The 223,935-nt window shown below is 68.4% G+C and carries 224 protein-coding genes and 6 tRNA genes (2 of these 230 running past the window's edge); 128 read left to right on the top strand and 102 right to left on the bottom strand.

Translation table 11 applies throughout. The features are described 5' to 3' along the window. A protein-coding gene (locus E0H92_RS21125) for a hypothetical protein (protein WP_131497378.1) crosses the window boundary here: on the top strand, nucleotides 1-272 show its 3' portion. It extends 91 nt beyond the left edge of the window; the window shows 272 of its 363 coding nt (coding positions 92-363); the start codon falls outside the window, past its left edge; it ends in the stop codon at nucleotides 270-272. Between the two features lie 81 nt (nucleotides 273-353). Here the strand turns inward: E0H92_RS21125 and E0H92_RS21120 are convergent, their stop codons facing one another. The 6 genes from E0H92_RS21120 to tenA form a co-directional block, all read right to left on the bottom strand. Continuing rightward, nucleotides 354-2,012 carry a hypothetical protein gene (locus E0H92_RS21120; protein ID WP_131497377.1) on the bottom strand — a complete coding sequence of 553 codons (1,659 nt, stop codon included), beginning with the start codon at nucleotides 2,010-2,012 and terminating at the stop codon, nucleotides 354-356. 350 nt (nucleotides 2,013-2,362) lie between these two features. Then, nucleotides 2,363-3,547: a hypothetical protein gene (locus E0H92_RS21115; RefSeq protein ID WP_131497376.1), complete on the bottom strand. Its 1,185-nt coding sequence runs from the start codon at nucleotides 3,545-3,547 to the stop codon at nucleotides 2,363-2,365. A gap of 62 nt (nucleotides 3,548-3,609) precedes the next feature. Next, nucleotides 3,610-5,040 carry a helix-turn-helix domain-containing protein gene (locus tag E0H92_RS21110; protein WP_131497375.1) on the bottom strand — a complete coding sequence of 477 codons (1,431 nt, stop codon included), beginning with the start codon at nucleotides 5,038-5,040 and terminating at the stop codon, nucleotides 3,610-3,612. A 244-nt stretch (nucleotides 5,041-5,284) separates the two neighbouring features. After that, a tRNA-Lys gene (locus E0H92_RS21105) sits at nucleotides 5,285-5,357 on the bottom strand. A 60-nt stretch (nucleotides 5,358-5,417) separates the two neighbouring features. After that, entirely contained in the window at nucleotides 5,418-6,965 is a 1,548-nt protein-coding gene (locus tag E0H92_RS21100; protein WP_131497374.1) for a phytoene desaturase family protein, read from the bottom strand. Then, a complete protein-coding gene (gene tenA, locus E0H92_RS21095) occupies nucleotides 6,962-7,624 on the bottom strand; it encodes a thiaminase II (protein WP_131497373.1) in 663 nt (220 codons plus the stop codon). Before tenA ends, E0H92_RS21100 begins: the two co-directional genes overlap by 4 nt. 92 nt (nucleotides 7,625-7,716) lie before the next feature. Between tenA and E0H92_RS21090 the strand changes: the two genes are divergently transcribed. Then, nucleotides 7,717-9,438, top strand: coding sequence for an aminotransferase class V-fold PLP-dependent enzyme (locus E0H92_RS21090; RefSeq protein ID WP_131497372.1), 1,722 nt, complete (start codon nucleotides 7,717-7,719; stop codon nucleotides 9,436-9,438). Here the strand turns inward: E0H92_RS21090 and E0H92_RS21085 are convergent. Together E0H92_RS21085 and E0H92_RS21080 are read right to left on the bottom strand one after the other, a co-directional pair. Beyond that, complete coding sequence (locus E0H92_RS21085; protein WP_238173512.1) at nucleotides 9,435-10,538, bottom strand: ankyrin repeat domain-containing protein; 1,104 nt, start codon at nucleotides 10,536-10,538, stop codon at nucleotides 9,435-9,437. The genes E0H92_RS21090 and E0H92_RS21085 overlap by 4 nt on opposite strands. Before the next feature lie 110 nt (nucleotides 10,539-10,648). After that, nucleotides 10,649-11,602 (bottom strand): SMP-30/gluconolactonase/LRE family protein, encoded by a 954-nt coding sequence (locus E0H92_RS21080; protein ID WP_131497371.1) that lies wholly within the window; start codon nucleotides 11,600-11,602, stop codon nucleotides 10,649-10,651. Nucleotides 11,603-11,745: 143 nt separating this feature from the next. Between E0H92_RS21080 and E0H92_RS21075 the strand changes: the two genes are divergently transcribed. The 3 genes from E0H92_RS21075 to E0H92_RS21065 are packed head-to-tail and all read left to right on the top strand — an operon-like array spanning nucleotide 11,746 to nucleotide 14,559. Then, a complete protein-coding gene (locus E0H92_RS21075) occupies nucleotides 11,746-12,918 on the top strand; it encodes a sensor histidine kinase (RefSeq protein ID WP_238152445.1) in 1,173 nt (390 codons plus the stop codon). Further along, nucleotides 12,915-13,535, top strand: a complete 621-nt coding sequence (locus tag E0H92_RS21070; protein WP_131459453.1) for a response regulator — start codon at nucleotides 12,915-12,917, stop codon at nucleotides 13,533-13,535. The genes E0H92_RS21075 and E0H92_RS21070 overlap by 4 nt, the downstream gene beginning before the upstream one ends. Nucleotides 13,536-13,566: 31 nt before the next feature. Further along, entirely contained in the window at nucleotides 13,567-14,559 is a 993-nt protein-coding gene (locus E0H92_RS21065) for a cation diffusion facilitator family transporter (RefSeq protein ID WP_165549784.1), read from the top strand. Here E0H92_RS21065 and E0H92_RS21060 read toward each other — a convergent pair. Next, nucleotides 14,556-14,906 (bottom strand): thioesterase family protein, encoded by a 351-nt coding sequence (locus E0H92_RS21060; RefSeq protein WP_131343510.1) that lies wholly within the window; start codon nucleotides 14,904-14,906, stop codon nucleotides 14,556-14,558. The genes E0H92_RS21065 and E0H92_RS21060 overlap by 4 nt on opposite strands. 35 nt (nucleotides 14,907-14,941) lie before the next feature. Here E0H92_RS21060 and E0H92_RS21055 point away from each other — a divergent pair, with 35 nt between their 5' ends. Both E0H92_RS21055 and E0H92_RS21050 read left to right on the top strand, forming a co-directional pair. Beyond that, a complete protein-coding gene (locus E0H92_RS21055; RefSeq protein WP_238151057.1) occupies nucleotides 14,942-15,553 on the top strand; it encodes a MarC family protein in 612 nt (203 codons plus the stop codon). Nucleotides 15,554-15,634: 81 nt separating this feature from the next. Beyond that, nucleotides 15,635-16,333 carry a hypothetical protein gene (locus E0H92_RS21050; protein ID WP_131497369.1) on the top strand — a complete coding sequence of 233 codons (699 nt, stop codon included), beginning with the start codon at nucleotides 15,635-15,637 and terminating at the stop codon, nucleotides 16,331-16,333. Between the two features lie 55 nt (nucleotides 16,334-16,388). On the opposite strand, the gene E0H92_RS21045 is transcribed toward E0H92_RS21050, so the two are convergent. The 5 genes from E0H92_RS21045 to E0H92_RS21025 all read right to left on the bottom strand — a co-directional run bounded on the left by E0H92_RS21045 (nucleotide 16,389) and on the right by E0H92_RS21025 (nucleotide 19,738). Further along, the gene (locus E0H92_RS21045; RefSeq protein WP_131497368.1) at nucleotides 16,389-17,150 is read right to left on the bottom strand and encodes a hypothetical protein; all 762 of its coding nucleotides are present in this window, start codon (nucleotides 17,148-17,150) and stop codon (nucleotides 16,389-16,391) included. Between the two features lie 14 nt (nucleotides 17,151-17,164). After that, the gene (locus E0H92_RS21040) at nucleotides 17,165-17,653 is read right to left on the bottom strand and encodes a SigE family RNA polymerase sigma factor (RefSeq protein WP_131459449.1); all 489 of its coding nucleotides are present in this window, start codon (nucleotides 17,651-17,653) and stop codon (nucleotides 17,165-17,167) included. 379 nt (nucleotides 17,654-18,032) lie between these two features. Continuing rightward, a tRNA-His gene (locus tag E0H92_RS21035) sits at nucleotides 18,033-18,105 on the bottom strand. A 79-nt stretch (nucleotides 18,106-18,184) separates the two neighbouring features. After that, complete coding sequence (gene orn, locus E0H92_RS21030; protein ID WP_131290006.1) at nucleotides 18,185-18,805, bottom strand: oligoribonuclease; 621 nt, start codon at nucleotides 18,803-18,805, stop codon at nucleotides 18,185-18,187. A 51-nt stretch (nucleotides 18,806-18,856) separates the two neighbouring features. Further along, a complete protein-coding gene (locus tag E0H92_RS21025; RefSeq protein WP_131459448.1) occupies nucleotides 18,857-19,738 on the bottom strand; it encodes a class I SAM-dependent methyltransferase in 882 nt (293 codons plus the stop codon). A 77-nt stretch (nucleotides 19,739-19,815) separates the two neighbouring features. On the opposite strand from E0H92_RS21025, the gene E0H92_RS21020 reads away from it, so the two are divergent. Further along, nucleotides 19,816-20,295, top strand: coding sequence for a GNAT family N-acetyltransferase (locus E0H92_RS21020; protein WP_238152444.1), 480 nt, complete (start codon nucleotides 19,816-19,818; stop codon nucleotides 20,293-20,295). A 22-nt stretch (nucleotides 20,296-20,317) separates the two neighbouring features. Here E0H92_RS21020 and E0H92_RS21015 read toward each other — a convergent pair whose 3' ends face one another. From E0H92_RS21015 to E0H92_RS21005, 3 genes are all read right to left on the bottom strand, one after another. Further along, nucleotides 20,318-20,521 carry a cold-shock protein gene (locus E0H92_RS21015; protein ID WP_130381366.1) on the bottom strand — a complete coding sequence of 68 codons (204 nt, stop codon included), beginning with the start codon at nucleotides 20,519-20,521 and terminating at the stop codon, nucleotides 20,318-20,320. 95 nt (nucleotides 20,522-20,616) lie between these two features. Continuing rightward, the gene (locus E0H92_RS21010; RefSeq protein ID WP_238173511.1) at nucleotides 20,617-21,390 is read right to left on the bottom strand and encodes a hypothetical protein; all 774 of its coding nucleotides are present in this window, start codon (nucleotides 21,388-21,390) and stop codon (nucleotides 20,617-20,619) included. A 12-nt stretch (nucleotides 21,391-21,402) separates the two neighbouring features. After that, on the bottom strand, nucleotides 21,403-21,957 hold the full coding sequence (locus E0H92_RS21005) for a dihydrofolate reductase family protein (protein WP_131497367.1): 555 nt from the start codon (nucleotides 21,955-21,957) through the stop codon (nucleotides 21,403-21,405). A gap of 178 nt (nucleotides 21,958-22,135) precedes the next feature. Here E0H92_RS21005 and E0H92_RS21000 point away from each other — a divergent pair, with 178 nt between their 5' ends. After that, nucleotides 22,136-23,107, top strand: coding sequence for a 2-dehydropantoate 2-reductase (locus tag E0H92_RS21000; RefSeq protein ID WP_131497366.1), 972 nt, complete (start codon nucleotides 22,136-22,138; stop codon nucleotides 23,105-23,107). Between the two features lie 169 nt (nucleotides 23,108-23,276). Here E0H92_RS21000 and E0H92_RS20995 read toward each other — a convergent pair whose 3' ends face one another. From E0H92_RS20995 to E0H92_RS20985, 3 genes are read right to left on the bottom strand one after another with little or no spacing between them, the layout of a single operon-like run. Further along, entirely contained in the window at nucleotides 23,277-24,629 is a 1,353-nt protein-coding gene (locus E0H92_RS20995) for an ABC transporter substrate-binding protein (protein WP_131459445.1), read from the bottom strand. Nucleotides 24,630-24,640: 11 nt separating this feature from the next. Beyond that, nucleotides 24,641-25,504 (bottom strand): carbohydrate ABC transporter permease, encoded by an 864-nt coding sequence (locus E0H92_RS20990; RefSeq protein WP_131290024.1) that lies wholly within the window; start codon nucleotides 25,502-25,504, stop codon nucleotides 24,641-24,643. After that, nucleotides 25,501-26,433, bottom strand: coding sequence for a carbohydrate ABC transporter permease (locus E0H92_RS20985; protein WP_238152442.1), 933 nt, complete (start codon nucleotides 26,431-26,433; stop codon nucleotides 25,501-25,503). The genes E0H92_RS20990 and E0H92_RS20985 overlap by 4 nt, the downstream gene beginning before the upstream one ends. A gap of 132 nt (nucleotides 26,434-26,565) precedes the next feature. Between E0H92_RS20985 and E0H92_RS20980 the strand changes: the two genes are divergently transcribed. Further along, nucleotides 26,566-27,612 carry a LacI family DNA-binding transcriptional regulator gene (locus tag E0H92_RS20980; protein ID WP_131459444.1) on the top strand — a complete coding sequence of 349 codons (1,047 nt, stop codon included), beginning with the start codon at nucleotides 26,566-26,568 and terminating at the stop codon, nucleotides 27,610-27,612. A 59-nt stretch (nucleotides 27,613-27,671) separates the two neighbouring features. Here the strand turns inward: E0H92_RS20980 and sucD are convergent, their stop codons facing one another. Both sucD and sucC read right to left on the bottom strand, forming a co-directional pair. After that, nucleotides 27,672-28,571: a succinate--CoA ligase subunit alpha gene (gene sucD / locus E0H92_RS20975; RefSeq protein ID WP_131497365.1), complete on the bottom strand. Its 900-nt coding sequence runs from the start codon at nucleotides 28,569-28,571 to the stop codon at nucleotides 27,672-27,674. A 14-nt stretch (nucleotides 28,572-28,585) separates the two neighbouring features. After that, nucleotides 28,586-29,731 carry an ADP-forming succinate--CoA ligase subunit beta gene (gene sucC, locus E0H92_RS20970; protein ID WP_131497364.1) on the bottom strand — a complete coding sequence of 382 codons (1,146 nt, stop codon included), beginning with the start codon at nucleotides 29,729-29,731 and terminating at the stop codon, nucleotides 28,586-28,588. A gap of 134 nt (nucleotides 29,732-29,865) precedes the next feature. Here sucC and E0H92_RS20965 point away from each other — a divergent pair, with 134 nt between their 5' ends. Further along, nucleotides 29,866-31,206: an OFA family MFS transporter gene (locus E0H92_RS20965; RefSeq protein WP_131497363.1), complete on the top strand. Its 1,341-nt coding sequence runs from the start codon at nucleotides 29,866-29,868 to the stop codon at nucleotides 31,204-31,206. 508 nt (nucleotides 31,207-31,714) lie between these two features. Here E0H92_RS20965 and E0H92_RS20960 read toward each other — a convergent pair. Beyond that, nucleotides 31,715-31,972, bottom strand: a complete 258-nt coding sequence (locus E0H92_RS20960) for a hypothetical protein (RefSeq protein ID WP_131459439.1) — start codon at nucleotides 31,970-31,972, stop codon at nucleotides 31,715-31,717. 123 nt (nucleotides 31,973-32,095) lie between these two features. Between E0H92_RS20960 and E0H92_RS20955 the strand changes: the two genes are divergently transcribed. The 6 genes from E0H92_RS20955 to E0H92_RS20930 all read left to right on the top strand — a co-directional run bounded on the left by E0H92_RS20955 (nucleotide 32,096) and on the right by E0H92_RS20930 (nucleotide 40,514). Continuing rightward, complete coding sequence (locus tag E0H92_RS20955; protein ID WP_131497362.1) at nucleotides 32,096-33,805, top strand: thiamine pyrophosphate-binding protein; 1,710 nt, start codon at nucleotides 32,096-32,098, stop codon at nucleotides 33,803-33,805. Nucleotides 33,806-33,817: 12 nt separating this feature from the next. Further along, nucleotides 33,818-35,044 carry a formyl-CoA transferase gene (frc, locus tag E0H92_RS20950; protein WP_131497361.1) on the top strand — a complete coding sequence of 409 codons (1,227 nt, stop codon included), beginning with the start codon at nucleotides 33,818-33,820 and terminating at the stop codon, nucleotides 35,042-35,044. 60 nt (nucleotides 35,045-35,104) lie between these two features. Then, entirely contained in the window at nucleotides 35,105-37,252 is a 2,148-nt protein-coding gene (locus E0H92_RS20945) for an acetate--CoA ligase family protein (protein WP_131497360.1), read from the top strand. A gap of 74 nt (nucleotides 37,253-37,326) precedes the next feature. Further along, a complete protein-coding gene (locus tag E0H92_RS20940) occupies nucleotides 37,327-38,826 on the top strand; it encodes an Nramp family divalent metal transporter (RefSeq protein ID WP_131459435.1) in 1,500 nt (499 codons plus the stop codon). 1 nt (nucleotide 38,827) lies between these two features. Next, the gene (locus tag E0H92_RS20935) at nucleotides 38,828-39,346 is read left to right on the top strand and encodes a hypothetical protein (RefSeq protein ID WP_131497359.1); all 519 of its coding nucleotides are present in this window, start codon (nucleotides 38,828-38,830) and stop codon (nucleotides 39,344-39,346) included. Nucleotides 39,347-39,665: 319 nt separating this feature from the next. Next, nucleotides 39,666-40,514, top strand: a complete 849-nt coding sequence (locus E0H92_RS20930) for a GNAT family N-acetyltransferase (protein ID WP_165549859.1) — start codon at nucleotides 39,666-39,668, stop codon at nucleotides 40,512-40,514. On the opposite strand, the gene E0H92_RS20925 is transcribed toward E0H92_RS20930, so the two are convergent. The 4 genes from E0H92_RS20925 to E0H92_RS20910 all read right to left on the bottom strand — a co-directional run bounded on the left by E0H92_RS20925 (nucleotide 40,511) and on the right by E0H92_RS20910 (nucleotide 43,806). After that, a complete protein-coding gene (locus E0H92_RS20925) occupies nucleotides 40,511-41,260 on the bottom strand; it encodes a GntR family transcriptional regulator (protein WP_131459432.1) in 750 nt (249 codons plus the stop codon). The genes E0H92_RS20930 and E0H92_RS20925 overlap by 4 nt on opposite strands. 102 nt (nucleotides 41,261-41,362) lie before the next feature. Then, the gene (locus E0H92_RS20920; protein WP_131459431.1) at nucleotides 41,363-41,542 is read right to left on the bottom strand and encodes a hypothetical protein; all 180 of its coding nucleotides are present in this window, start codon (nucleotides 41,540-41,542) and stop codon (nucleotides 41,363-41,365) included. Between the two features lie 84 nt (nucleotides 41,543-41,626). Continuing rightward, on the bottom strand, nucleotides 41,627-42,790 hold the full coding sequence (locus E0H92_RS20915; protein WP_131459430.1) for an NAD-dependent formate dehydrogenase: 1,164 nt from the start codon (nucleotides 42,788-42,790) through the stop codon (nucleotides 41,627-41,629). Between the two features lie 44 nt (nucleotides 42,791-42,834). Beyond that, nucleotides 42,835-43,806 (bottom strand): LysR family transcriptional regulator, encoded by a 972-nt coding sequence (locus E0H92_RS20910; protein WP_131459429.1) that lies wholly within the window; start codon nucleotides 43,804-43,806, stop codon nucleotides 42,835-42,837. Between the two features lie 171 nt (nucleotides 43,807-43,977). Here E0H92_RS20910 and E0H92_RS20905 point away from each other — a divergent pair, with 171 nt between their 5' ends. Beyond that, nucleotides 43,978-44,745: an alpha/beta fold hydrolase gene (locus tag E0H92_RS20905; protein WP_131459428.1), complete on the top strand. Its 768-nt coding sequence runs from the start codon at nucleotides 43,978-43,980 to the stop codon at nucleotides 44,743-44,745. Here the strand turns inward: E0H92_RS20905 and E0H92_RS20900 are convergent. The 6 genes from E0H92_RS20900 to E0H92_RS20875 form a co-directional block, all read right to left on the bottom strand. Further along, nucleotides 44,727-45,785: an acyltransferase family protein gene (locus E0H92_RS20900; protein ID WP_165549857.1), complete on the bottom strand. Its 1,059-nt coding sequence runs from the start codon at nucleotides 45,783-45,785 to the stop codon at nucleotides 44,727-44,729. The two genes, E0H92_RS20905 and E0H92_RS20900, sit on opposite strands and share 19 nt — an antisense overlap. Nucleotides 45,786-45,872: 87 nt before the next feature. Continuing rightward, nucleotides 45,873-46,565, bottom strand: a complete 693-nt coding sequence (locus tag E0H92_RS20895) for a YdcF family protein (protein ID WP_238173510.1) — start codon at nucleotides 46,563-46,565, stop codon at nucleotides 45,873-45,875. Further along, nucleotides 46,558-47,331: a maleylpyruvate isomerase family mycothiol-dependent enzyme gene (locus E0H92_RS20890; RefSeq protein ID WP_131497356.1), complete on the bottom strand. Its 774-nt coding sequence runs from the start codon at nucleotides 47,329-47,331 to the stop codon at nucleotides 46,558-46,560. The genes E0H92_RS20895 and E0H92_RS20890 overlap by 8 nt, the downstream gene beginning before the upstream one ends. Before the next feature lie 58 nt (nucleotides 47,332-47,389). Beyond that, complete coding sequence (gene dnaN / locus E0H92_RS20885) at nucleotides 47,390-48,523, bottom strand: DNA polymerase III subunit beta (protein ID WP_131497355.1); 1,134 nt, start codon at nucleotides 48,521-48,523, stop codon at nucleotides 47,390-47,392. Nucleotides 48,524-48,629: 106 nt separating this feature from the next. Further along, nucleotides 48,630-49,466, bottom strand: coding sequence for a S1 family peptidase (locus tag E0H92_RS20880; protein ID WP_131459424.1), 837 nt, complete (start codon nucleotides 49,464-49,466; stop codon nucleotides 48,630-48,632). Between the two features lie 70 nt (nucleotides 49,467-49,536). Then, entirely contained in the window at nucleotides 49,537-50,145 is a 609-nt protein-coding gene (locus E0H92_RS20875; protein WP_131497354.1) for an AAA family ATPase, read from the bottom strand. Nucleotides 50,146-50,258: 113 nt separating this feature from the next. On the opposite strand from E0H92_RS20875, the gene E0H92_RS20870 reads away from it, so the two are divergent. Continuing rightward, entirely contained in the window at nucleotides 50,259-50,864 is a 606-nt protein-coding gene (locus E0H92_RS20870) for a rhomboid family intramembrane serine protease (protein WP_131497353.1), read from the top strand. A 25-nt stretch (nucleotides 50,865-50,889) separates the two neighbouring features. Here E0H92_RS20870 and E0H92_RS20865 read toward each other — a convergent pair whose 3' ends face one another. Beyond that, nucleotides 50,890-51,639 carry a uroporphyrinogen-III synthase gene (locus tag E0H92_RS20865; RefSeq protein WP_131497352.1) on the bottom strand — a complete coding sequence of 250 codons (750 nt, stop codon included), beginning with the start codon at nucleotides 51,637-51,639 and terminating at the stop codon, nucleotides 50,890-50,892. Nucleotides 51,640-51,772: 133 nt separating this feature from the next. After that, nucleotides 51,773-51,849: transfer RNA gene (locus E0H92_RS20860), tRNA-Arg, on the bottom strand. Between the two features lie 160 nt (nucleotides 51,850-52,009). On the opposite strand from E0H92_RS20860, the gene E0H92_RS20855 reads away from it, so the two are divergent. The 4 genes from E0H92_RS20855 (at nucleotide 52,010) to E0H92_RS20840 (ending at nucleotide 59,058) form a co-directional block, all read left to right on the top strand. Next, nucleotides 52,010-53,545 (top strand): PrsW family intramembrane metalloprotease, encoded by a 1,536-nt coding sequence (locus E0H92_RS20855; RefSeq protein ID WP_131497351.1) that lies wholly within the window; start codon nucleotides 52,010-52,012, stop codon nucleotides 53,543-53,545. An 874-nt stretch (nucleotides 53,546-54,419) separates the two neighbouring features. Beyond that, nucleotides 54,420-54,662, top strand: a complete 243-nt coding sequence (locus E0H92_RS45115) for a hypothetical protein (protein WP_131497350.1) — start codon at nucleotides 54,420-54,422, stop codon at nucleotides 54,660-54,662. A 974-nt stretch (nucleotides 54,663-55,636) separates the two neighbouring features. Continuing rightward, on the top strand, nucleotides 55,637-57,382 hold the full coding sequence (locus E0H92_RS45110; protein WP_238152440.1) for a GTPase family protein: 1,746 nt from the start codon (nucleotides 55,637-55,639) through the stop codon (nucleotides 57,380-57,382). Then, nucleotides 57,379-59,058 carry a GTPase gene (locus E0H92_RS20840; protein ID WP_131497349.1) on the top strand — a complete coding sequence of 560 codons (1,680 nt, stop codon included), beginning with the start codon at nucleotides 57,379-57,381 and terminating at the stop codon, nucleotides 59,056-59,058. The genes E0H92_RS45110 and E0H92_RS20840 overlap by 4 nt, the downstream gene beginning before the upstream one ends. A 59-nt stretch (nucleotides 59,059-59,117) precedes the next feature. Here E0H92_RS20840 and E0H92_RS20835 read toward each other — a convergent pair whose 3' ends face one another. Both E0H92_RS20835 and E0H92_RS20830 read right to left on the bottom strand, forming a co-directional pair. Next, nucleotides 59,118-59,735 carry an SRPBCC family protein gene (locus E0H92_RS20835; RefSeq protein WP_165549854.1) on the bottom strand — a complete coding sequence of 206 codons (618 nt, stop codon included), beginning with the start codon at nucleotides 59,733-59,735 and terminating at the stop codon, nucleotides 59,118-59,120. An 81-nt stretch (nucleotides 59,736-59,816) separates the two neighbouring features. After that, nucleotides 59,817-60,326: a single-stranded DNA-binding protein gene (locus tag E0H92_RS20830; protein ID WP_131497348.1), complete on the bottom strand. Its 510-nt coding sequence runs from the start codon at nucleotides 60,324-60,326 to the stop codon at nucleotides 59,817-59,819. A 146-nt stretch (nucleotides 60,327-60,472) separates the two neighbouring features. Here E0H92_RS20830 and ettA point away from each other — a divergent pair, with 146 nt between their 5' ends. The 4 genes from ettA to E0H92_RS20810 all read left to right on the top strand — a co-directional run bounded on the left by ettA (nucleotide 60,473) and on the right by E0H92_RS20810 (nucleotide 63,696). After that, entirely contained in the window at nucleotides 60,473-62,155 is a 1,683-nt protein-coding gene (gene ettA, locus E0H92_RS20825; RefSeq protein WP_131290108.1) for an energy-dependent translational throttle protein EttA, read from the top strand. Between the two features lie 109 nt (nucleotides 62,156-62,264). Beyond that, nucleotides 62,265-62,603, top strand: coding sequence for an ArsR/SmtB family transcription factor (locus E0H92_RS20820; RefSeq protein WP_131497347.1), 339 nt, complete (start codon nucleotides 62,265-62,267; stop codon nucleotides 62,601-62,603). Then, entirely contained in the window at nucleotides 62,600-63,079 is a 480-nt protein-coding gene (locus E0H92_RS20815) for an SRPBCC domain-containing protein (protein ID WP_238173509.1), read from the top strand. The genes E0H92_RS20820 and E0H92_RS20815 overlap by 4 nt, the downstream gene beginning before the upstream one ends. Beyond that, the gene (locus tag E0H92_RS20810) at nucleotides 63,076-63,696 is read left to right on the top strand and encodes a dihydrofolate reductase family protein (protein ID WP_131497346.1); all 621 of its coding nucleotides are present in this window, start codon (nucleotides 63,076-63,078) and stop codon (nucleotides 63,694-63,696) included. The genes E0H92_RS20815 and E0H92_RS20810 overlap by 4 nt, the downstream gene beginning before the upstream one ends. 1 nt (nucleotide 63,697) lies before the next feature. On the opposite strand, the gene E0H92_RS44215 is transcribed toward E0H92_RS20810, so the two are convergent. Genes E0H92_RS44215 through E0H92_RS20795 form a run of 3 tightly spaced genes read right to left on the bottom strand, consistent with a single transcriptional unit; the run spans nucleotide 63,698 to nucleotide 65,841 of the window. Continuing rightward, on the bottom strand, nucleotides 63,698-64,456 hold the full coding sequence (locus E0H92_RS44215) for a hypothetical protein (RefSeq protein WP_165549853.1): 759 nt from the start codon (nucleotides 64,454-64,456) through the stop codon (nucleotides 63,698-63,700). A gap of 30 nt (nucleotides 64,457-64,486) precedes the next feature. Then, entirely contained in the window at nucleotides 64,487-65,359 is an 873-nt protein-coding gene (locus E0H92_RS20800; protein WP_131459412.1) for an aminoglycoside phosphotransferase family protein, read from the bottom strand. Nucleotides 65,360-65,400: 41 nt separating this feature from the next. After that, the gene (locus E0H92_RS20795) at nucleotides 65,401-65,841 is read right to left on the bottom strand and encodes a MarR family winged helix-turn-helix transcriptional regulator (protein WP_131459411.1); all 441 of its coding nucleotides are present in this window, start codon (nucleotides 65,839-65,841) and stop codon (nucleotides 65,401-65,403) included. 83 nt (nucleotides 65,842-65,924) lie between these two features. Here E0H92_RS20795 and E0H92_RS20790 point away from each other — a divergent pair, with 83 nt between their 5' ends. Then, complete coding sequence (locus E0H92_RS20790) at nucleotides 65,925-67,289, top strand: FAD-dependent oxidoreductase (RefSeq protein ID WP_131459410.1); 1,365 nt, start codon at nucleotides 65,925-65,927, stop codon at nucleotides 67,287-67,289. On the opposite strand, the gene E0H92_RS20785 is transcribed toward E0H92_RS20790, so the two are convergent. Next, nucleotides 67,290-67,748, bottom strand: coding sequence for a MarR family winged helix-turn-helix transcriptional regulator (locus E0H92_RS20785; RefSeq protein WP_131460843.1), 459 nt, complete (start codon nucleotides 67,746-67,748; stop codon nucleotides 67,290-67,292). 150 nt (nucleotides 67,749-67,898) lie between these two features. Here E0H92_RS20785 and E0H92_RS20780 point away from each other — a divergent pair, with 150 nt between their 5' ends. Next, entirely contained in the window at nucleotides 67,899-68,468 is a 570-nt protein-coding gene (locus tag E0H92_RS20780) for a YceI family protein (RefSeq protein ID WP_131497345.1), read from the top strand. Between the two features lie 62 nt (nucleotides 68,469-68,530). Here the strand turns inward: E0H92_RS20780 and E0H92_RS20775 are convergent, their stop codons facing one another. Further along, nucleotides 68,531-69,130: a TetR/AcrR family transcriptional regulator gene (locus E0H92_RS20775; RefSeq protein ID WP_202873711.1), complete on the bottom strand. Its 600-nt coding sequence runs from the start codon at nucleotides 69,128-69,130 to the stop codon at nucleotides 68,531-68,533. 73 nt (nucleotides 69,131-69,203) lie between these two features. Here E0H92_RS20775 and E0H92_RS20770 point away from each other — a divergent pair, with 73 nt between their 5' ends. From E0H92_RS20770 to E0H92_RS20760, 3 genes are read left to right on the top strand one after another with little or no spacing between them, the layout of a single operon-like run. Beyond that, a complete protein-coding gene (locus tag E0H92_RS20770; protein ID WP_131497343.1) occupies nucleotides 69,204-70,349 on the top strand; it encodes an acyl-CoA dehydrogenase family protein in 1,146 nt (381 codons plus the stop codon). A 14-nt stretch (nucleotides 70,350-70,363) separates the two neighbouring features. Further along, on the top strand, nucleotides 70,364-71,584 hold the full coding sequence (locus E0H92_RS20765) for an acetyl-CoA C-acetyltransferase (protein ID WP_131497342.1): 1,221 nt from the start codon (nucleotides 70,364-70,366) through the stop codon (nucleotides 71,582-71,584). Continuing rightward, nucleotides 71,584-72,336 carry an SDR family oxidoreductase gene (locus tag E0H92_RS20760; RefSeq protein ID WP_131459402.1) on the top strand — a complete coding sequence of 251 codons (753 nt, stop codon included), beginning with the start codon at nucleotides 71,584-71,586 and terminating at the stop codon, nucleotides 72,334-72,336. Before E0H92_RS20765 ends, E0H92_RS20760 begins: the two co-directional genes overlap by 1 nt. On the opposite strand, the gene E0H92_RS20755 is transcribed toward E0H92_RS20760, so the two are convergent. Further along, nucleotides 72,333-72,899 (bottom strand): TIGR03086 family metal-binding protein, encoded by a 567-nt coding sequence (locus E0H92_RS20755; protein WP_238173508.1) that lies wholly within the window; start codon nucleotides 72,897-72,899, stop codon nucleotides 72,333-72,335. The two genes, E0H92_RS20760 and E0H92_RS20755, sit on opposite strands and share 4 nt — an antisense overlap. A gap of 54 nt (nucleotides 72,900-72,953) precedes the next feature. Between E0H92_RS20755 and E0H92_RS20750 the strand changes: the two genes are divergently transcribed. Beyond that, nucleotides 72,954-73,925, top strand: a complete 972-nt coding sequence (locus tag E0H92_RS20750) for a helix-turn-helix transcriptional regulator (RefSeq protein WP_131497341.1) — start codon at nucleotides 72,954-72,956, stop codon at nucleotides 73,923-73,925. Here the strand turns inward: E0H92_RS20750 and E0H92_RS20745 are convergent. Continuing rightward, the gene (locus tag E0H92_RS20745; protein ID WP_131497340.1) at nucleotides 73,916-74,446 is read right to left on the bottom strand and encodes a hypothetical protein; all 531 of its coding nucleotides are present in this window, start codon (nucleotides 74,444-74,446) and stop codon (nucleotides 73,916-73,918) included. The two genes, E0H92_RS20750 and E0H92_RS20745, sit on opposite strands and share 10 nt — an antisense overlap. Before the next feature lie 232 nt (nucleotides 74,447-74,678). On the opposite strand from E0H92_RS20745, the gene E0H92_RS20740 reads away from it, so the two are divergent. Further along, nucleotides 74,679-75,581, top strand: a complete 903-nt coding sequence (locus E0H92_RS20740) for a GNAT family N-acetyltransferase (RefSeq protein WP_131459399.1) — start codon at nucleotides 74,679-74,681, stop codon at nucleotides 75,579-75,581. A 91-nt stretch (nucleotides 75,582-75,672) separates the two neighbouring features. Further along, nucleotides 75,673-76,557 carry a GNAT family N-acetyltransferase gene (locus E0H92_RS20735; protein ID WP_131459398.1) on the top strand — a complete coding sequence of 295 codons (885 nt, stop codon included), beginning with the start codon at nucleotides 75,673-75,675 and terminating at the stop codon, nucleotides 76,555-76,557. Here the strand turns inward: E0H92_RS20735 and E0H92_RS20730 are convergent. Both E0H92_RS20730 and E0H92_RS20725 read right to left on the bottom strand, forming a co-directional pair. Then, nucleotides 76,554-77,009: a MaoC family dehydratase gene (locus tag E0H92_RS20730; RefSeq protein WP_131459397.1), complete on the bottom strand. Its 456-nt coding sequence runs from the start codon at nucleotides 77,007-77,009 to the stop codon at nucleotides 76,554-76,556. The genes E0H92_RS20735 and E0H92_RS20730 overlap by 4 nt on opposite strands. A gap of 10 nt (nucleotides 77,010-77,019) precedes the next feature. Further along, nucleotides 77,020-77,775 (bottom strand): SDR family oxidoreductase, encoded by a 756-nt coding sequence (locus E0H92_RS20725; protein ID WP_131459396.1) that lies wholly within the window; start codon nucleotides 77,773-77,775, stop codon nucleotides 77,020-77,022. Nucleotides 77,776-77,865: 90 nt separating this feature from the next. On the opposite strand from E0H92_RS20725, the gene E0H92_RS20720 reads away from it, so the two are divergent. From E0H92_RS20720 to E0H92_RS20700, 5 genes are all read left to right on the top strand, one after another. After that, on the top strand, nucleotides 77,866-78,291 hold the full coding sequence (locus tag E0H92_RS20720) for an acyl-CoA thioesterase (protein WP_238152437.1): 426 nt from the start codon (nucleotides 77,866-77,868) through the stop codon (nucleotides 78,289-78,291). After that, a complete protein-coding gene (locus E0H92_RS20715; RefSeq protein WP_238152436.1) occupies nucleotides 78,291-78,707 on the top strand; it encodes an acyl-CoA thioesterase in 417 nt (138 codons plus the stop codon). The genes E0H92_RS20720 and E0H92_RS20715 overlap by 1 nt, the downstream gene beginning before the upstream one ends. Nucleotides 78,708-78,722: 15 nt before the next feature. Continuing rightward, nucleotides 78,723-79,142, top strand: coding sequence for a globin (locus E0H92_RS20710; protein WP_131459395.1), 420 nt, complete (start codon nucleotides 78,723-78,725; stop codon nucleotides 79,140-79,142). A 27-nt stretch (nucleotides 79,143-79,169) separates the two neighbouring features. Next, the gene (locus E0H92_RS20705) at nucleotides 79,170-79,601 is read left to right on the top strand and encodes an OsmC family protein (protein WP_131497339.1); all 432 of its coding nucleotides are present in this window, start codon (nucleotides 79,170-79,172) and stop codon (nucleotides 79,599-79,601) included. A 131-nt stretch (nucleotides 79,602-79,732) separates the two neighbouring features. Then, entirely contained in the window at nucleotides 79,733-80,428 is a 696-nt protein-coding gene (locus E0H92_RS20700) for a GNAT family N-acetyltransferase (RefSeq protein ID WP_131497338.1), read from the top strand. Here E0H92_RS20700 and E0H92_RS20695 read toward each other — a convergent pair. Continuing rightward, nucleotides 80,376-81,104, bottom strand: coding sequence for a mechanosensitive ion channel family protein (locus E0H92_RS20695; protein WP_238173507.1), 729 nt, complete (start codon nucleotides 81,102-81,104; stop codon nucleotides 80,376-80,378). The two genes, E0H92_RS20700 and E0H92_RS20695, sit on opposite strands and share 53 nt — an antisense overlap. A gap of 101 nt (nucleotides 81,105-81,205) precedes the next feature. On the opposite strand from E0H92_RS20695, the gene E0H92_RS20690 reads away from it, so the two are divergent. The 7 genes from E0H92_RS20690 to E0H92_RS20660 all read left to right on the top strand — a co-directional run bounded on the left by E0H92_RS20690 (nucleotide 81,206) and on the right by E0H92_RS20660 (nucleotide 87,020). Beyond that, nucleotides 81,206-82,219: a DUF2157 domain-containing protein gene (locus tag E0H92_RS20690; RefSeq protein WP_131497336.1), complete on the top strand. Its 1,014-nt coding sequence runs from the start codon at nucleotides 81,206-81,208 to the stop codon at nucleotides 82,217-82,219. 53 nt (nucleotides 82,220-82,272) lie between these two features. Further along, on the top strand, nucleotides 82,273-84,390 hold the full coding sequence (malQ, locus tag E0H92_RS20685) for a 4-alpha-glucanotransferase (RefSeq protein ID WP_165549852.1): 2,118 nt from the start codon (nucleotides 82,273-82,275) through the stop codon (nucleotides 84,388-84,390). A gap of 117 nt (nucleotides 84,391-84,507) precedes the next feature. Further along, on the top strand, nucleotides 84,508-85,107 hold the full coding sequence (locus tag E0H92_RS20680; protein WP_202873710.1) for a lytic polysaccharide monooxygenase auxiliary activity family 9 protein: 600 nt from the start codon (nucleotides 84,508-84,510) through the stop codon (nucleotides 85,105-85,107). Nucleotides 85,108-85,188: 81 nt separating this feature from the next. Next, entirely contained in the window at nucleotides 85,189-85,692 is a 504-nt protein-coding gene (locus tag E0H92_RS20675) for a hypothetical protein (protein ID WP_131497335.1), read from the top strand. 69 nt (nucleotides 85,693-85,761) lie between these two features. Continuing rightward, a complete protein-coding gene (ctaJ, locus tag E0H92_RS20670) occupies nucleotides 85,762-86,049 on the top strand; it encodes an aa3-type cytochrome oxidase subunit CtaJ (RefSeq protein WP_131459371.1) in 288 nt (95 codons plus the stop codon). Then, on the top strand, nucleotides 86,036-86,437 hold the full coding sequence (locus E0H92_RS20665; protein ID WP_238152434.1) for a DUF5130 family protein: 402 nt from the start codon (nucleotides 86,036-86,038) through the stop codon (nucleotides 86,435-86,437). Before ctaJ ends, E0H92_RS20665 begins: the two co-directional genes overlap by 14 nt. Nucleotide 86,438: 1 nt before the next feature. Beyond that, nucleotides 86,439-87,020, top strand: a complete 582-nt coding sequence (locus tag E0H92_RS20660) for a GNAT family N-acetyltransferase (protein WP_131459369.1) — start codon at nucleotides 86,439-86,441, stop codon at nucleotides 87,018-87,020. On the opposite strand, the gene E0H92_RS20655 is transcribed toward E0H92_RS20660, so the two are convergent. The 3 genes from E0H92_RS20655 to pepN all read right to left on the bottom strand — a co-directional run bounded on the left by E0H92_RS20655 (nucleotide 87,002) and on the right by pepN (nucleotide 91,069). Continuing rightward, nucleotides 87,002-87,688 carry a hypothetical protein gene (locus E0H92_RS20655; protein WP_131497334.1) on the bottom strand — a complete coding sequence of 229 codons (687 nt, stop codon included), beginning with the start codon at nucleotides 87,686-87,688 and terminating at the stop codon, nucleotides 87,002-87,004. The two genes, E0H92_RS20660 and E0H92_RS20655, sit on opposite strands and share 19 nt — an antisense overlap. A 193-nt stretch (nucleotides 87,689-87,881) precedes the next feature. Further along, nucleotides 87,882-88,412, bottom strand: coding sequence for a hypothetical protein (locus E0H92_RS20650; RefSeq protein WP_131459367.1), 531 nt, complete (start codon nucleotides 88,410-88,412; stop codon nucleotides 87,882-87,884). 83 nt (nucleotides 88,413-88,495) lie between these two features. Beyond that, on the bottom strand, nucleotides 88,496-91,069 hold the full coding sequence (gene pepN / locus E0H92_RS20645; protein ID WP_131497333.1) for an aminopeptidase N: 2,574 nt from the start codon (nucleotides 91,067-91,069) through the stop codon (nucleotides 88,496-88,498). A gap of 111 nt (nucleotides 91,070-91,180) precedes the next feature. On the opposite strand from pepN, the gene E0H92_RS20640 reads away from it, so the two are divergent. The 14 genes from E0H92_RS20640 to E0H92_RS20575 all read left to right on the top strand — a co-directional run bounded on the left by E0H92_RS20640 (nucleotide 91,181) and on the right by E0H92_RS20575 (nucleotide 102,799). Then, nucleotides 91,181-91,777: a mycothiol-dependent nitroreductase Rv2466c family protein gene (locus E0H92_RS20640; protein WP_131459365.1), complete on the top strand. Its 597-nt coding sequence runs from the start codon at nucleotides 91,181-91,183 to the stop codon at nucleotides 91,775-91,777. An 81-nt stretch (nucleotides 91,778-91,858) separates the two neighbouring features. Further along, a complete protein-coding gene (locus tag E0H92_RS20635; RefSeq protein ID WP_202873709.1) occupies nucleotides 91,859-92,626 on the top strand; it encodes a serine hydrolase in 768 nt (255 codons plus the stop codon). Nucleotides 92,627-92,636: 10 nt separating this feature from the next. Continuing rightward, a complete protein-coding gene (locus E0H92_RS20630) occupies nucleotides 92,637-93,104 on the top strand; it encodes a ribose-5-phosphate isomerase (protein ID WP_131497332.1) in 468 nt (155 codons plus the stop codon). Nucleotides 93,105-93,308: 204 nt separating this feature from the next. Then, on the top strand, nucleotides 93,309-94,505 hold the full coding sequence (locus E0H92_RS20625) for an RNA-guided endonuclease InsQ/TnpB family protein (protein WP_131497331.1): 1,197 nt from the start codon (nucleotides 93,309-93,311) through the stop codon (nucleotides 94,503-94,505). 52 nt (nucleotides 94,506-94,557) lie between these two features. Beyond that, nucleotides 94,558-95,385 (top strand): Fpg/Nei family DNA glycosylase, encoded by an 828-nt coding sequence (locus E0H92_RS20620; protein ID WP_131497330.1) that lies wholly within the window; start codon nucleotides 94,558-94,560, stop codon nucleotides 95,383-95,385. 63 nt (nucleotides 95,386-95,448) lie between these two features. After that, nucleotides 95,449-96,543, top strand: a complete 1,095-nt coding sequence (locus E0H92_RS20615; RefSeq protein ID WP_131459362.1) for a PP2C family protein-serine/threonine phosphatase — start codon at nucleotides 95,449-95,451, stop codon at nucleotides 96,541-96,543. 117 nt (nucleotides 96,544-96,660) lie between these two features. After that, nucleotides 96,661-97,710 carry a hypothetical protein gene (locus E0H92_RS20610; RefSeq protein ID WP_131497329.1) on the top strand — a complete coding sequence of 350 codons (1,050 nt, stop codon included), beginning with the start codon at nucleotides 96,661-96,663 and terminating at the stop codon, nucleotides 97,708-97,710. Between the two features lie 191 nt (nucleotides 97,711-97,901). Beyond that, on the top strand, nucleotides 97,902-98,903 hold the full coding sequence (locus tag E0H92_RS20605) for a hypothetical protein (protein ID WP_131497328.1): 1,002 nt from the start codon (nucleotides 97,902-97,904) through the stop codon (nucleotides 98,901-98,903). Nucleotides 98,904-98,932: 29 nt separating this feature from the next. Then, on the top strand, nucleotides 98,933-99,649 hold the full coding sequence (locus E0H92_RS20600; RefSeq protein WP_131497327.1) for a class F sortase: 717 nt from the start codon (nucleotides 98,933-98,935) through the stop codon (nucleotides 99,647-99,649). A gap of 11 nt (nucleotides 99,650-99,660) precedes the next feature. Beyond that, entirely contained in the window at nucleotides 99,661-100,122 is a 462-nt protein-coding gene (locus tag E0H92_RS20595) for a hypothetical protein (protein ID WP_238173506.1), read from the top strand. A gap of 17 nt (nucleotides 100,123-100,139) precedes the next feature. Then, nucleotides 100,140-100,559 (top strand): SRPBCC domain-containing protein, encoded by a 420-nt coding sequence (locus E0H92_RS20590; RefSeq protein WP_131497326.1) that lies wholly within the window; start codon nucleotides 100,140-100,142, stop codon nucleotides 100,557-100,559. A gap of 59 nt (nucleotides 100,560-100,618) precedes the next feature. Next, a complete protein-coding gene (locus tag E0H92_RS20585) occupies nucleotides 100,619-101,062 on the top strand; it encodes a nitroreductase family deazaflavin-dependent oxidoreductase (RefSeq protein ID WP_131459357.1) in 444 nt (147 codons plus the stop codon). Between the two features lie 178 nt (nucleotides 101,063-101,240). After that, on the top strand, nucleotides 101,241-101,963 hold the full coding sequence (locus E0H92_RS20580; protein WP_131290244.1) for a CDP-alcohol phosphatidyltransferase family protein: 723 nt from the start codon (nucleotides 101,241-101,243) through the stop codon (nucleotides 101,961-101,963). Then, nucleotides 101,963-102,799 (top strand): DMT family protein, encoded by an 837-nt coding sequence (locus tag E0H92_RS20575; RefSeq protein ID WP_202873708.1) that lies wholly within the window; start codon nucleotides 101,963-101,965, stop codon nucleotides 102,797-102,799. The genes E0H92_RS20580 and E0H92_RS20575 overlap by 1 nt, the downstream gene beginning before the upstream one ends. On the opposite strand, the gene E0H92_RS20570 is transcribed toward E0H92_RS20575, so the two are convergent. From E0H92_RS20570 to E0H92_RS20545, 6 genes are all read right to left on the bottom strand, one after another. Then, complete coding sequence (locus E0H92_RS20570) at nucleotides 102,796-103,947, bottom strand: AAA family ATPase (protein WP_131497325.1); 1,152 nt, start codon at nucleotides 103,945-103,947, stop codon at nucleotides 102,796-102,798. The genes E0H92_RS20575 and E0H92_RS20570 overlap by 4 nt on opposite strands. A 76-nt stretch (nucleotides 103,948-104,023) precedes the next feature. Further along, entirely contained in the window at nucleotides 104,024-105,913 is a 1,890-nt protein-coding gene (locus E0H92_RS20565; protein WP_131459354.1) for an ABC transporter ATP-binding protein, read from the bottom strand. Further along, nucleotides 105,910-107,577: an ABC transporter ATP-binding protein gene (locus E0H92_RS20560; protein ID WP_238173505.1), complete on the bottom strand. Its 1,668-nt coding sequence runs from the start codon at nucleotides 107,575-107,577 to the stop codon at nucleotides 105,910-105,912. Before E0H92_RS20560 ends, E0H92_RS20565 begins: the two co-directional genes overlap by 4 nt. Before the next feature lie 316 nt (nucleotides 107,578-107,893). Beyond that, complete coding sequence (locus E0H92_RS20555) at nucleotides 107,894-109,117, bottom strand: MFS transporter (protein ID WP_131497323.1); 1,224 nt, start codon at nucleotides 109,115-109,117, stop codon at nucleotides 107,894-107,896. Nucleotides 109,118-109,180: 63 nt separating this feature from the next. Continuing rightward, a complete protein-coding gene (locus E0H92_RS20550) occupies nucleotides 109,181-110,965 on the bottom strand; it encodes a vWA domain-containing protein (RefSeq protein WP_238173504.1) in 1,785 nt (594 codons plus the stop codon). Further along, on the bottom strand, nucleotides 110,958-112,019 hold the full coding sequence (locus E0H92_RS20545) for an AAA family ATPase (protein ID WP_131497322.1): 1,062 nt from the start codon (nucleotides 112,017-112,019) through the stop codon (nucleotides 110,958-110,960). The genes E0H92_RS20550 and E0H92_RS20545 overlap by 8 nt, the downstream gene beginning before the upstream one ends. An 84-nt stretch (nucleotides 112,020-112,103) precedes the next feature. Between E0H92_RS20545 and E0H92_RS20540 the strand changes: the two genes are divergently transcribed. The 4 genes from E0H92_RS20540 to E0H92_RS20525 all read left to right on the top strand — a co-directional run bounded on the left by E0H92_RS20540 (nucleotide 112,104) and on the right by E0H92_RS20525 (nucleotide 117,574). Then, the gene (locus tag E0H92_RS20540) at nucleotides 112,104-113,969 is read left to right on the top strand and encodes a phage tail protein (RefSeq protein ID WP_131497321.1); all 1,866 of its coding nucleotides are present in this window, start codon (nucleotides 112,104-112,106) and stop codon (nucleotides 113,967-113,969) included. 234 nt (nucleotides 113,970-114,203) lie between these two features. Further along, nucleotides 114,204-115,379, top strand: a complete 1,176-nt coding sequence (locus E0H92_RS20535) for a globin domain-containing protein (protein ID WP_131497320.1) — start codon at nucleotides 114,204-114,206, stop codon at nucleotides 115,377-115,379. After that, nucleotides 115,376-116,041 (top strand): DivIVA domain-containing protein, encoded by a 666-nt coding sequence (locus E0H92_RS20530; RefSeq protein WP_131497319.1) that lies wholly within the window; start codon nucleotides 115,376-115,378, stop codon nucleotides 116,039-116,041. The genes E0H92_RS20535 and E0H92_RS20530 overlap by 4 nt, the downstream gene beginning before the upstream one ends. Before the next feature lie 123 nt (nucleotides 116,042-116,164). Then, a complete protein-coding gene (locus E0H92_RS20525; protein WP_238173503.1) occupies nucleotides 116,165-117,574 on the top strand; it encodes a nitric oxide synthase oxygenase in 1,410 nt (469 codons plus the stop codon). A 140-nt stretch (nucleotides 117,575-117,714) separates the two neighbouring features. On the opposite strand, the gene E0H92_RS20520 is transcribed toward E0H92_RS20525, so the two are convergent. Continuing rightward, nucleotides 117,715-117,785, bottom strand: a tRNA-Gly gene (locus E0H92_RS20520). A 106-nt stretch (nucleotides 117,786-117,891) separates the two neighbouring features. Between E0H92_RS20520 and E0H92_RS20515 the strand changes: the two genes are divergently transcribed. The 6 genes from E0H92_RS20515 to E0H92_RS20490 all read left to right on the top strand — a co-directional run bounded on the left by E0H92_RS20515 (nucleotide 117,892) and on the right by E0H92_RS20490 (nucleotide 124,207). After that, nucleotides 117,892-117,964 (top strand) — tRNA-Pro (locus tag E0H92_RS20515). Between the two features lie 78 nt (nucleotides 117,965-118,042). After that, nucleotides 118,043-119,437: a trigger factor gene (gene tig, locus E0H92_RS20510; protein WP_131459347.1), complete on the top strand. Its 1,395-nt coding sequence runs from the start codon at nucleotides 118,043-118,045 to the stop codon at nucleotides 119,435-119,437. Nucleotides 119,438-119,793: 356 nt separating this feature from the next. Beyond that, a complete protein-coding gene (locus E0H92_RS20505) occupies nucleotides 119,794-120,417 on the top strand; it encodes a ClpP family protease (protein WP_131290275.1) in 624 nt (207 codons plus the stop codon). A 29-nt stretch (nucleotides 120,418-120,446) separates the two neighbouring features. Further along, nucleotides 120,447-121,058 (top strand): ATP-dependent Clp protease proteolytic subunit, encoded by a 612-nt coding sequence (locus E0H92_RS20500; protein ID WP_131343331.1) that lies wholly within the window; start codon nucleotides 120,447-120,449, stop codon nucleotides 121,056-121,058. Between the two features lie 157 nt (nucleotides 121,059-121,215). Next, nucleotides 121,216-122,514: an ATP-dependent Clp protease ATP-binding subunit ClpX gene (gene clpX / locus E0H92_RS20495; protein WP_131459346.1), complete on the top strand. Its 1,299-nt coding sequence runs from the start codon at nucleotides 121,216-121,218 to the stop codon at nucleotides 122,512-122,514. Nucleotides 122,515-122,683: 169 nt separating this feature from the next. Next, a complete protein-coding gene (locus E0H92_RS20490) occupies nucleotides 122,684-124,207 on the top strand; it encodes an alpha/beta hydrolase (RefSeq protein ID WP_165549851.1) in 1,524 nt (507 codons plus the stop codon). On the opposite strand, the gene E0H92_RS20485 is transcribed toward E0H92_RS20490, so the two are convergent. From E0H92_RS20485 to E0H92_RS20455, 7 genes are read right to left on the bottom strand one after another with little or no spacing between them, the layout of a single operon-like run. After that, the gene (locus E0H92_RS20485) at nucleotides 124,170-125,462 is read right to left on the bottom strand and encodes an aspartate aminotransferase family protein (RefSeq protein ID WP_165549850.1); all 1,293 of its coding nucleotides are present in this window, start codon (nucleotides 125,460-125,462) and stop codon (nucleotides 124,170-124,172) included. The genes E0H92_RS20490 and E0H92_RS20485 overlap by 38 nt on opposite strands. Before the next feature lie 18 nt (nucleotides 125,463-125,480). After that, the gene (locus tag E0H92_RS20480; RefSeq protein WP_131497316.1) at nucleotides 125,481-126,839 is read right to left on the bottom strand and encodes a hypothetical protein; all 1,359 of its coding nucleotides are present in this window, start codon (nucleotides 126,837-126,839) and stop codon (nucleotides 125,481-125,483) included. Continuing rightward, the gene (locus E0H92_RS20475) at nucleotides 126,836-127,633 is read right to left on the bottom strand and encodes an amidohydrolase family protein (RefSeq protein WP_131497315.1); all 798 of its coding nucleotides are present in this window, start codon (nucleotides 127,631-127,633) and stop codon (nucleotides 126,836-126,838) included. The genes E0H92_RS20480 and E0H92_RS20475 overlap by 4 nt, the downstream gene beginning before the upstream one ends. Next, nucleotides 127,630-128,385 (bottom strand): amidohydrolase family protein, encoded by a 756-nt coding sequence (locus tag E0H92_RS20470; protein WP_131497314.1) that lies wholly within the window; start codon nucleotides 128,383-128,385, stop codon nucleotides 127,630-127,632. The genes E0H92_RS20475 and E0H92_RS20470 overlap by 4 nt, the downstream gene beginning before the upstream one ends. Continuing rightward, the gene (locus tag E0H92_RS20465) at nucleotides 128,378-130,492 is read right to left on the bottom strand and encodes a heparinase II/III family protein (RefSeq protein ID WP_131497313.1); all 2,115 of its coding nucleotides are present in this window, start codon (nucleotides 130,490-130,492) and stop codon (nucleotides 128,378-128,380) included. Before E0H92_RS20465 ends, E0H92_RS20470 begins: the two co-directional genes overlap by 8 nt. After that, nucleotides 130,489-131,526: a Gfo/Idh/MocA family protein gene (locus tag E0H92_RS20460; RefSeq protein ID WP_238173502.1), complete on the bottom strand. Its 1,038-nt coding sequence runs from the start codon at nucleotides 131,524-131,526 to the stop codon at nucleotides 130,489-130,491. The genes E0H92_RS20465 and E0H92_RS20460 overlap by 4 nt, the downstream gene beginning before the upstream one ends. Nucleotide 131,527: 1 nt before the next feature. Continuing rightward, on the bottom strand, nucleotides 131,528-132,823 hold the full coding sequence (locus E0H92_RS20455; protein ID WP_131459339.1) for an extracellular solute-binding protein: 1,296 nt from the start codon (nucleotides 132,821-132,823) through the stop codon (nucleotides 131,528-131,530). A 190-nt stretch (nucleotides 132,824-133,013) separates the two neighbouring features. Here E0H92_RS20455 and E0H92_RS20450 point away from each other — a divergent pair, with 190 nt between their 5' ends. Genes E0H92_RS20450 through E0H92_RS20435 form a run of 4 tightly spaced genes read left to right on the top strand, consistent with a single transcriptional unit; the run spans nucleotide 133,014 to nucleotide 137,045 of the window. Further along, complete coding sequence (locus E0H92_RS20450; RefSeq protein WP_131459338.1) at nucleotides 133,014-133,895, top strand: carbohydrate ABC transporter permease; 882 nt, start codon at nucleotides 133,014-133,016, stop codon at nucleotides 133,893-133,895. Beyond that, the gene (locus E0H92_RS20445; protein ID WP_131290307.1) at nucleotides 133,895-134,743 is read left to right on the top strand and encodes a carbohydrate ABC transporter permease; all 849 of its coding nucleotides are present in this window, start codon (nucleotides 133,895-133,897) and stop codon (nucleotides 134,741-134,743) included. Before E0H92_RS20450 ends, E0H92_RS20445 begins: the two co-directional genes overlap by 1 nt. A 23-nt stretch (nucleotides 134,744-134,766) precedes the next feature. Next, nucleotides 134,767-136,278 carry a hypothetical protein gene (locus E0H92_RS20440; RefSeq protein ID WP_131497312.1) on the top strand — a complete coding sequence of 504 codons (1,512 nt, stop codon included), beginning with the start codon at nucleotides 134,767-134,769 and terminating at the stop codon, nucleotides 136,276-136,278. Further along, on the top strand, nucleotides 136,275-137,045 hold the full coding sequence (locus E0H92_RS20435) for a fumarylacetoacetate hydrolase family protein (protein ID WP_131497311.1): 771 nt from the start codon (nucleotides 136,275-136,277) through the stop codon (nucleotides 137,043-137,045). Before E0H92_RS20440 ends, E0H92_RS20435 begins: the two co-directional genes overlap by 4 nt. Here the strand turns inward: E0H92_RS20435 and E0H92_RS20430 are convergent. After that, entirely contained in the window at nucleotides 137,035-137,886 is an 852-nt protein-coding gene (locus tag E0H92_RS20430; RefSeq protein ID WP_131497310.1) for an SDR family oxidoreductase, read from the bottom strand. The two genes, E0H92_RS20435 and E0H92_RS20430, sit on opposite strands and share 11 nt — an antisense overlap. 121 nt (nucleotides 137,887-138,007) lie before the next feature. Between E0H92_RS20430 and E0H92_RS20425 the strand changes: the two genes are divergently transcribed. After that, a complete protein-coding gene (locus E0H92_RS20425) occupies nucleotides 138,008-138,919 on the top strand; it encodes an AraC family transcriptional regulator (protein ID WP_131497309.1) in 912 nt (303 codons plus the stop codon). On the opposite strand, the gene E0H92_RS20420 is transcribed toward E0H92_RS20425, so the two are convergent. Next, nucleotides 138,906-139,931, bottom strand: a complete 1,026-nt coding sequence (locus E0H92_RS20420) for a helix-turn-helix transcriptional regulator (protein ID WP_131497308.1) — start codon at nucleotides 139,929-139,931, stop codon at nucleotides 138,906-138,908. The two genes, E0H92_RS20425 and E0H92_RS20420, sit on opposite strands and share 14 nt — an antisense overlap. A 122-nt stretch (nucleotides 139,932-140,053) precedes the next feature. Between E0H92_RS20420 and E0H92_RS20415 the strand changes: the two genes are divergently transcribed. The 4 genes from E0H92_RS20415 to E0H92_RS20400 all read left to right on the top strand — a co-directional run bounded on the left by E0H92_RS20415 (nucleotide 140,054) and on the right by E0H92_RS20400 (nucleotide 143,765). Further along, complete coding sequence (locus E0H92_RS20415) at nucleotides 140,054-140,479, top strand: cupin domain-containing protein (RefSeq protein WP_131497307.1); 426 nt, start codon at nucleotides 140,054-140,056, stop codon at nucleotides 140,477-140,479. Next, the gene (locus tag E0H92_RS20410; protein ID WP_131497306.1) at nucleotides 140,476-140,850 is read left to right on the top strand and encodes a DUF1304 family protein; all 375 of its coding nucleotides are present in this window, start codon (nucleotides 140,476-140,478) and stop codon (nucleotides 140,848-140,850) included. The genes E0H92_RS20415 and E0H92_RS20410 overlap by 4 nt, the downstream gene beginning before the upstream one ends. A gap of 126 nt (nucleotides 140,851-140,976) precedes the next feature. Then, nucleotides 140,977-142,518: an alkaline phosphatase D family protein gene (locus tag E0H92_RS20405; RefSeq protein WP_131497305.1), complete on the top strand. Its 1,542-nt coding sequence runs from the start codon at nucleotides 140,977-140,979 to the stop codon at nucleotides 142,516-142,518. A 5-nt stretch (nucleotides 142,519-142,523) separates the two neighbouring features. Then, a complete protein-coding gene (locus tag E0H92_RS20400; RefSeq protein WP_131497304.1) occupies nucleotides 142,524-143,765 on the top strand; it encodes a hypothetical protein in 1,242 nt (413 codons plus the stop codon). A gap of 1 nt (nucleotide 143,766) precedes the next feature. Here the strand turns inward: E0H92_RS20400 and E0H92_RS20395 are convergent, their stop codons facing one another. Both E0H92_RS20395 and E0H92_RS20390 read right to left on the bottom strand, forming a co-directional pair. Beyond that, on the bottom strand, nucleotides 143,767-144,369 hold the full coding sequence (locus E0H92_RS20395) for an anti-sigma factor family protein (RefSeq protein WP_131497303.1): 603 nt from the start codon (nucleotides 144,367-144,369) through the stop codon (nucleotides 143,767-143,769). Further along, nucleotides 144,366-144,866, bottom strand: coding sequence for a sigma-70 family RNA polymerase sigma factor (locus E0H92_RS20390; RefSeq protein ID WP_131459327.1), 501 nt, complete (start codon nucleotides 144,864-144,866; stop codon nucleotides 144,366-144,368). Before E0H92_RS20390 ends, E0H92_RS20395 begins: the two co-directional genes overlap by 4 nt. An 87-nt stretch (nucleotides 144,867-144,953) precedes the next feature. Between E0H92_RS20390 and E0H92_RS20385 the strand changes: the two genes are divergently transcribed. Beyond that, entirely contained in the window at nucleotides 144,954-145,448 is a 495-nt protein-coding gene (locus tag E0H92_RS20385; RefSeq protein ID WP_131497302.1) for a COG4315 family predicted lipoprotein, read from the top strand. Here the strand turns inward: E0H92_RS20385 and E0H92_RS20380 are convergent. The 8 genes from E0H92_RS20380 to E0H92_RS20345 form a co-directional block, all read right to left on the bottom strand. Next, nucleotides 145,442-147,481 carry a beta-galactosidase gene (locus tag E0H92_RS20380; RefSeq protein WP_202873707.1) on the bottom strand — a complete coding sequence of 680 codons (2,040 nt, stop codon included), beginning with the start codon at nucleotides 147,479-147,481 and terminating at the stop codon, nucleotides 145,442-145,444. The genes E0H92_RS20385 and E0H92_RS20380 overlap by 7 nt on opposite strands. A 25-nt stretch (nucleotides 147,482-147,506) precedes the next feature. Beyond that, nucleotides 147,507-148,358, bottom strand: coding sequence for a carbohydrate ABC transporter permease (locus tag E0H92_RS20375; protein ID WP_202873706.1), 852 nt, complete (start codon nucleotides 148,356-148,358; stop codon nucleotides 147,507-147,509). After that, nucleotides 148,355-149,296, bottom strand: a complete 942-nt coding sequence (locus E0H92_RS20370; RefSeq protein ID WP_131497301.1) for a carbohydrate ABC transporter permease — start codon at nucleotides 149,294-149,296, stop codon at nucleotides 148,355-148,357. The genes E0H92_RS20375 and E0H92_RS20370 overlap by 4 nt, the downstream gene beginning before the upstream one ends. After that, complete coding sequence (locus tag E0H92_RS20365; protein WP_131497300.1) at nucleotides 149,293-150,666, bottom strand: ABC transporter substrate-binding protein; 1,374 nt, start codon at nucleotides 150,664-150,666, stop codon at nucleotides 149,293-149,295. The genes E0H92_RS20370 and E0H92_RS20365 overlap by 4 nt, the downstream gene beginning before the upstream one ends. 114 nt (nucleotides 150,667-150,780) lie before the next feature. Then, nucleotides 150,781-151,797 carry a LacI family DNA-binding transcriptional regulator gene (locus tag E0H92_RS20360; protein ID WP_131497299.1) on the bottom strand — a complete coding sequence of 339 codons (1,017 nt, stop codon included), beginning with the start codon at nucleotides 151,795-151,797 and terminating at the stop codon, nucleotides 150,781-150,783. A gap of 112 nt (nucleotides 151,798-151,909) precedes the next feature. Beyond that, nucleotides 151,910-153,193 (bottom strand): phosphodiester glycosidase family protein, encoded by a 1,284-nt coding sequence (locus tag E0H92_RS20355; RefSeq protein WP_131459322.1) that lies wholly within the window; start codon nucleotides 153,191-153,193, stop codon nucleotides 151,910-151,912. A 75-nt stretch (nucleotides 153,194-153,268) separates the two neighbouring features. Further along, a complete protein-coding gene (locus E0H92_RS20350) occupies nucleotides 153,269-153,730 on the bottom strand; it encodes a nitroreductase/quinone reductase family protein (protein WP_131497298.1) in 462 nt (153 codons plus the stop codon). Continuing rightward, the gene (locus tag E0H92_RS20345) at nucleotides 153,727-154,155 is read right to left on the bottom strand and encodes a PPOX class F420-dependent oxidoreductase (RefSeq protein WP_131497297.1); all 429 of its coding nucleotides are present in this window, start codon (nucleotides 154,153-154,155) and stop codon (nucleotides 153,727-153,729) included. Before E0H92_RS20345 ends, E0H92_RS20350 begins: the two co-directional genes overlap by 4 nt. Nucleotides 154,156-154,232: 77 nt before the next feature. On the opposite strand from E0H92_RS20345, the gene E0H92_RS20340 reads away from it, so the two are divergent. Together E0H92_RS20340 and E0H92_RS20335 are read left to right on the top strand one after the other, a co-directional pair. Continuing rightward, entirely contained in the window at nucleotides 154,233-154,754 is a 522-nt protein-coding gene (locus tag E0H92_RS20340) for a MarR family winged helix-turn-helix transcriptional regulator (RefSeq protein WP_131459319.1), read from the top strand. A gap of 69 nt (nucleotides 154,755-154,823) precedes the next feature. Further along, nucleotides 154,824-155,750 carry an AEC family transporter gene (locus E0H92_RS20335; protein ID WP_131497296.1) on the top strand — a complete coding sequence of 309 codons (927 nt, stop codon included), beginning with the start codon at nucleotides 154,824-154,826 and terminating at the stop codon, nucleotides 155,748-155,750. Between the two features lie 440 nt (nucleotides 155,751-156,190). Here the strand turns inward: E0H92_RS20335 and E0H92_RS20330 are convergent, their stop codons facing one another. Together E0H92_RS20330 and valS are read right to left on the bottom strand one after the other, a co-directional pair. Next, on the bottom strand, nucleotides 156,191-156,901 hold the full coding sequence (locus E0H92_RS20330) for a hypothetical protein (RefSeq protein ID WP_238173501.1): 711 nt from the start codon (nucleotides 156,899-156,901) through the stop codon (nucleotides 156,191-156,193). Nucleotides 156,902-157,043: 142 nt separating this feature from the next. Continuing rightward, nucleotides 157,044-159,584: a valine--tRNA ligase gene (gene valS, locus E0H92_RS20325; RefSeq protein WP_131497295.1), complete on the bottom strand. Its 2,541-nt coding sequence runs from the start codon at nucleotides 159,582-159,584 to the stop codon at nucleotides 157,044-157,046. A gap of 74 nt (nucleotides 159,585-159,658) precedes the next feature. Between valS and E0H92_RS20320 the strand changes: the two genes are divergently transcribed. The 12 genes from E0H92_RS20320 (at nucleotide 159,659) to E0H92_RS20265 (ending at nucleotide 170,800) form a co-directional block, all read left to right on the top strand. Then, the gene (locus E0H92_RS20320) at nucleotides 159,659-161,017 is read left to right on the top strand and encodes a bifunctional folylpolyglutamate synthase/dihydrofolate synthase (RefSeq protein WP_131497294.1); all 1,359 of its coding nucleotides are present in this window, start codon (nucleotides 159,659-159,661) and stop codon (nucleotides 161,015-161,017) included. Then, nucleotides 161,014-161,349: a DUF4233 domain-containing protein gene (locus E0H92_RS20315; RefSeq protein ID WP_131497293.1), complete on the top strand. Its 336-nt coding sequence runs from the start codon at nucleotides 161,014-161,016 to the stop codon at nucleotides 161,347-161,349. The genes E0H92_RS20320 and E0H92_RS20315 overlap by 4 nt, the downstream gene beginning before the upstream one ends. 38 nt (nucleotides 161,350-161,387) lie before the next feature. Next, complete coding sequence (gene ndk, locus E0H92_RS20310; RefSeq protein WP_131497292.1) at nucleotides 161,388-161,798, top strand: nucleoside-diphosphate kinase; 411 nt, start codon at nucleotides 161,388-161,390, stop codon at nucleotides 161,796-161,798. A 310-nt stretch (nucleotides 161,799-162,108) separates the two neighbouring features. Further along, the gene (gene mreB / locus E0H92_RS20305) at nucleotides 162,109-163,137 is read left to right on the top strand and encodes a rod shape-determining protein (RefSeq protein WP_272948512.1); all 1,029 of its coding nucleotides are present in this window, start codon (nucleotides 162,109-162,111) and stop codon (nucleotides 163,135-163,137) included. Nucleotides 163,138-163,148: 11 nt separating this feature from the next. Then, nucleotides 163,149-164,120, top strand: a complete 972-nt coding sequence (gene mreC / locus E0H92_RS20300; protein ID WP_131459313.1) for a rod shape-determining protein MreC — start codon at nucleotides 163,149-163,151, stop codon at nucleotides 164,118-164,120. A gap of 1 nt (nucleotide 164,121) precedes the next feature. Continuing rightward, nucleotides 164,122-164,655, top strand: coding sequence for a rod shape-determining protein MreD (mreD, locus tag E0H92_RS20295; RefSeq protein ID WP_131459312.1), 534 nt, complete (start codon nucleotides 164,122-164,124; stop codon nucleotides 164,653-164,655). Nucleotides 164,656-164,677: 22 nt separating this feature from the next. Beyond that, entirely contained in the window at nucleotides 164,678-166,732 is a 2,055-nt protein-coding gene (gene mrdA, locus E0H92_RS20290; protein WP_131497291.1) for a penicillin-binding protein 2, read from the top strand. Next, on the top strand, nucleotides 166,732-167,898 hold the full coding sequence (gene rodA, locus E0H92_RS20285) for a rod shape-determining protein RodA (protein ID WP_131497290.1): 1,167 nt from the start codon (nucleotides 166,732-166,734) through the stop codon (nucleotides 167,896-167,898). Before mrdA ends, rodA begins: the two co-directional genes overlap by 1 nt. Before the next feature lie 66 nt (nucleotides 167,899-167,964). Then, the gene (locus tag E0H92_RS20280; RefSeq protein WP_131497289.1) at nucleotides 167,965-168,687 is read left to right on the top strand and encodes a hypothetical protein; all 723 of its coding nucleotides are present in this window, start codon (nucleotides 167,965-167,967) and stop codon (nucleotides 168,685-168,687) included. A 67-nt stretch (nucleotides 168,688-168,754) separates the two neighbouring features. Further along, nucleotides 168,755-169,186: a carboxymuconolactone decarboxylase family protein gene (locus E0H92_RS20275; protein WP_202873705.1), complete on the top strand. Its 432-nt coding sequence runs from the start codon at nucleotides 168,755-168,757 to the stop codon at nucleotides 169,184-169,186. Further along, nucleotides 169,183-170,025, top strand: coding sequence for a sigma-70 family RNA polymerase sigma factor (locus E0H92_RS20270; RefSeq protein WP_202873704.1), 843 nt, complete (start codon nucleotides 169,183-169,185; stop codon nucleotides 170,023-170,025). The genes E0H92_RS20275 and E0H92_RS20270 overlap by 4 nt, the downstream gene beginning before the upstream one ends. Continuing rightward, complete coding sequence (locus E0H92_RS20265; RefSeq protein WP_131497287.1) at nucleotides 170,015-170,800, top strand: inositol monophosphatase family protein; 786 nt, start codon at nucleotides 170,015-170,017, stop codon at nucleotides 170,798-170,800. The genes E0H92_RS20270 and E0H92_RS20265 overlap by 11 nt, the downstream gene beginning before the upstream one ends. Here the strand turns inward: E0H92_RS20265 and E0H92_RS20260 are convergent. Beyond that, nucleotides 170,797-171,207: a DUF2000 domain-containing protein gene (locus tag E0H92_RS20260; protein WP_165549849.1), complete on the bottom strand. Its 411-nt coding sequence runs from the start codon at nucleotides 171,205-171,207 to the stop codon at nucleotides 170,797-170,799. The two genes, E0H92_RS20265 and E0H92_RS20260, sit on opposite strands and share 4 nt — an antisense overlap. Nucleotides 171,208-171,286: 79 nt before the next feature. Here E0H92_RS20260 and E0H92_RS20255 point away from each other — a divergent pair, with 79 nt between their 5' ends. The 5 genes from E0H92_RS20255 to E0H92_RS20235 all read left to right on the top strand — a co-directional run bounded on the left by E0H92_RS20255 (nucleotide 171,287) and on the right by E0H92_RS20235 (nucleotide 175,775). Continuing rightward, complete coding sequence (locus tag E0H92_RS20255; RefSeq protein ID WP_131290401.1) at nucleotides 171,287-171,739, top strand: Lrp/AsnC family transcriptional regulator; 453 nt, start codon at nucleotides 171,287-171,289, stop codon at nucleotides 171,737-171,739. A 108-nt stretch (nucleotides 171,740-171,847) separates the two neighbouring features. Next, on the top strand, nucleotides 171,848-172,591 hold the full coding sequence (gene pcaD, locus E0H92_RS20250; protein ID WP_131459305.1) for a 3-oxoadipate enol-lactonase: 744 nt from the start codon (nucleotides 171,848-171,850) through the stop codon (nucleotides 172,589-172,591). A gap of 59 nt (nucleotides 172,592-172,650) precedes the next feature. After that, nucleotides 172,651-173,358, top strand: coding sequence for a hypothetical protein (locus E0H92_RS20245; RefSeq protein WP_131497285.1), 708 nt, complete (start codon nucleotides 172,651-172,653; stop codon nucleotides 173,356-173,358). Further along, the gene (locus tag E0H92_RS20240) at nucleotides 173,355-173,807 is read left to right on the top strand and encodes a hypothetical protein (protein WP_131497284.1); all 453 of its coding nucleotides are present in this window, start codon (nucleotides 173,355-173,357) and stop codon (nucleotides 173,805-173,807) included. Before E0H92_RS20245 ends, E0H92_RS20240 begins: the two co-directional genes overlap by 4 nt. 36 nt (nucleotides 173,808-173,843) lie before the next feature. Then, nucleotides 173,844-175,775, top strand: a complete 1,932-nt coding sequence (locus tag E0H92_RS20235; RefSeq protein ID WP_131497283.1) for a TIGR03960 family B12-binding radical SAM protein — start codon at nucleotides 173,844-173,846, stop codon at nucleotides 175,773-175,775. Nucleotides 175,776-175,807: 32 nt separating this feature from the next. On the opposite strand, the gene E0H92_RS20230 is transcribed toward E0H92_RS20235, so the two are convergent. The 5 genes from E0H92_RS20230 to E0H92_RS20210 form a co-directional block, all read right to left on the bottom strand. Further along, complete coding sequence (locus E0H92_RS20230) at nucleotides 175,808-176,188, bottom strand: hypothetical protein (protein WP_131497282.1); 381 nt, start codon at nucleotides 176,186-176,188, stop codon at nucleotides 175,808-175,810. Nucleotides 176,189-176,238: 50 nt separating this feature from the next. Next, entirely contained in the window at nucleotides 176,239-177,558 is a 1,320-nt protein-coding gene (locus tag E0H92_RS20225; protein ID WP_131497281.1) for an HAD-IA family hydrolase, read from the bottom strand. A gap of 5 nt (nucleotides 177,559-177,563) precedes the next feature. Then, entirely contained in the window at nucleotides 177,564-178,883 is a 1,320-nt protein-coding gene (locus E0H92_RS20220; protein ID WP_131497280.1) for a M28 family metallopeptidase, read from the bottom strand. Between the two features lie 76 nt (nucleotides 178,884-178,959). Continuing rightward, nucleotides 178,960-179,340, bottom strand: a complete 381-nt coding sequence (locus tag E0H92_RS20215; RefSeq protein ID WP_131459298.1) for a hypothetical protein — start codon at nucleotides 179,338-179,340, stop codon at nucleotides 178,960-178,962. After that, nucleotides 179,247-181,580 carry a DUF8189 domain-containing protein gene (locus E0H92_RS20210; protein ID WP_275670095.1) on the bottom strand — a complete coding sequence of 778 codons (2,334 nt, stop codon included), beginning with the start codon at nucleotides 181,578-181,580 and terminating at the stop codon, nucleotides 179,247-179,249. Before E0H92_RS20210 ends, E0H92_RS20215 begins: the two co-directional genes overlap by 94 nt. A 284-nt stretch (nucleotides 181,581-181,864) precedes the next feature. On the opposite strand from E0H92_RS20210, the gene E0H92_RS20205 reads away from it, so the two are divergent. Beyond that, nucleotides 181,865-182,080, top strand: coding sequence for a hypothetical protein (locus tag E0H92_RS20205; RefSeq protein WP_131497279.1), 216 nt, complete (start codon nucleotides 181,865-181,867; stop codon nucleotides 182,078-182,080). On the opposite strand, the gene E0H92_RS20200 is transcribed toward E0H92_RS20205, so the two are convergent. Next, nucleotides 182,075-183,058, bottom strand: a complete 984-nt coding sequence (locus tag E0H92_RS20200) for a GNAT family N-acetyltransferase (protein ID WP_131497278.1) — start codon at nucleotides 183,056-183,058, stop codon at nucleotides 182,075-182,077. The genes E0H92_RS20205 and E0H92_RS20200 overlap by 6 nt on opposite strands. A gap of 54 nt (nucleotides 183,059-183,112) precedes the next feature. Here E0H92_RS20200 and E0H92_RS20195 point away from each other — a divergent pair, with 54 nt between their 5' ends. Further along, nucleotides 183,113-183,517, top strand: coding sequence for an NUDIX domain-containing protein (locus E0H92_RS20195; protein WP_131497277.1), 405 nt, complete (start codon nucleotides 183,113-183,115; stop codon nucleotides 183,515-183,517). Here E0H92_RS20195 and E0H92_RS20190 read toward each other — a convergent pair. The 3 genes from E0H92_RS20190 to E0H92_RS20180 form a co-directional block, all read right to left on the bottom strand. Further along, a complete protein-coding gene (locus tag E0H92_RS20190; protein WP_202873703.1) occupies nucleotides 183,489-184,004 on the bottom strand; it encodes a hypothetical protein in 516 nt (171 codons plus the stop codon). The two genes, E0H92_RS20195 and E0H92_RS20190, sit on opposite strands and share 29 nt — an antisense overlap. Before the next feature lie 64 nt (nucleotides 184,005-184,068). Then, nucleotides 184,069-184,947, bottom strand: coding sequence for a prephenate dehydratase (locus E0H92_RS20185; protein ID WP_131459293.1), 879 nt, complete (start codon nucleotides 184,945-184,947; stop codon nucleotides 184,069-184,071). Nucleotides 184,948-184,986: 39 nt separating this feature from the next. Then, the gene (locus tag E0H92_RS20180) at nucleotides 184,987-185,784 is read right to left on the bottom strand and encodes a lysophospholipid acyltransferase family protein (protein WP_131459292.1); all 798 of its coding nucleotides are present in this window, start codon (nucleotides 185,782-185,784) and stop codon (nucleotides 184,987-184,989) included. 151 nt (nucleotides 185,785-185,935) lie between these two features. On the opposite strand from E0H92_RS20180, the gene E0H92_RS20175 reads away from it, so the two are divergent. From E0H92_RS20175 to E0H92_RS20130, 10 genes are all read left to right on the top strand, one after another. Then, nucleotides 185,936-188,173, top strand: coding sequence for a M64 family metallopeptidase (locus E0H92_RS20175; RefSeq protein WP_131497275.1), 2,238 nt, complete (start codon nucleotides 185,936-185,938; stop codon nucleotides 188,171-188,173). A gap of 157 nt (nucleotides 188,174-188,330) precedes the next feature. Continuing rightward, the gene (locus E0H92_RS20170; protein WP_131459290.1) at nucleotides 188,331-188,831 is read left to right on the top strand and encodes an anthrone oxygenase family protein; all 501 of its coding nucleotides are present in this window, start codon (nucleotides 188,331-188,333) and stop codon (nucleotides 188,829-188,831) included. A gap of 61 nt (nucleotides 188,832-188,892) precedes the next feature. Further along, nucleotides 188,893-189,768 carry a hypothetical protein gene (locus E0H92_RS20165; RefSeq protein ID WP_131497274.1) on the top strand — a complete coding sequence of 292 codons (876 nt, stop codon included), beginning with the start codon at nucleotides 188,893-188,895 and terminating at the stop codon, nucleotides 189,766-189,768. A 23-nt stretch (nucleotides 189,769-189,791) separates the two neighbouring features. Continuing rightward, on the top strand, nucleotides 189,792-190,619 hold the full coding sequence (locus E0H92_RS20160; protein WP_131497273.1) for a TIGR03936 family radical SAM-associated protein: 828 nt from the start codon (nucleotides 189,792-189,794) through the stop codon (nucleotides 190,617-190,619). 154 nt (nucleotides 190,620-190,773) lie between these two features. Beyond that, a complete protein-coding gene (locus tag E0H92_RS20155; protein WP_131497272.1) occupies nucleotides 190,774-194,109 on the top strand; it encodes an Rne/Rng family ribonuclease in 3,336 nt (1,111 codons plus the stop codon). Between the two features lie 159 nt (nucleotides 194,110-194,268). Continuing rightward, nucleotides 194,269-194,586 carry a 50S ribosomal protein L21 gene (rplU, locus tag E0H92_RS20150; protein WP_131290441.1) on the top strand — a complete coding sequence of 106 codons (318 nt, stop codon included), beginning with the start codon at nucleotides 194,269-194,271 and terminating at the stop codon, nucleotides 194,584-194,586. An 11-nt stretch (nucleotides 194,587-194,597) separates the two neighbouring features. Next, a complete protein-coding gene (gene rpmA / locus E0H92_RS20145; RefSeq protein WP_130381076.1) occupies nucleotides 194,598-194,858 on the top strand; it encodes a 50S ribosomal protein L27 in 261 nt (86 codons plus the stop codon). A 114-nt stretch (nucleotides 194,859-194,972) separates the two neighbouring features. Further along, nucleotides 194,973-196,556 carry a GTPase ObgE gene (gene obgE, locus E0H92_RS20140; RefSeq protein ID WP_131459286.1) on the top strand — a complete coding sequence of 528 codons (1,584 nt, stop codon included), beginning with the start codon at nucleotides 194,973-194,975 and terminating at the stop codon, nucleotides 196,554-196,556. 4 nt (nucleotides 196,557-196,560) lie between these two features. Then, the gene (gene proB / locus E0H92_RS20135) at nucleotides 196,561-197,673 is read left to right on the top strand and encodes a glutamate 5-kinase (protein ID WP_131497271.1); all 1,113 of its coding nucleotides are present in this window, start codon (nucleotides 196,561-196,563) and stop codon (nucleotides 197,671-197,673) included. A 253-nt stretch (nucleotides 197,674-197,926) separates the two neighbouring features. Beyond that, nucleotides 197,927-199,171 carry a glutamate-5-semialdehyde dehydrogenase gene (locus E0H92_RS20130; RefSeq protein ID WP_131497270.1) on the top strand — a complete coding sequence of 415 codons (1,245 nt, stop codon included), beginning with the start codon at nucleotides 197,927-197,929 and terminating at the stop codon, nucleotides 199,169-199,171. A 3-nt stretch (nucleotides 199,172-199,174) separates the two neighbouring features. Here the strand turns inward: E0H92_RS20130 and E0H92_RS20125 are convergent, their stop codons facing one another. Both E0H92_RS20125 and E0H92_RS20120 read right to left on the bottom strand, forming a co-directional pair. Further along, nucleotides 199,175-199,786, bottom strand: a complete 612-nt coding sequence (locus E0H92_RS20125; protein ID WP_165549848.1) for a 4'-phosphopantetheinyl transferase family protein — start codon at nucleotides 199,784-199,786, stop codon at nucleotides 199,175-199,177. Nucleotides 199,787-199,851: 65 nt separating this feature from the next. Further along, entirely contained in the window at nucleotides 199,852-200,430 is a 579-nt protein-coding gene (locus E0H92_RS20120; RefSeq protein WP_131497268.1) for a PadR family transcriptional regulator, read from the bottom strand. A gap of 66 nt (nucleotides 200,431-200,496) precedes the next feature. Here E0H92_RS20120 and E0H92_RS20115 point away from each other — a divergent pair, with 66 nt between their 5' ends. Continuing rightward, entirely contained in the window at nucleotides 200,497-201,384 is an 888-nt protein-coding gene (locus tag E0H92_RS20115) for an alpha/beta fold hydrolase (RefSeq protein ID WP_131497267.1), read from the top strand. Here the strand turns inward: E0H92_RS20115 and E0H92_RS20110 are convergent. Then, nucleotides 201,371-202,234, bottom strand: coding sequence for a winged helix-turn-helix transcriptional regulator (locus tag E0H92_RS20110; RefSeq protein ID WP_131497266.1), 864 nt, complete (start codon nucleotides 202,232-202,234; stop codon nucleotides 201,371-201,373). The two genes, E0H92_RS20115 and E0H92_RS20110, sit on opposite strands and share 14 nt — an antisense overlap. 88 nt (nucleotides 202,235-202,322) lie before the next feature. Here E0H92_RS20110 and E0H92_RS20105 point away from each other — a divergent pair, with 88 nt between their 5' ends. Next, on the top strand, nucleotides 202,323-203,522 hold the full coding sequence (locus E0H92_RS20105; protein WP_238173500.1) for an MFS transporter: 1,200 nt from the start codon (nucleotides 202,323-202,325) through the stop codon (nucleotides 203,520-203,522). Here the strand turns inward: E0H92_RS20105 and E0H92_RS20100 are convergent. Continuing rightward, nucleotides 203,455-203,904, bottom strand: coding sequence for an Lrp/AsnC family transcriptional regulator (locus E0H92_RS20100; RefSeq protein ID WP_131459275.1), 450 nt, complete (start codon nucleotides 203,902-203,904; stop codon nucleotides 203,455-203,457). The two genes, E0H92_RS20105 and E0H92_RS20100, sit on opposite strands and share 68 nt — an antisense overlap. Before the next feature lie 144 nt (nucleotides 203,905-204,048). On the opposite strand from E0H92_RS20100, the gene E0H92_RS45530 reads away from it, so the two are divergent. The 6 genes from E0H92_RS45530 (at nucleotide 204,049) to E0H92_RS20080 (ending at nucleotide 206,583) form a co-directional block, all read left to right on the top strand. Beyond that, the gene (locus E0H92_RS45530; RefSeq protein ID WP_275670094.1) at nucleotides 204,049-204,177 is read left to right on the top strand and encodes a hypothetical protein; all 129 of its coding nucleotides are present in this window, start codon (nucleotides 204,049-204,051) and stop codon (nucleotides 204,175-204,177) included. Nucleotides 204,178-204,264: 87 nt separating this feature from the next. After that, the gene (locus tag E0H92_RS44210) at nucleotides 204,265-204,423 is read left to right on the top strand and encodes a hypothetical protein (protein ID WP_165549847.1); all 159 of its coding nucleotides are present in this window, start codon (nucleotides 204,265-204,267) and stop codon (nucleotides 204,421-204,423) included. A gap of 8 nt (nucleotides 204,424-204,431) precedes the next feature. Further along, a complete protein-coding gene (gene nadD / locus E0H92_RS20095; protein ID WP_420323252.1) occupies nucleotides 204,432-205,049 on the top strand; it encodes a nicotinate-nucleotide adenylyltransferase in 618 nt (205 codons plus the stop codon). A 7-nt stretch (nucleotides 205,050-205,056) separates the two neighbouring features. Next, nucleotides 205,057-205,443, top strand: a complete 387-nt coding sequence (gene rsfS, locus E0H92_RS20090) for a ribosome silencing factor (protein WP_131290481.1) — start codon at nucleotides 205,057-205,059, stop codon at nucleotides 205,441-205,443. Beyond that, nucleotides 205,440-206,084 (top strand): histidine phosphatase family protein, encoded by a 645-nt coding sequence (locus E0H92_RS20085; protein WP_131497265.1) that lies wholly within the window; start codon nucleotides 205,440-205,442, stop codon nucleotides 206,082-206,084. The genes rsfS and E0H92_RS20085 overlap by 4 nt, the downstream gene beginning before the upstream one ends. Before the next feature lie 426 nt (nucleotides 206,085-206,510). Then, nucleotides 206,511-206,583, top strand: a tRNA-Ala gene (locus E0H92_RS20080). A 491-nt stretch (nucleotides 206,584-207,074) separates the two neighbouring features. On the opposite strand, the gene E0H92_RS20075 is transcribed toward E0H92_RS20080, so the two are convergent. From E0H92_RS20075 to E0H92_RS20065, 3 genes are all read right to left on the bottom strand, one after another. Next, entirely contained in the window at nucleotides 207,075-207,362 is a 288-nt protein-coding gene (locus tag E0H92_RS20075; protein ID WP_131497264.1) for a hypothetical protein, read from the bottom strand. A 209-nt stretch (nucleotides 207,363-207,571) separates the two neighbouring features. Then, on the bottom strand, nucleotides 207,572-208,477 hold the full coding sequence (locus tag E0H92_RS20070) for an aminoglycoside phosphotransferase family protein (RefSeq protein ID WP_131497263.1): 906 nt from the start codon (nucleotides 208,475-208,477) through the stop codon (nucleotides 207,572-207,574). 146 nt (nucleotides 208,478-208,623) lie between these two features. Continuing rightward, on the bottom strand, nucleotides 208,624-208,935 hold the full coding sequence (locus E0H92_RS20065; protein WP_131459267.1) for an EthD family reductase: 312 nt from the start codon (nucleotides 208,933-208,935) through the stop codon (nucleotides 208,624-208,626). Between the two features lie 163 nt (nucleotides 208,936-209,098). On the opposite strand from E0H92_RS20065, the gene E0H92_RS20060 reads away from it, so the two are divergent. Both E0H92_RS20060 and E0H92_RS20055 read left to right on the top strand, forming a co-directional pair. Further along, on the top strand, nucleotides 209,099-209,446 hold the full coding sequence (locus E0H92_RS20060) for a winged helix-turn-helix transcriptional regulator (RefSeq protein ID WP_238173499.1): 348 nt from the start codon (nucleotides 209,099-209,101) through the stop codon (nucleotides 209,444-209,446). A gap of 10 nt (nucleotides 209,447-209,456) precedes the next feature. Continuing rightward, the gene (locus E0H92_RS20055; protein ID WP_165549846.1) at nucleotides 209,457-210,401 is read left to right on the top strand and encodes a phosphotransferase family protein; all 945 of its coding nucleotides are present in this window, start codon (nucleotides 209,457-209,459) and stop codon (nucleotides 210,399-210,401) included. Here the strand turns inward: E0H92_RS20055 and E0H92_RS20050 are convergent. The 3 genes from E0H92_RS20050 to E0H92_RS20040 all read right to left on the bottom strand — a co-directional run bounded on the left by E0H92_RS20050 (nucleotide 210,378) and on the right by E0H92_RS20040 (nucleotide 212,815). Further along, complete coding sequence (locus tag E0H92_RS20050) at nucleotides 210,378-211,295, bottom strand: phosphotransferase (protein WP_131497261.1); 918 nt, start codon at nucleotides 211,293-211,295, stop codon at nucleotides 210,378-210,380. The genes E0H92_RS20055 and E0H92_RS20050 overlap by 24 nt on opposite strands. Before the next feature lie 17 nt (nucleotides 211,296-211,312). Beyond that, nucleotides 211,313-211,870: a dihydrofolate reductase family protein gene (locus E0H92_RS20045; RefSeq protein WP_131497260.1), complete on the bottom strand. Its 558-nt coding sequence runs from the start codon at nucleotides 211,868-211,870 to the stop codon at nucleotides 211,313-211,315. A gap of 141 nt (nucleotides 211,871-212,011) precedes the next feature. Beyond that, a complete protein-coding gene (locus tag E0H92_RS20040) occupies nucleotides 212,012-212,815 on the bottom strand; it encodes a dienelactone hydrolase family protein (RefSeq protein ID WP_131497259.1) in 804 nt (267 codons plus the stop codon). Between the two features lie 83 nt (nucleotides 212,816-212,898). Here E0H92_RS20040 and E0H92_RS20035 point away from each other — a divergent pair, with 83 nt between their 5' ends. The 3 genes from E0H92_RS20035 (at nucleotide 212,899) to E0H92_RS20025 (ending at nucleotide 216,425) form a co-directional block, all read left to right on the top strand. After that, on the top strand, nucleotides 212,899-213,870 hold the full coding sequence (locus tag E0H92_RS20035; protein ID WP_202873702.1) for a GlxA family transcriptional regulator: 972 nt from the start codon (nucleotides 212,899-212,901) through the stop codon (nucleotides 213,868-213,870). 159 nt (nucleotides 213,871-214,029) lie between these two features. Beyond that, a complete protein-coding gene (locus tag E0H92_RS20030) occupies nucleotides 214,030-214,881 on the top strand; it encodes a cyclase family protein (protein WP_238173498.1) in 852 nt (283 codons plus the stop codon). 65 nt (nucleotides 214,882-214,946) lie between these two features. Further along, nucleotides 214,947-216,425, top strand: a complete 1,479-nt coding sequence (locus tag E0H92_RS20025) for a serine hydrolase domain-containing protein (RefSeq protein ID WP_165549845.1) — start codon at nucleotides 214,947-214,949, stop codon at nucleotides 216,423-216,425. Here E0H92_RS20025 and E0H92_RS20020 read toward each other — a convergent pair. Next, nucleotides 216,396-217,184: an endonuclease/exonuclease/phosphatase family protein gene (locus tag E0H92_RS20020; protein WP_131497256.1), complete on the bottom strand. Its 789-nt coding sequence runs from the start codon at nucleotides 217,182-217,184 to the stop codon at nucleotides 216,396-216,398. The two genes, E0H92_RS20025 and E0H92_RS20020, sit on opposite strands and share 30 nt — an antisense overlap. A gap of 22 nt (nucleotides 217,185-217,206) precedes the next feature. Between E0H92_RS20020 and E0H92_RS20015 the strand changes: the two genes are divergently transcribed. Further along, nucleotides 217,207-217,974: a phosphotransferase gene (locus E0H92_RS20015; protein ID WP_131497255.1), complete on the top strand. Its 768-nt coding sequence runs from the start codon at nucleotides 217,207-217,209 to the stop codon at nucleotides 217,972-217,974. Here the strand turns inward: E0H92_RS20015 and E0H92_RS20010 are convergent. Continuing rightward, nucleotides 217,971-221,183, bottom strand: coding sequence for a BTAD domain-containing putative transcriptional regulator (locus tag E0H92_RS20010; RefSeq protein WP_131497254.1), 3,213 nt, complete (start codon nucleotides 221,181-221,183; stop codon nucleotides 217,971-217,973). The genes E0H92_RS20015 and E0H92_RS20010 overlap by 4 nt on opposite strands. Before the next feature lie 210 nt (nucleotides 221,184-221,393). Between E0H92_RS20010 and E0H92_RS20005 the strand changes: the two genes are divergently transcribed. Together E0H92_RS20005 and E0H92_RS20000 are read left to right on the top strand one after the other, a co-directional pair. Beyond that, complete coding sequence (locus E0H92_RS20005; protein ID WP_131497253.1) at nucleotides 221,394-222,068, top strand: peptidoglycan-binding protein; 675 nt, start codon at nucleotides 221,394-221,396, stop codon at nucleotides 222,066-222,068. Between the two features lie 49 nt (nucleotides 222,069-222,117). Next, entirely contained in the window at nucleotides 222,118-223,008 is an 891-nt protein-coding gene (locus E0H92_RS20000) for a C40 family peptidase (protein WP_131497252.1), read from the top strand. A 36-nt stretch (nucleotides 223,009-223,044) separates the two neighbouring features. Here the strand turns inward: E0H92_RS20000 and E0H92_RS19995 are convergent, their stop codons facing one another. Both E0H92_RS19995 and vanX read right to left on the bottom strand, forming a co-directional pair. Continuing rightward, nucleotides 223,045-223,476: a GNAT family N-acetyltransferase gene (locus E0H92_RS19995; protein ID WP_131497251.1), complete on the bottom strand. Its 432-nt coding sequence runs from the start codon at nucleotides 223,474-223,476 to the stop codon at nucleotides 223,045-223,047. Continuing rightward, nucleotides 223,476-223,935, bottom strand: partial view of a D-Ala-D-Ala dipeptidase VanX gene (gene vanX / locus E0H92_RS19990; protein ID WP_131497250.1) — the 3' portion only. The gene runs 149 nt beyond the window's last position; the window shows 460 of its 609 coding nt (coding positions 150-609); its start codon lies off the right edge, out of view — the gene reads right to left on this strand; its stop codon occupies nucleotides 223,476-223,478. Before vanX ends, E0H92_RS19995 begins: the two co-directional genes overlap by 1 nt.

The raw sequence follows: 223,935 nt of genomic DNA, 5'->3' as shown, positions 1-223,935 counted from the left end.
GGCGTCTGCGGTACCCGCAGCCGGCTTGGGTCAGGACCACCCGAGCCTCTTGCTTCGAGCAATTGACGGCGGCGCTGAGGAAGGCCACGGGGTACTTTGCGGATGCCGCAGACGTCGGTCGACGGCTCGCAGGCACCACCGAAGAGCGCCGGCCGTTCGGCGCAGAGTTCTTCACCGAACCGCGGATCCTCCCACCACCTCGCTGGAATGAAGGATTCTCGGACGAACCGAGTACGTCGATCGACGCAGTACCCCCTGGAATCGACCACTGAGCCGGGTGCAGTGATCGCTCTGTACCCGAGGCGTGCGCTGGCTCAGGAGGACTCACGCGGCCCATGATCGGCTCGGCTCTGTCAGTTCGGCTGTGGCGATTGGATGGGGAGTAGGTAGATGCCGGTGCCCTCGGCCGCGACGTAGCGGGCAACCGCCGGAGTACTTGGCGTGTGGTTTGCGAGTGCTTCGTGGTTTGCGAGTTGCATGTTGGGCGCGTAGTACATCAGCGGTCCGAGTTGATAGGTCTGGCCGTTGAGCTGGAACGTAGCGTTCTCGACGGACATGCGGAGTCCTGGCCCTGGCCGGCTCGCGTGGGCATGGAGGAACTCATTCACCTTGTCCGGCGCGATGTTCAGGGCCAATTCTTCCGTCGCGAGTTGGACAGACTCGCCACGGATCGCGCGTGCGATGGCGTCGAGGGCGCGGAGCTCATGTGTGGATACGTCACCGGGCACCGTGATGTCCCGGCCGGTGTGGTCTTGGAGAGTGATCAGATTTGCGACCAGGCCGGCGAGGTTTTGCAGGGTCGCCAGCTGCGGCAGGCCTGATGGTGCCTTCCCTCGAGCTTTGATTCCGCGTCCGAACCGGATCTGGATCTCATCTCCCTCGTACACGGCGAGCAGAACCTCGAGCGTGGACTGCACGAGATCGGCGAGGCAGCCTGCAAATGGCCCGACCTCCAGCCGCAGCGCGGGCTGAAGATGGGCAGGCGCGCTCGGATCGGGTACCGGGAGCTCGAGGTGCAGACCGCCAGACTCATCGCGGGCATAGAGCGTGGCCCCGAACTTCCCCCGTCGTAGTTCGTACGACGTGATCCTCGTGCTTGCCGTGACTCGAGACCCGGCGCCGACAGCCTCGAGGAAACCCGACCGTGTGGGTGCGTCCGTGTCGGGCGGCGTCCCGAGCTCGATTGACTCGATCGGTCCGCTCAGGAGATTCCCGAACATGTCTCCGGTCTCCTCGGAGGCGGTGATATCGATGGCCTCCAGGTACCTCTTCTCTACCGACATCTGCCCACCGAAAGCCAGGAGTTGGTCGTAGGTAGCTCGGGTTAGCTCGATCGCGGCCTGGTCGGACGCATCAGAGGAGCCGAAGCGCACCTCGACCGCGATCGGGTCCAGTTCAGCCGACTCGGCGTTCTTCGGCTGGACGTGAATCACGGTCTGGCCGTCGACCGTCGCAGGTTCGAACCGCCAGAACGGTGAGAGCTCGTTCGCGCGTTCACCGAGGCCGGTCTGACGTGCGGCGAGATCAGGGATGCCACCTGCGAGTACAGCCTGCTCCATCCCGTGCTGTTGGGCTCGTTTGAGTAGTCGGCTGTCCGGTCCTTCGACGTAGCGGATGAGGTCTTCACGCGAGGCGAACTGGCCGTCGAGCCAGTCACGTCCCCACCACTCAACCGTCACCGGCGCAGCAAGCGTGGCCAGAGTTTGGGTGAACCACTCCTCCTCGCCCGGCGTGTGGTCGTGTGGGATGACCAGAACCCACTCGCTGATCTGCTGGTGGGTCAGAGCGACCTCCAGGGAACGTTGAATGTTGCGCCGTTGGCCGCCGCTCAGCGTGCGCGAGTGCGATTTGATCTCGAACACTCGCATCTTGCCGTCGTCCAGCAGGTACGCATCGCGCCCGCCGTCACCGCCCGACCCGTTCATGCTCCGTAGGCCGGGGTACAACTCGCGCAGCAGGATCTTGATAGCGCGCTCGACCTTCTGCGGATCGAGATCGTGCCAATTGAGCATGTGACCTCCAGACCGTGTCGATCGAGGATAGGCGCGCCGACCGTGAATCCTCGGCAGCCCCGTCGCGGTACCGCGGGACGTCGAACGTTCTAGCCGCGGCGGGCATCGAAGCTGCGGCAGGTGCCCTCGTGGCTGTTCGAGCGCGTCGCTGCGATGGTCAGCGGTCTCACTGGAACCCGTGATAAACCTTGCTGGGCGAATGCGACGGCGAGATGCTCGGACAGGCTAGAAGGCTCGGCTCCAATTCCGGAAGGATCCTGTGCCTCAGGTCGGTGCGGATAGACGTACTCCGCCTCTGCCGGCCGCCGATGCAACTACGGTGATCTCAAAGTTGGCAGAGATGACCCTCGTCATCGCTCTAGCGAGGACCACATCGAGTTCCATCGCTCATAGATCGTGGGGTCTGGGCGGTAGGACGCGATTGCTGATAGCGGGATGTGCATGATGACGCCGCTGGTCATCGCGATCTTGGCCCACGGCTGGTCTGTACCAACCGGATAGTGACGGTGCGGGACGAGGTGGATCACGGCGTCGGAGCGCACGATGTCGGCGGATTCATGTGGTTCCCATGTCAGCCAGCCAGACTCTGCGATTTGGGAGATCTGCACGAGCGCCTCGTAGTTGCGTTCAGGGTCGGAGTCGTCGGCTACCCATGTTTCTGGGTCCGCGGTGGATGTCTGGCGTGCCAGTCGCACAACCTCGCTGATTGGCTGCAGCCCTGTGATCGGAGTGGGGGTATCCACCACGTCGGGCTTGCGAGACATCGCCTTCAGTTCGTCGGAGGCGAGTAGGTGGTAGAGGTCGTGCACGCGTGGGGTTGTCGTGCTGGTCTCGGCATAGGGATGAACGACGCGGTCGGGGTTGAATGGAGTGAACCAGCCCTCGACCGGCGGGAGCCACGTGCCGAGTGAGCGCTGCATGGCGGGGTCGTCCTCGACGCCGTCCATGTCGTCGCTGAACAACAACTCGAAGTCGGTGTCGTCCAGAATGAGGTCTTCCAGGACGACGTCATGTTCGAGGCCGGCGTTGTCCATCAAGTCGTAGGCGTACTTGCAGATCGCGTTGACGATGATCTCTTCGGCGACGCACGCCGGCCGTTCGCTGTTGGGGTTGGCGAGATCGTGGCTGACCTTGACCGCGGAGACCAGGACCTTGGCGTAGAACTCCGGGTCGTACGAGGCCCGGAATCGAGGCGGAAAGTTGTCCCACACGAACGTGTCCGCGTACATCTCGGGGTCGAGATCCCCATCGGGATCCACGACGGCCGAGCCGACCGTCTGTATGTCGTCGATGCACTCATCAATGATGTAGATCGATGCGAGGATGACGGCGCCGAGTAGGCGCCGCTCAGCCAGAAGGTCCTCCTCGGTTGGTGTGTCGTCGCCCCAGTCACCGCGATCCTCGGGCGTGCCCAGGTAGGCGAGCATCGGGTTGCGTACTCGGTCAGCCAGATCGTCGAAGAGTTCAATCATCCCAGGATCCGTCACCTGATCAGGTTGCCACACCAGTCCGCGGCCGATGATGAAATGCTGCACAGCGATGCGGTCGACGGGACCGAGTGACCGCTCCCCGCGAACGGCATGGTTCCGGCCGCAGCTCAGATCAGGTCGGGGTCGTCGAAGGCGTGCTCGAGTGCTTCGGCGGCGGCTGGGTTGGCGGCTCGGCGGCCGAGGTAGACGTCTTGGGTGATGGAGACCTTGGCTTGGCCGAGTTGGTCGGCGATCTGGCGGGCGGTGTGGCCGGCGTCGTCGAGGGCGGTGGCGGTCGTCTTGCGGAGGGCGTGTGATCGGATCCAGGCGAGCTTGTCGGACTCGGCTGGTTGGCTGGCTGCGTCGGTCTCGGCTTCGAGTGTCGGGGAGTCGTCGAGGGTGATGTTGTAGGTCTTCACCAGGTCGACGACGAGCTGGTGGTCGACCTTGATGCGGCCGGTTTCGATGAGCTCGATCCTGGTTTGAGGCCAGCCGAGGGCTGCGGCGACCTCTTTGCGGGTCAGGCGGGCCTTGCGGCGGAGGGCTCTGAGGGTGAGGCCGAGGTTGCGTCGGGCGGTGCTGCCGACGGGGGAGAGGGCGGTGCGGAGGGCCCGGCGGGTGTTGGAGGGGTCGCGGTAGCCGCCGTGGGTGTCGGCGAAGATGGGGTCGTCGAGGCGGATGCCGGCGGCGTGGCGGGCGCGGAGCATGGAGACTGCCCAGCGAGGGAGGCTGAGGACGCGCTTCCCGGCTCGTGACTTGGTGGTCTTGCGGAGGAGGCCTTCACCGGGGATGCGGGCGATGGTGTGGGTGATCTTGACGGTCCCTGCATCGAGGTCGATTTGGTGCCAGTGGACGGCGAGGGCTTCGCCGATGCGGACGCCGGTGCCGAGCATGAAGGTGACTAGATCGGGGAGGTCGGCTTGGACGGCGCGTTGGTCGGCGGCGAGGCTCGTGCGGAGGAGGGTGACTTCCTCTGCGGTGAGCGCGCGGGGTTGGTTCTTGGGTTTGGCCTCGATGGCGTCGACCTCGCGGACGGGGTTGACGGAGGTGGCGCCGTAGCGGACGGCGAGGCTCATGGCTCCGGACAAGATGGCGCGGCAGGTTTTGGCGGTGGGGGCGCCGGCGCGGGTTTTGATCTTGGTGAGGACGGTGTCGAGGCGTGGGGTGGTGGCTTCGCCGATGCGGAGTTCGCCGAGGGCTGGGCGGATGTGGTTCTTCAGGGCGCGTCGGTAGGTGTCCAGGGACGTGGGGGAGCGGGTGCCGTCGGCGACCATCGCCTCGAATCTCTTCTCCCAGAGATCGAGGAGGTGGTTGATCTTGTGCATCGAGGTCAGCTGACCTGACTGGTTCGTCCTGGCGCGGTCCTGGAGTTTCTCCAATAGCCTGCGCTCGGCCGCTGTCTTTGACTTGCCGAAGGCGGTCACGTCTCGGACGCGGCCGTCGTGGTCGCGGAAGTTGGCCTTCGAGAGGTAGCTGACGGCCTTTCCCTTCGCATCGGTCCTCTCGACGCGTGTGGAGATGCGTCCCCAGGTTCCGATCGGCAGTGGTTCCCTCGCCATGTCATGCCTCCAACCGGTGAGATGGTTGGAAGCTCAACGCTGGCCGCCGCGTCGAATCCGAGAGATCGGCAGCAATGCGAAACGATGTGATGTGACGCACAGTCACGATCACTCGGAGATCGGCACGACCATACTCTGCGGGACTCGAGCGGTCCGTCCGCGGCCGGGTTCGGGCAAAGAGGGACGTAAAAGGGACGTAGCGGACATGACGAAGCCCAGGACACTGGCGTGACCTGGGCTGTTGTGCGCCGCCAGGGACTCGAACCCCGAACCCGCTGATTAAGAGTCAGCTGCTCTGCCAATTGAGCTAGCGGCGCTTGGTGTTGCTTTCGAACGAAGAGGATCGTAGCAGGGGGAGTCCGGAGTTGCGAAATCGGTTATCGGGTGAGGATGGTCATGGCGGCGTTGTGGCCGCCGAGGCCGGAGACGGCGCCGCCGCGGCGGGCGCCGGAGCCGCAGATCAGGAGGTTCGCGACGTCGGTTTCGGTGCCCCAGCGGCCGGCGTCGGCGGGGTCGGTGGCCCAGGGCCATTGGAGGTCGCCGTGGAAGATGTGGCCGCCGGGCATGCCGACGGATTCCTCGATGTCGTACGGCGTCTTGGCCTCGATGCACAGGTTGCCGTCCGCGTCCCGGGCGATGCAGTCCTCGAGCGGTTCGGACAGGTAGGACTCCAGACCGGCCAGGACGCGGCGGGTGGCGAGAGCCCGGGCCGAGTCGTTGTCGGAGGCAAATAAACGGGCGGGGAAGTGCACACCGAAGACGGTCAGGGTGTGGTGGCCGGAGGCAATCAGCTCGGGGGAGAGGATCGACGGGTCGGTCAGTGAGTGGCAGTACACCTCGGAGGGCGGTACGGCGGGTAGCTCGCCGCCCGCGGCGGATCGGTACGCCGTCTCGAGCTGGCTGTAGTCCTCGTCGATGTGGAACGTGCCGGCGAACGCCCGCGCCGGGTCGTCACCGGACTTCAACGCCGGCAGGTGACGCAGCAGCAGGTTGATCTTCAGCTGCGACCCCTCCGGCTTCGCGACGCCGGTCTGACCACGCAGCGCAGCCAGGGTCGACGGTGCGACGTTCGACAGCACCCAGGAGCAGTCGACGGATCGCTCACCGTCGCCGCCGAGCCAGGTGACCGATCCACGGGTCCCGTCTGCTTCGACCGCGGTGACTGCAGCGTTGGTGACCAGTGCGGCGCCAGCACGTCGCGCAGCGGCGGCCAGCGCGTCGGTGACCGCGCCCATGCCGCCGACAGGCACCCGCCACTCACCGGTGCCGTTGCCGATGAGGTGGTAGAGGAAGCACCTGTTCTGGATCAGCGACTCGTCGTGCAGTCCAGCGAACGTCCCAATGACGCCGTCCGTCGCCACGACGCCACGGACGGTGTCGTCGGCGAAGCGGCGCTCGATGGTCTCGCCCAGCGGGCGCTCGATCAGCTCGTCCCAGAGCGCGCCGTCGACGCGGGATCGGAGGTCAGCCGCGGTCTGGAGCGGCTCTAGCAGTGTGGGCGCGACGGCCTCGGCCAGCGAGCTGACAGCGCCGTAGAAGTCCGTCCACGCCTCGTACTCCGCGTCGCTCCCGGTGAGTGCACGGAACGAGTCCCTGGTGACCGCGCCCTCCGGCCGCTCGACCATCAGGCCGACGTCGCGTCCAGAGCGACGTACCGGGGTGTACGACGCTACTGCGCGAGACCGGAGCTCCAGGTTGAGGCCGAGGTCTGCGGCGATCTTGTCGGGCAGCAGACTGACCAGGTACGAGTAGCGCGACAGCCGCGCGTCTACACCCGGGAACACGCGCTCACTGACCGCGGCGCCGCCGGTGTGCGGCTGCTGCTCCAGGATGAGTGTGGAGAGCCCGGACTGAGCCAGATAGGCCGCAGCGACGAGGCCGTTGTGCCCACCGCCGACTATGACGACGTCGTAGAAGTCCTTCATCCCACCGGCCAATCCAGCTTGCGGTACGCGGCGTCCCAGAACATCCATTCGTAGCGGCACGTCATAGCGAAGTGCTGGTGACAACGTTCCCGCTCCGCGGCTCCCACGTCCAGCCCGTCCGTGACAGCGAGCACCGACTCGACCACCGCGTCGAACTCCTCGGAGCCGTACGTCTCGATCCACTTCCGGTACGCCGGGTCCGGTGACGACCGCTTGAGCAGCTCGCGCCCCACGTCCCGGTAAATCCAGTAGCAGGGCAGTACTGCGGCGACTGCCTCCGCGTAGGTGCCTGTGGCGCACACAGCGGTCAGATAGGACATGTACGCCGTAGTGGTCGGTCCGGACCCGGCCGCGTCCACGTCCTCCGCAGTGAGCCCCAGTGACGCCAGCAGCGACGTGTGCAGCTCCCGCTCGACCGCGATCGCGTTGGCGGCGTGCAGCGCGAACATGCTGACCGCGTCCTCGTCGAGTGCGCGGCCGGCGATCAGGCTGAGCGCCCGTGAGTACGCGCGGAGGTAGTGGCTGTCCTGGACGATGAAGTACCGGAACGCGTCGTGGTCGAGGGTGCCGTCGGTGAGCCCGGTGATGAACGGGTGCCGGACGATCTCGTCGTACACGGAGGCGGCCCCGCGGTCCCACAGCTCGCTGGAAAACGTCATCCCCACTCCTCGCGGTCGACTGCACCGACCTTATCCAGAGGGCGCGCAGCGATCATCGAGACGCAGATCACGTCCGCGCCGTACGCTGAGACATGGGTATCCAGGGGGAGCAGGCGGAGATGCCGCCGGAGTCGCCGTTGCTGCGGCGGATCCGGGCGTCGGTGATCGGTGACGACCAGGTGATGCCTGGGCCGTACGGTCCGCGCCGCGTCACGTACGCCGACTACACCGCGTCCGGGCGTGCTCTGACCTTCCTGGAGGACTTCATCCGCGAGGAGGTTCTCCCGCGGTACGCGAACACTCACACCGAGTCGAGCGGCACCGGTCTGCAGACGACCCGGCTGCGTGAGGACGCCCGGCGGATCATTCACAAGAGCGTCGGCGGCGACGACGAGACCGCGGTGATCTTCTGCGGCTCGGGCGCGACCGGGGCGATCGACAAGCTGATCGGGATCCTGGGGCTCCGGATCCCGGCCGAGCTTGACGACACGTACCACCTGACCGCCCAGATCCCGCCGGAGCAGCGACCGGTCGTCTTCATCGGCCCGTACGAGCACCACTCGAACGAGCTGCCCTGGCGCGAGTCGATCGCCGACGTGGTGGTGATCTCCCAGGACACGGACGGTCATATCGACATCGACCAGCTCGAGGCGAGACTGCGGGAGTACGTCGCCCGCCCGCTGAAGATCGGCTCGTTCTCCGCGGCGAGCAACGTCACCGGCATCGTCAGCAACACGCAGCGCGTCTCGGCACTCCTGCATCGGTACGGCGCGCTGTCGTTCTGGGACTGCGCTGCGGCCGCGCCGTACGTGGAGATCGAGATGTACGGCGGACGCGACCAGGACCCGTTGTCGTACAAGGACGCGATCTTCCTCAGCCCGCACAAGCTGATCGGCGGCCCGGGGACGCCTGGCGTACTCGTTGCGCGCCGCGAACTGCTCCGCAACCGGGTGCCCGACGTACCGGGCGGGGGCACGGTCGCGTATGTGAACCCGCTGGAGCACCGGTACCTGGACGATCCGGTGCATCGCGAGGAGGGCGGGACGCCGGCGATCATCGGGTCGATCCGGGCCGGGCTGGCGTTCCAGCTGAAGCAGGCGGTCGGTATCGACGTGATCCGTGCGCACGAGGACGCGTACCTGCGGCGCGCGGTCGAGGCGTGGAAGGCCGAGCCGAACCTGCAGATCCTCGGCAATCTGGATGCCGAGCGGCTGTCGATCGTGTCGTTCGTGGTCAAGGCTCCTTCCGGGCGGTATCTGCATCACAACTTCGTGGTCGCGCTGCTGAACGACCTCTTCGGCATTCAGTCCCGCGGCGGGTGCTCGTGTGCGGGCCCGTACGGCCACCTCCTGCTCGGCATCGACCTGGACCGATCGCACGAGTTCGAGGAGGAGATCCTGCACGGCTGCGAGGGGATCAAGCCGGGCTGGGTGCGGGTCAACTTCAACTACTTCATCTCCGACGCTGTCTTCACCTACGTCGTCGAGGCCGTCAAGCTCGTCGCCCGCGAAGGGTGGCGGTTGCTCGGCGACTACCGCTTCGACCCGGCGAACGGCCTGTGGCGGCACCACCGCGGCCCGGTCGAGCCGCCGATGCGGCTGTCCCAGGTCGGGTACGACGCCGACGGCAAGCTCAGGTACCCGCGTCACGACCACACGGCCCCCGAGTCCGCCCTCGACGACTACCTCGCCGAGGCCCGCGACCTGCTGTCCACGTGTCAGGAGCACCGCGCCGACCCCGAGGGCCACGTCAACACCGACTTCGACCACCTCCGCTGGTTCGAACTCCCTTCCCGCTGCCTCACCCGCGACTAGCGGGCTCCGGCGGCGCGGAGGGTCTTGGCGATCTCGTCGTACCCGCGGGACTCGGCGTGCTGGAGCGGGCTCACGCCCTCGGCGTCGGCCAAGCTGGGGTTGGCGCCGGCGTCGACGAGGATCTTGACGATGTCCTGCCACTGCTGCGTGCCCTTGCCGAGGATGATCGCCTCGAGCAGAGCGGTCCAGCCGAGGTTGTTGACGTGGTTGACGTTGGTCTTGGTCTGGACGACTCGCCGGACGTAGTCGACGTGCCCGCGCTCGCTGGCCGGGATGACCGAGATGCCACCGAACCGGTTCCGCAGGGTCAGGTCCGGGTTCGCGGGCAGGAGCGTCTCCAGCATCGCCACGCTCCCGGTGACGCCGGTGACCAGCCAGGCGGAGTCCTGCCGGTCGTCCTGTGCGTCTGGATCGGCACCGAGCGCGACGAGCAACCTGGCCACGTCGACCCGGTCGTTGAGCGAGGCCAGCAACAGCGCCGTACGGCGGTGGTCGTCGCGGGACTCGATCGGTGCACCGGCAGCCAGTGCTGCGGCGACCTTGTTGGCGTCACCTGATGCCGCGGCGGCCAGCAGCGCCTTGGTCGCCGCGTGGGTGTCCCGAAGCTCTGTGTTGAGCGCGGCGCTGACCGCGGTCTGGCCGCGGTCTTTCGCAGCCTGCACCGGCGTCGCGCCGTCGCGGACAGCCGGCTTCGCGCGGTCGGCCCCGCCGGCGATCAGGAGCCGCACGGTGTCGACGTACGCCGGGGTGCCTTTGCCGAGGATGACTGCCTCGTGCAAGGCGGTCCAGCCGAGGTTGTTGACGTGATTGACCGCCACGCCGGCCTTGAGCAGCCGGCCGACCACGGCGGCGTGACCACGCTCGGCCGCCCGGATCAGCGCCGTACCGTCGTAGCTGTCGAGGCTCCGGACGTCGGCGCCGTGCGCGAGAGTCAGGTCGAGGAGCTCGACGTAGCCCTCGCTCGCGGCGATCAGGAACGCGCTCTGGACGGTGTCGTCGACCGCGTTGACGTTCGCGCCCGCGCTGATGAGGCGCTTCGCCTCGGCCACGTCGTTCTTCCAGGCGGCGGCGATCAGCTGACTGTCGAGGGCAGACGGCACAGTGGCGCTCCTAGAAGGCGAGCTGGTCGGTGAAGGAGTAGTGGTCTCAGTGGAACACGCGGTGGTCACCGCCATTAGCAGGACGGCGACTACGGCGATCGGGCGACGCTTCATCGGCGCGGGTTGAGGGTGATGACCTGGTACGGCGGGACCGCGGTCGCCTCGTCGAACTTGCTGTCGACCGCCAGCAGTCGTCCCTGCGCGAGCTTCGCGGTCGTCAGCACCCGGTCCGGGTCGGTCGGCGTCGCGGACACCAGCCGCGCGGTCCGGCCGTCGGCCGACAGCCGCAGCGTGCTCAGCACCTTGGAGAAGTTGCGCACGACCCAGAGGCTGTTGCCCTGCTGGACGAGGCCGTCGGCGTTGACGAGGTCCGCGCCGGCGGTGTCGATCGCGGTGGCCTGCGCCGTCCGCAGGTCGAACCGCCACAGCTTGCCGACGTTGCCCTGGGCCACGACCAGCGCCCGGCGGTCCGGTGACAGCACGATCCCGCCGAGGTTGAAGCCGGTCGCCGTCTCGATGGTCCCGGTCGCGTCGGCCCAGGTCGTGACGGTCCACCGGCCGTGGTGCTCGGAGACCCGGAAGATCTGCGGAGCGTTCGAGTTCGTGAAGTAGGCCGCGCCGTCCGGCCCGATCACGAGGTCGTTCAGGAACGCGTTCGGTACGCCGGTCCGCAGCGCGGCGAGCAGCCGCCCGTCGCGTTCGTAGACCCACAGGTCCGGCGCGCCCGGGTGGTCGATCCCGTTCGGCCCGCCGGCGACGTACACGCGGCCCTGGGAGTCGACGTTCACCCCGCGGGCGGTCCAGCGGCCGTCGGTGCCGTCGCCCTTCAGCCACTCGACGGCGTCGCCGGAGCGGAGCTGACCGCGGTGGATCTCGCCGCCGGTGGTCTCGGACACGTAGTAGTTCTTGGTACGCGCGTCGTACCCGATGCCCTCGAACTTCGAGCCGCCGGCGTCCCCGGGCAGCTCGTACGTGGCCGGACGGGCGGCGAAGGCCGTCGAGGCGCCGGCACCGAGCAGGGTGGCGGACAGCGCGAGGGTGGCGGACATTGAACGGACAGACATCTGGACCCCTAAGCGGTCGGTGGATTGCGAGCTGCCTCCAGCCTCCGTCGGCCGGGCGCCCCGCACGACGGGTGTTCGGCCACCAATCGATAGCCGAACGGATGATTCGGAACCGGGTCCAGGCGGCCTACGATCACCTGAACATGTCTACTGCACACACCCCGTCGATCCTGAGTCACGCGACCCGGCTGGTGACCGCACTGCACGCGGCGCTGGTGGTTCTCGTGCTGGCGTCGGCGATCCGGTACCTCACAGGTCACGGGCTCGACGACCGTGGACCGTGGGTGCTGGTCGGTGCAGTAGTGCTGCTCGCGACGTACGCCGCCTACCGTGTGCTGCCCAGTCGGGTCTGGCTGGCGTTGCTGGTCGTGGAGTGGTGCGTGCTGGTGTTCCTGGCGCCGTCGTTCGCCTGGTGCGCGGTGCCGCTGTCTTTCGTTGCCCTGCGCATCCTGTCGTTCCGGCCGGCCTGTCTGGTTGTTGCGGGCATGGTGGTGGTCACCGTGGTGCAGTGGACCCGGATGACCGACCGGCTGGACCCGACGATCGTGCTGGGCCCGGTGTGTGTTGCAGTGCTTGCCGTAGGCGCCTATCGGGCGCTGGAGCGGGACGCACTGGCCAGACAGGCCCTGCTGGACGACCTGCACGCAGCACAGGGCGATCTGGCCGACGCGCAGCACCAGGCCGGTGTCATAGCGGAGCGCGCGCGGCTGTCGCGCGAGATCCACGACAGCGTCGCCCAGGGGTTGTCGAGCATCAACCTGCTGTTGCAGGCCGCCGAACGCGAGTGGGACGACAGACCGGCTGCCGCACGCGAGCACGCGGCCCAGGCCGCAGCCACGGCACGCGACGGACTGGACGAGGCCAGGAGGGTCGTCCGCGACCTGGCACCGGCTGAGCTCGCGGCTGGTCTGCCGGAAGCGCTTCGCAAGAGCTGTGAGCGTTTGGCGGCCCACAGCGACGTCAGCGTCCGTGTGCAGGTGCACGGTACGCCGGTCACTCTCGACTCGGAGGTGGAGACAGCACTGCTCCGCACGGCCCGCGGCGCACTCGCCAATGTCCTCGAACACGCGCACGCGAAAGCGGCTGTCGTGACGCTCACCTACCACCCGGATGCGGTGGTTCTCGACGTTGTGGATAACGGCCGAGGCCTTCCGCGATCTCATGTCAAGATCGATTCCGACCGCGGCCATGGACTGGCCGGAATCCGAGAACGGCTGAGACAACTGGGAGGAACGCTGGTGCTGGAAAGTGAACCGGGGGACGGGACGGCGCTGGCCGCGTCGATCCCGCTGCGGGTGTATCCGGAGCGGCCATGATCCGGGTTGCCCTGGTCGACGATCATCCCGTGGTGCGCGCGGGAGTCCGGGCGCTGCTCGAAGGGCAGGAAGACCTGACCGTCGTCGGCGAGGCGTCGGACGCGCGCAGCGCGGAGCAGCTCGTCGCGGCCCTGCACCCGGACGTCGTACTGATGGATCTGAACCTCGGCGCCGGCGCTGGTGGGGCCGAGGTCACCGCGCGTCTGAGGGCCCTGGCCGAGCCGCCGTACGTGCTGGTGCTGACGACGTACGACACCGAGGCGGACATCATGAGCGCGATCGATGCGGGGGCCTCCGGTTACCTGCTGAAGGACGCGCCGCCGGAGGACCTCTTCCGCGCGATCCGCGGCACTGCCCGTGGCGAGACGGTGCTCGCGCCGGCCGTCGCCGCACGGCTGGTGCGTCGTTCCGGTCCGACGCTGACCGAGCGCGAGGTGGAGCTTCTCGGCCTGCTCGCCACCGGCAAGTCGAACCGTGACATGGCCAAGAAGCTCTATGTCAGCGAGGCGACGGTCAAGTCCCATTTGGCGCACATCTACTCGAAGCTGGAGGTGGACAACAGAGCGGCGGCCGTGGCCCGTGCGATCGAACAGCGCATCATCCGGCCAGTCAGCTGAGTCCGGCGGGTCAGCTGAGTATGGTCGGACCGTGAGCAGCTCGGAGACCGACACGTCCGGTGGCGAGAGCCTCCTGACAGTGCTGGTCGCGCTCGCCGCGAACCTGTTGATCGCCGTCGCCAAGACGGTTGTCGCGGTGATCACCGGATCCGCCTCGATGACGGCGGAGGCGGCGCACTCCTGGGCAGACACCGGCAACGAGGTGTTTCTGCTGGTGGGGGAGCGGCGGGCGCGGAAGCCGGCCGACCAGTCGCATCCGCTCGGGTACGGGCGGGTCGGTTACATCTGGTCGATGTTCGCCGCATTCGGGCTGTTCACGGTCGGCGCCGCGGTCTCGGTGTGGCACGGCATCCAGTCGTTGCAGCACGGTGAGGCGGAAAGTACGTCGTACGGCTGGGCGTACGCCGTGCTCGGGGTCTCGTTCGTTCTCGAGGGGATCTCGTTCACGCAGGCGCTGCGGCAGACCAAGGCCGGTGCGCTGGAGCGGATGCTGCGACCGTGGCGGTACGTGCGGCTGACGTCGAACCCGGTGCTCCGGGCGGTCTTCGTCGAGGACCTGTCCGCGCTGATCGGCATCCTGATCGCGGCGCTCGCGATCCTGATGCATCAACTGACCGGCGACGCGGTCTGGGACGCGATCGGCTCGATCGTGGTCGGGATCCTGCTCGGCGGGGTCGCGCTGTTCCTGATCAGCCGGAACATGGACTTCCTGACCGGTGAGGCGGTCACGCCGCTGGCCCGGAACCGGGTGCTCCGCGCGCTGCTCGCGCACGAGGACATCGAGCGGATCACGTTCCTGCACATGGAGTGGGTCGGCGCGGACCGGATCTTCCTGGTCGCCGCGGTCGACGTGGTCGGCAACGACGTCGAGTCCGAGGTCGCCGCCCGCCTCTACGCGATCGAGGACGCGCTGAACGCCCGCCCGGAGATCCAGCAGGCGATCCTCACGCTCTCCCGTCCGGGCGACCCGGCCAGCCTCCAGCCCGGCGAGCTGCCGGCCTGGTACGTCGAGCGGCCGGTCTAGGGAACGTTCGCGAGGAACCGTTCGCGGTCGACCACGACGCGTTCGAGTTCGCCGTCCGCGATCAGTTGGCCGGCCGAGTTGGTGGCGCGGACCTGGAAGCGCAGGTGGCGCCCGTCCACCTCGGGGCCGTCCGCGGCGACGTCGACGGTGTCGCCGACGCGGGTCGGCAACCGGTGGCGGATGCGAACCGACGTACCCACAGAGGTCTGGCCGGGTCCGAGCGCGCTCAGGGCGAGCTGGGCGGTCGTGTACTCCAGCCAGGTGATCAGACGGGGAGTCGCGAGCACCTCTACGTCGCCGCTGCCCACGGCTAGTGCGGTGTCGGCGGCGGTCACCTCGTGGCGCACGGCAGGTCCTCTCTGGGCCGTGTACGCTCCCGACCGTGGAGCCCGTACACGTTGCGGTTTCGGCGTTGGCTGCATTGTTGCCGATCATGAACCCGATCGGCGCGCTGGCCACCTTCGCAGGTCTGACAGAGGGTGTCGACCGCGCCGCGATGAAACGCCAGGCGGTGATGACCGGCGTCTACGTGCTGGCGATCCTGACCGTCTTCGCGCTGTTCGGCACGCTAGTTCTGGAGGGGCTGGGCATCGGCTTGCCAGCGCTGCAGATCGCCGGCGGCCTGGTGGTCGCGCACTCCGGCTTCGGGATGATCGTCGCCCGGCAGACCCTGACCGAGGACGAGAAGACGCACGGGGCGGCCAAGCCGGACGTGTCGTTCTCGCCGATGGCGTTGCCGTTGATCGCCGGACCGGGCGCGATCGGCGTGGTGATCGCCCTGACCGCACGGCATCCCGGAATCACGAACCGGCTGAGCGTGATTGTGGCCTCGGTCGTGATCGCCGCGCTCGTCGCGGCGCTGCTGCGCTTCGGAACGCCGCTCGTCGACAAGCTCGGCCCCACGGGCCTGGGCGCCCTCAGCCGCATCATTGGCTTCCTCACGCTGGCGATCGGCGTCGAACTGGTCACCCACGGCGTACTCGCGGCGAAGTAACGCAATGTAACGCCCGAGGCTCTCGGCGCGATAGCAGGCATGACCGGATGGGGTGTCCGGTCCTCGATCGAGGGGGGAACCTTGCGTATCAAGTCATTGCTCGCTGCCGGTGCGTTGGTCGCCGGCCTGCTATCGCTTCCGGCCACGGCGTCCGCGCAGCCGGCCGATGCCCGGTCGGCTGCGGCCGGAACGTGTTCGATGGTGATGCCGGCCCGGTTCAGCATTCGGGCGGCGGTCACGAACTTCAAGATCACGCTCGCTGCGAACTGCAAGACGGCGGGGATGTCGGATGCTACCTGGACCGGGTCGACCACGGGATCGACGTGGTCGGAGTTCCTGTGGTTCGACGACACGACGTACTCGGAGACGCTCACGATGTACGCGCTGAGCACTCCGGTCGGGCGGACCACGTGGATCGGCACGGGGGCGGCCGACCGGAACTACAACGACATCGCGCAGACGAACGCCTCGTCGTACACGAAGTACGGCTCGTCCGCCACACTGATCGGCGGCCGTAAAGGCTCGCGGACTGCCTTCATCGCGACTGTCGGGTACTACAACCCGAAGATCAACGCGTTCGCCCGCTGGTCCGGTAAGCAGGTCCTGCTGCAGTACAAGGAAATCGGAAGCTCGACCTGGAAGGGCCTGAAGTACTTAACCACAAACGCTTCCGGTCAGGCGGCCTACACGTACTACCCGAACAAGACCCGCACTTACCGCCTGTACGTCCCCCAGAACGCGTCGCTCTGGGACTTCTACACCCCGGCCATCAGCCGCTGACCCACGAGCCCATCGCGTCTTCTCCGGGGAGTAGACGCGATGGGCTCACAGGCCTCTACTTCATGCCCTTCGTGGGGGAGACGGGCGGGAGCTTCCAGGCCTTGCTCTTCGCGAGGGCCGAGAGGTCTTCGACCGAGAGAAGAGGCGTGGGGCGGGTGTGCTGCTTGCCCTTCTGTGCCGGGCCGTTGTAGCTGGTGAGGTTGATGTTGCGGCCGTCGGGACGGAACAGGACCACGTAGTTGCTGACGACGCTGAACTCCGCCTGCCGGCTGTCGCTGTACTCGGGTGACTCCTTGGAGACGTACAGGACCGACCCGTCCGGCAGGGTGCTGCACCCCGCGCGCTTGGGGACACACGGGTTCCCCTCGCCGCCACCGGAGAGCAGTACGTCGACCCGTGCGGCGCCGTGACCGTCGTTGACGACGTACGCCGCACCGGCGTAGTCGCCACCGCCCCACGTCTCAGGGCTCACGAAGGTCCGGCCAGGCGCCGCAACGAGTGCCTTCAGCGTCGCCAGCGTCTGCTTCGGGTTCACTCCAGCGGGCTTGGCGGTCGGAGTCGCCTTGGCCGAAGGCTTCGCGATCGGCACAGGCGAACCAGCGACCCCAGCGTCCCTGGGGGAGCCGGCGAGGTGGATCCCGCCGGCGATCAGCCCCGCGGTGGCCAGCACGGCCCCGGCGCCGGACGCGGTGGCGATCGCCGTACGCCGACGCCGCAGCCGCAACCCCTGCGCGACGCTGCGTTCGAGCAGATCGGGTGTGACGGGCTCGAGGTTTTCGGTGGCGCGGTTCATCAAATCGGTGAGTTGGGTGTTCATGGTTCTCCTCAGCGTCAGTGCGCGATCAACTGGTCGGCGCCGTCACCAAGAACCGCCCGCAGACGGTCCAGGGCGCGGGCGGTGCGAGTGGTGATCGCACTGGTCTTCTTGCCTAGATCGAGCGCCACCTGCTCGACGCTGCGATCTTCGAAGAACCGCAGCACCAGCACGGCCCGATCCAACGGCGCCAGCTCCGCCAAAGCACTCTGCAAAGCCACCCGCAACTCCGGATCCCCAGCCCGCTCCACCCTCTCCGGCACGTCAGCAGTAGGCCGCTCAGACCAACTCTTACGCCGCCGCTGCGAGACATAAGTCCGCACCAACGCAGTACGCGCATAAGCAGCAGGACTCTCGATCCGCTGCCAGACCTTCAGCAGATTCGCCAGCGTCTCCTGCACCAGATCCTCAGCATGATGCCGATCCCCCGCCAGCAACCAAGCAGTCCGATACAGCCGCGGTATCTGAACCCGAGCAAACTCCTCGAAGTCCTCAGTCGTACCCATCCACACCTCCTGTAGATGCCTCTGTCAGAAGAGACGCATCCACAGCCAGGTCAGATCACACCCCAACTCAGAAGACTTTCGACAGAACCCAAACCGAGAACGCCAGAAACCCCACCACAAACGTCACAACAACCACGACGCCATACCCGAACCAAGCACTCCCACTCAACTTCACCAGAACATCCTCCCACGCACGCCACAAACCGAACGGGACCACCGAAGCCGAGCGAACTGCCCAACCCGACCACGGAAGCCGAGCGAAGCGAAGGCGAAAGGGGGTGCGGGTGGCGGAGCCCCCGCCGGCGGCAAGCGAAGCGCAGCCGCACAAAATGACGAAGCCGACCAAGCCTGCGCTTTCCGCAGGCATGGCCGGCCATCGGGTGAGTGACGGGACTCGAACCCGCGACCACCTGGACCACAACCAGGTGCTCTACCAGCTGAGCTACACCCACCATTGCCGTCTGAACCGCGACGGCTGAGCAATCATAGCGACGAACTGTCAGGACCTGAAATCGAGGGTGAATCCGCTGGTCAGGCGCCGGTTGTGCTGTCCTCGGTGGGTGCTGCGACGAGGCTGGCGGCGGCCCGGGCGGTGCTGGAGTCGGGGCCGGGTTGCGGCACGAACACGGTTTCGCGGTAGTACCGCAGTTCGGAGATGCTTTCGGTGATGTCGGCGAGGGCGCGGTGGTTGCCGGTTTTGGCGGGGGTCGCGTAGTAGACGCGCGGGTACCAGCGCCGGACGAGTTCTTTGATGGAGCTGACGTCGACGTTGCGGTAGTGCAGGTGGGATTCGACGCGGGGCATGTCGCGGACGAGGAAGGTGCGGTCGGTGCCGACGGAGTTTCCGGCGAGGGCGGCCTTGCGCGGCTCTTTGACGTACCCCGTGATGAAGTCGAGGACCTGTTCTTCGGCGTCGGCGAGCGGGATGCCGTTGGCGAGCTCTTCGAGCAGGCCGGACGCGGTGTGCATGTCGCGGACGAAGTCGCCCATCTGGTCGAGCGCGGCCGGGGGTGGCGCGATCACCAGGTCGATTCCGTCGCCGAGCACGTTCAGTTCGTAGTCGGTGACGAGAACCGCTACCTCGATCAGGGCGTCGTTGGCCAGGTCGAGGCCGGTCATCTCGCAGTCGATCCACACCAGCCGGTCGTTCATGGGCACCCACCTTACGGTGAGCGGCCGACAGTGCGGTGACGGCGTGCCCTGTCAGCGCGGCGAGTGCCCCAGGTGGACGCTGCGGACGGACAGTACGGCGAGGTCTGTCCGCTGTCCGAGGTAGTGCGGTCCGTCTGGGTCCAGCAGCTGCCGCCAGGTGTCCAGATCCTCCGGAGCCAGCCACTCCTCATCGGCAACCACGTGTCCGTGACCGTGACCATGACCGGTGCCGGTCAGCCGCTCGATCCTGATCCGGAACGCGTGGACGACGCCTTCGAGCAGCTCGGGAGACAGCGGCGCCGGTGTCTCGGTCAGCACACTCCGTGTGGTCGCGCCGGTCAGCCCAGCCCGGGTCAGCGCCTCGGTCCACCCGTACGGCATCGGCACCGACCCCGGCAGCGATTCCCGCATGACCTTGAACCACCGGTCCTGCGCCAGGTCGAGCCGCAGCTCCAGACCGGGCTCACCGACTCCGAGATCCCAGGGGAGGTGCCGTGCGGGCAGCCCGCCCTCGGCGAGTGCCAGCCGCCCGCCAGGTGCGAGGAGGGAGGCCAGTGCGTCCACGGCGGCCTGCTGGTCGGCGGCGTGGTGAACGGAGGCCGACGCCCAGATCAGGTCGGCCGGCGCGTCGATTGCCCGGCGCAACGGTTCCGCTCCGTCGTCCATCGACGCCAGCTCGCACCGCACCAGGCCCGCGGTGTGTTCCCGCGCCTGCTCCAGTACGTCGGGATCCGCGTCGATCGCCACCACGGTCGCGCCGGGCAACGCCTCGGCGAGCGCCCTGGCCATTCCGCCGCCACCGCAGCCGACGTCCGCGACGACCTTGTCGCCGTCCCGCACCAGACTGCGAGCCACGCCGGCGTTCCAGGCGCCCTCGCCCTCGGCCGCCGCGCGCAGCCGTCCCGCCTCTTCGGCCCAATCGATTTCGATCATGACGACAGTCTGGTCCTCGCGGGTGACGCAGCCCACCTCACGTTGCCGGTTCGGCAAAGGGCGTTACCGTTGCGCGGGTGATCGCCACGGACCGCCTGACTCTGCTGCCGCTCGAGGTCGAGTACGCCGAAGCGATGGCAGCGGTCCTGTCCGACCCTGCCCTCTATACGTTCACCGGCGGCGAGCCGCCGACTGTAGCGGCTCTGGAGGCGCGCTACCGCCGCCAACTGGCCGGTCCGGGACGCCCGGACGAGCAGTGGCTGAACTGGGTGATCAAGTACGACGACGCGCTCATCGGCTACGTGCAGGCGACCGTCATCGACGGTACTGCGGAGATCGCGTGGGTGATCGGCGCCGCGTGGCAGGGCCGCGGTTTCGCGAAGGAGGCCGCCCAGGGACTGGTCACCTGGCTACGGGCTCAGAGAATCGGCCGGATCATCGCGCACGTACATCCGGACCACACCGCATCGGCCGCTGTCGCAGCCGCGATAGGTCTCACCCGCACCGACGTACTGGACGACGGGGAGTACCTGTGGAACACGGCAGACCCGGCGTGAACCGGGTCTGCCGTCTACAGAATCAGACCGGGCGGACGTTCTCCGCCTGCAGGCCCTTCGGGCCCTGGGCGATCTCGAACTCGACCCGCTGGTTCTCGTCCAGGGAGCGGAAGCCCTGCGTCTGGATCGCCGAGTAGTGCACGAACACGTCGGCGCCGCCGTCCTCCTGGGAGATGAAGCCGAAGCCCTTCTCGCCGTTGAACCACTTCACTGTTCCCAAAGCCATTTTTTTCTCCTGATACGACAAAACGCCCGGCGGATTACAATCCGCGGGCGCTTCGACACGAACGTGGAACTGCAAAACTGCAACGGTCAGAAACCCTAGCACGCTGGATGAGCCGTCAGCCACCCCTCGCCACGCCGTACGTCGTATTCATCCGGCGTTCCCGCCCAGGTCACCGCGCATCCGGACGTCCCGCACTCACACGCGAACGGGTACGGCGGCAGCTCGGCCAGCCCGATGTCCGCCTGCCACAACCGCCCCTGACGACACGCCGCGAGGTTCTCGTACCGCCGCTGCTGACTGAGCTCCGCACCGGGCTCCAGCCGGGGCAGCACACCCAACACGCCCTCTACGGCACGAGCAATAACAGCCCAGTCCGGGGAGGCAGAGACCTCGATGACGGCACGTCCCCGCTCGGCGGCCTCACGTCGTACCAGCTCGGTCAGTACGGCGTCACGCGCCAGCAAGCTCTCCAGATGACCACGGTCCGGCCGCTCCTCCCGTGCCCGGCGCGTCTGCTCGGCGTCCGGCAGCAGCCACACCGCTGCCGGAACCGAGTCAGCCATCGAGGGGAAGAGCTGTGGTCCTTCCACCACCGCAGGTACGTCGCCCAGCCCGCGCTCGCGTACATCCGCCACAACCAGCTCCAGGCGCAGCCGTGCGATGTCCACGAACGCGTCCGCGGCGTACTCGGGCCCGACCGCCAGGTCCTCAGCCAGCGGCCGGAGTGGTGGGAGCCGCTCCAGGTGCGCGTAGGTCCACAGGTCCACCGGGTGTAGCGGCAGGTCGGTACGCCGCGCGAGGTCCCGCGCGATCGTCGACTTCCCCGCCCCCGGAGCCCCACCGATCCACACCATCGCCGGCCACGTCACCGGACCATCTTGCTAGGGCCGTACGTACGTCGCCAACGATGCCGCGCCGGTCTGGGTGACTGAGGCGAGCTGGAAGTGGACGGGGGTGTCGGACGGACCGAACAGCTTCTCGCCGCTGCCGGCGATCGACGGGAACGTCATCAGCCGGTACTCGTCGACCAGATCGGCGGCCTGCAGCGCCCGGATCACGCTGAGGCTGCCGGTGACCGCGATGGTTCGCGCCTCGCTCCGCACGTAGTCCGTCAGCGTGCCCTCCATCAGGGTCGAGTTGGAGAAGGCCGACAGGTCTGTCAGCGAGTGGGACACGACCACCTTGGCCATCTTGTTCATCCGGGTCGAGAAGTCGTCGGTGCGGTTCGGCCAGAGCCGGCTGAAGAGCTCCCAGGTGGTCCGGCCGAGCAGCAGTACGCCGGTGTCCATCAGCTCGCCGAGCCGGAACTTGTCGCCGCCGACGGTCTCGGGGCCGTGCCGGAACGCCCAGCCGCCGGCCGGGGTGCCGCCGGAGCCGTCCGGGTCGGTGACGATGCCGTCGAGGCTGACGAATCCGGTGACGATGACGTGGCCCATGGTTCCTGCTCCTCGTGTCGGGTGGTTCATGCCGGTACCTACCGGCGGCCAGGCCCCGATTCATCGCTGCGCACCGAACTTTTTTGGCGAGCGCTTGCCGGGAAGTGTGATCTTGACCGCATTCAGCGTCCAGCCTACTGTATGCCGTATACAAGCCTCCCGGAAGGCAGGGACCCTTATGAGAGTTGCGGTTCTCGGCGCCGGTGCGATCGGCGCGTACGTCGGCGCCGCGCTACACCGCGGTGGGACAGAGGTCCACCTGGTCGCCCGCGGCGCGCATCTGGAAGCGATCCGGTCGGACGGTGTCACGGTGCTCAGCCCACGCGGTGACTTCACGGCCCGGACGCCCGCCACCGACGACCCGACCGCGATCGGCCCGGTCGACTACGTCTTTCTCGGGCTCAAGGCGAACTCGTACGCGAACGCCGGCCCACTGGTCGAGCCCCTGCTGCACGACCGCACAGTGGTGGTCGCGGCGCAGAACGGCATCCCCTGGTGGTACTTCCACGGTCTGAAAGGCCCGTACGAGGGACGCCGGATCGAATCGGTCGACCCCGGCGGTGCCGTCACCCAGGTGCTCGACCTCGACCGCGCGATCGGCTGCGTCGTCTACTGCTCGACCGAGCTCGAAGGTCCGGGCGTCGTACGGCACCTGGAAGGCACCCGCTTCTCGATCGGCGAACCTGGCGGCGGTCAGTCGGAGCGCTGTGCGGCGTTCAGTACGGCGATGATCGCCGGCGGACTGAAGTGCCCGGTCGAGAACGACATCCGCAACGACATCTGGATCAAGCTGCTCGGGAACGCGGCGTTCAACCCGATCAGCGCGCTGGCCCGGGCGACGATGGTGGAGATCGCGACGCATCAGGGCACCCGGCAGATGGTCCGGCTGATGATGGAGGAGTCGCTGGAGATCGCCGCCGCGCTCGGCTGTCATCCGGACATCTCCGTGGACAAGCGGCTCGACGGCGCCGAACGCGTCGGCGAGCACAAGACCTCGATGCTGCAGGACCTCGAGAAGGACAAGCCGCTCGAACTCGACGTCATCCTCGCCGCGGTCGTCGAACTCGCCGACCTGACCGGCGTCAAGGCCCCCACGCTCCGGGCCGTGCACGCGGTAGCCGACCTGCTCGCGAGCAAGGTCGGCGTGTAAAGCAGTACTGATTGCCGCGACTCCGTCGCGGCGGGTCATGGGGCTGGAACTCCCGTCCTTCCCTCGTCGCTCCAGTCGCTTCGCTCCCTGCGCTCCTCAGTCCAGGACGGGAGGCCCCATGACCGGGTGGGTCCGGCCAACAGCGACGCCGGACCCACCTGTTCCATCGTCAGCCGTTGACCTGGAAGCCCTGCTCGTTGCCGTACTTCACCAGCGCGTCCTGCCACGACGTGAGGCCGGCGTTCAGGTCGGACTTCGACTGGTACGCCTTGCCGACCGTGTCGCCGTAGATGCTGTTCGCGTACAGCTCGTACGGCAGGTAGCTCCAGCCCTTCACGACCGAGCCGGCCGCCGCGGTGAGCACCTGGTTGATCTTCTGACCGCCGAAGTACGCGCTCGTCTTGTCCACGAACGCCGGGTCCTTGAGGTCGGCCGTGGTCGCCGGGAAGCCGCCGCTGGCGAGGAACGGCTTGACGCCCTCGTCGTGGTTCAGCCAGCGCACGAAGGCCGCCGCGAGGGCCGGGTTCTTGCTCTGCTTGAGCACGGACTCGGTGCTGCCGCCGTTCTCCGCGGTAGCCGGCTGGCCGTCGTACGTCGGCATCGGGGCAACTGCCCACTTGCCCGCGCCCGCCTTCACGGACGACTCCATCACGCCGGGCATCCATGCACCGGTCGGCAGCGTCGCGATGGTGCCGTCGCCGAGTGCCTTGAACCACTCGTCGGTCCAGCCCGGGATGTTCGAGACGAGACCGCCCTCGACGAGCTGGTTCCACATCCCGGTCCACTTCTTGGAACCGTCGTCCTGCAGGTTGATCGTGACGTTCTTGCCGTCGGTCTTGAACGGCTGGCCGCCGGCCTGCCAGATCATGCTGGTGGTGAAGCCGGCGTCACCGGAGTCGTTGGTGATGTAGGCCTTCGGGTTCGCCGCGTGCAGCTTCTTGGCGGCCGCGACGTACTCGTCCCAGGTCTTCGGCACGGCGATGCCGTACTTGTCGAAGACCTGCTTGTTGTAGAACAGCGCCATCGGTCCCGAGTCCTGCGGCAGCCCGAACAGGCCGCTGCCTGCGTGCACGGCGGCCCAGGTCGAGGCCGTGTACGCCGACTCGTACTGCGAGAACCCGTACTGGTTCAGGTCGACCAGCGAGCCGGGCAGGGCGAACTGGGGGAGCGCCTGGTACTCGATCTGGGCCACGTCCGGCGCACCGGAGCCGGCCTTGATCGCGTTCTGCAGCTTCGTGTAGTGGTCGTTGCCGGTGCCCGCGTTGACGTAGTTCACCTTGACGTTCGGGTACTGCTTCATGAACGCGGTGACCTGGGCCTGCGCCGACGGCGTCCAGCTCCAGTAGGTGATCTCGCCGCCCGCCTTCAGTGCGGCGTCGACGGCGTCGGCCGAGCCGGTCGTCGTACCGCCGCCGGCGGCGTCGGTCTTGGAGCCGCCGCCACAGGCGGCCAGAACGGCGAGCGCCGTCAGTGCGGCTCCGGCAACCACCAGCTGCCGGAGGCCTCGACGATGTGACTTCATGGATGTTCCTTTCACTTCACACTGCCGGCGCTCAGGCCTGACTGCCAGAAGCGCTGGAGAAGGAGGAAGGCGACCACCAGCGGAACGATCGTCAGCAACGATCCGGTGACCACCAGGTTGTAGATGGGGCGGGCGCCCACGCCGGTCGCTTGGTTGCTCCACTGGGTGAGCCCGACCGTGAGTGGGTAGAGGTTGGGTTTGCTGAGCATGATCAGCGGCAGGAAGTAGTTGTTCCAGGTCGACACCATCGCGAACAGCAGCGTGGTGACGATGCCGGGGGCAAGCAGTCGCAGCGCGACGGTGAAGAACGTGCGGACCTCGCCGGCGCCGTCGATCCGGGCCGCCTCGAGCAGCTCTCCCGGTACGGCGTCGGTCGCGTAGACCCACATCAGGTATAACCCGAACGGGCTCACCAGCGAGGGGATGATGATCGCCCACACGGTGTTCGTCAGCCCGAGGTTGGAGAACATCAGGAACGTCGGTACGGCGAGCGCGGTCCCCGGCACCGCGACGGCGCCGAGCAGTACGGCGAAGACGGCCCGGCGACCGGTGAACTTGTACTTCGCCAGTCCGTAGCCGGCCGCGGTGGCGAGCAGCGTCGCGCCGCCCGCGCCGACGACGACGTACAGCACCGTGTTGCCGAGCCAGCGCAGGAAGATGCCGTCGTTGTAGGTCAGCGTGTCCTTGATGTTGGTGAAGAACGCGAAGCTCTTCCCGAACCACAGCCCTGGTGTGGAGAGCAGGTCGTCCTGGGTCTTGGTTGTGCTGAGCAACAACCAGGCGAGCGGGACGATCGTGTACAGCAGGTACAGCACCATCACGCCGGTGAGCAGCTTCGAGCGCTTCGGGCGCAGGGGAGAGGTCACGGTACTCACAAGGCCTCCCGGGATCCGCGGAGCTGGACGACGTACGCGATGATCGCGGTGATGATGCCCATCACGATCGCGACCGTGGCCGAGTAGTTGAACTGCTGGCCGGCGAAGGACAGGTTGTAGGCGTACATGTTGGGCGTGTAGTACGTCGTGATCACGTTCGGCGCGAGCGTGCGCAGGATGTTCGGCTCGTTGAACAGCTGGAAGCTGCCGATGATCGAGAAGATCGTCGCGATCACGATCGCGCCGCGCAGCGCGGGCAGTTTGACCGCGAGGATCGTCCGGAACGTCCCGGCGCCGTCGATCGCGGCCGCCTCGTACAGCTCGCCCGGCACCGTCCGCAGTGCCGAGTAGAAGATCAGCATGTTGTAGCCGACGAACTCCCAGGTGACGATGTTGGCGATCGACGGCAGCATCCAGGTCCCGCTGAGCGGCTGGATGGCGGTCGTCCCGAGCAGGTCGTTGAGATTCGCGGCCAGTCCGAAGTTGTCGCCGTAGATGTAGCCCCACATCAGGACGGCGACGACGCCCGGTACGGCGTACGGCAGGAAGATCACGATCCGGAAGAAGCCGGCCGCGTGCAGCCGCGCGCTGTCGATCGCGAGTGCCGCGAGCAGTGCAAGCCCGAGCATGATCGGTACCTGGACGACCAGGAACACCCCCACCCGGCCGAACGCCTCCCAGAACTTCGGGTCCTGCAGCGCCTGGGTGTAGTTGTCGAGCCCGACGAAGACAGTGCCGCCGAAGAAGGCCTGGTTGCGATACAGGCTGAGGTAGATCGCGTACCCGATCGGGGCCAGGAAGGTGAGCGCGAAGACGGCCAGGAACGGGCCGACGAACAGCCACCCCTTGCCGTCCTTGAACACCCGCCGGCGGCGCTGGCCGGTCGCACCGGCCCGCGCAAGCTGCTGCTGGGCCACGGACTCCGCCACGTCCGGGACCTCCTCTCGCTCTCGGCCCCGAGGTGGGGGCGCGACACGCGATGTTGACGTCAACATCGACGGCGCGACGCTAGCGTGTTTACGTCAACATGTCTACACTCCGGACTCAAACCAGGAGGTGCGATGACAGGGGAGGATTCAGCGGGCCGCCGGCGACGCGGGCCGTCGATGGCGGACGTGGCCCGGATGGCCGGGGTGTCCGGGCAGACCGTCTCGCGGGTCGCGAACGGGCGGAACAATGTCGACGCGGCCACCCGGGACCGGGTCCGGGCCGCGATGAGCCAACTCGGCTACCGCCCGAACAGCGCTGCCCGCGCGCTACGGAACGGCGAGTACCGCAGCATCGGCGTGATCGTCTTCGAACTGCACAGCTTCGGTACGACGCGCACGCTCGACGCGATCGCGACGGCCGCGACCATCAGCGGGTACGCGATCAACCTGGTTCCGGTGCTGGACGTCTCGCAGAGTGCGGTGACGAACGCCTTCAGCCGCCTCGGCGAGCAGGCGGTGGACGGCGTGATCATTTTGATCGAGGCGCACACCCTGGACGAGGCCGGCGTACGGCTGCCGGACGGCCTGCCCGTCGTGGTGGTCGACTCGAGCGCGCATTACGACTTCCCGATCGTCGACACCGACCAGCGGCAGGGCGCCCGGCTGGCCACAGAGCACCTGCTGAACCTGGGCCACGCGACGGTGTGGCACCTCGGCGGGCCGCCGACGTCGTTCGCCGCCGACCGCCGACGGCAGTCCTGGGAGCAGACGCTGATCGACCACGGCCGGGAGGTGCCGCCGGTGTACGACGGCGACTGGACGGCGGGCTCGGGATACGAAGCTGGCCGGCACTTGGCCGCCAACGCCGAGGTCACCGCCGTGTTCGTCGCGAACGACCAGATGGCGCTAGGCCTGCTGCGCGCGCTGCACGAGCGGGGGCGTGCGGTGCCCGGCGAGGTCAGCATCGTCGGCTTCGACGACATGGAGGAGGCCGCCCACTTCTGGCCGCCACTGACCACGATCCGGCAGAACTTCGTCGACGTCGGCCGGCTGAGCGTCGACGCCCTGATCCAGGAGATCCAGGCCGGCGAACACCACCACGAACCGGTCGCCGTCGCCGCCAAACTCGTCCACCGCAGCAGCACCGCACCCCCGCCGCACTCCGCATCTGGTGGGTAGGCCCACGAGATGCAGGGTTTACGACCTGAATACGGGTGGCCAACCCTGCATCTGGTGGGTCAACCAGCGAGATTCGGAACGGCGGGCGCGAGGGTGGTGCGGAGGAGGTGGGCGGTTTCGGTGGGAGTTTTGCCGACGCGTACGCCGGCTGCTTCCAGGGCCTCCTGCTTTGCGGCCGCGGTGCCGGACGAGCCGGAGACGATCGCGCCGGCGTGGCCCATCGTCTTGCCCTCCGGGGCGGTGAAGCCCGCGACGTACCCGACGACCGGCTTGGTCACGTTCTCCTTGATGAACGCGGCCGCACGCTCCTCGGCGTCACCACCGATCTCACCGATCATCACGATCGCGTCGGTGTCCGGGTCGTCCTGGAACGCCTGCAGCGCGTCGATGTGCGTGGTCCCGATGATCGGGTCGCCGCCGATCCCGATCGCGGTCGAGAACCCGAAGTCCCGCAGCTCGTACATCATCTGGTAGGTCAACGTGCCCGACTTGCTGACCAGACCGATCCGCCCCGGCCCGGCGATATCGGCCGGGATGATGCCCGCGTTGGCGCGCCCCGGGCTGATGATCCCCGGGCAGTTCGGCCCGATGACACGCGTCCCACCGGCCTGTGCGTGCGCGAAGAGCGCGGCGGTGTCGTGCACCGGCACACCCTCGGTGATCACGACCACCAACGGAATCCCGGCATCGACCGCTTCGAGCACCGCGCCTTTGGTGAACCGTGGTGGTACGAACACCACCGACACGTCGGCGTCCGCTGCCTTCACCGCATCCGCACACGACCCGTAGACCGGGATCGAGCGCCGCGCGAAGTCCACCGACTGCCCGCCCTTGCCGGGGGTCACCCCGCCGACGATATTGGTGCCGGCGGCAAGCATCCGGCTGGTGTGCTTCTGTCCCTCGGATCCGGTCATGCCCTGCACGACGACCCGGCTCTTCTCGGTCAGGAAGATCGCCATCTCTTGTTCTCCTTCTACGCGGCGAGCTCGGCGGCCCGGGCGGCGGCGCCGTCCATCGTGTCGACCACGGTGACCAGCGGATGGCCGGCCTTGGCGAGGATGGTGCGGCCTTCCTCGACGTTGTTGCCGTCCAGACGGACGACGAGCGGCTTGTCGGCCCGATCACCGAGCTGGGCCAGCGCCTGCACAATGCCGTTCGAGACCGCGTCGCAGGCGGTGATGCCGCCGAAGACGTTCACGAACACACTGCGCACCTGCGGATCGGACAGGATGATCCCGAGTCCGTTCGCCATCACCTCGGCGGACGCGCCACCACCGATGTCGAGGAAGTTGGCCGGTTTCACGCCGTACGGCTCGCCGGCGTACGCCACGACATCCAGGGTGCTCATGACGAGCCCCGCGCCGTTGCCGATGATCCCGACCGCGCCGTCCAGCTTCACGTAGTTCAGGCCCTTGGCATGCGCCTCGGCCTCGAGCGGGTCGGCGGCCGCCTTGTCGTCGAAGCCCGCGTGATCGGAGTGCCGGTACGCCGCGTTGTCGTCGAGCGTGACCTTCCCGTCGAGCGCTTCCAGCGTCCCGTCGCCGAGCTTCACCAGCGGATTCACCTCGACCAGGGTGGCGTCCTCCGCGATGAACGCGTCCCACAACCGCCGTACGACGGTCGCCGCCTCGGCCGGGAATCCCGCGGCCGCCACGATCTCCGCAGCCTTCGCCTTGTCGACGCCGGTCGCCGGGTCGATCCGCACCTTCGCGATCGCATCCGGGTGGGTGTGCGCGACCTCTTCGATCTCCACACCGCCTTCGGTGCTGGCGATACAGAGGTACTCGCGGTTCGCCCGGTCGACCAGGAACGAGAAGTAGTACTCCTCGGCGATGTCCGCGGCCGGCGCCAGCAGGACCCGCTGCACGGTGTGCCCCTTGATGTCCATCCCGAGGATCTCGGCCGCCTTCGCCTGTGCCTCGTCCGGGGTGGCGGCCAGCTTCACGCCGCCGGCCTTGCCGCGCCCACCGGTCTTCACCTGCGCCTTCACCACCACGCGCCCGCCGAGCTCACGGGCCGCGTCCGCGGCGTCGGCCGCGTCCTCGATCACCCGCCCCAGCGTCACCGGAACGCCGTGCCGGGCGAACAGCTCCTTGGCTTGGTACTCCATGAGGTCCACGTCGCCTCCAAGAATGTGTGGTGACGACTGTATGCGGTATGCAATCTGCTCACAAGACCTCCCCAGGTCTGGACACGCCGCGACGGAGGGAGTACCACAGACTTCATACGGTATGCAGTAGTCAGGGAGGCGACATGAATCACGTGACCCGGGATGTGCGTGACGTCTACGGCCGGCGCTACCGGATCGGCGAGGACGCCCGTGAACTCACCGGCCACTCGCGCCGCTGGCAGCTCTGGGCGGCCTGGGCCTGCATGGTCGCGATCAGTCCGTTGCAGTACTCGTTCGGCACCGCGGCCCTCGGCCTGGCCGCGGACCGCGGGTGGGGCGCGGCCCAAACCCTGTGGCTGCTGGCGGTCTTCGTCGCCGGCCAAGCACTGGTCGCGATCCCAGCCGCCTGGGCCCATCGGGTACGGCGGGCAACGCCGACGCAGCTCGTCGTCGGAGGTGGAGTGCTCGCCGCGATCGGACTCGTCACGCTGGCCCACGTGCACAGCTACGCCACGGTCCTCGTCGGCTACTCGCTCCTCGGCGGCACCGGAGCGGGCCTCGTGTACGCCGCGTGCATCACGACGTCGGCGCGCTGGTTCCCGGAACGGCGTACGGCGACCATCGGCTTCGTCACGGGTGGGTTCGCGGTCGGCGCCGTACCGAGCATCTTCCTGCTCACGCGGCTGGATCAGGCGATCGTGTTCGATCTGACCGCTCTGGTGGCGGTGCTGGTCGTCCTGATCGCCGGTGGTCTGCTGAAGGATCCGCCGCGGCACTGGTGGCCCGCGGACCTCGACGCTCAGGCGTGGGCGATCGACCGGAAACTGAACCGCAGCATCCCGCACAACGCGCCCGCGGTCCGCCAGTACCGTCCGGGGGAGGCGATGCGGACCGGCGCGCTGCCACTGATGTGGTTGCTGCTGGCAATCAGTACGGCGTTGTCGCTGCTCGGTATCGGCTTCGTGGTGAGTTACGGCGTGAGCGCCGGCCTCGGTCTCACGGTCGCGGCGACCGCTGCCGGGATGCTTGCCGCAGTCAACGGCCTTGGCCGGTCGCTCGCAGGTCACCTGTCCGACCGGTTCGGTCGCCGCCGCGTGCTGGCCGCCGTACTGATGGTCGAGGGGTTCGCGCACATGGGGTTGGTGGTTGCCGGACCGGGATGGGTGTTCGTGGTGTGCGCGATGTTCGCAGGCCTCGGCGGTGGTGCGTTCTACGCGATCATGGCCAACCTCGTCCTGGAGTTCTTCGGCGAGAACAGCCTGCTGCAGAACCAGGCCATCCTGTACTCCGCGAAGGCGGTCGGCGGCCTGATCGGCATCGGCGTCGCCGCGTCCGTGATCGCCGTCGTCGGTTACCGGCCGCTGTTCCTCGGCGCCGGTCTGCTCGGCGTACTGACGGCGCTGAGCGTGCGCCTCCTCAAACAACCCGGTCGCCCCGCGCTGCCTGTCCGCCCTCAGTTCGGTACGCCGGTGGCGGGCGAGTGAACGGCTACGCGAAGGTGCGCCGGCCGGATCCGTGCGTGATGGAACTGGTGTCACGGATGGCACGAGAACCCTGGACGGATCGCCCCGCGTGCGTGCATCCCGTCCTGAGCTCGGTTGCGCGGGCGGCGCACGACCACAGCACCTCAGACGGCCGTCGGCACCTCCTGCCCCTCGCGCCGCGCTTCATCAATACGAGCAGCGTGGGCTTCGAGGCATCCGCCCGCTTGGTTGCGTTGTGTGTTTCCACGGCACTCGCGGGTGGTGAGCTCACGGGCGACGAGTGGCGCAGGCTGACCGCGGCTCACCAGACGGCGATGCATTTGCTCGGTTCTCATGACAGCCCTGGGGGAGCGGCGCGCTGGTGGATGCCCGCTCTCGGGCGATGGAGTGAGCCGTTCTATCGCTCGTTCGTCGCCACAGAGCAGGCGGCCGAAGCGGTGGCGATCACCGCTCGCGCGGCCAATCCCGACGTACGCCTGCGCAGCTTGCTGAAGCTCTGCCTCGCGTCTCAGCCCAGGCCTTCGTGTTCGGCGTCCGCCCAGAAATCGTGGTCGTAGTCGCCGTCCGGGATGGTCACGAGTTCGTGCCGGCGAGGGGCGCGAACCTGCTGCTCGAGGCGCCGAAGGTCCGCCGTGCAGCGCTCCAGGTCGTCGAGCAGCCGCAGGACATCGAGATGCGGGCCGATCCGATTCCTCAACGCCATAAGGGATTTCTCCAGTGCGAGGAGTGCGGCGCGGGTCCGGTCGAGTTCCTCGGAAATCGTCATCACAGCCTCCTGGGTGCGAACTCTGGACAACCGCTACGCCCTGGGATAAGACTACGACTACACCATACGGTATGCAATCTACATCAAGGCCCACCGAAGGCCCTTCCGAGGAGTTGACTGCAGATGGCGCAGACAGTGTCGGAGACCCAACCCACAGCGGTGGTCAAGGAGCCGGAGACCATCTCCGGTGGTCACCTCGTCGCGAAGGCCTTGAAGGCCGAGGGGATCGACGTGATCTTCACGCTCTGCGGCGGTCACATCATCGACATCTACGACGGCTGCGTGGACGAGGGCATCGCGGTGGTCGACGTCCGGCACGAGCAGGTCGCGGCGCACGCCGCCGACGGGTACGCACGGGTCACCGGCAAGCCCGGTTGCGCAGTCGTCACGGCCGGCCCCGGTACGACGGACGCGGTCACCGGTGTCGCCAACGCGTTCCGCGCCGAGAGCCCGATGCTGCTGATCGGCGGCCAGGGCGCGCTGAACCAGCACAAGATGGGGTCGCTGCAGGACCTGCCGCACGTCGACATGATGACGCCGATCACCAAGTTCGCCGCGACCGTTCCGCACACCGCGCGGGCCGCGGACATGGTCTCGATGGCGTTCCGCGAGTGCTACAACGGCGCGCCCGGCCCGTCGTTCCTGGAGATCCCGCGCGACATTCTCGACAACTCGGTGCCGGTCGAGTCCGCGACCGTCCCCGAGGCCGGGCATTACCGGGCCTCGACGAAGAGCATCGGCGACCCGGCGAGCGTCGAGGCGCTGGCCGACCTGCTCGCGCGGGCCGAGAAGCCCGTCGTACTGCTTGGCAGCCAGGTGTGGACGTCCCGCGGCAGCGACGCGGCGATCGACTTCGTCCGGACGCTCGACATCCCCGCGTTCATGAACGGTTCGGCCCGCGGCACGCTGCCGCCGGGCGACCCGCACCACTTCCACCTGTCCCGGCGGTACGGCTTCAACAACGCCGACCTGATCCTGATCGTCGGCACGCCGTTCGACTTCCGGATGGGGTACGGGCGCCGGCTCCCGAAGAGCGCCACCGTCGTCCAGATCGACCTCGACTACCGCACCGTCGGCAAGAACCGCGACATCGACCTCGGCCTGGTCGGCGACCCGGGCGCGATCCTGGCGGCCGTCACGCAGGCGTCGTCGGGCCGGCTGCAGAAGACCGACCGGAAGGCCTGGTTCGCGGAGCTGCGTTCCGAGGAGGACGCGGCGTACCAGAAGCGGCTGCCCCGGCAGCTGTCCGACGCGAACCCGATCCACCCGCTGCGGCTCGCCCACGAGATCAATGAGTTCCTCACCGAGGACTCGATCTACATCGGCGACGGCGGCGACATCGTGACGTTCTCCGGCGGCGTGGTGCAGCCGAAGTCGCCCGGCCACTGGATGGACCCGGGCCCGCTCGGCACGCTCGGCGTCGGCATCCCGTTCGTGCTCGCGGCGAAGTACGCGCGACCGGACAAGGAAGTGGTCGCGCTGTTCGGCGACGGCGCGTTCTCGCTGACCGGCTGGGACTTCGAGACGCTGGTGCGCTACAAGCTCCCGTTCGTCGGTGTCGTCGGCAACAACTCGTCGATGAACCAGATCCGCTACGGCCAGGAAGCCAAGTACGGCAAGGACCGCGGCCGGATCGGCAACACCCTCGGCGACGTGAAGTACGACGAGTTCGCCCGGATGCTCGGCGGGTACGGCGAGGAAGTCCGCGACCCCGCCGACATCGGGCCGGCGCTGCTCCGGGCCCGCGAGTCAGGGCTGCCGTCGCTGATCAACGTCTGGGTCGACCCGGACGCCTACGCCCCCGGAACCATGAACCAGACCATGTACAAGTAAAGGGGACCCAGCATGACAAAGGCCCTCGAGGGTGTCCGTGTTCTCGACATGACCCACGTGCAGTCCGGACCGTCCTGCACCCAGCTCCTCGCCTGGCTCGGCGCCGATGTGATCAAGCTCGAGGCACCGACCGGCGACATCACCCGCCAGCAGCTGCGCGACCTGCCGGACGTCGACAGCCTGTACTTCACGATGCTCAACTGCAACAAGCGCAGCATCACGCTGAACATGAAGTCCGACCGGGGCAAGGAGATCTTCATCGACCTGGTTCGTGACTCAGACGTCCTGGTCGAGAATTTCGCCCCCGGTGCCATCGACCGGATGGGGTTCACCTGGGAGCGTCTGCAGGAAATCAACCCCGGCCTGGTCTTCGCGTCGATCAAGGGCTTCGGCCCGGGACGGTACGAGAACTTCAAGGCGTACGAGGTGGTCGCCCAGGCGATGGGCGGCGCGATGAGTACGACGGGGTTCGAGGACGGGCCGCCCACCGCGACCGGCGCGCAGATCGGCGACTCGGGTACCGGCATCCATCTGGTCGCCGGCATCCTCGCCGCGCTGCTCCAGCGGACGCACACCGGCAAGGGCCAGCGGGTCACCGTGGCGATGCAGGAAGCGGTCCTGAACCTGACCCGGGTCAAGCTGCGCGACCAGCAGCGGCTGACGCACGGTCCGCTGCGCGAGTACCCGAACGACAACTTCGGTACCGAGGTCCCGCGCTCGGGGAACGCCTCCGGTGGCGGCCAGCCGGGCTGGGCGCTGCGCTGCGCACCCGGCGGACCGAACGACTACATCTACGTGATCGTCCAGCCGCCTGGGTGGGCGCCCATCGCCCAGCTGATCGGGAAGCCGGAGCTGGCCGAGGACCCGGACTGGGCGACGCCGGTCGCGCGGCTCGACAAGCTCGACAAGATGTTCGCGCTGATCGAGCAGTGGACCGAGCAGCACACCAAGTTCGAGGTGATGGACAAGCTCAACGCGCTGAACGTGCCGTGCGGGCCGATCATGTCCACCGCCGAGCTGATCGCGGACGAGACGCTCGCGGACCTCGGCGCGGTGGTCGAGGTCGAGCACCCGCAGCGCGGCACGTTCAAGACCGTCGGCTGCCCGATCAAGCTGTCCGACTCACCGGTCGAGGTCCAGACGTCACCGGGCCTCGGCGAACACAACTCCGTCATCTACGGCGCGCTCGGTATCGACACCGGCGAGCTGCAGGAACTGAAGGCCGCCGGCGTCATCTGACCGTCCGACAGGACACAGGTTCTTCGGACGCAAGCATCGATCACAGAGGAGTTGCAGCGCATGACCTATGACAAGGCAGCAGTCCGGACCATCCTCGACCAGGCTCTGGCGGACGGCCGCACCTCGCTGAGCGCGCCGGAGGCCAAGCTGGTCGCCGACGCGTACGGCATCCCGACGCCGGGCGAGGGGCTGGCCACGACTGCCGAGGGGGCCGCCGGCCTCGCGGCCGAGATCGGTTTCCCGGTCGTGCTGAAGATCGTCTCACCGGACATCCTGCACAAGACCGACGCCGGCGGCGTGGTGGTCGGCGTCGACAGCGAGGACGCCGTGCTGGCGGCCTACAAACAGATTGTCGACAACGCGACTGCCTACAAGCCGGATGCCGACATTGTCGGCGTCCAGGTGCAGAAGATGCTGGTCACCGGCGGTGACGTGCAGGAGGTCATCGTCGGGGCGGTCACCGACCCGACCTTCGGGAAGGTCGTGGCGTTCGGGCTGGGCGGCGTACTCGTCGAGGTGCTGAAGGACGTCACGTTCCGGCTGGCGCCGCTGTCCGGCGACGACGCCCGGGCGATGGTCGACGGGATCGACGCCCACGAGATGCTCGAGGGCGTCCGCGGCGCACGGCCGGTCGACAAGGAGATTGTCGGCAATCTGATCCAGCGGGTGTCGGACCTGGTCACGGACTTCCCGGAGTTCGCGGAGGTGGACCTGAACCCGGTGCTCGCCGGGCCGGACGGCGCCACCGCGGTCGACTTCCGGATCATCGTCGACGCCGAGGCCGGCAAACCGATCGAGCGGTACAGCCAGGAGCAGATCCTGACCGCGATGACCCGGATCATGAAGCCGCGTGCGGTGGCCGTGATCGGCGCGTCCAACGAGGACGGCAAGATCGGCAACTCGGTGATGAAGAACCTGGTCAACGGCGGGTACGCCGGGGACATCTACCCGATCAACCCGAAGGCCGACGAGATCCTCGGGCTGAAGGCGTTCCCCAGCATCCTGGACGTCCCGGGGGACGTCGACGTCGCGGTGTTCGCCGTACCCGCCAAGTTCGTCGGCGGGGCGCTCGAGCAGTGCGGTCAGAAGGGTGTCGCCGGCGCGATCCTGATCCCGTCCGGATTCGCCGAGACCGGTGAGCAGGCACTGCAGGACGAGGTCGTCGCGATCGCCCGCAAACACAATGTCCGCATTCTGGGACCGAACATCTACGGCTACTACTACCTGCCGGAGAGCCTCTGCGCGACGTTCTGCACGCCGTACGACGTCCGCGGGTCCGTCGCCCTGTCGTCACAGAGCGGAGGCATCGGGATGGCGATCCTCGGCTTCAGCCGGTCCAGCCGGATGGGAGTTTCCGCGATCGTTGGGGTAGGCAACAAGGCCGACATCGACGAGGATGACCTCCTGACGTTCTTCGAGAGCGACGACAACACCAACCTGATCGCCATGCATCTTGAGGATTTGAAGGACGGCCGGGCCTTCGCCGAGACGGCGGCCCGGGTGTCGAAGAAGAAGCCGGTCGTCGTACTGAAGGCCGGACGTACCTCCCTGGGCGCGCGAGCGGCCAGCTCGCACACCGGCGCCCTGGCCGGCAACGACAAGGTGTACGACGACATCCTGCGGCAGAGCGGGGTGGTCCGGGCACCGGGGCTGAACGAGATGCTCCAGTACGCCCGCGGCATCCCGCTGCTGCCGACGCCGAAGGGCGAGAACGTCGTCATCATCACCGGCGCGGGCGGTTCCGGCGTACTGCTGTCGGACGCCTGCGTGGACGCCGGGCTGACGCTGATGGACATCCCTTCGGACCTCGACGAGGCCTTCCGGAAGTTCATCCCGCCGTTCGGCGCGGCCGGTAACCCGGTCGACATCACCGGCGGCGAGCCGCCGTCGACGTACCGGAACACGATCGCGCTGGGGCTGTCCGACGAGCGGATCCACGCGCTGATCCTGGGGTACTGGCACACGATCGTGACGCCGCCGATGGTGTTCGCGAAGCTGGTCGCCGAGGTGGTCGAGGAGTTCCGGGCCAAGGGCATCGACAAGCCCGTGGTCGCCTCGCTGTCCGGTGACGTCGAGGTCGAGGAAGCCAGCCAGTACCTGTTCGACCACGGTGTGGTCGCGTACCCGTACACCACCGAGACCCCGGTCCAGGTCCTCGGTGCCAAGTACCGCTGGGCCCGCAACGCCGGGCCGCTCGGCATCAGTTGATCGTCAGTTGATTGGAGGCAAGAGCACGCGGGGGACGTTGATCCGCTAGTTGGCGTCGAACTAAGGAGTCCGCCTTGGACGTCACGAGCAAGACCTCAGAAGTACCCGAAGAGCCGGCCGCGGCCTCTGCGACCGAGAAGGTCTGGAAAGCGGGCAGGCTCGAACCGATGCCGATCCGGAAGCTTCCGGACGCACCGCCCTCCTTGCACATCCTCGGCCCGACCGTGTTCCTGGTCGCGCTGGGTGTGGGTATGGGGGAGTCGTACATGTGGCCCCGGCTCGTCCTGGTGTTCGGGCCGGACATCCGCTGGTTGTTCATGGTCGGTGTCACGCTGCAGGCGTTCGTGCTGCTCGAGATGGCGCGTTACGCGATGGCCACCGGGGAGAGCATCTTCTTCGGCGCGGCCCGGATCTTCAAACCGCTGATGTGGTTCTTCTACGCGGCGGCGATCCTGATCTACATGTGGCCGGGCCATCTGTCCGCCGGCGCGGCCGCGTTCGAGGAGATCACCGGCATACCCTGGCAGGTCACCGCGTGCGTGGCTCTGGTGTTCGTCGGTGTGCTGTTCAGCCTGCTGTCGGTGATCTACAACTTCCTCGAGAAGCTCCTCGGTCTGCTGATCGGGTTGCTGGTCGTCGGTACGTCGGTGATCGCGGCGATCGTCGGCAACTGGGACGACCTCGGCCGCACCCTGTCCGGGATGTTCGCGTTCGGGTACTTCCCGGACGACGCGATGACGTCGGCCTGGTTCCCGGTCGTGGTCGGTTCGATCGCGTTCGCGGGGCCGTCCGGGATGCAGCAGATGTGGTACACGCTGCAACTGCGGGACAGCGGCGCCGGTATGGGCGCGCACATCCCGAAGATCCGCGGGCTGCGGGCCGCGAACGAGGCGGAGTCGATGCCGTCGCGCGGGTTCATGTTCGACACCGAGGACCCGGCCGAGATGGCGAAGTGGAAGGGCTGGCGCAAGTGGGTCACGTTCGACGCGCTGCTGCTCTTCTGGGGTATCACGATGCTGGTCACGGTCTCGTTCACCGTGCTCGCCATGTCGGCGTCCCGGGAGAACCCGAACGTCGCCACGCTGATCGAGGGCGGTGACCGGGAAGCGGCGCTGAAGGCGATGTCGGACGCGTTCGCGTCGGCCGGCTCGCCGATCCTCGGGACGCTGTTCTTCGCCTTCATCGCACTGATCGGGCTGAACGCGACCCTCGGTCTGTTCGACTCGTTCTCCCGCGGCCAGGCGGACATGACGTACTACTTCGTACCGGGCGCCAAACGGTTCTCGATGTCGCGGCTGTACGCCGGGTTCCTGTGGGGCGTGATCCTGTTCGGGATCCTGATCCTGCTGTTCGGGCCGGCCGACGGTCCGGCGGGGATCCTGGACACGCTCGCGTTCCTGTCCACGTTCGCGATGGGCGCGTACTGCATCGTGTTGCTGCTGACCAACAACCTGCTGCTGCCGAAGAAGATCCGTCCCGGCCCGGTGCGGAACGTGATCATCGGGTTCGGAGCGGTGTTCTACCTCGGGATGCTGTTCTACTGCCTCTTCCGCTTCGGCGTGGCTGTGGGCTGACATGGCTTCCTACAAGCAGTTGGCGGAGTACTGCCTCCCGGCCGCGTCGGTCGGCGCGGCAGCGGGACTCATCGCCGGAGGGCTGGCCGCGTTCGTCGGCCAGCCCGCCGGCTGGGCAGTCGTCACCGGGCTCGGTCTCGGCGTACCACTGATGCTGTTCGGATCCGGGTACGCCGTACTGGTCGCGCTCGGCAAAGTCCCCGCGGGCGTGTTCGCGCCGGCGGCGGTCTACTGGGTGATCGCGTTCCCGCTGGCGCTCCTGGTGCACTCGGTGGTCACCGCCTGGGTGATCACCGGCTCACCCGGCCTGCCACCGGAACCGTGGAAGTTCCTCGCCTTCCGTGCCCTGGTGAGCATGGGATTCGCCATCGGCTTCCTCTGGATGCAAGAACAAATCGGTCGCTTCTGGTGGCCGCACATCCTCGACCGCAACCAGTACGCACGCCGCGTGGTCGAGCAATACACCCACCTGGCCACCGCCCTAGCAGCCCGAAAAGCCGCCACCGGCCGCCGAAGCTAACCCAGTCGCCCGCAACCCACCCCGGGTTGCGGGCGCCTACACGAAACGACACCGCTCCGCGGCGGCACTCTTGTTGCCGCCTCCGGCGGTGGCGCGTCTCGTGCTGCCGGATCTGCAGCACTCATCAAGCGCGGCGATCAGCGGACAAGCAGCCGGAGCGGAGCGGGAGGACGCCCCACGCAGTCCGGTTGGTGAGTGGTACAGGTCCGCTCACGGGCTTCACGGTGGCGGTCGAGTGCGCCCGGCGGGCCGGTCGCGCTGCAGGAGTACGCCGGACGTCTGTGGACAAGGTCCGTTCGGCCGGGGGATGGTTGGTGGGATGGCGATGGGGTGGCGTTCTGCGGGTGCGGGTGACGTGGTGTTTCTGGCTGAGTTGGCGAGCGAGGTGTCGGGTAGCAGCGTCAGCTCTGATGAGGTGTCGGCTTTCCTGCGGTCCTGGCGCGTCGAGATCGCCGACGAGGGGACCGCGGCGGTGGCGGTTCTCCCGCCGGCCGATGGTCATGCGCGGGGCTACGGTGCCTGGTGGGTACGTCGGGACTCGGAACAGCACCGTGAGGTCTTGGACCGCTTGATTCGCCTGGCGAGCTCTACGCCTGGCCAGAGTGTCTTGCAGATCTCGTTGCCCGACGAGCAAACGGTCGATGATCCCCGGTTCGAGCGCGCCTATCCGCTCTGGACGATGGTCCATGACGGGACTACCTGGCCGCAGGGGGCGCCGGCTCTTCCTGTGCCTCTTCGCGTCGGCCGATGGTCGGAGGTACTGCCAGGTGAGTTCGAGACCGCCTACGCGCAGTCGTACCGCGACCAGCGGGTGGTCGAACCCCATGGCGCTGAAGCCTGGGCGCTGCTCGCCGGCAGCGATGCGTTTGCCGCGGAACTCGGCGTACTGGCGTTGACTCCCGAAGATCAGGTAGCGGGCTTCGTTCTTGGGTTCAGGCGCGGGCACCGTGGCGTCGAACTCGGTCCGATCGGAACCGTCCCGGCTTGGCGAGGACGCGGCATCTGCTCAGCGCTGTTGGCGTCCGTGCTGATGTATTGCCGAGAGAACGAGCTGACCCCGATGACGCTCACGGTCGACGGTGAGAGCCCGACGCATGCTCAGGAGCTGTACCTGAAGCACGGGTTTCGGGTGATCGAGCGTCTCGTTGCCTACCAGGTGCGGCTTTAGCCCCGGCGACGGCGGCGGGTGGTTTCGGGTTCGGGTGTTTCTGCGGGATCCGTTGTCGACTGGAGGTCGTGGTAGGCCTTGCGGGTGTGTTCGGTGTGTTCGCGCATGATCTGGGCGGCTTTGTCTTCGTCGCCTTCGCTGATGGCCTTGACCAGGCGGTTGTGTTCGCGCCAGGACGCCGCTCCGCGGACGGGGGCGACGGGGGTGTAGTACCAGCGGACGCGGCGGTCGACCTGGGCGGCGAAGTCGACGAGGAAACGGTTGCCGGACATCTGGGTGATCAGGCTGTGGAGCTCGGCGTTCGTCCGTACGGTGCCGTCGATGTCGCCGGCTTCCTGGTACGTCGTGCCGACCTTGCACAGCTCCCGCAACTTGGCGACATCGTCCTTGGACGCGTGCCGGGCCGCGAGTCGCGCGGACTCCGACTCGAGCGCGGCGCGGGCCGCGAGCAACTGGTCGACCTCGTCCTCGGCGGGAACGTGCACCATCGCGCCGAACCCTGGCCGCAGATCGACCCAGCCCTCGTTGTTCAGCCGCTGCAGGGCTTCGCGGACCGGCTGTCGCGAGACGCCCAGGATCCCGGCGAGCTCGACCTCGACCAGGTGCCGGCCGCGCTCGAGGGTGCCGTCGATGATCATCTCGGTCAGGGCCTCGTACACCGATTCCCGCAATGGCTGCGGGCGCTTGACGTGCCGCACACCGGCCGGTTCCGCACCCGCCCCTGGGCCTGCGCTGATGGTCGTCATGAGGTCCCTTCCGGTCCTACAGTCATGGCACTTGGTAGACAGTCTACCAAGTGCCATGACCGGACATATAGCTCCGGTGCGAGGTGTCTCGCACGCCGGAGGTCAGGCGGCGGACTCGCCGGCTGCCCGGCGGTCGTCGTCGTGAGTGCTGCGGGCGTCCTCGGCCGTCAGCTTGGCGAGCTCCGCGTCGAGGTCGACCGGGGTGCTCAGCTCCTGCAGCTCCGGGGCATCCGGGAACTGCGGCCGCGCCGCCAGAGCACCGAACCTACGTGTGAAGATCATTTCAACCCTTCCTTGAATTCTGGCTTCTGTATACATTCAACCAGGTGTACTGACGAGTCATGCCCAGATCTCACGTGATCCCGCTTACACAGTGGCTTGCACCGCGGTGGAGTACGCGTGCGCACCGGCGCCGGCCAGTCGCCCGCCGTCGACGATCAGGTACTCGTCGCGGATCGGCGTACCGCTCAACCAGGACTCCAGGATCTCCCGCGTACCCGCGGCGTACCGGGTCTGCGCGGACAGTGACGAGCCGGAGATATGCGGTGTCATGCCGTGGTGAGGCATGGTCCGCCACGGGTGGTCGGCCGGTGCCGGCTGCGGGTACCAGACGTCCCCGGCGTACCCGGCCAGTTGGCCGCTCTCCAGGGCCCGCACGATCGCGTCGCGGTCCGCGATCTTCGCCCGGGCGGTGTTGATCAGGTACGTGCCGCGCCTCATGCTGCCGAGCAGATCGTCGCCGAACAGCCCTTCGGTCTCCGGGTGCAGCGGCGCGTTGATCGTGACCACGTCGCAGTGCGGGACCATCCCGGCCGCGCTTGGGTGGAACGTCAACCCGAGTTCGCGCTCCACCGACTCCGGCAGCCGGTGCCGGTCGGTGTAGTGCAGCTTCACGTCGAACGGCGCCAGCCGCCGCAGTACGGCGGTCCCGATCCGGCCGGCGGCGACGGTGCCGACGTGCATCCCCTCCAGGTCGTACGAGCGCGCGACGCAGTCCGCGATGTTCCAGCCGCCGTCGACCACCACCTGGTACGACGGGAGGTAGTTCCGCACCAGCCCGAGAATCATCATCACCACGTGCTCCGCGACACTGATGCTGTTGGAGTACGTGACCTCGGCAACCGTCATACCGGCGTCGATCGCCGCGTCCAGGTCGACATGGTCGGACCCGATCCCGGCGGTGACGGCCAGCTTGAGCTTCGGCGCCTTCGCGATCCGCTCAGCCGTCAGGTACGCGGGCCAGAACGGTTGCGAGATCACCACATCGGTATCGGGAAGCTCGCGGTCGAGGGCGGCCTCCTTGTCGGAGATGACGACGAGCGTATGCCCTTGTTTCTCGAGGAAATCGCGCAGTCCGAGTTCGCCGGACACGCTTCCGAGCAGCGTTCCCGGTGTGAAGTCGATCGACTTCGGGCTCGGGGCCGTCTGACCGTCCGGGTAGCGTTCGATCGAGGGGATGCCGTCGCGCGCGTACGACGACGGGTAGCCGGCGGCGGGGTCGTCGTACAGCACGCACACAATCTTCGCCATGATGGGAATCTCCTTGTTCTGGAGGGATTTCCACCATCGCCGGGTCAGGGACCGACGGTCAAAGACTTGCTCGCTATGTCGAGATAGCCCGAACCCATCAAGTGCACGTCGAGCAGGGCGTCGAGAGCTTTCTGGACGCCGGCCTGCCGGGCGACGTCGAGCAGTGCGCGGGCGAGTACGGGCTCGGGGCTCCGAGCGGCGATGACCAGGCCGACCCGCGGGCCATGCGCCGGACGTTTGAGCGGTACGACGCGCATCCCGTCCGGTACGCCGAACATGTGCAGCCACGCGTGCGAGATCACCGTCGACCAGTGGTTGCCGTGCAGGTGACTGTAGAGACCGGAGACCGTGTCGCTCTCGATGGACGGTGTCGCGGTCACGCCGTCGTCGGTGAAGTACCCGTTCATGATGCGGCGGTTGCGCATGTCGGGGGAGAGCAGGCAGAGCGGCAGCTCGGCGACCTGCGCCCACGTCGCCACCGGCAGGTCGGCGAGCTCACTGTGGTTCGGGGTGAGCAGCAGGTAGCGCTCCTCGTACAGCGGCGTCTTGCGCACCTGGCCGAGCGTGTCGTCGTCGAGGTACGTCATCGCGACGTCCAGCTCGAACTCCGCGAGCTTCTGCGTGATGTCCCGCGAGGACAACGACTCGAGCGTGACGCGGGTGTTGGTGTGCCGCTCGCAGAACGGTGTCGTCAGCAGCGAGACGACCGGCATCGCGGTCGGGATCGCGCCGAGCCGGAGCGTGCCGTTCAGACCGCCGCGCATCATCGACAGCTCGTGCCGGAGTGCGTCCTGCTCGGCGAGGATCCGCTGAGCCCAGAGCAGCACCCGCTCGCCCTCGGGCGTCAGGCCCTCGAAGCGGCGTCCGCGGCGCACGATCGGTACGTCGAGTTCCTGCTCGAGCTTGCGGATCGCGGCGGACAGGGACGGCTGGGAGACGTAGCAGGCATCCGCCGCCCGGGCGAAGTGCTTCTCGCGGGCGAGGGCGACGAGGTACTCCAGCTGCCGGAGCAGCATCAACGATCCCGGGCTGGTGTGCAGTCGCCTGTATACATAATCCAACTGTAGTGACGGATGCAGGAGCCCGGTAGATCCTGACCTCGATGTGAACTGGGTCACACTGTGTCTTGCTGTGCCGGCGTCGTTCGACGGTTTGGCAGAAGTACTTCTGCCAGAAGGAGCTGTGTGATGAACAAGGTGGTTTCGAAGGACGGCACCGAGCTCGCGTACGACGTGACCGGCAGCGGACCCGGTCTGGTGCTGATCGCCGGCGCGTTCACGGGCCGCGCGTACTTCGCGGAGTACGCCGAGGCGCTGTCGTCGGCGTTCACGGTGGTTCCGTACGACCGGCGTGGTCGCGGTGACTCCGGTGACACGACGCCGTACGCCGTGGAGCGGGAGTGGGAGGACCTGCACGCGATCCGGTCGGCGACGGACACGCAGTTCGCGTGTGCGTTCTCGTCCGGGGTGATGGTGCTGCTGCAGGCAGGTCTGCAGTTCGAGAAGCAGGCGGTCGTGGAGCCGCCGTTCCGCGTTGAGGGCGCCCCTCCGGCGCCGGAGCGATACCTGGAGCGGCTGCAGGAGCACGTCGCGGCCGGGAACCCCGCTGGTGCGGCTGAGCTGTTCATGGTCGAGGCGGTCGGTCAGCCACGGGAGGTGGTCGAGCAGATCAAGCAGACGCCGATGTGGGCCGGTCTGGAGGCTATGGCGCACACACTGGTGTACGACGCGCTGCAGATGCGGGACAGCGCCGTACCGGTGGAGCTGCTGACGTCCGTCGACGTACCGACTCTGGGGCTGTACAGCAATGCGAGTCCGGAATGGCTGCAGCGGTCCGTGCGGGAGGCAGTCGCCGCGATACCGCAGGGCACGGTGGAAGGACATGACGGGACGTTCCACACGCTGCCGCCGGAGACGCTCACACGAGTGCTGTCGGACTACTTCCTCACTGCGTGAACTGGGCGCCGGTCGAGTAGGCGTTTGAGGCGTGGCGCCAGCGGCTGCTCTACGCCGTGGTGCAGCGCGGCCGCGACGCCGGTCATCAGGAGCATCGTCGCGGCGACCAGGAGGACATGGTTCACCTGGTCGCCGAGGCGCTCGAAGATGATGAAGCCGATGTGCGCGTGCACCAGGTACAGCGGGTAGGTGAGTGCGCCGAGGACCGCGAACCACGGCCGGCCGATTCTCGAGGTCAGCTTGAGCGCGACGGCGAGCATGATCGCGAAGATCGCGACGATGATCACGACGACGACCGGGCGGTGCAGGTCGGTGTGGTACCGGATCCCGACCCGGTCGGCGAACCCGACTCCCCGGTAGATCGCGTTGCCGAGTGAGATCGCGACGATGGCGAGCGTCTGCGGCGTCACGCCGTACCGATGGATCAGGCAGAGCGCCATACCGGCGATGAAGTAGTGCGAGAACTGGGTGTTCAGGATCAGGTCGGTTGCGTGCGGCAACAGCCCGGCCTGGAACACGAAGGTCGCGGCCAGCCAGGCCCAGCAGAAGTACGTGACCCGGCGCGCGGTGATGCCGGCCCAGGTGAGGACCAGGATCATCGCGTAGAACCGCAGCTCGGCCCACAGCGTCCAGTAGACGACGTCGACGTTCTCGATGTTCGGCAGCGAGTTGAACATCGTCAGGTTCGCCAGGTACTGCGGGAGCGAGACCGGGAACCGTCCTTGGCTGAGTCCGACGGAGACGATCGTGGTGAGCGTCACGGCGACCCAGTACGCCGGATAGAGGCGGACCGCCCGCGAGATCACGAACGACCGCGGGCTGCGATCCCACGCGCTGAGCAGCACCACGAACCCGCTGATCGTGAAGAACAGGTCGACGCCGAGGTACCCGTACCGCGCAACCACGTCCGCGTGCGGAAAGCGCAGGTCGCTGAGCCCACCGGCGTACGCGGAGAACAGATAGTGGTACGCCATCACCGAGACCGCTGCGACGATCCGCAACAAGTCGATCTCGTGCAACCTGGCCCGTGAGGGTTCCACAGCCATCCTTTCGTCCGGGATCGCGTCCCAGTGTGCTGGCGGACGGTCCGGTGAGCGTCAGCCCTGAGCACGATCCCGAGGTGCGACCTACGGATGACGGCCGGACGCCGGGTACGCGGCAACGAGACGGTTGTAGGCGGCAAGTACTTCCCCGGGTACGTCGATGTGGTCGATGAAGTTGCGGCCTTGAGGGCCGTAGACGTCGGGGGAGAGGCGGTGGATCTCGCCGAGGATGAGAGAGCAGAAGCGGTCGAGGGTCCAGATCTCGGGGGTGTCCGGGCCGGCGCTGACCTGGTCGCCGATCCATGGGATGAGCGGGGCCTGGCTGAGCAGCGTCGTACCGGGGAGATCGGCGAAGGAGCGCTCGAAACAGGCGTGGGTACGGCGTTGCATGGTCGGGTCCTGGATCAGCAACAGGGTTTGCGGCGTGCTGATGATCCGCCGGGTGAACTCCGCGTTCTCGCCGCAGTTCGTCGACTGATCCTCGACGCTGACCTCTTTGGCCGGTACGCCGTACCTGAGCAGGAGGTCCCGGAACACGTGCGACTCGGGCCGGCCCGTGGCCAGGTCGAGTCCGCGTCGCCGTACCGCGTCATCGAGGTACTGGGTCGAATGCCCGATCCCGCCGCTCACCAGGATCGGGGCGGAGTACACCCGATACGCCTCCGCCGCGACCTCCACCGACTCGAGCACCGCCGAGCCCATCAACACGATCAGCTCCACCGGGTGATCGACCGGGTCGCGTCGCGCGAGGTACCGCGCGATGACGTCCTCATCCAAAGCTGACTCGCTCCCGGTAGTAGTCGAGGAGGTCCCTGTCGCCCTCGACCTCGATGCTGTTGTCGCGGCGCTTGTACAGGTGGAGCAGGAGGTCGGTGAGCGGGCCGCGGACCGTCACCGCGGTCGGCTCCACGCTGTGCCGCCAACGGATCGCGTCGCCGGTCAGATCGACGACCCACGACTGCTCCGGGGCGGCGAACCTGAGCGTGCGGCCCGGGGCGAGGAGCTCGCGCATCCACGGGTGCACCTCGAAGTGGAGCGGGAGCGCCCCGAGCTCCATCCACTCGTCGATCCCGTCGGTCGCGACCTCAGGATCCAGCTCGTACGCCGCCCCGAGCGCGAGCGCCGCGTCGGCGCGATGCATGACGGTCTCGTGCGCCATCCGCCGTGCCGTGAACCGGGTCGTCGGCTCGTCGATCGGCATGTGGATCGGTACGTCGGGACCGGCCGTACGCAGCGCCTCGGCCAGCTCACGGGCTCCGTCGACGATCCACCCGGCGAGCTCGCGGACGGCCGTGACGGTGCGATCGGACGGATCGGCGTACCAGCGCGTCGGCTCGCGGAACTCGTCGTCAGGCGGCGTCTCGCCCGTCCTGGCGACAACCGTCGCCTCGCGATGCGCTCCGCCGACGTGGCGGACCAGCTGCCCGACGTTCCACCCGGGACACGACGGGACCGCGGTACCCAGGTCTGTGCCTTCGGTCAGGTGGCCGGCCAGCAACTCAGCCTGCTCGACGATCAGGTCGCAGTGCCGCTCGAACTCCATCTGCTGCTCCTCCGCTCGGTCTTTCCCGGTGGTCGGAGCCGAGGGTGGCAGTTTGACATCAGGTCGGTAGGCGCATGGGCATCAGGATGTAGGCGGAGTCGGGCGTCGGTGCGTCGTCGGGGGAGCGTAGGCCGGTCAGGTTGGCTGGTTTGGTGGGTTGGGTGAAGGCGAAATGTGCGATCGGGGTGCCCAGCGACGTGAGTCCGTCGAGGAGGTAGCCGGCGTTGAAGCCGGTCACCACCGGGTCGCCGGTCAGTTGAACCTCGACCGCCTCCGACGCCTGTGCCTCTTCGCCGCTGCCCGCGTCGAGCGTCGCCGCACCGTCTGCGAACGTGAGTCGCACCGGCGCCGACCGCTCCGCGACCAGCGCCACCCGCTTGACGACCTCGATCAGCGCCGCCGTCTCCACAGTGACGGTGCTGGTGATCGCACTCGCGGCCGGGATCAGGCCGCGAACCTTCGGGAACTCGCCGTCGATCAACCGGCTCGTCGCCCGCCGCCCACCACCTTCGAACCCCATCAACCCGTCCCCAGTGCGGGTCGAACCGAGCGCAAGCGTCAGTTCGTGCCCGGACATCGCCTTGGCGACGTTCGCGAGCAGTTTGGCGGGAACCAGCACGTTCGCCTCGACGCCGGCGTCGACCGGCTCCCACGGCAACGTCCGCACCGCCAGCCGGTATCGATCGGTGGCGAGCAGTGAAATCGCCGACCCGCGGAGCTCGAGCCGGATCCCGGTGAAGACCGGGAGCGTGTCGTCCCGGCCGGCCGCGCTCACCACCTGCGCGACCGCATGCGCGAAGACGTCCCCGTCCACCACGCCGCTGACCGCCGGCATCTCGGGCAGCGCCGGATACTCGTCGAGCGGCAGGGTGTGCAGGACGAACCGGGCCGCGCCGCTACTGACCTGGACCCGAGCGGCCTCACCGCTCAGATCCACCGAGTCCCGGGGCATGCTCCGGCAGATGTCCGACAGCAGCCGCCCGGACACCAGCACCCGCCCCTCGTCGGCCACCTCGGCCGGCACGCTCACCTGCCCCGAGCTCTCGTAATCGAACCCGGACAACGTCACCTGCCCGTCCGCCGCCTCGACCACCATCCCGGCCAGAATCGGCACACTCGGCCGGCTCGGCAGCCCCCGCGCGACCCATCCAACAGCCTCGGCCAGCACCTCACGTCCGACCCGAACCTTCATCCCAGCTCCTCCCCATCGAGAGGAACAACTCAATCAGGCGCCGCCGACAGTTTTCGAACGCGAACGGTCCGGCCGGGCGGCCGGACCGTTCGTTGATCGAGATCATTCAGTAGACAGTCACGCCGTACGCGCTCGCGGCTTCCGTGACGGGCTGGAAGAACGTCGTACCTCCGCTGCTGCAGTTGCCGCTACCACCCGATGTGATGCCGAGCGCCTTGGAGCCGTCGTACAGCGGGCCGCCGGAGTCGCCCGGCTCGGCGCAGACGGTGGTCTGGATCAAGCCGCCGACCCTGCCGCCGCCTGAGTACCGGACGGTGACGTTGAGGGCTGTCACCTTGCCGCTGTGCACACCGGTCGTCGAGCCCTTGCGGGTGACGTTCTCACCGACAAAGGCGTTGGCCGCGGTGAAACCGCCCGGGTGGCTCAGCGAGGTGTTCGTGTACTGCACCAGCGCGTAGTCGTTGCCAGGGAAGCTGTAGCCCGCGGTCGGGCCGATCAGGGTGCTGTGGTTGGAGTTGGTGTACCAGGTCTTGGCGACCTTGCCGCAGTGGCCGGCGGTGAGGAAGTAGTAGCTACCGCCCTTCTGCACGTTGAAGCCGAGCGAGCAGCGGTACTGTCCGCCGTAGATCGCGTCGCCGGCCGCCAGGAGCGGCCTGAAGACACCGCTCGTGCGCTTGACCTGCACACCGTCGCGCTGCAGCGACGCAAGGTCTTTGGCTGACACGGTGCTGTCGGCGGTCACGACAACCTTGCCCGCGGCCGCGTCGGTGTACCACGCGACCCCTCGTACGGCGGACTGCTCAACAGCGGACTGCGCCGCGGACAGCTGCGCGGCCGGCGACGCCGCTTGCGCAGGTACGGCGTACAGGGATGCTGCGACCGCACTGACAACGGCCAGAAGTTGCGCGGTACGGCGCACGCGTGACGTACGTTCGATCCTCACGGGTCCTCCTGAGGCATCACGGGACCGAGTGGGCGGGGTCCCTGGACAACCCACATGTTCCCGTGTGAGGTCAGCCGCAACCAGACCTCACGGTGTGGTCACCGAACGCGATCTGCTCCACCTGATCGGCTTCGTACCGTGACAGAACGACCGCCGACAGCGCCCCCGGCACCACGTCGCCCGGGTCCGTCGCGGCCCTCGCGACCACGTCCGGCCACCGTCTGCAATGGGTCTCCATGCTGGTCGACCGCACGACCCGTCCGCGCGCCCACTGACCGGAGCGGGCCACGTCTCCTGGTACGTCGAGCAAGATGAGGTGGAGCGGCAGGCCGGCTCGGCGGGCTCGCCAGCCGATCAGGTGTCGTGCCCAGGGGCGGGTCGCGCAGTCGTGGATCACCAGGGGCCCGCGTCCTGGGCGCATCGCGTTCAGGAGAGTCACGTAGTACACGAGATGGACGAGTGGTCGCCAAACGGCGTACGGGATCGCTCCGAGAACGGGCATCCAGCGGTCGCGGATGTGCGCAGAGTCGAGCACGCGCACTGTGTTGTTGCCAGCGAACACACGGCGTAGGAACGTGCTCTTTCCGGCGCCGGGGATGCCGGCCAGTACGACGACAGCGTCGACGGCGTACCGCAGCTCCCGGCCCCGTAGTACTCCTTCGATGACTCCTGCATGCATCGGTCCGTCCTTCCCACGCGTACAGGTAAGACGAACGGCGCGCGTGAATCGCCCCGAGAACCAACTGAGAAGTCACTAGGAACTCCCTGAGAGCGCCCCATTAGATTCACCCCATGACCGCTGGCACCGTCGCGCCCAACCTCGCACCGCTCACCACCGGGCCCCGCCGACCCGTCCTGACCGCCGCGGTGTTCCTCGTGACGCTCGCCTGCGGCGTCGCCCAGCTCGTCCACCGACCGCTGTACGACCACGTGGTGCGCGACGCGGCCCGGATCGACGACGGCGAGTGGTACCGCCTGATCACAGGCATGTTCTTCCAGGACGGCTGGACGGCCGGCCTGATCGTCAACCTGGTCTGGCTGGCCGTGGTCGGCACGCTCGCCGAGCGCGTGTTCGGCCGACTGCGCTGGCTGCTCCTGTACTTCGGCTGCGGCCTGTTCGGCCAGTTCATGAGCTACATCTGGCTCAACCCAGTCGGCGCAGGCAACTCAATGTGCAGCGCCGGCCTACTCGGTGCCCTGACAGTGGTGGTAATGGTCGCGTCCCGCCGCTACGGCGTCACCTTCCCGACGAACCTGCGCATGTCAGCGTTCGTCGTACCGGCCCTCGCCGTGATCGGCACAGCCCTCCACGACAACCACGGCCTACCCTGCCTACTCGGCATGACCCTCGGCTACCTACTCCTACCGCCCCGGCCGCACCGGCCCGCTCAGTTGTAGGTCGTACCGTCTTATGGCAGCTGGGTCAGAGCCGCAGGAGCCCTGCGGCGAGGGACTCGCGCAGTCCGGCGGGCGGGTCCTGGTAGCCCTCTTCCCACAGCGCGCCGGGAAAGCCACCGGCCGCGAACGCGGTGTTGAGATCGTCGACAAACCAGATCGTCGGCCCCACCTTTCCGTCGATTCCCAGGCCCGGCACGTCGATGCCGTAGGGCGCATCGCCGCTGATGTTCGCCTTGTGGAGCTCGTCGGGCGCGTAGTCGAGTTGAAACGAGATGCCGGCGTCCTGGCGCACGGTGTCCTCCAGGTACGCCTCGTGCTCAGCCTCGTAGTAGGAGCGCGAGCCCCCTTGCTCTGCGCATTCCAGTTGCACCACCAGCGGATCCGCGAGCACGCTGGACGGCCAACCCGGCAATTCCCCGACGAGCCACACGTCGCCCACCTGCCGGATCCACGCGCTCACCGTCATCGGGAACGGCGCGAATGTCTCCTCCAGCCAGTCCGCCAATGCTGGCGCGCCCGGCGACGGCGGAACGTGGGCGGGACACGGCGTCCCCTCGTCGTCGTTCACCTCCGCACGGAAGCCCTGGGCGTGCAGCCGCTCGACGAGTGTCTCGACGTTCCTGCGAGCGCGGTCGGCGAACTCGCGCGCCACGGCCTCGGCGTCCTCGCGGTAGGGAGTGTCGAAGACCCGTAGACCAAGATCGCGCAGGTCGCGCCATACATCGTCGGGTTCACCGGACACATACCGCGAGTGGAAGCTCACCATGGCCGCCATCCTGGCAGAGACCGACGAGCGCGGTGCGCGCCTTAGCGCATCGGGGACGGGAGACCAGGACGCGTGTTCGAAAATTTGTTCCAAAAGTCGAGCCAAGGCAGACACCGATTCCGGTATCTGCCCTGGTCACAGCTGGCGCGCCCGGCAGGATTCGAACCTGCGACCAACGGATTAGAAGTCCGACGCTCTATCCAGCTGAGCTACGGGCGCGTGGCAGGGAAGAGTCTCTCAGATCGGCGGGTGATCGTGCCTCTGGGTTCCTGATCGCGGCGGTTCGGGGCGGGGCGAAGTACAGGGTTGTCGTTCCATCCCGGTAACGCTGAGTGGGTGGTCCTGCCGCTGGATCTGGACCCCAACTAGGCTGCGGGGCATGAGTTACCCCTCACCAGGCCAGTCCGGCGCGCCGCAACCCGCGGCGGGGTCGGTGTACTCGCCCGGCGGACCGTACCCGCAGCCCAACGTACTCGGGAAACATCCCGTGCCCGGGCAGCGCCGGAACCGCGGCGTGCTGATCGGCATCGTGATCGCGGTGGTCTTCGCGATCGCGGGCCTGGTGATCTTCGGAATCGTGGCCAAGTCGACCGGCGCCGGCGGCTTCACCTGGGGCCTGGTGTTCGCGTTCGTCCCGGTGATCCCGGTGATCGCGCTCTACCTCTGGCTCGACCGGTACGAGCCCGAGCCGACCAAATACATCGTCTTCGCGCTCTGCTGGGGCGCGTTCATCGCCACACTGGCCGCGATCTTCATCAACACCGAGGTGTCGCACCGGCTGGCCGAGACCGGCGTCGGCGGCGACCGGTCCGCCGTCTTCGTCGCGCCCCCGGTGGAAGAGTTCGCCAAGGGCTCCGTGATCCTGCTGCTGGCGCTGGTCCGGCGCAAGGAGTTCGACGGCATCATCGACGGCCTCGTGTACGCCGGGATGGTGGGCGTCGGCTTCGCCTTCACCGAGAACATCCTGTACTACGGCCGCGTCTTCAACACGCTCTCCGAGGAGGCCGGCAGCGACGCCGGTCTGCGCGGTGCGTTCGCGCTGTTCATCATCCGCGGCGTGATCTCGCCGTTCGCGCATCCACTCTTCACATCGTTCACCGCGATCGGCATCGGCGTCGCGATCCGGCACCGAAGTACCGTCGTACGGTATCTGGCGCCGGTGGTCGGTTATCTGGCCGCGGTCCTGGCGCACGCGGCCTGGAACGCGTCCGCGAGCTGGGCCGGCGGCGGGGGCTTCATCCTTGCGTACCTGTGCCTGATGGTGCCGCTGTTCATCTGCCTCGTCGTCTTCGCGCTCGTGATGCGGTCCCGGGAGGGGCAGATGATCGCGTCCAGGCTGTACGACTATGTGCGGTTCGGCTGGCTGGTGCCACAGGACGTACCGCTGATCGCGACGCTGCGCGGGCGCAAGGCGCTGCGGCAGAACGCGCGCCGGTACGGCTCCCAGGCGGAAGTCGCAGCGAAGGCGTTCCAGCACAACGCCACCGAACTGGCCTACCTGCGAGACAAGATCGTCCGCCAGGTGATCGGGCCCGAGGCGCTGGAGACCGAGAAGGCACTCCTCGACGAGCTGCGCGCGCGGCGCCCGAGCATCCCGTTCCCCCCGATGCCGGCCTTTGCTCAGGCCGCCCCGCAGTACGCCGGTGCGCCCGGGCAGCCCGGCATGCCGATGGGACCCGGCGGGGGACTGCCCGGACCGGGCGTTGGCCCAGGCGTTGGACCCGTTGCGGGACCGGGGGGTGCGCTGGGTGGGTCGGGCGCTTATCCGCGGCCTCAGGACGGTTATCCGCCCGCTCAGCCGGGGTATCCCTCTGGGCAATCCGGTCACGCAGCCGGTCAGTCCAGTTACCCACCGGGACCCCCTGGTCAACAAGGACCGCCGGGAGGATACGGTCCGTATCCACCACCGCAGTGACTGCCACCCGTCCACGCCGCCAAACGGGGATGACGATGACTTTGCTTCTGCGCTGTCCGACCGGGCACTCTGTGCTCGTGGGCGGACACCGTGGCTGACACCAGGTCAGCAGCTGGTGAAGGTTCGGAACCGCGGGTTCCGGGCCAGGATCAGCCTGCCCAGGAGCTGGCGAACCTCATTGCTCAGTCAACCCCCAAGCCGCGCGGCTTCTGGCGGCGCCGGCGGCGCAAGGCTGCTCCTGATGACTCCGGCCCGAGCAATCAGCCCTTGGCTCCGGCTGTCGAGGAGACGGGTTCAGGCTCGGTTCCGGCGTCGGGTGACTCGGCTGTTGTAGGTGCGGGATCTGGTGCCGGTGACTCGTCCGCCGCTGGCGACTCGCCGTCTGATGCCGCCAAGGCGGCAGACGCGGACGGCTCGGCCGAGCAGGTGCCCGTTTCTGCTGAGTCGACAGACAACGCGGAAGCCGACGCGGCGGGCGGCTCGGCCGATACCGCCTCGGCAACGGGTGCGGGCGACGCCGAGGCGGCGGCGCAAACAGGTGACGTGGACTCGGATCCGCAGGCCGGCTCAGCTGAGGCTGGTTCGGCAAAGGACGGCTCAGCTCAGGCTGACTCGGCTGACGACGGCTCTGGCGAGGATGGCTCCGGAGCGGGCGGGCAGGCTTCGGGTGGGTCGGCGGCGGTTGAGGCTGGTGCGTCGGGGGCCGAGGTGGCTTCGGAGGGTGCGGACGAGCGGGTGCGCTCGGCTGTTGGGGTTGTGTATGAGCCTGACGAGTCTCCTGACGGCTTTCCGCTCGAATTCGGGAACATCATCGTCGGGCTCCCCAAGCAGCCGGAGAGCGCCGGAGAATCGGCTGTGGTGGACGCTGCGGGCGATGGGCAGGCGGAGGACGGGCGGGCTGCGGCTCAGGCTGACGAACCAGCGGGCGCGGACGCGACGGTTGTCGGCGACGGGGAGTCGGATCACGACGCTGCACCCGTTCACGACGAAGCACCCGTCGGAGCGGATGAGGCTGCCGGTGACGCTGCAGTTGAGGCTGGAGCTGACGCTGCGGGTGCCGATGGCGGTGATGAGGTTGCGGCGGACGCGGCCGACGACGCGCAGGGTGAGGGCATAGACGAGGAGCTTGCGGACGCGGAGTCTGCGGGTGCGGAGGATGGCTCGGCTGAGTCGGTGGCTGATTCTGCGGATGGGAGCTCCAGCGCGGACGCTGAAGCTGCTGTGGCAGGCAGCGCGGGTGAGGGCGATGGCTCGGCTGCGGATGAGCAGGCGGATGACGCTGCCCGGTCGGATGGTGCCGACGAGAGCGTGGCTGCGGATGGTGCTGGCGAGGATCCGGGTGCGGATGGGGCTGCGGGCAACGACTCGGCGGGTGGGGCCGAGGAGGAGGCTGAGGCGGCTGGAGACGCTGAGACATCTGGAGCGGTTGACGGGGCTGAGGCTGCGGGTGGGGCGGCTGTTGAGGAGACGGCGGACGCCTCGGAGGGTGGCGAGGACGCTGCCGGGGAGGACGCCGGGGCGGCTTCGGATGGGGCTGCGGGCAACGACTCGGTGGGTGCGGGTGAGGACGGTGCTGACGGAGCTGGCGACGCTGCTGACGAGGCTGAGGATGTTGGCGGGGGTGTAGGCCGGGCTGATGGTGCTGCGGGTGTGGCGGCTGATGATGCGGGCGAGGGGTCGCCTGGGGACGCTGCTGTGGATGGCTCCGGGGACGAGTCGGTGGAGGTCTCTGGCGACGGGGCGGACGGAGTAGCTGCGGAGGGCTCCGGTGAGGGGTCGGCGGGAGATGCCGCGGACGCTGGCGGGGAGTCGGCTGGAGATGCTGGCGGGGCGCCGGTAGGAGAAACCGCGGAGGACGCTGGCGGGGCGCCGGTAGGGGAAACCGCGGAGGGCGCTGGTGACGGGTCGGCGGGAGAAGCTGCGGACGACGCCGGCGAGGGGGTTGCTGCGGAGGAGCCTGGTGAGGGGGCGGCTGCCGGAGATGCGGAAGATGGCGGTGAGGAGGGGGAGTCTGGGGAGGAGTTGACTGCTGAGCAGTTGGCTGAGCGGTTGGTGGCTGAGCAGGCTGCCATGGCTTTGATTACTGCTTTGATGAAGTTGCGGGGGGTGTTGGCGGGGAGTCAGTTGCCGCTGGAGGTTGTGGGGGCTGACGAGGCTCGGCAGCAGCAGAAGGCGATGCTGGATCAGCTGGATGACTACTTGCTGCCTCGGCTGGTGCAGCTCGAGGCGCCGATCTTGGCGGTGGTCGGTGGGTCGACCGGGGCCGGAAAGTCGACGCTGGTCAACACCGTGATCGGCAAGGTTGTCAGCGAGCCTGGCGTACTGCGGCCTACTACGCGGTCGCCGGTGCTGATTCATCATCCGGCGGATGCCGACTGGTTCGTGGGGGACCGGGTGCTGCCGGGGATGGCGCGGACGAGTTCGGACGAGCCGGGCGGGATGGAGGACGCGGGACAGCTGCGGCTGGTCGCGGCCGACAGCGTGCCGCGCGGGCTGGCGATCCTGGACGCGCCGGACATCGACTCCGTCGTCGAGGCCAACCGTGATCTCGCGACCCAGCTGCTCGCGGCGGCCGACCTCTGGCTGTTCGTGACGACGGCGGCCAGGTACTCCGACGCGGTGCCGTGGGAGTTCCTGCAGAGCGCGTCGGATCGCAGTACGGCGGTCGCGGTCGTGCTCGACCGCGCGCCGAGCGAGACGATCGACGACATCACCGGGCACCTCGCGCAGATGCTGCTCGAACGCGGGCTCGGCGACTCGCCGCTGTTCTCGATCCAGGAGACGGTTGTCGACGGCAACGGGATGTTGCCGCAGTCGTCCGTTGCCTCGATCAAGGACTGGCTGGTCGACCTGGCCGCCGACGCGGAGGCGCGGGCGTCCGTCGTCCGCCGGACCCTGCAGGGCGCGGTCAGTGCGATGGTGAAGAAGGCCCCGCCGTTCGCCGCCGCGGTCCGGGCGCAGGCCGAGACCGCTGTCGAACTGCGGACGTCGGTCGAGTCGGCGTACGACCAGGGCGTCAAGGACATCGCGAAGGCGTGCCAGGACGGGACGGTGCTGCGCGGCGAGGTGCTGGCGCGGTGGCAGGAGTTCGTCGGGACCGGCGAGCTGCTGAAGGGCCTGCAGTCTAACGCGGGCCGATTGCGGGACCGGTTGAAGACCTCCCTCGGCAACAAGCCGGCCGAGACCCGCGACGTCAGCGACGCCATCCAGTCCGGCTTGGAGTCGCTGTTGCGCGAGCACGCGGTTGCTGCCGCGGAGCGTGCCGAGAAGGTGTGGCAGGCAACTGCCCCCGGTCGCCAGCTCCTGGCCACCTCCGAGGCGAACCGCGCCGGGGCCGCTTCGAGCGCCGGCGGTAGCGGGGGATCCGCGAACGGTGCCGAGGGCAACGGTGCGTCGCTGGGTGCGATGTCGGCGGAGTTCCCGGCGGCGGCGAGCCGCACAGTGCGGGAATGGCAGACCTTCGTCCTCGATCTGGTCCGCAAGGAAGGCGCGGACAAGAAGTCGACGGCACGGATTCTGGAGTACGGCGTCAACGGGCTCGGCCTCTCGCTCATGGTGGTGGTGTTCGCCAGCGGGACCGGGATCCCGAAGGGTGCTCAGGCCAGTGCCGGAGCGGGCAGCGCGGTCGTCGGAAGACGGCTGCTGGAGGCAGTTTTCGGCGACAAGGCAGTTCAGGGCATGGTCGATAGGGCACGCGAGGATCTTGACGGTAAGGTTCATGCCCTGATGGATGCCGAATTCGCCCGCTATCTGGCTGTCCTTGACCAGCATCCGGTCGACGCCGAGACGGCCAGGCAACTGACGGAGGCCGCGCGCGCGGTGGAGGACTGCACGTGACGGAAACAGTGGATACGGTCGAGACCCCGACCCGGGCCGAGACCGATGTCCTGAAGAAGATCGACGCGCTCAAGGCGGCCGCGGAGGCCGGTGACGGCCGGCTGGATCCGGTGGTGCTGACCGAGGCCACGCAGATCGTCGACCGGGCCGGGCAGCGGCTGCGGATGTCGGGTGACCTGACGGTGGTCGCGCTCGCGGGCGCGACGGGCTCGGGGAAGTCGTCGCTGTTCAACGCGCTGACCGGGCTCGACCTGGCCGCGATCGGAACGCGCCGGCCGACCAGCTCGATGCCGCTCGCCTGTGTCTGGGGTGACGAACCGGCCGGTGAGGTGCTGACCTGGCTGGGCATCCCGCGCCGGCACCAGGTGCAGCACCGCAGCTCGCTCGAGGACGCCCGGTCCGAGGACCTGGACGGACTGGTCCTGCTGGACCTGCCCGACCACGACTCGACCGAGGTGGAGCACCGCTTGATCGTCGACCGGCTGGTGGAGCTGGTCGACATGCTGGTGTGGGTCGTGGATCCGCAGAAGTACGCCGATGCGGCACTGCACAACCGGTACATCAAGCCGTTCGCCTCGCATTCCGGGGTGATGGTGTTCGCGCTGAACCACATGGACAAGCTGACGCCGGAGCAGCGGAAGAGCTGCCTCGACGACCTGGACAAGCTGCTCAAGTCGGACGGACTCAAGTCGCCGACGGTCGTTGCCACGTCGGCGGTCAGCGGCGACGGTCTGGAAGAGGTCCGCTCGCTGCTGGTCAAGCGGGTCAGCAACAAGCGCTCCGCGCGCGTGCGGCTCGCGGCCGATGTCGATCGGGTCGCGGACCGGATGGCGAGTCAGTGCGGCAACGCCAAGACGCCGGAGATCGCCGAGGCCGATGTCACCGAGCTCGTCGACTCGCTCGCGGACGCGAGTGGGTTGTCGGTCGTGTCGGACGCCGTCCGGCGCTCCTACCTGCAGCGGGCCCGGGCTGCGACGGGATGGCCGCTGACCAAGTGGCTGGGCCGGTTCCGTCCGGATCCGTTGCGGCGGCTGCACGGCGACCAGGTGTCGCGCGAGCAGGGCAAGGCGTTGCGCAAGTCCGCGGCCAGCGAGGTCGCGATCGCCCACTCTTCGTTGCCTGCGGCAACGCCAGTGCAGCGGGCGCGGATGGACGCGGCGGTCCGCACGATCACGAACAAAGCCGCCGAAGGTCTTTCGCGCCCGTGGGCGGACTCGGTGCGTTCGGCGATCCGGCGGCGCGAGGAGTCGCTCGGCGACGAACTCGACCAGGCCGTCGCGCGGACGGACCTCGGCGTGTCCAGCAACCCCGGGTGGTGGAGCTTCGCCCGGGTGGTGCAGTGGCTGCTGTTCCTCGTGACGCTCGGCGGTGCCGCGTGGCTGATCGCCTTGCTGGTGGCGCGGATCGCTGATCTGAACGATCCGCCGCTGCCGGAGTGGAACGGCATCCTCTACGCCTGGATCATGCTGGTCGGTGGTGGCGTCCTGGGACTGGCGCTGTCCTTCGTCTGCCGGGTGGCCGCCACGAACGGAGCGTTGCGGCGGTCCCGGCAGGTGGCGACCGCGCTGCGGGCCGAACTGGTCAACGTCGCCGACAGCCACGTGGTCGAGCCGGCCCGCGAGGAGCTGGCGGCCTACACCAAGTGCCGCGACAGCGTCGCCACCGCCCGCCAGTAGTCCTACCGGCGGGCGGGCGACGCTCGACGGCTGCGAGTCCCGGCTGAGAGGACGCGCAGTCAGAGTTCGGCGTCTGGCGCGTACTGCGACAGGGAGATCTTGGCGGCGCTGAGGAGATCCTCCTCGGTGGTGGTGCCGGACGCCCGGATGGCTTCGATCCAGGCCCGGACGGACTGCTCGTTGTAGTCGATGACCTCGGGGAAGTCGGCCATCTTGACCGGGTCGGTGTCGGCCGGCAGCTCGCCGGAGAGGTACAGCGCCAGGCCGAGCAGGGCGCCGTCCCAGCCCGGGCCGACCCACAGCGCGCCGGAGCCGCCGGGGGCCGGGGCCTCGCCCATCGAGTGTTCGAGCTCGAGCTCGGTGGAGGAGCCCGCGCCTGGGAGCAGTCGCAGCTCGAGCAGGCTGTTCGGGCCGCCGAAGGTGACCTTGAAGCTCTTCGGCGGGTCGCATTCCAGGATGTCGCCGCCGGCGTTGCCCTCCAGCTGGAACGAGCCGCCGATCGTGAGGTCCCCGCTGATGGGCATGAACCAGCGCCGCATCCGTTCCGGGTCCGTCAGGGCGTCCCACACCTCCGTCGGCTCGGCCCGATAGGTGCGGCGCATCACCACCGTCACGGTCTCGCCGGTCCGGCTGACCTCGCGCTGGACCGCGTTGATGCGCTCGAGGATGTCGATCACGAAGGGTTCCCTCTCTTGCTCGGCTGCTGAGACGATTCTCAGAATGCCGGTCAGGGTTTATATAAGTCAAGAGTGAGATAGTCATGCCGCCTCCGCTGCCGGGGCGGTCGGGGCGAGGGGGAGGGTGGTGGTGGAGAACTCGTCGGCGGGGTACGGCGAGGCAGTCGTCTCCGCCGGGCGGGACTCCGCGCGCTGTGGTGAGGATTCGGTGAGGGACTCCGAGCGGGGCGGGGTCTTGGTGAAGGTCGTCGTACCCCGGCTGAGGTCGTGGCCCACGGAGAAGGCTTCGAGGATGACGCGGCTGTGCTGTTCGCCGGAGTCGTCGGTCCACTCGTGGGTGCGCAGGCGGCCGGTGACGATCACGGGCTGGCCGATGCGAACGGATTCGAAGGCGTTCTGCGCCAGGCCTCGCCAGCACTGAACCGTGAACCAGGTGGTGGGTTTGTCGACGAAGGTGTTGAGCGATCTGTCGAACTGGCGAGGGGTCGAGCCGAGGCGGAAGCTGGTGTGCGGGGTCTGGCCGATCTCCTTGAAATCGGGATCGCTGCCGATCCAGCCCAGAACTGTCAGATGGGTGTCGCCGAGACTCATGGTGGGCGCCTTCCGTCGCAGAGATGTGCGGTCACCGGAGAAGGTGCACCGATCCGCGCCGGATCGGGCGGATGAACCTCCAGCCTGTGGACAGCCGTGAAGGGCTGGTTGGGAAACGGCCGGGTGCAGCACATAGGCTCTGGGGTATGGCGGAATTCATCTACACGCTTCGCAACGTCCGGAAGGCACACGGCGACAAGGTCGTACTCGACAACGTCACGCTGAACTTCCTGACCGGCGCGAAGATCGGCGTGGTCGGGCCGAACGGCACCGGTAAGTCCTCGCTGTTCAAGATCATGGCGGGGCTCGACCAGCCCTCCAACGGCGAGGCCCGGCTGGCCGAGGACGCGACGGTCGGGATCCTGCTGCAGGAGCCGCCGCTGACCGAGGGCAAGACCGTGCTGGAGAACGTCGAGGAAGGGGTCGGCGACACCAAGCAGAAGCTGGACCGCTTCAACGAGATCTCCGCCGAGCTGGCCGACCCGGACGCCGACTACGACTCGCTGCTGGCCGAGATGGGTGACCTGCAGACCGAGCTGGACCACCGCAACGCCTGGGATGTCGACGCCCAGCTGGAGCAGGCGATGGACGCGCTGCGCTGCCCGCCGGCCGACGTCCTGGTGGACAACCTGTCCGGTGGTGAGCGCCGCCGGGTCGCGCTGTGCAAGCTCCTGCTGCAGCAGCCCGATCTGCTGCTGCTCGACGAGCCCACCAACCACCTCGACGCCGAGTCGGTGCTGTGGCTCGAGCAGCACCTGCAGAAGTACCCGGGCGCCGTCATGGCGATCACCCACGACCGGTACTTCCTGGACAACGTCGCCGAGTGGATCCTCGAGCTCGACCGCGGCCGGACCTACGGGTACGAGGGGAACTACTCGAAGTACCTGGAGACCAAGAAGCAGCGGCTGGTCGTCGAGGGCGCGAAGGACGCGAAGCGGGCGAAGATCCTGGAGCGCGAGCTCGAATGGGTCCGGTCGAACGCGAAGGGCCGGCAGTCCAAGAGCAAGGCCCGTCTGCAGCGGTACGAGGAGCTGGCGGCCGAGGCCGAGCGCGCCAAGAAGCTCGACATCGATGAGATCAACATTCCGGCCGGTCCGCGGCTGGGCAGCACGGTCCTCGAGGTTTCCAAGCTGGAGAAGGGCTTCGGCGACCGCAAGCTGATCGACGGCCTGAGCTTCTCCCTGCCGCGGGCGGGCATCGTCGGTATCGTCGGCCCGAACGGCGTCGGCAAGTCGACGCTGTTCCGGATGATCGTCGGCGAGGAGCAGCCGGACGCCGGCTCGCTGAAGGTGGGCGACACGGTCAAGATCTCGTACGTCGACCAGTCCCGCGGCGGTCTGGACCCGAAGAAGACGGTCTGGCAGCAGGTGTCCGACGAGCTCGACTTCATCAAGGTCGCGAACTTCGAGATGCCGAGCCGGGCGTACGTCGCCTCCTTCGGGTTCAAAGGCCCGGACCAGCAGAAGCCGACCGGCGTCCTGTCCGGCGGTGAGCGGAACCGGCTGAACCTGGCGCTGACGCTGAAGATGGGCGGCAACCTGCTGCTCCTCGACGAGCCGACCAACGACCTGGACGTCGAGACCCTGCAGTCGCTCGAGGACGCCTTGCTGGAGTTCCCGGGCTGTGCGGTGGTCGTCTCCCACGACCGGTGGTTCCTGGACCGCGTGGCGACCCACATCCTGGCCTGGGAAGGCACCGACGAGAACGAGGCCAAGTGGTTCTGGTTCGAGGGCAACTTCGCGTCGTACGAGGCCAACAAGATCGAGCGCCTCGGCCCGGAGGCGGCCCGGCCGCACCGCGTCACGCACCGCAAGCTCACCCGCGACTGAGCTTCTGAGCGTCTGAAGGACCCCGTCTCCACGCCGGAGACGGGGTCCTTCGTGCTTTCCAACACTTAGCCCTTGCGCTAACTATTGGATCACAGCAATACTTAGCCTCATGGCACAGTATGAGGCGGAGGTCGACGGCGTGTTCGTGGCGCTGGCCGATCCGACGCGACGGCGGGTGATCCGGCGGCTGGGGCGTGGGCCGACGAGTGTGGGGGAGCTCGCGGCCGAGTTCCCGATCACGTTGCCGTCGTTCATGAAGCACGTCCGGACGCTCGAGTCGAACGGCCTGATCCGCACGGTCAAGACCGGGCGGGTGCGGACCTGTGTGCTCAATCGTGAGCGGCTGGACCTGGTGGACGACTGGCTCGCCGAGCAGCGGCGGATCTGGGAGGACCGCACCGACCGGCTGGAGCGTTTCGTCACAACCGAGGAAGTGGAGGAATTGTGAGTCGTGAACTGTTCGACCCCGAGCTGGATCTGCTGGTGGAGCGGGTGATTCGCGCGCCGCGGGCGGCGGTGTGGCGGGCGTGGACCGATCCGAAGCGGTTCGAGCAGTGGTGGGTGCCGGCGCCGGCGGTCTGCCGTGTGGAGCGGCTGGACGTGCGGCCGGGCGGGGGTTTGGTCACGCGGCTGAGCGAGGACGGCCAGGAGTTCGGTCCGCATCTCGACGCGGTGATTCTGGTCGCCGACGAGCTCGAGCGGATCGCGTTCACGAATGCGGTCGACAGCACGTGGCGTCCGGCGGATCCGCAGCCGATCGCGGTGACGGCCGACGTGTTCCTGGGCGATCACCCGGACGGTACGGCGTACCGGATGGTGGCTCGGCACGGCGATCCGACGAGTCGCAAACGGCATGCGGAGCTCGGGTTCGCGGACGGGTGGGGCACCGTCATCGAGCAGCTCGCCGTACTGGTGGAGCGATGAGGATCGTACTGACGGAGTTCGTCACCCTCGACGGCGTCAGCCAAGGTCCGGGGTCTGCGAGCGAGGACACGAGCGACGGTTTCACCCGCGGCGGCTGGCTCGTGCCGTATATCGACGAGCTGTTCGTACGGCGGACCACCGAGTGGCTGGAGCGCGCCGACGGGCTGCTGCTCGGGCGACGCACGTACGACGCGTTCGCGCGGGACTGGCCTGAAATCACCGATCCCGGCGACCCGTACACCCAGCGGATGAACTCGTTGCCGAAGTACGTCGTGAGCACCACGCTCACCGCAGGCACCTGGCATCCGACGACTGTCCTTCGCAGCATCGGCGACGTCGAGGAGCTGAAACGCCAAACAGGCGGTGAACTGCAGATCCACGGCAGCGCGCGACTCGGCAACGCGTTGCTGACAGCAGGAGCGGTCGACCTGGTGCGCTTGGCCGTCGCGCCGACCGTGCTCGGCAGTGGGCGGCGGTTGTTCGAGCAGCCCGGTGACGCGGCGGGGCTGCGGCTCACGGCGCAGGAGGCGACTCCGAGCGGTCTCCTACTGCTCGAGTACGAGACTGTCGGCGCTGCACCAGTGGCGGAGTACGAAGGCGTGACGGCGTACCTCTGAGTCAGCCGTCGCCGCCGCCACCGCCCTCGAATCCACCGCCGTCGAAACCGCCCGTGTCGAAGCCGCCGAAGTCGTGCCCGCCGGTGTCGCCGCCCCAACCGCCGGGCATACCACCCTGCGCCTGGAAACTGGCGATCGCGATGTAGCTCGCGCCCGCGCCGGCCGTGAAGTACCCCATGCCGTACGGCGCGATTGCGGCGCCGGCCTCCCAGTACGGGACCACGCGGCTGCCGTACCGGACATAGCGGACCTCTGGCTCGTCGCCGGAGCGGATGCGGGCGGCGTCCTGCGCACACGCCGGCACGGTCCGGGTGCCGACCTTCGGCTGCGTCCAGACGATGTCGGTCGTCGACGGCCCGTGCTGCGGGTTGAAGAAGCACGGCACCCGCCGCTCCGGCACGCGCTCGCCCCGTAGCCGGGCCTGCACGCAGGTGATCGCGTAGCGCCCGGTCGCCAAGGTGTCGGTGACCGAACTGATCCCGTCGGCCTTTCGGATCCCCTTGACGGCCCGCTGCGCCGCCTCGTACGCGTCGAGGGCGACCTGGTAGTCCGACCGCGCGTCCGGGTCGAGCGGGTGCCCTTCGACCTGCGTGTCCAGTCGTCGCAGCTCCTCGCCGAGCAGCGTCACGTCTTCGTCGGCCAGCTTGCGGATCTCTTCCAGTTCCTCGGCGTCACCGCGCTGCGCGGCTCGCCGGTCCCAGAGGTACCGGCCCGCGAGTGCCAACCCTCCGCCCCCCAAGGCGGCAAGCAACCACCACATCTTCCGACGGTAGCGCCGGTGAGCACCCGGCTAAACGGCCTGAGCTCGATAGTCGGCCAAAACGTTGTCAACGACTCGGAGGTCCTCGGTGATGAGGGCCTTCCAGAGGGCCCAGCCGCGAGCGCGGGCCCAGGTGCCCGGATCCTGATCGACAGCCTCCCGGAACGCGGCGCGGGACGAGCCGGAGAAGAACGTGTAGGCGATGACCAGGTCGCATGCGGGGTCGCCGACACCTGACGTACCGAAGTCGATCACGGCGGACAGCTGGCCGTCCTGGACCAGCAGGTTGCCGTTGGCGATGTCGCCGTGGAACCACACGGGCGGCCGGTCCCACGACGTCGCCAGCGCCGTGTCCCAGACCTCGCGCGCGAGATCGGTGTCGACTCGGCCCTTCAGCGTGGCGAGGGCCTCGATCGTCTCGTCGTGGTAGTACTCCGGTGGGGCGCCACGATGGAAGCTGTGCGCACCGGCGAGCGGTCCACCGGTCGCGTCGACGTCCTGCAGGGCCAGGATGAACGCCGCGATCGACCGCGCGAAGTCGTCCAGGTCGGTGATCGTCTCGACCGTCGCGGTCTCGCCCGGGATCCACCGCCGGATCGCCCACGGATACGGATAGCCCTCACCGGGCGCACCCTTGGCCACCGCTTCGGGAATCTCGACCGGCAGTTGCGGGCCGAGGACCGGCAGCCACCGGTGTTCCTTGTCGACGGCGGCCACATAGCTCGAGTGCGTCGGCAGCCGCGCAGTCAGCCCCGAGCCGAGCTGGTACGTCCGGTTGTCCCAGCCGTCGACCTTGACCGGCGTCACCGGTAGATCGGCCCACTGCGGGAACTGTTGTGCGAGCAAGCGCCGTACGAGCGCAGCGTCGATGCCGGCGCGGCCGTCCTGGTGAAAATCCGTCACACCGAGAAGGCTCCCGGAGTGCGGCGCCAGGCTCAAACGCTTTAGCTATCGGCTTCAGCGACCGAGTCGGCAAGGAACTGCGAGATCGTCTTCAGCTCCTCGACGGAGCGCGTCGCCAGTACGGCGTGCATCCGCTCGCCCTGCTCGGCGTACAGCGGGACGAGCTTGTCCTGGATCGCCTCCATCGACGGCGTGACGACCACCTTGCGCCGGTCGCGGGGATCGGGTCGGCGGGTGACGAAGCCGTGCGACTCGAGCCGGTCGATGACACCGGTGACCGTGCCCGACGTGAGGCCGGTGTGTTCGGCGAGCTGGCGCGGCGTGAGCGGCCCGTACGTCTGCAGCAGCGTCATGAACTGGGAGTCGCTCGCACCGAGTCCGACCTTCGCCGACACGGAGTGGTTGTACAGCACCACCTCGGCGATGAATCGGATCAGCCGCTGCTGGATCTCGCCGGCGAGCTCTTCGCGAGTACTGGTCATGGTCCGCCTCAGCATAGGGCTTGTATTTCTCTCGGATATCCAAGATACTCGGATTACCAAGATACTTGAAGGGATGAGAGATCATGAGAGTGCTGGTGATCGGCGGCGGGACCGGCGGACTCGCGTTGGCGCACGGGCTACGGCGGGCCGGGATCGACGTGTCGGTGTACGAGCGCGACGCGCTGCGAACGGACGGTCTGCACGGTTACCGGGTCGGGATCGACCCGGACGGCAGCCGGGCGCTGCACGCACTGCTGCCGACTGAGCTGTACGACACGTTCGTGGCCACGAAGGCGCGTGACTCGAAGTACTTCAACATGCTGACCGAGGATCTGAAGGAACTGCTGTCGCTGGAGCTGCTGGAGTCGACCGACCCGGTGGAGAGCGAGAAGTCGATCAGCCGCATGACCCTGCGGCAGGTGCTGCTGACCGGCCTCGACGGCATCGTCGAGTTCGGCAAGGAGTTCACCCGCTTCGAACAGCACGCAGACCACGTGACGGCGTACTTCGCCGACGGTACGAGCGCCACCGGTGATCTTCTGGTCGCGGCCGACGGATCAGGATCCCGGGTACGCCGTCAGTACCTGCCGCAGGCGAAGACCGAGGAAACCGGGATCGTGGCGATCGCCGGCAAGCTGCCGATCACCGCGGAGAGCGCGAAACTCGTGCCGCCGAAGGTGTTCGAGGGGATCTCGCTGATCAACGCGCCGCGCGGGTTCGGCTGCATCGTGCACGTGATGGAGTTCCAGTGGGACCACGACGGGAACGTCAAGGACGGGATCGGCGGCAACACCGAGGAGCTGATCCGGCGCTGGCCGGGCCTGCAGTTCGACAACACCCGTGACTACATCAACTGGGGGCTGTCGGCGGCCAAGGACAAGCTGCCCGCGAACATCATGGAGCTCCGCGGCGCGGACCTGATCAAGACGGCGCTGGACGTCACCCCCGGCTGGCATCCGAACCTGCGCCGGCTGTTCGAGCTGACCGATCCGGGCACCTGCTTCCCGGTGAACATCTGGACCTCGGTCCCGATCGACCCGTGGGAGAGCAGCAACGTCACGCTGCTCGGTGACGCGATCCACACCATGACGCCCGGCCGCGGTGTCGGCGCGAACACCGCGCTCCGTGACGCGGTGAACCTCTGCCGGAAGCTGATCGACGTCCGTGACGGCAAGCAAGAGCTGGTCCCGGCCGTGCACGAGTACGAGGCGCGGATGATCGAGTACGGCTTCGACGCGGTGCTCAAGTCGCGCGCGCAGATGACGTCCGCCGATCCGGTGCACAAGCCGGGGATCGGCCGGTTGGCCCTGGCCGGCCTGCGTACGGCGATGCGCACGGTCAACCACCTGCCGCCGGCCAAGCGGCGGATGCGCGATCAGATGATGACGTTCCGCGGCGCCGACCGCGATGAGCTGACGCTGGACATCACGCCGGCGCCGCAGCCCTGATCAACGCTGGCCGATATGTTCGGAGACGGAGTCGAACACGCGGCCGACGGCGGCGAAGTCCTCGGGGCTCGCGAGATCGACCAGGTTCTCCCGGACGCCCTCGACGTGGTACGGCGCGGCCTGCTCGAGCAGGCCGAAGCCCGCGTCGGTCAGCTCGGCCCAGACGCCGCGCTTGTCGCTCGTGCACGACGTACGGCGGACCAGGTCGGCTGCCTCGAGGCGGCCGACGGTGTGTGTCAGGCGGGATCGGCTCTGGTGCAGCCGGTCGGCCAGGTCGGCCATCCGGAGCCGCCGGTCGGGCGCCTCGGAGAGCCTGACCAGGATCTCGTAGTCGTTGATACCGAGGCCGAACTGGCGCAGGTCGTCGTCGAGTTTGGCCATCAGGCGTGCGGTGCCCAGCAGGTACGCACGCCACGCGACCTGCTGCTCGGCGTTGAGCCACCGAGTCCCCCGGTCCATCTCAGTCTCCATCGTCACGGGAACAGTGTAGCGGGAATGTAGTTGACTTTTAAACCGTTACTGCCTACTGTCGTAGCCATCGGTTGAAGTTTTAACTATAACGGCTGCGTCGCCCCCGACCAGTACGCACTCCCTTCCCGAGAGGACCCCATGAGCGACACCACCACCGGCACCCCGACCAGCACCATCCCCGGCCTGGTCGCCGGCACGTACGCCCTCGACACCGCGCACAGCGAGGTCGGCTTCACCGTCCGGCACCTGATGACCAAGGTCCGCGGCACCTTCCAGGAGTTCGGCGGCGAGATCGTCGTCAAGGACTCGATCGAGGAGTCCACCACCAACGTCGCGATCGAGCTGGCGTCGGTGCACACCCGTAGCGAGCAGCGCGACGGTCACCTGCGCTCCGGCGACTTCTTCGACGCCGAGAACAGCCCGAAGATGACCTTCGTCAGCACCGCGATCAAGCCCGAGGGCGACGACTACGTCCTGGCCGGCGAGCTGACCATCAAGAACGTCACCAAGCCGATCGAGCTCGCGGTCGAGTTCCTCGGTGTCGACCAGAACGCCTACGGCCAGACCATCATCGGTTTCGAGGCCTCCGCGTCGATCAGCCGCAAGGAGTGGGGCATCGACTTCAACGTGCCGCTCGAGGGCGGCAAGCTCCTGATCGGCGACAAGGTGGACATCCACCTCGACGTCCAGGCCGCACTGCAGGCCTGATCTCCAACGACTGGAAGACCAGCAACTGAAAGATCCCGCACCCAGGTGGTGCGGGATCTTTGCTATGCCTGGACCATTCGCTCGGCAAGGTCTGCGTAGAGCTTGCCGAGGGCTGCCGGGTCGCCGCGGTGGGGGGTGTACCAGCGGGCTACGTCGATGGACAGCGACAGTACGGCGAGGGTGGTGCCGGGCAGGTCGGTGACGTCGAAGGAGCCGTCCTGTACGCCGTCTGCCAGCACCTGCTCGATCTGGGCGGAGATGGCGCGGCGGATCGTGGCGACCTCGGCCAGATGTTCGGGGCTCAGCGATGCCAGTTCGTACTGGACGACGCGGGCGATCGTGTGGTGTTGCGCGTGCCAGGCGGTGAAGGCGGCGACCAGCGAGCGCAGCCGGTCGGCGGGCGTCGGGCCGGTGTCGGCGGAACGCAGTACGTCGAGGGCCGCGTTGTGGCCGTACAGGCTGATCTCGAAGAGCAGGCGTTCCTTGGACGGGTAGTGCACGTACAGGGCGGCCGGGCTCATCCCGGCACGGGAGGCGATGTCGCGGGTCGTCGTGGCCTGGTAACCGCGTTCCGCGAACGCGTCGACGGCACCGGTGAGCAGCCGGCGGGCTGCGGCCGGCTGAACGTGCTCCCACACCAGGGGATCGGTGACTGCGGACACGTTGACACCTTGCACCAAACGCGTGAAGCTAAGCAAGCGCTTAGCCAGAGATCTCATACTTGGGGAGGCCTAGATGGAGCGCGTCATCTTCAACGAGGACCACCATGCTTTCCGGGCCAGTGCGAAGGAGTACTGCGACCGCTCGCTGGTGCCGCGGATGGACCAGTTCCTCGAAGAGAAGACGATCGACCGCGCCGCCTGGCTGGAGGCCGGCAAGCAGGGCTTCCTCGGGCTCGACGTGCCGGAGGAGTACGGCGGGTCGAGCGTCGGCGACTACCGCTTCAACCAGGTGTTCGCCGAGGAGGTGTCGAAGGTCTCCGCGTCGCTGTCGAGCTGTTTCGGCATCCACTACGACTGCGCCGCGCCGTACTTCGTCGACCTCGGCACCGAGGAGCAGAAGCAGCGCTGGCTGCCCAAGTTCTGCTCCGGTGAGTACGTCGCCGCGATCGGGATGACCGAGCCGTCGGGCGGCTCCGACCTGGCCGCGCTGACGACGACCGCGAAGAAGGCCGACGGTGGCTGGGTGCTGAACGGGTCGAAGACCTTCATCACCAACGGCGACATGGCCGACCTGGTCATCGTCGCCGCCCGCACCGACCCGTCCAAGGGCGCGAAGGGCATCACGCTGTTCGTGGTCGAGGAGGGGATGGAGGGCTTCGCCCGTGGCCGGAAGCTCGACAAGGTCGGCCAGACCGAGTCCGGTACGTCGGAACTGTTCTTCGAGGACCTGTTCGTCGCCGACGACAACGTGCTCGGCGAGATCGACCGCGGCTTCATCCACATGATGGAGCGGCTGGCGCAGGAACGGATCGGCGCCGCCGTGTCGAACATCGCGCACGCGACCCAGATCCTCGACGAGACGATCGAGTACGTGAAGCAGCGCAAGGCCTTCGGGCAGTCCGTCGGCTCGTTCCAGTACAACAAGTTCCTGATCGCCGAGCTCGTCACCAAGGTCGAGGTCACGCAGGCGTACGTCGACAACGGCGTGGTCGCGCACGACGAGGACCGGCTGTCCGCGGTGGACGCCGCGAAGACCAAGTGGTGGAGCGCCCACGTGCAGAACGAGGTACTGGACGCGTGCGTCCAGCTGCACGGCGGGTACGGGTACATGAACGAGTACCGGGTGGCCCGCGCCTGGCGCGACGCCCGGGTGACCAAGATCTGGGCCGGCTCGAACGAGATCATGAAGGAACTCATCGGCCGCGACCTGGGGCTGTAGAAAGGGAACTGACCATGCCTGAAGCAGTCATCGTGTCCACGGCCCGCTCGCCGATCGGCCGGGCGCACAAGGGTTCGCTGACCACGATCCGGCCGGACGACCTCGCCGTCCAGATGATCAAGGCGGCGACCGAGAAGATCGGGCTGACCGGGGACCAGATCGAGGACCTGGCGCTCGGCTGCGCGGAGCCGCACGACGAGCACGGCGGCAACATGGCGCGCCGGGTGGCGGTCCAGCTGGGGTGGGACAACACGCCGGCGGCCACGGTCAACCGGTTCTGCGCGTCGTCGACGCAGACCGCGCGGATGGCGTACCACGCGATCAAGTCCGGTGAGGGCGACATCTTCGTCAGCGCCGGCGTCGAGTGCGTCTCGAGGTACAAGAACTTCGGCTCCGCCGGGGTCGGCGATCCGAGCTCGTTCAACGAGGTCTTCACCGACGCGGTCGCGCGGACCGAGAAGTACGCCGAGACCAACGACACCTGGCACGACCCGCGGCAGGACGGGCAGGTCCCGGACATCTACATCTCGATGGGTCAGACCGCCGAGAACGTGGCGACGCTGCGGGGTATCAGCCGCGAGGACCAGGACGTGTTCGGCGTCCGCTCGCAGAACCTGGCCGAGAAGGCGATCAACAACGGGTTCTTCGAGCGCGACATCACGCCGGTGACGCTGCCGGACGGGACCGTGGTGAGCAAGGATGACGGTCCGCGGGCCGGTACGACCCTGGAGAAGGTCAGCCAGCTGAAGCCGGTGTTCCGTCCCGACGGCACGGTGACGGCCGGCAACTGCTGCCCGCTGAACGACGGCGCCGCGGCGGTCGTGATCATGAGCGACACCAAGGCCCGCGAGCTCGGCCTGACGCCGCTGGCGCGGATCGTGTCGACCGGTGTCAGCGGGCTGTCGCCGGAGATCATGGGCCTCGGTCCGGTCGAGGCGTCGAAGCAGGCGCTGGCGCGGGCCGGGATGAGCATCAACGACATCGACCTGGTCGAGATCAACGAGGCGTTCGCGGTCCAGGTGATCGGGTCGGCGCGTGAGCTCGGCATCGACGAGGACAAGCTGAACGTGCACGGCGGCGCGATCGCGCTCGGCCACCCGTTCGGTTCGACCGGCGCGCGGATCATGACCACGCTGGTGAACGGCCTGCAGTTCGAGGACAAGCAGTTCGGCCTCGAGACGATGTGTGTCGGCGGCGGTCAGGGGATGGCGATCGTCCTCGAGCGCCTCAGCTGATGGGCCTGGACGGCCGTACGGCGATCGTCACCGGAGCCTCCCGCGGCATCGGGCTGGCGATCGCGCAGCGCCTGGTGGCCGACGGCGCGCGCGTCGTCATCACCGGCCGGACCCAGGAGACCCTCGACGAGGCGGTCAAGACCTTGGGTGGCCGGAAGCATGCGATGGCCGTGGCCGGCAAGGCGGCCGACCCGACGCACCGGGGCGCGGTCGTGGCGGCAGCGGTGGCGACGTACGGGTCTGTGGACCTGCTGGTCAACAACGCCGGTATCAACCCGATCTACGGGAAGCTGCTGGACGTCGACCAGGCGGTCGCGGCCAAGATGGTGGACACCAACGTGCTGGCCACGATCGCCTGGGTGAAGGCCTGCCGGGACGCGTGGATGCGCGCCCACGGCGGGGCCGTGGTGAACCTGTCCTCGGTGGCCGGTCTGGGGCCGTCGCCGGGGATCGGGTGGTACGGCGCGACCAAGGCGATGCTGTCCCGGGTCACACAGGAGCTCGCTGTCGAGCTGGCTCCGGAGATCCGGGTGAACGCCGTGGCTCCGGCGGTGGTCAAGACCAAGTTCGCCGGAGCGCTCTACGAAGGGCGTGAGGACAAGGTGGCGTCTACGTACCCGCTGCGTCGGTTGGGCCGGCCGGAGGACGTTGCGTCGCTGGTGTGGTTCCTGCTGTCCGACGAGGCCTCGTGGATCACCGGCCAGACCGTCACGATCGACGGCGGCCTGATGCTGAACGGCGGGATCGCCTAGGGCTTGCGGCCCTGCCACCCGGCCAGCTGGTCGTACGGCGACGCGTCGGCGGGCACTGGTACGACGGGACCGAACGGCACGTGCCCGCCGCGCTGCTCGGCTGGGACGTACTGGCGGACCATCGGAAGCACCTGTGCCGCCAGGGCGTCGTCCAGCTGGCTCAGACGCCCGGTGGCCTTCGCGAGGTCCCAGGAGTGCGTGGCGAGCTCTCCTGTGTACGCACCGATGGCAGCTGCACCCGGCAGAGTGCCCCAGGGGAGCTTGCAGATGCGTCCGAGGACCGAGTCGTCGGCGAGGGTGTTGTCGAGGGCGACGCGGCGTTCCTTCCACGCGGCCGGTACGTCGTCGACTCCTGTGGTGACGACGGGGATGGTCAGGGGGTCGCCGCCGTTCAGTGCCAGGTTGATCCGCGCGGTGACCGTGAGCAGGTGCCCCAGCAGGGTGCGGACGTCGTACTCGTCGCAGGGGGTCGGTAGGTCGAGGTCGTCGGGGCCGGTGGTGTTGACGAGTTGCTGGGTCTGGTCGAGGGCGCGGACGAACAGTGCGCGTGGGTCGTTGGTCATGGAGACAGCTTCGCGGGGTATATACGACATCTTCTGTCCCATATTGTTGGTGACATGCGAGCGGACCGGTTGTTGCAGATCATCCTGTTGCTGCAGCGGCACGAGCGGTTGAGTGCGCGGGACCTGGCCGAGCGGCTGGAGGTGTCGACGCGGACGGTGATGCGGGACATGGAGGCGTTGTCGGCAGCCGGTGTCCCGGTGTACTCCGAGCGAGGGCGCAACGGGGGATGTGTGTTGCTGCCCGGGTACCGCGCCGATGTGAGTGAGCTGACCCCGCGGGAGGCGCAGGCGTTGTTCGCGTGGTCGGGGCGGGCGGCGCTGTCGGAGGAGCTCGGGCTGCAGGACGCGCTGCACTCCGCGATGGGGAAGCTGTCCGCGACGTTGCCGGTGGAGCTGCAGGGGGACGCGGACGCGTTGTCCGGTGCGATCGTGGTGGATCGGCGGCGGTGGTTCGCGGAGGCGGAGGACACCGGTGCGTTGCCTGTACTGCGACAGGCGGTCGTCAAGCGGCGGCGGGTACGGCTGCGGTACGCGTCGGCGAGTGAGGGCGTTCAGCAACGAACTGTGGACCCGTGGGGGCTCGTCGAGCAGGCGGGGCGGTGGTACCTGGTGGCGGCGCATCGCGGGGCGGCCCGCATGTACCGGGTGTCTCGCGTCGAGCAGGCCGACGTACTCGAAGAGCCGGTCGAACGACCTGAGGGACTGGATGTTCGGGCCGAGTGGGATCGGCTGCGCTCGGGACTCGAGCGGCAGATGCCGAACACGGTCGATGTGCTCGTACGGGTGCGGCCGGAGCGCGTCGACCTGCTGCGGCGGATCGCTGCGTCGATGCTCGCCAAGGGTGAGGTCGCCCGGGATGTTCCGACGGACGATCCCTGGCCGCACCTGCGCATGCTGTTCCGGGTTCGGGAGTCGGCCTGCGGGGTGCTGCTCGGATTCGCGGGGGATGTGGAAGTGCTGGAGCCCGCCGACCTGCGGGTCCGGATGCTGGAGCTGGCCCGAGCAGCGGTGGCGACCTACGCCTGACGGGTGGCGACGAAGGTCTGCCGCAGGATGACGTTGCCATCGGCATCGATATCCTCGTTGCGCCAGTGGAAGCCGGACTCGGTGATCCCGGTGAATTCCCAACGGGTGCTGGCGTTCTGTGCCTTCAGCGTGATGGTGTCCGCGGTCGCGTGCGCGATGAACGGCATCACGAACGCGGCCTTCGGGCCCAGCCAGGTCGAGCGGAACGCCCGCAGTTCCGGATCGTAGATGCGGATCGACAGGCCCCACTCGCCGTCGCCGTCGGTGGCCCGCGCCGCGCGGCTCGGCGTGATCCAGACGTCCGCGACGGCGCGCCCGTCGAGCGCCCACGCGAAGTGCCACTCGCCCTTCGTCTGCCGGTTCACGGCGCCGCTGTCGTCGTACCAGGCGACGTCGAGGTCCCAGCTCCCGATCAGCGGGGCGAAGGGGCGGAACGCGTCGGCGTACTCCGGGCGCGGGCTGTCGGCGACCACGAGCCCGGCGAGGGTCCGGGCAGCAGCCGCTCCGTCGGTAATCTCCATGAGTGCTGTTTACCCCTGACGCGAGCGAGAGGTCAACAGAAAATGCGGACGCCCCGCCGCCGGTGACCCCGTCGCGTGGAACCACGATGGCACTTCCGGCGGTCGGGGCATTCAGTCCGACAGCACCGCGCCACTCTAGTACGAGTTCGGTGCACATCCGAATCACGGGAGTCGCGCGATCACGTCTCTTAATACGTGGCGGGCGTACGGCGTGCTGGCTAAGGTCCGGGCCATGACGACTCGGGCGGTGATACGGCAGGCGGCGGCGGACGACGCCGAGGCGGTGGCGGCGGTGCGGGCGCTGGTGGCGCCGTACAAGATCATGTCGCCCGCGGCGACCCGGCACATGCTCACCGTCCAGTCGCCGGGGGAGCGGTTCCTGCCGCTGGTCGCCGAACGCGACGGCGAGCTCGTCGCCTGGGCGTCGGCCGGCCTGAACGTCTGGACGAGTGACCCGGGTCAGGCCCACCTGAGCATCTACGTGCACCCGGAGCACCGCAAGCAGGGCATCGGCAGCGAGCTCGCCGATCGGCTGCACCAGCACCTCACCGAGGTCGGAGCGATCCGGGTGCGGACGTTCGTGCAGCCCGACGGCCTCGAGTTCGCCCGCAACCTCGGGTACGACGGGACGCGGCAGATGCACTTCGCCGGCGTCGAACTGAAGTCGTTGCCCGAGCCCCCGGAGACGCCCGAGGGGATCGAACTCGTCGCCTTCGACACCGTCGACCCGCACACGGCGTACACCGCCGACGCGATCGCCTCGCTGGACGAGCCGAGTGACTCGCCGCTGGATGCAGTCGACTACGACCGGTGGCTGGAAGAGATCTGGAACGGCCCGGCGATGGACAAGGCGCTCAGTGTCGCGGCGATGGCCGGCGACGAGATGGCGGCGTTCACCGTGGTCGAGACGCACGGTGACCGGATGTGGTCGGGCATGACCGGCACGATTCCCGGGTACCGCGGGAAGGGATTGGCGAAGCTGGTGAAGTCGGTCGCGCTGCGGCGCGCGGCGGCGGCCGGGGTCACCGCGGCGTACACGTCGAACGACGACGAGAACGGGCCGATGCTTGCCGTCAACAACTGGCTGGGGTACCGGCGGGTGCAGACCGAGCTGGGGCTGCTGAGAACCCTCTGAAACAGAGCTGTCATCAGTTTCCTCCCGGTATGCACCTGAAAGAACGTTACCTTCCGGGGGACTTCGTCGTTGGAGTTCCCAAGGAGTTGGGATGGAGATCAGGGCAGCAGGGCCGGGGGATGTCGACGCAGCGGTGGCGCTGCATGACGCGCTCGTTCCGTATCTGGTGATCACGCGGAGTTCACTGACCCGCTGGGTGGCGGCACCGGCCGACCCCCGGTACGGGTCGTTCGTCGCGGTGGACGACGGAAGGATCGTGGGTTGGGCGTGGAGCGGGCTGATCGGTGGATCGGACCCGCTGGACGGTGAGCTGCGGCTGCTGGTCCGGCCGGAGTACCGCGGACGGGGGATCGGCACGCGGTTGCTCGACGCAATTCACGGCAGCTTGCGGGCTGCCGGAGCCACGTCGGCGCGGGTGTTCGCCGACCCGGCCAGTGTGGAGTGGGCGACGCGGTTCGGGTACCGGCAGACCCGTCAGGTGCACTACGCGGGCATCGATCCGCGCAAGGCGCCGGACCTCCCCGAGGTCCCGAGCGAGGTGCAACTGGTGCCGTTCACCGAGATCGACCCCAGATTGCTGCACGCCGCGGACGAGGTTGCCCAGCGCACCAAGCCGGGAGACGCGAAGATCTCCTCCCAGCCGTACGACGCCTGGCTCGCCGACATCTGGAACTCACCGGACCTGCTGCGCGCGGTGAGCGTGGCTGCGACGCACCAAGGTCAGGTCATCGCGTTCACCCGCAGCCACGGTGACGACGCCAAGATCTGGTCGAGGATGACGTCCACGCTCCCGGAGTACCGCGGCCGCGGTCTCGCCAAACTGGTCAAGGCCGCCGCTCTGCGCCGCGCCGCCGAAGCCGGGATCGAGGCCGCCTACACGGCCAACTACGACGGCAACACCCCGATGCTCGCCGTCAACGACTGGCTCGGTTACGACCGGATCGCCACCCACGCGGTCCTGATCTGCCCGCTCTAGGGAACGAGCAGTACGACGGTTTCCGCGACGCAGGCCGGCTTGGTGGAGTTCTCCAGTTCGATCACCCAGTTGAGGGAGACCTGGACGCCCGCCGGGGTCTGTACGGCGTTCGCGATCGAGGCGCCGGCGCGGACGCGGCTGCCGACCGGGACCGGGGCGGGGAAGCGGACCTTGTTGACGCCGTAGTTGAGTTTCGCGGTCACGCCCTCGACCTTGAACAGTTCCTCGCCGAAGCGGGCGATCAGGCTCAGCGTCAGGTAGCCGTGTGCGATCGTCCCGCCGTACGGGCCCTTGGCGGCCCGGTCGACGTCGACATGGATCCACTGGTGGTCACCGGTCGCCTCGGCGAACTGGTTCACCTGCTCCTGGGTGATCTCCAGCCACTCGGTCTCGCCGAGCGGGGTGCCGACCGCGTGCACCACCTCGTCGACGCCGTCGTACGTCTGCGGCATGGTCTCCCTCTCAGTTCCGGGGTCCGCCGGCAACGTACAGGACCTGGCCGGACACGAAGCCGGCCTCCTCGCTGCAGAAGAACGACGCGGCGGCGGCGATGTCCGCCGGCGTGCCGGTCCGGTTCACCGGAATGGTGGCGGCGGTGGCCTTCTTGAACTCCTCGAAGTCGACACCGACCCGGGCCGCGGTGGCCGCGGTCATGTCGGTCTCGATGAAGCCCGGCGCGATCGCGTTCGCGGTGACGCCGAACTTGCCCAGCTCGATCGCGAGCGTCTTCGCCAGACCCTGCAGGCCGGCCTTCGCGGAGGCGTAGTTCGCCTGGCCGCGGTTGCCGAGCGCCGAGGTCGACGAGAGGAAGACGAGGCGTCCGTATTTGGCCTCGACCATGTGCGCCTGGCAGGCCTTCGACATCAGGAAGCTGCCCTTGAGGTGCACCGACATGACCGTGTCCCAGTCGTCCTCGGACATCTTGAACAGCAGGTTGTCCCGCAGTACGCCGGCGTTGTTGACCAGGATCGTCGGCGCGCCCAGCTCCGCGACCACACGCTCCACCGCGGAGCTGACCTGGTCGGACTTGCTGACGTCGGCTCCGACGGCGATCGCCGTGCCGCCGGCCTCGGTGATCGCCTTCACGGTTCCCGCGCAGGCACCCTCGTCGAGGTCGATGACCGCGACGGCGTTCCCGTCCGCGGCGAGCCGCTGCGCGACAGCCGCGCCGATTCCCCGGGCCGCCCCGGTCACGATCGCCACCCGCTGCGTGCTCATCAACCACTCCAATCGATGCACTGGTCTGCAGAAGATGACATTACCCACGGTCAGTCACCCGGGAAGTACCCCGGATGACATGATCGTCGTGTGGATCATCACAACCGCCACGTCTACCACTGCCCGTTGCGGTGGGGCGACATGGACGCGCTCGGTCACGTCAACAACGGCCGGTACGTCGACTACCTCCAGGACGCCCGCGTCGATTTCCTGTTCCGGACCGCGGCCGAGCTGGGTGCGGACGCGCTGGAGACGGGTCTGCTGGTGGCCCGGCACGAGGTGCAGTACCGGGCGCCGCTGCACTTCCGCCCCGAACCGGTGCGGATCGAGCTCTGGATCAGCGAGATCCGGGCGGCGTCGTTCACGGTCGACTACGAGATCCTCGACGCCGAGCCGGAGCGCCGTACCTATGTCGAGGCGAAGACGAAGCTGGTCCCGTTCGACTTCGCGGCCAACCGCCTGCGCCGGATCACCCCGGTCGAGCGCGAGGCCCTGCAGAAGCTGGTGGGCGCCTGATGTACACACACCCTGTCCTGGTCAGGTGGTCGGACATCGACTCCTACGACCACGTGAACAACGTGCGGTACTTCGACTACCTGCAGGAGGCCCGGATCGCGTTCCTCGGGCAGGTGATGGAGACCACGGGCGACTTCTTCGCGCAGTACCCGTGCGTGCTGGTCAGCCAGACCGTCGACTACCTGCGGCCGATCCTGCTGCGGCACCCGCCGTACGACGTGGACGTGTGGATCGCCGCCGTCGGTACGTCGTCGTACACGCTCGGCTCGCGGATCGTCGACCGCAGTGGCGAGTCGGAGGACGTGTACGCCAAGGCGGAGTCGGTGATCGTCGCCGTGGACGGTACGACGCACGCGAAACGAGCCCTCGGAGACACCGAACGGGCAGCCCTGCTCAAGCATCTTGTGACCACTTGAGAGACTAGGTCCGTTATGACTGAGCAGCAGAGCTTCTATGACGCCGTAGGTGGGGCGGAGACCTTCCACCGCCTGGTGGCAGCGTTCTACCGCGGTGTTGCCGCCGACCCGGAGCTGCGGGCGATGTACCCGGAGGAGGACCTCGGTCCGGCCGAGGTGCGCTTCCGGATGTTCCTCGAGCAGTACTGGGGCGGCCCCAAGACCTACTCCGAGCAGCGCGGGCACCCCCGGCTGCGGATGCGGCACGCCCCGTTCGCCGTCACCCCGAGCGCACGGGACCGCTGGCTCGGCCACATGCGGGCCGCGCTCGACGAGATCGCCCTCACCCCTGAGCGGGACGAGGAGATCTGGCGGTACATGGTGATGGCCGCGCACAGCATGGTGAACACCGACGAACCGCAGTACCCGGGCGCGATCGACGTGTCCGGCCGCTGAACCCTCTTCTAAGGAGACAACACGAGCATGGCTGCTACCCGTACCGCCAAGGCCCACTGGGAAGGCTCGCTGCTGGAGGGCGGCGGTCAGGTCAACCTGGAGTCGTCCGGCCTGGGCTCCTTCGACGTGACCTGGGCCGCGCGCACCGAGCCGGAGGCCAGCGGGCGGACCAGCCCGGAGGAGCTGCTCGGCGCCGCGCACTCGGCGTGCTTCTCGATGGCGCTGTCGCACGCGCTCGCGCAGGCCGGCAACCCGCCGGCGTCGCTGGACACCCAGGCCGACGTGACCTTCCAGCCGGGTGAGGGCATCACCGGCATCAAGCTGTCCGTGAACGGCAACGTGCCGGGCCTGACCGCCGACGAGTTCGCGGAGTTCGCCGAGGGCGCGAAGAAGAACTGCCCGGTCTCCCAGGCGCTGGCCGCCGTCCCGATCACCCTGGACGTCACCTTCACCGCCTGAGATCTGTCAGAGTGCCCCGGCGAGCTTCGCCGGGGCACTCTGCTGTTCACAGGTGGTACTGCGCGATGCACCCACGCCACACCAGACAGACGAGCCGTGAATCTGTCGGTGCGGCCGAGCAGACTGCTCGCATGGTTGATGCGCTGCTCGACAATCACCTCGCGTTCCTCGCGGCCCACCGAGGTTCGGTACGGCGGTCTGCTGATGCGGTCGAGGTGGTGGGGGAGTCGGAAGAGTTCTCCGCGTGGATACCGCTCTCGCCCGAGGCGGAGCTGCCGGCCGGGGTGCGGACGGTTCGGCTCGTGCCGTCGAGTGGACCGGGGTGGGAGGCGCGGCTGGCCGCGGTGGGGTTCAAGGCTGCAGAGGTGCTGGTGCACATGGAGGCTTCGGCCGGGTCAGCGGTTGGAGAGCCGGTGGCGGCGGTCGGGTCGGAGGCAGACGCGGTGGGGTTCGCGGAGGTGCAGAGCGCGGCGTTCCTGGAGGTGGGGGAGCCGGACTACGACTGGTGGCAGAAGATGTTCGTCGAGAAGGCCCTGCAGAACTACCGGGAGCCGGACCAGTCGCTCTACCTGCTGCGCGTGGACGGCGACCCGGCATCGATCACGTTGGTACTGCGGACCGGGCCGGTCGCCGGCGTCTACGCGGTCGCGACCAAACCGCAGTACCGCGGCCGTGGTCTGGCGACGCGGCTGCTCGCGCAGGCACGCCGGGACGCGGCAGGTGGGCGGCTCACCTTGCAGGTGGTCGAAGGTTCCGACGCCGAGCGCCTGTACCTCAGCCTTGGCTTTCGTCCTGCGTACCGCTCGCCACATTTTCGTCGGTCTTGACTTCTTCCTTCTCGGTGCCGGAGCCGACGCCGGAGGAGGCGGTGCTGTTCGGGTCGCGGGTGGTCAGGTTGCCGACCCGGAGGACCTCGCCGTTGCGGACGTACCAGGTGGTGCCGTCCTCGCCGCGCAGGGTGGTGATCCGCAGGCCGACCGCGACCACGACGCCGGTCGCCTTCTCCATGTCGATCAGGTCGCCCACGCCGTACTGGTCCTCGAAGATCATGAACACGCCGGCCAGGAAGTCCTTCACCAGCGTCTGCGCGCCGAAGCCGAGCGCCACGCCGATGATGCTCGCGGACGCGATCACCGGCAGGATGTTGAAGCCGAGCTCGGCGAGCACCATCACGACCAGGACGGCGGTGAGCACGATCGTCACGACGCTGCTGAGCAGCGAGGCGATCGTCTCGGCGCGCTGCGTCCGGCGTTCGGTGGCGAGCGTGCTCTCCACGAACCCCTGGCCGAGCTTCGACTTGGCCAGGACGCCGGCCACGGCGCCGTTCCCGGTCCGCCGGGCGAACCGCCGGATGATCTTGTGCAGCAGCCAGCGGAGCACGAAGAAGCCGATGATCAGACCGGCGATCCGGGCCGGCACGACCACGATCTGATCGGTCACCTCCAGCTTGCCGTCGTTGCCGGTCCGGAAGAACGTCGGGAACGCCTCCGGCAGACTGAACAACGGCGAAAACAGGGGGTGACTGACTAGGGACTGAAGGTAGCTGGTCAGAATAGGCATCTCGCCGCCTGATGTTAGTAGGGCTGACAAGGAGACGGAAAAGCATGTCGAGCCGGCTGGACGACGAGCTGTCCAGGCTCGTGAGCGCTGGTGTGCTGCGCCAGTACCAGGCCGACTCGATCCGGGACGCCGCCGACGCGGAGATCGACGCGGCGCTCGCGGACCCCGGCCGGCCGCGCCCGCGGCCCGAATCCGCCGAGCCTGCCGGTCCTGAGTCGGCCAAGGAGAAGCCGACGCCGGCCGCGCCCCACACCAGCGCGCTGGTCGAGGTGCTCGGCTACATCGGCGGCGCGCTGCTGCTCGGTGCGGTCGCGCTCCTGACCTTGGCGAACTGGGGCGAAATGGGCCGTGCCGCGCGGATCACCACTGGTACGGCGGCCGCGGTCGTCCTGCTCGGCTCGGCTGTGGTCCTGGCGCTGCTGCGGCGGCGGGAACAGCTGAGTTCGGCGCTCGCGGCGCTCGGGTGTTGCGTGGCCGGGTTCGCGACGTACGTGGCGGTCGAGGGCGAAGCCGGACGGGTCGTCGGGGTGGTGGTCGCGCTGGCGCTGGCCGCCGGCGGAGTGTGGTGGCTCAAGGAGCCGTCGTTGCTCGTGGCAACTTTTGGGATCCTGGCCGTGGGTGTGTTGGTGATCACGGCGGATGTCCTCACTCCGGACACCGGGTCGGCCCCGAACAGCGCGGGGATCGCCGGGACCGGGTTCATCCTGGTGGCCTTCGTGTTCGCGATGCTCGGCCTGGTCCGCGATCAGGTGACGTCGTGGTCACTGGCCGGAGCCGCGATGTTCAGCTCCTCGATCTGCTGGCTGGTGCAGGAGCGCGGCGAGATCATGGCGCTCGCAGTCGGTACGGCGGGACCCGCGGCCTTGCTGGTTGCCTACGGGCGGACACGACGTTCGGCGTACGCCGTGGTGGCCTGTTCGATCCTCCTGGTCATCTGGCCGACCGCCCTGTACCAGCTGACCGACAACCTCGCCGGTGTGGCCGTCGGCCTCGTCGTAGCCAGCGCGGTGCTCCTTCTCGCCGTACTGATGCTCAGCCGCCGTCGCTCGAACGAGTAACGCAACGCGCGCCGTTTGGCCGTTGGTGCGGTTGATGCGGCAGACTCGCTGGGGTGACTGCTCCTACTCCGGCCCTTGTCGAGCTAGCGGTTGCCCATGGCGTGGCGACGGAGTACTGGAACTGGCAAGGCGAGCATGTGGTCGTCTCCAGCGAGGTAGTGGCCGACGTACTCGCGGCACTCGGTGTGGACGCGTCGACGCCGGAGAAGGCGGCCCTGGCGCTGGCGGAGCACCAGCAGGCGCGCTGGCGTCGTACGTTGCCTGCGACCGTGGTGATGCGGGAGGGGTGGACCCCGTGGTTCGCCGTACACCTGCCGCACGGGTCGTCGGCGGAGGTGTGGGTCGACCTGGAGGACGGCGGTCAGCGACGGGACATCCCGCAGCAGGACCACCTGGTCGAGCCGGAGTGGATCGACGGCGTACAGGTCGGTGAGGCGACGTTCCAGCTGCCTGGGGATCTGCCGCTCGGGTACCACCGTCTGTGCGCACGGATCGGTACCAACCCGGAGATCTCAGTCAGCACGCTGATCGTGACGCCGCGGAAGCTGGAGCCGGAGAACCTGCACCGGACGTGGGGCTGGGTGCTGCAGCTGTACTCCGTTCGTTCCCGGCGCTCCTGGGGTATCGGCGACCTGCATGACCTGGCCGACCTGGCCGCGTGGTCAGCGCATGATCTGGGCGCCGGCTTCGTACTGGTGAACCCCCTGCACGCGGCGGAGCTGGCGGGCCGCATGGAGCCCTCGCCGTACCTCCCGGCGTCGCGGCGGTTCGCGAACCCGATCTACCTGCGGATCGAGGACATCGACGAGTACGGCGACCTGGCACCGGCGGAGCGGGACCTGGTCCGGACGCTGGCGCTGCAGGCGCGGGCGCTCAGCGAGGACTCGACAGCGCTCGACCGGGACACGGTGTGGGCAGCGAAGCGTGAGGCCTTGCAGGTGCTGTTCCGCGTGCAGCCGTCAGTGGGGCGCATCGCGGAGTACGGCGCGTACTGCGACCGCGAGAGCCAGGGGCTGATCGACTTCGCCACGTGGGCCGCGATCGCCGACGTCCACGGGCCGGAGTGGAGCAAGTGGCCCGAGGAGCTGCAGGAGCCGACCACGCCGGAAGTCGTTGCCTTTCGCAATGAGAACCCGGATGCGGTGGAGTTCCACTGCTGGCTGCAGTGGCAGCTCGACGAGCAGCTTGCGCGGACCCAGGCCCGTGCGAAGGCAGCCGGTATGTCGCTGGGCGTCGTCCACGACCTGGCCGTCGGTGTGCACCCGGACGGCGCGGACGCGTGGGCCCTGCAGAACGTGCTGGCACCCAACATCCACGTGGGTGCACCGCCGGACGCCTTCAACCAGCAGGGGCAGGACTGGTCGCAGCCGCCATGGCGGCCCAATGCGCTCGCTGAGACCGGGTACGCCGCTTGGCGGGACCTCGTGCGCGCGGTGATGCGGCACGGTGGCGGGCTGCGGATCGACCACATCCTCGGGATGTTCCGGCTGTGGTGGGTGACGTCACCGGAGCGGCCTACTGAGGGCACCTACGTGCGGTACGACCATGAGGCGCTGGTGGGCATCCTGGTGCTGGAGGCGCAGCGCTCCGGGGTGACGGTGATCGGTGAGGACCTGGGGACCGTAGAGCCCTGGGTGCGCGACTACCTGACCGAACGCGGCATTCTCGGTACGTCGGTGCTGTGGTTCGAGCGAGACGCCAATGGGAAGCCGCTGGCGCCGGAGCGGTGGCGGGAGCTGTGCCTGGCCACTGTCACTACCCACGACCTGCCGCCGACCGCCGGGTACCTCGCCGGTGATCACGTGGAGCTGCGGAACCGCCTTGGTCTGTTGACTCGCCCCGTGGAAGAAGAGCTCGCTGTCGACGAGGCGGACCGTGACGCCTGGCTCGACGCGCTCCGCGAACGCCACCTGCTCAGCAACACGGACGGCGAGGTGGCACGGATCGTCGAGGCCATGCATCGGTACGTCGCCCACACGCCGGCCAAGCTCGTCGGTGTCGCGCTGACGGATGCCGTCGGGGAACGCCGTACGCAGAATCAGCCCGGCACCACGGACGAGTACCCGAACTGGCGCGTGCCGCTCGGCGGGCCGGAGGGCGAGCCCGTGCTGGTCGAGGACCTGCCCAACAATCAGCGTCTCCGGCGGCTGATCGGCTCGCTGAATATCTAGCTTTCCGTATTCATCTGCTCACGAACCGTTGACAATAGATTCGAACGGTTGTTTTCTATTGAGCAGGAGAGGCGCCCTTCCTTCACTGTCCACCGCCCCAACAGTGCAGGAGTTCGCATGCTGCGAAAACCGAAACTCAGCATGGCCGGAATTGCCGTCGGAGCATTCGCCTTGACGGTGTGTACGTCGGTTCCGCTCGCCTACGGCCACGGGTACGCCACCGGGCCGGTCAGCCGGGCCAAGAACTGTCAGGACGGGGTCGTCACGAACTGCGGGCAGATCCAGTGGGAGCCGCAGAGCGTCGAAGGCCCCAAGGGATTTCCGCAGAGCGGTCCCGCGGACGGGAAGCTCTGCTCGGCAGGGCTCGGTCAGTTCGCCGAGCTCGACGACCAGCGCGGCGGGACCTGGCCTGCCACGCAACTCCAAGGCGGCCAGGGGTTCACGTTCTCGTGGCACCTGACCGCGGCGCATTCGACCACCGACTTCAAGTACTACATGACCAAGCAGGGCTGGGATCCGACGCAGCCGCTGACCCGGTCCGCACTCGACCTGAACCCGTTCCTCACCGTCGCCATGAACGGCGCGCGGCCGCCGAGCGACGTGTCGCACCCGGGGACCATCCCGGGCGGCCGGTCCGGACGGCACATGGTCCTCGCGGTCTGGACGATCGCCGACACGGCGAACGCCTTCTACCAGTGTTCGGATGTTAATTTCTGATTCAACCTGAGGTTTCGGCAATATCTTTCCTGGGCAGTGCACTCCTTGAAATAACCGCCCCATATTTCAAGGAGTGTCCCCATGAAGTCATTGCTCCGTCGCGTCGTCGTACCCCTCGTCGCCGTGGTCGTCGGCCTGCTGCCCGGTGTGGTGGCGGTCGAGCAGGCGTCCGCGCTGACCAAGCTGACGCACTCGCAGGCCACGTCGATCTTCCGGGCCGCGGGCCTGACCTGGTCGTCCAGCGGTGGCTGCTCTGACCGCTACAACTCCACGTGTACGTCGTTCGAGCAGATCAACGACAGCACGGCGTACGGCGTGCGCACGCTCAAGACCGCGAGCGGGTGCGCGGTCAACATCACCGGTGGTACCGAGGTCGGGCACGCGAGCGGTACCTACAGCCACTGGAACGGGTACAAGGTCGACATCTCGAAGTACTCGTGTGTCGGCAACTACATCCACAACACCTTCACCCGGATCGCCGACCGCGGCGACGGCGCCGCCCAGTGGCGCTCCGGCGCCGGCAACATCTACGCCGACGAAGGCAACCACTGGGACATCACGTACTACAACTGTGGTGGCTGCTGACTCGCTCTCTGGGACCTGTGCGGGAGGGGTGTGGGCCTCTCCCGTGCAGGAGGTACTAGGCTTCAGGCCGTGATTGTCGAATTGTCCGGGCACTCGTTGCTGGTGTTCGTCGGGATTCCTGTGCTGGTCATCGCCGTGCTGGCGCTGCTGGTGTTCGCGTCGTCGATCGCGAACGGGCCGCGGTACCGCCCGGGCCTGTCGTGGTGGGCCCCGCCGGTCTGGATCAACGGACCGACGGCGACCAAGCCGGACCCGGCCAACCTGCCCGAGCTGCCTGAACTGAACAGCGCGCCGGGTGCCACCGCGACCGCCACCGGCGTCGCCCGCACGCTCGGAGGCGCAAGTGCCAGCTGGTGACGCATTCACCCCGGACCAGCTCTACGACATCGAGCGCGCCGTCCGGTACGCCGAGGAGACCTCCGGCCTGCACTTCTCGGTGTACGTCGGCGGCGCGGACTCGGAGACCCGCCCGTTCGCCATCGAGCTGCTGAACGAGCTGGACGACCCGGACCGCACGGTCCTGGTGTACGTCGACCCGGCCGGCCGGCGTCTCGAGATCGTCACCGGCGAGCTGGCCAAGCGGCAGCTGTCCGACACGTCCGCCGGGCTCGCCGCGCTGACGATGCAGACGTCGTTCGCCACCGGCGACCTGACCGGCGGTTTGGTCACCGGCGTCCAGCAGCTCGGTACGCACGCCCACCAGCCGCCGCTGCTGCACGCCAACGACGAGGCGCACAAGCTCTGACGTGGCCGCCCTGCAGCCACACCGCGTCGACCTGGGCGACGTAGTACTCCGCCCGTTCGTCGCGTCCGACGAGCCCGCGGTCGCGCTGGCCCTGGAGGACCCGGGGATCCTGCGCTGGACCGCGGGTACGGCGGTGATCAGCTCACCCGCCGACAAGCGCGCCCGCCGCTGGCTCGAGCCGCGTATCGACGGCTGGGCGCGCGGCAACGCCGTCTTCGCGGTCGCGGACACGGCGACCGATCAGGTGATCGGCAGCGTCACGCTCCGGGACGTGCACCGGGTGCCAGACCAGGCTGTCGCGGCGTACTGGGTCAGCCCACTGGCCCGTGGCCGCCGGCTGGGCGCCCGCGCTCTAGACGCGGCGGCGCGGTGGGGCTTTGCGACGGATGGGCTGCGGCTGCACCGCATCTCGCTCGACCACTCACTGGTCAACGAGGGCTCGTGCCAGGTCGCCCTGCGCGCCGGGTTCCAGTTGGAGGGCGTGATGCGGGACTACTACGTCGAACCGACCGGGCAGCGCCACGACTCGCATCTGCACGCCCGCCTGGCGACGGACGCCGTACCTCAGCCTGCTGGTTCGTAGGTCGCGCAGGCGCTCTGGTACGCCGCTTGCGTGCGCGGGTCCAGGCACAGGTCGGAGAGCTGCTCCGAGGACGTGCCCGGGCCGAGGTACACCAGCCAGGTGCCGGTGACCGGTGCCAGGGAGCTGTTGGTGATGCCCGGGTACTGGCCGTCGACCAGCATGGCTTTCGCCGGGATGCCGGCCCGCGTGATCTTGGCTGCGGTGTCCTTGGCCATCTGGCCCGCGTCAGCCGGGTACTTGTCCAGCACAGCGATCCACTGGTTCTGCTTGAACTTCGGAGAGGTCGGACCGGTGTTCACGGCCGGCGGTGTGGTCGCCTTAGCCTTCACCGACGGGCTCGGTGCCGCAGCGGACGTCGGCGGCTTCCGGTCCGCCTTCGAGGCGGTTCCGGTGGTGCCCCCGGTCGGCTCGGCCGGTGCGGCGGCGGCGTTGTCGGTACCCGAACCCATCCGGAGCCCGTCGGCCGGCGAGTCCGACGGCGTACCCCGGGTGAGGATGAAGGCGAACACCGCGACAATCGCCAGAGTGGCGACGATCGCCGCTCCGACGGCACTGTGCGAACGCTGTGCCTTCCGCGGGCGCGCCTCGGGCGAGCTCCGCCTGGCCGCGGGCCGCTGCTGCCTGCGGGCAGCGCGAGCGGGTGGCTTGCGGTGGTCGACGCGTGTCACGGCAAGGGCCCCTCCCCAGACACCCTGGATGGATATATCCGGTGCAGCTTAAACCGAACCACCGGAGAAGTGAGCCTCTCTCAGGTGGCGAGAATCTCTTTCTCCCCAAGGGAATCGCGCACCGCACACGCCCCCTCACAATCCGCCGACGAACAACCGTTTGACCCTCACCGAACGCAGTCGGATGTCGACCCTAGGTGCCGGAGGGGATGCCGTCGAGTTGTGGTTTGGGGCGGGTGTCCAGTGCGTCGTCGAGCCAGGAGTCGACGTCGACGTCGCCGGACAGGATGTGCTTGACGTACGCCGTGCGCTCGTGGCTGAGCACCTCGAGCTCCCACACGCACGGGGCAGCGCCGATCGGTGCCGGCCGGAGGTCGTCGACATCCATCCCGCTGAAGATGCTGAGCCGTGACTGGAAGTCCTTCGCCCAGCTCTGCACCACCAGGTAGATGCCGTCGTCGCCGAGGTGCAGTACGACGACGCCGAGTCCGACGGACCCCATCGCGTCGTCGAACTCGAGCTGGCGGGTGGCGGTCGTGCGGGCGAGGTCGACCATCTGGTCGTCCCATTGCCGTCCGCGGGCTGTGACGACGTACGGCTTCACCAGGCGGTTTGCGTAGCGCCAGGGCATCAGCGGGGTGACGGGGCGGGGTCGGTACGCGTCTGCGAGTCCGGTCAGCGCTACAGCTGCCGCACCGGCCAGGGCGGGATCAGAGGCGGGCACCGCTCCAGTCTTACCTCAACTCGGGGCCTTACGTCCGAAGAACTGTGGGCGCAGACCCTCAGTTCTTCGGACGTAAGCGTCGGTCAGGCGACGTTGTCCTGCGCCTGCGCGGCGATCGCGCGGGTTAGGTCCGCCTGGGCCTCGGTGACGTACCGGAGGGTCGGGGCGTCGACGGACGACGACTCCACGGCCAGCCAGCCGGTCAGCGCGTCCAGCGCCGCCTGGTCGGCCAGGTGCCGCGGCGACAGGTAGACCAGCACGTTCTCGCCCATCGACGAGCCCAGCCGGGTGTACACGTCCTTGGCCGCGTTCAGGTACTTGTCGACGTACGGCCGCAGCAGGTCCTCCTGGCCCGGCTGCTGGAAGCCGAGGATGGTCCGGAACTGGGTCTCGTTCGGAGTGTCCTCGGACTCGACGGCGATCCGCCAGGCCTCTTCCTTCGCCTCCACGGTCGGCCGGGCGGCACGGGCCTGCGCGGCCCGCTCCTGACCGGTGATCGTGGTGTCGCGGGTCAGCTCGTCGTCGATCTCGTCCGCACCGAGGCGGCCGAGCCGGGACAGCGCCACGATCAGCGTCCAGCGCAGGTCTGTGTCGACGACCAGACCCTCCGGCAGGTCGCGACCGTCCAGCCAGCCGGCGAGACGATCGGCGCCGGCGTCCGAGAACACCGCCGAGCTGTAGGCCCGGACGAACGCGAGCTGGTGGTCACTGCCCGGCTCGGAGCCGGCCACGAGACTGGCCAGCTCCTCCTCGAACTGCGCGCGCAGGGCGGGCCGGTTCTGCGGGGCGGCGTACTGGTTGATCGCGCTGCTCGCTTGGTTGAGCAGGGAGCGGACACCGGTCAGGTCGGTCTCGGCCCGGATGCCGCGCAGCACGATGCCGACGTACTGGCTGGCCGGCATCTCCGCGTCCCGGGTCATGTCCCATGTCGAGCCCCAGGCAAGTGCCCGCGGCAACGACTCGGTGAGCTGGTCGATCGACTCCACCAGCGTGGCCCGCGACCGCTCGTCCAGCCGGATCTTCGCGTACGTGAGGTCGTCGTCGTTCAGCAGTACAAGGTCGGGCTGGGTCGCACCGGTCAGCTCCGGGAGCTCGGTCCGCGGCCCGTCGATGTCCACCTCGAACCGCTCGGTGCGGACCAGACCCTCGTCAGTACGCCGGTACAGGCCGACCGCGAGGCGGTGCGGCCGCAGGACCGGGAACTTCTCGGTCGCGGTCTGCTCGATCGCGAACGAGGTGAACGCGCCCTGGTCGTCGACCGCGAAGTCCGCGCGCAGCGTGTTCACGCCGGCGGTCCGCAGCCACCGCTCGGTCCAGTCGTCGAGGTCGCGGCCGGACGCCTTCTCCAGCGGCTTCAGCAGGTCGGTCAGCTCGGTGTTGCCGAACGCGTGGTCGTGGAAGTACTCCTTCAGCGCGGTGACGAAGGTCTCCTCACCGACGAACGCGACCAGCTGGCGCAGCGTCGACGCGCCCTTGGCGTAGGTGATGCCGTCGAAGTTCACCTCGACCGCGTGGAAGTCGATCATGTCGGCCGCGATCGGGTGCGTCGACGGCAGCTGGTCCTGCCGGTAGGCCCAGTTCTTGCGGGCGTTGCAGAACGTGGTCCACGCGTCGGAGTACTTCGTCGTCGCGACCACCTGGGCCCAGTGGCTGGCCCACTCGGCGAACGACTCGTTCAGCCACAGGTCGTCCCACCAGGTCATCGTCACCAGGTCGCCGAACCACATGTGCGCGAGCTCGTGCAGCACAGTGTTGGCGCGCGCCTCGAGCTCCGCGTGCGTCGTACGGCTGCGGAACAGGTACTCGTCCCGCAGTGTCACGCAGCCTGCGTTCTCCATCGCGCCCATGTTGTACTCCGGCACGAAGGCCTGGTCGTACTTGTGGAACGGGTACGGCGTACCGAACGCCTCCTCGAACAGCGCGAAGCCCTGCTTGGTGACCTCGAACAGGTCCTCGACGTCCAGCGCCTCCTTCAGCGACGGACGGCACAGCAGCGACATCGGGTACGTCCCGTGCGGACCCTCGTACACGTCCGTGACGACGTGGTACGGGCCGGCCACGACCGCGGTGATGTACGTCGAGATGCGCTCGGTCGGCGGGAACTCCCAGCGGGCCAGCTCCTCGCCGTTCTCGCTCTGGTACGGCGTGGGCTCGGGCGTCGGGGCGTTCGAGATGACGACCCAGCGGGCCGGTGCGGACACGGTGAAGGTGAACGGGGCCTTGAGGTCGGGCTGCTCGAAGGTCGCGAACACCCGGCGGGCGTCCGGCACCTCGAACTGGGTGTAGAGGTAGGTCTCCTTGTCGGCCGGGTCGACCGAGCGGTGCAGCCCTTCACCGGTCCGCGAGTACAGGCAGTCCGCCGCCACGGTGAGCTCGTTGCGCTCGGCCAGCCCGTCGAGCTGGATGCGGGCGCCGTCGTACACCACGTCCGGGTCGAGGGCGACGCCGTTCAGCGTCACCTCGCGGACCTTGTCCGCGATCAGGTCGGCGAACGTGCTCGCGCCGGCGGTGGCCGCGAACGTGATGGTGGTCACCGACGGGTACGTCGGGGCGCCACTCGGGGCGTTGGCCAGATCGAGCTCGATGGCGTAACTCACGTCACTGACCACGCCCGCACGGGAACGCGCCTCGTCGCGCGTCAGGTTGGTTCCAGGCATGTCGGCATCCTATGCACCTGGCTGACGGGTTGGCCGAGGGATTACCCCCGACATTGGGTATTGGATACCGAGTCGGTATAACCGTTCCTTCAACTTTGTATGATGGTGAATATGACTGCCTCCGCTGATTTCTGGTTCGACCCGGCCTGCCCCTGGGCCTGGATGACGTCCCGCTGGATGCTCGAGGTCGAGCAGGTCCGCGACGTGACGACGACCTGGCACGTGATGAGCCTCGCCGTCCTGAACGAAGACCGCCGTGAGCACGACGCCGACTGGCTGCGACTGCTCGGCCGGGTCCGGGTGCTGATCGCCGCCGAGCAGGCGCACGGCAACGAGGTCCTGCTGCCGCTCTACACCGCTCTGGGCCGCCGGATCCACAACGAGGGCCGCGGCGGCAAGGACGACGCCGTACTGGTCGAGGCCCTCGAGGAGGTCGGCCTGCCGGCCTCGCTGATCGAGGCGGCGGACACCGACCGGTACGACGACGCGCTGCGGAAGTCGCACCACGCCGGCATGGACCAGGTCGGCATGGAGGTCGGTACGCCGGTGATCGCGGTGGAAGGCACCGCGTTCTTCGGTCCGGTGGTGACGCCGGCGCCCAAGGGTGAGGCGGCCGGCAAGCTCTGGGACGGCGTCCGCCTGGTGGCCGGCACCGAGGGCTTCTTCGAGATCAAGCGCACCCGGGACCGCGGCCCGATCTTCGACTGACGGTTCAGGGGTTGAACTGGAGCCGCCCGGACGGTGAAAGTTACTCACTCAAGAGTCCGTCCAGTCGTGAGTAGGTTTCAGATGACCTTGCCCCAGACCCTGACCGCCGGCATCGCCGTGTTCGATCGCGAAGCAGGGCGGTTCGTCCACCAGCAGGACGCCGACCGGCAGTTCCGGTCGGCGTCGGTGGTGAAGCTGCTGATCGCGCTGGACTTCTTCTGGGACCGCGGCCCGGAGTACGACGTACCGCTCGCGGACCGGGAGCGGCTCGACGTCATGCTGCGCAGCAGTGACGACGACGCGGCGAGCTACTACTGGGAGCAGCTCGGCGGTGCGGCCATCGTCGACCGCATGGTGAAGCGGCTCGGTCTGACCCACACGGCCGGGCCGCCGGCCAGCCACCCGGGCTTCTGGGGGTACGTCGCGCTCACGGCCGCTGACACCGTGCGGATCTACCGCTACGTGCTGGAGGACGCTCCGCCGCCTGTGCGCGTGTACGTGATGGGACAGCTGCACCAGGCGACCCGCCACGGCACGGACGGCTTCGACCAGTACTTCGGGATCGCATCGGTCTTCGAGACCGGCTACAGCATCAAGCAGGGCTGGTCCGGGTTCCACGGGTCCAGCGGCTACCGGTCTGACAAGGCGAAGCCGCAGGCCGTGGTGGACCTGGTCAACGACGCGCTGCACACCACCGGGACCGTCGGGGCGGACGACCGGAGCATCGTCGCGGTGTTCACGCTGCACCCGAGCGGTACGCCGTACGAGCAGGCCTATGCCGCTGTGACGCGGCTGACCGCGGGCCTGACTGTGCCGGGCGGCGTACGCGTGCTGACGGCTGACAAGTAGATTGCGGCCCATGCGAGTGCACATCGGCTCCGACCATGCCGGCTTCGAACTGAAGAACCACCTGGTGCAGCACCTCACCGCTGCCGGGCACGACGTCGTGGACCACGGTCCCGCGGTGTACGACGCCGTTGACGACTACCCGCCGTACTGCCTGCGCACCGGACAGGCGGTGGTCGACGAGCCGGGCAGTCTGGGCATCGTGATCGGTGGCTCGGGCAACGGCGAGCAGATCGCCGCGAACAAGGTGAAGGGCGTCCGGGCAGTGCTGGCCTGGAGCACCGACACCGCACGGCTCGGCCGCGAGCACAACAACGCCAACGTGATCAGCGTCGGCGGCCGCATGCATACCCAGGAGGAGGCGACCAGCTTCGTCGAGACGTTCCTGGCGACCGACTACTCCAACGAGGAGCGTCACACCCGCCGGATCGACATGCTGTCCGCCTACGAGTCGACCGGCGAACTCCCACCGCTGCCCTGATCGTCCCGCTCGTCCGCGTCGGTCTTCGGCAGCACCGGCCGACGTACGACGGGTTGACGGGGCCGCGACACATCACGAGCCCGCATACTCCGCGCCGTACCGACCACAGCAGGCGTGGGCGCACGACCTTTCGCTCCGTCTGTCACTGGGTTGGCCGCCCCTGGAAATCGGGGGACTGTCGGTCCTGGCTGATTGGATGCGAGCATGTCCCGGTTCCGAATGTATCCGGCTCCCGCGCAGCGGGCGGCACTGCTCGAGCAGTGCCGCCATGCTCGGTACGTCTGGAACCTCGCGGTCGAGCAATGGTCGATGTGGACCCGCGACCAGGGCCCGACGCCAGGCTATGCCAAGCAGTGTCGGCAGCTGACCGAGGCACGGGCTGCCTTCAGTTGGCTGCGCGCGGGAGTGCAGATCATCCAGCAGCAAGCACTGCGGGACTTCGATCAGGCCGTCAAGAATTTCTATCGCGGTACCCACCAGCGACCGACCTGGCGGAGAGCCGAGATCCACGAGGGGTTCCGCATTGTCGGTCCCGAAGCTTCCAAGGTGGTCAAGTTGAACCGGAAGTGGGCCGCGGTGAACATACCGAAGATCGGTTGGGTAAGGTTCCGGCTCTCGCGAGCTGTACCAGAAGCTAAGTCCTACCGGATCAAGCGTGACCGGTCGGGCCGCTGGCACCTCGTGCTTGCGGCCATCCCGGAGCCGATCCCCGCGCCCGGCACCGGTACGGTCGTCGGGGTGGATCGCGGCGTCACCGTCTCGGCGGCACTGTCCACCGGCGAGCTGCTCAAGTGCCCTGTCCCTCCAGCGGGCGAACAGGCGCGGCTCAAGCACCTGCAACGCCGTCTCGCCCGCAGCCGCCCCGGCTCCAAACGCCGTCAGCTGGTGAAGGCCGCGATTGCGAAACTGTGTGCCCGCGCCGGTGACCGGCGCGGGGACTGGACGGAGAAGACCAGCACCGACCTCGCCCGGCGCTTCGATGTCATCCGCGTGGAGGATCTTCGGATCGCCCAGTTGACCCGGCGGCCGAGGCCCAAACCCAACCTCGAACAACCAGGTACCTACCTGCCGAACCGACGCCGCGCGAAAGCCGGATTGAACCGCGGCATCCTGGCCAACGGATGGGGAATGCTGGTCCGGCGTCTGGAGCAGAAGGCGCCGGGGCGGGTCGAGAAAGTGAATCCTGCGTACACGTCGCAGACCTGCGCGGTCTGCGGGCACTGCGCACCGGGAAATCGCGAGAGTCAAGCGGTCTTCCGATGTGTGGCCTGCGGTCACCAGGCGAACGCCGACGTGAACGCTGCAGTTAACATCGCGGCTGGACGGGCCGTCAGCGCACGCCGAGAGACGCCCGTACGGGTCTCGCTGAAGCGTGAACCACAACCTGCTACGCCCGCGTAGTAGCAAGAAATCCCTGACCGTGAGGTCGGGGAGGACGTCAAAAGAGGAAACTATGCCTGAAGGTCACACGTTGCACCGGCTGGCGAACGATGTCTGGGACGCGTTCGGTGGGCGTTCGGTGCGGGCGTCCAGTCCGCAGGGGCGGTTTGCCGAGGGTGCCGCGTTGCTCGACGGGCACCTGCTGCGCCAGACGGAGGCCCACGGCAAGCACTTCCTCGCCGACTTCGAGGGTGCGGGCTGGCTGCACATCCACCTCGGGCTGATCGGCAAGATGGACATCTCGCCCGCACCGGTGCCCGAGCCCGTCGGCCAGGTCCGGCTCAGGCTGCAGAACGCCACGTCGTACGCCGATCTGCGCGGCGCGACCGTGTGCGAGGTGATCACCGACGAGGAGCGCGACCGGCTGCTCGGCCGGCTCGGTCCGGACCCGCTGCGTGATGACGCGGATCCGGACCTGGCATGGAACCGCATCCACCGTAGCAAGCTGCCGATCGGTCAGCTGCTGATGAACCAGGACGTGCTGAGCGGCGTCGGCAACGTGTACCGCGCCGAGGTGCTGTTCCGGGCCAAGCTGAACCCGATGACACCCGGCAACGTCGTGAAGAAGCGCGAGTGGCAGGGCATGTGGGACGACCTGCTCGCGCTGATGAAGTACGGCGTGGAGACCGGCCGGATCGACACCGTCGCCGACGACCACACGCCGGAGGCGATGGGTCGTGACCCGCGCCGGGACGACCATGGTGGTGAGGTGTACGTGTACCGGCGCCAAGGGCAACGGTGCTACGTCTGTCAGTCGGTGATCCGGACCAAGATCCTGGCGGGTCGTAACTTGTTCTGGCGTCCCAGATGCCAACGAACAGGGCTCACTCGCAAGAGCTGAAAGCCATCAGTTGTGTTGCGAATTGATGCGCGGACCGATCGGTACCGTTATCTTCTTCACACCATGAGGAAGAGCGGCGGTCTTGCGCTGGTACGACGCATCGGCCGCCGGGTCGAGGCGCTGGGTCGTCGTGCCCGGCGTTCGCACCGGGCGGCGTTCGTCGCGCTGGTGCTGGTGCAGCTGGTGATCTCGGTCGCGAGCGACGTCTGGATGACCCTGGTGCCGGCGTCCTTCCTGATCGTTCCGCTGGTGGTCGGCGGCGTTCTGCTGCAGTTCGGCGAACTGGTGGCGCTGACCGGCATCACGACGGCCTTCGGTGCGTACGTCGTGCTCTCGCGGGGCATGACACTGCCGCGGATCGGTTTCGTCCTGGTGCTCGTGGTCGTCGGCTGGATCATGATCACCAGCGCCAAGGTGCGCAGCCGGCTGGGGGTCGCCGGTACCCGGAGCGAGTCGATGCTGATGGAGCTGCGGGACACGCTCACCGCGCAGGGGCTGATCCCGCAGTTGCCCACCGGCTGGCGGGTCGAGGTCGCGATCCAGTCCGCCGGCCACTCGACGTTCTCCGGCGATTTCGTGGTGTCGACGATGCACGACGACCTGCTCGAGGTCGCGCTGGTCGATGTCTCCGGCAAGGGCATCGACGCGGGCACGCGCGCCTTGCTGCTGTCCGGTGCGTTCGGCGGGCTGCTCGGCGTCGTACCGGTGGAGGAGTTCCTGCCGTCGGCGAACCGGTACATACGGCGCCAGGACTGGGACGACGACTTCGCGACCGTGGTGCATGTCGTGCTGGACCTGCGGACCGGCGACTTCGACGTCCGGACGGCCGGGCATCCGCCGGCGATCCAGTTCGACGCGTGGTCCGGGCGGTGGCAGACGCGGGACACCGACGGGCCGCTGCTCGGGCTGATGGAGGCGCCGGAGTTCGAGGTGAACCACGGGCTGCTGAAGCTCGGGGATGCCTTGTTCCTGTACAGCGACGGGATGGTCGAGACGCCGCGGCAGGACATCGGCCGCGGCACGGACCGGCTGGCGGGCTTCGCGGAACGCCTGGTAGGGCAGGCGTTCCTGGGGGCTGCCGACGCGCTGGTCGCCTCGGCGGGCGGGTCGGGTGACGACTCCGCGATCGTCATCATCCACCGCCTGGCGCATGCCTGAGGCAACCAAGTCTCTCGTTGTCAGTGGGCTGATTCGTTGACTTGGGCAACGAGAGGGCCATACTGGCGCTGAGATGTCCGCCCGGGCTATGACCACCGGTGAGACAGGGGACTGGGGATGCAGGTCAAGGGGGTTCGCGCACAGGCGGCCGGGATTGCGGCCGCGGCTGGAGCGCTCACGGTTCTGATCGGCGCCGCCGCGATGTTCGTGCGGCCGGACGCGGTACCCACGGCGGTCGCCGCGCCGCCGGGGAACAACGGGACGATCAAGATCGACGGGGTCGAGGTCGGCGACAAGCCGCCGGAGAACAACCCGCATCAGGGGTGTTCGTTCACCGTCGAGTTCTACAACTACGAGCAGGGGCCGTACAGCGCGCGGGTGATCTTCCAGGACCAGGCGCCGACGGCCGATGGCGGGTTGCAGGTGGTGTCCGGGGATCTCTCGCCGTTCATCGGCGGGGATGCCGCGGGTGGTGGCAACGACCTGGACGCGCGGGTCGTGTACACGCTGAAGTTCACCGGGCAGCCGCATCCCGTCCAGGGCTACCACGTGAAGGTCACCATCCACGCCGACGGCTCGATCGGCAACGACACCAAACACAAGGTCTTCTGGGTCAAGGGCTGCGACGCCCCACCCCCCACCACACCCCCGACAACACCGCCGACCACGCCACCTACGACGCCTCCGACGACGCCTCCAACGACGCCGCCCACGACGCCTCCGACGACACCACCGACCACGCCTCCGACCACACCGCCCACGACGCCTCCGACCACGCCTCCGACCACGCCTCCGACCACGCCTCCGACCACACCGCCAACGACGCCTCCGACGACGCCACCTACGACGCCGGCGAGTACGCCGCCGACCACGGTGACGGTCCCGCCTGGTACGCCGTCCAGCACGGTGCCTAGCAGCGTGCCGGCGACGACGCGGCGGCCGAGTACTCCGGTGGCGAGCTCGACGACGCAGACCACGACGTCGGCGAGTACCGGCGTACCGACGGCTGTGGATGCCGGCCTGCCCGGTCCGCCGACCAGCGCGGTCGCGGCAACCACCGACGGCCGAACCACTCAGACCGGCGGGATTCTGATGACGCTCGGAGGCATGCTCCTGGCGGGTGGCGCGATCGCCTCGCTCCGCCGCCGCGGCCGCCACGCCGGCTGACCCCGGCAACGACCGAACCACACGCGGACGGTCACCCCGATCCACCGTGCGTGTTGTCCACAGGCCTCGCTGGGAGGGCCTGTGGACAACCATGCAAGACACGCGACCAATCGTTACCGAACAAACTTGACTGCTGTAACGAAACCGAAATACTTCTCTAGGTTTATCCCTGCACTCGTTCGAGGACGGACATGACCCACACGGGCGTTCGCTCCCGGGCCGCCGGCATCTTCGCCGGCGCCGGAGCACTTTCTCTGCTTCTCGGCGCAACGGCATTGCTCGTCGCGCCCTCCGCCAACGCTGACCAGTCCGGCGGAGGCCACAACCCGCCCGGCAACAACAGCACCATCAAGATCGAGGGTAAGGACATCAGTTCCCCGCCCGACAACAATCCGCACCAGGGTTGCGAGTTCCGGGTCGAGTTCTACAACTACGACAAGGGCGCGGACTACTACGCCACCGTGACGTTCGCAGACCAGGCACCGACCGCTGACGGCGGGGTGACAGTCGTCTCCGGCGACCAGCATCCGTTCATCGGCGGGGACGATGCCGGTGGCGGCAACGACCTGGACGCGAGCGTCCTCTACACGCTCAAGTTCACGGGCGAGCCGCATCCGCAGCAGGGGTACCACATCAAGATCACCGTCGAGGCGCCTGGCTCGATCGGCAACAACAAGAAGTTCAAGGTGTTCTGGGTAGAGGGTTGTAAGACAACGCCTCCCACCACCCCGCCGACGAGCCCGCCGACAACGCAGCCGACGACGACGCACACGCCGCCCACCACGCCGCCGACGACGCCGCCGACCACCACGGACACGCCGCCGACGACCACCGACACCCCGCCGACCACGACGGACACGCCGCCGCCGTCGACTCCGCCGACGACGACCGACACTCCGCCGGCGAGCCCGTCGGAGACGCCGTCCTCGCCGGGTACCTCGACCAGCCCGTCGGACACGCCTCCGCCGGTCACCGAGTCGACGCCGGTCTCCGACGTACCGAGTGACACCCCGACGGTCGGTGTGCCGACCGAGGTCGACGCCGGCTTCGGCGGTCCCGACGCCAACTCGGTTGCCGGTAGCAACAGCCCGTTCGGTCTCGCGGGTGGTCTGCTGCTCGCGGCAGGCGGCGCGATGCTCGCCGGTGCCGGGGTCGTCGCGCTCCGTCGACGCGGGAAGCACAGCATCTCGTAAGGAAGCACAGCGTCTCGTAAGGTCGTGACATGAGTTCTGCCCGTCGGCGCGGCCGCCCTGCTCCACTTCGGTGGAGTGGGGTGGTCGCGCTCGTCGGTGTCGGCGTCCTCGGGACCGGTGCGTACCTGCAGTTCGGCGGCGACGAGCAGGCAGGAGCGTCACCGTCCTCGGCCGGTGCGCCCGCGTCGACCCTGCCGGCCACCTCCGCGGTGCCAACACCCAAGGCAGCCCTGGGCAAGCCTGGGGGTGCAGCAGTTCCCAAGTCGTCGGCCAGTCCCAAGTCGTCGACCAGCCGTACGGCGCCTGCGCGCGCGGGCAAGCCGACGGGTATCAGCATCCCGCAGCTGGGCGTGACCGCTCCTGTCCTGGCGATCGATGCCGTCCATGCCGCGTTGACCCCGCCGTCCGACGCCTCGAAGGTCGGCTGGTGGTCCGCCGGCGCGCAACCGGGCAGCAAGCGCGGCTCCGCGGTCATCACCGGCCACACGGTGCACAACGGCGGCGGCGCGTTCGACAATCTCGACAAGCTCGTTCCCGGATCGACCGTGCGGGTGTCGACGTCCCGCGGTCAGGTTCAGTACCGGGTCGCCACTGTGACGACGTACCGGAAGGCCACGCTGGCGAAGCGGGCCGCCCAGTTGTTCGACCAGAGTGTTCGCGGGCGGCTCGTGCTGGTGACGTGCGAGGACTGGAACGGCGAGGTCTACCTCAGCAACGTGGTCGTCGTCGCCCTGCCGATGGCGTAGCCTGCTCCGTCGTGACGATCGATGGGCTGGGCGACGCGTTCGGCGCTCGCGCGGATCGGGCGGCGCCCGAGGTCTCGTTCGAGGAACTTGTCGCGATGATGCCGGAGACGTTGCGGGAGGTGTTCCCGCCGTACCGCTGGCAACTCGGGAAGTTGTGGGAGCTCGATCTGAAGGTCGAGCCGGTCGAGATCGCGGACCTGGTCTGGATGTTCGACCTGCCGCTGTGGCAGCTCGAGGGGGAGCGGTTCAAGGTCACGCCGCATCAGGTCGCGGAGACGCCGATGAACTTCCGCGCGCACTACCAGCGGGTGATGGACGCGGATCTCGACTTCCCGATCAACCTGGTCGCGTACCGCGGCCGGCTGGTCGTGCTGGACGGCGTCCACCGGCTGCTGAAGGCGCATTTCCTGCGCCGCCGATGGATCGAGGCGACGATCGCGACCGCAACGCAACTGCGGTCCTGCGCCGTGTGAGGGGGAGGATGGTCGGCATGGACAGCGTGGAGCGTGAGGTGTACGTCGAGGCTCGGCCGGAGACCGTGTGGGCAGCGGTGACGCAGCCCGAGGTGTTCTCCCGGTGGTACGCGTTCGGCGGTGCGGAGATCGACCTGCGGCCGGGTGGGCGGCTGGTGATGCGGTGGGACGAGCACGGTGAGTTCTTCGGGTTCGTGGAGAAGGTCGAGCCGGGCCGGCGGTTCGCGTTCCGGTACGCCGTCGATCCCGGAGTGGAACCGGCGCCGGGCAACGCGAACCTGGTCGAGTTCACCCTTACGCCGGAAGGCGAGGGGACCCGCCTGCTGGTGGTCGAATCCGGCTTCGACCGCCTGGACACCGAGCAGGATCCCGACCAGTCGGCCCAGGCCTGGGGCAACGCCCTCGCCACGCTGACCGAGCTGGCGCCGACGCTCTGACCGGCGGTTCGACGCGCCGGAGGTGTCGATGTTGATGTGTCACCATTATGCTTGGTGACATGACATCGAACGTTGACGACGAGTACGCGCCGAGCACCGCCGGCTGGGTGCGGGACCAGGTCGAGAAGGTCACCGCGGCAGGGACGACCGACGCGGTCGACATCATGGGGATGCGAGTAGTGCTGCTGACCATGCGCGGCGCCAAGTCCGGCAAGATCCGGAAGGTCCCGCTGATGCGGGTCGAGCACGACGGTGTGTACGCCGCGGTCGCCTCGCTCGGCGGCGCGCCCAAGAACCCGGTCTGGTACTACAACCTCAAGGCCGACCCGAAGCTCACCCTGCAGGACGGCGAAACCACCAAGGAGTACGTGGCCCGCGAGGTCGAGGGCGCGGAGTACGACGAGTGGTGGCCGCGGGCGGTCGCCGCCTACCCGCCGTACGCCGAGTACCAGACCAAGACCACCCGCAAGATCCCGCTCTTCCTGCTCGACCCGGTCGAGTAGTAGTTCCCCCGCGCCCCGTGACTGACTAAGTCCTTGCAAAGATCTGGGGGAGATGACGGTCGGTCACCGGGGCGGGGCCAGGCTTGTGAGACGCTGGCGACGGCTGGGTCCACCTCGACCCGGCCCGGCGCGCTGCGTCGCCTGAGTTCTGGGAGTTGTCCTGACCACACACGACGCGGTGCGGGAACCGTTCGTCGGGTCGACGCGGCTGCGTCTGGCCGGACTTGCACTGCATGCCTATACCGCGAGCGGAACGGTGCTCGCGCTGCTGATCGTGATCGCCGCCATCGACGGCGACGCCGTCCGGGCGCTCTGGCTCGGGCTCGCGGCCCTGGTGATCGACGGCACCGACGGGATGCTCGCACGCCGGCTGCGGGTGAAGGAGACCATCCCGTGGTTCGACGGCGCGATGCTGGACAACATCGTCGACTACTTGACGTACGCGTTCGCGCCGATCGTGCTGCTGTGGACCGGCGGTTATCTCCCGTCCGGGACCTGGGGCGCGGTCCTCGGCGCATTGCCGCTGCTTGCTTCCAGCTACCAGTTCTGCCGGGTCGACGCGAAGACCGAGGACCACTTCTTCCTCGGCTTCCCGAGCTACTGGAACGTGGTCGCGTTCTACGTCGTGATCCTCGGCCTCAGCCCGGTCACCACCGGCGTCCTCCTGGTCGCGTTCTCGGTGCTCGTCTTCATCCCGGTGAAGTACGTCTACCCGTCGCGGACCAAGGCGTTCCGTTCCCTGAACCTGTTGACGACCGCGATCTGGCTTGCGTCGTACGCCGTACTCCTCGCGCAGATGCCCAACCCGAACGCGATCGTGGTCGCGATCTCGCTGGCCTACCTGGTGTACTACGGCGGCCTCAGCCTCTACCTCACCTGGCGTCGTAAGGCCGTTTCGTAGTGGTTCTCGGTCTCGGCGCGGCGCTCGGAGCCGCGGTGCTGTTCGGTGTCGGGGCGATCCTGCAGGCGGTCGGTTCGCGGAAGGTGCCGACCGAGTCGGAGCTGGATCCGCGGCGGCTTGGCGGGTTCGTGGTCGCGCTGCTCAAGCAGCCCGCGTTCCTCGGGGCGCTGGCGCTGAACCTGGCGGGGTTCGGACTGCATTTCGTCGCGCTCCGGCTGTTGCCGTTGTATCTGGCGCAGGCGGGGATCGCGGTCAGTCTGGTCGTGACGGCGTTGCTCGCGACCCGGTTGATGTCGGACAAGCTGAGTGCGCTCGAGTGGTCCGCGGTGATCGGCGTCTGCGTCGGGCTCGGTCTGCTCGCGGTGGCGGCGGGCGATGCGGGCGAGAACGCACAGCATCAAGGGCTCACGATCGGCATCATCGTGGGGCTGGTCGTCATCGCCGTACTGGGCGCCGTCGCCAGCCGTTCGCAACACGGCGTCTCGACCGCCCTGCTCGGCATGCTCGCCGGTCTGGGGTACGCCGGGGTTGCGATCTCGGCCCGGCTGCTGCAGGACGGGTCGATGAGCGAACTCGTCCGGAGCCCCACGCTGTACACGCTGCCGATCAGCGGGGCGCTCGCGTTCATCCTGTACTCCCTGGCGTTGCAGCGCGGCTCGGTGACGCTGGCCACCACACCGATGATCGCGCTGCAGACCATCACACCGGCCGCCGCCGGCGTCTTCGTCCTCGACGACGCCGTACGCGCCGGATGGTGGCCGGCCGCCATCGCCGGCTTCCTCCTGTCCGCGGCCGGCTCGGTCATCCTCGTCCGCTTCGAGTCGGTCAAGCCCTAGCGGGACGGCCACTTCCACGGCGGTTCGTCCAGAGGGCCTTGGCCGGTGATGGTTGTCGCGCCGTTCTCCTTCACGAGTTCGATCGTCTGGAGGTCGGGGGAGAGGGCCTCCATCGACGCGATGAACGGACGGGAGTGGGTGACGACGATGACCTGGGTCTCCTTCGCCGCGGTGACCACCAGGTTGGCCAGCGCCGGCAGGAGATCTGGGTGCAGGCTGGTCTCGGGTTCGTTGAGGACGAGGAGTTCGGGCGGCCTCGGGGTGAGCAGCGCGGCGACCCACAGCAGGTACCTCAGGGTGCCGTCGGACAGCTCGGCGCCGGAGAGCGGGCGCAGCAACCCGCGCTGGTGAAAGGCGATCTCGAAACGCCCCGCGGTGTTGGTGATCTGGACGTGGCTACCGGGGAACGCGAGCTCGATCGCCTCGTCCAGCGCCCCGCGAGGACCTAGCTCCCGAACCGTCTGCAGGGCCGCGGCCAGATCCGCGCCGTCCCCGGAGAGTACGGCGGTCCGCGTGCCGACCTGGATGCTGCGGGCCGGCGCTGTCGCGTCGGTCCGGAAGTGGTCGTAGAACCGCCACCCGCGCAGCCGTTCCCGCACCAGCAACAGCTCGGGTGCGCGCTCCGGGTCGGCGAACTCGCTCAACATGCTGTCGAACGACTGGAGCGGATGCCCGCCGCGCTGCCACTCGCCCTTCGCCGTACGGATCCGGACCTTGTGGTTGATGCGCTCGACCAGCAGGGCCGCCGGCCGCAGAAACGGCCCGGCCCACAAGGCTTCCCGCTTGATCTCCGGATCCAGATCGAACGCGGATCCGTTCGGGATCGGCAGCCCCAGATCCATCAGGTAGCCGTAGTCGTCACCCGCGAACCCCATCCGCAACGTGACCGGGCCGGTCCGCCGCGTGCCTTGCGCAGGCCGATCCTTCCGCACATGCTCCGGCCCCGCCCACAGCGTCGACTGCAACCCGCCCTCCCGCGCCAGCGCGGCCACAGCACCGTTTCGCGACGCGTCGGCGAGCAACCGGAGCGCCCGGTACAGGCTGGACTTACCCGTCCCGTTCGCCCCGGTCACCACGTTCAACCCGCCCAGCGGCATAACAACCCGCCGCAACGACCGGTAGTTCTCCACCGCCAGCGCCGACAACATACGCCCAAGCTACAGACGCCCACGGACAAGACAGCGGGCGCGCGGAGGATCCACGCGCCCGCTGGCTGTCGGGTTGTCAGGCCAGGGATTCTTCCCAGGCCTGGTGGAGGCCGGCGTAGTGGCCGTCGTCCACGGTGATGAGTTGGTCGGGGGCGCCGTCCTCGATGATGCGGCCGTGTTCCAGGACCAGGACGCGGTCGGCGGTCTCGACAGTGGACAACCGGTGGGCGATGACGATCGCCGTACGGTCGGCCAGGATGGTCTTCAGTGCCCGCTGGATGAGGCGTTCGCTGGGGATGTCCAGGCTGGACGTCGCCTCGTCCAGGATCAGTACGGCGGGGTTCGCCAGGAACGCCCGCGCGAACGCGACCAGCTGGCGCTGACCCGCCGAGAGCCGGGAACCGCGCTTCTCGACCGGTGTGTCGTACCCGTTCGGCAGGGCCGTGATGAAGTCGTGCGCGCCGATCACCTTCGCGGCCTCGACGACCTCCTCCATCGTCGCGCCCGGTTTGCCGAACCGGATGTTGTCGGCGACCGAGCCGGTGAACAGGAAGTTCTCCTGCGTCACCATCACGACCCGCTCGCGCAGGTCGTCCTCGGTCAGGTCCCGCAGGTCGACGCCGTCGAGCAGCAGGTGCCCGCTCGTCGGGTCGTAGAACCGCGCCACCAGCTTGGCGATCGTGGTCTTTCCGGCGCCCGTTGTCCCGACCAGGGCCAGGGTCTGGCCGGCCGGCACGTCCAGCTGCAGACCGGGCAGCACCGGTACGCCGTCGACGTACTCGAAGCGCACGTTCCGCAGCTCCAGATGACCGTGGGCCGGACCTGGTTTGGCCGGCTTGATCGGCTCCGGCACGTCCGGCGTCTCGTTCAGCACACCGGACAGCTTCTCCAGTGCCGCCGACGCGGACAGGAACGTGTTGTAGAACTGCGTGATGTCCTGCAGCGGCTCGAAGAACTGCCGCAGGTACAGCAGGAACGCCGTCAGGACGCCGACCGTCACGTGCCCGTGGTACGCCTGGTAACCGCCGTACGCCAGGATCGCGACGATGGTGATGTTGCCGACGCCCTTGATGGCCGGCATGAAGATCGCGTTCAGCCGGAACGCCTCGAGGTTCGCCTTCCGGTACCGGTCGTTGACGCCGTGGAAGATCTCCTCGTTGCGCGGCTCCCGGCGGAACGCCTGCACCGCGCGGATCCCGGTCATCGACTCGACGAAGTGCACGATGACCAGCACGACGGCCTCGCGCGTCTGCCGGTAGACCGCCGCGGACCGCTTCCGGAACCACGCCGTCAGGATCAGCAGCGCCGGGAACGACAGCAGGGCGAGCAGACCGAGCTTCAGGTCGAGCGTGAGCAGGATGATCGACGTACCGACCAGTGTCAGTACCGCCGTGACCAGGCTGTCGAACCCGCTCGCCAGCATCTCGTCGATGACGCCGACGTCGGACGTCAGCCGGGAGATCACCCGGCCCGACGTGAACTTGTCGTGGAACGCCGGGCTGAGCCGCTGGAAGTGGTCGAACACCCGCTTCCGCAGACCGAGCAGGATGGTCTGACCGAGCCGGCCCGAACGCATCAGGAACAGCTGCCGCGCCCACGCCTGGAGCAACGCCGCCGCCAGGACGGTGATGACGATCGTGATCAGCTCCTGGGAGCCCTTGCCCGCCAGGATCGGCGGGATGCCGTTGTCGATGCCCAGGTGGACCAGGTACGGCACGGCGAGCCGGGCGCCGTTCTCGACGATCACGATCGCGATCAGCAGCCAGATCAGCTTCTTGTACGGCCGGAGCAGCTCACCGAGCAGCTTCCGGGAGTCCTCCTTCAGCCGGATGCTGGTCGCGCGGGAGATTTCCCGGTCGGGGTCCTCCTCGAACAGACCCCGCCACTTCTGTTCCTCCGGCTGCTGCTCGTCCTGAGGCTTCTCCGGTTCCGAGGCCTGAGGAGGTGTTTGCTGGGTCGTCGTCATGCGTGCACCTCCTCCTCCTCCTCCGCTGCGAGCAGGTGCCGGTACGCCGGGACCGTGGCAAGCAGCTCTTGATGGGTACCTACGTGGGTGACCGTGCCGTTCTGCAACAGAGCGACCTGGTCGGCCAGCATCACCGTCGACGCGCGGTGCGCAACCACGATGCCGGTGGTCTCGGAGAGCACGTTCTGCAGTGCTTCCTCGACCAGTGCCTCGGTGTGTACGTCGAGAGCGGACAGGGTGTCGTCCAGCACCAGTACGGCGGGCTTGGCGAGCACTGCGCGAGCCAGTGCGAGCCGCTGCCGCTGACCACCCGACAGCGACATGCCCTGCTCGCCGACGCGGGTATCGAGGCCCCACGGGAGGTCGTTCGCGAACTGCGCCTGAGCGACGTCCAGCGCCTGCTGGACCTCTGCCTCGGTGGCGTCCGGACGGCCGAGGGTCAGGTTCTCCCGGACGCTCATGGAGAACAGGGTGGGGTCGTCGAACGCGGACGCGACAGCCGTCCGCAACGACACCAGGGACAGGTCCCGGATGTCGTGCCCGTCGATGGTGATCCGTCCGGCGGTCACGTCGTACAGCCGGGGGACCAGTGCGGTCAGAGTGGTCTTGCCGGACCCGGTGGCGCCGACCAGTGCGAGTGTCGTGCCAGGGGTCAGATCCAGGTTGATGTCGTGCAGTACCTCGGTGGAGTCGTCCGAGAACCGGAACCCGACGTGCTCGAAGCGCAGGTGGCCCCGGGCGTTCGTGAGCTTCTCCGTGCCGTCCTTGATCACCGAGTAGGTGTCCAGGATCTCGCTGATCCGGTCGGCCGCGGTCATCGACTCCTGCGCCATCGCCAGGATCGCGCCGAGCGAGGTGACCGGCCAGACCAGGGACAGCATCAGCGTGATGAACGCGACCAGGGTGCCGAGCGTGATCGCCTCGCGGCCGACGGCGAGTGCGCCGAGCAGCAGGACGATCACCAGGGTCAGGTTCGGGATCACGCCGAGGAAGCTCCAGAACCGGGACGCGAGCCGGACCTTCTCGACCTCGGTGTCGTACAGCGTGGTGGCCTCGTCGTCGAACTGACCCTGGACGTGCGGCCGCCGGCCGAACGCCTTGATCACCCGGAAGCCGAGCGCCGACTCCTCGATCCGGGTGGCCAGGTCACCTTGCTGGTCCTGGACCTTGCGGGAGATCCGCAGGTACTTCTTCTCGAACTTCAGCGACACCATGACGATCGGCACGGCGGCCACCAGGACCACGAGGCCGAGCGGCCAGTACAGCTGGAGCAGCAGGACCGTGACCACGGCCAGCTGCAGGATGTTCATCACCAGGAACAGCAGACCGAAGCCCATGAACCGGCGGATCGTGGACAGGTCGGTGGTGACGCGGGAGAGCAGCTGACCGCTCTGCCAGCGGGTGTGGAACTCCATCGGCAGTGACTGCAGACGGACGTACAGGTCGTGCCGGAGCGTGGCCTCGAGGTCGCTGACGGTCCGGGACTGCGCCCAGCGGCGCATCCAGACCAGGATGACCTCGGAGATGCTGAGCCCGAGGGCCAGCAGTGCCAGGGGGACCAGCATGCTCAGCTCGCGACGGGTGACCGGACCGTCGATGATGGCTCGGGTGACCAGCGGTACGGCGAGGCTGACGCCGACGCCCAGCATGGCGGTGGAGAACATCACCGCGAGGCGCCAGCGGTGTGGCTTCAGGTAAGGACGGAGCCGCCACAGGTTGCGGCTGCGTTCTGGGGCACGGGTGGTAGGGGCTGCGATCGACGGCGCTTGGACAGTGTGCTCTGAGGGCATCTGGACGGGCGCACTTCCCATCTACTTCGAATCAAAGGGGTTTTGCGACCTGAAAACGGCGCACTTTCCAGTATCGCTCAGTAGGTAAGCGCTTGTCGCGCCTATTCCATTCCCGGTGAATGAATCGCAATAGCCCATCCGACCCCCACGCGGGAACCCGGCCGGTACCTATCACGATCCGCAATCAGTACTAGGCCATCGATCGCCCGGCCGGTGCCTCTTCGGGCAGATCCCGGAGCTCGCGGAGCGGTGAGCAGGCGGCGACCAGGAGGCCGGCGAGCATGCCGGCGGTCGCGATCAGCAGGGTGGGACGGATGTGCAGAGCGGTGGCGACCACGCCGGAAACCGCCGCGCCGACCGTCTGGCCGCCGATGACCAGGGTGCGCCAGGAGGCGGTGACCTGGCCCATGAGGTGCGGCGGCGCGAGCGCTTGGCGCAGGGTGCGTTGCGGGACGGCGAACAGCGACATACCGAGTCCGGCGAGTACCTGTCCGAGGAGGATCACCGGCGTCACTCCGGTGAACAGAGCGACGCCGTTGAGTGACGCCAGGAACACACCGGACAGGTAAGAGTGGCCCAGACCGACCCTGCGGCACCAGGCCGGGGCGATGAACGTACCGGCCACCGCAGCAGCTCCGAACATCGTCATGGACAGCCCGACGAACGCCGGTGACCTGTCCAGCTCACGGATCAGGAAGAGCACCACCAGCGGCCCCTGCATCGCTCCGGCCATGGCAGCGATACCCGCCGAGACCACGAGCGGTCTGAGCATCCGGTGGCCGAAGAGCATCCGCAGACCCGCCGACACCCGTACTTCGGACCGCTCGGGTGCAGGTGCGCGGCTGGGCTCGCGCAGGAGGTACGCCGCGATGGTGGACACGACGTACGACGCGGCGTCGACGAGGATCGCGAACGGTGCCGTGAGCACCTGTACGAGCACGCCGGCCGCGGACGGTCCGAGCGTGGAGGCGAGGTTGAGATTGAGCAGGGCGGCGCTGTTCGCCCGCATCAGGTCCTCACGGGGCACCAGCGACGGGATCATCGTCTGCGACGCGGTGTCGGACAGCAGAGTCAGCACTCCGGTCAGTACGGCGACGGCGTACAGCTGCTCGATGCTCAGCCACCCCAGTGCTGCCGCTGCGGGCACCGAGCCGAGCAGGAGGAGCCGTCCGACGTCGGTCCAGATCAGGACGCGACGCAGCGGCCACCTGTCGACCCAGACACCGGCCAGCAGCCCGAACACGAGATGCGGAGCGATCGTCAACGCTGCCAGCGCGCCCATCTCCACGGCCGACGCCTGCAGAGTCACCACAGCCACCAGCGGCAGCGCCACAGTGGTGACCGCACTGCCCGACGCGGACACCAGCTGTCCGATCCACAGCTTCCGGAACTCGCCCCTCACGACCCATGCCATGTCTGTGAACCTGTCACTCAGCAGAGTCAGTCGACTACGCCTGTTCGCTCGGAGCAGACGAGTTCACTCCAGGCGAAACACCGGGCCGCGTGCGGTGAAGGGGAGGGACCCGCCGCGGGGGATCAGCCACGCGTGCTCCCGTCGTACCCGGACGACGTCGCACTGGCCGTCGGTGATGAGCAGGATCGGACCGTGGACCGGGAAGTCGTCCGCGCGCTCCAGCAGATCCACACCGGGCTGCAGAACGGTCCCGCCGCGCCCGTGCACCTTGACGCGTCCGGCGATGTCGTCCACCGGCACGTAGCCGGCGTCGTACGCCGCGGCGTCGCAGTACACCACCCGCGCGGCCGGTACGTCGCGGGCGCGTGAGTACGACGCGATCGCTCCGAGCGCTTTGCCGAGCAGCTCGCGGTCCATCGAGCCCGAGCTGTCCAGGACGACGCCGTACGTCGGGAGTCGTTCCAGCTCGACCGGGCGGATCCAGCCGGGGCGCGGGATGTCCGGCGTACCGGATTGGCGTCGGGAGGCCCGTGCGTACGTGCGGGCGTTCTCGACCGCGGGGACGTGCTCTTCGAACCAGCGGGCCAGCTGTGCGTCCCAGGCGAGCGGCGGGTGGTCGAGCGCGCGGATCTCCTCGACCAGTCCGGCAGGCAGCGTGCCGCGGGCTGGGTCGTGGTAGGCCAGTCCGGTGCTCAGGGCGCGTCGGTAGATGTCGTCCAGACCCGCGCCCCGAGCGGCTTCACCAGAGTGCGGGAGTGGGTGACCGAGTACATCGCCCAGGCCGACGCCGCGCAGCGTCGCCAGCTTGCGGTAGCGGCGCAGGTCCGTGGTGATGCGGTCGTAGACCTCTTCCGCGGACATGCCTTTCAGCGCCGGGTCGTAGAGCCCGCCTTCGGGCAGGGTTCCGACGCCCATCTCCAGAAGCCAGCCGTTGATCACCAGATCGGCGGCGACGTTCCACAGGTACGGGTCGCGGCCGCCGACGCGCTCGCCGTGGCGCAGAGCGGCGTGCAGCATCTCGTGTGCCATGACGAACCGCCACTCGCTCAGTGTCAGGCTGGCCAGCGGGTTCACGTAGATCTCGCCGGCGGACGCGTTGACCGCCGCGACCCGGATGTCCCAGCCGCGGGCGAGCTCAGCCTCGGCGACGACCTTCATGCTCGCGGCGATCGCACCGAGCAGCGGGTACGACGACACGAACCAGCCGAGTGCCAGGTCCCACTTGTCCCGGCCGCCCCCGCCTGCGGTCAGCGACGAACGTGCGCCACCAGCAACCTCTACAGCCGCAGCAGCCGCGGCGGACAGGCCTGCGGCGAACAGCTCGCCCCAGTTCGGCGGCTTGCCCCAGCCGTTCCAGCGGGCAGTCCGCACATCAGGCGCGTGACCGGCCACTCCCAGACGCTCGTACCCCGCCGGTACGTCGGTGCGCCGCCACAGTCGGGCCAGCGCGTCCTCCTCCATCGCAGGGAAGTCGGGAGGCAGCTCAACGACCGGTGTACCGAGTTTGAGCGACTGGAGGTAGCGGTTGACCGCCACGTCGTTCGCGGCGCCGGCGGCCTGGTCAGGTTCTGGCAGGTCACGGTCGGCGTGGCCGAGGCCCAGGTGGATCAGCAGGTGCGCGAAGACCCACGACCATTCCTCTGAGGTGGCGCGGCGCGTCCGGTGCGTGCGGATCTGCCCGTTCGAGTCGACCGTCGCCCAGCCGTCTGCCGGGCAGCTGTCGTCGCGCAGCGGGCTGTGGGCCCAGTCCGCCATCGGCGCGAACAGCGGGTGCCGCGCGATGACGCCCCAGCCGGTCTGGATCGCCTCCCATGCCGGGTCCCGCTGTGCCTTCTTCCGCTTAGGCACGTGCCGCCACCAGCCGCGGCAGGTCGCGGCTGACTTCGACCAGGAACCACGTCGGCAGCACCGGGCGACCGTCGTCGTCAGCTGCGATCACCACCTGCGCCACCTCGAGCGAGATCTCCGCGAGCTCGACCAGCAGCGCCTTGGCGCGGTGCGCGAGCTGACGTGCCGCAGGGCTCGCCGACGCCTTGTCCGCGGCCAGTTCCTTGATCAGCCGGGCACGGAACGTCTCGGCCAGGAAGTACAGCAGGTCCCGGTCCTCCGGGGCGGACGGCCAGCCGGTCTCACCCTTCAGCACGGCGTCCAGCCCGAACGCGTGCCGGACCGTCTTCACGTACGCGCGGAACGCCGACGCGTGCGCCGCGGACAAGGTGCCGAAGGCAAGGACCCGGAGCGTCTCGTCGGCCACGTCGTCGCCGTACGAGTGCAGGGAGTCCGACAGCATGTGCCAGCTTCGCGGTGTCGAGAACGGCTCCTCGGTCTTCGGCGGCGCGGTCCACAGGTGGTCGGGGCGGTTGCGCAGGTAGTCGAGGACCCACGGGTGGATGCCCGCCGTACCGGCCCACCGCAGCCAGTCGGTCGCGGAGGCGCGCAGGTGGATGTGCACGAGCCGGTTCACCAGGGCGCTCGCCATCGGACGGGCCAGAGCGTTGTCGGTGGCCCGGTTGCCGGCGCCGATCACCACGGATCCCTCGGGCAGCTCGTACTCGCCGATGCGGCGGTCGAGGATGAGCGAGTAGAACGCCTTCTGCACCTCGGCCGAGGAGGCGTTCAGTTCGTCGAGGAACAGGCAGTACGGCTCGTCGCGGGCGATCGCCACGGGTGGTGCGAATCGGCTGCGGCCGTCGACGATCTGCGGTACGCCGATGAGGTCCTCCGGCGCGAGCTGCGTGCCCAGGAGCGTGACGCACTCCAGACCGAGCGATTCCGCGAACGCCCGTACCAGGCTGCTCTTCCCGATCCCCGGTGCACCCCAGAGGAAGACCGGGCGTACCACTGCCACGTGCAGCAGTACTTCGGGCAGTTCGGCTGCCGATACCGTGATTCCCGCTTGCATCCGTCCCTTTCGTCGCTGGTCAGCCTTTCAGGATCCTCTCGAGGTACCGGTGTGTCACCTCGTTTTCTCCACTACGCTGCCCTGGTGCTGGGCTTACGTATCAAGGCGGCCGTCGTGTGTGCCGTCGTACTGCTGCCGTTGACGGCCTCACAGGTGATGGCGGCCGATCCACCGCAGCACCTGGGGGAGGGCGCACTCGTCCCCGGGCGTACGGCGGTGGACGTCGGCATGTCTGGCGCCCGCGTGGTCGTTTCGAACCCTGTCTACGAGACGAGCAACAACGGGACCACCTGGACCGCCTCTGGTGGCTCGAACGACGGTAAGCCGCTTCAGGTCGAGGGGGCTGCGCTACTGACGTTCGACGGGAGTACGGCGAAGGTCGGCGGCCTCACGTTCCCGGCCGCCGACGAGGTGGTGCTCGGGAAGGGCGGCAAGCTTGTCTCGCATCGTGCACCTGCTGCCGCAACTGCTGAGGTGTACGACGTTGCCAGCAAGGCCAAGCTGGCGGACGTCGCTCAGCCATTCGCCATGTCCGGCGACACGGTGTGGAAGGTGACCGAGCCCGGGCACCTGGATGGCAAGAACCTGACCACTGGTGTCGTGAAGACAGTGCTGGTCGCCAGCGCATGCACCGTCGGCCCCGACGACGTCAACGGACGCTGGGCGATGCTGAGCGGCTGCAACCAGGTTGTGGACGTCAGCGGGCCGCAGCCGCCGCGGAACCTGACCGTGGCCGCGGACGCCCAACTGGGCAACGGCTTCACAGTGCAGACCTCCGGCTCCGATCTCCTGGTCACCGACCTCAACGACCCCGCACTCGGGCAGCGCCGCTACGGGCCGATCCGTACCACCACCCCCAGCTTCCGCGCGGACGGCTCCGGCCTGGCGAAGATCGTGTACGCCGACGCGACCAGCAAGCCCCGCGTGATCACCCTGTCCTGGCTGACCGCCGACCCGCAGCAGCACCCGGACAGCGTTGCGCCCGTACTGACCACTGCGTCCGCGGGCGATCGCATCCGCGACAACACCAGCCTGTCCTTCGAGTGGGCGTACGACGACCCGCAGGACCCGAACTCGCCGGCGACCGGTGTGGACAGCTACGACCTGCGAATCCAGCAGCGCCCCAACCGCACCTCGCCGTACGGCGCCTGGAACCAGGTGCCCGCGTGGCAGGGGCTCAAGACCAACGGGGCGAGTCTGACCGCACCGATCGGCACCGACACGTGCTGGCAGGTGCGTGCGCGCGACTACGCCGGCAACCTCAGCGCCTGGAGTACGTCGTACTGCAGCGAAGTGGACGGTACGGCGCCGTCACTGGTCACGTGGCGCATCGGCGACCGCGTACAGCTGAGCGGCTCCGCGACAGTGCGGTGGGCCTACAAGGACGACACCGACATCGCGTCGTACGACGTGGTCTACAAGGTGGCCGCACCGGGTGTCGCGTTCGGCAAGTGGATCTACCCGGCCGTCTGGCAGAACACGCGCATCACTGGGATCACCTGGTCGCCGCGACTCGGCTGGGACGAGTGCTTCATGGTGCGCGCCCGGGACTACCTGGGGAACCTCTCTGCCTGGTCCGCACCGATCTGCTCGGTAGCACCCGAGGACGACCGCGCACTGACCTCCGCCGGTACCGTCACTCGTTCCACGAGCACGCTGGCGTTCCAAGGCACCACGACCATCCTCAAAGCCAACGGCGCCTACCTGACCAAGGCCACCGAGGCCGGGCTACGCATTGCCCTGGTAGCGATTCACGGCCCGGGCCAAGGCCGCGTCGACATCTACCATGCGAACATCAAGATCGGTACCGTCTCTCTGGCCGCTGCCACCACCGGCCGCACGGTCACCTACCTCCCTGCAACCCCTTTCCGTACAGGGATTCTGAAGATCGTCTCCCTCTCCACGGCCCCAGCCGCCGTCGACGGCATCGCCTTTCTCAGGGCGCCGTAGGAATTTCGGCACGTATCAGTCCGGTTCGCGGTTTCAAGCCGTTCGGCGCGGGTAGGTTGCGGGCTGGAGACACCACGAAGGCCATTAAGACTCGGGGGCTGGACTGGGAGGGAACCCTTGTCGACGCAGTGTCCGTCGGCCGATTCGGCCGACGACCGGCAATACCTGGTGCCCGCTTGCGGGCCGTACGTTTCAGTCGAGGAGCTGCCTTCTCGAGCCGGATAGCGAATCCCGATGGATGCCAATGCCCTCCAGCGCAGCTGGGACCGGGTGACAGAGCACGGAGAACAGGTACCGCTGTACTTCTACTCGCATTTGTTCGTGTCCTATCCCGAGGTGCGGCCGATGTTTCCGCTCTCCATGTCGAACCAGCGGGACAAGTTCGTCGGCGCGCTCGGCCGGATCGTCAGCCATGCCGATCAGATCGAGAACGATGCTGCCTTCCTGCAGCACCTCGGCCGCGATCATCGCAAGTACGCCGTCGTCGCTGACCACTACAACGCGGTCGGCGCATCGTTGTGCGCGACCCTGAAGCACTTCCTCGGCCCGGAGTGGGACGAGGAGCTCGCCGGGCACTGGACAGCCGCCTACCAGGTGATCGCGCGGATGATGGTCGAGGCGGCGGAGGCCTCCTCGGAGTCCACGCCCGACTGGTGGGACGCCGACGTGACCGCGGTCGAACGGCGGACCATGGACCTGACGCTGCTGACGATCCGGCCGCGGCGCGAGTTCCAGTTCCTTCCGGGCCAGTCGATCTCCATGGAGATCCCGCAACGGCCCCGGTTGTGGCGGTACTTCAGTCCGGCCAACGCCCCGCGCCGGGACGGCTCGATCGACCTGCACGTGCAGCAGATCGACGGCGGCCAGGTGAGCCCGGCGGTGGTGCGGTCGCTCAAGGTCGGCGACGCCGTGAAACTCGGCGCCCCGGTCGGCGAACGGCTGACCCGGCGCGCGAACGACGTACGGGACGTGCTGATGGTCGCCGGCGGAACCGGACTCGCGCCGCTGCTCGCGGTGCTCGAACAGATCGACAACGAGTGGGCGCGGTCACGCACTGCTCCACGGGTCCACCTGCTGCACGGGGTCCGGATGCCCTGGCATCTCTACGACCGTCCCCAACTGCGTGAGATGGCCCAGAAGCGGCCCTGGTTCGACTACACCGAAGTTGTGTCCGATGACGCGTCTTACCCCGGGACGCGCGGGAAGGTCGGCATGATCGCAGCCCGGCAGGACCTGTACGGGCGGACGGCGATGGTGTGCGGCGGCCCGCAGATGGTCGCGCACACGCTGGAGCGACTGGCCGGCGCCGGCATGGACCCCGAGCACATCAAGTACGAGCACTTCTACTACGCGCCCATGGACGAGCACATGGGTGACCCAGCGCTCACCAGGTCAGGAGATATCAAGTGACCAACGGAAAGCACCGCCACGGCTCTCCGCACTACCAGACCCCAGATGCGATCCGGGGTGAAACGTTCCGGCGCAGACTCCGGGGCCTCGATTCCGAGCAGGTGTACGGGTACATCGACCTGCTGGCAGACCAGGTGCACGCGACCGCCAGAGAGGTCAGCGAGTGCCGCGCCGAGAACGAACGGCTCCAGGGGGAGTTGCGGCGGGCCAAGGCGGAAGTGCAGCGGGTGCAGCGTGAGTTGGACGAGTACGAGCAGGTCGGCGAGCGGGTGAACGACCAGATCGTGCAGCTGTTCAGCCAGGCGCAGCTGGTGGCCGAGGAGATGGTCGAGGACGTCAGCCGCGACACCCGCGAGCGCATCGGCCAGGCGCGCGCACACGAGCGCCGGATCGTCGAAGAGGCGATGGACACGGCCGGCCAGCAGGTCCGCTCGTACGCCCAGAACGCGCAGTCGCGGATGCAGTCGATCGTCGACTCGTTCTCGACCGAGGTCGAGCGGCTCGGGAGCACGGGACAGCCCGGCGAGCAGGCGCCCCGCCAGAAGGACGCCTGGTTCGACGACCTGAGCGACTGGCAGGTCCGCCTGCAGAACGGGCACGGGCACGGGAACGGGCACGGGGGAGCGAACGGCAGCGGTCCGAGGTCTCCAGGCTCGGAGTGACCCGTGCGAACTCTTCCGAACCCCGCCCGGACGGAGGATCCCCGCGCGGAAGCTCTGCCAAGCCGGCGGACGGCTCGAAGCAGCCGGCCCCTGGCTCTGCCACTCGCAGTCCTCGGACTGGCTGTGGCAGGAGCCGCCCTCGGCGCGCTCGAACTCGGCCGGAGGGCGCCGATCGGCGTTCCGACCGAGCTGGCGATCGCGCTCAGCCTCGCAGGCCTCCTGCTCGCCGTAGGAGTCTGCGTCCGCCATGTCGTCTCGGTCAGCGCCGGAGAGCAGTTGCTCCAGGTCGCCGGCGCACGGTGGGGCACGGCTCGACGAGCCCGCCGTACGGCGTCCCGGCGCCCGGTGAGGGTCGCGCCGCCGCCCGTGCCCGGGCATCCGCCGGTCAGCCGGTCCGAGCCGGAACTCGACGTCGAGGCCGTTCGGGCCGCCGCAAAGGAGTTCCTCGAGCTCTTCCACGGCGAGGACCCGCAGGCCGGGCCGATCGAGCCCCGGATGACCGAGGTGCTGCGCGAGATCGACACCACCGGCACCTACTGGCACACGGCCGAGGAGCTGACGTTCGGTGCGCGCGTCGCGTGGCGCAACAACAAGCGGTGCATCGGCCGGCTGTACTGGCGCAGCCTGCAGGTCCGGGATCTGCGGACCGTCACCGACGCGGGCAGCGTCGCCGCACACTGCTTCGAGCATCTGCGGTCGGCGCACAACGGCGGCAAGATCCGGCCGATGATCAGCGTGTTCGCTCCCGAGACGCCGTCCCGGCCCGCTCCCCGGATCTGGAACGAGCAGTTGATCCGGTACGCCGGGTACGAGCAACCGGACGGTCGCGCGCTCGGGGATCCCCGGTACCGCACTTTCACGACCAAGCTGATCCAGCGCGGGTGGCGGCCGCCCGAGCAGCCGGGCGCCTTCGACGTACTCCCGCTCGTCGTCGAGACCGTCGAGGAGGGGCCGCGGATGTTCCAGCTGCCCGGGCAAGCGGTGCACGAGGTCCCGCTGGAGCATCCGGAGCTGGCGTGGTTCGCGGACCTGGAACTGCGCTGGCACGCGGTCCCGGTGATCAGTAACAACCGGCTGGTGATCGGCGGCGTTTCCTACCCGGCCGCACCGTTCAACGGCTGGTACATGGGCACCGAGATCGGTGCCCGCAACCTCGCCGACAGTGACCGCTACGACATGGTCCCGGAGGTCGCGGAGCGGATGGGGCTGGACACCTCGAACGAGGCGACGCTGTGGCGCGACCAGGCCCTGGTCGAGATCAACCGGGCGGTTCTGCACTCGTTCCACACGAACGGCGTCACGGTCACCGACCACCACACCGAGTCACGCCGCTTCCTCATCCACCTGGAGAAGGAAGAGCGAGCCGGCCGCGGCTGTCCCGCCGACTGGAGCTGGATCGTCCCGCCGATGTCCGGCTCCCAGACCCCCGTCTTCCACCGCTACTACGACGCCGACAACCAGGTCCCCAACTTCGTCAACGACCCCGAAGCCGCCTGCCGAGCCCTCCGAGGCGGCCCCCCGGCCTTCCCCTGAACCCACCAGCCCAACCCAGCCCAGGCGGATGGGGGTGCGGGTGGCGAAGCCCCCGCCCGCGCCCAGCGCAGCGCAGGCGCACAAAAGAAGAGGGCGAGGCCGCCTGCGCTTTCCGCAGGCACACCTCGCCCTCTCGACCGAGCGGGTGACGAGAATCGAACTCGCGTAGTCAGTTTGGAAGACTGGGGCTCTACCATTGAGCTACACCCGCGTGTCCGGACATGATTCCATATGCGGCGGTCCGACTCAAAACGGGATTGCCGGGGCCCCGGTGGCGCGAGCACTGGTTCCGGTCGACTACACTCGACCGGTCACTGCGGGGCGTAGCGTAGTGGCTAGCGCGCCTGCTTTGGGAGCAGGAGACCGCAGGTTCGAGTCCTGTCGCCCCGACAAACCCCCTGTAGCACCGCTGCAGCGCGGGCTGTCGCGCGTGCTGTGAATGTCACCGAATCAAGGAGAACCGCCACCGTGAAGAGCACCGTCGAGTCCTTGAGCCCGACCAAGGTCAAGCTCATCGTCGAGGTGCCGTTCGAGGAACTCAAGCCGAGCCTCGACGCGGCGTACAAGAGCATCGGCCAGCAGATCGTCGTGCCGGGCTTCCGCAAGGGCAAGATCCCGCCGCAGGTCATCGACCAGCGCGTCGGCCGCGGCCCGGTGCTCGAGGAGGCGATCAACGACGCGCTCCCGAAGCTCTACTCGCAGGCGGTCAGCGACAACCAGGTCAAGGCCATCGGCCGGCCCGAGGTCGACGTGACCGAGTTCAACGACAAGGAGAGCCTGCAGTTCTCCGCCGAGGTCGAGGTCCGCCCGGAGATCACCCTGCCGGACCTGGAGGGCCTGGAGGCCGAGGTCGAGGACATCGCGATCTCCGACGACGAGGTGACCGAGCAGATCGAGTCGCTGCGGCAGCGGTTCGGCTCGCTGAACCCGGTCGAGCGCGCGGTCGGCGACAACGACTTCATCACCCTGGACCTGTCGGCCAGCAAGGACGGCGAGAAGGTCGAGGAGGCGCAGGCGACCGGCCTGTCGTACCAGGTCGGCAGCGGTCAGCTGCTGGACGGCCTCGACGAGGCGGTCCTCGGCCTGAGCGCCGGCGAGAAGAAGACCTTCGTCACCCAGCTGGTCGGCGGCGCGCTCAAGGGCGAGGACGTCGACGTCGAGGTGACCGTGACCGCGGTCAAGGAGCAGGAGCTCCCGGAGTTCGACGACGAGTTCGCGCAGACCGCGTCGGAGTTCGACACCGCCGACGAGCTGAAGGCCGACGTACAGACCCGGCTGGAGCGCGGCAAGCGGCTCGAGCAGGCCGGCGAGGCGCGCGACGCGGTGCTGGAGAAGATCCTGACGCTGGTCGACGTGCCGGTCCCCGAGGGCCTGCTGACCGACGAGCTGGCCGCCCGCAAGGAGAACCTGGAGCAGCAGCTCGGGTACTCCGGGATGACCATGGAGCAGTTCCTCGAGGGTGAGGAGCAGACCCAGGACGAGTTCGACGAGGACCTGAAGAAGCGGTCCGAGGACGCGATCAAGGCGCAGTTCGTGCTGGACCTGGTGGCCGAGCAGCAGGAACTGAGCGTCAACGACCAGGAGCTGACCGAGCACATCGTCCGGCACGCGCAGCGTTCCGGCGTCAGCCCGGACCAGTTCGCGCAGCACGCGGTGGAGAACAACCTGGTCCCGAGCCTGGTGTCCGAGGTCGTCCGCGGCAAGGCGCTCGCGTACCTGGTGGAGAACGCCAAGGTCACCGATGCCTCCGGCAACACGGTCGAGCTGAAGACCCTGCAGCCGGACGGCTCGTACGCCGACCCGGAGGCCGAGGCAGCTGAGGCCACTGAGGCCGCCGAGGAGCCGGAGCCCGCGAAGGCCTGATCCGCACGTGCCACGGCCCGGACCCCCAGGTGGGGGATCCGGGCCGTAGTCGTTTTCGCCGGACGATTGCGACGCGACCGTAAGAAATGTCGCCTAGCGTGGCGGTGAAACGATTTCCAGGCGAAAGGGGCGGTGTGTGGCCGCGCTGCTGCAGGAGCCTGAGGTACGGCGGGAACCGGAGCTGCCGGAGCACCGCGAAGTACCTGACGAGGCAGCGGTCGACGAGTCCGGATCCGTGGTGCTGTGCGGCTGGTGAACGCCGCCGAATTCGCTGACAGCAGACGAGCGGTGCGCCGTGAGCGAACACCTCCGGCCCCGCCTTAGGTCTGTCGCTCTCGCCCAGTAGTGTCGGGTTCGTGAACGAGACATTTGCAGCCAGCCCCACCGCCGCGGGCGGCAACGGATCCGGCGGACAAGACGACGACATCTACCGCGAGCTGCGGAAGAACCGGATCATCTTCCTGGGGTCCGAGGTTCGTGACGACAACGCGAACGCGATCTGTGCGCAGATGCTGCTGCTGAACGCCCAGGACCCGAACGCGGACATCTGGCTGTACATCAACTCGCCGGGTGGCTCGGTGGACTCCGGCATGGCGATCTACGACACCATGCAGTGGATCTCCAACGACGTCGCCACGGTCGGGATGGGCCTGGCCGCCTCGATGGGCCAGTTCCTGCTCTGCGCCGGCGCGAAGAACAAGCGGTACGCGCTGCCGCACGCGCGGATCATGATGCACCAGCCCTCCGGCGGTATGGGCGGTACGGCGTCGGACATCAAGATCCAGGCCGAGCAGTCGCTGCACCTCAAGGCGCTGCTGTTCCGGCTGATCGCGGACCACACCGGCCAGCCGCTCGAGCAGGTCGAGAACGACGCCGACCGGGACCGCTGGTTCACCGCCGACCAGGCGAAGGAGTACGGCTTCATCGACCACGTGGTCACCAGCGCCGCCCAGCTCAGCCAGGGCAGCCCGAACTCCTGATCTCCCACTCCGTCAGTTAAGGACGCACCATGAACTACTTCATCCCGCAGTGGGAGGAGCGCACGTCGTACGGCATGCGCCGGATCGACCCGTACACGAAGCTGTTCGAGGACCGGATCATCTTCCTCGGTACGCCGATCACCGACGAGATCGCGAACGCCGTGATGGCGCAGCTGCTGTGCCTGCAGTCGATGGACTCCGACCGCGACATCAGCATCTACATCAACTCCCCGGGCGGCTCGTTCACCGCGCTGACCGCGATCTACGACACCGTCCGCTACATCAAGCCGGACGTCCAGACGGTCTGCCTCGGTCAGGCCGCCTCGGCCGCCGCGGTGCTGCTCGCCGCCGGTACGCCGGGCAAGCGGCTCGCGCTGCCGAACAGCCGGATCATCATCCACCAGCCGGCCACCGAGGGCACCTACGGCCAGTCGAGTGACATCGAGATCCAGGCGAACGAGATCCTCCGGCTCCGCGCGCTGCTGGAGACGATGATCTCCGAGGCCAGCGGCAAGGACCTCGAGGAGGTGTCCCGCGACATCGAGCGGGACAAGTTCCTCACCGCCGAGCAGGCGATCGAGTACGGCCTGATCGACGACGTCCTGCAGACTCTCAAGACCCCGGTCCCGGCCGGCGTCTGAACGGGTTCAGTTCGGGTCCGACCGATCTGACCGGTTGTCAAGAGCACAACGCGTTCGCCACCGGCGTAGTCACAACCCGGTGGCGAGCGCGGTTTTTGGGCCCCGTACGGGGTACCGTCGAAATCGGTCTGACTGCGCATAGAAGGGATCTGCCCCGGTGGCACGCATTGGTGACGGCGGTGACCTGCTCAAGTGCTCGTTCTGCGGCAAGAGTCAGAAGCAGGTCAAGAAGCTCATCGCCGGTCCCGGCGTCTATATCTGCGATGAATGCATCGATCTCTGCAACGAGATCATCGAGGAGGAGCTGAACGAAGGCTCCGAGGTCGGTCTCACCGAGCTGCCCAAGCCGCGCGAGATCTACGACTTCCTCAACGCGTACGTCGTCGGTCAGGACGTGGCCAAGAAGGCACTCGCGGTGGCGGTCTACAACCATTACAAGCGGGTCCGCGACGGTCAGGGCGCCTCCAGCGCCGGCCGGCACGCGAAGGACGAGGCCGTCGAGCTGGCCAAGTCGAACATCCTGCTGATCGGCCCGACGGGCTGCGGCAAGACGTACCTCGCGCAGACGCTCGCCCGGATGCTGAACGTCCCGTTCGCGATCGCGGACGCGACGGCGCTGACCGAGGCCGGGTACGTCGGTGAGGACGTCGAGAACATCCTGCTGAAGCTGATCCAGGCCGCGGACTACGACGTCAAGAAGGCCGAGACCGGCATCATCTACATCGACGAGGTCGACAAGATCGCCCGCAAGAGCGAGAACCCGTCGATCACCCGGGACGTCTCCGGTGAGGGCGTGCAGCAGGCGCTGCTGAAGATCCTCGAGGGGACGACGGCGAGCGTGCCCCCGCAGGGCGGCCGCAAGCACCCGCACCAGGAGTTCATCCAGATCGACACGACCAACGTGCTGTTCATCGTCGGCGGTGCGTTCGCCGGCCTGGACCACATGGTCGAGCAGCGGGTCGGCAAGAAGACCCTCGGTTTCAACACCTCGCGTGAGCCGGAGAAGCCGAAGGAGCTCGGCGGGTACGCCGACGTGATGCCGGAGGACCTGCTCAAGTTCGGTCTGATCCCCGAGTTCATCGGCCGGCTGCCGGTCATCACGACCGTCTCGCCGCTGGACCGCGAGGCGCTGATCAAGATCCTGTCCGAGCCGAAGAACGCGCTGGTCAAGCAGTACCGGCGGCTGTTCGAGATCGACAACGTCGAGCTCGAGTTCAGCGACGACGCGGTCGAGGCGATCGCCGACCAGGCGCTGCTCCGCGGCACCGGCGCCCGTGGTCTGCGGGCGATCATGGAAGAGGTTCTCCTCAACGTGATGTACGAGGTGCCGAGCCGCGAGGACGTCGCGAAGGTCGTCGTCACCGGCGAGGTCGTCCTGGAGAACGTGAACCCCACGCTGATCCCGCGCGACCAGATCGAGCGCACCAAGCGCGACCGCCGCGAGAAGAGCGCCTGACAAACAGTTTCCAGGAGGAGGCCGGGTCCGCCGTACGGCGGGTTCCCGGCCTCCTTCTCGTGGTGGACGCGACCTGAGGACCGGCCCGCCTACGGTCGGTGCCATGACGCCCAGAAGAATCCTTCGAAGACTGTCTGTCGCCGGCGTGGCCCTGGTACTGCTGACTCCGATGACTTCTGCCGTAGCTCAGCCCAAGGCTGGGATTGCGTGGGGGAGCTGCGGATCGGATCCGAAGCTGAAACCGTTCCAGTGCGCGACGGTCGAGGTCCCCACCGACTACGACAACCCGCACGGACCGACCACGACGATCGCGCTGACCCGGCTGCCCGCATCGGATCCCGCCCACAAGATCGGGACGTTGTTCACCAACCCCGGCGGACCGGGTGGCTCCGGTGTCGACTTCGTCCAGCAACTCGGCCAGGCCGCCTACACCCCGGACGTACGGGCGAAGTTCGACATCCTCGGCTTCGATCCCCGCGGGGTCGGAAAGTCGGACCCGGCGACCTGCTACCCGACCGCCGCGGAGGAGGCAGCCGCACTGGCCGGAATGCCGGCGTTCCCGGTGACGCCGAAGGAGGAGTGGCAGTTCGTTGTGACGAGCGCGAAGATCGCCGCGAGCTGCCGGACCACCTCGCCCGACCGGCTCAAGCACTACTCGACCGCGAACGTGGCCCGGGACATGGACCTGCTCCGGCAGGCCGTCGGTGACGAGAAGCTGACCTACATCGGCTACTCGTACGGCACCTACCTCGGCGCGACGTACGCCAAGCTGTTCCCGAAGAACGTGCGGGCGCTGGTCCTGGACGGCACACTCAGCCCGGAGTGGTACTCGGGCTCGAACGGTGACTCCGATCCGGTCGGCGTACGGCTGAAGCAGGGCGAGGGTGCCGCTGACACCTACAGCCAGTTCCTCGCCGAATGCACGAAGGCCGGCTCGAACTGCGTGCTGAACAAGCTCGGCGACCCGAAGACCGTCGTCGAGAACACACTGGAGCGGCTGAAGACGCATCCGGTGGACATCCCGTTGCCGGACGGGTCGAGTGTGAAGGTGACGTATGCGGTCGCGGTTGCCGTCATGTTCACCAGCCTCTACGATCCCGCCGGCTATCCCGACCTCGCCCAGTTGCTGGCTCAACTGGCGACCTCGATCCGTGCCAAGGCGGCGGTTGCTGCTCCGAAGGCGCTGGTCGAGTGGAACCGTCGTAAGGAGGACTACGCCACCTCGATCGGCACCGTCCTGCAGCCGTGTGTCGAGGCTCGGCAGTCCGGTCGACCCCTGGCCTACCCGGCGTACGCCGACGCCGCGGACCAGCGGGCGCCGCACTTCGGCCGCTACCGCGCGTGGGTGGGACTGCAGTGTGAGTTCATGGGACTGCGCGACAACGACGCCTTCCGCGGACCGTGGCAGAACAAGGTGCAGCAGCCGGTCCTGGTGTTCGGCACCCGCCACGACCCGGCCACGCCGTACGAGGCGACGCGGCCGTACGCCGACCTGTACCCGGATGCTCGGATGGTGACCGTCGAGGGCTACGGGCACACCACGCTCGGCAAGAGCACCTGCGCCGACGCGATGATCACCGATTACCTGATCCGGCTGAAGGCTCCGGCCGACGGCTCGAGTTGCGCGCAGGACCGCAAACCCTTCGATCCGTTGCCTACAGGGAAGAAAGCACTGACTCCGCTGCCGCAATAGTCTCGTCGATCTGGTCCGCGGTGTGCTCGGTGGACAGGAACCACAATCCTCGCGGGACGATGCTGATCCCGGCAGCGAACAGCCCCGCGTGGAAACGAGCCATCGCGGCCCGGTCGCAGGCAGCGAACGTGCGGTAGTCCGTGACGGCGGCCTGGTCCGTGATGTACGTCTGGAACACCGGACCGGGCCCGTCCACGAGCAGCGGTACGCCGTGCTTCGCGGCGGCCGCGCGCAGACCGTCCATCAGCCGTTTGCCCGCCGCGTTCAGTGGTGGGTACACGTCGGCGCGGTGCTCGTCGAGATGACGCAGTACCGCGTCGGCGGCGGCCATCCCGACCGGATGCGAGTTGAACGTGCCGGCGTGTGCGACCTTGCCGTCCGCGATCGTCCCCATCACCTCGGCCGAGCCGACCAGGGCCGACACCTGCATGCCGCCGGCCATCGCCTTCCCGAACGCGGCCAGATCGGGTACGACGCCCAGCAGCTCACCCGCCCCGCCCGGAGCGACCCGGAACCCGGTGATGATCTCGTCGAAGATCAGCAACGACCCGTGCTGTTGCGTGAGCTCCCGGAGCCCTTCGAGGTAGCCGGGCGCCGGTGTGATGCAGCCCGTGTTGCAGAGCAGTGGCTCGAGGATGACGGCGGCGATGTCGTCAGTCATGATCTCTTCGACGGCCTGAAGGTCGTTGTAGGGCAGGACGATCAGGTCATCCGCGTCGTGCCGCGGCTGGCCCGCCGTACCGCCGACAGCGGTCGGGTGCCGGGCGTCGCCGGCCAGTGCGAGGTCGGGGTGCACGCTGTAGAGGACCGGGTCGAGCCAGCCGTGGTAGTTGCCCTCGAACTTCACGATCTTCGGTCGTCCGGTGTGGCCGCGGGCGAGCCGGATCGCGCCGTGTACTGCCTCCGAGCCGACGCTGTTGAAGCGGACCAGTTCCGCGGCGGGCACCATGCTGCACAGGCGTTCGGCGACCTGTGCTTCCAGTTCGTGCTGGGCGGCGTACGCGACACCCCGGCGTACCTGGTCGGAGACTGCGTCGGCGACCAGTGGCGCGGCGTGGCCGAGCAGGTTCGGGCCTTGGCCGAGCACGTAGTCCAGGTACCGGTTGCCGTCGACGTCCCACAGCTCGGCGCCGCTGGCGTGGTCCACGAACAGCGGCCGGTCCGCTCGGCGGGCGTCGCTGGAGACACCGCCTGCGATCACCTGTCGGGCACGCGCGTACAGGCGGTCTGCGTGGTCGTGACGGCGAGTCTGCACAGGCTTCTCCAAAGAGGTTTAGTCGAGCTTCTCGGTGAGCAAGCGGAACTGCTGGCGCGGACGGCCGCCGGCGGTCGAGCGAGCCGGCGGCAGCGGCCAGGCGAGTCCTGCCTCGACCAGTTCCTTCAGCATCCGGCGTCCGGTCCGCTGGGTGACCTGCATGATCGCGGCGACGCTCTCGACGTCCACGACCACCTGCCGGCCCGGAGCCGGACTCATGGCAGAGGCGATCGACGTGACGATCTCGAACGCCCGCTGGTCAGTCGTCGAGGTGGCGTCGACCAGTGCCGCCTGACTGGTCGGCTGGCCCGGCTCAAGGTCCACCCGGTCGCTGCTGCCGTCCAGATACACCGCAACCTTGCCGCCTGCGGCTACAGACTCCTCAACGGCCATCAGAGCGTTTGCCTCGGCAGCACGGGCGGTCTGGCCGGTTCCCGCACCAACAGCAACCGGAACGCCTAGCTGTGCGGTCAGCGAGCCCAAGAACGGTGCGAGGGCGAATTGCTCAGTCAGCCGCAGCAGAGCGCCGTACGTCGTGGTGACCAGGAAGAGCGTGTCGGACCGGCGCGTGACGGACGCACCGACCTGGCGGGCCTCGGACAGCAGCTTCTGGTGCGTCGACAAGGCCAACTCCTGCTGCCAGTAGTCACCCGACTCAGCACCCGAGGGAATGACCTGTACCGCGATCATCGCGAGCTGATGCGCCCCCATCCGGGTGCCCTGGCCGAGCAGTACGGCGGTCTCCAGCGCATCTCGCACACTCGACCGCGTCGGCGCGATCCGCAGCACCGGTACGCCGTCCGCGCGCAGCTCACGCTCCACGGACAGGATCGTGGTCAACGCGACCGTGGTGTGCTGGCGCTCCCACTTCTCCCGGTGGAACGCAGCGAAACCCGCAACGGACTCGGGGCCTACGTACGGGACGTCGTACACCTGCGTGGTGTCCAGGCCGATCTCGCTGTACGCCTCGGAGACGTCGGCGAGGGAGAGCGAGTCGATGCTGACCCGGGTCAGGTCGACGTCCTTGATCGTCAGCGAGGCCCGCAGCAGGGCGGCGTACAGCGCGGCGCCGGTCAGCGGCAGGTGCGTGGACGGGACGGTGAGCCAGTGGCCGGTCGTCGCCAGGTCGAACGCCCACGGGCCGGGGAACACCGCTGCGTCGATCCGGTCCCGCAGCCGCAGGTAGCGCTCCTCGGCCTCGGACAGGTCGTCGTACCCGCCGGTGAGGAAGCGGATGCCGTTCACGGACCGCTCCGCGACCTCCTGGCCGACCTCCGACATCGTCTTGACCAGCCGGCGCGGCCCGAACAGCCCGACGGTCACGGACGGCAGCCGCTCGCCGGAGACCTGCTCGGCCTGCTGTGCTTCCTCAGTCATTGGTCAACCCCTTGTTCTCCGGGGAGCGGCCGCCACCGGAACAGCTTGCGGGCGTTCCCGCTGAGAACATCTTGGCGTTGACTCTCCGTCAGCGGTGCACAGACCACCCGGCCGAGCGACATCCGCTGGTCGATGAAGGGGAAGTCGGAACCGAACAGCACCCGGCCACTGCCCACCTGGTCGACCATCGCGCGGATCAGCGGCCCGGTCATCTGCGAGCCGCACACCTCCAGCCAGAGCGAGTCGTACCGGCGGGCTGCCTCGATCGCCTCGTCCACCCCGGCCGGTGTGATCCCGGCGTGCCCGAGGACGATCGACGTCCCCGGGTAACGCTCCGCGACCGTCTGGAACAGCACCGGCGCGTCGTACGGCGACAGGTGCTCGGAGTGACTGAGGACGGGACAGCCGGTCGACTCGGCGAACTCCCAGACCGGGGCGTACCGCGCGCCGGTGACCGGGTAGCGGTGCAGGCTCGGATGCACCTTGATACCCACGAACCGTTCGTCGCCCGCGAGCCGCTCGAGTTCGCGCTCCGGCTCCTGCCACGGGTTGATGACCGCGTACGCCGCGATCCGGTCCGGGTACGCGTCGACCGCGGCGAGCGACTGTGAGTTGCCCAGGTGCGCGTCCTGCTGGATCGCACGATTCGCGGACAGCACGGTGACGTCGGTGCCGGTCCGGTCCATCACCGCGACCATCGTCGCGGCGTCCGGCTCGGGGATGAAGAACAGCGAGTACGGGCCGAGGTGCGCGTGCACGTCGACGATCCGATGCTGCGGCCGGCGCCCGATCATGCGCGGACTCCTTGGAGCAGCCGGCGAGCGTTCTCCGCGCCGACCAGGCGGACCGTCGCGTCGTCGAGGCCGGACCACGCGAGCCGGACGACGCTCTCGCCGGGATCGCGGACCCCGAGACCGGTCGCGAACAGCAACCGGTCGGCGAGGCCGTTCGCGGCGAGCCACTCCACGCCCTGGTGCGCGGCAAAGTCGACGAGATCGACGAAGACATTGGGGTGGCCAACGAGCGCGGCCCAGAGCTCGCGAAGCTTCCGGTAGCCGAGGTTCGACACGATGATCGGCAACTCCGGGTAGCGGGTGGCCATCGAGGTCAGGTCCGGCCAGGCGAGTTCCGCGGAGTCGACGCACAACGGCAGACGGTTGGTCTGGAGTGCGTCGTACAGCTCGTCGAGCAGAGCGGGGGAGTAGCCGTGCGACGCCGGGTGGATGCGGAAAGCCGCCACGCCGTCGTCCATCGCGCGATCGACGAGGTCCGTCAGCGATTCGAGCTCACCGGACGTCGCGGGGACCGCGGTCCAGCACGCCAGTACGCCGCGATCGGCCAGGTCGTGCGCGATCGCGGAGGCTTCCGCGTTGCCGCCGATCGGGTCGTGCAGCCACGACGCCATCGCGCTGACCAGTGCGCCGGACAGCGCGTACCGGTCGAGATGCGCGGCGATCGCGTCTCGGTCGGTGGCAGAGACCAGCGCGGCAGGATGCGCGCCGGTGACGATCCGCGCGTCGAACCATCCACCCGTCACGTCACTCATAGCGAACCCCGTCAACAGTCCACGCCCCGGCGTACGGCAGCGTCAAGTGCGCCCACTCGTTCTCGATCGTCGCGTCGACCGGCATCCCATTGAGCCGGATCTCGCCGCGGGCGCGAATCCACAGCCCGCAGCGTCCCTCGCACGTGATCTTGAAGTGGAGCCTGTCGCCGGTGGGCCTGGCCAGTACGGCGACGTCGGCGGTCGCCCGGAGGAGGCCCGGCAGCGTCCGCACCCGCCACCCGGTTGCCCAGGACAACTGACCGTCGACGGTCCGTGTCCACGTGGACTGCCCGATGCGGTCGACCGTCTCGCCGAGGGCGACCACCAGCTCACCATCGACCCGCTCCACCGACGCAGTGGGAGGTTCACTCCCTTCGTGCGGTACGAGCGCCGTCGTGAAGTCGCCGGTCGACCGCGTGACCGTGAGCGAATGCAGCGGCCCGTACTCGGCCGCCCGACGCTCCAGCACCGGATGACGAGCCACACCCTCGGTCAGCTCGACGGCAGCAGCCTCACCGGCGTCGATCAGCAACAAGCCCGGTCCATCGGGCGCGGAGGCGTCGTACGCGAGCGGCCCGACCTCACGCCACGGATGCAGCGCATGCCAGTGAGCACGAAAGGTGTGTGCTCCTGGCGCGTGGTCGGTGACGACGACATACGACGGGCTCTCGCGGACCAGTGCGATCGTTCGGGTCTGCTCGACACCGTTGCCGTGGTGACGGCCGGAGAAGACTGCGAGCACGTCGGTGTCCACGAGCGGGTCGACGACCACACCACGGTCCGTCGACAGCTCCTGGTCATCCACGAGGACCGTGTTGTGGCCGCGGCCCGACTGGAACCACGTCAGGTACCCAGGGTCGTCGTAGCTCGGCGGACCGCCTGCCTCCCACAGCAGCGGCTGCTGCCACCCGTCCAGCACCAGGTCCAGTACGGCGCGATGTGAGTGCGACTCCAACTCGTGCTCGACATGCGGGCCGTGGTTGATCACCGCACGCAGCTCAGCGCTCCGCAGGATCGTGTACCCCGACTCCGGTAGCACAGTGGCCTGCGGCAACGGAGGAACCGCACCCGGCGACAACCAGGTCTGCGGCCCAGCAGGGAACGTCGCTACCTCAGCAGCGAGCTCCGACGGCGACATCCACTGCGCTGCGACTCGCGCGAACACAGGGTCGTTCAGCAGGTAGCTGCCGCGCAGCAACGACACTGCGGGCCACTCGATCCCACTGTCCTGCAGATGTGGCAGCCAGCCGCCCGACGACACCAGCTCGCACATCCACGTGTGCATCGCCGCAAAACGCGGATGCGCCGCCACAGCCGGGTCGATCCGCGCTGCGGTCTGCAGAGCTGTCAGCACCATTCGGTGGTATCCGGGGGAGCGTTCGTAGTGCCCACCGTCCGGATAGATGTCCAGCAGCAGGTGCTCCTCGATCCGCTGCCGCGCACGCTCCGCCCACGCCTCAGACTCCACAAGAGACGGCAGTACGGCGCTGAGATGCAGCAGCTCGGTTGCGCACACCAGTTGCCAGTTCCCGTGCCGGAAGACGTCATGCTCGTCGTACGACCAGCGGGCGCCGCCGACGAGTGTCGCGACCAGGTGGCCCCACGTGCGGTCGGAGAGCGGCGAAGAGGTCAGTACTTCGAGTGTTGGCAGCAGACTGCGGCAGCGGGCCCACGTGCCGAGCGAGTACCAGATGACATCGAGCCCCGGCCACTCACCGGTCACGGAGTCGCGTTGCTCGACCCACTGATCCAGGTGCTGCTCGAACGCCTGCAAGTAGCGCTCGTCACCAGTCAACAACCACGCCTGCACTCCAGGCGCGAGCCAGCCGAGGTAGTGGAACCCGTACAGCTGCGACCGCCCGAGTCCCTGTCCGGTGACATCCACACCTTCGAGAAGCGGAGCAGCAGCTGTCAGCACGGCGGCCGGTGTGGACCGAGTCGCCTCCGCCCACTCCGGCAACGGCCAGGCCGGACGCTTCAGCTGCTCACCTACGAACGAGCGGAGTCCTGCCAGATCGCCGGCAGGTGAGCCGAACGCCTTGAGCAGGTCGTCCGTCCCGATCCGATTGATCCGCCCGTCGATGTGCCGCGGCTTCTCAATGCTCATGCATCGGCCAGCATCGAGACGTCAACGGGCTGGCGCGTCTCGATCGACAAGTGTGCGGCCTCCAGTACGGCGGTGACGTTGCGGCTGCTCTCGATCGTGATCAGCGGTTCCCGGCCGGTACGGCAGCAGTCGACCCAGTGCGCGATCGCGTCGGCGTACGCACCGGACGGGACGCCGTGCATGACCCGCTGCAGCATGTTCCGCGGGTAGCTGTAGCCGTCCGGCTTGGCCAGTACGACGTTCTCCCGCTGCCGGTCCAGCTGCACCACCCCGTTGTCCGCGACCACCGCGACGTACGAGTCGACCGTCGTCGGGAACGTGTTCGGGTAGATCCACGCGGACTCGAACGTCGCGACCGCGCCCCGCGAGTACTCCGCCTGGATCTGGATCGCGTCCGGCGTCTCGATCCCGAGCGACCGGAGTTTGCCCCAGCGCGCGGTCGCGTAGACCCGGCGGACCTGGTCGCGGAGCAGCCAGGACACCAGGTCGATGTCGTGGCTGGACAGGAACCAGGCGCAGGTCGTGCGATCGGCCCAGGACAGCATCTCGGTCGGCACGAAGATCGTGTCGTCCTTGCGGGCGTACGCGACCGCGACGTCGCCGAGGTCCGCGAGCAGCTCGTGGGCCTGGGCGTAGGCCGGCACCCACCGGTGGTTGAACAGGCACATCGCGATCACGCCGTTCTCGCGGATCGCCTTCACCGCGGCGTCGGCCTCCGCGACCGACGTGGTCATCGGCTTCTCCACCAGGATGTGCTTCCCGGCCTCCGCGGCGCGGACCATCATCTCGCCGTGGACGTCGTCGGGCGTGGTCAGCACGACCGCGTCCACCGCGTCGTCGGCCAGCAGGGCGTCGAGACCGGGATGGATCGCCGGCCGCGGCGCGCCCCGCTCGGCGATCTCGTCCGCGAGCCGCGCGGCCGCGTCCGCCGAGCGGCTGGTCACCGCCGTGATCTCGGCGTCGGACCGGCCGGACAACGACAGCGCGTTGCCCCGCCCCATGATCCCGGCGCCGACGATTCCGATCCGCAGCACGCTACTTGCCCTTCGCCAGTGTGTCGTTCCACGCCTTCTCGGCGTCGTCCAGAGCCTGCTTGGCCGACTTGGTGCCGGACATGAACGCCCGCACCTGTTCGTCGAAGAGCTGCCGCAGCTGCTCGTCGTTACCCGAACCCATCGACGCGTCGACGCTCTGCTTGAAGGTGTCGACGAGGATCTTGCGCGCCTGGTCGGCGGGCGTGGTCCCGGTGATGTCGGCGAAGAACGGATCCGCGAGCGCCTTCACCGAGGACGGATAGATCGGCACCAGCTTGCACAGCGCGAGCTGCTGCTCGGGCGCGGCGACGTACTTGAGCCAGGCGGCGGCCGCGGCCTGGTTGTCCGACTTCGCGGGGATGCCCATCACCTGCTGGCCCGGCATGTAGAACTTGCCGTCGGCGCCGGTCACCGGCGGGCCGACCGTGATCGACGAGTAGACCGCGGGCGCGTTCTTCTCGACGTTCAGAAGCGAGCTGGACACGGCGGCCGGGTTGAACGCGATGCCCTTGTTCTCCAGCGACTGCGGCATGTCCCGCGGGTTCTCACTGAGGCTTCCGGGAGCGATCGCGCCCGAGCTGAACAGCGGCTTGAACTTCTCCAGCAGCGCCAAGGTCTCCGGCGTGTTGAAGGCGGCCTTCTTCCCGTCCTCCGACAGCAGCGGGATGCCGTTCGCCTGCACCACGCTGGAGTACGCCATGAAGTTGGTCGCCGACTTGCCGGTCGCGTCGTGGTACGACTTCGCCAGCGCGAGCGCGTCGTCGTACGTCTTCGGCGGCTTGGCCGCGTCGAAGCCTGCCTTGGCCAGCAGATCCTTGTTGTAGAACGCCAGCGACGTGCCGCCGTTGTACCAGGGGATCGCGATGCGCTTGCCGTCGACAACCAGCGGCTCGGCCAGGTTCGGCAGGTACGCGGCGACGTCCTCCTGGCTGAACAGCGAGCCCAGGTCGGCCATCGAACCGGCGAACAGGCCGGTGGTCGCCGAGGTGAAGTTGACGACGTCCGGCACCTTGCCGGCGGCGATCGCGGCCAGCAGCTTGGTCGTGATGTCGGCGCCCGGCACGTCCACCCAGTTGATGTGAACCTTCGGGTGCTCCTTCTGGTAGGCGTCGATCCACTTCTGGATGTCCGGCCCGTAGTTCTTCTGCAGATTGATCGTCCACCACTCGACGTCACCGGAGTAGGCGTCGCCGGACTGTTTCTGGTCGTCGTCACCGCCTGCGGGACTGCCGGAGACGCAGCCGGTGAGTGCGAGGACGAGCGTGGCGGCAACAGCGGCGAGTCGGAGTCGGGCCATCAGTGGCTCCTCAGAACGGAATGTCCTAAACCTGGCTTACAGACACCAGAGTGTTCGCCATCGAATCGCGCTAGTCAACGGAAGATGCGGAAATTTTCTGGAGTTACCGCTTCCGAGCCGCTGGGTTCTGGGTTACGGTTCCCGTCAACTTGGTATCTGAAATCCGGGTTTCAGACACGAGGAGTGATGCATGCCGGGTCTGAAGGGCCGCGTAGTCGGTCAGCACTGGTACACGCCGTACGTGTTCATGCTGCCCGGGCTGCTGTTCTACGCCGCGATGTTCGCGTGGCCGGCCGTGATCGCGATCCAGCTCGCGTTCTCCGACTACGACATCGTGCACCCGGTGCGCTTCTCCGGGCTGGACAACTTCGCCCGGCTGGTGGACGACCCGCGGGTCTGGATCGCGCTGCGCAACTCGCTGCTGTTCGTGCTGATGTTCCTGCCGCTGACCGTGGTCGCGCCGCTGTTCCTGGCGATGCTGGTGAACCTCAAGCTGCGCGCGATCCAGGCGTTCCGGATGCTCTACTACCTGCCGGTGATCACGTCGATGGTCGCGGTGGCGGTCGCCTGGCGGTACGTGTTCAACCGCGAGGGCGTCGTGAACTGGATGCTCGGCCTGTTCGGCGCCGGACCGATCGACTTCCTGCTCGACCGGCATTGGGCGCTGCCCACCGTCGTACTGCTGGAGGCGTGGAAGAACGCCGGTCTGTTCATGATGATCTACCTGGCCGGCTTGCAGGCCGTGCCGTCGGACCAGATCGAGGCGGCGACGATCGACGGCGCGAACGCGTGGCAGCGGCTGCTGCACGTCGTCGTACCGGCGCTGCGGCCGACGTTCGCGGTCACGCTCGTGCTCAGCATGCTCGAGGCGATGCGGGCCTTCGAGTCCGTCTACGTGCTGACCCGCGGCGGGCCGCTCGACTCCACACTCACCCTCGGCTACTACATCTGGTCGAAAGCCTTCGAGGACTACGACATGGGTTATGCGAGCGCCGTCGGCCTGCTGCTGTGGGCGATCATGATCGTCCTGGCCGGGTTCAACCTGTTGGTGACCCGGCGGAGGGACGTCTGATGGCCCGCCGGCTGTACCGGTCCAAGCCGCGGATCACCGGCCGGCGAATCGGTCTGTACGTGCTGCTGATCGCGGTCGCCGCGTTGTTCATCGGGCCGTTCCTGATCCTGCTGAGTGCCGCGACCAAACCCGCCACCCAGGACGTGTTCGGGTTCCCGCCGGACCTGATCCCGCGGCCGCCGGTGGCCGAATGGTTCCGCGAGGCGTGGACGACGATCCCGTACGCGCGGTTCCTGGTGAACTCGGTGATCTACGTCGGCATCACGGTCCCGGTGTACCTCGTGGTGTCCGCGCTGACGGCGTACCCGCTCGCTAGGATCGCGTTCCGCGGCCGCGGCGTCTTCTTCATGCTGTTCCTGTCGATCATGTTCCTGCCCGGCGAGCTGATGCTGATCCCGCGGTTCCTGGTGATGAGTGAACTCGGGCTGACCGACACGTTCGCCGCGGTGATCCTGCCCGCGATCCTGTCGTCGCTCGGGATCTTCCTGCTCCGCCAGGCGTTCTCGCAGATCCCGGACGAGATCGTCGAGGCCGCGCGCGTGGACGGCGCGAACGAGTTCGCGATCTTCTGGCGGATCTGCGTGCCGATCGTGGCACCGACGCTCGCGGTGCTGGCGATCCTCGGATTCGTGTCGGTGTGGAACAGCTTCATCTGGCCGCTCGTGGTGCTGACCACCCAGTCCAAGTTCCCGATCGCGCTCGGTATCGCCTACCTGAGCGGCGTCTCCGGCACCGACGTCCGCGGCCTCGCCGCGGGCACCGTCATCTCGCTGATCCCCGTCATCGTCGTCTTCCTGTTCCTCCAGAAACGCATCCTCAACAGCATGGGCGGCGCAGTCAAAGGCTGACCCCTCGACCCCGTGAGGCAACCATGAACCCCACCCGCCGCACTTTCGTTCTCGGAACCACAGCGGGCGGTATCGCCGCCTGGGCCGGCCTCCCCGCCCTCTCGGCCTCCGCCGATCCACTCGTCTACGACTCACGAGAAGCCTTCGACGTCGCCCAAGCGGGCTACCTCGCGTCCAACGCCCAGGACAACGAGGCCGGCCTGTACGCCTGGGGCGAGTCCTACTTCCTCCTCGGCCTACTCCGGATGTACGAGGCCTACCAGGACGAGAAGTACCTGCGTACTTTCGAGGACCGCGCCCGGCACCTGATGAAGACCACCGACCACGCCCGGCACGTCAAGGACTACGCCGGCCGGTCCGGCAAGGTCTGGCGCACAGCCGGCAACTACACCGCCGGCCACGGCGTGCTCCCGGACGGCACCGGTGCTCCGGCGGTTCAGCTCCGCTGGGCCGGGATCAGATCGGCCGAGTCGACCGCCGAGGTCCTGAACGTTGCCAACGGCACCTTCGACCTCGTCCTCCGCAACCCCGCCACGACCAGCGTCGTCACGCTGCCCGCCGTCAGCCTCGATCCGGCGTCGCCGACGTACGTCGTGACGGCGGTCAACAACGCCTACAACGCGTCGCGACGCTGGACCGCGGTCGATCTGCGGACAGCTCCCGCGGCCGCGCCCGCACCGGCGGCCGCCACGATCGCGTTCACGTCGCAGTACTACGTCTTCGCAGTACACACCGGCATGATCGCGTTCCCGCTGGCCCGCTACGCCCGGATGGTGCTGCAGTCGCCGAAGCTCCGCTCGCGGCGGGACTTCGCGAAGCAGGTCCTCGACGCCGCGACCGCGGCCGTGGACTTCCACGAACGGGAGTGGGTCTCACGCCCGGACGGCACCGGCGACTACGTGTGGCCGAAGGGTGCGCCGATCCCGTTCGACGGCACGATCCAGCCGTACAACCAGAGCCAGGGCATCGGTCAGGTGCTGGTCGAGCTGTTCCGCGTGACCAAGCAGCCGCGGTACCGGACGCGGGTCCTCCAGATGCTGAAGGCGTACGAGCCCGCGCTGCGACTCGTTGGCGACGCCTACGTCTGGACGTACTGGCCGCCGTACAGCGAGCTGTACGCCGGGTACGCGAAGACCGCGGGTATCTCGGAGTACACGCCGTCGTACCCGGCCTCGAAGCAGATCGAGGATCTGAGCCACGCCGCGATCAGCACCGAGTTCGTGCACGCGGCGTACGACGCCGGGATCGCCGGCGGACCCGCGACGGACATCCAGCGCTTCACGAAGACGTTCACGCAGAAGCTGATCCGGTCCGCGACCGAGGTCTGGTACCGGGTCGACGGGACCGGCGACGCGGTGCCGGCGAACGCGGTGCAGTGTGCGCGGTGGGGTGCGTACGCCGAGCAGGATCTGCTGGTCTATCAACAGTCCCTGCGCGTGTACGACGCCGTACAGCTCGTCCCGGTGCAAGGCTCGCACGCATTGGGTATCGCGTACCTGAACTGGGCCAAGAACTCTGGTTGGAGGAACAAGTGAGACTGCTCCGGATCCACACACCCGACGGGTTGCGGGACGCCGTCCTGAACGACGAGGGAAAGGTGCAACTGCCGGACGGGGATGCTGTGGACCTCTCGGAGGTCCGGCTCGCGGCACCTCTCGATCCGGGCAAGATCGTGTGCGTCGGCCTGAACTACGCGGACCACGCGGCCGAGGGCGGGCAGGAGGCGCCAGCCGAGCCGATCCTGTTCCTGAAGGCGTCCGACACCGTCGTCGGGCCGTACGACGACATCATCATCCCGCGCGGCGGCGAGAAGACCGACTGGGAGGTCGAGCTCGGCGTGGTGATCGGGCGCACCGCGGCGTATCTCAGTTCTACAGAGGAAGCGCTCGACTATGTCGCCGGGTACGTCCTCGTGAACGACGTGTCCGAGCGGCACTTTCAGCTCGAACGCGGCGGGCAGTGGGACAAGGGCAAGAACGCGGCGACGTTCTGCCCGCTCGGTCCGTGGATCCTGACCGCGGACGAGGTGCCGGACCCGCAGAAGCTCAAGCTCGGGCTGGACGTGAACGGCGAGGCCCTGCAGGACAGTTCGACCGCGGAGATGATCTTCGGCGTCGCACACCTGCTGCACTACATCTCGCAGTTCATGACGCTCTACCCGGGCGACGTGATCAGCACCGGCACGCCGGCCGGCGTAGGCGCGGGGCAGAAACCACCACGGTACCTACGCGCGGGCGACGTACTCCGGGTCTGGGCCGACGGGCTGGGCGAACAGCGCAACAAGCTGGTCGCTAGTTCTTGAGCGCAGCGGAGATGGTGTCGGCGATGGGTGTGGTGGGGCGGCCGATGAGGCGGCTGAGGTCGGAGCCCCGGCCCGCGAGGAGACCGCGCTCGATGGCGTCGTCGACCCCGACGAGGATCGGGACGAACGGCGCGGGGATGCCGGCCGCCGTCAGCACCTGGGTCAGGTCCTCGGGCGAGAGGTTGTTGTAGGCAACGTCCTGGCCGGACTGCTTCGACAGCTCGGCGGCGTACTCGGTCAGCGTGAAGGCCGAGTCGCCGTTGAGCTCGTACGCCTTCTTCTCGTGCCCGTCGCCGGTCAGTACGACGGCTGCCGCCGCCGCGAAGTCCCGCCGCGAAGCCGACGCGATCCGGCCGTCCCCAGCGCTGCCGAAGACACCGTTCACGAGCTGTACGGCGATCTGATCGGTGTAGACCTCGCTGTACCAGCCGTTGCGGAGGAACGTGTACGGCAGACCGGAATCGAGGATCGCCTGCTCGGTGGCGATGTGGTCCGCGGCCAGATCGAAGTCAGCCTCGGGTCCGCCGAGCACGCTGGTGTAGGCGATCCGCGCCGCACCGGCCTCGCGAGCGGCCGTGATGACCGCCTGGTGCTGCTCGCGCCGGTTCGGCTCGAGGCCCGAGATCAGCAGGACCGTGTCACCGGCGCCGAAGGCCTTCGCCAGCGCGTCCGGGTCGTTGTAGTCGGCGACCCGCACCTCGACGCCGCGGTCCGCGATCGGGGCCGCCTTCGCGGCGTTCCGCGCGACCGCGACGACCTGATCGGCGGGAACCCGCTGCAGCAGCTCATCGATGACGAGCGTGCCCAGGTGCCCGGTGGCGGCGGTGACGACGATGCTCATTCCCACTCCTTGTCGTAGATGTTCTGTCACCGACAGTAGGTCGCTGGTCTGAGCGGATCTATGTCCATGGAGCGCAAATTTATATCCGATCGTCTTGACCGCTGCGCGTATGATGCCAGGTATGGATGTGCTCGCCGATGTCGTCACCGCGATGAAGACCGGCCCTGCCAGCTCTGGACGCACCGAGGTCCGGGGCCCGTGGGGGCTGCGCTTCGAGGGCTCCGTAGGCGCCGGCTTCCACCTCGTCCTGCAAGGTACGGCGTGGTTGCTGACGCCGGACGCCGACCCCATTCAGCTCGGCCCGGGGGACGCGGTCCTCCTGCCGCGCGGCCTCGAGCACGCGCTCGCCGACCATCCCGACTCGCCGATCACCGACTTCGACCCGGCCGTCGACTTCGATCCGGAGACGGTGTCGCAAGGGCCGGGAGCGCGGGCGTTGCTGCTGTGCGGGACGTACCGGCTGGACCGTGAGCGTCCGCACCCGGTGCTGAGCAAGCTGCCGGACGTGGTCGTCGTACCGGCGGATCCGGGACGCCACCGTTCGTTGCATACGGCAATCAGCATGATGGGTGAGGAGCTCGACGCGCAGCGGCCCGGCGCGGCTGCCGTCGTACCGGCGCTGGTGGATGCGTTGCTGGTGCTGATCCTGCGGGCCTGGTTCGAGAACAACGACTGCCCGACGGATCGGGGCTGGGCGCGGGCGCTGACCGATCCCGCGGTCGTGCAGTCGCTGGAGCTCATCCACGAGCGGCCGGGCGCCGCCTGGACGGTCGCCGACCTGGCGGCCGATGTCGGGTTGTCGCGGGCCGCCTTCGCCCGGCGGTTCACGGAGGCGGTCGGGGAGCCGCCGCTGACGTACTTGTCGCGGTGGCGGATGACGACTGCGGCGCGGCTCCTGCGGGATCACGATCGCCCGCTCGCCACGGTGGCGAAGGAGATCGGCTACACGTCGGAGTTCGCGTTCGCGAAGGCGTTCAAGCGCGACTTCGGCGTACCGCCCGGGACCTATCGCAAGCAGCTCATCCCGGTCTGAGCGTCGCGACCAGCTCGCCGCGGCTGCGGACGCCGACCTTGGCGAACGCCGACTTCAGGTGGTCCTGGATCGTGTGCGGCGAGATCGACAGCCGGTCGGCGATCGCGGCGGTGGTGTGTCCGGCGATGATCTCCAGACAGATCTCCCGCTCCCGCGTGGTCAGGCCGTAGGCCGCGAGCAGCATGCCGACCAGGTGCTGACCGGACGCGGGCTCGATCGTCACCACGATCTCGTCGTCCGTATCGCCGAGCAGTCGGCTGCCCTGCAGCACAACCCACTCGCGGGACGCGGTCTGCACCCGCGCCTGGAACGTGCCGGAGGCCCGCGTGCCCGTGACGACGGCCCGGAGCAGTACGTCGAAGCGGCCCGGCGCGATCTCGTCGAGCTCGTCCTGCCAGGTCCGGGCGGCCGGGGTGATCGCCCGCGGCTCGCCGCTCGGGCCGGTGACGACGATCGACGGGCCGACCCCTCCGCGGTACCCGTGGGCGTCCGTGCGAACGGCGACCCGCGTCGCCGCGCCGATGACCGGCGCCACCGACCCGAGGAACTCCACCTCCCGGTCGCTGAAGTCCGGACCGCTGCGGACGAAGCCGGCCCCGCCCCAGCAGTCCCCGTCGACGACGAAGGTCGTCCGGACCTCGTGCTCGATCCCGAGCGGCCGCCAGACCTCGTTCAGCCGTCGGTGGCCGACGACCTCGCGGTACGGCAGGTCCGACAGGCGCGCGACCTGGTGCGCGGTGCGGGCCAGCTCGGCGAACGAGTTCGGCACGGTTCCGGCGTACTCCGTCTCCGCCAGCCGCGGCTCGTACTCCGGTGGGATGCGGGCCGCGCCACTGGTCATCGAGCTGATCACCAGCGTGCCCGGATCCATCCCGAACCAGCAGGTGAGTTCACTGCCCACGACCTGTTCGACCACCTCGATCGCGGCCGCGTGCAGTTCGGCGACGCCCATCCCCGAGGTCGCCAGTGCCGCGATGTCCCGGCGCGCGGCCCGCGCCCGGCCCTCCCACATGGGCTCAGTATGCGCCGCCGTACCCCGGCCGCCTATCCCTGAAATGTGGGGATCGGGGAGCGCCCGACGAGCCCATCCGCACGGGATGTACCCGCGGTACGCCGGTTCCTACCGTCGCAGTCATGAACGAGACAGTGCATCTGAGCAATGCGGGCAGCGGTGTCGAGTACGCCGCCCCGGACGCGACCGTGACCGTCAAGGTCGGCGCCGAGCACACCGGCGGGCAGTACGAGCTGTTCGAGATCGACGCGCCGCGCGCCGAGGCGTCGCCGCCGCACAGCGAGTCGTGGAGCAAGGCGTTCTACGTCCTGCAGGGCCGGATCCTCGTCCAGGCAGGGGATCAGGGCTACGACCTCGGTCCCGGCGCCTCGATCAGCATCCCGGCCGGCACCGTGAACACGTTCTCGGTGCTGACACCGTCGGCGAAGTTCCTCGCCGTCAGCCAGACCGGCCGGATGAGCGCGTTCTTCGCGGACCTGGCCGGGGTCGACCCGTCCGACTACGCCGCGCTGGGCGAGATCACGCAACGGCACGGGGTGTCGCTATGAGGACCTCGGCCCAGATCCTCGCGATCGTCATCGCGGTGCTGCTGGCCTCGGTCTGGCTGATGGAGTCGTTCTTCTACCGCCACCCGCGGCTGTATCCGCTGTTCCTGCTGGAACCTCGGGACTTCGACGCGGTCAAGTTGTGGATCGTGAACCTCGGGTTCTACAACTTGACCACCGGTATCGCGCTGGCGCTCGGGGTCGTCCTCGCCCGGACCGGGCACGTGCCGCAGGGCGAGGCGCTGGTCGCCTTCACCGCGGCGCAGCACGTTTTCCTGGCCCTGGTCCTGCTCGCAACGGAGCGCCGACTCTGGTTGAACACCCTGCTCGAAGGGGTTCCGGCAGCGGTTCTGCTGCTGCTCGTTCTGCTGTAGGAAATTTACCAATTCTGCGCAATCATGGGCACGGAGCACCACACACACTCAAGGTTCCCGAATGGTCACCCGCAGTTCGGCCGATTCGGGAGCCTCCCGCCCTGAGTACCCGTGAAGGTGAGGCCCATGAGCCCAATCAGTCGCAGGACCCTCGTTCTCGGCGGACTCGCCGCGGCTGGGGCCGGCGCCCTCCCGGCTGCCGCCCAGTCGTCCGTGATCACCGCCACCGCCGCCGTCCCGTACCCGTTCCAGCTCGGCATCGCGTCTGGTGAGCCCGACGCGAACAGTGTCGTGCTCTGGACCCGCCTGGCGCCGTCGCCGCTGAACGCCGACGGCCAGGGCGGTATGGCGAACGCCGACGTCGCCGTCGACTGGCAGGTGTCGACCACCGACACCTTCAGCACCCTGGTCGCGTCCGGCACGGTGACAGCCAAGTACGCCTCCGCCCACTCGGTCCACGTAGTCGCGGGCGGCCTCAGCCCGGACGCCGACTACTTCTACCGCTTCCGCGCCCAGGGCCACCTGTCGCCGGTCGGCCGGACCCGTACGACGCCCGCGGTCGGCACCACCGGCCGCAACCTGCTGATGGCGTTCACCTCCTGCTCGCACTACGAGGAGGGCTACTACACCGTCTACCGCCGGATGGCCGAGGACAACCCGGGCCTCATCCTGCATCTCGGTGACTACATCTACGAGTACGGCGCGACCGCCGGACGCACCCGCTTGCACCTCGGCAACGAGATCGTGTCGATCGCCGACTACCGCCGCCGGTACGCGCAGTACAAGACCGACCCCGACCTCCAGGCGGCACACGCCGTCGCGCCGTGGATCGTCGTACCGGACGACCACGAGGTGGAGAACAACTACGCGGGCACGGTACGGGAGAACAACACGCCCGCGCTGACGACAGCGCAGTGGACCGCGCGACGGTCCGCGGCGTACCAGGCGTACTACGAGAACATGCCGCTGCGGCCCGCTCAGGTGAACAGCGGCAACAGCATTCAGCTGTACCGGCGTCTGCGGTGGGGGAGCCTGGCGACGTTCCACATGCTCGACACCCGCCAGTACCGCAACGACCAGGCCTGCGGTGACGGCTGGAAGGTGTGCTCGGACGCAGACCTCGCGTCACGCAGCCTGCCCGGGAACGCCCAGGAGACCTGGCTGCTCGACGGACTGGGACAGCACCTGGGCACGTGGGACATCATCGGCCAGCAGGTGTTCTTCGCCCGCCGGTTCAACTCGACCGGCGCGAGCATGGACTCGTGGGACGGGTACCGCGCGTCCCGGGCGCGGATCCAGCAGGGCTGGGTCGACCGGTCCGTCCGGAACCCCGTCGTCCTGACGGGCGACGTGCACCGGGCCTGGGCGAGCGATCTGAAGGCCGACTACAACAACGCGAACTCGGCGACGATCGGTACCGAACTGGTGACCAGTTCGGTGACCTCGAGCGGCGACGGCGACGGGTCCACCACGATCCCCGACGTCGGCACCAATCCGTGGCTGAAGTTCTACAACAACCGCCGCGGATATGTGCGGGCGACGCTCAGCCCGACCGAGCTGCGGGCCGATTTCCGTAACGTGGCAAAGGTTTCCGAGCACGGGGCCGCCGCAGCGACTGTGAAGTCGTTCGTCGTCCAAGAGGGCCAGCCCGGATTGCAGGCGGTGTGACTGTCATGAAGAAGACTCTGGCTATTACGGCGGTGGCAGCCACCGTGCTGACCTTCACCGCGACCAGTGCGTCCGCCCACATCGCCGCTCCCACCTGGGTGGCGGCGAACAGTGTGTCCACCGGCGACCAGGACGCCGCGTCCGTTGCGATCAACCGCAACGGGTACGTCGCCGTGGCCTGGGAGGACGACCGCGACACCGACAACGCGACCGACAATGTGCACAGTGAGATCTACCTGCGGCTGTTCCACAACGGCACTGCTGTGTACGAGAAGAAGCTGTCCGCGGGTGGTAGCAGCGGTGTGACGAACTGGCGGCACCTGCACCCGGACGTCGGCCTGGACGACAAGGGCAACGCGGTCGTGGTGTGGCAGGACGACCCGGACGGCAACGGGTACTACAACATCCCGTACCGCGTCGTGAACACCGCCGGCACCGTCACAGCGTCCGGCAACTCCAACAGCAGCTCTACCGGCCAGCAGATCAACCCGCGGGTCGCTGTCGACCCGGACGGCGCACCGTCCGGTGCCGCCGTCGCGTTCACTGTGGCGTGGGAGGACATCCAGACCGGTACGCCGGCAACGGTCAAGGCGGCCGGCTTCACCGGGCCGACCACACGCGCCTGGGAGGTGACCGCCTCGCAGACGACCGGCCAGCACCACAACCCGGATGTGGCCGTGTCGGCGTCAGGTGACGCGGTCGTCGTCTGGGACGAGGACGGCGACGCCAACGCCGACTACAACATCGGACTGATCCGGCTGGGCCGTACGAACGGTGCAGCCACGCTGTCGCGCCGGGTCGCCAACTCCGCCACCACAGGTCAGCAGACGCATCCAGCGGCGGCAGCCAACTTCAACGGCGACTTCGCGGTGGCCTGGGAGTCGGCTGGTGCCGTCGCGACGCGTTCGTTCACCGTTGCGGGTACGGCCCGGTACGCCGACGTACAGGGTGCGACTGCTGGTGTGGCGCCGTCGATCGGCATCGACGACGCGGCGCAGACGGTCGTGGGCTGGACAGTGTCCGGCGCTGACCCGGACGTGTGGGTCCGTGGCTTCGGTACCGACGGCACCGACACAGGTCGGCTGTCGGCGCAGCGGCTCAGTTCTGTTGCCGAAGGTCGGCAGGAGCAGATGACGGTCGCAGTTTCGCCGTTCGCCGAGGTAGCGGTCGCCTACACCGACGACAACGACGGAAACACGTACGACCAGGTCTACCTGGGTACGGGAATCTCCAACAACAGCTGGTGAATCAGCGCGTCGTGGGGGACACCGTGCTCAGTACGGTGTCCCCTGCGTCGACCACTTCGAGGTGGTCGATGTCGGCCAGCGGGATCGACGTACTGGCGGGGATCTTAGCTTGATAGTTGCCGTTCGCTGCCCACCAGCCGGCTGTCTCCACGGTTCCGTCGCGGCCGTGGACGACGAGCATGCAGTGCTCATACGGCTGCAGGTCGGTGAGCCGGAGCTGGATGTCCGTACCCCAGCCACGACTGACCAGCTTCGCCGTCGTGTCCAGGCCGCCGACCCCGTCCGTCGCCGTCCAAGTGGCTGACGCCGGAGCGGACAGCAGACCCCAGCTCGCAACACCAGCCAGCAAGGCCGTAGCCGCGCCGGCCAGCACCCATCGCCTTGGGCGCCGCTTGTTCAGTTGGAGCGGCGCAGGTTCCGGCTGCTCCGCTTCGATGTCCTCGACAGGTACGGCGTGCAGTAGCCCAGGCAGCGGCGCGAACTGCAGCAACGCCGCACGGCACGCCGTACAGCTCACAAGGTGCTCCTCGACCGCGCGACGCTCAGACGCCTCCAGCGCACCAAGCACGTAGGCGCCGATCGACATCGTCTCCGGGCAGGTCATGAGCCGGTCACCCCTCGTTCCTCCAGTGCGGCGCGGAGCGCGTGCAGCGCGTAGTAGCTGCGCGACTTCACCGTTCCCGGCGGTACGCCGAGGACGGCGGCCGCCTCGTTGACGGTGCGGCGGCGGTAGAACAGTTCGACGATCACCTGCCGGTGGTCCGTGCTGAGGCCCCGCAGTACGTCGATCACCTGCCAGACCTGCAGGACGCGGTCGATGTCGTCGGTGAGAGCCGGGAACTCGCGGTCCTCGATCGGTACCTCCGTCACCCGCGCGCTCTGCCGCCGTCGGCCCGAGATCACCAGGTTGCGGGCGACGGTGAACAGCCACCGCCCGGCCTTGTCCGGATCCAGTTCGGCCGCGTGCGTCCAGGCCCGCGCCATCGTCTCCTGCACGATGTCCTCGGCGTACTGCCGGTCGCCCACGGACCGCAGGACGTACCCGAACAATGGCCGCCGGTACTTGGCGTACAACGCGCGGATCACCGTGTCGTCGTCCACACCCAGGAACTACGCGGTACGGCGGTAAAAGGTTCAACTGAACCGCGGGCCCGGATCTCGCGTATCTGTAGGCGAGAGGAGATCTCGATGAAAACCACGATCTTGTTGCTAGGTGCAACGATAGCCGCGATGGGCGCGCTGACCGCTTGCGGCGACGACTCCCAGCCGGCCACGGGCGGTGCTCCCGCCGGGGCCGCGGTGTCGGTCAAGGATGTCGGAGGCGTCGGCCAGACGCTGGTCGACGCCTCCGGGAAGACGCTGTACTTCGCCGATCAGGAGGCCGGCGGCGCGATCAAGTGCACCGCTAGCTGCCTGAGCTTCTGGATTCCCGCGACCGGCGACGCTGGTGCTGTGGCAGGCCTGGGCACGATGAAGCGCACCGACACCGGTGCAGAGCAGCTCACCTTCCAGGGCAAGCCGCTCTACACCTTCAAACTCGACACCACCGCCGGCGAGGCCAAGGGCAACAACCTCACCGACGCCTTCGCCGGCACCGATTTCACCTGGCACGCCGCAACCACCACCGCCGCAGCCCCGACGCAGGCTCCTTCGTCCTCGGACGGCGGCGGCTACGGCTACTGACCCGGTTCGACCAGAATCCGCACGTCCCACGGCCCGAGCTGGAGTTTGCCGTTCGCCGGCTGATCGGCGAGTACGTCGTGCATCGGCCCGGGCACCGTGATCCCGACGCTGTCCCACGACCAGTTGTGGACGAACCGGAGCCGCCGGCCGTCCGTGGCGGTCGCGGACGTGACGGTCACGCTGCTGGGCAGGTCGGTCCAGGGCGTGGGCTTGATCCAGCGGAAGAGCGCCGTGGCGAGGGCTGGGTTCGGCACCGTTCCGACGTAGGTGATTCGGCCGGAGCCGCGGGCCACGGTGGTGATCGCCGGCCACCGGCCGAAATGCGGGTGCTCGTAGCCGGCCAGCACCTCGGCGTCGTCGACCTGCAGCCCGTCGACCCAGCGCGTGCCCGCTACGGACCCGTCGAGTTGCAGGCCGACGCCGCGCACGGGCACGTCTGCGCTGACGTTGCTGTACTCGTCGTACCAGACACCGGCTGCGGCAGCGAGTCTGCCGGGCTGCACGTCGGTGCGGGCACGTGCGTCGAGGTCGGCGTACCCCGTGCGTGGTCCGACGACCAGGTGCCCACCGCCCTCGGCGTACGCGACCAACTGGTCGAGAAGGTCGTTGTCGGCCAGGTAGAGCGCCGGTACGACGACGATCGGGTCTGCACTGGTGAACTGGCTGGTGTGCCGGATGCGGACCTGTAGACCCGCGTCGAAAGCCCCACGGTAGAAGGGGTCGAAGAACCCGTGGTACGAGCGTTCGTCCGGGCTGCCGTCCTGGTGCGCGAGCGCAGGGTACTTCTGCATCAGCCACTTGCTGGGCAGCGAATACAGCATGGTCACGTCGCTGTCCGGTGTCAGACCAGCCACGAGTGAGCCGGCGGCTTCGAACTCGGCACCGAGCTGAGCGACCTCCTGGTACGTGCGACCCGGCTGACCGCTGTGGGGGAGGACTCCACCCCAGTACGTCTCCGCACCGAAGTGCAGCGTGTGCCAGTGCCAGTACTCGATCATGCTGGCCCCACGTGACACGAGGGCCCACGCCGCCTGCCGCCACTGGCCGTCGTACGCCGGGCGGTTGTTCCACGGGTACCCGATGGACTGCGCGTTGGTCTCGGTGACGAGGAACGGGCGCTGCTGGGACGAGTACATGCGGTCCGCACTGAGGTAGAGCGCCCAGGTGCCGTTGGTGGTCCAGCCCTGCTGCGCTACGCCGGCCTCCGGGTGCATGAGCCCGTCCTGCATGGCGTAGTACGCATTGCCGGTGGTGACGTCCAGGCGGCGTACCAGCTCGTCGTCGGCGACGGCAGGGCGCTCGTAGGCGATGCAGGTCGTCACGAACTGCTCAGGTCGCGCGTATTCGCGGACGAGGTCGGCCTGCCAGCCGATGAACTCCGTGGTCTGGTCCGCCTGGAACTGCCGCCACGCGACGTCGTACTGCGGCTGGACGTTGCCGTCCGGTGTCCACAGGTCCGCCCAGTCCGAGAGCCGGTGCGACCAGTAGACCAGGCCCCACGCCTCGTTCAGCTTCTGTACGTCGCCGTACCGCTGCCGGAGACTGTCCACAAAGCGCTGGAAGACACCGTGGTTGTGGAGCAGCTCGTTACCCGGCTCGTTGTCGACCTGGAAGCCGATCACCGCCGGGTGCTCGGCGTACCGCTCGGCGATCTTGCGGATCACCCGCTCGGCGTGGAACTTGAAGCCGGGATGGGTGAAGTCCACCTCCTGCCGCGCGCCCCATCCGATCCGCTGACCCGTTGTCCGCTCGCCGGTGATCTCCGGATAGAGCCTGGCCAGCCACGGCGGCACGGCGTACGTCGGGGTGCCGAGCACGACCGCGATACCGCGGCGGTGTGCGCCGTCGAGGACGGGCTGCAACCAGTCGAGGTCGAAGCGGCCGTTCTCGGGCTCCCAGGTCGACCAGACCGATTCGCCGACCCGGATCACCGAGAAGTGCGCGGCGGCCATCAGATCGAGATCCCGCTCGAGGCGGTCGTACGGCTGGTACTCGTGGTAGTACGCAGCTCCGAAGAGCACACGCTCGTGCACGCGTTTCTCCAATGATAGAAGAGTTTCAGGCCTTGACCCCGCCCGCGGCCAGCCCGGACTGCCAGTACCGCTGCAGCAGCAGGAACGCCGCGATCAGCGGGATGACGGAGAGGAAGGAGCCGGTGATCACCAGCGAGAGCACAGCGCCGGTCGTGCCGCCGCCTGCGCCGGCCTGCGACGACCACTGCGCCAGCCCCAGGGTCACCGGGTACAGGTCGGGGTTGTTGAGCATGATGAGCGGCAGGAAGTAGTTGTTCCACGTCGCGACCAGCGTGAACAGCAGCACCGTGACGACGCCCGGGGTGAGCATCCGGAGCGCGACCTGGAAGAAGATCCGGAACTCGCCGGCCCCGTCGATCCGGGCCGCCTCGATGATCCCGTCCGGTACGGCGTCCTGTGCGTAGATCCGCATCAGGTACAGGCCGAACGGGCTCACCAGCGACGGCAGGATGATCGCCATCGGCGTGTTCACCAGCCCTGCCTTGCTGAACAGCAGGTACGTCGGGATCGCGAGCGCCGTGGTCGGCACCATGATGGCTCCGAGCACCAATCCGAACAGCGCCGAGTTGCCGCGGAACCGGTACTTGGCGAAGCCGTACCCGCCGAGCGCGCAAAGGAACGCCGCGCCGCCGGCACTGATCACCGCGTAGAGCACCGTGTTGCCCATCCAGCGGGTGAACACCCAGTCCCCGTTCGTCAGCGTCTCGCGGACGTTGGAGAAGAACGAGAAGTCGTGCGAGAACCACAGGCCGAAGCTCGAGAACAGATCGCCGACGTTCTTCGTCGACGCGATCACCAGCCAGAACAGCGGCAACAGGAAGTAGATCAGCAGCACCACCATGGCGGCAGTCAGCAGGTTGCTGCGACGACCCGTCATGACCGGCTCCTTCGGGTCGTGATGAACAGGACGGCGTACGACGCGACGACGATGACCGCGCCGAGCAGGAACGAGACCGCCGCGGCGTAGTTGACCTCCTGGCCGGTGAACGCGAGCGAGTAGCCGTAGAGGTTCGGCGTGTATCCGCTGTCGATCACGCTCGGCGCCAGCCGCTGCATCAGTTGCGGCTCGTTGAACAGCTGGAAGCTGCCGATGACCGAGAAGATCACGCACACCAGCAGAGCGGGCCGCAGCGCCGGGATCTTGATACTCCACGCCGTCCGGATCGCGCCGGCGCCGTCCACCGCCGCGGCCTCGTACAGGTCGTGCGGGACGGCCCGAAGAGCGGCGTACAGGATGATCATGTTGTAGCCGGTGAACTCCCAGGTGACGATGTTCGCCAGCGATCCGAGCATCCAGTCCGACGTGAGGAACTTCGGCGCGGACAGTCCGGCCTTGTCGGCGAGTTGCGCGAACGGCCCGAAGTCGGGGCCGTACAGGTAGCCCCACATCAGTGCGGCGACGACGCTCGGTACGGCGTACGGCAGGAAGATGCCCAGCCGGAACACCTTCGCGACCCGCAGCAGGCCGCTGTCGATGGCGAGCGCCGCCAGCAACGCGACGACGAGCATGATCGGCACCTGGATCAGGAAGAACAACGCGACCCGGCCCACGCCGTGCAACAGCCGCGGATCGGTCAGAGCCCGGGTGTAGTTGTCCAGCCCGGCGAAGACCGTGCCGCCGATCAACCGCTCCTGGAACAGGCTGAGATACGCGGCGTAGGCCAGTGGGAGGACCAGCATGGCGACGAACACCAGCAGGAACGGCGCGACGAAGAGGTAGCCGGTGGAGGCGTGGCCGACGCGGCGGCGCTGCCGACGGGCCTCTCCGCGGCTCGGAGCCTGTGCCCCGAGCCGCTCGGTGGTGTTGACACTCATTGATCGACCTTGAAGCCCTGGTTCTGCGCGTACTTCGTGATCCGGTCCTGCCACTGGTCGAGCGCGGCGCTGCTGTCGGTCTTGTTCGCGAACGACTTGCCGACGGTCTCGTTCCAGTCGTTGACGGTCTGGTCGAGGAACGGCGGCCACTGGAACTTCGTGTCCACCGTGTCGCTGATCCCGGCGAACAGTTTGTTCACCGGCTGACCGCCGTAGAACGCCAGCGGCTTGTCGACGAAGGAACTGTCGGCCAGCAACGCCTTCGTGACCGGGAACAGGAACTGCTGGGTCGCGAACATCTTGGTCGACTCGGGATCGGTGTTGATGAATTCGGCCAGCTTCGCGGCCGCGATCGGGTTCTTCGTGCCCTGGACGACGGCCGTCGTCGAGCCACCCCAGTTACCGGAGACGTTCTTCCCGGCCTCCCACTGCGGAAGCGGTGCGGCGCGCCACTTGCCGCTGGTCGCCTTCGCGCTGCCTTCCAGGAAGACCGGACCCCAGGCGGCGGTGATCCAGGTGGCGTACTTGCCGCGGTTCAGCGCCTGGTACCAGGCGTCGTTGAAGTCGGCGTCGGCCGAGACCGCGCCGTCCTTGACCAGGCCGCCCCAGTAATCGGCGACCTTCTTGGACTCGGCGCTGTTCAGGTTGACCTTGACCGCGTCGGCACTCGGGCTCTCGAACGGTTTCACCCCGGCCTGCCACAGCAGCCCGAACCACACACCGGCCTGGCTCTGCGCGAGGTTCGTCATCGACACGTTCGGGTCGGCGGCGTGCAGCTTGCGGGCCGCCGCGGCGAACTCGTCCCAGGTCTTCGGTACGCCGATGCCGTACTTGTCGAAGATGTCCTTGCGGTACAGCATTCCCATCGGCCCGCTGTCCTGCGGAACGGCCCAGACCTGACCGCCGGCGCCGACCACCTGCTGCCACGTCCACGGCACGAACTTGTCCTTCAGCGCCTCGGCGCCGTACGGGCGCAGATCCATCAGGCTCTTGGTGAGCGCGAACGTCGGGATGTACTGGAACTCGATCTGGACGGCGTCGGGGAAGCCGGTGCCGGCCTTCAGTGCGGTCCGCAGCTTGGTGTACTGCGGCGTGCCCTGGCCGGCGTTGACGACCTTCACCTTGATCGCCGGGTACTTCTTCTGGAACAGGTCGACCTCCTTCTGGATGTTCGGCACCCAGGTCCAGAAGGTGAGCTCGGTCGGCGTGGACATCGCCTTGTCGATGTCGGCCTGGCTGACGGCCTGCGCCTGGCTCGCGCGACCGGACGACGAGTCGCCGCCTCCGCCACAGGCGGCCAGCGCCAGCGCGGCGGCCAGTACGAGTGTGGTGCCGACGGCTGTGCGTCGGCGGATACGGTTCTTGAACACTGCGAACAACTCCTCGAAATGTGGCAAGGCGGTGCCCGGGCGCGGCAGGCGTGCCTGACAGGGGTACGGCGATCAGTACGCCGACCGTGATGGGGTGAGGTGGGCGTGCTCGGGTCAGCGCGCCGTGCGGGGTGCTGCGGTGGATTGACGGACGACGAGCCGGAGCGGCGGTGGCTCCGGCAGCGGAGAGCGGTCACCGGTGGGCGACTCGATCTCTGTGACCAGGTTCGCGATCCCGCGGGCGACGTGGACGTCGAAGTCCTGCGGGACGGTGGTGAGCGGCGGCGTCAGGAACGCCGCCGTCGGGATGTCGTCGAAGCCGACGATGCTGACGTCCTCGGGGACCGATCGGCCGGCCTCGGTGAAGGCACGCAGTACTCCGATGGCCATGTCGTCGTTGGCGACGAAGACCGCGGTGACGTCGTGGTTCGCGGCCAGTTCACGGCCGGCCGCATAGCCGGAGGCGGGCAGCCAATCGCCTTCCAGCACAGGGGGTTCGGGGGCGCCGGCGTCGGCCAGCGCCTGCCGCCAGCCGGCCAGGCGATCGCGGGCGGCCCACCAGCGTTGCGGGCCGGCCACATGCCAGACCGTCTCGTGCCCGAGGCCGAGCAGGTGTTCGGTAGCGGTCCGGCCGGCGCCGATGTTGTCGCCGCCGGTGTCGATGCTCGGCTTCGCACTGAGCCCGGGGAACCGCCCGAAGCTGAGCACCGGGATGTCGACGTCGATCGGTACGCCGTCGCCCTCGTCGATGGGCTCGGACAAGATGATGCCGTCCACGCCTTGCTCGCGCAGGTGCTCGACCACGTCGGCGATCGTGTCGCCTTCGAGCGTGTTGACGATGCTCACCGAGTAGCCGGTCGTCCGCAGGGTCTGTTCGATCGCGACGAGTTGCGTCGACGGCCCGAACAGCGCCGTACCGAGGCACACGACGCCGATCCGCTTCGTCCGGCCGGAGTTGAGCGCCCGGGCCGCGTCGTTGCGCCGGTAGCCGAGCTCCCGTACGGCGGCCTGCACCCGGAGTCGGACCTCTTCCTTGACGTACGGCTCACCGTTCAGGACCCGGGACACCGTCTTCTGCGAGACGCCGGCCAGCCGTGCGACATCCGTACTACTCGGCTTCGCCTCGCTCATGCGTCCTCCATTCTGACTGCGTAGTCAGAATGTGTCTACGTAGTCAGAACGTCAATGGCTCGGCTGATGTGACCTGAGTCACATCAGCCGAGCGGGTCGACGTCCTACCGGTTCACCGGCCCGGGACGAAGACCACCGCGTCGCCGACCGCGCGCTCGGCGCCGCCGGTGCTGCTCGGGTGGTTGACGACCGTGCCGTCGCCGAGAGCCATCGCGGTGGAGCCGCCGCCGTCGAGGTTGATCGCGTCGGACAGGCCGAGCGCCTTCGCGACCGCGGCGGTCTCGTCCATCGTGGTGCCGACGCTCGTGGTCTGGCGGCCGTCGATGGTGGCGAGGACGATCTTGCCGCCGCGGGTCGTGCCGGCGATCGTGCGCGGGTTGCGATCGAAGAAGCTGCCAGTGCCGTCCGGTACGACGATCTCACCGTTCTTGGTCAGCTGATACCGGCCCGTCACGCCGTACAGCCCGCTGCGCAGCGGGACCTTGCGGCCGGTCTCGTCCGACACCGCGAGATCCGTGCGCAGGCAGCCCTTGGCCAGCGCGAGGAGCGCGACAGTGTCCTGGCCGGTCGCCTGCAACGACGTCTGGCTCGGGCTGAGCGCAGTACCGCGGGTGGTCGACGTACGGACAACGCAACCGCGGCGGTCCAGCACGACCTCCACGCCGGCGCCCGCCGGAGTCGAGGCGGCGAACTCGGGAGTGAACCGGACGACGTCACCCGGCACAGTGCAAGCGGTCTGGTCGGGGAGCGTCGCGCAGGCGGCCGGGATCACCGGCGGGTGGTTGAGGAACTCGAGCGGGAGCTCGGCGCCGGTGAAGCGGTTGCGGACGGCGCCGGTCCAGCGCAGGTGGCCGGTGACCACTCTGTTGCTCTTGGCATCGATCACGAGGTTGGCCTCGGTCGGGTCGGCGAGCGGTTCGCTGAGCAGCTTGCCGTCGAACAGGCCGAGCCCGACCGGGTCGCCCGGGTACTGCGGGTTCGCGGTGAAGGTGAAGAACGAGGCGTTCACGCCGGCCAGCGCGCCGGACGACTTCACCAGGTCCGAGGTCTTCTCGACGCGGGCCAGATCGGGACCGTACGTCGCCTTGAGGTGGCCGTTCGCGGTCCGCGGGTCGATCGTGAGCACGTTGACGACCCACGGGCCGCGCGGCGTGGTGTTGATCTGGTCGGCCGGCGCCGGGTCGGTACCGCGGACGATCCGGGTCAGCGTGACGCCGCGCGCCAGCGTCTGGACGGTCCGGGTCTCGGCCAGGTCGGCGTCGCCGATCGGCAGGCCCTGCACGGCCACCTGGTGCTGCGCCGGTGCGGCACCGGCGTTCGGCAGACCGGTGGCCAGGACGCCGAACACCGCGGCCGCGCCGACCGCGGCCTTGATCACTCGAGCGGAAGTAGTCATACGACCATCCTCCGAGGATCCGGTGGAATCTTTCTAGACCTCGGCCTGACTCGTCAGCATCTTCCAGGTTACGGTTCAGCGCCGCTCGACGAGCCGGATGATCGGCAGCTCCCGGTCGGTCTTCACCTGGTACTCGGCGAAACCGGGCGACGCCGTGGTGATGCGCTCCCATGCCTCCGCACGCTCCGCTCCGTGCAGCTGCTCGGCGCGGACCTCGATCGCCTCGCCGGCGACCTCGATACGGACCTGGTCAGGGTTCGCGGCGAGGTTGTAGTACCACGCCGGGTTGCCGGCCGCGCCGGCCGCGGAGGCGACGATCAGCCGGTTGCCGTCGGCGTCCGCGAACCAGGCGACCGGCGTCGCCCGCTCGGCACCGGACTTCCGCCCGATCGTCCGCAGCACCAACGCGTCGCCGCCCCTGAACTTGCCGCCTCCTCGGCGCCGGATGCGACGGGCGTTGAACCTGTTGAACCAGTGCAGGAGCCGGCCGCCGGGCTGCCGGGCGCCGCGGGAACCGGCGCGGGTGTCGAAGCTCATCGGCTCGCCACCGCCTCGAAACTGTGCACGGTCCGCGTCGTGGTGACCTTCTCGTCGTGCGTGAACGGGCGGCCCTCGAGGTTGAAGCTCCAGGACACCGTCGGCGTGATCCGCAGGTACGGCGACGTACCGAACTGACCGTCGCGCTCGACGACCTCCGCCTCGCCGTAGATCCGGAGGTAGCGCGGGATCCACGGGCGCGTCGACACCAGGTCGTCGACGACGAACGCGACCTTGGTCTGCCCGTCGCGGACGTTGCGGTACTTGCGGGTGCGGACCGGGTCGATCCCGCCGATGTACAGGTGCGTCCCGTCGTACTCGAAACCGACCGGGACGGCGTCCGGCTGCCCGTCGCCCGCGACGGTGGCGAGGCGGCCCAGGGGCTGGGACCGCAGATAGGCGATCTCCGCTGCGCTGAACGACATCGGATCTCCTCTGCTCGATAGTTAACGGCATTGATAGTATGCGTCATTAACTATACAGGCCATGTACCGTGAACAAGGTGAGCGAGACGGAAACGCCCCCGGAACGCGCCCGCTCCCGCGGCGCGCGATTCGCCGGGTTCGCGCAGGTCCACGGCGCCGGCGTGGACCCCGCGGAGCTGGACGCGGCCGCTGGATTGGTGCAGGTCACCGGGATGGTCCAGGGCCTGTACGCGGGCATTTCCGAGCGGCACGACCTGACGCCGGTGCAGGCGAAGCTGCTGTGCGTCCTGCTCGACGGACCCAAGGGCATGGCCGAGCTCGCGCAGTGCTTCGGCGTCGAGAAGGCCGCGCTGACCGGGCTGATGGATCGCGCCGAGAAGCGCGGCCTGGCCGAGCGTTCGCCGGTCCCGGGCGATCGGCGGGCTGTGCAGGTGACGCTGACCGATCCCGGCCGCCGCGCCGCGATCGCCTTTCACGCCGAGGTCGGTGAGGCCCTGAACGAGCTGATCGGGCACCTCAGCGACGCCGATCGGGAACACTTCCGGGCAGTCATGGCCGGCATCATCACGAGGTGCCGCACGTCACCATCCAGCTCCTGAGCACCCACCCGCCACGGACAGCGCTTACCCCTACGATCGATGGCGTGTCCACCCCGCTGAGCAGCTGAGATGTCCGCCGTCGTCGGTGCCTTCGCCGCACTGGTCGCTGTGGCCGTGCTCGGGTACGTCGTCGGCGTCTTCGGCGTACTGCGGAAAGAGGACGAGCTCGTCCTGTCCCGGCTGGCGTTCTTCGTGGCGACCCCGGCGCTGCTGTTCACGACCGTCGCGCGGGCGGACCTGAAGGCGATCTTCTCGGTGGTCCTCGTCACCAACCTGGTCAGCCTGTTCGTGGTGCAGGCGCTGTTCCTGTTGATCGCCGCGGTGATCTGGCGGCGGACACGGTCCCAGGCGACGATCGGCGTCCTCGCGTCGTCGTACGTGAACGCGGGCAATCTCGGCGTACCGGTGGCGGCGTACGTGCTGGGCGACGGTGCGTTGGTGGCGCCAATCGTGCTGTTCCAGGTGCTGATCATGGCGCCGGTGGCGTTCGCCGTACTGGACGGTGACCGGCAGGGGAGCGGGCGGCGGGTGTCGCTGCGGACCGTCGTGACCCGACCCTTCCGCAATCCGCTGACGGTCGCGTCGCTGCTCGGCCTGCTGATTTCGGTACTCGGCGTGCGGTTGCCGGAGATCGTGATGCGCCCGATCGACCTGGTCGCCGCGGCGGCGGTCCCAGTCGCGCTGGTGGCCTACGGCCTCAGCCTGAGCGCGGGCACCAAGGACTCGATCACCGTACGGCGAGACGTCGTACTAGCCGTCGCCCTGAAAACCTTCGTACAACCGCTGGCCGCCTACGCAATCGCCCGCTGGGCCCTCGACCTCCACGGCACGGCCCTCCTGGCCCCAACCCTCCTAGCCGCCCTCCCCACAGCCCAAAACGTCTACGTCTACGCAGTCCACTACCGAGCCAGCCGCACCCTAGCCCGAAGCGCAGTCCTCCTCAGCACCCTGCTCTCAATCCCCACCATGATCCTCATAGCCGGCCTACTCACCTGACTCAGCGCCAGGCGGCGAACGGCGGAAGGGCGACTCTCGCGCCACGGGTCTGACTGTGCGACCCTCTGAGTGGCCCGCGCGCGACACAACCAAAGATGAACGTACCAAGTTTGGTTGTCTCCGTTAGGTGCTTCTGGACGCATCTGCGCGGGACGCGGCCGAGCGGGGAGGATTGCTGCTCGGGTTCGTGCAGTACCTGAGGAGCCGGGAAACAAATGTGCGTGGAGTGACCATTTCTTTCCCAGCCACGGCAACTCACGCTCCCCGGGGCGTCGAGTCGTGGCGTTTGGTCGGTCCCCGAAACCGCGACTCGTGGATCGATGCTGCAGGTTCCCGCCAAAACCCACGACTCGACACCCGGCCCGCCCACGGATCAGTCAGAAGAGCCGGATATCCCTGGGGCCCTGACGCCCAGCTCTGACCAGGGTCACAAGCGCGCTCTAGCGCATGGCTTTGAAGGCTTCTTCGGCTATGGGTTCTACCTGGTCTACTGCTACGCCTTCGTTGGCGGATTGGGCTATGACGGTGAGGGTGTTGGAGCCGCGGTAGCACTGGGTGGGGAGGTTGCCGGCGGCTTCGATGCAGGTGGAGTGGCCGATCTTCTTGATCTTGTCGGCGGTGGCGCCGGAGTCCGCGACGACCTTGTCGATGTCGACGCGGCCGCGGAGGGCGATCAGGACGTAGAAACGGTCGCCCTCGAGACTGCCGTACGCCTCGACCATGACCTTCTTGCCGTCGTTGATCCGGCTCAGCGCGTCCCGGGTCTGGTCGAGCTGGGCCTGGCTGCGGATCTCGGGGTCGGTGATGCGGTCGAGGCCCGCGACCTTGGCCGGCGGGGTGATCGCACGCTCCGCGTTCAGGCGGCTGAGCGGGCCGAGACCCCACAGGTACCCGAGCACAGCCAGCACGATCAGTACGACCACCGCACTGCCGACGGTCACCCACGGCCCACGAAGCCTGAACCGTCCCAGCCCCTTCTTCTTCGGCGGCTCGCCCGAGTCTGCCGACGCGTCCTTCGCCGCCACGGCCGTCGCTCCAGCGTCCTTGGCCGGGTCGGTCGCGGGTGCGTCGACGGCCGGGACCGGAGCCAGTTCGGTGGTGTCGTCGGCGGCCTGCTTCTTGGGGTCGGCCGGGTTGGTGGGATCGCTCATCGCTTGGCTCCTCGGACGTCAGGGGCACGGGGTGCAGCGGTCGGCTCGGCCCGATGGTTCCACATCATGACAAACCGTAGTCGAACCTCCGAACGAACAAGCGCCCGCCTCCCCAGCAGGAGACGGGCGCCTGTCCGTGTCATCAGAGCGTCGCGACGACCTTGACCGTGTCGGAGTCGTCCGCGTGCCAGACGATCTCACCGGTGATCCGGCCGGCGGCGCGCAGGTCCGGCTCGGCGCGCTCGGCCAGCGCCAGCCGGGCGGCCGGCCCGGTGACCTCGACCTTGGAGACCTCGGTCTTCATCGAGACCTTCTCCTCGGACTTCGCACCGCGGATCCCCGCGAGCACCTCGGAGACCGCGTCGAGGACCTCGGGTTCCTGCGCCGCGACCGCGAGGTCGCCGTCCGCCGTCGGCCACTGCGAGGTGTGGATCGAGCCCTCCTGCCACCACGACCAGACCTCTTCGGTCGCGAACGGCAGGTACGGCGCCAGCAGCCGGAGCTGAACCGACAACGCCACCGCCAGCGCCGCCTTCGCCGAGGCAGCGGCGGCCTCGCCCTGACCGCCGTACGCGCGTTCCTTGACCAGCTCGACGTAGTCGTCGCAGAACGTCCAGAAGAACCGCTCGCTGATCTCCAGCGCGCCGGTGTAGTCGTACCGGTCGAAGGCCGCCGTGGCGTCCTCGACGACCGACCGCAGCTTCTGGAGCATGGCCAGGTCGATGGGCTCGGTCACCGCGGCCGGGTCGATCGTGGTCGCCCCGAACCCGAGAACGAACTTCGACGCGTTCAGGACCTTGATCGCGAGCCGGCGTCCGACCTTCATCTGCGACTCGTCGAACGGCGAGTCCAGCCCCGGCCGCGCCATCGCGGCCCGCCAGCGGACCGCGTCCGAGCCGAACTTCTCCAGGATCTCCGACGGGACGATCGCGTTGCCCTTGGACTTCGACATCTTCTTGCGGTCCGGGTCGACGACGAAGCCGGAGATCAGCGACCGCGCCCACGGCAGCGTGCCGTTCTCGAAGTGCGCCCGGACGACGCGGGAGAACAGCCAGGTGCGGATGATCTCGTGCGCGTGCGTGTTCAGGTCCATCGGGAAGGTACGGCGGAACAGGTCGTCGTCCCGCTCCCAGCCGCAGACGATGTGCGGTGTCAGCGACGACGTCGCCCAGGTGTCCATCACATCGGGGTCGGCCTCGAACCCGCCCGGCTTGCCGCGCTGCGACTCGTCGTACCCGCGCGGCGCCTGCGAGGTCGGGTCGATCGGCAGCTCGGCCTCGGACGGCATCAGCGGGTGGTCGTAGTCCGGCTCGCCGTCGTGGTTCAGCGGATACCAGACCGGGAACGGGACGCCGAAGTACCGCTGGCGGGAGATCAGCCAGTCGCCGTTCAGGCCCTCGACCCAGTTCAGGTAGCGGTGCCGCATGTGCTCCGGGACCCAGGCGAGCTCGGTGCCGCGCTCGAGGAACTCCTGCTTGAGCCCGGCGTCGCGGCCGCCGTTGGTGATGTACCACTGCCGTGTGGAGACGATCTCGAGCGGCTTGTCGCCGTTCTCGTAGAAGTTCGCCATCCGCTCGGTCTTCTTCGGCTCGCCGTCCAGGTCGCCGCTGTCCCGCAGCTTCTGGACCATCAGCTCGCGCGCGCTGAAGATCGTCTTCCCGGCGAGTTCGCCGTACAGCTCGGAGCCCTCGAGCCAGGCCGGGGTGTCGCGCAGCAGCCGGCCGTCGCGGCCGACGACTGTGCGGACCGGGAGTTGCAGTTCGCGCCACCACTGGATGTCGGTCTGGTCGCCGAAGGTGCAGCACATCGCGATGCCGGCGCCCTTGTCCATCTCGGCGGCCTCGTGCGCCAGGACGGGGACCTCGACACCGAACAGCGGCGACTTCACCGTCGTACCGAACAGGTGCTTGTAGCGGTCGTCGTTCGGGTGCGCGATCAGCGCGACGACGGCCGGGATCAGCTCCGGCCGGGTGGTCTCGATGTAGATCGGGCCGTCCGCGCCGTGGAAGGAGATCCGGTGGTAGGCGCCCGGATACGGCCGCGCCTCCATCTCGGCCTGCGCGACCGCGGTCTGGAACGTGACGTCCCAGACCGTCGGCGCCTCGGCCAGGTACGCCTCGCCGCGGGCGAAGTTGCGCAGGAACGCGCGCTGCGACGTACGCCGGGAGTCCTCGGAGATCGTGGTGTAGAGGTACGACCAGTCGACGCTCAGGCCGACCTGGCGCCACATCGCCTCGAACGCCTGCTCGTCGATATGCGTGAGCTCACCGCACAGGTCGACGAAGTTCTGCCGGGAGATCGGGACCTGCTTCTTCGGGTCCGGCTTGGCCGGCGGAGTGAAGTCCGGGTCGTACGGCAGCGAGGGGTCGCACTTGACACCGTAGTAGTTCTGGACGCGGCGCTCGGTGGGCAGGCCGTTGTCGTCCCAGCCGATCGGGTAGAAGACCTTCTTCCCGCGCATCCGCTGGTACCGCGCGACCAGGTCGGTGTGGGTGTAGCTGAAGATGTGCCCGACGTGCAGCGACCCGGAGACCGTCGGCGGCGGCGTGTCGATGGAATAGACATCGGCACGCTCGGCGGTGCGGTCGAAGGCGTAGGTCTGCTGCTCCTTCCATACGGCAGCCCACTTCTCCTCGAGACCGTCGAGGCTGGGCTTGTCTGGAACACGGGACGTCTGGCTCATGCGCACAATGTTAGTGGTTGTCAAGGGGTGCTCCGACCGCTTTATCCACAGCCCCTCCTAGACTTGGCTTTCTGATGAGCGACCTTTCCTTCGCCGAGGTATCGGCACGGCTCCAGCAGCGCTGGCCGGAGCACAAGATCGAGCCCACCCTGGAGCGCGTGCGGCGACTCGTCGAGCTGCTCGGCGACCCGCAGAAGGCCTACCCGGTGGTGCACCTGACGGGGACCAACGGCAAGACGTCCACGGCGCGGATGATCGACACCCTGCTGCGCGAGACCGGCCTGCGGACCGGACGGTTCACCAGCCCGCACCTGGAGTCGGTCCGGGAGCGGATCACGCTGGACGGCGAACCGATCAGCGAGCAGCGCTTCGTCGACGCGTACGAGGAGATCGCGCCGTACCTCGACGTCGTCGACGCCGAGCAGGAGCACCCGCTGACGTTCTTCGAGGTGATGACCGCGATGGCGTACGCCGTGTTCGCGGACGCCCCGGTCGACGTCGCGGTGATCGAGGTCGGCCTCGGCGGGAGCTGGGACTCCACCAACGTCGCCGACGGCGCGGTGTCGGTGATCACCCCGGTCGCGGTCGACCACGCGCACCTGCTGGGCGCGGATCCGGTCACGATCGCGGGCGAGAAGTCCGGCATCATCAAGGCCGGCGGTACGACGGTGATCGCGCAGCAGAGCCTGGAGGTCTTCGAGGTCCTGCTCCGCAAGGCCGCCGAGGTGGGCGCGCAGGTCGCCCGTGAGGGGATCGAGTTCGGCGTCGTCAGCCGGGCACTCGCGGTCGGCGGCCAGGTCGTCTCGCTCAAGGGCCTCGGCGGCGAGTACGACGATCTGTTCATCCCGTTGCACGGTGAGTACCAGGCGCACAACGCGGCCACCGCCGTCGCCGCGGTCGAGGCCCTGCTCGGCGCCAGTCCGGAGACCGAGGGCCGTGTCACCACCGAACTGCTGCAGGCCGGGTTCGAGCAGGTCACCAGCCCCGGCCGGCTCGAGGTCGTCCGGAACAGCCCGACGATCGTCGTCGACGCCGCGCACAACCCGCACGGCGCGGAGGCGACCGCGGCTGCGGTGTCGGAGGCGTTCCAGTTCCAGCCGCTGATCGGCGTACTGGGCTGTATGAAGGACAAGGACGTGTACGGCGTCCTCGAGGCGTACGAGCCGATCATGGAAACGGTCGTCTGCACCCGGAACAGCTTCGTCGAGCGGTCGATGCCGGCCGAGGAGCTCGGGCAGTTGGCCGCCGAGGTGTTCGGCGAGGAGCGTGTCCTGGTCCGCCCGCACCTGATCGACGCGATCGACGACGCGATCCGGCTCGCCGAGGAGAACGCGGTCGCGCTCGGGAGCGGCGGCGTACTGGTCACCGGTTCGGTCATCACCGCCGGTGAGGCGCGGGCGCTGCTGGTCCGCAAGGGGAAGGGCGAGCAGTGAGGTCGCTCGCGTCGATCGTGCTCGCGTTCGAGTCGGTCGTGCTCGCCCTCGTCACACCGGTGATGATCTCGGTCGCGGACATCCGTCCCGCGGTCGCGATCCCGGTCTGCCTCGGGCTTTTCGTACTGGCGTTGCTCGCAGCCGGCCTGCTCCGGTTCCAGGCCGGATACGTGCTCGGTTCGGCGGTCCAGGTCGGCGCGGTCGGACTCGGCTTCGTCGTCCCCGTGATGTTCGTCCTCGGCCTGTTCTTCGCGGCCTTCTGGGTCGCCGCCATCGTCCTCGGCCGCCGCATCGAAGCGGCTAAGAAGGCGCACGAGGCACCGACCGGTTAGGCTCATCCGCCCCGGCTACTTCGAGAGAGAGTTGACAGATGTCGCAGCGCACCCTGGTCCTGCTCAAGCCCGACACGGTCCGCCGTGGCCTGATCGGTGAGGTGCTGGGCCGGTTCGAGGCCAAGGGGCTCCGGATCGTCGCCATGGACCTGCGCACGATCGACGGCGAGCTGGCCGACCAGCACTACGCCGAGCACGTCGAGAAGGCCTTCTACCCGCCGCTGCGGGACTTCGTCACCAGCGGCCCGATGGTCGCGCTGGTCCTCGAGGGCGACGAGGCGATCGAGGTCGTCCGCGCCCTGAACGGCGCCACCGACGGCCGCAAGGCCGCCCCCGGCACCATCCGCGGCGACCTCTCCCTCTCCAACCGCGAAAACCTCGTCCACGGCTCCGACTCCGAGGAATCCGCCACCCGCGAGATCAAGATCTGGTTCCCCGACCTCCCCTGACGCGCAGCAGCCGACCGCTGATCAGGCTCGAAATCTGCAGCTGAACAGTACGTATATGTCTGCATGCAGACCCTGGTACGCCTTGGAGCTGCCCGGATCACTTGGTAGTGGACGTATACGTACTGTCGAGAGGTACGAGCTGACGTTGTTGTGACGCTGGATGGCCTTGGATTCTTGGTGTCTGCGGGCCGATGCGGACTGGTGGTGGTCGGACCGATACGATCTGTTCTGGGCGGACGGGTCGTGTCGGTCCACGGGCTGTGCGCGGGCGGCGCTTAGCCTGAGTTGGGGTCGATTGGGAGGTGCCGCGGTGGCGAACAGCATGCTGGGCCGCGACATGGCGGTCGATCTCGGGACGGCGAACACGCTGGTCTACGTGCGCGGCCGGGGTGTCGTGCTGAACGAGCCGTCGGTGGTGGCGACCCGGACCGACGAACCGCGCGAGGCGGTCGCGTTCGGGCACGAGGCGAAGAAGATGATCGGCCGGACGCCGGGCAACATCACCGCGATCCGGCCGCTCAAGGACGGTGTGATCGCCGACTTCGACGCCGCCGAGCAGATGCTGCGGTACTTCATCCAGCGCGTACACCGCAGGCGGTACTTCGCGAAGCCGCGGATCGTGGTCTGCGTCCCCTCCGGGATCACCGCGGTCGAGCAGCGCGCGGTCCGCGACGCCGGGTACATGGCCGGCGCCCGCAAGGTGTACATCATCGAGGAGCCGATGGCCGCCGCGCTCGGCTCGAACCTCGAGGTCCGCGACGCCACAGGCAACATGGTCGTCGACATCGGCGGCGGTACGACGGAGGTCGCGGTCATCTCGTTCGGCGGCATCGTCACCAGCCAGTCGATCCGGGTGGCCGGCGACGCCATCGACAAGGCGATCGTGAACTACTGCAAGAAGGAGTTCTCGCTGCTGCTCGGCGAGGCCACCTCGGAGCAGATCAAGATGACGATCGGGTCCGCGTTCCCGACCACCGACGGCCCGGACAGCGAGATCCGCGGCCGGGACATGGTCTCCGGCCTGCCGCGGACCGTGAAGGTGTCGTCGGCGGACATGCGGCAGGCGATCGAGGAGCCGATCACCGCGATCGTCGACGCGGTCAAGGCCACCCTGGACAAGACCCCGCCGGAGCTGGCCGGCGACATCGTCGACCGCGGCATCGTGCTGACCGGCGGCGGCGCGCTGCTGAAGGGGATGGACGAGCGGCTGCGGCACGAGACCGGCATCCCGATCCACGTCGCCGAGAACCCGCTGGACGCGGTCGTCCTGGGCGCCGGCAAGTGTGTCGACAACATCGAGACCCTCAACCGCATCCTGGTCACCGACAACCGGCGCTGAGGTAGCAGGCGATGCTCAAAGACCTCGGTAGCCCGTCCCGCGGTACGTCGTCCCGGAGCACCTCGCCCCGGAGCGCGTTCCGGTCGGCGGGGGAGGCTCCGCTGCGGTCGGCCGGTACGTCGCGTGACGTGCGCCGCCGCCGTACTGTGCTGTTGCTGGTGGTGCTGGCCTGTTTCACGCTGATCGTGCTCGACGCCCGCCGGTCGGCCGGTTCGCCGGTCGAGCCGTTGCGGGAGGCCGCGGCCGGTGTTTTCGGCCCGCTGGAGTCCACCGCGACCTCGGCCCGGCAGCCTGTGGACAACCTCCGCGACCGATTCGCGGAAATGGATAGGTTGAAAGCAGAGAACGAAAAACTGAAGAAGGACAACGAGGACCTGACCCGGGAGCTGACCACCTCCGACTACGCCCGCAACCGGGCGCAGGAGCTGGACAAGCTGCTCAAGGTCGCGCCGGCGTACACGATGACGCCGGCCCGGGTGATCGGGATCGGCAGTGCGCAGACGTTCAGCCACACGGTCACGATCGACGCCGGGACGGCGGACGGCGTGCACACCGACATGACCGTGCTGAACGGCACCGGTCTGGTCGGCCGGGTGGTGCGGACCACCCAGGGGACCGCGACCGTGCTGCTGATCGGCGACCGGAACTCGACCGTCGGCGGCCGGCTGAACGCGTCGATGGCACTCGGCTTCGTCTCCGGACGTGGCGAGGTCGGCGGCACCCTCGACTACAAGCTGATCGACCTGAAGGCGCGGCCGAAGGTCGGCGACCGGATCGTCACCTGGGGCTCCAGCGGCAACGCGCCGTACGTGCCGGGCGTCCCGATCGGCGTCGTCACGTCGGTGACGGCGAACGAGGGGTCACTGGGGTCCACCGCGACCGTCAAGCCGTACGTCGATCCGACCCGGATCGACACCGTCGGCGTGGTCACCGGGCCACCCGCCCGGGCACCGCGCCCACAACTCACAGGGAAGGGGAACTGATGTGATTGCACTACGGATCGGGTTGGCTGCCCTGTTCCTGATGATCGCCGTCACCGTGCAGACGTCCGTGCTGACGAATATCGCGGTCGCCGGGGTGACGTGTGACCTGACGCTGATCGTGGTGATCGCGCTGGCGCTGTCCCGCGGGCCGGAGTGGGGCGCGATCGCCGGTTTCATGGGCGGTCTGCTGCTCGACGTCGTGCCGCCCGCCGACCACACCGCCGGCCGGTGGGCGTTGTCGCTGGCGATCGCGGGGTACATCGCCGGGCTGATCCGCCGCGAGACCTCCGGCAGCCCGGTCGGGCCGCTCGGCGTCGCGCTGACCGTCGTGCTCGGGACGGCCGTGTCGTTCTTCATCTACAGCGCGACCGGATCGCTGCTGCACGACCCGTCGGTCGACTGGGGCGAGTTCGGCGTCCGCCTCGGCATCGCCGCCGGGTACGACGTGGTCGGCGCGATCGTGGTGATCCCACTGGTGATGTGGATCATGGGCCGCGTCCAGCCCGCGCGCGAACGCCGCCGGGTCGCCCCATGAGCAAACCTCCAGAGCCGCTGTCATGAGCTGGGACGGTTTCGAAGCGCCGTTGAAGGCCCGGCTCCGGTTATTCGTGATCGGGGTGCTGGTCTTCTCGTTGCTGTGCACGCTGTTCGGCCGCCTCTGGTACATGCAGGTGATGTCGAGCGCGGACTACAGCCAGGCGGCCACCCAGCAGCACATCCGCCAAGTGCTCGTCCCGGCGCCGCGCGGCACGATCGTCGACTCGCAGGGCCGGACCCTCGTCGGCAACCGGGTCTCGGTGGTGATCACCGTCGACCGCTCGGTGCTCGCCAAACTTCCGGAGAGCCAGCAGAACGTCGTGCTCGCCCGCCTCGCGAAGGTGCTCGGCCAGAAGCCGAAGGACCTGAAGGCGCGCACGATGCTGTGCGGTGAGCCGGGTGCGTCGAAACCGCCCGCCTGCTGGAACGGCACGCCGTACCAGCCGATCCCGGTCGCGAAGGATGTCAGCGAGCAGGTCGCGATCGAGGTGATGGAGCGCCGCGAGGACTTCCCCGGGATCGCCGCCGACTCGCAGACGCTGCGCGCGTATCCGTCGCCGTACAAGGTGAACGCGGCGCACATCCTCGGGTACCTGTCGCCGATCACGACCGAAGAGCTCGAGGACATGGACAAGGCCGGGCAGGACTCGGTCCCGCACCGCTCGGACCTGGTCGGGCGGGCCGGTGTCGAGCGGTCGTACGACAAGCTCCTGCGCGGTGCGCCGGGCGAGAAGGACGTGATCGTCGACGCGGTCGGGTACACGACCGGTGTCAAGAAGCAGACCGCTCCGGTCCCGGGCGCGACGCTGGTGACGACGATCGACGCGCGCATCCAGGCCTCCGTCGAGGCCCAGTTGAAGAACGCGATCATGACCGCGCGGAAGCAGACCGACCCGGTCACCCACCGCAAGTACGTCGCCGACTCCGGCGCAGCCGTCGTGATGGACACCAAGACCGGGCGGGTCGTCGCGATGGCCAGCTACCCGACGTACGACCCGGGAGTCTGGGTCGGCGGCATCACCCAGCGCGAGCTGGACGCGCTCTACTCGACCAAGTCCGGGACTCCGCTGGTGTCCCGCGCGCTGCAGGGCCAGCTGGCGCCTGGGTCGACGTTCAAGCCGATCACCACGGCGGCCGCGATGAGCGCCGGGTACGGCCCGAAGACGCGGCTCGACTGCTCGTCGTACTTCGAGGTCGGCAACCGCCGGTTCAAGAACTACGAGTCCGCGTCGTACGGGATGATCGGCTTCGACCAGGCGCTGGCGCTGTCCTGCGACACGTTCTTCTACCGGATCGCGTACGCGCTCTGGCTCAAGGAGGGCGGCAACTCCAGCGACATCAGCACCCGCGATCCGCTGGTCGAGATGGCGCAGAAGTTCGGACTCGGTAAGCCGACCGGGGTCGACCTGCCCGGTGAGGTGAGCGGCCGGATCGCGGACCGCAAGTGGAAGAAGACGTACTACGACGCGCAGAAGGACTACTACTGCAAGATCGCGGCCAACCCGCCCGCCGGGACATCCGCGTTCCTCAAGCAGTTCGCCCGCGAGTTCTGCGTCGACGGGTACAAGTACCGCGCCGGTGACGCGGTGAACTTCGCGATCGGCCAGGGCGACACCACGATCACGCCGTTGCAGCTCGCGACCGTCTACTCGGCCCTGTCGAACGGCGGCACGCTCTACGAGCCGCGCGTCGTCCAGTCCTGGATCGGCGCGAACGGCAAGCCGCACGAGATCAAGCCGGTCGTGAAGTCGAAGCTCCCGGTGCCGCGGAACACCTTGAAGTACATCGACACCGCGCTGAAGGGCACCACCAAGACCGGTACGGCGGCGTGGAAGTTCCAGGGCTTCCCGCTCGACAAGATCCCGGTCCGCGCCAAGACCGGTACGGCCGAGGTGTACGGGAAGCAGACCACGTCGTGGCTCGCGTCGTACACCGATCGGTACGCCGTGGTGATGATGCTCAGCCAGGCCGGTACCGGTTCGGGCGCCGGCGGTGACGCGGTCCGCAAGATCTACGAGACGTTGTACAACATCAAGCCCGCGCCGCCGCCCGGCCAAGAGAAGCCGGAGCAGTGATGGCGCTACTGGCCCCGATCCGGACCAGGCCGCGGATGGACCGCCGGTCGACGGTCTGGCACGTCGACTGGATCCTGGTGTTCGCCGTGGTCGCGCTGTCGTTCATCGGCGCGCTGCTGATCTGGTCCGCGACCCACAACCGGACCTCGCTGACAGAAGGCAAACCGGACGCGTTCCTGCTCCGGCACGCGCTGAACTTCGCGATCGGCCTGATCCTCGCGATCGGCGCCGCGATCACCGACCACCGCCGGGTCCGGATCCTCGCCCCGGTGCTGTACGCCGCCTCGATCGTCGGACTGATCCTGGTCCTGGTGCCCGGCGTCGGCTCGACGATCAACGGGTCGCGGTCCTGGATCCAGCTGCCGTTCATGTCGATCCAGCCAAGCGAGTTCGCCAAGCTCGCGGTGATCGTCGGGATGGCGCTGCTGATCGCGGAGAAGAGCGAGACCGACCGTCACGAGGACGCCCGGACCATCGACGTCGCACAGGCGGTCGGGGTGGCCGCCGTACCGGTGATCCTGGTGATGCTGCAGCCGGACCTCGGGACCGTGATGGTGCTCGGGTCGATCGTGTTCGGGATCATCGCGGTGTCCGGCGTACCGAAACGCTGGATGCTGGGGCTGCTCACCGCGGGCGTGCTGGTGGCAGCGATCGCGATCAAGCTGCAGGTGCTGAAGGAGTACCAGATCGCCCGCTTCACCGCGTTCATGCACCCGTCGTCGGATCCGCAGGGCATCGGGTACAACGTGAACCAGGCGCGGATCGCGATCGGGAACGGCGGCGTGTTCGGGCAGGGCCTGTTCCACGGCGGCCAGACGCAGAACGCGTTCGTTCCCGAGCAGCACACCGACTTCGTGTTCACGGTCGCGGGGGAGGAGCTCGGGCTGATCGGCGCCGGCGCGATCATCGTGCTGTTCGCGATCATCCTGTTCCGCGGGCTGCGGATCGCGGTCAACGCGCGGGACGCGTTCGGCCGGCTGGTGGCGACCGGGATCGTCTGCTGGTTCGCGTTCCAGGCGTTCGAGAACATCGGGATGACGCTCGGCATCATGCCGGTCACGGGCCTGCCGCTGCCGTTCGTGTCGTACGGCGGTTCGTCGATGTTCGCGTGCCTGCTGGCGATCGGTCTGCTGCAGAACATCCACCTCCGCTCGCACAGGTACTGATCGGCTGAGCTGACCCGTCAGGTACGCTGCTGCCTGCTCGGCCGCCTGCCCAGTCCGAGAGGCCCCATGACCAGGTACGTGTCGTTTCCGCTGGCGCTCGCTGCCGCCCTCACACTGTCCCTCGCTGCCTGTGGCGGTGAGGAGGACAAGCCCACCGCCGAGCCACTGGCGACCACGCCGACCCCCAGTGCGACCGCGTCGACGCCGGCCGCGCCCGTCACCCGGACCACCACCGAGCTGACCAAGGCGCTCCTCGAGCTCGCGGACCTGCCGACCGGTTTCGCGGAGGACAAGGACGAGGCCGACGAGGACGCGAAGCCGTTCTCGTCGTCGAGCAGCCGGTGCAAGACGCTGGTGAAGTACCTGAACGCCACCAAGGCGCCCGGCTCCAAGGCCAGCGTCGCCCGGACGTTCACCGGCGGACAGGAAGGCCCGTACATCGACTACGGTCTCGACTCGATGGGCACCGCGGACGAGGTCGCCGACCTCCGCGACGCGTACGCCAAAGCCGTCGACTCCTGCACGAAGGTGACCTTGAAGACCGAGGGCTCCGGCAGCACGTCGATGAAGGTCGAGAAGATCACCGCTCCGCAGTACGGCTCCAAGCCGTTCGCGTTCCGTCTCACCGGCACCAGCGGCCCGAAGCGCGGCCTCGAGTACGCCGCGGTCGTCACCGGAGTCGACGACGTGATCCTCTCCGTCGGCGTCCTCGCAGGCCAGGGCACCGAACTCGACCCCGCCACCGAGGCGGCCGTCACGAAGGCCCGGCACGTCCTCAAGCCCGCGTGACCGGTGTCACACGCCCGGTCGTCACGTAGGACGCCCGGGTCGCCGTCGTGTTGGCATGGACGAGCGAATGAACTTCAGCAAGGTCTCGCCGGCCGGCTTCCGAGCCGTGTTCGGCGTGGAGAACTATGTGCAGGGCGTGGTGGACCAGACGTTGCTGCACCTGATCAAGATCAGGGCGTCGATCCTCAACGGCTGCGCGTTCTGCCTGAACATGCATACGACGGACGCGTTGAAGGACGGCGAGAGCAGTCAGCGCCTGTTCGGGCTGGCGGCCTGGCACGACTCGTCGTTCTACGACGACCGGGAGCGCGCGGCGCTGGCGTTGACCGACGCGGTGACGGTGCTGGAGCGTACCGGCGTACCGGATGACGTGTGGGACGCCGCGCTGGCGCAGTTCGGCGAGGAGGGGACTGCGAACGTGCTCCTGGCGATTGGCACCATCAACCTGTGGACCCGTCTGAACATCGCGACGAGGAGACAACCCGAACTGGTCGGTTGATCCTGCGCGAATACGAGTCGGCGCGCGGCATGCTCGCCGGGCTCGCGTACCGGATGCTGGGCAGTTGGCACGACACCGAGGACGTGCTGCAGGAGACGTACGTCCGCTGGTCCGCCGCCGACCGCTCCGACGTGGCCGAGCCGCGCCGCTACCTCACGCGGGTGGTGACGCGGCTGTCCGTCGACGTACTGCGAACCCGGCAGGCGCGCCGCGAGAGCTATGTCGGCGAATGGCTCCCCGAGCCGGTCCCGGCGCATGCGCTCGACCTCGATGAGGTGTCGATGGCGCTTCTGCACCTGATGGAGCGCCTCACTCCGCCGCAACGCGCGGTCTACGTACTGCGGACCGCGTTCACCCTCCCGTACGACGAGATCGCCGAGATCCTCGACCGTACGCCGGACGACTGCCGCCAACTGCACCACCGGGCCCAGCACGCGCTGGCCGACGATCGGCCACGGTACGAGCCGACTGCCGCCGAACAGCGCCGCCTGCTCCTGGACTTCGTGGCCGCCGCCCGCGACGGCGACCTGCCGCGGCTGGAGTCGATGCTCAGGGACGACGTCATCTCCTGGACCGACGCCAATGGCCGCCGGCGGGCCGCCCGCAAACCTGTCACCGGGCGCGAGAAGGTCGCCGTCTTCTTCAGCCACATCTACGGACGTCCTGAGGTGACGTTCACGCTGGTGGAGTTGGTCACCGGGCCCGGTCTGAAGGTGGTTGTCCGCGGCAACCACCATCTGCTGACGCTGGACTCCGACGGCACCGCGATCACCGCCCTTCGAGTGGTGGCGGATCCGGAGAAGCTTTCTGCCGTGTTAGATGACCGGTATGAGTTCTGATCTCGAGGTGGCGATCGCGGCGGCTGCGGCTGGGGCTGCTGTGGTGCGGAGCAAGTACGGCACCGTGGTCGCGCGGCACGACAAGTCGCCGACGGACTTCGCGACCGACGCCGACCTCGCGGCCGAGCGGGCGATCCTCGAGGTGATCCAGGGTGCGCGGCCGGAGGATGCGGTTCTGGGTGAGGAGTACGGCGCCAGCGGGGACGCTGATGCGTCGCGGCGGTGGATGGTCGATCCGTTGTGCGGGACGCTCAACTTCGCCGCGGGTACGCCGCTGTTCTCGGTCAACGTCGCGCTGCAGGTCAGCGGTACGGCAACCGTTGCCGCGATCGCAGACCCGGTGTCGGAGGAGATCTTCTGGACCGATGGGGAAACGGCGAGGGTTCGGCGAGACGGGTCTGATCTCGCGCTGGTGCCGTCGGCGGATTCGCTTCTGGTGGACGTGAACCTGGATCCGATCACGGACGGTGGGTTTCTCGGGTCGCGGCTGCTCGCGGATCCCGGTTTGCGGGCCGTGTTCGGTCAGCGCGTGCTGTCGACGACGCTGGCGGTCGCGTGGGTGGCGGCGGGACGACGTACGGCGTACGTGACCGACGGCAACCTCCGCGACAGCGTCCACTTCACCGCTGGCCTCGCACTGTGCCGCGCGGCCGGCTGCGTCGTGACCGATCTGTGCGGGGGTCCGCTGTACGACGGCCCAGGCGTCATCGCCGCGGCCGACGAGAAGACCCACGCGATCCTGCTCGAACTCATCGCCCCGCACCTTCCGGATTAGCGGTAGAGGGGGAGGGCTCCGGTGAGGGAGTCGATGGTGGGGCGAGGGCCGTAGAGGGCCAGGCCCAGGTATTGGATGTCCTCGGGTTTGGTGCCGGCCAGCGTGGTGGACATCTGGTCGTAGGTGCGGGCCTGCTGGGCGACCTGGTGCATGTCGTGGATGGTGACGTCCGGGCGCGCCGCAGCCTCGGCCCGCAGCGTGCTGAGGGTGTCGGCGGGCGCGCGGAGGATCGGGATCGGGTACGCGCACATGCCGGTGTGGGCGGTCCCGGCAGCGTCGGTGGTATCGGGTCCGACGGTGTCGTCGTGGTGCCTCCCCACGCCGACACCGAGCAGAGCGGCGGTGTTGAGGGCGACGCCGATCGGGGCGTCGGCCGCGATGATCACGACCATCTTGTTCGTCAGCACGGCGGTCACGCTAGCCCGATGGGCGGCCGATCGCGGCGTACTCCGAACATCGTTCGGCGGATCTGCGAAACTGGGCGGCATGGACGAACTTGATACGGCGCTCCTGCGGATGCTGCAGAACGACGCCCGCCGCACCAACCGGGACATGGCGGCCGAGCTGAAGATCGCGCCGTCGACCTGCCTGGAGCGGATCCGCGGGCTGCGCGACCGCGGCGTGATCAGCGGGTACCACGCGGCCGTCGACCTGAAGGCGATCGACCGGTCCACCCAGGCGATCATCTCGATCAAGCTCCGGCCGCAGGCGATGGCCGTCGCGACCGCGTTCCAGCAGTACGTGATGGACCTGCCGCAGACGCTGGACATGTTCATGGTCTCGGGCGGCTCCGACTTCCTCGCCCATGTCGCCGTCAAGGACACGCAGGCGCTCCGCGATCTGGTCCTCGCCCTCGCGAAACGCCAGGAAATCGCCGACATCCGCAGCTCGGTCGTCTTCGAACACCACCGCCGCACGACGATCATGCCGCTCGACTGAGGACCGCCGCCGGGGACTGGGAACAAGCAATAGCCTGTTCCCAGTCCCCGAGGGGTGTGCCATGTTGGGCTCGCGACCGGGTGGGCGAGGGTTTCGTAGGGTGGGGACATGCGACTGAACTACGTGGAGACAGGACCGGCCGACGCGCCCGTAGTACTGCTCGGGTCGTCGCTCGGCGCGGATCAGCGGATGTGGGCGCCGCAGGTCGACGTACTGGCGCAGCGGTTCCGGGTGATCGCGTTCGACCATCGCGGGCACGGCGGGTCCGACGTACCAGAGGGGCCGTACACGATCGACGACCTCGGCGGGGATGTCGTCGAGCTGCTGGACGCGCTGGAGGTCGAGCAGGCGTCGTACGTCGGGATCTCGCTCGGCGGCGCGGTGGGTCTGTGGCTCGCGCAGAACGCACCCGAGAGATTCCACCGCCTCGTCGCCATCTGCCCGCCGTCGAACCTGGCCGCGAACCCGCAGCCGTGGATCGACCGCGCCGCTCAGGTCCGGGCCGAAGGCACCCAATCCATCACCGACGCGACCCTGGGCCGCTGGTTCCTCCCGGAGTTCAAGGACACCGACCCGGTCCGCCAGATGCTCCTGGACTGCCCCGCCGAGGGCTACGCCGCCTGCTGCGAGGCCCTCAGCACTACCAACCTCCTCCCCAAGCTGGCCGACATCACCGCCCCGGTCCTCCTCATCACCACCGACTCCGACACCTCGGTCCCACCCGAAACCGTCGTCCCCCTCGCCTCCCAAATCCCCGGCGCCCACCTCGAAATCATCGAAAACGCCGCCCACCTGGTCACCTACTCGCACCCGGACGTCATCAACCCGCTGCTTGTCGCCCACCTGGCCTGATCACCGACTGGATTCGCCCGGATACGCCGGGGACAATGGGGGAACGGAAAGGAGGCGGCGTGGCCGACCGGGATGCCTGGCAGCGATACGAGCGGTTCGAGTACAGCAAGGATTGGGACGTGCCCGTCAAGTCCAGCCGTGGACGACGGCGGGAGAACAACGTCGCCACCTGGGCCGCGCAGCCGGTGCGCGACAAGAACCACGGGAATCTGCTTGGGCTGGCGTTGATAGCCGGGCTGTTCGCGTTCTTCCTGGCGGACGGTCTGCCGTCCGGCCTCAACCCCATCGTCGCGTTCCTGATCGCCGCAGCTGTTGTCCTCGCTCTGTTCTTCGGCGGGGCGGTGATGTTGCTGGTGCTCGAGCGGCGCCGGCCGCGTGCCGCGGACCGGTCGGCGATCGGCGGGCCACGGACGCAGTGGACCTCGGCTGAATCCTGGACTGCCACGTCGCACCGCAACATGTGGCGGTGGCTGTCTTCGGACGAACTTCCGGACGAGATCCGCGAGAAGTTCGAACAACTCCTGGCCGCCGTCGACGAGCTTCCGTCCGCCGGCGACCGAAAGACATTTCACGCAGTGCTACTCGCGTTCGTCTCAGCTGGGACCGGCGAATCCTGGGTCTACGCGTGGAGCGCCGTACAGGCTGTCGGTCGCCTCGCAGGCCTCGAGCCTCAGTTGGATTGGCTGCGTGAATGGCCGGAGGCCGCGCCGCAGCCGTGGTACGACGAGATGCTCGACATCCTGCGCCGAAAGCTGAGCCGCGGGTGATCGACGACCTGGCGAAGCTCCTCGACAAGGTCTCCTCGCCCGCCGATCTGGCGGTCATCCTGCTGTCCGGTCCGCTCGCGTACCTGCTCGACGCCGGAGTCGATGTCGTGCATTTCCTCCCGCCCGGCTACGTCGCCGTGCTGACGGCGTCGTTCGCGCTCGGGATGAAGAAGGCCGCCGAGGTCGGGACCACAGCGCGCCGCGACCGGCAGCGGACCGAGAAGCGCCGTCTGGAGGTCCAGGAGCGGGTCGCCGCGCTGGACGCCCGGATCACCGAGTACAAACTCGAGCCGGACCTGGCGGTCAGACTGCGCCGCGAACTGGACCTCTACGAGGCCGGAATCACATCCGATACGGAGTTCGACGCCGCGTTTGCCGTACTGCTGGCCAGATTCCGCCGGTACTACAACGAGGTGCTCGATTCCGAAGTAGGCGATCCGCGGCGTTAGGCTGGTGGGTGCTCTGATCGCTGACTGGAAGTGGCTATGACTGTCGAATCGCTGTTCCCGCGCCTGGAGGCTCTGTTGCCGGGGGTGCAGAAGCCGATCCAGTACGTCGGTGGTGAGCTGAACTCGGTCAGTAAGGAGTGGGACGCGGTCAGTGTCCGCTGGGCGCTGATGTACCCGGACGCGTACGAGGTCGCGCTGCCGAACCAGGGCGTGCAGATCCTGTACGAGGTGCTGAACGAGCGCGACCACATCCTGGCCGAGCGGACGTACTCCGTCTGGCCGGACATGGAGAAGGTGATGCGGGACAACGGCATCCCGCAGTTCACGCTGGACACGCACCGGCCGGTGCGGGCGTTCGACGTGTTCGGGCTGTCGTTCTCGACCGAGCTCGGGTACACGAACATGCTCACCGCGCTCGACCTGGCCGGCATCCCGTTGCACGCCACCGACCGCACCGACGAGGACCCGATCGTGCTGGCCGGCGGGCACGCCGCGTTCAACCCGGAGCCGATCGCGGACTTCATCGACGCCGCGGTGCTCGGGGACGGCGAGGAGATCGTGCTGGCGATCTCCGAGGTGATCCGGGAGTGGAAGGACGAGGGCCGCCCGGGCGGCCGCGACGAGGTACTGATGCGGCTGGCCAAGTCCGGCGGCGTGTACATCCCGAAGTTCTTCACCGTCGACTACCTGCCGGACGGCCGGATCCAGCGCGTCACCCCGAACCGCCACGGCGTACCGTTCCGGACGGCGAAGCACACGGTCATGGACCTGGACGCCTGGCCGTACCCGAAGAAGCCGCTGGTCCCGCTCGCCGAGACCGTGCACGAGCGGTACTCCGTGGAGATCTTCCGGGGCTGTACCCGGGGCTGCCGGTTCTGCCAGGCCGGCATGATCACCCGGCCGGTACGCGAGCGCAGCATCACCACGATCGGGGACATGGTGGAGAACGGGCTGAAGCAGTCCGGGTTCGAGGAGGTCGGCCTGCTCAGTCTGTCGAGCGCCGACCACAGCGAGATCGCCGACGTCGCGAAGGGCCTGGGTGACCGGTACGAGGGCAGCAACGTCTCGCTGTCGTTGCCTTCGACAAGGGTCGACGCGTTCAACATCACGCTGGCGAACGAGTTCTCCCGCAACGGCCGGCGCAGCGGTCTGACGTTCGCGCCCGAAGGCGGGTCGGACCGGATGCGCAAGGTGATCAACAAGATGGTCACCGAGGAGGACCTGATCCGCACGGTCGCGGCGGCGTACAGCCACGGCTGGCGGCAGGTGAAGCTGTACTTCATGGTCGGTCTGCCGACCGAGACCGACGAGGACGTGCTGGCGATCGCCGCGCTCGCGAAGCGGGTGATCGAGACCGGGCGCGAGGTGTCCGGCCGGCGTGACATCCGGTGCACGGTGTCGATCGGCGGGTTCGTGCCGAAGCCGCACACCCCGTTCCAGTGGGCGGCGCAGCTCGGCGCGGAGGAGACCGACGCGCGGCTGGCGAAGCTCGGGGCGGCGATCCGGTCGGAGAAGGGCTACGCGAAGGCGATCGGTTTCCGGTACCACGACGGCAAGCCCGGCATCATCGAGGGACTGCTGTCCCGCGGCGACCGGCGCGTCGGCCGCGTGATCGAGGCGGTCTGGCGCGACGGCGGCCGCTTCGACGGGTGGAGCGAGCACTTCTCGTACGACCGCTGGGTCGAGTGCACCGAGCGCGCGCTGGCCGACGAGCCCGTCGACCTCGCCTGGTACACGACACGGGAGCGCGAGTACGCCGAAGTACTGCCGTGGGACCACCTGGACTCAGGCCTGGACCGCGACTGGCTGTGGGAGGACTGGCAGGACTCGCTCGAAGAGGACGGCGCGATCGAGGTCGAGGACTGCCGCTGGACCCCGTGCTTCGATTGTGGCGTGTGTCCGCAGATGGGCACCGAGATCCAGATCGGCCCCACCGGCAAGAAGCTCCTGCCGCTGTCCGTCGTCTGAGGAGCTGTCCCCTCAGACGACGGATGTCCGCGTCAGTTGCAGTAGTACGCCGGGTTCGGGGTTGTTTCGGTCTGGTCCTGCCAGTGGGCGACGCCGACGTAGTAGCCGCAGCCGGTGCCTTCGTCGAACCAGGCGCCGCCGCCGGAGTACGCGTACGTCTCCGCGACCGTGGTGAACGGCCCGCCCGCGCTGTCGCCCTTCTGCAGTTCGACACGTACCTCGGTGACGCTGTTGGAGCAGCCCTCCAGGCCCACGGCGACGTACAGCATCAACGCCGAGTACCCGACCGACTTCGCCGTCACCAGATCGCAGGCCGAGGTCGACGCCTGGGCCGGCGCCGCGACCGTCAGACCTGCCCCCAGACCTGTCACAGCCGCCGCAACGGCCGCGACCGTCGTTACGAGTTTCCGCATCTGACCACCCTCCAGTTGGAAACCTACAGAGGGTCAGCAGATTAGGTCACTCAGTTACGAGCCGTCGACCCTTTCGGCGCGGCGGACAGAAGCAGGTCGGTGAGCAAGAGCTCGTCAGCGCTGCCCAGAACCAGGTCGGCCTCCGCCACCGCGGCGGCGGTGACGTACGGATTGGGTACGGCGACCGCGTACATGTCGGCCGCCTGGGCGGCGGCCACGCCGTGCGGGGTGTCCTCGACGGCGATCGCCGAGGCGCCGGGTACGCCGAGACGCTGCAGGGCCAGCTCGTAGATCGCCGGATCGGGCTTGTGGGTCTCGACCTCGTCGCCGGTGACGATGTGGTCGAACAGGCCGACCGCGCCGACCCGTTCCAGATGGCCGACGACCCACTTGCGGGGCGAGCTGCTCGCGATCGCGATCCGAAGGCCCAGCTCCCGCGCCGCCGCGATCCAGGCCCGGATCCCCGGCCGGAAGTCGAGTTCGGCGTGCAGCCGGTCCCGGTGCGCGACGCGGCGGGCGTGGCTCGCCGTACGGTCGAAGCCGGCGCCGACCGCCTCGGCGAGGATCGCGTACCGGTCCTCGGTGATGTCGCCGCCGTGGCCGGGCCAGAAGCTGTCCAGCTCGAGTTCGAGACCGTGGTGCGCCCACTCGGCCTGCCAGCTCTCGACCATCGTGGTCTCGGTGTCCATCAGCAGACCGTCGAAGTCGAACACGATCGCCTGCACCTCCACCGGCACCAGCCGCGTGGCGAGCCGGTGGATCTGGGCCGCGCTGAGCCCCAGCCAGGACAGGTACGCGCGAACGCCGCCGAGGTCGTCCAGGTGCTCGAGGGACCCGAGGATCGTCTCCGGAAGGGTTCGGCTGAACTCGGGCCCGTCCTGGATCCCGAGGTGTACCTCGCTGATCGCGTAGTCGGCCGCGATCAGGTCCCGCGGTACGCCGGCCAGGTCGAGCAGCACCGCGATGGTCAGGCCGGTCCGGTCCTTACCCGCCTTGCAGTGCACGACGACGGGCCGGTCCGCCGGTGCGTCGGCGATCGCGCCGAAGATCCGGGCGATGTGGGTCGCGTTGCGCGTGAGGCTGTTGCGGTAGACATCGACCAGCCGCGGCTCCGCGTCCGCGTCACGCAGCCGCTCGGCGTCCGGATCGATCCACGGGATCCTCTGGTACGCCGGTGTGCCCTCGAGCGGATGTGGTTGCCGCAGCTCCCAGTCGGACCGCAGATCGAGAACAAGTCCCGGGTCGAGCGCCTCGAACTCGGCCAGGTCTGCGGCGTCGAGGGCGTCGCTGCGGACGACGGCCCGCGGGCGGGTCTGGACGCCGTACCGCGTCGGAAGTCCGCCAACGTCACGCGCATTCGGGCTCCACATACCTGTCAGCTTAGAACAACCCCTCCTAGGGACTCGAAGTCGTGCCAGGACCCGTCGAAAGCCTTGTGGAGCAAGGCGGAATCGGTGCCGACCGCGAAGACGTCGATCCGGCCCGGGCCCCACGAGACGACCGAGCCGGCCGGGCGGGGGCGGACGGCCGCGGGCTCCAGCCAGCCGGCCAGGGCGGCGATGTTCATCCGCAGGATCTCGGTGGCGAACGACCAGTCGATGAAGTTCAGCGTGTCGTTGGCGGAGTGGATGTGACCGTTCGCGCTGTCCGCGCCCTCGATCGTCAGCACCGCGGGCATCCCGGCGTCGATGAACGGGACATGGTCGCTGGCGAACGGGTTCAGCGAGGTCTCCACCTTCAGCCCTGTGTACGTCGCGGCCGCGGTCGCCAGCGCACTGATCTGCGCGGTCGACACCGGTGCGCCCTCGAGCAACACCGTGGGCGTCGCGGTGTTCTTGGTCGCGATCATGTCCATGTTCAGCACGGCGCGGACGCGGGACCGCTCGGCCGGCGGCAGCGTCGCGACGTACTGCTTGCTGCCGAACAGGCCTTCCTCCTCGCCGCCGAACAGGATCAGGCGAAGGTCGTGTGTCCACGATCGGATTGCCAACAATCGACCGAGCTCCAGCACGCCGGCCGAGCCGCTGCCGTTGTCGTCGGCGCCCGGTGCCGACGCGGCCGGGCCGCCCGCCAGGTTGATCGAGTCCAGGTGGGCGGTGACGATCACCAGACCCCGGCTGGATCCGACACCGGCCCGGTCGCCGATCAGGTTCGCGGAGCGGCCGGCGCCGACGGTGACCGACGTCCGCGAGGTTTGGTAGCCGAGGGCAACCATTCGGCCGTCGGCGAAGTCCATCGCCTGCGTGAACGACGGGCTCAGCGAGTGCCTGGTCGGTAGGTTCGCCAGCCAGGTCAGGTCGCTCTGGTACGACGCCGTCGACACCTGGGAGACGAGTTGCGCGACGTCCGGGTCGGCGCGCGCCGGTACGACGGGAGGGGTGTCGACAACCGTCGTACCGGCTCGCAAGGGCTCGATCCGCCAGCAGTGGTTGGACCGTCGACGGGGCTTGTCGGCGGCCGAGATCACCAGATGCCGGCCGTGATCGAGCAGGGGGGTGACGTCGGGGTAGTCGTCCTGGAAGCTGCGCCCCACCTGGGTGACGAGCAGCAGTCCGGGAGCGGTGCGGGAGGCCCGGCCGAGGCGTTGGTCGGCCGGGACCCAGAGCAGCGTCCGCTCCCCGAACCGCGCCGCCTGCGCCCCACCGGCGGCGTCCTCAGTTGGTACGACGAGATAACGCACAGGTCCTGCGCTCATATCACTCCTCGTCCAGCCCCGGGTTGGGGAGGATTCCTGTCCGGATCGGGAGGGAAACCCTCCCCAACCCAGGGGTTCAGTCCTGCCAGTCGATGTCCAGGCGATCGGGGGTGGCTGCCACCACCTGGCCCTTTCCGCCGGTGCCTCGGGCCAGTTGACCGCCGGTCTGCCAGCGGCCAGCGGCTCGGGCCTCGGGGGCGTCGCCGCGACCGATCGCGTACTCCACGAACGTCCCGTCGGCGCGGAACTCCACCCCCCGCCGGCCGCGGGCCGGCGGGAAGGCGTAGTCGTCGCGGCGGTAGACGCTGATCCCGTCGTGGTCCTCCTCGGCGGAATGCGTCCAGTGCCCGAGCGGTGCGGTGGTCAGACCCCCACCCCCTGGATCGGGGCGGGCGAATCGGGAACGGTCAGCCGGAAGTCGCTGATCACGCCGCCGAGCGCCTCGTACCCGTTCCACGCCGAGCCGTCCCACCACTTGTGGTAGAGCTGCTTGTCGGTTCCGGTGACGAACACGTCCAGCCGGTTCGTGTCCCACGAGACCACACGCGGCTCGTCGGTGCAGATCCCGCCCAGGTACTCGTACCCGGTGAGCGACGGTCCCCACGCGGACCCGTCCCACCACTTGTGGTAGAGCGCCGAGTCCGTTCCGAGCACGAAGACGTCCAACCGGTCCGAGCCCCACGAGACCACGGTCGGCGCCGTCGTGCACACACCGCCCATGTACTCCCAGTCGGACCACGCCGATCCGTCGTACCACTTGTGGTACAGCGCCGAGTCCGTCCCGATGACGAACATGTCGAGCCGGTTCTCACCCCAGGCCACCACCCGCGGCGGCGAAGCGCAGACGCCGCCGAGGTACTCGTACCCGTTCCAGGCCGTGCCGTCCCACCACTTGTGGTAGACCGCGTTGTCGGTGCCGAGCACGAAGACGTCCAGCCGGTCGGGGCCCCAGGCAACGACTTCCGGTGGGCTCATGCAGATCCCGCCGAGGTACTCGTAGCCGTTCCAGGCCGAGCCGTCCCACCACTTGTGGTACAGCGCCCGGTCGGTGCCGAGGACGAACGCGTCGAGCCGGTTCGGGCCCCAGGTCGCCACCCGCGGCGGGCTCATACAGACGCCGCCGAGGTACTCGTAGCCGTTCCAGGCCGAGCCGTCCCACCACTTGTGGTACAGCGCGTGATCGGTGCCGAGGACGAACGCGTCCAGCCGGTTCGGCGCCCAGGACGCGACTTCAGGAGCGCTCATACAGATACCACCCTGGTACTCGTAACCCGCGACGGACGGTCCCCAGGCCGATCCGTCCCACCACTTGTGATACATCGCCAGGTCGGTGCCGAGCACGAACGCGTCCAGCCGGTTCGCGCCCCACGCCACCACCGATCCGGCCGGTTCCGGCGTACCGTCGACTGAGGCGAGGTCCGGGAGTTCGCTGCGCACGGTGTCCAGGCACGCCTGCATCCGGGTCACCTGGTCGTTGGTGAACATGACCATGCCGCGGTCGTCGGTGTAGTCCATGTAGTCGTAGAACAGATCGCCGTTCGGCCCGTTGCTGCAGGTCACGTGCGGGAACGTCGGTACGCCGAAGTTCGGGCCGGCCGCGTTCGGGGTGTCGGCGCACTCGTCGCTGCCGCTGCAGCCGCTGCCGTCGTCGCCCCAGATGTGGAACAGGTTCAGGTAGTGCCCGACCTCGTGCGTCGTGGTCCGGCCGAGGTCGAACGGCGCCGCCGCCGTACCGTTCGTGCCGAATCCGCTGTGCAGGATGACCACGCCGTCGGTGTTCGCCGGACCGCCCGGGAACTGCGCGTACCCGAGCAGGCCGCCGCCGAGCTGGCACACCCAGACGTTCAGGTAGTTCGCGGTGTCCCACGGGTCGATGCCGCCGGTCGCCGACGACTTCACCCGGTCGTCGGTGCCGAAGCTCGCGGTGCTCGTCTGGGTCCGGGTGACGCCGGTCGTCGGGTTGCCGTTCGGGTCCTCCGTGGCCAGGAAGAACTCGATCCGCGAGTCCGCGATCAGTCCGCTGAACACGCCGGGCACGATGCTGGTATCCGGGTTGGTGGCGCGGAAGTCGCGGTTCAGGACGTCGATCTGGCTGTCGATCTGGGCCTGCGAGATGTTCTGCGCGTTGGTGTTCCAGACGACGTGGACGACGACCGGGATGCGCGCGATCCCGGCGAACCGTTGCTCCGCGGCGACGTAGTCCATCGTCGCGGTCTCGAGTGCCGATCGCGCCGCGGCGTACGCCGCCGAGGTCGACAGCAGCCGCCGGTGCACGTCCATCACGCCGCACTGGCGACGGGCCGGGTGCTCCGTCCGTCCGCCGTCGGTCGCGCCGCTCATACCGGCACCACCAGCCTGTCCGCCACCGGTCATCCCCGCACCACCAGGCGATCCGCCACTCTGCATGCCCGCGCCGCCGGGCGTTCCGCCGCCGCTCATCCCGGCACCGCCGGGTGCTCCGCCGCCTGCCATTCCGGTACCGCTCGGCGATCCGCCACCGCTCATGTCAGCGGCCGGCGATCCGCCGCCGCTCATACTCGTCGTACCTCCGGCAGCCGGTGCGCCGGCCGTCGGCATGCCGTTCGCCGTGGGCTGTTCGCTGGTGGCGTGCCCGTTCGGCTCGGTCGCCGGCGCCTCGCCCGGCATCCGGTAGTCGTCCCGGTGCTTGTCCGCCCGCCCGTTGGCCTTCCTCGGCATCTCTCCCCCTTCCGCGGGGGCGCACGAGCAGGCCGGCGTACGCCGAACCGAAGAACCCACCCCCAGCGCGCCCTCGATCGAAGACGGTCCTGCCGTCTTCCCCCACCGAACAGTCGGCCCCCAAGTCGCTGCTCCCGTTTCACGATCCGCTCATCACCGCCCGTGCACAACCTCTCGCGGACCGGCAGTCAAATTCACACAATCCGCTGCGGTGGTTGACGAATTTCAAGCGCTTGGACAGGCCCGGCTGCAACGGCCGGCGCGTCGGGTGCGACCCTGTCGTCGTGATCGGGTCCCGGAAGCTCGCCGTCTGGCTGGTGCTGACAGTCAGTGCCGCCGCGGTTGTGCTGTCGTTTCCGGACGCCATCGAACACCGCGGCCGGATCCACGCGGTCGGTACCAAGGTCGTGGTCTGTGCCGCCGAGCACCCGCACGACGGGCGGACCCAGGTGCTGGATCACCTGGCCGACTGCGCCTACCACGCGATGCGCAAGCTATAGGAGCGTTCGCTCCCACATCGTGCGTTGGGCCACCGGGCGGAAGCCGAGCTTGCTGTTGACGGCGATCATTGGCGCGTTCTCGGGAGCGTTCCAGGTGTGGAGTACGGCGGGAAGCGGGACGCCGGCCTGGAGAGCGCGGAGGTTCGGGCCCTTGACGGCGATCCCGAGACGGTGGCCGCGGTGCGTACGACGTACGTAGGTGTCGTACTGGTTGAGGCGGTCCGGGGTTTCCGGCGTACCGCCCATTTGTGTGTACGCCGCCAGCTCGCCGGAGGCGGTGTGTACGGCGGCTGTGGTGTAGGTGAACCGGCCTTGGGCGACGCGGCGGTCCTCGGCGTCACGTACCAGTTCCGGCGTCCAGTGAACCGCCTCCGAGGTGCGTTCGCCGGACGGTACGTCTTCGCTCATCCCGGTCAGCAACTCCACGAACTGCTCGAGCCACTCGTCCGGCGCGTGCTCCCGCCACTGGACGATCTCGTACCCGTCGACCGGTTGCTCCACCAGGTCGGTCATCGGCAGCTCGGCGACCTGATGCAGCTCGGTGTGCTTCTTCACGAACCCGCGCGCCGCCGCGAACGCCGTACCCGGACTCTCGCCGGTCACCGGGTCACCGGCCAGGTTCGTCCCCGACACGATCCGCCGGCCGTCGGCGCGGGCACGTTCGATCGCCGCGTCCAGCAGCTTCGTCGCCACCCCACGCCGCCGGTACGCCGGAGCGACCGCGAGCTCCACGTCCACGGTGCCGGTGTTCCCCACCAGCCACCAGTCGAGCCAAGCAACCCCGAGCCATTCGTCCCCGTCCACCAGCCCGAGCCCATCCGCCCGCATGTCAGCATGCTCCCGAGCCATGAACACCCGAGCCTCTTCCACCCCCATGCCGACCGGAAACTCCAACTCCTCCCGCCGCACCCCGAACTTCACCGCATAAAACCGCCGAAAAACCTCAGCATCCCGCCCATCCACCCACACAATCTCCATCCAGCGACCGTATTCCACCCCCACCCACGCCCGCCCCCGAATTACCATCCCCGTATGGCCCCGGAACCGCAGCACCACTTCGGCGTCTACGCCCGAATCCGCGACGGAAACCACATCCTCCTGGTCCACAAAACCCGCGGCCCGTACACCGGCCTCCTGGACCTCCCCGGCGGCAGCCCCGAACCAGGCGAGTCGTGGCCGCAAACCCTCGAGCGCGAACTGCACGAGGAACTCGGCATCCGCCTCACACCCTCCGGCGACTTCCAGCCGTTCGCGGTCCATGTGCGGCGGGCCTCCGACGGATCACCGATCGACTTCCACCACCGCGGCGTCTTCCTCGACCTGCAGCTCCCGTACGCCCCGACCGCGGTCACGTCGCCCGACACAGCAGGCTCTCAGTGGTTCGACCTTGCGGGCGACCACGCGCGGCTCAGTGCGGTTGTGCGGGTGGTGATTTGAGGATTTCGTCGGCTAGGTGGTCGGGGGAGCGGGGGACGGTCACGTCCAGGTGGGGTAAGGCCAGTTGGTCGACGAGGGTGAGCATTCTCGTCTGGTAGGCGAGGGACCGGGCGAGGAACTTGTCGACCAGGTGGCGGTCCTCGTCCGGCAGGTCGTCGTATCCGCTGGACACGTGCATCCGGGCCGCCAGCAGATCCTCGTGCGCGCTGAGCCAGACGGCCGTCGTGTACGGCGTGGTGAGCTCGGCGACGTACGCGGGCCAGACCCCGGATCCCTCCAGCACCAGCCCGGCTGTCGTACGAGCCAGTTCCTCGATCCGCGGCCACATCCGCTGGTAGTGCTCGAGCAAAGCGTCCACCAGCTGCGAACTGGTCAGCGACCGGTAGTGCTCGACGACATGCGGCGGTACCCCACCCCACGGTCGCCCCGGATGCCGACCCAGCTTGTCGGTCGACACGTAGTCGAACCCGAGCCGCCGCGCGATCACCTCAGCGACCGTCGACTTCCCGACGTTCGACGTGCCGCCGATCAGAACGACGCGGACGCCGTGGCTAATGGTGCGGCCGGAGCGCTCGGTTGGCGGCGGGTTCGGCGATTTGGGTGCGGAACTCGTTGGCGGGGTAGACGCCGAGGATGCGGACCTCTACCGAGAAGAACGCGAGCTCTTCGAGGGCGAGCGCGACGTTCGGGTCCTCGGGGTGGCCCTCGATGTCGGCGTAGAACTGGGTGGCGAAGAACATGCCGCCCAGCTGGTACGACTCCAGCTTGGTCATGTTCACGCTGTTGGTGGCGAAGCCGCCGAGGGCCTTGTACAGGGCCGCAGACACGTTCCGCACGCGGTACACGAACGAGGTGATGACCGGCCCGGACCCGACCGGCGGTACGTCGGGTTCGCGGGACAGGACCAGGAATCGGGTCGTGTTGTGGTGCTCGTCCTCGACGTCGGAGGCCAGCGTCTCCAGCCCGTACAGCCCGGCCGCGGCCCGCGGGGACAGCGACGCGACGGTAGGGTCACCCAGCTCCGACACCTCCCGCGCAGCACCGGCGGTGTCGTCGGCGACCACGGTCGACCACCCGTGCTCGCGGATGATCTTGCGGCACTGCCCGAGCGCGTGCACATGGCTGCGAACGGTACGGATCTGGTCGAGCGACGTACCGGGAACGCCCAGCAACTGGAAGTGGATCGGCAGGAAGTACTCACCGACGATGTGCAGCCCGGACTCCGGCAGCAGGTGGTGGATGTCCGCGACCCGGCCGGCGATCGAGTTGTCCACCGGGATCATCGCGAGTCCGGCACGCCCGCTGCTGACCGCCTCGAGCGCGTCCTCGAACGTCGTGCAGGGCAACTGCTCGCGGTCGGGGAACATGTCGGTGCAGGCCATCGCCGAGTTGGCGCCTGGCTCACCCTGATAAGCGATCGGTCCGTCCACGATCTCCCAGGGTAGACCCACCCGATCTCAGCACCCGGATCAGGTGTCCGACTTGCGGACCTTCTCCGGCGCGCCCGTCACCGCGCGCCCCTCGAGTGCCTTGGCCTTGGTGGCGTACATGTCGAGGTACTCCTGGCCGGACAGCTCCATGATCTTGTACATGATCTCGTCGGTGACCGCCCGCAGGATCAGCCGGTCGCTCTCCATGCCCTCGTACCGGGAGAAGTCCAGCGGCTCGCCGAACTTCACCGTCGGCGAGGCGAACGACGCGACAATCTTCCCGGGCGGGGCGACCACGTCGGTCCCGATCACGCCGCACGGGATCACCGGCACCTTGGCCTCGAGCGCGAGCCGCGCGACACCGGTCCGGCCCTTGTACAGCCGCCCGTCGTGCGAGCGGGTGCCCTCCGGGTAGATCCCGAACAGCTCGCCGCGCTCCAGCACCTTCATCCCGGCCCGCATCGCGCCCTCGGACGCCGACCCGCCGGAGCGGTCGATCGGCACCTGGCCGGTGCCCTTGAAGAACCCGCGCTGGAACCGGCCCTTGATCCCGGCCCCGGTGAAGTAGTCGGACTTCGCCACGAACGTGACGCGCCGCCGCAGCACCAGCGGCATGAAGACCCAGTCGGAGTACGAGAGGTGGTTGCTGGCGATGATCGCGGGTCCGGTCTCCGGTACGTTCTCGGCGCCGACCACGTTCGGCCGGAAGATGCGCTTGACCGGCGGGCCGAGCACCACGTTCTTCAGCACCCAGTAGATGCCCTTGCCGTCGCCGTCGCCGGCATCCACGACCGCAGGGTCCGGCTCCCGCCGCGGCGACTGTGCCGGTTCCGTCATCGAAGTCCTTCCCTCACGTGTTCCCCGAACCCACATGATGCCGCACGAACGCCCGCTTGGCTCGTACGTCGCCACGCGGGAACGCCTCACGCTCGCGGGCGGACCTTCGTAAGCTGCTGACGGCACCGTCGCCCAGGTGGGGGAGAGAACCATGCGTACGAAGCTCCTGACCGCAGTCCTAGCACTGCTAGCCGGCGTACTGGTCACCCTGCCGGCCAGAGCGGCTGCCCCGGACGCGACCGTCGTGCCGATCCAGGTCACCGGCCCGGCGGCGTCGCGGTTCAACCTGGTGGTGATGGGCGACGGCTACACGGCGGCCGAGCTGCCGAAGTTCCGCGAGCAGCTCGACAAGCACCTGAACATCCTCTGGAGCATCGAGCCGTTCAAGTCGTACCGGAACTACGTCAACGTGTACGCCGTCGAGATCGCGTCCCCCGAGTCCGGCGTCGACTGCGATCCCGGTCTGACCGATCCGAAGCGCGACACCCCGCTGCAGATGGGCTTCTGGGCCGGCTGCAACCCGGGCAGCGTTCAGCGCCTGCTGACGGTCAGCCAGGCCGCCGCGACGCAGTACGCCGACCTCGTTCCCGGGACCACGAGCGCCAACCGGCAGATCCTTGCTATCGGCAACAGCGACACGTACGGCGGTGCGGGCGGAACGTACGCCACGGCGTCCGGGGGCAACGCGCTCTCCGCGTTGATCACGCCGCACGAGCTCGGGCATTCGCTCGGTGGGCTGCAGGACGAGTACGACTACTACGCCCGCGGCGAGCGCGGTGCGCCGTACGTCGGTCCTGAGCCGTCCTCGATCCACCACACGTTGCTGACCGAGCAGCAAATGCTCGAGCAGCGCAAGAAGTGGTGGCGCTGGCTGGGGGAGAAGTCCGAGTCCGGCGGCACGATCGGCCGCTACGAGGGCGGTATGTACGCCGGTTCGGGCGTCTGGCGGCCCAGTGCGCACTCGATGATGAAGGCCCTCGGGTACTACTTCGACCAGCCGTCGCGCGAGCGGATGACCCAACGCCTGTCGGCCAAGGCGAACCTGTTCCAGGACAGCACCCCGGCCGGCCCGGTCGCGGCTGACCAGGTGGTCTGGCTGCAGACCCTGCACCCGGTCGACCATGAGCTCGACGTCACCTGGTCCCTCGACGGTACGGCGCTGCCGACCGCGAACGCCCGCTCCGTCGACCTGTCGACGCTCGACCTCGCGCCCGGGCAGCACACCCTGTCCGCGACGATCGTCGACCCGACCGAGTTCATCCGCGACCCGGCCGTCCGCCCGACGGCAATCCGATTGTGGACAATCGACTCGTCGGCAATCGCACCGCAGCCGACGACGCCGACCTTCACTGGGTCCACGTCGACCGAGCACCCGGTCAGCGCCGACGAGGTCGTGTACGCCGAGACCGCCCAGTCGGCCGGAGCGATCACGTGGAAAGTTGACGGTCGGATTGTCAACAATCCGGGCAACGACCGCGACTTCGACCTCGCCCCGCTGCAGCTGACCGGGCGGCACACCCTGACCGCGCAGACCGGCTCCGAAACCCTCACCTGGGACGTCGACGGCGTACAGCCCGTCGTCACGCCGACGCTGTCGAAACCCTTGCTGACAGTGCAGAAACCGAGCGGACCGGAGTACGTCTACAACGACGCGTTCACGATGGGGCTGGCCGCGACGGACGACACCGCGGGGTACGTCGTTCCGGAGTTCCGCGTCGACGGGGACGGTTGGTACAACTACTACGGCTGGCCGACCGACGCGTCCGCGCCGTTCCGGTTCACCGCCGAGGGGACCGCGATCGACCAGCTCGTGTACGGCAAGCTCGGCGTACCGCGGGTCGTGCCGTGGGACGACGTACCGCCTGGGTACGGGCGTCATCAGGTCGAGTACCGCGCCATCGATGCCACCGGCAACATCGGCGACCCGCGCCGGTTCGCCGTCACGCTCCTACGCCCGGCCCCGGCCTGTACGACGACGCTCACCGGAAGGCACGACGGACCGCTGTACCTCAGCAAAGGCGTTACCTGCCTGACGAACGCGACCATCAACGGCCCGGTTCTGGTCGCCGCCGCCGCATCCGTCGTCGCCACCGACTCACACGTCAACGGGCCGGTCCGAGCCGATCGAGCCGCCGACCTGCACCTGCTGCGCTCCACGATCGCCGGACCGGTCAGCGCGAGCGGTGTCACGCGCAGCCTGGTCGTTGTCGGCAGCACCATTCAGGGACCGGTATCCGTGACGAGCAGCCGCACGACCGACCCGGTCACACTCGCCGGGAACACCATCAACGGTCCACTCACCTGCTCGGCCAACACCCCGGCGCCGACCAACCTCGAAGCGCCGAACCAGGTCTCGGGCCCCCGCTCCGGCCAATGCGCCCGGCTGTGAATGGGACGGGTCGGGCGGCCGGTGTGAGTGGGAGGGGTCGCGCGCGGCCGGTGTGAGCCGAGCGGACATGCACGTGAGTTCTGGCGACATGTCCCCGGCAGCTCGGATCTTCTAACTTTCTCGGTGCGGGGAGTTCCCGCCGTACCGAAGGAGTGAGATGAACGGACTGCGGGTGGCTTCGTTGATGGCGGCCACGATGACGACGGGCCTGGTGGCCGGCGTGTACGGGATCTACGCGAACGCGTTCATGCCCGGCCTCGCGAAAACCGACGACAAGACCTTCGTCGGGGCGTTCACGGCCGTCGACCGGGCGATCGTGAACCCGCTGTTCCTCGGCCTCGGCTTCCTCGGCGCCCTGCTGTTCACCGGGCTCGCCGGCCTGCTCAGCCTGAAGGAGAAGGCGCTGCCGTGGATCGCGGTCGCGTTCGTGCTTTACCTGGTCACGATGATCCTCACGATGGCGGTGAACGTACCGCTGAACGACGCCCTGAAGGCAGCCGGCGATCCGGCGACGATCGACGTCGCGGCGGCCCGCGCGGCGTTCGACGAGGCCAGGTGGGTGGCCTTCAACCTGGTCCGCACCCTGCTCGCGCTGGTCTCCTTCGGTCTCCTCGGCTGGGCCCTCTACCTGACCGGAAAATCCGCCGCCCAGCCGTGAACTTATTCGCAGATATTTCCAGGTACCGTTCGTCGCGAATCGGAGCCTGGGGAGGCACAGGGTGCTGGACTCGACGGACTGGTGGGACCACCGGCCGGTCTTCTCGACCACCGACAAGATGTCCCGCATCACCGGACTCGCCCCAGGTGAGCAGCCAGGACACGTGACAACACGCTTGCTGGTCTCGGTTCTGCTGTGCTTCCTGGGGTGGGGAGCCGTGAGCCTGCTGGGTACGTCGGCGCTGTGCGGCACCACGTCAGCGCCGTCCAGCACCTGTGCCGTCGACATCCCTGGCCACATCTCAGCCATCTGGTTCATCGTTGCAGCCGTCGTCGTGCTCTATCTGGTCCTCGCCGTCACGACCGATCTGACCGCCACCGCGCGCGAACGGCTCGGGCAGCGGCGAGCGGCAGCCCTGCTCCGGTCCGCCCCGCTCCTGGCCGGGATGTCCGTCGGGGCCTTCATCTCGGCTGCCACCGCGGTCGCGCCCGATCCGTCCGACGTACTCCGCCGAACGGTCCACGGCGAAATCGGCACCGAGTCCATTGCCGTCTCGGTGGTCGTGGCGGTGCTGACGGGCCTCTGGTGCGTCACCGTGGTGGTTCGGTTGCCGTCGGCCCTTCTGCACGCCCGGCAGCGTCAGCTGACCATCGAGCGACTGCGACGGGACGGGCGCCGGTACGCCGGGCAGGTGAAGCTCGGCCGCGTCGTGATCTGGCTCGGACACGATCCCGAACTGGAGGTCACGATCGCGTACGACTCGCCCGCCGGCTCGCACCAGCTCCAGGCGCGGATGCGGACCTCGCCCGACCGGGTGCCCGCGGACGGCAGCCAGGTCGTCGTCTTCGACGATCTCCGCGGCGTCGTCCACATCGAGCTGGATCCCGAGGCCGAGCCGGCCTTCGAGCCGGAGGCCCGGTACGCCCCGTCGGAGTGAGCGGGTTCTGAGAGACTGTGCGCGTGCCACCAGTTCAAGCTCCGCCGTCGCAGCAGCTCCCCGCGGTCCAGAAGCTGCGGGTGAGGTTCGCCAAGCGCGGGCGGCTGCGATTCACCTCACACCGCGACTTCCAGCGGGCGTTCGAGCGCGCCGTACGCCGCGCCGAGCTTCCGGTGGCGTTCTCGCACGGGTTCAGCCCGCACCCGAAGATCTCGTACGCCGGTGCCGCGCCGACCGGGGCCGCCTCGGAGGCGGAGTATCTGGAGATCTCGCTCACACACGAGCGGGACGCCGAGCAGGTCCGGGCCGCCCTGGACCAGGCGCTGCCGCCCGGTCTGGACGTCCTCGAGGTGGTCGTCGCCGGGCCGGGTGCGCTGGCCGAGCGGCTGGAGGCCAGTGAGTGGCAGATCGCGTTACCGGGTGCGGATCCGGAGGCGGCCGCGACCGCGGTGCGGACGTTCCTCGAACGGGACGAAATTCTGGTCGAACGCATGACCAAACGGGGACTTCGCTCGTTCGACTGTCGGGCTGCTGTTCTCCGACTCACCGTCGCGAGTGAACCGGGGCCGGTTGCGGCATGTGCGATACTGCAAGTGGTGTTACGGCACGGAACCCCGGCCGTGAGACCCGACGACGTTCTCGCCGGCGTGCTCGAGGTAGCGACGCTCCCGGTGACGGGCCCGGCTCTTTTGACCAGGCTCGCCCAGGGCCCGCTCACCACGGACACCGGCACGGTGGAAGACCCGCTCGCTCGTGACCGCGACGCCAACCAGGCGACCGCGACCGGCCAGGCAGGTCCCCGCCAGACGCACACAGCGGAGGGCGACGCCGCCGCTCCCTCTGTGCCCTGAGCGCGGGCGGAGCGGATCCAGCAGGCTTCCGCCGTACCGCGCCCGTGCACCATCCGAGGGCCCGGTGAGGCGAACCGTGACCGCCTTGTGGCCGCGCCGGACCCGTGACAGGGGTCGCCGGATGCGCCGGAAGGCTTGAGGAGACCCGCACTACATGCTCGACAACGAGCCGACCACCGAAGCAGCCGATACGGCTGCCCCCGCCCAGCCCGCCGCCTCCACTCGCAGGACCGCGAAGAAGGCCGCAGCTGCGAAGAAGACCACCACGCCGCGCAAGCGCACGGCGAAGAAGGCCGCCGCCGACGACGTGACGGCGGTCCCCACCCAGTCCGACGACCGGGAGGCCGACCCGGCCCCGGCGCCGGCGAAGAAGGCCGCTGCCAAGAAGACGGCTGCCGCGAAGAAGACCACCGTCAAGAAGGCCGCGGCGAAGGCGCCGGCGAAGAAGGCCACGAAGCGCCCGGCGAAGAAGGCCGCCGCTCAGGACATCTTCCCGGAGTTCGTCGAGGAGACCGAGACGTCCACCGCGGACGCCGGCCCGGTCGTGGAGAGCGCGCCCGTGGCGAAGAAGACCACGCGCAAGCGCACCACGAAGAAGGCCGCCGCCCCGGACCTGGTCAGCACCGACGCCGCCGTCACCGACGGCCCGGTCAGCGACGCCGAAGCCACCTCTGCGGAGGACGCGCCGGCGCGTAAGCGCACCTCCCGCCGCCGTACGACGAAGTCCGCCGCGGCTGACTCCGTGGCGTCCGACGCCCCGTCCACGGCTCCCGACGCTCAGTCGGCTCCTGTGGCTCAGACGGCTCCGGACGCGAACGCCGACACGCAGGCCGAGGCGCCGAGCACCCGCCGTACCCGCCGTCGGCCGGCTGCTTCTGCGGCCGTGCTGTTCCAGGCGCCGACCGCCGACGCGCAGGCCGCCGAGCCCGCGACCGCGAAGAGCACCCAGCCTCAGGCCGGCCAGTCCGCGACCACCGACGCCAAGGCCGGCCAGCCCGCCCAGGCGGAGACTGCCGGAGCCCCGGAGCCGGGTACTGACGAGCAGCCGGCCGGTACGCGCCGTCGCCGGAGCCGTCGCGGTCGCGACGCCGAGGCCCGCGACACCACGCCCGAGCCGACCACCGACGACGCCCCGCAGACCGTGAGCGTCGACCAGGCCGACGGCGAAGCCGACGCGAAGCCCGAGGGCCGCTCCAGCCGCCGGACCCGGACTCGCGCCAACGCCGAGCCCACCGCCAAGAGCGACGACACGGACGAGACCACGGAAGCCGACGCCGACGCGGAGGCCGCCGAGGCCGCCGACGGGCAGGGTGAGGACGGCGAGGAGGGCACCCGCCGCCGTCGCCGTCGTCGTGGCGGCCGTCGCCGCCGCAAGACCGGCGACGCGGACGGCGCGGACGACAGCGCCGACGAGCAGTCCGACGACGAGGACGACGAGTCCGACCAGGACACCGACGCCCAGTCCGGTGACTCCGACGCCGAGGCCGACACGGACGAGGACGGCGAAGCGGGCAGCAGCTCGTCCCGCCGTCGTCGCCGTCGTCGCCGCCGCAAGGGCGAGGACAGCGCCGCGTCCCCCGATGACCCGGACGAGACCGTCGTACGGGTCCGTGAGCCGCGCAGCAAGGCGGTGGCGAACGAGGTCACCGCGATCGAGGGCTCGACCCGTCTCGAGGCGAAGAAGCAGCGTCGCCGCGAGGGCCGCGCCGCCGGCCGCCGCCGTGCGCCGATCGTCACCGAGGCCGAGTTCCTGGCCCGCCGCGAGTCGGTCGAGCGGACGATGGTGATCCGGTCCCGCGAGGACGTCACCCAGATCGCGGTCTCCGAGGACAACGTCCTGGTCGAGCACTACGTGACGACCGCGGAGCAGACCTCGCTGATCGGCAACGTGTACCTCGGTCGCGTGCAGAACGTGCTGCCCAGCATGGAGGCCGCGTTCATCGACATCGGCAAGGGCCGCAACGCGGTGCTGTACGCCGGTGAGGTCGACTGGGCCACCCTCGGTGGCGCCGGCGGCCCGCGCAAGATCGAGCAGGTGCTGAAGTCCGGCCAGTCGGTCCTGGTCCAGGTGACCAAGGACCCGATCGGCCACAAGGGCGCCCGCCTCACGAACCAGATCAGCCTGCCCGGCCGGTACGTCGTGTATGTCCCGCGCGGCGGCAACGGCGGCATCAGCCGCAAGCTGCCCGACACCGAGCGGAACCGGCTGAAGACGATCCTCAAGGACATCGTCCCGGACGAGGCCGGCGTGATCGTCCGGACCGCCGCCGAGGGCGCCTCGGAGGAGGAGCTGACCTCCGACGTCAGCCGCCTGCAGGCCGCCTGGGACGAGATCGACAAGAAGTCCAAGAACGGTCAGGCCCCGCAACTGCTGTACGGCGAGCCCGACCTGCTGATCCGCGTCGTACGGGATCTGTTCACCGAGGACTTCGCCAAGCTGGTCGTCTCCGGCGACCGTGCGTACGACCAGGTCCGGGAGTACGTCGAGGGCGTCGCGCCGCACCTGGTCGACCGGGTCGAGAAGGCCCACAGCGACGTCTTCTCGGACTACCGGATCGACGAGCAGATCAAGAAGGCGCTGGACCGCAAGGTCTGGCTGCCGTCCGGCGGCTCGCTGATCATCGACCGTACCGAGGCGATGACGGTCGTCGACGTCAACACCGGCAAGTTCACCGGGTCCGGCGGCAACCTCGAGGAGACCGTCACCAAGAACAACCTGGAGGCGGCCGAGGAGATCGTCCGGCAGCTCCGGCTCCGCGACATCGGCGGCATCATCGTCATCGACTTCATCGACATGGTGCTCGAGTCGAACCGGGACCTGGTCCTGCGCCGGCTGGTCGAGTGCCTGGGCCGCGACCGGACCAAGCACCAGGTGGCCGAGGTCACCTCGCTCGGCCTGGTCCAGATGACCAGGAAGCGGATCGGTACCGGACTGCTCGAGGCGTTCAGCGAGAACTGCGACCACTGCGGTGGCCGCGGGCTGATCCTGCACGACGAGCCGAAGGAGTCCCGCCGCCGCGACGGCCGGAACGGGCAGAACAACGGCAACGGTCAGGACCAGAAGTCCGCGCAGGCGGAGGAAGGCGGCCGGAAGAGCTCGCGCCGCCGCCGCGGCAAGGGCCGGGGCGAGGACGAGCAGACCACCGAGCCCGAGGCGCCGCAGCACAACGGCGACGCCGCGCAGAAACTGGCCCAGATCGCCGCCGCGTCCTCCAAGACCGACGAGCAGGCCGACGGTACGCCGGAACCCACCGGCTACCCGGTGTCTGCCGGCGCCGACGAGCACGTGAGCCCCGAGGCCACCGGCTTCCCGGCCCCGGAGACGGCCACCGCGGCCGGATCCGAGACCGAAGCTGCCGAGGTCTCGGACGCGGCGCAGAACGGCGCCCCGAAGAGCACCCGGCGGCGGCGCAGCAGCCGCAGCCGGAGCAAGACCGCTACCGAGGGTGAGAGCACGGAGCCTTCCGAGCTCGTCACCACCGGCAGCTAAGCCGATTTCAACTTTGCAGGCTCAACCCTGTAAAGTTGAGCGGGTGCGCTTGGCGCACCCTACTCGTGTCGGTGTGTAAGTGTGAGGATCACGTCCTCGCGACGACCTCACACCATCACACCCGTAAGTTTTCCGATCCAGCAGAGAGTGAGATCCACGGTGTACGCGATCGTGCGCAGTGGCGGCACCCAGCAGAAGGTCGCCGTCGGCGATGTCATCGAGATCGACAGCTTGACCGACCAGGTGGGCGACACCGTGTCGCTGCCGGCGGTCCTCGTCGTGGATGGCGACACCGTGACGGCCGACGCTGCGGCGCTGGCCAACGTGGCCGTGTCGGCCGAGGTCCTGGGCCGCACCAAGGGCCCGAAGATCAACATCCTCAAGTACAAGAACAAGACCGGTTACCGCAAGCGCCAGGGGCACCGTCAGCACTACACCCAGGTCAAGGTCACCGCGATCGACGCGAAGAAGAAGTGAGCTGATCTGAGATGGCACACAAAAAGGGAGCAGCGTCGACCCGTAACGGTCGCGACTCCAACGCCCAGCGCCTCGGCGTGAAGCGGTACGGCGGTCAGCTGGTCAACGCCGGCGAGATCATCGTCCGTCAGCGCGGCACCCACTTCCACCCGGGCAACCTGGTCGGCCGTGGCGGCGACGACACGCTGTTCGCGCTGGCCGAGGGCCACGTGGAGTTCGGCACCCGGCGCGGTCGCCGCGTCGTCAACATCGTCCCGGCCCCGGCGGAGTAACACCGCCACCCGGACGTATCAGCAGCTCTGCAAAGGGCGGGTCGCGGAATACCGCGGACCCGCCTTTTTGCTGTCTTTGTAGTAGTTGGCTCCTCCAGGAAGTAGAGAACACCGATGGCCATCCCCAGCTTCGTCGACCGCGTTACGGTGCATGTCACCGCGGGCCGCGGCGGAAACGGCTGCGCCTCGGTGCACCGGGAGAAGTTCAAGCCGCTCGGCGGCCCCGACGGCGGCAACGGCGGTGACGGCGGCAGCGTGATCCTGCGCGTCGACCAGGACGTCACGACGCTCGTCGACTACCACCGCTCCAGCCACCGCACCGCCACGAACGGTGCCCAGGGCAAGGGTGACCACCAGGCCGGCGGCAACGGCGGCGACGTGATCCTCGGCGTCCCCGACGGCACCGTCGTCAGTGCGGCGAACGGCGACGTACTCGCGGATCTGGTCGGACCGGGTGCGGAGTTCGTCGCGGCGCAGGGCGGTAAGGGCGGTCTGGGCAACGCGGCGCTGGCGAGCAGTTCGCGGAAGGCGCCCGGGTTCGCACTGCTCGGTGAAGAAGGCGAGGAGCGCACCCTCGTCCTGGAGCTGAAGGTCGTCGCGGACGTCGGCCTGGTCGGGTTCCCGAGCGCCGGCAAGTCGTCGCTGGTCGCCGCGATCAGCCGCGCCCGGCCGAAGATCGCCGACTACCCGTTCACCACCCTGATCCCGAACCTCGGCGTGGTCGTCGCCGGTGACACCACGTTCACCGTCGCCGACGTACCCGGTCTGATCGAGGGTGCCAGCGAGGGGCGCGGGCTCGGGCACGACTTCCTGCGGCACGTGGAGCGGTGCGCGGCGCTGGTCCATGTCATCGACTGCGCGACGTACGAGCCGGGCCGGGATCCGTTGAGCGACCTGGACACGATCGAGGCGGAGCTCGAGGCCCACGGCGGGCTCGAGGACCGGCCGCGACTCGTTGCCCTGAACAAGATCGACGTACCGGACGCCCGCGAGATCGCCGAGATGGTGCAGGCCGAGCTGGCGGAGCGCGGGTACCGGGTCTTCCCGATCTCGACGGCTTCGCACGAAGGCCTGGAGGCCTTGAAGTTCGCGATGGCCGAGATCGTCCTGCGGCGGCGGGCGGAGCAGGCGAAACCCGACACCACGCGGATCGTGATCCGGCCGCAGGTGCAGGGCGGGCCCGAGTTCAAGGTGAAGAAGCTGCCGGACGACGGCGGCTGGCTGGTGCAGGGCCAGAAGCCCGAGCGCTGGGTGAAGCAGACCGACTTCGCGAACGCGGAGGCGACCGGGTACCTCGCCGACCGGCTGAACCGCCTCGGCGTCGAGGACGAGCTGCTCAAGCTCGGCGCGACGCCGGGCGACGCGGTCGTGATCGGGGACGGGCCGAACGCGATCGTGTTCGACTTCGCGCCCGACGTCCAGGCCGGTGCGGAGATCCTCGCCCGGCGCGGTGAGGACCACCGGCTCGAGGAGGACCGTCCCGCGGCGCAGCGGCGGCGGGCGAAGGACACCGAGTACCACGCGTTCCGCGAGGGGGAGCGGACCGAGGACTGGTCGGAGTACGGCCAGAACTGGGACGCCGACGAGGTCGACCTGTCCCCGGCCGAGGCGAAACGAGCGGCAGAGGCCGCGGCGAAGCAGGCGCGCAAGGAAGCGCGCGAGCTGGCCGCGGCGGAGGATCTCGACCAGAACGGTTGATTTCATGACATCTCGCGCGGAGGCGTTGAACGCCACGCGAATCGTCGTCAAGGTCGGCTCGTCGTCGCTGACCCAGCGCGGCAAGATCGACCTCGAACGGCTCCGGCTGCTCGTCGACGCCATCGCGGCGCGCCGGGTGGAGGGCGCCGAGGTCGTACTCGTCTCGTCCGGCGCGATCGCCGCCGGCCTCGCCCCGATGGGGTTGCGGACCCGGCCGCGTGACCTGGCGACGCAGCAGGCCGCTGCTTCGGTCGGCCAAGGACTGTTGATGGCCCGCTACAGCGATGCCTTCGCGGCGCACGGGTTGCGAGTCGGGCAGGTGTTGCTGACCGTCGACGACGTGACGCGCCGATCGCACTACCGCAATGCCTACCGGACCTTTGCGCGGTTGCTGGAGCTGGGCGTCGTACCGATCGTGAACGAGAACGACACGGTCGCGACCACCGAGATCCGTTTCGGCGACAACGACCGGCTCGCGGCGCTGACCTCGCATCTCGTGCACGCCGACCTGTTGCTGCTTTTGTCGGATGTGGACGGGCTGTACGACGGGGATCCGCGCAAACCCGGTACGTCGATGGTCACCGAGATCCGCGGCGCCACCGACCTGGAACCGCTGGCGATCGGCAAGACCGGCTCGTCGAACGTCGGCACGGGTGGCATGCAGACCAAGGTCGAAGCGGCCGCAATCGCCACGGAGGCAGGGATCCCGGTGATCCTGACGTCCGCCGCGCGGGTCGGCGAAGCGCTCCGCGGCGAGCCCGTCGGCACGCTGTTCCACCCGACCGGCCGACGCCGCAAGACCCGCCTCCTGTGGCTGGCGCACGCCACGTCGGGGCAGGGGATCTTGCGCTTGGACGAGGGAGCCGTGCGCGCGGTGACGCAGCGCCGCGCGTCGCTCCTCCCGGCCGGAATCACCGCAGTAGAAGGCACCTTCTCCGCCGGCGACCCCGTCGACCTCGTCTCCCCGTCCGGCGTCGTCATCGCCCGCGGCCTCGTCAACTACGACGCCGCCGAACTCCCCGACCTCCTAGGCCGCTCCACCCGAGACCTGGCCCGCGAACTAGGCGCAGCCTACGAACGCGAGGTCGTCCACCGAGACGACCTCGTCCTCCTCTGACGGTGGTGTCCCGATCGCCACGCCATCACAATGCGCGATCGGTGACCGCTTTTACGCTCGGCGGCGCATGATGCGAGCGATTGTCATGGCGTGGCGGTCGCCCACCACTCACCAACCTGACCGGACGGGCTATCCGTCGGGGTGCTCAGGCGTAATCGTGGCGAGGAGACCGTGGTTGGTGAGTGGTGGGCGTCCGGGCCGTCTGGTGAGATCGGCGTGCTTGGTCGCGGGTGTGGGGTCCTACGATGAAGGGGTGAGCGAGATCATCGAGTTGGCGCGGCGGGCGCGGGTTGCGTCGTACGCATTGGCGGAGGCGTCCCGGGCGACCAAGGACGCGGCGTTGCACGCGATGGCGGCAGCGCTGCGAGCGAACACGGACACGATCGTCGAGGCGAACGCTGTCGATGTCGCCGCGGCGCGGGAAGCCGGTACGCCGGAGTCCACCGTCGATCGTCTGGCGCTCAACCCGTCGCGTGTTGACGGGATGGCGGCCGGGCTCGAGCAGCTCGCTGGGCTGGCGGATCCGATCGGCGAGGTGGTCCGCGGGTACACGCTGCCCAACGGGCTCGAGCTCCGGCAGGTGCGGGTGCCGTTCGGCGTCGTCGGGATCATCTACGAGGCCCGGCCGAACGTGACGGCCGACGCCGCGGGCATCTGCCTGAAGTCCGGCAACGCGGTTCTGCTTCGCGGTTCCTCGTCCGCGGCCGCTTCCAACGAGGCGATCATCGCCGTACTGCGGGACGCCGCCGAGTCCACCGGGCTGCCGGCGGACGTCGTCCAGGGCGTGCCGACGGACCGGGCCGCGGTGAAGGAACTGATGCAGGCGCGCGGGCTGGTCGACGTACTGATCCCGCGCGGCGGCGCCGGGCTGATCCAGACCGTGGTCAGCGAGTCGTCGGTGCCGGTGATCGAGACCGGCGTCGGCAACTGTCACGTGTACATCGACGCGGACGCGGATCTCGACCTCGGCCTGGAGATCCTGCTCAACTCCAAGACCCAGCGCCCGAGCGTCTGCAACGCGGCGGAGTCGCTCCTGGTCCACTCGGCTGTTGCCGATGAGTTCCTGGCCCGCGCCCTACCCGCCCTCGCTCAAGCCGGCGTGACCGTCCACGGCGATCCCAAGGTAGTTGCTGCTGGCAAGGGTGTGGTGGAAGCGACTGAGGAAGACTTCGGGACGGAGTACAACTCGCTCGATCTGTCGGCGGCCGTCGTCGACTCGCTCGAGGACGCCGTGCAGCACATCCGCCGGTACAGCTCCGGTCACACCGACGCGATCATCACCCGCTCGCAGGCGGCCGCGCGCCGGTTCACGACCGCGGTCGACTCGGCGGCGGTCGTGGTGAACGCGAGCACTCGCTTCACCGACGGCGGCGAGTTCGGCTTCGGCGCCGAGATCGGCATCTCCACCCAGAAACTCCACGCCCGCGGCCCGATGGGCCTCCCCGAAATGACCTCCACCAAGTACGTCGTCACCGGCGAAGGCCAGATCCGCACCTAGGTCTTAGTCGAGCAGTTGCTGCCCGTCGTGCACCTTGACGACAGGCGCGTTTGCGTCGACCACCGCAAGCGCCGCGCGATGGTCGACGCCGACGTCGAGATCCTGCACCTGCACACCATCCGGCACCGCGGCGCGCAGATCGCCGCGTAGTCCTTCGCCGGTTGCTTTCACGACGGCTTCCTTCCGCGTCCAGTACGTCGTGAACGCCCGCGCCCTCGCGATCCCGTCGTACCCGCTCAACTCGCGCACCTGGGCCTCCGTCAACGCAACCCGCGCCACCGCGTCGACATCGACCTCCGTATCGACCTTCTCCACATCCAGCCCGACCGGTCGATCGGCCACCGCGATCCCCACCAGCTCACCCGAATGCGTCACGGACAGCTCAACCCCCGTGGCCCGCACCTTCCCGTGCGGCTTCCCGCACTCCGGGCAGGTCCGATCCAGCACAACCTTTGCTGCAGGCAACGAAAACCTCTGAGCCAGCACGCGGCGCACCAAAGTCACCCCCAGCAGGAACCGCGCCTGATCCACCTCGCGCAGGTAACCCGCCAACCGCCCCCGCTCGACCTCATCCAGATCCCGCACGAACTCGTCCCGAGCCGCCCCAACCCCCACCCACCAAACCTCAACATCCGGGCCGCCGCCCCGGCCCTCGGCTCCCGTCACGCCCCGGGGTGTTGTCATGCCGGGCCTGGGGTCCAGGTGAGGGTGCCTGTTCGGAGGTCGTGGAGGACTGCGTCGATCCATTTCGCCTCGGCCACGGCGACCGCAACCTGGTACTCCGTCTCGAGCAGCGCGAACCGCGGGATCGGCTGCCCGTCCACCTCCGCCCGGAGCTCCAACTGCAGCTCCGCGATCCGCTTGGTCAACCGCTCCCTCCGCTGACCAAGCAACTCACCCGCGGCCTCCGGCGGGAGCAGCATCACGAACGACAACCCGGCCGGGAACTCCGGGAACTCGTTCCGCGGCGTCGTCAGGATCTCCGCCAGCCACTCCCGGCAGACCGCCCGGCCCTCGTCAGTCAGGTGGTAGACGGTCCGCTCCGGATACCGCTCGTCCTGCTCGATCGCGCCGGCGGTGATCAAACCGGCCTCCTCCAGACGCACGATCATCCGGTACAGGCTGGTCCGCTGCCCGACGTTGACCACCTGGTCCTTGCCCCATTGCTTGATCAGCCGCTGGATCCCGTACGGATGCAGCGGTCCGTTCTCGAGCAGACCGAGGATCGCCAGCGCCAGCGATGAGCGTCGAAAAGTCACCCCACCACCATAAGGGTGCAAAGATACTAGTTGCAATGTAACTAGACCCCATGTAACTATCGATCCATGAGAGCAGCAGAACTGACCCAAGGCACCGTCACCTCCCGCGACGGCACCGAGATCGGCTATTACAAGACTGGCGAAGGCCCGGCCGTCGTCGTCCTGCACGGCAGCATGGAGTCGGCCCGCAGCCACACGCTGTTCGCGGAGGCGCTGGCCGACGAGTTCACCGTCTACCTCCCGGACCGCCGCGGCCGCGGACTCTCCGGCCCGCACAAGCCGGACCACACCGTCCGCACCGAGATCGAGGACCTGGACGCCGTACTCACCGCAGCCGGAGCGGAACGCGCGTTCGGTGTCAGCGCCGGGGGAGCGGTGGTCCTGGAGGCCGCCCGCACCCTCCCGAACCTGAAGCAGATCGCGCTCTACGAGCCCGCAATCGTCGCCGACGGCGCGCCGCATCGCGAGTGGCTGGCACGGTTCGACCAGGAGATCGCCCGCGGTGACGTTGCCGGGGCGATGGTCACGAGCATGTTCGGCTTCGAGATGGCGCCGGCGTTCCTCAAGGTGATGCCACGCGGTCTGCTGCGCTGGACCACGGAGAAGATGATGGCGAAGGAGGAGCGCCAGGCCGACGCCGGCGCGATCACCATGCGCCAACTGGCCCCGACGATCCATGCCGAGGGCACGATCGTCGCCGAACTGGGCGGGTCCTTCGACACGTTCCGCACCGTCGAGGCCGAGGTCTTGCTCCTCGGTGGCAGCAAAGGGCTTCACGGCCTCGGTCCCGGCCGGGCGACCCTGGAGAAGGTCCTGCCGCACTGCCGCCGCATCGAGTTCGACGGCTACGACCACGGCTCGTCCTCGGATCCTGGCGGCGTCAACCCGAACGGCAAACCCGAGGCCGTACGACGCGTCGCCGCCGAGGTGAACGCGTTCTTCAAGCAGTCGTGAGCGCCCAGTCGACCGCATCCGCGATGTCCGTGACGGGGTATCGCACCGCCTGCACCACCCGGTCCGCGCCCACCACCAGCACGACCCGCTTCAACCGCTCGTACCCACCGGCCCGGAATGTCGGCAATCGCAGCGCAGCCACCAGTTCCAGCTCGAGATCGGACAGCAGCAGGTGTGGGATTTCCTCCGCCCGAGCGAACGCCTGCTGCTCATCGGTCCGCTGCGTGCTCACCCCGCGGACCGCGATCCGCTGCGCTGCGAACTCGTCGTACCGGCCGGCGAAGAGCCGGTTCTCCAGCGTGCATCCGGCCGCTCCGGCGATCTCGTCCCAGCCGTCCGGTAGGCGAGTCGGTCGTCCCGTCGCCGGATACCCGAAGAGCACGGTCGCGCGCGCGTCCGGGTCCACGACGTCGACCGTCGTACCGGCGATCGACGGCAACGCGACGTACGGCACCCGTTGGCCCACCAGTTCGTGCAGGCGCTGCGCCGGCGGCTCGTCCGCGGCGTTCGTCCCGGTCAGCGACCCGTCCCCGAGCAGCCAGCGATCGCCCCAGTCCTGCAGTGCGACGAGGACCGGCAGTAGCGCGCGCCCGCGCGGCGTCAGCTCGTACGCGTAGCGCGTCGGCCGGTTCTGGTAGGCGGTCTTGTTGACAATCTGACTGTCGACCAGGCCGTTCAGGCGCTCGGTCAGCACCTTCCGGGAGATGTGCAACGACCCCGCCAGTTCGTCGAACCGCGCCAGCCCGCGGGCCAGATCGCGGACGATCAGCAGTTCCCAGCCGTCGCCGATGACGCCGAGGGACTGCGCGATCGCACAGTCCGGCTCCGGCGAGAAGGTGCTCCGCCGCACGTCCGCCCTCCTTGGAATCCCGGTTGCCGCCGAATCGGTCCGTCGAGTAAGTTCCCAACAGGAACTCACTGTACCGGAGGGGGCGGACGTGTACTGGCGCCGAATCGCGGAGCTTCCCACCTGGCTCCAGGCGGTGATGGTCGGCCAGCTCGTCAACGGGGCCGGCGCGCTCGCCTGGATCTACCTCACGCTCTACCTCGTCGAGGACCGCGGTATGTCGGCGCAGCAGGCCGGCTTCGCCGCGGCGGCGTACGGCATCGGCCTGCTCGGAGGCAACCTCGGCGGCGGTTGGTTCGGCGACCGATTCGGGCTGCGTACGGCGGCAGTCGCAAGCCAGCTGTTGTGGGCGATCGCTTGCACCGCCATGCCCTTCGCGCCAGGAGCCTCGCTAGCTTTTCTAGCAGCGCTAGCGGGCCTGTTCGGCGGCGCCGGTCGCCCGAATCTCAGCGCCCTCGTCGCCACCTCGCTCCCACCCGAACGCCGCCGCGAGGGCATCGCGCTGTCCCGCACCGCAAGCAACGCCGGCTTCACCATCGGACCGCCCCTCGGCGGCCTGCTCGCGGCGTACGACTTCTCGCTGGTCTTCGTCGTCGACGCCGTGACCAGCCTGGTCATGGCCGCGATCATCTGGCGCTGGGTCCCGAGCGGACAGCAAACAACCAGATTGTCGACAACAGGATTGTGGCGGACCGTCTTCAGAGATCGCTCGGTCCTGGTGGTGCTGGCGACGATCGTGGTGGTCGACACCGTCTACCGGCAGATCTTCGCCACGATGCCGCTGCTTCTGCGCGATGCGGGGACGCCGGCGGTCGCGTACGGCGTACTGCTCGGGGCGAGCTCGGTCGTCATCGTCCTGTTCGAGGCGCCGATCGCCGTACGACTCCAGGGCCATCGCGCGACCCGGGTGATCGCGGCCGGCTTCGCGTTCATCGGCCTGGGGCTCGCGGTCCTCGGCGTCTGGCCGGCACTCGGCGGAGCTGCGCTGGCGATCGCGGTGATGACGGCGGGGGAGATGCTCTACAAACCGACCGCCACTGCCCACGTGGCTGACGCGGCGCCGGAGGGGATGGTCGGCCGGTACTCGAGCCTGTACGCCGCCGCGTCGATCAGCGGCATGTTCCTCGCGCCGGCGATCGGCGGTACGACGTACCAGCACGCGCCGCAACTGCTCTACCCCGTGGCCGCGGGCCTAGCGCTGGCTGCGGGCGCCGTACTGCTGCTTACTCGGGTAAAGGTGCGGGACGTCCTTCCCAGCGAGTCGACAGCACAACCGTCGTCCGGGTCCTGACCACACCGTTCACACGGCGCAGCGAGCCGACGACCGCCTCCAGTTGCGTCACGTCGGCGACCCGGACCTTCACCACCAGCTCCTGGTCGCCGGCGACGAACCAGCAGTCCTCGACCGCGGGGATGTCGCGAACCTGGTCGACGATGTCGTCGGTCTCGACATCGTCGCGCTGGAACAGGCCGATCAGCGCGCTCGTCCCGAGACCGACCTGGTCAGGGGCGACCACCGCGCGATAGCCGAGCAGTACGCCGCGCTCCTCGAGCCGGCGCACCCGCTCCTGGACGCTCGGGCCGGACAGGCCGACCTCCCGGCCGAGCTCGGCCCAGCTGGAGCGGCCGTTCAGCCGGAGCGCCTCGATCAGCTGCCGATCGATCGCGTCCATGACGCCTCCTGTTCACCACAGATTCCAAGGCCAGGAATGCCCTGTGCCTTTAATTCGTTTGTGAGAGCGTAACTCTTGCCGTACAATTTGAGGTACCGGGGACAGTCCGCCCCGGTTCCGCCGTACCAACCCTGTGAAGGAACCATGATCACCCCCGAAGTTGCCCGTGCCCGTATCGACGAGATGCATCGCGCCGCCGCGCAGGCCCGCCGCGCGCACGCCGTACCGTCTTCCTGGCGCCGGCTGCTGACCCGCAACAGCCGCCACAGCTGACCTTCCTATCGCGACCGGTGTCCCGCGGCGAGTGTCCGCGGCCACCGGTCGCTCTCGTGTCGACCGCCACGAGATAGGCTCTGCCTCATGCAAACGCACCTGATGCCGCTGATGGCCCTCGTCGAAGAGGCCGCCGTCGACGCCGAGCACATCTCGAAGTGGTGGTACGGCGGGTTCGCGCTCTTCGTCCTCGTCCTGCTGCTGCTCGTCACCGTCATCATGGGCAAGGGCCGGCCGCACAGCTGAGCGGCGCGATGGGCATGGCTGCGGTGGAGCGGGTACGACGCATCGGCGTGATGGGTGGCACGTTCGACCCGATCCATCACGGGCACCTGGTGGCGGCCAGCGAGGTGCAGTCGTACTTCGACCTCGACGAGGTGATCTTCGTCCCGACCGGCCAGCCGTGGCAGAAGTCGGACCGTAAGGTCTCCCCGCCCGAGGACCGGTACCTGATGACGGTCATCGCGACCGCGTCGAACCCGCGGTTCTCGGTCAGCCGCGTGGACATCGACCGGCCCGGTCCGACGTACACGATCGACACCCTGCGCGACCTGTCCAGGCTGTATCCGGACGCGGAGCTGTTCTTCATCACCGGTGCCGACGCGCTCGCCCAGATCCTGACCTGGCGGGACGTCGACGAGATGTTCAAGCTGGCCCAGTTCGTCGGCTGTACGCGCCCCGGTACCGAAGGACTCGAACTGCCGCTGGACCAGCTGCCGATGAATCGGATCACCCTGCTCGAGGTACCCGCGCTGGCGATCTCGTCGACCGAGTGCCGCGCCCGGGTCGCCAAGGGGAACCCGACCTGGTACCTGGTACCGGACGGCATCGTCCAGTACATCGCCAAGCGTGAGCTCTACACCAACCGTTAGGACGTCAATGTCTGCCAGTGAACGCGCCATCGAGCTGCTGACCGCGGCTGCGGAAGCGGCCCACGACAAGAAGGCCGAGAACGTCCTCGCGTTCGACGTGTCCGAGCAACTCGCCATCACCGACGCGTTCCTGGTCGCGTCCGCCTCCAACGACCGCCAGGTGCGCGCGATCGTGGACGCGATCGAGGAGAAGCTCCGCGTCGACTTCGACGCCAAACCGGTCCGCCGGGAGGGCGCCCGCGAAGGCCGCTGGGTGCTGCTCGACTACCTCGAGATCGTCATCCACGTCCAGCACGACGAGGAGCGCTCGTTCTACTCGCTGGAGCGCCTGTGGCGCGACTGCCCGGTCATCCCGCTGCCGTCGCCGGTCCCTGGCTCGGCTCCGGCCGAATGAGCGCGGGCCGACTGATCGTCTGGCGGCACGGCCGGACGGAATGGAACCTGCAGGACAAGATCCAGGGCCAGGCCGACATCCCGCTCGACGCGGTCGGCCTCGGCCAGGCACGCGCCGCCGCCGCTCGGCTCGCGTCCCTCGCGCCCACGCGGCTCTTCGCCAGCGACCTCAAGCGCGCCGCCGCCACCGCCGGTGAGCTTTCGTTGCTGACCGGCCTGAAGATCGAGTACGACGAGGCGCTCCGCGAGATCGACGTCGACGACTGGGCCGGCCTCACCATGGCCGAGCTCGCCGCCATCAACCCGGAGGCGGCCACCCGCATCCGCAGCGGCGAACCCCAGCGCCGCGGCTCCAACGGCGAAACCGTCGAAGAAGTCGCCACCCGCTTCGCCGACGCCCTGACGCGAATCTCCGCGGAGGGCTCCTCCGAGGACACCATCGTGATCGCCACCCACGGCCTCGCCGCCCGCGTCGGCATCTGCCTGTTCCTCGGCATCCCCCAGACCAGCTGGCCCGCCTTCGGAGGCCTCGCCAACTGCAACTGGGTCTCCCTCCTCCCCGGCCGCGCCGGCTGGCGAATCGAAGAATGGAACGCCGGCTCCCTCCCCGAACCAGTAATGAGCGACGACCCCCAACGCTAAGGACACCGCTCCGCGGCGGCAGTCTCATGGCCGCCTCCGGCGGCGCGCAACCTGTGCCTTGACGCACCGCCCACGGCGTACGAACTGTGGTGGTGGACTTAGCGGACACCGCTTCGCGGCGGCCGTCTTCTAGCCGCCTCCGGCGGCGCGCGGACTGGTGCTTGGTGTACTGCTCCGGCGGATCAGATGTACGCGTGGCGCGGTGCGACAGACGGCTACTGAGACGGCTCCCGTCCGCTTCCGCGGAGCCCGCGCACTGGCGCTGCGACGTACCGTGAGCAGCAGACAGACCACGCCCATCGACCTCCCGTCGCACCCGCCGGCACACCGCAAAGAGCTTGTCGCGTACCTCACCAGCCCCACCAGGGAACCGATTTTTCTTTGCAGGCCCTCATCCGCTAAGCTTTCGGAGTCGCAAGACACCGCGGGGCTTTGGCGCAGTTGGTAGCGCGCTTCCATGGCATGGAAGAGGTCAGGGGTTCGAATCCCCTAAGCTCCACCGCAGATCAGAGGCCGGTCTCCCGGTGGGAGATCGGCCTCTTGCATGAGCCGGCCAACTCACGGATGTGCCGATGAGCGCTGGCGAAGGTCAAGTCGGTGATACGGCGAGCGCGGCCACCGACGGCGGCCTCGTCCGGCGCGAGGAGCACGGCGCAGGCAGGGTCGCCCGTAGGGTCTTCCAAGCCCGCGAGGCGTAAGGACGTATAAGTCGTTTCCGCCAGCCGTTGCATGGTCTCCCGGAAACCTAGTGTCGGCACCCGATGTCTTCAACGTCGCCGGCACGACGGCGGTAGATGGTCAAGAGGTTCGAGGTCGCCACAGCATCCGTGTCCGTCCAGTCGGCATGAACGCTGGCTTCCGGCTCGTCCAAGACCGCCAGGCATGTCGCCACGGTTTGTCCGTGTGCGTCGGCCAACGCTCGCCTGAGGTCATCTGGACGCACGACGCCATCATCGCCCAGAACGCACTTTCATGCCGCGGAGCGGGCGCTCACGAAACGCGGGATAGCAAGAACTCCCGCATCGAATGCGTGGGCTCGTAGAAGCCCCAAGCGGCATTCGAGAATTCTCCAGCCGCGAAGAATGCAGCGGGCTCGACTCCCGAGAGCCTGTAGACGCTCATGGTGTGTCGCTGGGTGGGGTAGGTCGGGTGGGCAACCACCACGCTCCCCACTGGCACAGGCTCCCACTCCACCTTCCACGGGTTGACGCCAGCGATATCAACTGGGTCGCCCTCGATCACGATCGCTCGGAACTCCCAACCCGTAGAGGTGTCCACGCCGTCATTGTGTCCCATGGTTGCCCGGCCACGTGTGTCCCGGCCAGTGCCGGCCGGAGTTCGTGCTGGCAGACCATCTCCGGTTGAGGATCGTGCCCGACGCTAGGCACCTCATCGAGGAGGCAGTTTGGAGATTTGGGTCGTTCTGGTCACGCGGACGGTGGGTCTCCCGGTCGGGCAGATTGGTGCCGGGCTACGCCGGTGGCAGTTCAGCGAGGAGGTGCGAGCACTTTGCTGACGGCGTGCTGTGCGTAGTTTGTGAGGGCTGGGTTGGTGTTTTTGAAGTGCTGTAAGACGATTACGGCCTGGGATAGGACTCGGCCGCGGGCGCGGAGCCAGGTTGGGTTGTCTACGTTCAGGGTGGTGCGGAACTCTTCGTGGACGGTTGCGGGGAGGAGGTACCAGGCGGGGAACAGGTCGCATGCTGGATCGCCTACGCCGCTTGTCTCGAAGTCGAGGACTGCGGTTAGGCGGCCCTCGGCTGACACCAGCAGGTTGCTTGGGGTCAGGTCTGAGTGGACCCATACCTCGTGGCCGTCGTACGGCGCGGCTAGTGACTCCTCCCATGAGGTCAGGGCTGCGTGGGTGTCGATCAGGTCGTCCAGGTCGTTGATCGCTTTTCGCGTTGGGGAGTCCATTGAGGACATTGGTGCGCGGGTTCGGCGTTCGCCTGGGTAGGTCGGTGGGCGGTCGGGTACGTCGATTTGCCGGAATGCGGTGATGAACGCTGCGAGGTCTGTCGCCAGTCCACGTGGATCAACCAGTGCGTCGGGGATCGGGTGCGTGCCGGTGAGCCAGCGGTGGATGGACCACTCGCCGGGGTAGGCCTCCGTGGGTGAGCCGATCGCTTCGACCGAGGGGATGGGCACTGGCAGGTACGGCGCGAGGGCCGCGAGTTTCGCCCGCTCCCGTCGGATGATGTCGGTGGTCGAGGGGCGGTGCGGAAGTCGTACGGTCAGGTCGGTGCCGAGGCGGTAGATCGCGTTCACCAATCCAGCGGAGTCGACCCGCTCCAGGGGTAACGTGGCCCACTGCGGGAACTGCGTGGCGACCAGTTCGCGGACGAGGGGTGTGTCGATTTTGGCCTGGTCGGCGTGGGTTTTGCGGGGGCTCACGAGCCCATCCGATCGATCGGCGCTGTCCGCTGTCAATCGGGTATCCATCGAGTGTGAGCGGATTGGAGGGAGGCGGACGGCTCAGTTGTCACCGAGTCCGCGAGGGTGTGGCTCAGCGCGGATGCGGCGGGTGCCTCAGGGGCGGCTTATGAGGTGCTGTTCTGCACTGGGTAGTGGACGACGACCACGCCACCGGTGGCGTAGTTGGCGACGTCGGCTGAGAGTTGCTGGCCCTGCGGAGAGGCGCTTGCCGCTTCGTACGCCGCCTCGTCGGCGAACTCGGCCTCGAAGATCGCGAAGTATGGCGAGTCTCCCTGTTTTGCTGCTACCTCGAAGCTGTAGCGCCACGCGAGTACGCCTGGCCATTGCGCGACCAGTGGGAGGTGCTTGTTCACGTAGTAGTCGCGGAAGTGGTCGGGGTCGATGGGTTCGGGATACAGGACCAATACCTTGTGCATAACGGTCTCCGGTCAGGGTCGTCGCTATCAAGTGCTTCGGAAATCGAAGCACAGAGGGCACGATAGTGTGTCGGATATCGAAGCGGCAAGAGGGGCGGTACGGCGGATGGCGGTACCTAGGCCGGGGCAGGCGGTTCGAGGGTCGAGTACCGGTCGGCCGTTGATGGCCGCGCTTGACCTGTTCGGTCGTCGGTGGAATCTGCGGATCGTTTGGGAACTGCAGCACGGGCCGGTCGGGTTTCGGGCGTTGCAGGAGCGCTGCGACAACATGTCCTCCAGCGTGCTGCGGCAACGGCTGACTGAGCTGGTCGATGCCGCACTCGTCGAACAGCATCCGGACAGCACGTACGCCCTCACCGAGCTGGGACACGGCGTCCACCGCGCACTGCGGCCGCTCGGGCGGTGGGCCGCAGAGTGGGCCGCGACCCTCTCCGCCGATTCCGAAGACGCCCCTAGCGCTTCTGATGATCGCTCTGGAAAATCCTTATCGCCAAAAGGATCTGACGCCTAGGCTCGCGGTTGTGACCGAAGGTGACTGGAGAGAGAGCGGGTTCACGCAGCGGCGGCCCTCCGCGGAGACTCTTGCCTGGGTCGCGGCGTCGATGGGGCAGGGCAGTCGCGTCGTGGGCCATCGCCGACTGACAGGTGGCGCGTGCTCCGCCGTGCATCGGCTGACGGTCGAGCGAGGTGGAACGCGAACGTTCGTCGTACTGCGTCAGTATCCGGGCGGGCTCGGCCTGCAGGAGGCCCTGGAGAAGGAGATCGCCAACCTTGGTGTGGTGGCGGGAAGTGGGCTCGCGGTTCCGAGCATCCTGGCTACTGACGTTGCTGGTACGTCGACGGGCGGCGAGCCGTCGGTGCTGATGACACGGTTGCCGGGGCATGTTGAACTCAATCCGGCGGACCCTCAGGAGTGGATGACGAGGATCGCGGAACTTGCTGTGTTCCTGCATTCCCTCGATCTCCCCGCGAAGACGTTCAGTCCCTGGACGGATTCGTGGATCGCTCCTCTGGATGACCTCCAGGTGCCGGCCGGTGCACAGAGGCCGGCTGTGTGGAAGGCGGCGTTCGATGCCATGGCCGCACCGCCGCCTGAGGACCCCGCCGTTTTCCTGCACTGCGATTTCCTGCCGGTCAACCTGCTGTGGTCGCGCGGGAAGATCACCGGGCTGACCGACTGGAACGGCATCCATCGAGGATCGCGCGCGATTGACGTCGGGCAGTGCCGGCGATACCTGGCGGCGCTCTACTCGCCCGAGTGGTCGGAGGAGCTTCGGTCGCTCTACGAGTCGATCGCCGGGGTCACTCTCGATCCGTGGTGGGACCTGTATGCCCTGCTGCACTATGACGACAGCGGGGCGAAGTGGATCCATCGTCAGGTCGCTGGACGCCGTCCCGTCGACGTTGCCGGCATGACTTCCCGGGTCGAGGTCGCTGTCGAGTCAGCGCTTCGGCGCCTCGGTTGAGATTTCGCTCCAGTGGCGTCCGGTCCATGGTGGCAGGTCGAGTGAGCGGGATGCCCAGCTGAGGCAGATCACGGCGATCCGTTGAAAGACCGTGCGGAGCCACTCCGGAGCCTGAGTCTCGTGAACGGCCCGGCGTGCGCACTGACCGGCGATGTGGGCCGCCCAGGGCCCTCCGTCAGGGAATACGCCGTACGGATCCGGGCCGCCTTCGAGGGGCAATGTAGAGAGTGCCCAAGCGAGGTCCTGCTGCGGATTCCCACGAACGGCCTGGGCCCAGTCCACCAGCACCACCCGTCGACCGACGAAACACAGGTTGTCGCTCCGTACGTCGTTGTGCACCAGCGCATCGCCCGCGACCGGGACGTTGCCCTCCGCCTCCACCAGCCCGGCCAGCGCAGCGCTGAACCAGGCCTCGCTGCACAGGCCGAGCGCCAGGAAGTCATCTGCGTCTTGCTCGATCCACGGCCAGTGCGGCCGGAATGCGTCTTGGGCTGACGGCAGGGATGCCGGCGCGGGCAGCTCACCGACTCGCCGCAGTGCCGCGAACAGGAGCTCGAACTGACCGGGCTTCCACATCACCGGGTCATGGTCGGCCGGCCAATGCGCCGTACGCAGGTCCTCCATCACGAGGACCTGGCGATCGCCGTCCTCGAGCCAGGCCAGCTCCCGAGGGACCAGATCGCTGTCGACACTGGAGACGATCTCGTGTTCTGTACGGAGCCCTTCCGCCGCAGTCTTGACGAAGGCACCCGAGCCGTCGGCAAAGCCTACGGCGAAGGACTCGGCCGACCGCCCGGTGTGCGGCCGATGCCAGTCGATCGGCTCTTTGCCTAGTGCCGACGCGATCAGCGTATGCAGTTCCTGCGTCGGACGCCCCTGCTCTGTCAGAGCCATACTGTGCTTCTCCAAGCTCAGTCCGCGCGGCGGTAGTGCATGGCGACGATGCCGCTGCGGAGCGGCTGCGCCGACACCAGTTCGAGCTTGCGCGTGGTGGGCAGCCCGCCCTCGTACAGCGTCGGGCCGTGGCCGGCGATCCTGGGCTGGACGAGCATCCTGTACTCGTCGATCAGGTCCAGCCGGTCGAGCTCCGTCGCGAGCTTGCCGCTTCCCAGGAGGACCCCGGCCGGGGTCGCGTCCTTGAGCTTCTGTACGCCGTCGCGCAGATCGCCGGTGATGTGATGGCTGTTGGCCCACGAGAAGTCCTTGCGCGTCGAGGACACCACATACTTGGGTTTGGCCTCCAGCTTGACCGCCCACTCGCGCAGGGCCGGCGGCGCTTCCTCGTCGCCGCGGGCGACGGCCGGCCAGTAGCTCTCCATCAGTTCGTAAGTGACGCGACCCCACAGCATCGCCCCGCCTTCGTCCATGACACGGGTGAAGTAGGCGTGCGACTCGTCGTCGGCGATCCCCACCTGGTGGTCGACGCAACCGTCCAGGGTGACGTTGAGGCTGAACGTGAGAAGTCCCATGCCCGGCGAGTCTAACGCTCCGACAACAGCACGTCCGCCGTGCGCCGCACCACCTCGGCGAAGGCCAACTAGCCCGGGTTTGAACAGGTACTGGAGGCAGGGAACAGGCAATAACCTGTCTCGCGCCCCCGGTGGGGGTGCTCAGGGCCTTGGCTTGAGGCGGGTGGTGAGGAAGGCGAGGATCTCGTCGCGGGCCTTCAGGGTGGGGTGGCCTGCCTTGTTTACGAGGTGGGCGGTGACGACGCTGTGGGGGGTCTCGACCACGTCGCGGAAGAACGGGGGTGGGGTGGGGTTCGAGGAGCGGCCTGGGAGGACGCGGCCGTCGAAGGTGTCGCCCAGGAGGGCTTGGTAGGCGGCGAAGCGTTGGCCGGTGCACCAGCGGTCGTTGTCGAAGCGGTACGCGAGGACGGTCAGTCCGTCGCGCGCGATGCGATCCCGGACCGCCTGCGCGTCCTCCTCGCTGAGTTCGAGCCCGGCGGGGTCGTCCAGCGGGAGTGACGGGTGGTTGACCACCGGCGCGATGACGGCCGGCTCGAGTGCCATGGTGAGTGCGAAGTTGCCGGTGAAGCACAGGCCGACCGCGCCGACTCCCGGACCGCCGCATTCGGCGTGAGCCTGTCGTGCGAGACCACGGAGCCACGCGGTCACAGGGCTGGTGCCGCCGTTGGCGAACGCGCGGAACTCGGCGCTGACGCACGCGCGCCGTACCACCTCGCGACCACCCTCGACCGTGGGGTACGCACCGTCGATCCCGAAGAGCGACGGGACGTAGACGGTCAGGCCCGCATCCCGCACCCACCGCGCCAGCCGAAGTACGTCCGGGCTGATCCCGGGCATCTCCGGCATCAGCACCACAGCCGGGCCGGTACCGGCGACATACACCGTCTTCACCACCCCGTCCACGTCCACTTCTCGGCGGGCGAAGTCGGTGATCGCGTCATCCATGCCGACAGCGTGGCCTGGTACGCCGTACAAAGCGCTGGGCCAGATCGCCACATATGGCGGTAATCTCGCCACAGGAGGTGATCGTGAGCGCACTACGGATCGGTGTCCTGGCCTATCCCGGGTGCTTCGCGTCCGAGGTGTTCGGCGTACCCGATCTGTTGACGATGGCCACCCACATCGCTGGCCCGGACCACGTCGGCTACGAGGTGTCGATCGTTTCGCCCCGTCGGCGGGTCGCCGCATCGGGCGGTACGGCGTTGGCGGTGTCTCCGCTGCGTGACGTGGATGTCCTCGTCGTACCGGGGTTCGAGTTGGCGCCGGGTCTCGACGTGGACGCAAAACTCGCGTCGCTCGCCCCTGAGGTCGCGGCGATCCGCTCACATGCGAGTGCGGGCAACGTGGTGGTGTCGATCTGTGTCGGTGCGTTCCTGCTTGCGCAGGCGGGAGTGCTCCACGGCCGCCGGGCGACGACGGCATGGCTGTTCGCCGACGAACTGGCTCGACGCTGCCCTGCCGCCGACGTCCAGCCCGAACGTCTCGTCGTCACCGATACGGGAGTCACCACGACCGCGGCCTTCAGCGCCATGTACGACTTCGCGCTGGAACTGATCCGCGAACACAGCGGTGCCCGCGTAGCACGATCGACCGCGCGGATGGCGCTCGTCGACGACGCGCGATCGTCCCAGACGCCGTACGTCGACGCGCACCTTCTTCCCCGCCCCGGAAACGAGTTCTCCCGCCGCGTCATGCGGCGGCTCGACCAGAACCTCGTCGCACGCTACGATCTCGGTGCGTTGGCCGCAGACTTCAATGTCAGCACGCGAACGTTGCTGCGCCGCTTCGCGGACGAGACCGGCCAGAGCCCACTCGACTACCTGCAGGCGTCGCGCGTCCGTCGCGCCCGCCACCTCCTCGAGACGACAGGCCGAACGGTCGCAAGCATCTCCGCCGCAGTCGGCTACCAGGACGCCGGCACCTTCGCCGCCCTCTTCACCCGCCACACAGGCCGCCGCCCAAGCGACTACCGAGCAGCCTTCCGGCGTGGTCCCGCCTGATCGGTCGACCCCTGGCCTGCCGATGTAGTTTCATGCAGGTCGGCTGGTTGTGGAGGAGTTGGTGGTGGGATGACGGTGCCTACGCAGGATGAGGTTCTTGGGTACTTTGAGGGGTTGTCCAACTGGGGGCGGTGGGGGGAGGACGATGAGCTGGGGACTTTGAATCACGTCACCGACGAGGTTCGGTTGGGGGCGGCGCGGGCTGTGCGGTATGGGCGGAGCGTGTCGTGTGCGTGGGAGGTCGCCGTACCGGAGGAGATGGAGCGGGCGACGAACTCGTGCCCGTGTGCGGCCGACATGCCGGGGGCCGAGCACATGCCGTCGCTGTTCCACAACGACCGCCGCTGGGGGTTTTCGAACGAGCGGCTCGGCATGATGTTCCACGGCAACACGATCACGCACCTGGACTCGCCCTGCCATCTGTTCTGGGACGGCAAGATGTACAACGGGCGGTCGCATGAGTTGGTCGACGCTGCGACGGGATCAGCGTGGGCGGCCGTCACGGCGGCGGCGAAGGGGATCGTCACACGTGGTGTCCTGCTGGACGTTGCCGCGGTCCGCGACGTCCCCTGGCTGGAGCCTGGCGAGGGTGTGTTCCCCGAGGACCTCGAGGAGGCCGAGCGTCGCCAAGGTGTGCGGGTGCAGTCCGGCGATGCGGTCCTTCTCCGGACCGGGTACGGCCGCGCCCGCCACGAGACCGGCCCGTCCGGCGGCATCACGCAGGCCGGGTGGCATGTGTCCTGCCTGCCGTGGCTGCAGGAACGGGAGGTCGCGTTGATCGGCGCCGACACGCCCCAGGACGTACAGCCGTCGGGGTACGACGACGTACTGATGCCGGTGCACGCCGTGAGCCTCGTCGCGATGGGGCTGTGGATGCTCGACAACTGCGACCTCGAGGAATGCGTGGCCACGGCTGCCGAACTCGGCCAGTGGGACTTCCAGCTCGCGGTCGCGCCGGTCCGTTTCGCCGGTACGTCGGGCAGCCCGGTCAACCCGATCGCCACGTTCTGAGCGCGGTCTGCCCGATAGGGAAAAACCAGGAGTCCGGGATCCGCACGTCGGCGTACTCTCGAACGATGGACGTGGGGGCGGGCCTTCAAGGGCGTGTAGAGCAAGGGTTGTGGCCGCTGGTCGAGAGCTATGTCGGCTCGCATGACGTGGCTGGCCTGGCCGTTGCGGTGGTGCGCGATGAGGAGGTCGTCGCGCGCGGGTTCGGCGTTCGTGACGTCGGGACCGGTACGCCGGTCACGCCCGAGACAATGTTCCACCTGGCGTCGGTGTCGAAGCCCTTCGTCGCGACCGCGATCGTGTCCGCGGCCGTTCGCGGTGAACCGGTGCTCGATCTGGATGCTCCGATCACCGAATGGGTGCCTGAGTTCACGCTGGCCGACGGCCGGGAACGTGAGGTCACAGCCCGGCGCCTGTTGAGCCACTCGAGTGGACTCCCGGACGTCGCGGATTACGGCTGGCACGATCCTCAGCTCGCGGACGATGCGCTCAGCGAGTTCGCTCGCAGCATCTCGGACTGGCGGTTGCAGTCGGAGCCAGGCTCGAAATTCTCCTATTCCAATGCGGGGTTCGAGCTGCTCGGGTTGTTGCTGTCCAGGGTGACCGGCACGACGTTCGAGAACGCCATGCGGCAACAGGTTCTGGCCCCGCTCTGGATGCGGAACAGCACGTTCCTGCGCGGCGACGTACCTCCGGACCTGGCCGCCGCACCGCATGTGGGTATGCCGCTTGCGGTGCCTGAGGGCTCGTACCCGTACACCAGGCGCCATGCCCCGAGTTCGACGCTGCACTCCAGCGTGGTCGAGCTGTGTCGCTGGATGGTGGCATACTTCGAGCCGGCCGAGGGATCCGACGGGCAGTGGGCGCGGCTGGATGCTGCTGTGCGCGGGCAGCTGTGGCAGCCGGTGATTCCGGTGGGGAATCCGCCGTGGATGGGGGAGATTGGACTCGGCTGGTTCGTGGGCGACTACCGCGGGCATCAAACCGTGAGCCACGCCGGGTCGGACCCTGGGTTCGGGTCGAGGTTCGTGATGGTGCCTGAGTTGCGGACCGGTGTTGTCGTGCTGGCCAACTCCAACAACATCCCTGCGTCGGACATCGCGGCGGCGGCGCTCGACGTCGCCCTTGCCGATGTCCCGCTCTCTGCGAAGCCTGACGGGATGGTCGACCTCCGCGCGATGCCGCGCTCGGTTGTTGGGCCTGTTGCCGAGGTGCTGGCGGCGTCGGGGCCGGAAGCCGCGAAGGCGGAGTTCCGACGGCTGGCCGCGGTCGACCCGGCCGAGTTCGACCTCGACGACGAGGGGTTCGCCGACGCCACCTGGGGAGCGATCGAACTGCACCGCCCGAGCCTCGTCTGGCCCCTCCTGCGCCTGTGGACCGAGCTGCGGCCGGACTCCTCCGAAGCCTGGACGATGACCGGATGGGCCCACCAAATGGACGGCCAACACGACCTCGCGAGAACCGCCCTTCGCCGCGCCGTCGACCTGAACCCCGACAACGACGACGCCACCGAACTCCTAGCCGCGGAGCTGAAGGTGGGCCAGTAGGCCGATGTGGTCTGAGAGGTACGTCGGACCGCTCGGGAGCGCGCGCTTGTCGGTGAACAGAAGATCGGTGCGGTCCACGCCGATCGTCTCCGTGGCGAGGATGAAGTCGATGCACTGCGGTTTGTTGCCTGGTGCAAGGTACTCGGCGTGGAACGTCGGTGGGCACAGGCCGTCGAACGCATCGCGCAGACCGGTCCGCTGCTGAAGTTCACGATGCAGCGTGCTCGACTGGGAGACGTTGAAATCTCCGCACACCACCGCCGGTGAGTCGTCGGCCGTGACCGCCCGCGCCAGCGCTCTGAACTGATCGCGCTGCAGCTCATAGAACCGATTCTGCTCAGACCAGTCGCCGTCGGTGTTGGCCATCGGGTGGACGTTAAGTACGCGGATGCCGGCCAGCCGAACTGTGAGCATCCCGCTGTGGATGGCATTGAGCCGCGCGCGAACGGGTAGTGCCGAGGCACGTGGCGACCATGGAAGTCCGGCGTACGTCGTGCTCGTCGGGCGCAGGCGTGACAGCGTAACCTGGCCGCCGGCGGGGCCGATCGCCGACGGCCGGTAGGCGACGTACGGGAAGGACGGCATCCGTTTCCGGAGGTGCGAGAGGTGGTGGTAGGCGAACACCTCTTGTAGGCAGACCAGATCGATGTCGGCGGCATCGAACTCGGCCGCGATCGCGGCGAAGCGCTCGCGGAGGCGGGAGCCCTTCAGGGGAAGCCCACGCATGTTCAGGGTGGCGACGGTCAGACACGTGGTCATGGTGGGCCATATCGTATGAGGCATGGAGGAACGTCGGCTCGACGGAGGCATCAACCAGGTAGTGCAGGTTGGGCAGACGGTTCGGCGTACGGTCGGGCCGTGGTCGGCGTCTGTTCATGAGCTTCTTGAGTACCTCGAAGCCCGCGGGTTTGCTGGAGCGCCGCGGTTTCTCGGGATAGATCAGGATGGGCGGGAGATCCTGTCCCTGGTGCCGGGTGAGACTCCTGGCCCGATCTCGGGGGTGCTCGATAGCGCGGCGGCGCTGTTGCGCAGGTATCACGACGTGGTCGAGGGGTGGAGCCCGGCGAACGGTACCTGGCAAGTGGCGCCTGTGGTGGTCGGTGAGCCGGAGGTGATCTGCCACAACGACATTGCGCCGTGGAACCTGATCGCTCGCGACAGTTCGGTCGTGGCGTTCGTGGACTGGGACACCGCGGCACCCGGGCCGCGTATGTGGGATCTGGCGTATCTGGCCTACACCCTCGTCCCATTAGCGGCGCCCGAGAACCTGGGTCCTATGGGCTGGGGCCCGACTGCGGTGTCCGAACGGCTTGCGCGTGTTCGGGACGCCTACGGCTGTACAGAAGAGCAGTGGGAGACGTTGCTCGACACCATTCCCGTTCGCGTGCGCGCCGCTTACGACACCATGCGGATCTGGGCCTCCGAAGGCCGGCCCGGCTGGCGGGCGCAATGGGAACAGCCCGAGCCGTGGCGGCGCGGCGCCGGATACCTCCGCGACCTTGCCTACATCGAGACCTCCCTCGACAGCTGGAAAGCATCCAGGAGCTAGGGCCGGAGTACGGCTGATGCCTTCTGAGCTAGTAGGTGGAATCCGCAGGTGGTGGCGATGGTGAGGGCCTGGTTGGCTGCGTGGCTTGCTGAGGTTGGTTCGTTGGCGGCGAGGCGGGCGGTGGCGAGGCCGAGGAGGGCACGTGCCTCGATGAAGGGATAGACGCCGCGGGCGATCGTCAGGCTGTCGTCGAACCATTGGGCGGCCGCGGTAGGGTCGCCGAGGGCGAGGTGTGCCTGCGCCACGGTGGCTGCCGTCTGCGCGATTGCCTTTCGGTCCCGGACCGTGGTGGCCAGCTCGTGGGCGCGTGTGGCGACCTGAAGCGCCGTGGCGGTGTCCCCGCGCTGCCGGTGCAGCTTGCTCCATTCGTCCAACGTCGACAACTCACCGCGAAGGTTGGATCTCTTGCGGTATTCCGCGAGTACGTCGGTCAGCAGTGCGGACGCTTGCGTCTCCTCGCCGGCCTGACGGAGCGCGCTCGCCAGGTTGCCGCTGTTGGCCAGCGCCGACAGCTCTCTGCCGTTCTCCTTGTTGATCTCCAAGGCTGCGGACAGCAGATCGGCGGCGTCGCGGAGCTGCCCTTGGTGCAGGCTCATGACGCCGAGTGCGTTGAGCGCGACCGCTCTCACGTGGCTGGTCTTGTCGTGTTCGGTCAGCCGAAGTGCACGGTCGAACCAGTTGTGCGCCTCCGCGAGCCGGCCGTGATCGAGGTGTAGCCAGCCGATGTCGTGGGACAGGTACGCGACGGCCATCGTCCAACCGGTGGCGACCGCGAGCTGCTCGCCGGCGAGAAAATCGGCCAGCGCCTCGTCGTCGCGACCGACCGACCAGTGCGCGTGGCCGCGGCTGATCAGCATCGCCGTCCGTGCGGTGGCATCGCCGGACCTGGTGGCGGCGTCGAGCCCTGCCTCGGCCGCGTCCAGCCAGCCGTCGACGTGCCGACGGATCATGAAGTAGCCGCGGAGCTGGTCGGTGATCTGCCAGGACAGTGTGGGTTCGGCGGACCGAGCCGTCGCGCCGACCACGGCAAGCAACGCCGGCAGCTCGGCATCCAGCCAGAACAGCGCATCCGCCTCGGACGCGAAGAACGCCTCGCGCGCCGGATGCCCGCTGAGTCGCACGAGCTGGCGATAGGCCCACTCCATTGCTGCCGTCGCGGTTTCGGCGTACCAGGAGTACAGCTGGGACCGCGCGGTGCCGGTCTCGGCGTCGTCGCTGAGCAGCCGGCGGGCGTACAGACCGAGCAGGTCGTGGAATCGGTAGCGGTCCGGTGCGTACTGCATCAGCATGTTCGTCTCGAGCAGGTTCTCCAGCAGCCGGTCGGCCTCGGCCGGCGGCAGGCCGAGCAGTACGCCGGTACCGTCCGCGCCGAAGTCGTCGCCGGGATGGAGGCTGCACAGCCGGAACGCGCGTTGCGCCGCCGGGCTCAGGTCGGCGTAGCTGAGCTGGAAGCTGTTGAGCACGCTCGAGTCGTCGGTGGACAGTTCGGTGAGCCGGTGATGTTCGTCGCCGAGTCTGCGGGTCAGGTCGTCGATCGTCCACGTCTGCCGGGTGGCCAGCCGCGCGCCCGCGATGCGCAGCGCCAGGGGCAGCCGTGCGCAGGCCTCGGCGAGCGCACTCGCGGCGGCGGGGTCGGCGTCGACCCGGTGCGATCCGGCGGTCGCGGCGATGAGGGCGACCGACTCCTCCGGATCGAGTGGTTCGAGGTCGAGCACGAACGCACCCGCGAGGCCGTGCATCCGGCGCCGGCTGGTCACGACGACATCGCTGCCGCCGGCCCCTGGCAGCAACGGCCGGACCTGGTCCGCGTCATGAGCGTTGTCCAGCAGAATCAGCATCCGCCGGCCGGCCAGTTCGCTCCGCAGCAACGCCGCCGCCTCGGCCTCGTCGGTACCGATCTGTCGGCTGGGTACGCCGAGTGCTCGCAGGAATCGGCCGAGCACCTGCATCGGTTCCGGCGCGGTCTCGGTGGCGCCGCGCAGGTCGGCGTACAGCTGACCGTCCGGGTACTGCCCACGCAAGCGCTGCGCCGCGGCCAAAGCGAGCGCGGTCTTGCCGATGCCCGCGACGCCGGCGATCAGGACGATCCTGGGTGCGGCCGGTGCGGGTGCCTCGCCCGGCCGGGACAGCGCGGCCTGGATGGCGGTCAGTTCACCGTCCCGGCCGACGAAGTCCGGCGGCGCGGCGGGTGTCTGCTGGATCGCTGCCGGCCGGATGCGACGTACCTCCTGCTGGCGGAGTACAGCGAGCTGAACCGACCGGAGTGACTCTCCCGGGTCGATGCCGAGCTGATCGGCCAGTGCCAGCCGGATCCGGTCGTACGCCGCGAGCGCTTCCGCCTGGCGGCCACTCGCGGCAAGAGTGAGGATCAGCGCGACGTGCAGCGGCTCATCCAGCTCACGCCGTACTGTCAGCTCCTGCAACGGCTTCAGCGCGTCGTCCGGCCGGCCGAGATCGCGAGCAAGCGCTGCGAACATCTGAACGACGGCGCCGTACTCCGCGACGGTCGCGGCATAGAGGGGGCTCGACGCCACTCGGTCGGCGTCGATTTCACCGCGCCACAGCGCGACGGCATCCGCGAGCCGGGCGAAGGCGACCTCCGGGCCGCAGTGCGCCGCCCGCGAGGTGAGGTCTCGAAACGCCAGCAGGTCGAGGTGCGCGGTGCCGACTGTGAGCCGGTACTCCTTCTGGCCACCGACGAGCACGCTGCCGGTTTGCGATCCGGAGTCCAGCAGCCGTCGCAGCCTGGCGATGTGGGTGTGCAGCAGGCTCATCGTTCGCGGGGCTTCACCCGGCCCCCACAGAAGCTCGACGAGTTCGTCCTGGCTGACCGCCGCACCTCCTGCGAGCGCGAGCCGCGCGAGCAGCGTGCGTTGCCGTTCGGAGCCGAGTGGTGCCTGGACCTCGCCGTGCCAGACCTCGATCGGACCGAGCACGCGAATGCGCAAGGGACCGCCCTCGACCGCCGGCGCGCCGGTGCGAGCACGGGCTCCGGCAGCTGCGTGCAGGTTCGCTGTGTCAGGCTCGGGCAACTCCAGAGCCGTCGCGATCGCCTGGACCGACTCCCGTTTCGGGTATCTCGTCCGGCCCTGCTCGAGGTCGCGGATCACGGAGGGGCTCACACCGGCCCGGTCGGCGAGCTGCCGCTGGGTCAGGCCGGTCCGCTGCCGATGAGCGCGAAGCAGCCCGGCGATATCGGTTTCGATCACTCGTACCTGCTCAGGGCGGGCAGACCGTCGGCCTGCGGTTTCGAGGTACCGCGCTCATCCTACCGACGAGGAACGTGTACGGGCTCGCCCGAAGCGCGCCGTACCGGCAGTACTGGCGGAGTACTGGCAGCAGCACGTCAGCGGCGACTCCTAGCCTCGGAATCCAGTTCGCCCGCACTACTGGCGGGCACCGCCTGAGGAGGAGAAGCGATGAGTTCCTGGGTTCGAACGCGAACGGCGGCGCTGTTGGGAGCACTGCTCGTCGCGGTCGGTTCGATCGCCCTGAGCCCGGGGCCGGCCGCCGCGGCTGGGGCCGGGACCAGTGCGGTCACGCTGTGCGAGATCGAGCTGGAGCTGGGCGAGTCCGGGAGTTGCGTCGAACGGTTGCAGCGGCGGCTCAACGAGCTGGGGCTCAACTGCGGCAACCAGCTCGACGTCGACGGACAGTTCGGTACGGCGACCCGGATGCGCGTGTACGCCTTCCAGGGCCGCAACCGGCTGGACATGGTCGGCGTGGTGGGATCCGTGACCCGAGCCAAGCTCGCCGACCCGGACGAGGGTCTGGCCGTCGCCTGTGACGCGACAGTCGAGAGTCAGATTCGCGCCGTCTTCCCGGCAGCGATCGCGAACAAGGCCGTCCGGGTCGCCCGCTGCGAGTCCGGGCTCAACCCGATCGCCGTCGGTCTCAACACGAACGGAACCAAGGACGTCGGGGTGTTCCAGTTCAACACCGGCGGAACTCTCCAGGAGTACCTGCCGGGCAGTGACGCCGGCGAGAAGATCGACCGGGCCCTGAGCTCGGCCGACAACATCCACGCTGCCTACGACCTGTACCGCGCTCGCGGCTGGCAGCCGTGGGACAGCTCCGCAAACTGCCACGGCTGACCGTCGACCTTTTCTCGTGCACGGAACCCGCCCGAAAGGAAAGCGCACCATGAAATGGAAACATCTCACCCGGAGGATCACGACGTCGGTCCTGGCCCTCGTCACCGCGCTCACCGGAGCCGTCGTCATCGCCGCGACACCGGCGTACGCCGATGGGCTGGACAACCCGAGCGGGACGCTCACCGTCGAATGCCCGGGGGCGTCCGCCTTCATCCAGGTCGACTGGCTGGGCCCGAACCGGGTGACGGTCCGCTGGTCCCTCGAAGACACCGGAACGGCGTCCGACTTCTCTCCGGTGCTGCGCGTCCAAGCGGTCGACGGTGACGGCACCGTGGCGCCCATGGTCTTCCCCAGCGGGGACACCTACTTCATCCTCCGGGGCGGCAACGGCCACAGCCAGGTCGGTCTCGAGGCGGACTGGAACCCCGGCAACATGGCCGACCTCAATCACCTGAAGGTGAAGGTCCAGAACGGCACCACCGAGCAGGGGACCGCCTGCACCGAGTCCCGCAACATCTTCAACTGGAGCAGGATCGCCTACAACAACGCCTGGAGCCAGGAGAAGAAGCCCTACGAGTGGGGAGGGGTAGGGCCGAACGAGTACGACTGCTCCGGGCTGACACTCTGGTCCTACAACCAGATCCCGCTCTTCCCCGGTTTCGGCGGTGTCCGTACAGCCGACTCGATCTACAACTGGGCGACGTCGCACACCTCGCCCGCGAAGGTCTACGCGAAGCGGGTCGACCGGGCGGACGCGAAGGTCGGCGACCTGTTCTTCTACAACACCGACGGCGACGCGGCGATCGACCACGTCGACTTCTACGCCGGAAACAACGAAGCCTATGGCGCCCTCAACGAAGACCTCGGCATCGCCACGCACCCCATGTGGAGCGGCGTCGTCGGCATCTACCGGATCCTCGGCGTCTCCACCGACGGCTGACAAGCACCGCGGGTGCCTCTGCTGGGGCACCCGCGGTCAGTGGGGGAGTGTGTGAAGGAAGCGGGTGGGGGTGGGGGTGTAGCCGTGGGACTCGTAGAAGGTGTGGGCTTGGGAGCGGTGGGTTGCGCTGGTTACCTCCATGCGGAGGCAGCCGTGGTTGGTGGCGAAGGATTCTGCGGCCGTGATGAGGTGGGAGCCGACGCCTTGGCGGCGGGCTTTGTCCGAGACGACGAGGGCGACGATGCGGGCCCAGGTGCCGTCGCGTTCGAAGAACGGGCAGGTGTGTACGGCGATGACGCCCAGGAGACCCTGCTCTGTGTCCGCGACGTAGACCGCTCCGTCCGGGTCGTCGGTCCAGGTCTTGATGCGGGCCGCCGTCGTGGCGGGATCAGACTGCGGATAGCCCAACTGATCCAGTAGTTCGTTGATGGCGGCAGCGTCCGTACTGCGGGCGAGACGGATGTCCATCAGGCGATCGGGAAGTCGAAGTAGGTGTCCGGGTAGGGCTCGTCCAGCAACGTGTAGTGCCACCATTCGTGGTCGCACCGGCTGAACCCCGCGGACTCCATGATCGAGCAGAGGTGCCGCCGGTTCTCGGCCTCGAGTGAGGTGATGCCGGTGGCGCCGTGGTGCGAGATCGAGTCCATCAGGTCGTGGTGGCCGCCCATCGGAGCCAGTTCGCCGGTCGCCAGGTCGTACAGCGTGAGGTCGACCGTACTGCCGCGGCTGTGCCCCGATTTCGTTGCCACGTAGCCCTTTTCGAACATCTCCAGACGGTCGATGTTCGGATAGTGTCGCGGCTTCGTACGGCGGTCCTCGGGCTGTCGCGCCCAGCGCAGGAAGTTGTCGACGGCACGTTGTGGCCGATAGCCGTCCCACAGCAGGAGCCCGAAGCCGAGCGGTTCCGCCTTCTCGCGTGCTCTCTCC

It is taken from the genome of Kribbella speibonae (genome assembly GCF_004331375.1).
Lineage (GTDB): Bacteria > Actinomycetota > Actinomycetes > Propionibacteriales > Kribbellaceae > Kribbella > Kribbella sindirgiensis.
The sequence above is the reverse complement of the archived record's forward strand: the minus strand, read 5'-3'. Positions and strand labels throughout refer to the sequence as shown.

Coding starts and splice junctions, on each gene's coding strand:
- E0H92_RS21120 (WP_131497377.1), bottom strand. CDS start 2,012: ATGCTCAATTGGCACGATCTCGATCCGCAGAAGGTCGAGCGCGCTATC.
- E0H92_RS21110 (WP_131497375.1), bottom strand. CDS start 5,040: ATGGCGAGGGAACCACTGCCGATCGGAACCTGGGGACGCATCTCCACA.
- E0H92_RS21100 (WP_131497374.1), bottom strand. CDS start 6,965: ATGAAGGACTTCTACGACGTCGTCATAGTCGGCGGTGGGCACAACGGC.
- tenA (WP_131497373.1), bottom strand. CDS start 7,624: ATGACGTTTTCCAGCGAGCTGTGGGACCGCGGGGCCGCCTCCGTGTAC.
- E0H92_RS21090 (WP_131497372.1), top strand. CDS start 7,717: ATGGGTATCCAGGGGGAGCAGGCGGAGATGCCGCCGGAGTCGCCGTTG.
- E0H92_RS21080 (WP_131497371.1), bottom strand. CDS start 11,602: ATGTCTGTCCGTTCAATGTCCGCCACCCTCGCGCTGTCCGCCACCCTG.
- E0H92_RS21075 (WP_238152445.1), top strand. CDS start 11,746: ATGTCTACTGCACACACCCCGTCGATCCTGAGTCACGCGACCCGGCTG.
- E0H92_RS21070 (WP_131459453.1), top strand. CDS start 12,915: ATGATCCGGGTTGCCCTGGTCGACGATCATCCCGTGGTGCGCGCGGGA.
- E0H92_RS21045 (WP_131497368.1), bottom strand. CDS start 17,150: ATGAACACCCAACTCACCGATTTGATGAACCGCGCCACCGAAAACCTC.
- E0H92_RS21040 (WP_131459449.1), bottom strand. CDS start 17,653: ATGGGTACGACTGAGGACTTCGAGGAGTTTGCTCGGGTTCAGATACCG.
- orn (WP_131290006.1), bottom strand. CDS start 18,805: ATGAACGACCGGCTGGTGTGGATCGACTGCGAGATGACCGGCCTCGAC.
- E0H92_RS21025 (WP_131459448.1), bottom strand. CDS start 19,738: ATGATCGAAATCGATTGGGCCGAAGAGGCGGGACGGCTGCGCGCGGCG.
- E0H92_RS21015 (WP_130381366.1), bottom strand. CDS start 20,521: ATGGCTTTGGGAACAGTGAAGTGGTTCAACGGCGAGAAGGGCTTCGGC.
- E0H92_RS21005 (WP_131497367.1), bottom strand. CDS start 21,957: ATGGGCCACGTCATCGTCACCGGATTCGTCAGCCTCGACGGCATCGTC.
- E0H92_RS21000 (WP_131497366.1), top strand. CDS start 22,136: ATGAGAGTTGCGGTTCTCGGCGCCGGTGCGATCGGCGCGTACGTCGGC.
- E0H92_RS20995 (WP_131459445.1), bottom strand. CDS start 24,629: ATGAAGTCACATCGTCGAGGCCTCCGGCAGCTGGTGGTTGCCGGAGCC.
- E0H92_RS20980 (WP_131459444.1), top strand. CDS start 26,566: ATGACAGGGGAGGATTCAGCGGGCCGCCGGCGACGCGGGCCGTCGATG.
- sucD (WP_131497365.1), bottom strand. CDS start 28,571: ATGGCGATCTTCCTGACCGAGAAGAGCCGGGTCGTCGTGCAGGGCATG.
- E0H92_RS20965 (WP_131497363.1), top strand. CDS start 29,866: ATGAATCACGTGACCCGGGATGTGCGTGACGTCTACGGCCGGCGCTAC.
- E0H92_RS20960 (WP_131459439.1), bottom strand. CDS start 31,972: ATGACGATTTCCGAGGAACTCGACCGGACCCGCGCCGCACTCCTCGCA.
- E0H92_RS20955 (WP_131497362.1), top strand. CDS start 32,096: ATGGCGCAGACAGTGTCGGAGACCCAACCCACAGCGGTGGTCAAGGAG.
- frc (WP_131497361.1), top strand. CDS start 33,818: ATGACAAAGGCCCTCGAGGGTGTCCGTGTTCTCGACATGACCCACGTG.
- E0H92_RS20945 (WP_131497360.1), top strand. CDS start 35,105: ATGACCTATGACAAGGCAGCAGTCCGGACCATCCTCGACCAGGCTCTG.
- E0H92_RS20935 (WP_131497359.1), top strand. CDS start 38,828: ATGGCTTCCTACAAGCAGTTGGCGGAGTACTGCCTCCCGGCCGCGTCG.
- E0H92_RS20930 (WP_165549859.1), top strand. CDS start 39,666: ATGGCGATGGGGTGGCGTTCTGCGGGTGCGGGTGACGTGGTGTTTCTG.
- E0H92_RS20925 (WP_131459432.1), bottom strand. CDS start 41,260: ATGACGACCATCAGCGCAGGCCCAGGGGCGGGTGCGGAACCGGCCGGT.
- E0H92_RS20920 (WP_131459431.1), bottom strand. CDS start 41,542: ATGATCTTCACACGTAGGTTCGGTGCTCTGGCGGCGCGGCCGCAGTTC.
- E0H92_RS20915 (WP_131459430.1), bottom strand. CDS start 42,790: ATGGCGAAGATTGTGTGCGTGCTGTACGACGACCCCGCCGCCGGCTAC.
- E0H92_RS20910 (WP_131459429.1), bottom strand. CDS start 43,806: ATGCTGCTCCGGCAGCTGGAGTACCTCGTCGCCCTCGCCCGCGAGAAG.
- E0H92_RS20905 (WP_131459428.1), top strand. CDS start 43,978: ATGAACAAGGTGGTTTCGAAGGACGGCACCGAGCTCGCGTACGACGTG.
- E0H92_RS20890 (WP_131497356.1), bottom strand. CDS start 47,331: ATGGAGTTCGAGCGGCACTGCGACCTGATCGTCGAGCAGGCTGAGTTG.
- dnaN (WP_131497355.1), bottom strand. CDS start 48,523: ATGAAGGTTCGGGTCGGACGTGAGGTGCTGGCCGAGGCTGTTGGATGG.
- E0H92_RS20875 (WP_131497354.1), bottom strand. CDS start 50,145: ATGCATGCAGGAGTCATCGAAGGAGTACTACGGGGCCGGGAGCTGCGG.
- E0H92_RS20870 (WP_131497353.1), top strand. CDS start 50,259: ATGACCGCTGGCACCGTCGCGCCCAACCTCGCACCGCTCACCACCGGG.
- E0H92_RS20865 (WP_131497352.1), bottom strand. CDS start 51,639: ATGGCGGCCATGGTGAGCTTCCACTCGCGGTATGTGTCCGGTGAACCC.
- E0H92_RS20855 (WP_131497351.1), top strand. CDS start 52,010: ATGAGTTACCCCTCACCAGGCCAGTCCGGCGCGCCGCAACCCGCGGCG.
- E0H92_RS45115 (WP_131497350.1), top strand. CDS start 54,420: ATGGGCAGGCGGAGGACGGGCGGGCTGCGGCTCAGGCTGACGAACCAG.
- E0H92_RS45110 (WP_238152440.1), top strand. CDS start 55,637: ATGAAGTTGCGGGGGGTGTTGGCGGGGAGTCAGTTGCCGCTGGAGGTT.
- E0H92_RS20830 (WP_131497348.1), bottom strand. CDS start 60,326: ATGAGTCTCGGCGACACCCATCTGACAGTTCTGGGCTGGATCGGCAGC.
- ettA (WP_131290108.1), top strand. CDS start 60,473: ATGGCGGAATTCATCTACACGCTTCGCAACGTCCGGAAGGCACACGGC.
- E0H92_RS20820 (WP_131497347.1), top strand. CDS start 62,265: ATGGCACAGTATGAGGCGGAGGTCGACGGCGTGTTCGTGGCGCTGGCC.
- E0H92_RS20810 (WP_131497346.1), top strand. CDS start 63,076: ATGAGGATCGTACTGACGGAGTTCGTCACCCTCGACGGCGTCAGCCAA.
- E0H92_RS44215 (WP_165549853.1), bottom strand. CDS start 64,456: ATGTGGTGGTTGCTTGCCGCCTTGGGGGGCGGAGGGTTGGCACTCGCG.
- E0H92_RS20795 (WP_131459411.1), bottom strand. CDS start 65,841: ATGACCAGTACTCGCGAAGAGCTCGCCGGCGAGATCCAGCAGCGGCTG.
- E0H92_RS20790 (WP_131459410.1), top strand. CDS start 65,925: ATGAGAGTGCTGGTGATCGGCGGCGGGACCGGCGGACTCGCGTTGGCG.
- E0H92_RS20785 (WP_131460843.1), bottom strand. CDS start 67,748: ATGGACCGGGGGACTCGGTGGCTCAACGCCGAGCAGCAGGTCGCGTGG.
- E0H92_RS20780 (WP_131497345.1), top strand. CDS start 67,899: ATGAGCGACACCACCACCGGCACCCCGACCAGCACCATCCCCGGCCTG.
- E0H92_RS20770 (WP_131497343.1), top strand. CDS start 69,204: ATGGAGCGCGTCATCTTCAACGAGGACCACCATGCTTTCCGGGCCAGT.
- E0H92_RS20765 (WP_131497342.1), top strand. CDS start 70,364: ATGCCTGAAGCAGTCATCGTGTCCACGGCCCGCTCGCCGATCGGCCGG.
- E0H92_RS20760 (WP_131459402.1), top strand. CDS start 71,584: ATGGGCCTGGACGGCCGTACGGCGATCGTCACCGGAGCCTCCCGCGGC.
- E0H92_RS20755 (WP_238173508.1), bottom strand. CDS start 72,899: ATGACCAACGACCCACGCGCACTGTTCGTCCGCGCCCTCGACCAGACC.
- E0H92_RS20750 (WP_131497341.1), top strand. CDS start 72,954: ATGCGAGCGGACCGGTTGTTGCAGATCATCCTGTTGCTGCAGCGGCAC.
- E0H92_RS20745 (WP_131497340.1), bottom strand. CDS start 74,446: ATGGAGATTACCGACGGAGCGGCTGCTGCCCGGACCCTCGCCGGGCTC.
- E0H92_RS20740 (WP_131459399.1), top strand. CDS start 74,679: ATGACGACTCGGGCGGTGATACGGCAGGCGGCGGCGGACGACGCCGAG.
- E0H92_RS20735 (WP_131459398.1), top strand. CDS start 75,673: ATGGAGATCAGGGCAGCAGGGCCGGGGGATGTCGACGCAGCGGTGGCG.
- E0H92_RS20730 (WP_131459397.1), bottom strand. CDS start 77,009: ATGCCGCAGACGTACGACGGCGTCGACGAGGTGGTGCACGCGGTCGGC.
- E0H92_RS20725 (WP_131459396.1), bottom strand. CDS start 77,775: ATGAGCACGCAGCGGGTGGCGATCGTGACCGGGGCGGCCCGGGGAATC.
- E0H92_RS20715 (WP_238152436.1), top strand. CDS start 78,291: ATGTACACACACCCTGTCCTGGTCAGGTGGTCGGACATCGACTCCTAC.
- E0H92_RS20710 (WP_131459395.1), top strand. CDS start 78,723: ATGACTGAGCAGCAGAGCTTCTATGACGCCGTAGGTGGGGCGGAGACC.
- E0H92_RS20705 (WP_131497339.1), top strand. CDS start 79,170: ATGGCTGCTACCCGTACCGCCAAGGCCCACTGGGAAGGCTCGCTGCTG.
- E0H92_RS20700 (WP_131497338.1), top strand. CDS start 79,733: ATGGTTGATGCGCTGCTCGACAATCACCTCGCGTTCCTCGCGGCCCAC.
- E0H92_RS20690 (WP_131497336.1), top strand. CDS start 81,206: ATGTCGAGCCGGCTGGACGACGAGCTGTCCAGGCTCGTGAGCGCTGGT.
- E0H92_RS20680 (WP_202873710.1), top strand. CDS start 84,508: ATGCTGCGAAAACCGAAACTCAGCATGGCCGGAATTGCCGTCGGAGCA.
- E0H92_RS20675 (WP_131497335.1), top strand. CDS start 85,189: ATGAAGTCATTGCTCCGTCGCGTCGTCGTACCCCTCGTCGCCGTGGTC.
- pepN (WP_131497333.1), bottom strand. CDS start 91,069: ATGCCTGGAACCAACCTGACGCGCGACGAGGCGCGTTCCCGTGCGGGC.
- E0H92_RS20640 (WP_131459365.1), top strand. CDS start 91,181: ATGACTGCCTCCGCTGATTTCTGGTTCGACCCGGCCTGCCCCTGGGCC.
- E0H92_RS20635 (WP_202873709.1), top strand. CDS start 91,859: ATGACCTTGCCCCAGACCCTGACCGCCGGCATCGCCGTGTTCGATCGC.
- E0H92_RS20630 (WP_131497332.1), top strand. CDS start 92,637: ATGCGAGTGCACATCGGCTCCGACCATGCCGGCTTCGAACTGAAGAAC.
- E0H92_RS20625 (WP_131497331.1), top strand. CDS start 93,309: ATGTCCCGGTTCCGAATGTATCCGGCTCCCGCGCAGCGGGCGGCACTG.
- E0H92_RS20620 (WP_131497330.1), top strand. CDS start 94,558: ATGCCTGAAGGTCACACGTTGCACCGGCTGGCGAACGATGTCTGGGAC.
- E0H92_RS20615 (WP_131459362.1), top strand. CDS start 95,449: ATGAGGAAGAGCGGCGGTCTTGCGCTGGTACGACGCATCGGCCGCCGG.
- E0H92_RS20610 (WP_131497329.1), top strand. CDS start 96,661: ATGCAGGTCAAGGGGGTTCGCGCACAGGCGGCCGGGATTGCGGCCGCG.
- E0H92_RS20605 (WP_131497328.1), top strand. CDS start 97,902: ATGACCCACACGGGCGTTCGCTCCCGGGCCGCCGGCATCTTCGCCGGC.
- E0H92_RS20600 (WP_131497327.1), top strand. CDS start 98,933: ATGAGTTCTGCCCGTCGGCGCGGCCGCCCTGCTCCACTTCGGTGGAGT.
- E0H92_RS20590 (WP_131497326.1), top strand. CDS start 100,140: ATGGACAGCGTGGAGCGTGAGGTGTACGTCGAGGCTCGGCCGGAGACC.
- E0H92_RS20585 (WP_131459357.1), top strand. CDS start 100,619: ATGACATCGAACGTTGACGACGAGTACGCGCCGAGCACCGCCGGCTGG.
- E0H92_RS20570 (WP_131497325.1), bottom strand. CDS start 103,947: ATGTTGTCGGCGCTGGCGGTGGAGAACTACCGGTCGTTGCGGCGGGTT.
- E0H92_RS20565 (WP_131459354.1), bottom strand. CDS start 105,913: ATGACGACGACCCAGCAAACACCTCCTCAGGCCTCGGAACCGGAGAAG.
- E0H92_RS20560 (WP_238173505.1), bottom strand. CDS start 107,577: ATGTTCTCCACCGCCATGCTGGGCGTCGGCGTCAGCCTCGCCGTACCG.
- E0H92_RS20555 (WP_131497323.1), bottom strand. CDS start 109,117: ATGGCATGGGTCGTGAGGGGCGAGTTCCGGAAGCTGTGGATCGGACAG.
- E0H92_RS20545 (WP_131497322.1), bottom strand. CDS start 112,019: ATGCAAGCGGGAATCACGGTATCGGCAGCCGAACTGCCCGAAGTACTG.
- E0H92_RS20535 (WP_131497320.1), top strand. CDS start 114,204: ATGGATGCCAATGCCCTCCAGCGCAGCTGGGACCGGGTGACAGAGCAC.
- E0H92_RS20500 (WP_131343331.1), top strand. CDS start 120,447: ATGAACTACTTCATCCCGCAGTGGGAGGAGCGCACGTCGTACGGCATG.
- E0H92_RS20490 (WP_165549851.1), top strand. CDS start 122,684: ATGACTTCTGCCGTAGCTCAGCCCAAGGCTGGGATTGCGTGGGGGAGC.
- E0H92_RS20480 (WP_131497316.1), bottom strand. CDS start 126,839: ATGACTGAGGAAGCACAGCAGGCCGAGCAGGTCTCCGGCGAGCGGCTG.
- E0H92_RS20475 (WP_131497315.1), bottom strand. CDS start 127,633: ATGATCGGGCGCCGGCCGCAGCATCGGATCGTCGACGTGCACGCGCAC.
- E0H92_RS20470 (WP_131497314.1), bottom strand. CDS start 128,385: ATGAGTGACGTGACGGGTGGATGGTTCGACGCGCGGATCGTCACCGGC.
- E0H92_RS20465 (WP_131497313.1), bottom strand. CDS start 130,492: ATGAGCATTGAGAAGCCGCGGCACATCGACGGGCGGATCAATCGGATC.
- E0H92_RS20455 (WP_131459339.1), bottom strand. CDS start 132,823: ATGGCCCGACTCCGACTCGCCGCTGTTGCCGCCACGCTCGTCCTCGCA.
- E0H92_RS20450 (WP_131459338.1), top strand. CDS start 133,014: ATGCCGGGTCTGAAGGGCCGCGTAGTCGGTCAGCACTGGTACACGCCG.
- E0H92_RS20445 (WP_131290307.1), top strand. CDS start 133,895: ATGGCCCGCCGGCTGTACCGGTCCAAGCCGCGGATCACCGGCCGGCGA.
- E0H92_RS20440 (WP_131497312.1), top strand. CDS start 134,767: ATGAACCCCACCCGCCGCACTTTCGTTCTCGGAACCACAGCGGGCGGT.
- E0H92_RS20430 (WP_131497310.1), bottom strand. CDS start 137,886: ATGAGCATCGTCGTCACCGCCGCCACCGGGCACCTGGGCACGCTCGTC.
- E0H92_RS20425 (WP_131497309.1), top strand. CDS start 138,008: ATGGATGTGCTCGCCGATGTCGTCACCGCGATGAAGACCGGCCCTGCC.
- E0H92_RS20420 (WP_131497308.1), bottom strand. CDS start 139,931: ATGTGGGAGGGCCGGGCGCGGGCCGCGCGCCGGGACATCGCGGCACTG.
- E0H92_RS20415 (WP_131497307.1), top strand. CDS start 140,054: ATGAACGAGACAGTGCATCTGAGCAATGCGGGCAGCGGTGTCGAGTAC.
- E0H92_RS20410 (WP_131497306.1), top strand. CDS start 140,476: ATGAGGACCTCGGCCCAGATCCTCGCGATCGTCATCGCGGTGCTGCTG.
- E0H92_RS20405 (WP_131497305.1), top strand. CDS start 140,977: ATGAGCCCAATCAGTCGCAGGACCCTCGTTCTCGGCGGACTCGCCGCG.
- E0H92_RS20400 (WP_131497304.1), top strand. CDS start 142,524: ATGAAGAAGACTCTGGCTATTACGGCGGTGGCAGCCACCGTGCTGACC.
- E0H92_RS20395 (WP_131497303.1), bottom strand. CDS start 144,369: ATGACCTGCCCGGAGACGATGTCGATCGGCGCCTACGTGCTTGGTGCG.
- E0H92_RS20385 (WP_131497302.1), top strand. CDS start 144,954: ATGAAAACCACGATCTTGTTGCTAGGTGCAACGATAGCCGCGATGGGC.
- E0H92_RS20375 (WP_202873706.1), bottom strand. CDS start 148,358: ATGACGGGTCGTCGCAGCAACCTGCTGACTGCCGCCATGGTGGTGCTG.
- E0H92_RS20370 (WP_131497301.1), bottom strand. CDS start 149,296: ATGAGTGTCAACACCACCGAGCGGCTCGGGGCACAGGCTCCGAGCCGC.
- E0H92_RS20360 (WP_131497299.1), bottom strand. CDS start 151,797: ATGAGCGAGGCGAAGCCGAGTAGTACGGATGTCGCACGGCTGGCCGGC.
- E0H92_RS20355 (WP_131459322.1), bottom strand. CDS start 153,193: ATGACTACTTCCGCTCGAGTGATCAAGGCCGCGGTCGGCGCGGCCGCG.
- E0H92_RS20350 (WP_131497298.1), bottom strand. CDS start 153,730: ATGAGCTTCGACACCCGCGCCGGTTCCCGCGGCGCCCGGCAGCCCGGC.
- E0H92_RS20345 (WP_131497297.1), bottom strand. CDS start 154,155: ATGTCGTTCAGCGCAGCGGAGATCGCCTATCTGCGGTCCCAGCCCCTG.
- E0H92_RS20335 (WP_131497296.1), top strand. CDS start 154,824: ATGTCCGCCGTCGTCGGTGCCTTCGCCGCACTGGTCGCTGTGGCCGTG.
- E0H92_RS20330 (WP_238173501.1), bottom strand. CDS start 156,901: ATGAGCGATCCCACCAACCCGGCCGACCCCAAGAAGCAGGCCGCCGAC.
- valS (WP_131497295.1), bottom strand. CDS start 159,584: ATGAGCCAGACGTCCCGTGTTCCAGACAAGCCCAGCCTCGACGGTCTC.
- E0H92_RS20320 (WP_131497294.1), top strand. CDS start 159,659: ATGAGCGACCTTTCCTTCGCCGAGGTATCGGCACGGCTCCAGCAGCGC.
- ndk (WP_131497292.1), top strand. CDS start 161,388: ATGTCGCAGCGCACCCTGGTCCTGCTCAAGCCCGACACGGTCCGCCGT.
- mreC (WP_131459313.1), top strand. CDS start 163,149: ATGCTCAAAGACCTCGGTAGCCCGTCCCGCGGTACGTCGTCCCGGAGC.
- mrdA (WP_131497291.1), top strand. CDS start 164,678: ATGAGCTGGGACGGTTTCGAAGCGCCGTTGAAGGCCCGGCTCCGGTTA.
- rodA (WP_131497290.1), top strand. CDS start 166,732: ATGGCGCTACTGGCCCCGATCCGGACCAGGCCGCGGATGGACCGCCGG.
- E0H92_RS20280 (WP_131497289.1), top strand. CDS start 167,965: ATGACCAGGTACGTGTCGTTTCCGCTGGCGCTCGCTGCCGCCCTCACA.
- E0H92_RS20275 (WP_202873705.1), top strand. CDS start 168,755: ATGAACTTCAGCAAGGTCTCGCCGGCCGGCTTCCGAGCCGTGTTCGGC.
- E0H92_RS20265 (WP_131497287.1), top strand. CDS start 170,015: ATGAGTTCTGATCTCGAGGTGGCGATCGCGGCGGCTGCGGCTGGGGCT.
- E0H92_RS20255 (WP_131290401.1), top strand. CDS start 171,287: ATGGACGAACTTGATACGGCGCTCCTGCGGATGCTGCAGAACGACGCC.
- pcaD (WP_131459305.1), top strand. CDS start 171,848: ATGCGACTGAACTACGTGGAGACAGGACCGGCCGACGCGCCCGTAGTA.
- E0H92_RS20235 (WP_131497283.1), top strand. CDS start 173,844: ATGACTGTCGAATCGCTGTTCCCGCGCCTGGAGGCTCTGTTGCCGGGG.
- E0H92_RS20230 (WP_131497282.1), bottom strand. CDS start 176,188: ATGCGGAAACTCGTAACGACGGTCGCGGCCGTTGCGGCGGCTGTGACA.
- E0H92_RS20225 (WP_131497281.1), bottom strand. CDS start 177,558: ATGTGGAGCCCGAATGCGCGTGACGTTGGCGGACTTCCGACGCGGTAC.
- E0H92_RS20220 (WP_131497280.1), bottom strand. CDS start 178,883: ATGAGCGCAGGACCTGTGCGTTATCTCGTCGTACCAACTGAGGACGCC.
- E0H92_RS20210 (WP_275670095.1), bottom strand. CDS start 181,580: ATGCCGAGGAAGGCCAACGGGCGGGCGGACAAGCACCGGGACGACTAC.
- E0H92_RS20200 (WP_131497278.1), bottom strand. CDS start 183,058: ATGGAGATTGTGTGGGTGGATGGGCGGGATGCTGAGGTTTTTCGGCGG.
- E0H92_RS20195 (WP_131497277.1), top strand. CDS start 183,113: ATGGCCCCGGAACCGCAGCACCACTTCGGCGTCTACGCCCGAATCCGC.
- E0H92_RS20180 (WP_131459292.1), bottom strand. CDS start 185,784: ATGACGGAACCGGCACAGTCGCCGCGGCGGGAGCCGGACCCTGCGGTC.
- E0H92_RS20175 (WP_131497275.1), top strand. CDS start 185,936: ATGCGTACGAAGCTCCTGACCGCAGTCCTAGCACTGCTAGCCGGCGTA.
- E0H92_RS20170 (WP_131459290.1), top strand. CDS start 188,331: ATGAACGGACTGCGGGTGGCTTCGTTGATGGCGGCCACGATGACGACG.
- E0H92_RS20155 (WP_131497272.1), top strand. CDS start 190,774: ATGCTCGACAACGAGCCGACCACCGAAGCAGCCGATACGGCTGCCCCC.
- rpmA (WP_130381076.1), top strand. CDS start 194,598: ATGGCACACAAAAAGGGAGCAGCGTCGACCCGTAACGGTCGCGACTCC.
- obgE (WP_131459286.1), top strand. CDS start 194,973: ATGGCCATCCCCAGCTTCGTCGACCGCGTTACGGTGCATGTCACCGCG.
- proB (WP_131497271.1), top strand. CDS start 196,561: ATGACATCTCGCGCGGAGGCGTTGAACGCCACGCGAATCGTCGTCAAG.
- E0H92_RS20115 (WP_131497267.1), top strand. CDS start 200,497: ATGAGAGCAGCAGAACTGACCCAAGGCACCGTCACCTCCCGCGACGGC.
- E0H92_RS20100 (WP_131459275.1), bottom strand. CDS start 203,904: ATGGACGCGATCGATCGGCAGCTGATCGAGGCGCTCCGGCTGAACGGC.
- E0H92_RS45530 (WP_275670094.1), top strand. CDS start 204,049: ATGATCACCCCCGAAGTTGCCCGTGCCCGTATCGACGAGATGCATCGC.
- E0H92_RS44210 (WP_165549847.1), top strand. CDS start 204,265: ATGCAAACGCACCTGATGCCGCTGATGGCCCTCGTCGAAGAGGCCGCC.
- nadD (WP_420323252.1), top strand. CDS start 204,432: ATGGGCATGGCTGCGGTGGAGCGGGTACGACGCATCGGCGTGATGGGT.
- rsfS (WP_131290481.1), top strand. CDS start 205,057: ATGTCTGCCAGTGAACGCGCCATCGAGCTGCTGACCGCGGCTGCGGAA.
- E0H92_RS20085 (WP_131497265.1), top strand. CDS start 205,440: ATGAGCGCGGGCCGACTGATCGTCTGGCGGCACGGCCGGACGGAATGG.
- E0H92_RS20065 (WP_131459267.1), bottom strand. CDS start 208,935: ATGCACAAGGTATTGGTCCTGTATCCCGAACCCATCGACCCCGACCAC.
- E0H92_RS20060 (WP_238173499.1), top strand. CDS start 209,099: ATGGCCGCGCTTGACCTGTTCGGTCGTCGGTGGAATCTGCGGATCGTT.
- E0H92_RS20050 (WP_131497261.1), bottom strand. CDS start 211,295: ATGGCTCTGACAGAGCAGGGGCGTCCGACGCAGGAACTGCATACGCTG.
- E0H92_RS20045 (WP_131497260.1), bottom strand. CDS start 211,870: ATGGGACTTCTCACGTTCAGCCTCAACGTCACCCTGGACGGTTGCGTC.
- E0H92_RS20040 (WP_131497259.1), bottom strand. CDS start 212,815: ATGGATGACGCGATCACCGACTTCGCCCGCCGAGAAGTGGACGTGGAC.
- E0H92_RS20025 (WP_165549845.1), top strand. CDS start 214,947: ATGGACGTGGGGGCGGGCCTTCAAGGGCGTGTAGAGCAAGGGTTGTGG.
- E0H92_RS20020 (WP_131497256.1), bottom strand. CDS start 217,184: ATGACCACGTGTCTGACCGTCGCCACCCTGAACATGCGTGGGCTTCCC.
- E0H92_RS20015 (WP_131497255.1), top strand. CDS start 217,207: ATGGAGGAACGTCGGCTCGACGGAGGCATCAACCAGGTAGTGCAGGTT.
- E0H92_RS20005 (WP_131497253.1), top strand. CDS start 221,394: ATGAGTTCCTGGGTTCGAACGCGAACGGCGGCGCTGTTGGGAGCACTG.
- E0H92_RS20000 (WP_131497252.1), top strand. CDS start 222,118: ATGAAATGGAAACATCTCACCCGGAGGATCACGACGTCGGTCCTGGCC.
- E0H92_RS19995 (WP_131497251.1), bottom strand. CDS start 223,476: ATGGACATCCGTCTCGCCCGCAGTACGGACGCTGCCGCCATCAACGAA.